This window comes from Jiella marina, from assembly GCF_024359545.1.
GTDB lineage: Bacteria > Pseudomonadota > Alphaproteobacteria > Rhizobiales > Rhizobiaceae > Jiella.
Map to the genome: position 1 here is coordinate 1 of NZ_JAKQZG010000005.1, position 229565 is coordinate 229565.

Annotated in this window: 219 protein-coding genes, 2 tRNA genes and 1 pseudogene (1 of these 222 running past the window's edge); 125 read left to right on the forward strand and 97 right to left on the reverse strand. The window is 63.8% G+C overall.

Going from position 1 to position 229565, the window contains the following annotated elements; all coding sequences use genetic code 11:
- The first annotated feature begins 34 nt into the window (after nt 1–34).
- A complete protein-coding gene (locus MF134_RS10220; RefSeq protein WP_369695423.1) occupies nt 35–691 on the forward strand; it encodes a TonB-dependent receptor domain-containing protein in 657 nt (218 codons plus the stop codon).
- Between the two features lie 87 nt (nt 692–778).
- Here MF134_RS10220 and MF134_RS10225 read toward each other — a convergent pair whose 3' ends face one another.
- Nucleotides 779–2554 carry an ABC transporter ATP-binding protein gene (locus MF134_RS10225; protein WP_255339356.1) on the reverse strand — a complete coding sequence of 592 codons (1776 nt, stop codon included), beginning with the start codon at nt 2552–2554 and terminating at the stop codon, nt 779–781.
- 210 nt (nt 2555–2764) lie between these two features.
- On the opposite strand from MF134_RS10225, the gene MF134_RS10230 reads away from it, so the two are divergent.
- Complete coding sequence (locus tag MF134_RS10230; RefSeq protein ID WP_255339357.1) at nt 2765–3010, forward strand: hypothetical protein; 246 nt, start codon at nt 2765–2767, stop codon at nt 3008–3010.
- A gap of 207 nt (nt 3011–3217) precedes the next feature.
- Here the strand turns inward: MF134_RS10230 and MF134_RS10235 are convergent, their stop codons facing one another.
- Nucleotides 3218–3763, reverse strand: a complete 546-nt coding sequence (locus MF134_RS10235) for a glyoxalase superfamily protein (RefSeq protein ID WP_255339358.1) — start codon at nt 3761–3763, stop codon at nt 3218–3220.
- A 444-nt stretch (nt 3764–4207) separates the two neighbouring features.
- On the opposite strand from MF134_RS10235, the gene MF134_RS10240 reads away from it, so the two are divergent.
- The 18 genes from MF134_RS10240 (at nt 4208) to MF134_RS10325 (ending at nt 25222) form a co-directional block, all read left to right on the forward strand.
- Nucleotides 4208–6430 (forward strand): TonB-dependent receptor, encoded by a 2223-nt coding sequence (locus MF134_RS10240; RefSeq protein WP_255339359.1) that lies wholly within the window; start codon nt 4208–4210, stop codon nt 6428–6430.
- A 46-nt stretch (nt 6431–6476) separates the two neighbouring features.
- The gene (locus tag MF134_RS10245; RefSeq protein WP_255339360.1) at nt 6477–7397 is read left to right on the forward strand and encodes an iron-siderophore ABC transporter substrate-binding protein; all 921 of its coding nucleotides are present in this window, start codon (nt 6477–6479) and stop codon (nt 7395–7397) included.
- A complete protein-coding gene (locus MF134_RS10250) occupies nt 7394–8413 on the forward strand; it encodes a FecCD family ABC transporter permease (RefSeq protein WP_255339361.1) in 1020 nt (339 codons plus the stop codon). Before MF134_RS10245 ends, MF134_RS10250 begins: the two co-directional genes overlap by 4 nt.
- On the forward strand, nt 8410–9399 hold the full coding sequence (locus MF134_RS10255) for a FecCD family ABC transporter permease (protein WP_255339362.1): 990 nt from the start codon (nt 8410–8412) through the stop codon (nt 9397–9399). Before MF134_RS10250 ends, MF134_RS10255 begins: the two co-directional genes overlap by 4 nt.
- Complete coding sequence (locus tag MF134_RS10260) at nt 9383–10207, forward strand: ABC transporter ATP-binding protein (protein ID WP_255339363.1); 825 nt, start codon at nt 9383–9385, stop codon at nt 10205–10207. Before MF134_RS10255 ends, MF134_RS10260 begins: the two co-directional genes overlap by 17 nt.
- A complete protein-coding gene (locus tag MF134_RS24190) occupies nt 10204–10680 on the forward strand; it encodes a phage major capsid protein (RefSeq protein ID WP_457589970.1) in 477 nt (158 codons plus the stop codon). Before MF134_RS10260 ends, MF134_RS24190 begins: the two co-directional genes overlap by 4 nt.
- Nucleotides 10681–11754: 1074 nt before the next feature.
- Nucleotides 11755–13062 (forward strand): transporter substrate-binding domain-containing protein, encoded by a 1308-nt coding sequence (locus MF134_RS10270; RefSeq protein WP_255339365.1) that lies wholly within the window; start codon nt 11755–11757, stop codon nt 13060–13062.
- Between the two features lie 68 nt (nt 13063–13130).
- The gene (gene urtB, locus MF134_RS10275; protein WP_255339663.1) at nt 13131–14015 is read left to right on the forward strand and encodes an urea ABC transporter permease subunit UrtB; all 885 of its coding nucleotides are present in this window, start codon (nt 13131–13133) and stop codon (nt 14013–14015) included.
- Nucleotides 14016–14069: 54 nt separating this feature from the next.
- Nucleotides 14070–15182, forward strand: coding sequence for an ABC transporter permease subunit (locus MF134_RS10280; RefSeq protein ID WP_255339366.1), 1113 nt, complete (start codon nt 14070–14072; stop codon nt 15180–15182).
- A gap of 1 nt (nt 15183) precedes the next feature.
- The gene (gene urtD, locus MF134_RS10285; protein ID WP_255339367.1) at nt 15184–15942 is read left to right on the forward strand and encodes an urea ABC transporter ATP-binding protein UrtD; all 759 of its coding nucleotides are present in this window, start codon (nt 15184–15186) and stop codon (nt 15940–15942) included.
- Complete coding sequence (gene urtE, locus MF134_RS10290; RefSeq protein ID WP_255339368.1) at nt 15942–16640, forward strand: urea ABC transporter ATP-binding subunit UrtE; 699 nt, start codon at nt 15942–15944, stop codon at nt 16638–16640. Before urtD ends, urtE begins: the two co-directional genes overlap by 1 nt.
- 45 nt (nt 16641–16685) lie before the next feature.
- Nucleotides 16686–17126, forward strand: a complete 441-nt coding sequence (locus MF134_RS10295) for a N,N-dimethylformamidase, small subunit (protein WP_255339369.1) — start codon at nt 16686–16688, stop codon at nt 17124–17126.
- A gap of 152 nt (nt 17127–17278) precedes the next feature.
- Complete coding sequence (locus MF134_RS10300; protein WP_255339370.1) at nt 17279–19681, forward strand: LamG domain-containing protein; 2403 nt, start codon at nt 17279–17281, stop codon at nt 19679–19681.
- A gap of 151 nt (nt 19682–19832) precedes the next feature.
- Nucleotides 19833–20951 carry a Rieske (2Fe-2S) protein gene (locus MF134_RS10305; protein WP_255339371.1) on the forward strand — a complete coding sequence of 373 codons (1119 nt, stop codon included), beginning with the start codon at nt 19833–19835 and terminating at the stop codon, nt 20949–20951.
- Between the two features lie 2 nt (nt 20952–20953).
- Nucleotides 20954–21658: a tetratricopeptide repeat protein gene (locus MF134_RS10310; RefSeq protein WP_255339372.1), complete on the forward strand. Its 705-nt coding sequence runs from the start codon at nt 20954–20956 to the stop codon at nt 21656–21658.
- Nucleotides 21659–21695: 37 nt separating this feature from the next.
- On the forward strand, nt 21696–22028 hold the full coding sequence (locus MF134_RS10315) for a hypothetical protein (RefSeq protein ID WP_255339373.1): 333 nt from the start codon (nt 21696–21698) through the stop codon (nt 22026–22028).
- Nucleotides 22029–22116: 88 nt separating this feature from the next.
- Complete coding sequence (locus MF134_RS10320; RefSeq protein ID WP_255339374.1) at nt 22117–22914, forward strand: CbbQ/NirQ/NorQ/GpvN family protein; 798 nt, start codon at nt 22117–22119, stop codon at nt 22912–22914.
- Between the two features lie 16 nt (nt 22915–22930).
- Nucleotides 22931–25222, forward strand: coding sequence for a nitric oxide reductase activation protein NorD (locus MF134_RS10325; protein WP_255339375.1), 2292 nt, complete (start codon nt 22931–22933; stop codon nt 25220–25222).
- A 1-nt stretch (nt 25223) separates the two neighbouring features.
- Here MF134_RS10325 and MF134_RS10330 read toward each other — a convergent pair whose 3' ends face one another.
- The 13 genes from MF134_RS10330 to MF134_RS10390 form a co-directional block, all read right to left on the reverse strand.
- Complete coding sequence (locus MF134_RS10330; RefSeq protein ID WP_255339376.1) at nt 25224–26075, reverse strand: urease accessory protein UreD; 852 nt, start codon at nt 26073–26075, stop codon at nt 25224–25226.
- Nucleotides 26072–26728, reverse strand: a complete 657-nt coding sequence (ureG, locus tag MF134_RS10335; RefSeq protein ID WP_255339377.1) for an urease accessory protein UreG — start codon at nt 26726–26728, stop codon at nt 26072–26074. The genes MF134_RS10330 and ureG overlap by 4 nt, the downstream gene beginning before the upstream one ends.
- Nucleotides 26729–26730: 2 nt before the next feature.
- Complete coding sequence (gene ureC / locus MF134_RS10340; protein ID WP_255339378.1) at nt 26731–28443, reverse strand: urease subunit alpha; 1713 nt, start codon at nt 28441–28443, stop codon at nt 26731–26733.
- Nucleotides 28444–28468: 25 nt separating this feature from the next.
- Entirely contained in the window at nt 28469–29167 is a 699-nt protein-coding gene (locus MF134_RS10345; protein ID WP_255339379.1) for an urease subunit beta, read from the reverse strand.
- A 16-nt stretch (nt 29168–29183) separates the two neighbouring features.
- Nucleotides 29184–29873, reverse strand: coding sequence for an urease accessory protein UreF (locus MF134_RS10350; protein WP_255339380.1), 690 nt, complete (start codon nt 29871–29873; stop codon nt 29184–29186).
- Nucleotides 29870–30355, reverse strand: coding sequence for an urease accessory protein UreE (gene ureE, locus MF134_RS10355; RefSeq protein ID WP_255339381.1), 486 nt, complete (start codon nt 30353–30355; stop codon nt 29870–29872). The genes MF134_RS10350 and ureE overlap by 4 nt, the downstream gene beginning before the upstream one ends.
- Nucleotides 30356–30494: 139 nt before the next feature.
- Nucleotides 30495–31538 (reverse strand): aliphatic amidase, encoded by a 1044-nt coding sequence (locus MF134_RS10360; RefSeq protein WP_255339382.1) that lies wholly within the window; start codon nt 31536–31538, stop codon nt 30495–30497.
- 128 nt (nt 31539–31666) lie between these two features.
- Entirely contained in the window at nt 31667–32974 is a 1308-nt protein-coding gene (glnT, locus tag MF134_RS10365; RefSeq protein WP_255339383.1) for a type III glutamate--ammonia ligase, read from the reverse strand.
- Between the two features lie 83 nt (nt 32975–33057).
- Nucleotides 33058–34386, reverse strand: a complete 1329-nt coding sequence (locus MF134_RS10370; RefSeq protein WP_255339384.1) for an FMN-binding glutamate synthase family protein — start codon at nt 34384–34386, stop codon at nt 33058–33060.
- A 16-nt stretch (nt 34387–34402) separates the two neighbouring features.
- Nucleotides 34403–35089 carry a GXGXG domain-containing protein gene (locus tag MF134_RS10375; RefSeq protein WP_255339385.1) on the reverse strand — a complete coding sequence of 229 codons (687 nt, stop codon included), beginning with the start codon at nt 35087–35089 and terminating at the stop codon, nt 34403–34405.
- 17 nt (nt 35090–35106) lie between these two features.
- Nucleotides 35107–36030, reverse strand: a complete 924-nt coding sequence (locus tag MF134_RS10380; RefSeq protein ID WP_255339386.1) for a class II glutamine amidotransferase — start codon at nt 36028–36030, stop codon at nt 35107–35109.
- Nucleotides 36031–36162: 132 nt separating this feature from the next.
- Complete coding sequence (locus tag MF134_RS10385) at nt 36163–36819, reverse strand: helix-turn-helix domain-containing protein (RefSeq protein ID WP_255339387.1); 657 nt, start codon at nt 36817–36819, stop codon at nt 36163–36165.
- Between the two features lie 58 nt (nt 36820–36877).
- Entirely contained in the window at nt 36878–37852 is a 975-nt protein-coding gene (locus MF134_RS10390) for a GlxA family transcriptional regulator (protein ID WP_457589971.1), read from the reverse strand.
- A gap of 196 nt (nt 37853–38048) precedes the next feature.
- Between MF134_RS10390 and MF134_RS10395 the strand changes: the two genes are divergently transcribed.
- The 4 genes from MF134_RS10395 to MF134_RS10410 all read left to right on the forward strand — a co-directional run bounded on the left by MF134_RS10395 (nt 38049) and on the right by MF134_RS10410 (nt 42845).
- On the forward strand, nt 38049–39383 hold the full coding sequence (locus tag MF134_RS10395; protein ID WP_255339388.1) for an NAD(P)/FAD-dependent oxidoreductase: 1335 nt from the start codon (nt 38049–38051) through the stop codon (nt 39381–39383).
- Between the two features lie 242 nt (nt 39384–39625).
- On the forward strand, nt 39626–40939 hold the full coding sequence (locus MF134_RS10400) for a Zn-dependent hydrolase (RefSeq protein WP_255339389.1): 1314 nt from the start codon (nt 39626–39628) through the stop codon (nt 40937–40939).
- Nucleotides 40936–41889: a phosphotransferase family protein gene (locus tag MF134_RS10405; RefSeq protein WP_255339390.1), complete on the forward strand. Its 954-nt coding sequence runs from the start codon at nt 40936–40938 to the stop codon at nt 41887–41889. Before MF134_RS10400 ends, MF134_RS10405 begins: the two co-directional genes overlap by 4 nt.
- 11 nt (nt 41890–41900) lie before the next feature.
- A complete protein-coding gene (locus MF134_RS10410; protein ID WP_457589976.1) occupies nt 41901–42845 on the forward strand; it encodes a phosphotransferase in 945 nt (314 codons plus the stop codon).
- 137 nt (nt 42846–42982) lie between these two features.
- Here MF134_RS10410 and MF134_RS10415 read toward each other — a convergent pair whose 3' ends face one another.
- The 13 genes from MF134_RS10415 to MF134_RS10475 all read right to left on the reverse strand — a co-directional run bounded on the left by MF134_RS10415 (nt 42983) and on the right by MF134_RS10475 (nt 53614).
- Nucleotides 42983–43153 (reverse strand): hypothetical protein, encoded by a 171-nt coding sequence (locus tag MF134_RS10415; RefSeq protein WP_255339392.1) that lies wholly within the window; start codon nt 43151–43153, stop codon nt 42983–42985.
- A 136-nt stretch (nt 43154–43289) separates the two neighbouring features.
- On the reverse strand, nt 43290–43631 hold the full coding sequence (locus MF134_RS10420) for a Nif11-like leader peptide family RiPP precursor (RefSeq protein WP_255339393.1): 342 nt from the start codon (nt 43629–43631) through the stop codon (nt 43290–43292).
- The gene (locus tag MF134_RS10425; protein ID WP_255339394.1) at nt 43628–43960 is read right to left on the reverse strand and encodes a Nif11-like leader peptide family RiPP precursor; all 333 of its coding nucleotides are present in this window, start codon (nt 43958–43960) and stop codon (nt 43628–43630) included. The genes MF134_RS10420 and MF134_RS10425 overlap by 4 nt, the downstream gene beginning before the upstream one ends.
- 324 nt (nt 43961–44284) lie before the next feature.
- Complete coding sequence (locus MF134_RS10430) at nt 44285–44650, reverse strand: hypothetical protein (protein ID WP_255339395.1); 366 nt, start codon at nt 44648–44650, stop codon at nt 44285–44287.
- 78 nt (nt 44651–44728) lie between these two features.
- Nucleotides 44729–45076 carry a Nif11-like leader peptide family RiPP precursor gene (locus MF134_RS10435; RefSeq protein ID WP_255339396.1) on the reverse strand — a complete coding sequence of 116 codons (348 nt, stop codon included), beginning with the start codon at nt 45074–45076 and terminating at the stop codon, nt 44729–44731.
- A gap of 240 nt (nt 45077–45316) precedes the next feature.
- Nucleotides 45317–45631, reverse strand: coding sequence for a Nif11-like leader peptide family RiPP precursor (locus MF134_RS10440; RefSeq protein ID WP_255339397.1), 315 nt, complete (start codon nt 45629–45631; stop codon nt 45317–45319).
- A gap of 82 nt (nt 45632–45713) precedes the next feature.
- On the reverse strand, nt 45714–46055 hold the full coding sequence (locus MF134_RS10445; RefSeq protein ID WP_255339398.1) for a hypothetical protein: 342 nt from the start codon (nt 46053–46055) through the stop codon (nt 45714–45716).
- 47 nt (nt 46056–46102) lie between these two features.
- Nucleotides 46103–46438, reverse strand: coding sequence for a Nif11-like leader peptide family RiPP precursor (locus tag MF134_RS10450; RefSeq protein ID WP_255339399.1), 336 nt, complete (start codon nt 46436–46438; stop codon nt 46103–46105).
- A gap of 97 nt (nt 46439–46535) precedes the next feature.
- Nucleotides 46536–46874 carry a Nif11-like leader peptide family RiPP precursor gene (locus tag MF134_RS10455; RefSeq protein WP_255339400.1) on the reverse strand — a complete coding sequence of 113 codons (339 nt, stop codon included), beginning with the start codon at nt 46872–46874 and terminating at the stop codon, nt 46536–46538.
- Between the two features lie 272 nt (nt 46875–47146).
- A complete protein-coding gene (locus tag MF134_RS10460; RefSeq protein WP_255339401.1) occupies nt 47147–47488 on the reverse strand; it encodes a Nif11-like leader peptide family natural product precursor in 342 nt (113 codons plus the stop codon).
- Nucleotides 47489–47532: 44 nt separating this feature from the next.
- On the reverse strand, nt 47533–50202 hold the full coding sequence (locus MF134_RS10465) for an NHLP bacteriocin export ABC transporter permease/ATPase subunit (protein ID WP_255339402.1): 2670 nt from the start codon (nt 50200–50202) through the stop codon (nt 47533–47535).
- A 5-nt stretch (nt 50203–50207) separates the two neighbouring features.
- Nucleotides 50208–52364 carry an NHLP family bacteriocin export ABC transporter peptidase/permease/ATPase subunit gene (locus MF134_RS10470; protein ID WP_255339403.1) on the reverse strand — a complete coding sequence of 719 codons (2157 nt, stop codon included), beginning with the start codon at nt 52362–52364 and terminating at the stop codon, nt 50208–50210.
- Nucleotides 52361–53614, reverse strand: a complete 1254-nt coding sequence (locus MF134_RS10475; RefSeq protein ID WP_255339404.1) for an NHLP bacteriocin system secretion protein — start codon at nt 53612–53614, stop codon at nt 52361–52363. Before MF134_RS10475 ends, MF134_RS10470 begins: the two co-directional genes overlap by 4 nt.
- Before the next feature lie 358 nt (nt 53615–53972).
- Between MF134_RS10475 and MF134_RS10480 the strand changes: the two genes are divergently transcribed.
- Nucleotides 53973–54899 carry a helix-turn-helix domain-containing protein gene (locus MF134_RS10480; protein WP_369695424.1) on the forward strand — a complete coding sequence of 309 codons (927 nt, stop codon included), beginning with the start codon at nt 53973–53975 and terminating at the stop codon, nt 54897–54899.
- A 479-nt stretch (nt 54900–55378) separates the two neighbouring features.
- Entirely contained in the window at nt 55379–55753 is a 375-nt protein-coding gene (locus tag MF134_RS10485) for a nuclear transport factor 2 family protein (RefSeq protein WP_255339405.1), read from the forward strand.
- A gap of 685 nt (nt 55754–56438) precedes the next feature.
- Here the strand turns inward: MF134_RS10485 and MF134_RS10490 are convergent.
- The 7 genes from MF134_RS10490 to MF134_RS10520 all read right to left on the reverse strand — a co-directional run bounded on the left by MF134_RS10490 (nt 56439) and on the right by MF134_RS10520 (nt 62358).
- Complete coding sequence (locus MF134_RS10490) at nt 56439–57935, reverse strand: sodium:solute symporter family protein (protein ID WP_255339406.1); 1497 nt, start codon at nt 57933–57935, stop codon at nt 56439–56441.
- Entirely contained in the window at nt 57932–58120 is a 189-nt protein-coding gene (locus tag MF134_RS10495) for a hypothetical protein (protein ID WP_255339407.1), read from the reverse strand. The genes MF134_RS10490 and MF134_RS10495 overlap by 4 nt, the downstream gene beginning before the upstream one ends.
- Nucleotides 58121–58281: 161 nt before the next feature.
- Complete coding sequence (locus MF134_RS10500) at nt 58282–58914, reverse strand: isochorismatase family protein (RefSeq protein WP_255339408.1); 633 nt, start codon at nt 58912–58914, stop codon at nt 58282–58284.
- A gap of 81 nt (nt 58915–58995) precedes the next feature.
- Nucleotides 58996–60027 carry a M29 family metallopeptidase gene (locus MF134_RS10505; protein ID WP_255339409.1) on the reverse strand — a complete coding sequence of 344 codons (1032 nt, stop codon included), beginning with the start codon at nt 60025–60027 and terminating at the stop codon, nt 58996–58998.
- Between the two features lie 33 nt (nt 60028–60060).
- A complete protein-coding gene (locus MF134_RS10510; protein WP_304363720.1) occupies nt 60061–60843 on the reverse strand; it encodes an alpha/beta fold hydrolase in 783 nt (260 codons plus the stop codon).
- A gap of 38 nt (nt 60844–60881) precedes the next feature.
- Nucleotides 60882–61631, reverse strand: coding sequence for a maleate cis-trans isomerase family protein (locus tag MF134_RS10515; protein ID WP_457589972.1), 750 nt, complete (start codon nt 61629–61631; stop codon nt 60882–60884).
- A 280-nt stretch (nt 61632–61911) separates the two neighbouring features.
- Complete coding sequence (locus tag MF134_RS10520) at nt 61912–62358, reverse strand: MarR family winged helix-turn-helix transcriptional regulator (protein ID WP_255339411.1); 447 nt, start codon at nt 62356–62358, stop codon at nt 61912–61914.
- Nucleotides 62359–62570: 212 nt separating this feature from the next.
- Here MF134_RS10520 and MF134_RS10525 point away from each other — a divergent pair, with 212 nt between their 5' ends.
- From MF134_RS10525 to MF134_RS10535, 3 genes are all read left to right on the forward strand, one after another.
- On the forward strand, nt 62571–63107 hold the full coding sequence (locus tag MF134_RS10525) for a (2Fe-2S)-binding protein (RefSeq protein ID WP_255339412.1): 537 nt from the start codon (nt 62571–62573) through the stop codon (nt 63105–63107).
- A complete protein-coding gene (locus MF134_RS10530) occupies nt 63104–66556 on the forward strand; it encodes a molybdopterin cofactor-binding domain-containing protein (protein ID WP_255339413.1) in 3453 nt (1150 codons plus the stop codon). The genes MF134_RS10525 and MF134_RS10530 overlap by 4 nt, the downstream gene beginning before the upstream one ends.
- A 111-nt stretch (nt 66557–66667) precedes the next feature.
- A complete protein-coding gene (locus tag MF134_RS10535) occupies nt 66668–67810 on the forward strand; it encodes an FAD-dependent monooxygenase (protein WP_255339414.1) in 1143 nt (380 codons plus the stop codon).
- Nucleotides 67811–67900: 90 nt separating this feature from the next.
- On the opposite strand, the gene MF134_RS10540 is transcribed toward MF134_RS10535, so the two are convergent.
- Nucleotides 67901–68761 (reverse strand): FRG domain-containing protein, encoded by an 861-nt coding sequence (locus tag MF134_RS10540; protein ID WP_255339415.1) that lies wholly within the window; start codon nt 68759–68761, stop codon nt 67901–67903.
- On the opposite strand from MF134_RS10540, the gene MF134_RS10545 reads away from it, so the two are divergent.
- The 6 genes from MF134_RS10545 to MF134_RS10570 all read left to right on the forward strand — a co-directional run bounded on the left by MF134_RS10545 (nt 68745) and on the right by MF134_RS10570 (nt 76010).
- Entirely contained in the window at nt 68745–68975 is a 231-nt protein-coding gene (locus tag MF134_RS10545; protein WP_255339416.1) for a hypothetical protein, read from the forward strand. The genes MF134_RS10540 and MF134_RS10545 overlap by 17 nt on opposite strands.
- A 286-nt stretch (nt 68976–69261) precedes the next feature.
- Nucleotides 69262–70098 carry a carboxylating nicotinate-nucleotide diphosphorylase gene (gene nadC, locus MF134_RS10550; RefSeq protein ID WP_255339417.1) on the forward strand — a complete coding sequence of 279 codons (837 nt, stop codon included), beginning with the start codon at nt 69262–69264 and terminating at the stop codon, nt 70096–70098.
- A gap of 25 nt (nt 70099–70123) precedes the next feature.
- Nucleotides 70124–72229 carry a phosphonate metabolism protein/1,5-bisphosphokinase (PRPP-forming) PhnN gene (gene phnN, locus MF134_RS10555; RefSeq protein ID WP_255339418.1) on the forward strand — a complete coding sequence of 702 codons (2106 nt, stop codon included), beginning with the start codon at nt 70124–70126 and terminating at the stop codon, nt 72227–72229.
- A gap of 88 nt (nt 72230–72317) precedes the next feature.
- A complete protein-coding gene (locus tag MF134_RS10560) occupies nt 72318–73301 on the forward strand; it encodes a TAXI family TRAP transporter solute-binding subunit (RefSeq protein ID WP_255339419.1) in 984 nt (327 codons plus the stop codon).
- A gap of 113 nt (nt 73302–73414) precedes the next feature.
- The gene (locus MF134_RS10565; protein ID WP_255339420.1) at nt 73415–75340 is read left to right on the forward strand and encodes a TRAP transporter permease; all 1926 of its coding nucleotides are present in this window, start codon (nt 73415–73417) and stop codon (nt 75338–75340) included.
- Between the two features lie 241 nt (nt 75341–75581).
- The gene (locus tag MF134_RS10570; RefSeq protein WP_255339667.1) at nt 75582–76010 is read left to right on the forward strand and encodes a MarR family winged helix-turn-helix transcriptional regulator; all 429 of its coding nucleotides are present in this window, start codon (nt 75582–75584) and stop codon (nt 76008–76010) included.
- A 97-nt stretch (nt 76011–76107) separates the two neighbouring features.
- Here the strand turns inward: MF134_RS10570 and MF134_RS10575 are convergent, their stop codons facing one another.
- From MF134_RS10575 to MF134_RS24010, 7 genes are all read right to left on the reverse strand, one after another.
- Nucleotides 76108–77172, reverse strand: a complete 1065-nt coding sequence (locus MF134_RS10575; RefSeq protein ID WP_255339421.1) for an ABC transporter ATP-binding protein — start codon at nt 77170–77172, stop codon at nt 76108–76110.
- Complete coding sequence (locus MF134_RS10580) at nt 77172–77963, reverse strand: ABC transporter permease (RefSeq protein WP_255339422.1); 792 nt, start codon at nt 77961–77963, stop codon at nt 77172–77174. The genes MF134_RS10575 and MF134_RS10580 overlap by 1 nt, the downstream gene beginning before the upstream one ends.
- A complete protein-coding gene (locus tag MF134_RS10585) occupies nt 77960–78823 on the reverse strand; it encodes an ABC transporter permease (protein ID WP_255339423.1) in 864 nt (287 codons plus the stop codon). The genes MF134_RS10580 and MF134_RS10585 overlap by 4 nt, the downstream gene beginning before the upstream one ends.
- Before the next feature lie 95 nt (nt 78824–78918).
- Nucleotides 78919–79971, reverse strand: coding sequence for an ABC transporter substrate-binding protein (locus MF134_RS10590; protein ID WP_255339424.1), 1053 nt, complete (start codon nt 79969–79971; stop codon nt 78919–78921).
- 32 nt (nt 79972–80003) lie between these two features.
- Nucleotides 80004–80972 carry a PfkB family carbohydrate kinase gene (locus MF134_RS10595; protein WP_255339425.1) on the reverse strand — a complete coding sequence of 323 codons (969 nt, stop codon included), beginning with the start codon at nt 80970–80972 and terminating at the stop codon, nt 80004–80006.
- A gap of 2 nt (nt 80973–80974) precedes the next feature.
- Complete coding sequence (locus MF134_RS10600; RefSeq protein ID WP_255339426.1) at nt 80975–82009, reverse strand: ADP-ribosylglycohydrolase family protein; 1035 nt, start codon at nt 82007–82009, stop codon at nt 80975–80977.
- A 4-nt stretch (nt 82010–82013) separates the two neighbouring features.
- The gene (locus MF134_RS24010; RefSeq protein WP_255339427.1) at nt 82014–82736 is read right to left on the reverse strand and encodes a GntR family transcriptional regulator; all 723 of its coding nucleotides are present in this window, start codon (nt 82734–82736) and stop codon (nt 82014–82016) included.
- Nucleotides 82737–82895: 159 nt separating this feature from the next.
- Here MF134_RS24010 and MF134_RS10610 point away from each other — a divergent pair, with 159 nt between their 5' ends.
- Nucleotides 82896–83027 carry a hypothetical protein gene (locus MF134_RS10610; RefSeq protein ID WP_255339428.1) on the forward strand — a complete coding sequence of 44 codons (132 nt, stop codon included), beginning with the start codon at nt 82896–82898 and terminating at the stop codon, nt 83025–83027.
- A gap of 131 nt (nt 83028–83158) precedes the next feature.
- Here the strand turns inward: MF134_RS10610 and MF134_RS10615 are convergent, their stop codons facing one another.
- Both MF134_RS10615 and speB (MF134_RS10620) read right to left on the reverse strand, forming a co-directional pair.
- Complete coding sequence (locus tag MF134_RS10615; RefSeq protein WP_255339429.1) at nt 83159–84295, reverse strand: aromatic ring-hydroxylating oxygenase subunit alpha; 1137 nt, start codon at nt 84293–84295, stop codon at nt 83159–83161.
- Nucleotides 84296–84461: 166 nt separating this feature from the next.
- Complete coding sequence (gene speB / locus MF134_RS10620; RefSeq protein WP_457589977.1) at nt 84462–85349, reverse strand: agmatinase; 888 nt, start codon at nt 85347–85349, stop codon at nt 84462–84464.
- Between the two features lie 266 nt (nt 85350–85615).
- Here speB (MF134_RS10620) and speB (MF134_RS10625) point away from each other — a divergent pair, with 266 nt between their 5' ends.
- Nucleotides 85616–86668 carry an agmatinase gene (gene speB, locus MF134_RS10625; RefSeq protein WP_255339431.1) on the forward strand — a complete coding sequence of 351 codons (1053 nt, stop codon included), beginning with the start codon at nt 85616–85618 and terminating at the stop codon, nt 86666–86668.
- A 35-nt stretch (nt 86669–86703) separates the two neighbouring features.
- On the opposite strand, the gene MF134_RS10630 is transcribed toward speB (MF134_RS10625), so the two are convergent.
- The 6 genes from MF134_RS10630 to MF134_RS10655 form a co-directional block, all read right to left on the reverse strand.
- Complete coding sequence (locus MF134_RS10630) at nt 86704–87450, reverse strand: UTRA domain-containing protein (protein WP_255339432.1); 747 nt, start codon at nt 87448–87450, stop codon at nt 86704–86706.
- 47 nt (nt 87451–87497) lie between these two features.
- The gene (locus MF134_RS10635) at nt 87498–88289 is read right to left on the reverse strand and encodes an amino acid ABC transporter ATP-binding protein (RefSeq protein WP_255339433.1); all 792 of its coding nucleotides are present in this window, start codon (nt 88287–88289) and stop codon (nt 87498–87500) included.
- Complete coding sequence (locus MF134_RS10640) at nt 88286–88954, reverse strand: amino acid ABC transporter permease (RefSeq protein ID WP_255339434.1); 669 nt, start codon at nt 88952–88954, stop codon at nt 88286–88288. The genes MF134_RS10635 and MF134_RS10640 overlap by 4 nt, the downstream gene beginning before the upstream one ends.
- Nucleotides 88951–89595, reverse strand: coding sequence for an amino acid ABC transporter permease (locus tag MF134_RS10645; RefSeq protein ID WP_255339435.1), 645 nt, complete (start codon nt 89593–89595; stop codon nt 88951–88953). Before MF134_RS10645 ends, MF134_RS10640 begins: the two co-directional genes overlap by 4 nt.
- Nucleotides 89596–89944: 349 nt before the next feature.
- Nucleotides 89945–90787 (reverse strand): transporter substrate-binding domain-containing protein, encoded by an 843-nt coding sequence (locus tag MF134_RS10650; RefSeq protein ID WP_255339436.1) that lies wholly within the window; start codon nt 90785–90787, stop codon nt 89945–89947.
- A 188-nt stretch (nt 90788–90975) separates the two neighbouring features.
- A complete protein-coding gene (locus MF134_RS10655) occupies nt 90976–92346 on the reverse strand; it encodes a formimidoylglutamate deiminase (protein ID WP_255339437.1) in 1371 nt (456 codons plus the stop codon).
- A gap of 161 nt (nt 92347–92507) precedes the next feature.
- Here MF134_RS10655 and hutI point away from each other — a divergent pair, with 161 nt between their 5' ends.
- From hutI to hutU, 4 genes are all read left to right on the forward strand, one after another.
- On the forward strand, nt 92508–93677 hold the full coding sequence (gene hutI / locus MF134_RS10660) for an imidazolonepropionase (protein WP_255339668.1): 1170 nt from the start codon (nt 92508–92510) through the stop codon (nt 93675–93677).
- Entirely contained in the window at nt 93674–95218 is a 1545-nt protein-coding gene (gene hutH, locus MF134_RS10665) for a histidine ammonia-lyase (protein WP_255339438.1), read from the forward strand. Before hutI ends, hutH begins: the two co-directional genes overlap by 4 nt.
- A complete protein-coding gene (hutG, locus tag MF134_RS10670) occupies nt 95215–96042 on the forward strand; it encodes an N-formylglutamate deformylase (RefSeq protein ID WP_255339439.1) in 828 nt (275 codons plus the stop codon). Before hutH ends, hutG begins: the two co-directional genes overlap by 4 nt.
- Before the next feature lie 514 nt (nt 96043–96556).
- A complete protein-coding gene (gene hutU / locus MF134_RS10675) occupies nt 96557–98224 on the forward strand; it encodes a urocanate hydratase (RefSeq protein WP_255339440.1) in 1668 nt (555 codons plus the stop codon).
- 194 nt (nt 98225–98418) lie between these two features.
- On the opposite strand, the gene MF134_RS10680 is transcribed toward hutU, so the two are convergent.
- Both MF134_RS10680 and MF134_RS10685 read right to left on the reverse strand, forming a co-directional pair.
- On the reverse strand, nt 98419–99915 hold the full coding sequence (locus MF134_RS10680) for a calcium-binding protein (protein WP_255339441.1): 1497 nt from the start codon (nt 99913–99915) through the stop codon (nt 98419–98421).
- Nucleotides 99916–100475: 560 nt separating this feature from the next.
- Nucleotides 100476–100551, reverse strand: a tRNA-Thr gene (locus tag MF134_RS10685).
- A 109-nt stretch (nt 100552–100660) separates the two neighbouring features.
- Between MF134_RS10685 and MF134_RS10690 the strand changes: the two genes are divergently transcribed.
- The 3 genes from MF134_RS10690 to MF134_RS10700 all read left to right on the forward strand — a co-directional run bounded on the left by MF134_RS10690 (nt 100661) and on the right by MF134_RS10700 (nt 103134).
- A complete protein-coding gene (locus MF134_RS10690; RefSeq protein WP_255339442.1) occupies nt 100661–100795 on the forward strand; it encodes a hypothetical protein in 135 nt (44 codons plus the stop codon).
- Nucleotides 100796–100956: 161 nt separating this feature from the next.
- The gene (locus MF134_RS10695; RefSeq protein ID WP_255339443.1) at nt 100957–101268 is read left to right on the forward strand and encodes a hypothetical protein; all 312 of its coding nucleotides are present in this window, start codon (nt 100957–100959) and stop codon (nt 101266–101268) included.
- Between the two features lie 207 nt (nt 101269–101475).
- Nucleotides 101476–103134 (forward strand): VWA domain-containing protein, encoded by a 1659-nt coding sequence (locus MF134_RS10700; RefSeq protein WP_255339444.1) that lies wholly within the window; start codon nt 101476–101478, stop codon nt 103132–103134.
- Nucleotides 103135–103338: 204 nt separating this feature from the next.
- Here the strand turns inward: MF134_RS10700 and MF134_RS10705 are convergent, their stop codons facing one another.
- The gene (locus MF134_RS10705) at nt 103339–104196 is read right to left on the reverse strand and encodes a lytic transglycosylase domain-containing protein (RefSeq protein ID WP_255339445.1); all 858 of its coding nucleotides are present in this window, start codon (nt 104194–104196) and stop codon (nt 103339–103341) included.
- Nucleotides 104197–104376: 180 nt separating this feature from the next.
- On the opposite strand from MF134_RS10705, the gene dapE reads away from it, so the two are divergent.
- Together dapE and MF134_RS10715 are read left to right on the forward strand one after the other, a co-directional pair.
- Nucleotides 104377–105588: a succinyl-diaminopimelate desuccinylase gene (dapE, locus tag MF134_RS10710; RefSeq protein WP_304363721.1), complete on the forward strand. Its 1212-nt coding sequence runs from the start codon at nt 104377–104379 to the stop codon at nt 105586–105588.
- Between the two features lie 4 nt (nt 105589–105592).
- A complete protein-coding gene (locus MF134_RS10715) occupies nt 105593–106183 on the forward strand; it encodes a hypothetical protein (protein WP_255339446.1) in 591 nt (196 codons plus the stop codon).
- A 66-nt stretch (nt 106184–106249) separates the two neighbouring features.
- On the opposite strand, the gene MF134_RS10720 is transcribed toward MF134_RS10715, so the two are convergent.
- The 5 genes from MF134_RS10720 to def form a co-directional block, all read right to left on the reverse strand.
- Nucleotides 106250–107065, reverse strand: coding sequence for a TorF family putative porin (locus tag MF134_RS10720; protein WP_255339447.1), 816 nt, complete (start codon nt 107063–107065; stop codon nt 106250–106252).
- Nucleotides 107066–107322: 257 nt separating this feature from the next.
- Nucleotides 107323–108345 carry a nucleotidyltransferase family protein gene (locus MF134_RS10725; RefSeq protein ID WP_255339448.1) on the reverse strand — a complete coding sequence of 341 codons (1023 nt, stop codon included), beginning with the start codon at nt 108343–108345 and terminating at the stop codon, nt 107323–107325.
- 191 nt (nt 108346–108536) lie between these two features.
- Nucleotides 108537–109316 (reverse strand): tRNA pseudouridine(38-40) synthase TruA, encoded by a 780-nt coding sequence (gene truA / locus MF134_RS10730; RefSeq protein WP_255339449.1) that lies wholly within the window; start codon nt 109314–109316, stop codon nt 108537–108539.
- Nucleotides 109317–109561: 245 nt separating this feature from the next.
- On the reverse strand, nt 109562–110521 hold the full coding sequence (gene fmt / locus MF134_RS10735; RefSeq protein ID WP_255339450.1) for a methionyl-tRNA formyltransferase: 960 nt from the start codon (nt 110519–110521) through the stop codon (nt 109562–109564).
- A gap of 4 nt (nt 110522–110525) precedes the next feature.
- On the reverse strand, nt 110526–111041 hold the full coding sequence (gene def / locus MF134_RS10740) for a peptide deformylase (RefSeq protein WP_255339451.1): 516 nt from the start codon (nt 111039–111041) through the stop codon (nt 110526–110528).
- Between the two features lie 137 nt (nt 111042–111178).
- Between def and MF134_RS10745 the strand changes: the two genes are divergently transcribed.
- The 3 genes from MF134_RS10745 (at nt 111179) to MF134_RS10755 (ending at nt 114716) form a co-directional block, all read left to right on the forward strand.
- Nucleotides 111179–112315, forward strand: a complete 1137-nt coding sequence (locus MF134_RS10745; protein ID WP_255339452.1) for a DNA recombination protein RmuC — start codon at nt 111179–111181, stop codon at nt 112313–112315.
- A 284-nt stretch (nt 112316–112599) separates the two neighbouring features.
- Nucleotides 112600–114129 (forward strand): trypsin-like peptidase domain-containing protein, encoded by a 1530-nt coding sequence (locus MF134_RS10750; protein ID WP_255339453.1) that lies wholly within the window; start codon nt 112600–112602, stop codon nt 114127–114129.
- A gap of 296 nt (nt 114130–114425) precedes the next feature.
- Entirely contained in the window at nt 114426–114716 is a 291-nt protein-coding gene (locus MF134_RS10755; RefSeq protein WP_255339454.1) for a hypothetical protein, read from the forward strand.
- A gap of 38 nt (nt 114717–114754) precedes the next feature.
- On the opposite strand, the gene MF134_RS10760 is transcribed toward MF134_RS10755, so the two are convergent.
- Nucleotides 114755–115483: a pyrimidine 5'-nucleotidase gene (locus MF134_RS10760; protein WP_255339455.1), complete on the reverse strand. Its 729-nt coding sequence runs from the start codon at nt 115481–115483 to the stop codon at nt 114755–114757.
- Nucleotides 115484–115578: 95 nt separating this feature from the next.
- Between MF134_RS10760 and MF134_RS10765 the strand changes: the two genes are divergently transcribed.
- Entirely contained in the window at nt 115579–116478 is a 900-nt protein-coding gene (locus MF134_RS10765) for an EamA family transporter (RefSeq protein ID WP_255339456.1), read from the forward strand.
- Nucleotides 116479–116599: 121 nt separating this feature from the next.
- Here the strand turns inward: MF134_RS10765 and MF134_RS10770 are convergent, their stop codons facing one another.
- The 10 genes and pseudogenes from MF134_RS10770 to MF134_RS10815 all read right to left on the reverse strand — a co-directional run bounded on the left by MF134_RS10770 (nt 116600) and on the right by MF134_RS10815 (nt 129803).
- On the reverse strand, nt 116600–117325 hold the full coding sequence (locus MF134_RS10770; protein WP_255339457.1) for a calcium-binding protein: 726 nt from the start codon (nt 117323–117325) through the stop codon (nt 116600–116602).
- A gap of 15 nt (nt 117326–117340) precedes the next feature.
- Nucleotides 117341–117487: pseudogene (locus MF134_RS24015) on the reverse strand (calcium-binding protein); the annotation flags it as partial.
- Nucleotides 117430–118167 carry a calcium-binding protein gene (locus MF134_RS10775; protein WP_255339458.1) on the reverse strand — a complete coding sequence of 246 codons (738 nt, stop codon included), beginning with the start codon at nt 118165–118167 and terminating at the stop codon, nt 117430–117432. The pseudogene MF134_RS24015 and the gene MF134_RS10775, both read right to left, overlap by 58 nt.
- 278 nt (nt 118168–118445) lie before the next feature.
- Nucleotides 118446–119882, reverse strand: coding sequence for a calcium-binding protein (locus tag MF134_RS10780; RefSeq protein ID WP_255339459.1), 1437 nt, complete (start codon nt 119880–119882; stop codon nt 118446–118448).
- A 359-nt stretch (nt 119883–120241) separates the two neighbouring features.
- Nucleotides 120242–122326 (reverse strand): calcium-binding protein, encoded by a 2085-nt coding sequence (locus MF134_RS10785; RefSeq protein ID WP_304363723.1) that lies wholly within the window; start codon nt 122324–122326, stop codon nt 120242–120244.
- Between the two features lie 331 nt (nt 122327–122657).
- Entirely contained in the window at nt 122658–125903 is a 3246-nt protein-coding gene (locus tag MF134_RS10795) for a M10 family metallopeptidase (RefSeq protein ID WP_255339460.1), read from the reverse strand.
- A 195-nt stretch (nt 125904–126098) separates the two neighbouring features.
- Nucleotides 126099–126470, reverse strand: a complete 372-nt coding sequence (locus tag MF134_RS10800; RefSeq protein WP_255339461.1) for a hypothetical protein — start codon at nt 126468–126470, stop codon at nt 126099–126101.
- A gap of 11 nt (nt 126471–126481) precedes the next feature.
- Entirely contained in the window at nt 126482–126673 is a 192-nt protein-coding gene (locus MF134_RS10805) for a hypothetical protein (protein ID WP_255339462.1), read from the reverse strand.
- A 315-nt stretch (nt 126674–126988) separates the two neighbouring features.
- Nucleotides 126989–129049, reverse strand: a complete 2061-nt coding sequence (locus MF134_RS10810) for a glycosyl hydrolase family 28-related protein (protein WP_255339463.1) — start codon at nt 129047–129049, stop codon at nt 126989–126991.
- Nucleotides 129050–129065: 16 nt separating this feature from the next.
- The gene (locus MF134_RS10815) at nt 129066–129803 is read right to left on the reverse strand and encodes a peptidoglycan-binding protein (RefSeq protein WP_255339464.1); all 738 of its coding nucleotides are present in this window, start codon (nt 129801–129803) and stop codon (nt 129066–129068) included.
- A 432-nt stretch (nt 129804–130235) separates the two neighbouring features.
- Here MF134_RS10815 and MF134_RS10820 point away from each other — a divergent pair, with 432 nt between their 5' ends.
- The 34 genes from MF134_RS10820 (at nt 130236) to MF134_RS10985 (ending at nt 162323) form a co-directional block, all read left to right on the forward strand.
- On the forward strand, nt 130236–130934 hold the full coding sequence (locus MF134_RS10820) for an HAD hydrolase-like protein (RefSeq protein ID WP_255339465.1): 699 nt from the start codon (nt 130236–130238) through the stop codon (nt 130932–130934).
- 121 nt (nt 130935–131055) lie between these two features.
- Nucleotides 131056–131130, forward strand: a tRNA-Val gene (locus tag MF134_RS10825).
- 429 nt (nt 131131–131559) lie between these two features.
- Nucleotides 131560–131940 carry a flagellar basal body protein gene (locus MF134_RS10830; RefSeq protein ID WP_255339466.1) on the forward strand — a complete coding sequence of 127 codons (381 nt, stop codon included), beginning with the start codon at nt 131560–131562 and terminating at the stop codon, nt 131938–131940.
- A 4-nt stretch (nt 131941–131944) separates the two neighbouring features.
- Nucleotides 131945–132361 carry a flagellar basal body rod protein FlgC gene (flgC, locus tag MF134_RS10835; RefSeq protein ID WP_255339467.1) on the forward strand — a complete coding sequence of 139 codons (417 nt, stop codon included), beginning with the start codon at nt 131945–131947 and terminating at the stop codon, nt 132359–132361.
- A 2-nt stretch (nt 132362–132363) separates the two neighbouring features.
- Entirely contained in the window at nt 132364–132687 is a 324-nt protein-coding gene (locus MF134_RS10840) for a flagellar hook-basal body complex protein FliE (RefSeq protein ID WP_255339468.1), read from the forward strand.
- A 39-nt stretch (nt 132688–132726) separates the two neighbouring features.
- Entirely contained in the window at nt 132727–133515 is a 789-nt protein-coding gene (gene flgG / locus MF134_RS10845) for a flagellar basal-body rod protein FlgG (RefSeq protein ID WP_255339469.1), read from the forward strand.
- A 4-nt stretch (nt 133516–133519) separates the two neighbouring features.
- Nucleotides 133520–134014, forward strand: coding sequence for a flagellar basal body P-ring formation chaperone FlgA (gene flgA, locus MF134_RS10850; RefSeq protein ID WP_255339470.1), 495 nt, complete (start codon nt 133520–133522; stop codon nt 134012–134014).
- Nucleotides 134011–135201: a flagellar basal body P-ring protein FlgI gene (gene flgI, locus MF134_RS10855; protein ID WP_255339471.1), complete on the forward strand. Its 1191-nt coding sequence runs from the start codon at nt 134011–134013 to the stop codon at nt 135199–135201. Before flgA ends, flgI begins: the two co-directional genes overlap by 4 nt.
- Complete coding sequence (locus MF134_RS10860) at nt 135198–135815, forward strand: MotE family protein (protein ID WP_255339472.1); 618 nt, start codon at nt 135198–135200, stop codon at nt 135813–135815. Before flgI ends, MF134_RS10860 begins: the two co-directional genes overlap by 4 nt.
- Nucleotides 135812–136519, forward strand: coding sequence for a flagellar basal body L-ring protein FlgH (gene flgH / locus MF134_RS10865; protein WP_255339473.1), 708 nt, complete (start codon nt 135812–135814; stop codon nt 136517–136519). Before MF134_RS10860 ends, flgH begins: the two co-directional genes overlap by 4 nt.
- Before the next feature lie 192 nt (nt 136520–136711).
- Entirely contained in the window at nt 136712–137254 is a 543-nt protein-coding gene (locus tag MF134_RS10870) for a flagellar basal body-associated FliL family protein (RefSeq protein WP_255339474.1), read from the forward strand.
- Nucleotides 137251–138036: a flagellar type III secretion system pore protein FliP gene (gene fliP, locus MF134_RS10875; RefSeq protein WP_457589973.1), complete on the forward strand. Its 786-nt coding sequence runs from the start codon at nt 137251–137253 to the stop codon at nt 138034–138036. The genes MF134_RS10870 and fliP overlap by 4 nt, the downstream gene beginning before the upstream one ends.
- Before the next feature lie 147 nt (nt 138037–138183).
- A complete protein-coding gene (locus MF134_RS10880) occupies nt 138184–139476 on the forward strand; it encodes a flagellin N-terminal helical domain-containing protein (RefSeq protein WP_255339475.1) in 1293 nt (430 codons plus the stop codon).
- 431 nt (nt 139477–139907) lie between these two features.
- Entirely contained in the window at nt 139908–141182 is a 1275-nt protein-coding gene (locus tag MF134_RS10885) for a flagellin N-terminal helical domain-containing protein (RefSeq protein WP_255339476.1), read from the forward strand.
- Between the two features lie 279 nt (nt 141183–141461).
- A complete protein-coding gene (fliF, locus tag MF134_RS10890; RefSeq protein ID WP_255339477.1) occupies nt 141462–143165 on the forward strand; it encodes a flagellar basal-body MS-ring/collar protein FliF in 1704 nt (567 codons plus the stop codon).
- 3 nt (nt 143166–143168) lie between these two features.
- Nucleotides 143169–144005 (forward strand): hypothetical protein, encoded by an 837-nt coding sequence (locus MF134_RS10895; protein ID WP_255339478.1) that lies wholly within the window; start codon nt 143169–143171, stop codon nt 144003–144005.
- Nucleotides 144002–145282, forward strand: a complete 1281-nt coding sequence (locus MF134_RS10900) for a MotB family protein (protein ID WP_255339479.1) — start codon at nt 144002–144004, stop codon at nt 145280–145282. Before MF134_RS10895 ends, MF134_RS10900 begins: the two co-directional genes overlap by 4 nt.
- A gap of 587 nt (nt 145283–145869) precedes the next feature.
- The gene (locus MF134_RS10905) at nt 145870–146739 is read left to right on the forward strand and encodes a hypothetical protein (RefSeq protein WP_255339480.1); all 870 of its coding nucleotides are present in this window, start codon (nt 145870–145872) and stop codon (nt 146737–146739) included.
- Between the two features lie 3122 nt (nt 146740–149861).
- The gene (locus MF134_RS10910; RefSeq protein WP_255339481.1) at nt 149862–150545 is read left to right on the forward strand and encodes a flagellar hook-length control protein FliK; all 684 of its coding nucleotides are present in this window, start codon (nt 149862–149864) and stop codon (nt 150543–150545) included.
- Between the two features lie 234 nt (nt 150546–150779).
- A complete protein-coding gene (locus tag MF134_RS10915) occupies nt 150780–151451 on the forward strand; it encodes a response regulator transcription factor (RefSeq protein ID WP_255339482.1) in 672 nt (223 codons plus the stop codon).
- 164 nt (nt 151452–151615) lie between these two features.
- Nucleotides 151616–152818 carry a flagellar hook protein FlgE gene (locus MF134_RS10920; RefSeq protein ID WP_255339483.1) on the forward strand — a complete coding sequence of 401 codons (1203 nt, stop codon included), beginning with the start codon at nt 151616–151618 and terminating at the stop codon, nt 152816–152818.
- A 38-nt stretch (nt 152819–152856) separates the two neighbouring features.
- Nucleotides 152857–154305, forward strand: a complete 1449-nt coding sequence (gene flgK / locus MF134_RS10925; RefSeq protein WP_255339484.1) for a flagellar hook-associated protein FlgK — start codon at nt 152857–152859, stop codon at nt 154303–154305.
- A gap of 11 nt (nt 154306–154316) precedes the next feature.
- The gene (locus tag MF134_RS10930) at nt 154317–155399 is read left to right on the forward strand and encodes a flagellar hook-associated family protein (protein ID WP_255339485.1); all 1083 of its coding nucleotides are present in this window, start codon (nt 154317–154319) and stop codon (nt 155397–155399) included.
- Nucleotides 155400–155419: 20 nt separating this feature from the next.
- Nucleotides 155420–155644, forward strand: a complete 225-nt coding sequence (locus MF134_RS10935) for a hypothetical protein (RefSeq protein ID WP_255339486.1) — start codon at nt 155420–155422, stop codon at nt 155642–155644.
- Between the two features lie 123 nt (nt 155645–155767).
- Nucleotides 155768–156115, forward strand: coding sequence for a flagellar biosynthesis regulator FlaF (gene flaF, locus MF134_RS10940; RefSeq protein ID WP_255339487.1), 348 nt, complete (start codon nt 155768–155770; stop codon nt 156113–156115).
- Nucleotides 156116–156117: 2 nt separating this feature from the next.
- On the forward strand, nt 156118–156570 hold the full coding sequence (gene flbT, locus MF134_RS10945; protein WP_255339488.1) for a flagellar biosynthesis repressor FlbT: 453 nt from the start codon (nt 156118–156120) through the stop codon (nt 156568–156570).
- Between the two features lie 3 nt (nt 156571–156573).
- Nucleotides 156574–156984, forward strand: coding sequence for a flagellar hook assembly protein FlgD (gene flgD / locus MF134_RS10950; protein WP_255339489.1), 411 nt, complete (start codon nt 156574–156576; stop codon nt 156982–156984).
- Between the two features lie 5 nt (nt 156985–156989).
- A complete protein-coding gene (locus tag MF134_RS10955; RefSeq protein ID WP_255339490.1) occupies nt 156990–157262 on the forward strand; it encodes a flagellar biosynthetic protein FliQ in 273 nt (90 codons plus the stop codon).
- A 262-nt stretch (nt 157263–157524) separates the two neighbouring features.
- Complete coding sequence (flhA, locus tag MF134_RS10960) at nt 157525–159639, forward strand: flagellar biosynthesis protein FlhA (protein WP_255339491.1); 2115 nt, start codon at nt 157525–157527, stop codon at nt 159637–159639.
- Nucleotides 159636–160391 carry a flagellar biosynthetic protein FliR gene (locus tag MF134_RS10965; protein WP_255339492.1) on the forward strand — a complete coding sequence of 252 codons (756 nt, stop codon included), beginning with the start codon at nt 159636–159638 and terminating at the stop codon, nt 160389–160391. Before flhA ends, MF134_RS10965 begins: the two co-directional genes overlap by 4 nt.
- 17 nt (nt 160392–160408) lie before the next feature.
- Complete coding sequence (locus MF134_RS10970) at nt 160409–160795, forward strand: hypothetical protein (protein WP_255339493.1); 387 nt, start codon at nt 160409–160411, stop codon at nt 160793–160795.
- A gap of 83 nt (nt 160796–160878) precedes the next feature.
- On the forward strand, nt 160879–161412 hold the full coding sequence (locus MF134_RS10975) for a rod-binding protein (protein ID WP_255339494.1): 534 nt from the start codon (nt 160879–160881) through the stop codon (nt 161410–161412).
- Nucleotides 161413–161502: 90 nt separating this feature from the next.
- A complete protein-coding gene (locus MF134_RS10980) occupies nt 161503–161847 on the forward strand; it encodes a hypothetical protein (RefSeq protein ID WP_255339495.1) in 345 nt (114 codons plus the stop codon).
- A 5-nt stretch (nt 161848–161852) separates the two neighbouring features.
- The gene (locus tag MF134_RS10985; protein ID WP_255339496.1) at nt 161853–162323 is read left to right on the forward strand and encodes a hypothetical protein; all 471 of its coding nucleotides are present in this window, start codon (nt 161853–161855) and stop codon (nt 162321–162323) included.
- A 19-nt stretch (nt 162324–162342) separates the two neighbouring features.
- Here MF134_RS10985 and MF134_RS10990 read toward each other — a convergent pair whose 3' ends face one another.
- Nucleotides 162343–162687, reverse strand: coding sequence for a hypothetical protein (locus tag MF134_RS10990; protein ID WP_255339497.1), 345 nt, complete (start codon nt 162685–162687; stop codon nt 162343–162345).
- Between the two features lie 202 nt (nt 162688–162889).
- Between MF134_RS10990 and MF134_RS10995 the strand changes: the two genes are divergently transcribed.
- Nucleotides 162890–163399, forward strand: coding sequence for a hypothetical protein (locus tag MF134_RS10995; RefSeq protein ID WP_255339498.1), 510 nt, complete (start codon nt 162890–162892; stop codon nt 163397–163399).
- 51 nt (nt 163400–163450) lie between these two features.
- Here MF134_RS10995 and MF134_RS11000 read toward each other — a convergent pair whose 3' ends face one another.
- The 12 genes from MF134_RS11000 to MF134_RS11055 form a co-directional block, all read right to left on the reverse strand.
- Nucleotides 163451–163762 carry a polyhydroxyalkanoic acid system family protein gene (locus MF134_RS11000; protein ID WP_255339499.1) on the reverse strand — a complete coding sequence of 104 codons (312 nt, stop codon included), beginning with the start codon at nt 163760–163762 and terminating at the stop codon, nt 163451–163453.
- A 168-nt stretch (nt 163763–163930) separates the two neighbouring features.
- Nucleotides 163931–165058: a DUF1513 domain-containing protein gene (locus tag MF134_RS11005; RefSeq protein WP_255339500.1), complete on the reverse strand. Its 1128-nt coding sequence runs from the start codon at nt 165056–165058 to the stop codon at nt 163931–163933.
- A 48-nt stretch (nt 165059–165106) separates the two neighbouring features.
- Nucleotides 165107–166186: an imelysin family protein gene (locus MF134_RS11010; RefSeq protein WP_255339501.1), complete on the reverse strand. Its 1080-nt coding sequence runs from the start codon at nt 166184–166186 to the stop codon at nt 165107–165109.
- Nucleotides 166187–166455: 269 nt separating this feature from the next.
- A complete protein-coding gene (locus tag MF134_RS11015) occupies nt 166456–167985 on the reverse strand; it encodes a di-heme oxidoreductase family protein (RefSeq protein ID WP_255339502.1) in 1530 nt (509 codons plus the stop codon).
- Between the two features lie 120 nt (nt 167986–168105).
- Nucleotides 168106–169392, reverse strand: coding sequence for an imelysin family protein (locus tag MF134_RS11020; RefSeq protein WP_255339503.1), 1287 nt, complete (start codon nt 169390–169392; stop codon nt 168106–168108).
- A gap of 412 nt (nt 169393–169804) precedes the next feature.
- A complete protein-coding gene (locus MF134_RS11025; protein WP_255339504.1) occupies nt 169805–171073 on the reverse strand; it encodes an MSMEG_0569 family flavin-dependent oxidoreductase in 1269 nt (422 codons plus the stop codon).
- 10 nt (nt 171074–171083) lie between these two features.
- Nucleotides 171084–171371 carry an MSMEG_0570 family nitrogen starvation response protein gene (locus MF134_RS11030; protein ID WP_255339505.1) on the reverse strand — a complete coding sequence of 96 codons (288 nt, stop codon included), beginning with the start codon at nt 171369–171371 and terminating at the stop codon, nt 171084–171086.
- Nucleotides 171364–172338 (reverse strand): sll0787 family AIR synthase-like protein, encoded by a 975-nt coding sequence (locus MF134_RS11035; RefSeq protein WP_255339506.1) that lies wholly within the window; start codon nt 172336–172338, stop codon nt 171364–171366. The genes MF134_RS11030 and MF134_RS11035 overlap by 8 nt, the downstream gene beginning before the upstream one ends.
- 7 nt (nt 172339–172345) lie before the next feature.
- A complete protein-coding gene (locus MF134_RS11040; protein WP_255339507.1) occupies nt 172346–172912 on the reverse strand; it encodes an MSMEG_0567/Sll0786 family nitrogen starvation N-acetyltransferase in 567 nt (188 codons plus the stop codon).
- Nucleotides 172909–174012 carry an MSMEG_0568 family radical SAM protein gene (locus MF134_RS11045; RefSeq protein WP_255339508.1) on the reverse strand — a complete coding sequence of 368 codons (1104 nt, stop codon included), beginning with the start codon at nt 174010–174012 and terminating at the stop codon, nt 172909–172911. The genes MF134_RS11040 and MF134_RS11045 overlap by 4 nt, the downstream gene beginning before the upstream one ends.
- Nucleotides 174005–175003: a Nit6803 family nitrilase gene (locus MF134_RS11050; protein WP_255339509.1), complete on the reverse strand. Its 999-nt coding sequence runs from the start codon at nt 175001–175003 to the stop codon at nt 174005–174007. The genes MF134_RS11045 and MF134_RS11050 overlap by 8 nt, the downstream gene beginning before the upstream one ends.
- Before the next feature lie 130 nt (nt 175004–175133).
- Complete coding sequence (locus MF134_RS11055) at nt 175134–175616, reverse strand: MSMEG_0572/Sll0783 family nitrogen starvation response protein (RefSeq protein ID WP_255339510.1); 483 nt, start codon at nt 175614–175616, stop codon at nt 175134–175136.
- Nucleotides 175617–175893: 277 nt separating this feature from the next.
- Here MF134_RS11055 and MF134_RS11060 point away from each other — a divergent pair, with 277 nt between their 5' ends.
- Nucleotides 175894–177261 carry an aminotransferase-like domain-containing protein gene (locus MF134_RS11060; RefSeq protein ID WP_255339511.1) on the forward strand — a complete coding sequence of 456 codons (1368 nt, stop codon included), beginning with the start codon at nt 175894–175896 and terminating at the stop codon, nt 177259–177261.
- 16 nt (nt 177262–177277) lie between these two features.
- Here MF134_RS11060 and MF134_RS11065 read toward each other — a convergent pair whose 3' ends face one another.
- The 8 genes from MF134_RS11065 to MF134_RS11100 all read right to left on the reverse strand — a co-directional run bounded on the left by MF134_RS11065 (nt 177278) and on the right by MF134_RS11100 (nt 184490).
- Nucleotides 177278–177922 (reverse strand): response regulator, encoded by a 645-nt coding sequence (locus MF134_RS11065; RefSeq protein WP_255339512.1) that lies wholly within the window; start codon nt 177920–177922, stop codon nt 177278–177280.
- Nucleotides 177919–179292 carry an ATP-binding protein gene (locus MF134_RS11070; RefSeq protein ID WP_255339513.1) on the reverse strand — a complete coding sequence of 458 codons (1374 nt, stop codon included), beginning with the start codon at nt 179290–179292 and terminating at the stop codon, nt 177919–177921. Before MF134_RS11070 ends, MF134_RS11065 begins: the two co-directional genes overlap by 4 nt.
- Before the next feature lie 227 nt (nt 179293–179519).
- Nucleotides 179520–179945: a DUF6691 family protein gene (locus tag MF134_RS11075; RefSeq protein WP_255339514.1), complete on the reverse strand. Its 426-nt coding sequence runs from the start codon at nt 179943–179945 to the stop codon at nt 179520–179522.
- Nucleotides 179946–179959: 14 nt separating this feature from the next.
- Nucleotides 179960–180394: a YeeE/YedE family protein gene (locus tag MF134_RS11080; protein WP_255339515.1), complete on the reverse strand. Its 435-nt coding sequence runs from the start codon at nt 180392–180394 to the stop codon at nt 179960–179962.
- Between the two features lie 52 nt (nt 180395–180446).
- Complete coding sequence (locus MF134_RS11085; RefSeq protein WP_255339516.1) at nt 180447–181232, reverse strand: sulfite exporter TauE/SafE family protein; 786 nt, start codon at nt 181230–181232, stop codon at nt 180447–180449.
- A gap of 172 nt (nt 181233–181404) precedes the next feature.
- Complete coding sequence (locus MF134_RS11090) at nt 181405–183087, reverse strand: bifunctional protein tyrosine phosphatase family protein/NAD(P)/FAD-dependent oxidoreductase (protein ID WP_255339517.1); 1683 nt, start codon at nt 183085–183087, stop codon at nt 181405–181407.
- A gap of 294 nt (nt 183088–183381) precedes the next feature.
- Nucleotides 183382–183852, reverse strand: a complete 471-nt coding sequence (locus MF134_RS11095; RefSeq protein ID WP_255339518.1) for an ArsR/SmtB family transcription factor — start codon at nt 183850–183852, stop codon at nt 183382–183384.
- Entirely contained in the window at nt 183849–184490 is a 642-nt protein-coding gene (locus tag MF134_RS11100; RefSeq protein WP_255339519.1) for a peroxiredoxin, read from the reverse strand. Before MF134_RS11100 ends, MF134_RS11095 begins: the two co-directional genes overlap by 4 nt.
- A gap of 305 nt (nt 184491–184795) precedes the next feature.
- Between MF134_RS11100 and MF134_RS11105 the strand changes: the two genes are divergently transcribed.
- The 3 genes from MF134_RS11105 to MF134_RS11115 all read left to right on the forward strand — a co-directional run bounded on the left by MF134_RS11105 (nt 184796) and on the right by MF134_RS11115 (nt 186672).
- Entirely contained in the window at nt 184796–185428 is a 633-nt protein-coding gene (locus MF134_RS11105) for a peroxiredoxin (RefSeq protein WP_255339520.1), read from the forward strand.
- A 123-nt stretch (nt 185429–185551) separates the two neighbouring features.
- Nucleotides 185552–185761, forward strand: a complete 210-nt coding sequence (locus tag MF134_RS11110; RefSeq protein ID WP_255339521.1) for a YgaP family membrane protein — start codon at nt 185552–185554, stop codon at nt 185759–185761.
- Between the two features lie 26 nt (nt 185762–185787).
- The gene (locus MF134_RS11115) at nt 185788–186672 is read left to right on the forward strand and encodes an MBL fold metallo-hydrolase (RefSeq protein WP_255339522.1); all 885 of its coding nucleotides are present in this window, start codon (nt 185788–185790) and stop codon (nt 186670–186672) included.
- 126 nt (nt 186673–186798) lie between these two features.
- Here MF134_RS11115 and MF134_RS11120 read toward each other — a convergent pair whose 3' ends face one another.
- Nucleotides 186799–188331, reverse strand: a complete 1533-nt coding sequence (locus tag MF134_RS11120) for a UxaA family hydrolase (protein ID WP_255339523.1) — start codon at nt 188329–188331, stop codon at nt 186799–186801.
- Nucleotides 188328–189314, reverse strand: coding sequence for a zinc-binding alcohol dehydrogenase family protein (locus tag MF134_RS11125; protein WP_255339672.1), 987 nt, complete (start codon nt 189312–189314; stop codon nt 188328–188330). The genes MF134_RS11120 and MF134_RS11125 overlap by 4 nt, the downstream gene beginning before the upstream one ends.
- Before the next feature lie 344 nt (nt 189315–189658).
- Between MF134_RS11125 and MF134_RS11130 the strand changes: the two genes are divergently transcribed.
- Complete coding sequence (locus tag MF134_RS11130; RefSeq protein WP_255339524.1) at nt 189659–189988, forward strand: L-rhamnose mutarotase; 330 nt, start codon at nt 189659–189661, stop codon at nt 189986–189988.
- 51 nt (nt 189989–190039) lie between these two features.
- Here MF134_RS11130 and MF134_RS11135 read toward each other — a convergent pair whose 3' ends face one another.
- Nucleotides 190040–190642: a 2-dehydro-3-deoxy-6-phosphogalactonate aldolase gene (locus tag MF134_RS11135; protein WP_255339525.1), complete on the reverse strand. Its 603-nt coding sequence runs from the start codon at nt 190640–190642 to the stop codon at nt 190040–190042.
- Nucleotides 190643–190651: 9 nt separating this feature from the next.
- A complete protein-coding gene (locus MF134_RS11140) occupies nt 190652–191578 on the reverse strand; it encodes a 2-dehydro-3-deoxygalactonokinase (protein WP_255339526.1) in 927 nt (308 codons plus the stop codon).
- Nucleotides 191579–192249: 671 nt separating this feature from the next.
- Here MF134_RS11140 and MF134_RS11145 point away from each other — a divergent pair.
- The 20 genes from MF134_RS11145 to hypE all read left to right on the forward strand — a co-directional run bounded on the left by MF134_RS11145 (nt 192250) and on the right by hypE (nt 212304).
- Nucleotides 192250–193590: an ATP-binding protein gene (locus tag MF134_RS11145; RefSeq protein WP_255339527.1), complete on the forward strand. Its 1341-nt coding sequence runs from the start codon at nt 192250–192252 to the stop codon at nt 193588–193590.
- Entirely contained in the window at nt 193578–194597 is a 1020-nt protein-coding gene (locus MF134_RS11150) for an NADH-quinone oxidoreductase subunit B family protein (RefSeq protein WP_255339528.1), read from the forward strand. Before MF134_RS11145 ends, MF134_RS11150 begins: the two co-directional genes overlap by 13 nt.
- An 8-nt stretch (nt 194598–194605) precedes the next feature.
- The gene (locus MF134_RS11155; RefSeq protein ID WP_255339529.1) at nt 194606–196078 is read left to right on the forward strand and encodes a nickel-dependent hydrogenase large subunit; all 1473 of its coding nucleotides are present in this window, start codon (nt 194606–194608) and stop codon (nt 196076–196078) included.
- A gap of 2 nt (nt 196079–196080) precedes the next feature.
- On the forward strand, nt 196081–198408 hold the full coding sequence (gene hypF, locus MF134_RS11160) for a carbamoyltransferase HypF (RefSeq protein ID WP_255339530.1): 2328 nt from the start codon (nt 196081–196083) through the stop codon (nt 198406–198408).
- Nucleotides 198409–198628: 220 nt separating this feature from the next.
- Entirely contained in the window at nt 198629–199729 is a 1101-nt protein-coding gene (locus tag MF134_RS11165; protein WP_255339531.1) for a hydrogenase small subunit, read from the forward strand.
- Between the two features lie 4 nt (nt 199730–199733).
- Nucleotides 199734–201545 (forward strand): nickel-dependent hydrogenase large subunit, encoded by a 1812-nt coding sequence (locus MF134_RS11170; protein ID WP_255339532.1) that lies wholly within the window; start codon nt 199734–199736, stop codon nt 201543–201545.
- A 23-nt stretch (nt 201546–201568) separates the two neighbouring features.
- Nucleotides 201569–201793, forward strand: a complete 225-nt coding sequence (locus tag MF134_RS11175) for a hypothetical protein (RefSeq protein ID WP_255339533.1) — start codon at nt 201569–201571, stop codon at nt 201791–201793.
- A gap of 56 nt (nt 201794–201849) precedes the next feature.
- Complete coding sequence (gene cybH / locus MF134_RS11180; protein ID WP_255339673.1) at nt 201850–202548, forward strand: Ni/Fe-hydrogenase, b-type cytochrome subunit; 699 nt, start codon at nt 201850–201852, stop codon at nt 202546–202548.
- Nucleotides 202549–202910: 362 nt separating this feature from the next.
- A complete protein-coding gene (locus MF134_RS11185) occupies nt 202911–203531 on the forward strand; it encodes a HyaD/HybD family hydrogenase maturation endopeptidase (RefSeq protein ID WP_255339534.1) in 621 nt (206 codons plus the stop codon).
- Nucleotides 203532–203535: 4 nt separating this feature from the next.
- The gene (locus tag MF134_RS11190) at nt 203536–203859 is read left to right on the forward strand and encodes a HypC/HybG/HupF family hydrogenase formation chaperone (RefSeq protein ID WP_255339535.1); all 324 of its coding nucleotides are present in this window, start codon (nt 203536–203538) and stop codon (nt 203857–203859) included.
- A 12-nt stretch (nt 203860–203871) separates the two neighbouring features.
- On the forward strand, nt 203872–204258 hold the full coding sequence (locus MF134_RS11195) for a thioredoxin domain-containing protein (RefSeq protein ID WP_255339536.1): 387 nt from the start codon (nt 203872–203874) through the stop codon (nt 204256–204258).
- 57 nt (nt 204259–204315) lie between these two features.
- On the forward strand, nt 204316–205140 hold the full coding sequence (locus tag MF134_RS11200; RefSeq protein ID WP_255339537.1) for a hydrogenase expression/formation protein: 825 nt from the start codon (nt 204316–204318) through the stop codon (nt 205138–205140).
- Nucleotides 205137–206033, forward strand: a complete 897-nt coding sequence (locus tag MF134_RS11205; protein ID WP_255339538.1) for a [NiFe]-hydrogenase assembly chaperone HybE — start codon at nt 205137–205139, stop codon at nt 206031–206033. Before MF134_RS11200 ends, MF134_RS11205 begins: the two co-directional genes overlap by 4 nt.
- The gene (locus MF134_RS11210) at nt 206030–206959 is read left to right on the forward strand and encodes a hypothetical protein (protein ID WP_255339539.1); all 930 of its coding nucleotides are present in this window, start codon (nt 206030–206032) and stop codon (nt 206957–206959) included. The genes MF134_RS11205 and MF134_RS11210 overlap by 4 nt, the downstream gene beginning before the upstream one ends.
- Nucleotides 206952–207293 (forward strand): hydrogenase maturation nickel metallochaperone HypA, encoded by a 342-nt coding sequence (gene hypA / locus MF134_RS11215; RefSeq protein ID WP_255339540.1) that lies wholly within the window; start codon nt 206952–206954, stop codon nt 207291–207293. Before MF134_RS11210 ends, hypA begins: the two co-directional genes overlap by 8 nt.
- The gene (gene hypB / locus MF134_RS11220; protein ID WP_255339541.1) at nt 207293–208225 is read left to right on the forward strand and encodes a hydrogenase nickel incorporation protein HypB; all 933 of its coding nucleotides are present in this window, start codon (nt 207293–207295) and stop codon (nt 208223–208225) included. The genes hypA and hypB overlap by 1 nt, the downstream gene beginning before the upstream one ends.
- Nucleotides 208226–208231: 6 nt before the next feature.
- Nucleotides 208232–209770, forward strand: coding sequence for a sigma-54-dependent transcriptional regulator (locus tag MF134_RS11225; RefSeq protein ID WP_255339542.1), 1539 nt, complete (start codon nt 208232–208234; stop codon nt 209768–209770).
- 52 nt (nt 209771–209822) lie between these two features.
- Complete coding sequence (hypC, locus tag MF134_RS11230) at nt 209823–210113, forward strand: HypC/HybG/HupF family hydrogenase formation chaperone (RefSeq protein WP_255339543.1); 291 nt, start codon at nt 209823–209825, stop codon at nt 210111–210113.
- On the forward strand, nt 210110–211249 hold the full coding sequence (gene hypD, locus MF134_RS11235; protein ID WP_255339544.1) for a hydrogenase formation protein HypD: 1140 nt from the start codon (nt 210110–210112) through the stop codon (nt 211247–211249). Before hypC ends, hypD begins: the two co-directional genes overlap by 4 nt.
- A complete protein-coding gene (gene hypE / locus MF134_RS11240) occupies nt 211246–212304 on the forward strand; it encodes a hydrogenase expression/formation protein HypE (RefSeq protein ID WP_255339545.1) in 1059 nt (352 codons plus the stop codon). The genes hypD and hypE overlap by 4 nt, the downstream gene beginning before the upstream one ends.
- Nucleotides 212305–212316: 12 nt before the next feature.
- Here the strand turns inward: hypE and MF134_RS11245 are convergent, their stop codons facing one another.
- On the reverse strand, nt 212317–213351 hold the full coding sequence (locus MF134_RS11245) for a LysR family transcriptional regulator (RefSeq protein WP_255339546.1): 1035 nt from the start codon (nt 213349–213351) through the stop codon (nt 212317–212319).
- Nucleotides 213352–214145: 794 nt separating this feature from the next.
- Between MF134_RS11245 and ytfQ the strand changes: the two genes are divergently transcribed.
- The 9 genes from ytfQ to MF134_RS11290 all read left to right on the forward strand — a co-directional run bounded on the left by ytfQ (nt 214146) and on the right by MF134_RS11290 (nt 224416).
- Complete coding sequence (gene ytfQ, locus MF134_RS11250; protein ID WP_255339547.1) at nt 214146–215096, forward strand: galactofuranose ABC transporter, galactofuranose-binding protein YtfQ; 951 nt, start codon at nt 214146–214148, stop codon at nt 215094–215096.
- A gap of 74 nt (nt 215097–215170) precedes the next feature.
- A complete protein-coding gene (locus MF134_RS11255; RefSeq protein WP_255339548.1) occupies nt 215171–216679 on the forward strand; it encodes a sugar ABC transporter ATP-binding protein in 1509 nt (502 codons plus the stop codon).
- A gap of 11 nt (nt 216680–216690) precedes the next feature.
- Nucleotides 216691–217725 carry an ABC transporter permease gene (locus MF134_RS11260; RefSeq protein WP_255339549.1) on the forward strand — a complete coding sequence of 345 codons (1035 nt, stop codon included), beginning with the start codon at nt 216691–216693 and terminating at the stop codon, nt 217723–217725.
- On the forward strand, nt 217722–218702 hold the full coding sequence (gene yjfF, locus MF134_RS11265) for a galactofuranose ABC transporter, permease protein YjfF (RefSeq protein WP_255339550.1): 981 nt from the start codon (nt 217722–217724) through the stop codon (nt 218700–218702). Before MF134_RS11260 ends, yjfF begins: the two co-directional genes overlap by 4 nt.
- 768 nt (nt 218703–219470) lie before the next feature.
- Nucleotides 219471–219716, forward strand: a complete 246-nt coding sequence (locus MF134_RS11270; RefSeq protein WP_255339551.1) for a DUF1427 family protein — start codon at nt 219471–219473, stop codon at nt 219714–219716.
- 24 nt (nt 219717–219740) lie between these two features.
- Nucleotides 219741–220427 carry a hydrolase gene (locus MF134_RS11275; protein WP_255339552.1) on the forward strand — a complete coding sequence of 229 codons (687 nt, stop codon included), beginning with the start codon at nt 219741–219743 and terminating at the stop codon, nt 220425–220427.
- Nucleotides 220428–220590: 163 nt separating this feature from the next.
- Complete coding sequence (locus MF134_RS11280; RefSeq protein ID WP_255339553.1) at nt 220591–222450, forward strand: amidohydrolase; 1860 nt, start codon at nt 220591–220593, stop codon at nt 222448–222450.
- Nucleotides 222451–222653: 203 nt separating this feature from the next.
- Complete coding sequence (locus tag MF134_RS11285; protein WP_255339554.1) at nt 222654–223331, forward strand: YoaK family protein; 678 nt, start codon at nt 222654–222656, stop codon at nt 223329–223331.
- Nucleotides 223332–223453: 122 nt separating this feature from the next.
- A complete protein-coding gene (locus MF134_RS11290; protein ID WP_255339555.1) occupies nt 223454–224416 on the forward strand; it encodes a pirin family protein in 963 nt (320 codons plus the stop codon).
- 141 nt (nt 224417–224557) lie between these two features.
- Here the strand turns inward: MF134_RS11290 and MF134_RS11295 are convergent, their stop codons facing one another.
- Nucleotides 224558–225484, reverse strand: a complete 927-nt coding sequence (locus MF134_RS11295) for a LysR family transcriptional regulator (RefSeq protein WP_255339556.1) — start codon at nt 225482–225484, stop codon at nt 224558–224560.
- Nucleotides 225485–225602: 118 nt separating this feature from the next.
- Here MF134_RS11295 and MF134_RS11300 point away from each other — a divergent pair, with 118 nt between their 5' ends.
- The 6 genes from MF134_RS11300 to MF134_RS11325 form a co-directional block, all read left to right on the forward strand.
- On the forward strand, nt 225603–226148 hold the full coding sequence (locus MF134_RS11300) for a carboxymuconolactone decarboxylase family protein (RefSeq protein WP_255339557.1): 546 nt from the start codon (nt 225603–225605) through the stop codon (nt 226146–226148).
- Nucleotides 226149–226239: 91 nt separating this feature from the next.
- Nucleotides 226240–226869 (forward strand): pyridoxamine 5'-phosphate oxidase family protein, encoded by a 630-nt coding sequence (locus MF134_RS11305; RefSeq protein ID WP_255339558.1) that lies wholly within the window; start codon nt 226240–226242, stop codon nt 226867–226869.
- 2 nt (nt 226870–226871) lie between these two features.
- Complete coding sequence (locus MF134_RS11310) at nt 226872–227345, forward strand: nuclear transport factor 2 family protein (protein WP_255339559.1); 474 nt, start codon at nt 226872–226874, stop codon at nt 227343–227345.
- Between the two features lie 175 nt (nt 227346–227520).
- Nucleotides 227521–228216 (forward strand): GntR family transcriptional regulator, encoded by a 696-nt coding sequence (locus tag MF134_RS11315; protein WP_255339560.1) that lies wholly within the window; start codon nt 227521–227523, stop codon nt 228214–228216.
- Between the two features lie 262 nt (nt 228217–228478).
- Nucleotides 228479–229273 (forward strand): basic amino acid ABC transporter substrate-binding protein, encoded by a 795-nt coding sequence (locus tag MF134_RS11320; RefSeq protein WP_255339561.1) that lies wholly within the window; start codon nt 228479–228481, stop codon nt 229271–229273.
- A 90-nt stretch (nt 229274–229363) separates the two neighbouring features.
- Nucleotides 229364–229565 carry the start of an amino acid ABC transporter permease gene (locus MF134_RS11325; protein ID WP_255339562.1) on the forward strand. 473 nt of this gene lie beyond the right edge of the window, so only the first 202 of its 675 coding nucleotides appear in the window; it begins with the start codon at nt 229364–229366; its stop codon lies off the right edge, out of view.

Below are 229565 nucleotides of genomic sequence, written 5' to 3' on the forward strand. Positions count from 1 at the left end.
GTGGTACACAAAGGTGGTGCACATGGTGTTGCGTATGTCTCGTCCCTGGAAGCATCCGAAGAGCGGCGTCTACTATCTGCGCGTTCGCGTGCCGGGCGATCTCGTCGGCTTGGTCGGACGGACGTTGGAGAAGCAGTCGCTGCGGACGAAAGACGTCGGCGAAGCCCGGGCGAGATTTTCGAAGTCGATGGCCGAGCTTGCCGATCGATGGTCGAATCTTCGCCAGGGGCTCGTTCGTCCAAGCTACGAGCAGATGAACGCCTACAGCTCGGATTTCTTTCAGACCTACTGCAGGGAGATCGAGAGCGGGCAGTGGTCACCGTTTTGGGACGACGGCTTCGGAGCGATCGCCGGCCAATCCGGTGGGAAGCCAGACGATGCAAGCGCAAATCGGGAATTCCGCCGGAATTGCCTGAACTACCGGGTTCCGTCCGGCCAAATGGAAGGTGTCGGAGTCGGCGCCGGCGTCCGTTACTTCGGCGAGAGTTTCGCCGACAATCAAAACCAGTTCGAAGTGCCCGACGTGACGCTCGTCGACGCGCGCATTGCTTATGAAAAAGACGACTGGGGCGTCTCGCTCAACGTCAACAACGTCTTCGACAAGAAACACGTGGCGAGCTGCCAGGGTGCGACGGCCTGCTATTACGGTGAAGGTCGCCGCGGACTGCTGAAAGCCCATTTCAAGTTCTGACGCTGGCCTCCATCATCGTCATGAACAAAGAGCGGCACCACAAAAGTGGTGCCGCTCTTTGTCGTTCGGGGTTGGTAGACCGGGTATTTATCCCGCTGGCGCAGTGGCAGAAAGCCTGCCAGCTTCCGTCAAGGAGTTCACCGGACCCTCTGCGCCCGACTGGGCCGCGACCAGACGGGCATAGGCGCCGCCCTTGGCCATCAGTTCGGCATGGGAGCCGGTCTCGACGATCTTGCCCTGATCGACGAAGCAGATCCGATCGGCATGGCGGATCGTCGACAGGCGATGGGCGATGACGAGGCTGGTACGGCCCTTTGACAGTTCCGCGAGCGCCGCCTGGATCTGCCGCTCGGTCTCGGTATCGAGCGCCGAGGTGGCCTCGTCGAGGATCAGGATCGCCGGGTCCTTGAGAAACATGCGGGCGATCGAGAGCCGCTGCTTCTGGCCGCCGGAGAGCTTCACGCCGCGCTCACCGACAATGGTGTCGAGGCCATTGGGGAGTGCGGCGACGGTCGCCTCCAGCGAGGCCCGGCGCATGGCCGCGACGATCTCCTCCTCGCTCGCGTCGAGTCGGCCGTAGGCGATGTTCTCGCGCACCGTGCCGCCGAACAGGAACACGTCCTGTTGCACGACGCCCACATGCTCGCGCAGCGAGGCGAGCGCCATATCGCGGATATCCCTCCCGTCGATGCGGATCACGCCCCCGGAAACATCATAGAAACGCGGCAACAGCGCACAAATCGTCGTCTTGCCTGCACCCGACGGGCCGACGAAGGCGATCGTCTCGCCGGGCTTCGCCGCAAAGCTCACATCCTTCAGGACCGGCAGGCCGTTGCCATAGGCAAAGCGCACATGCTCGAAGGCGACCGCACCCTTCACCTGAGAAATCGCGACGGCTCCGGGCCGATCCTCGATTTCCGGCTCGGTGTCCAGGAACTCGCAATAGCGGCGGAAGCCGGCGATCCCCTTCGGGTAGGTCTCTAGAACCGCCGCAATCTTTTCCACCGGCCGGAAGAACACGCCGACCAGAAGCAGGAAGCCGACGAATCCGCCATTGGTCAGGTCGCCGGCGATGACGAAATACGTTCCCGCCACCATGACGATCACCTGAGTGAGGCGCATGGAGAAATAGTTCAGCGACTGCGACCAGGACATGATCTTGTAGGCGTCGAGCTTGCGGCGGCGATATTCGGCGTTATTGCGCGAGAACAGCCGGCGCTCGTGATGCTCGTTGCCGAAGGCCTGCACGACGCGGATGCCGCCGACATTCTCCTCGATCCGGGCGTTGAAATCGCCGACCGAGGCGTAGATCGCCCGCCAGGTGGCGGTCATCCGGGCGCCGTAGCGGGTGGTCAGCCACGCCCCGACCGGCACAATGACGCCGGTGATCAGCGCCAGTTCCACATGCACGAAGAGCATCAGCAAGAAGGCGCCGACGAAGGTCATCACCGCGATGAAGAGGTCTTCGGGACCGTGATGCGCGATCTCGCCGATCTCCTCCAGATCCTTGGTCAGGCGGCCGACGAGATGGCCGGTCTTGACGTTGTCGAAATAGCCGAAGGACAGTTTCTGGAGATGATCGAAGGCGCGCTTGCGCATCTCCGTCTCGATATTGATCCCCAGCATATGACCCCAATAGGTGACCACGGCCATCAAACCGGTGTTCACGAGATAGATCGCCAGGAGCCCCAGCGTGGCAGCGACGATCAGCGGCCAGTCGCCGCCGGGCAGAAGATCGTCGACGAAGACCTTGACCGCGATCGGGAAGCCGAGTTCCAGAAGCCCGGCCAGGACCGCACAGCCGAAATCCAGAACGAACAACCCCTTGTAGGGCTGATAATAGGAAAAGAAGCGCTTGAGCATGTGATCCGATATTGGCCCTAGGAGCGGCTTCAAGGCTGTTTTGGCCCCGGGGTCCGCACCAGCGGGGCGTCGAGGTGCCGGAGCGTTGCGATTTCGATAGCCGTTCAGGCGCGAAACGCAAGCCGAAGAGCCGGCGTCCCGTTATTCCGTCCCGGCATCGGCGCGTGCCGCATCGCCCCCGACGCTGCGCCTCCGACAGGCCGCGGCCAGATGGCGTTGTCGGGGGAGTTTGAGTTCGCAGCGAACGAGGCGGCGGATCTGCTTCATGGCGGCAAACCGACCATCGAACTCGACGATGCCGTGTTCGGCGAATGCTGGCACAGGCGGGCGAGCAGCTCCGAAGCGCCGGGGACAAGGATCGTTGTGGATGCGGTCAGCATGAGTGGTGGTCTCCGGCCATACCTGGAAAAGCATCAAACGATCACGCATTCGCATTCATCGGGGAGGGAACCGTGATCCCGATGCGGCAAATAACATGATGAATGAAATCATGTTATAGAGCGAGACTGAAAGTTTGGATAATTTTCCGAACGCTTTACGCGTAAAAACAAGGGCTTGGAGCGAGCCGGCAATGCATCCTCATCGTCATTCGCTCCAAGCCGAATTGCGGATTTTCGATCGTGAGAGAGGCCGGTCTGCGGCGACCTGTCTTTTATCGCCTCATCAGCCCTTGAGTTCCATAAACCTGATGCGGTTGTTGAAGGGGTCGGTGACCTGCATCTCCAGTCTTGTCCCCTCGTCTGCGATACCAGGTTTCATATAGCGGTAGTCCTTGGCCAGAAGCTCCTGGTGAAGATCCCGGATCTCGGTCATGTAGACGCACATGTTCCCTCCGGGCGTGGCGTCCCCAGCGTGCTCGGAGAGGTGCAGTCTGAGGCCGGAACGGGAAATCTGCCGGTAGAGCGGAAAATTGACTCCGTAGCGATGGTCCCAGTCGACGGTGAAGCCGAGAAAGTCCAGATAGAACTCGTCGGCCTTCGCAACGTCGAAGATACGAATGATCGGCACGGCCTGCTCGAATGCTATCCTGCCAACGGGTCGAGCACGCGCGGCGTCGTCGATTTTTGCTGACAGAACGTTCCAGTTCGTCAACCCGAACTGCCTTGCAACGATTTCCAGCGCCTGGCTGTGGCTAATCGTCAGGTCAAGATCGGCCAGTATTTCGCGCATGGCTTTCGCCATGGCTTTGGCGTCGCGATAGTCGCGCATATCCGTTTCCTTCGTCACGGCGAAGCTCTCGTCAGCGCTCGCATTGCAAACGTCTTCGCCCAACGAACAAACGGTCGGGAAGGAACCCGTCTCGGAGGCATTCGCCATACCCCTTCAGCAGCGCGAGCTGCTGGCTGCCTCCAGCCATGGCAGAAGCCTACCGAGGAAGTTTGCTCTTGTCAGTCGATAAAACCGGTCAATGGGCAGAGCGGCGACGTGCAAGCGCCAATCGGATGCGGCAAGCCAAACATTTCGCAAAGGAGGGGAGTGGCTGACTGTTTCGCCCTCCCAGGCACACTGTTGCCCAAATCCCCCAGTGCTAAAAACATGACTATTTACATCGAGTTTTTAATTGTGGACTCAAAAGATCAGATTTAAGACTCCGGGCGATTGCAGCGGGTCGGAGTGCCCCAAGAAAACTTGTGACGGTTGGAGTTCGGTATCATGCGCAAAGCGACAGGCTCGGTCGAACGACTGACAAGAGTTCTCGTTACTGCAACAGCCCTGTCTGTTGGTGGAACCCTGACTCTCGACGTCGAAGCGCAGGCGCAGGATACCGACTTTCAGACCACCGAAAACACGGCTGATGTCGACTATACCACCATCGACACTTACGACGGCGGCATGATTACTCTCGATACGGTCGTCGTGCAGGGCGAGAAGATTCCGCGCGACATCTTCGACACCTACACGAGCGTCGATGTCGTCGGCAGCGGTGAGATCGAGGACTACAATTACAATACCGTCGATCAGGCACTGAACACCGTCGGCAACGTTCGTTCCTTCGAGTCGGGAACCGGCAATAGCAGCTTCGTCATTCGCGGCCTGAACGCAGAAGGGGTGACTCAGCCGAGCCGTTCCTCGCCGGTCATATCCGTCCTCGTCGACGGCGCCGAGCAAGGGATCGAAGCCACTCGCCGCGGCTCACGTGGCCTTTGGGACGTGGAGCAGGTGGAGGTGCTGCGAGGGCCGCAATCGACCACCCAGGGCCGCAATTCGCTCGCCGGATCGGTGATCATCAAGACCAAGGATCCGACCTACGAGCCGGAAGTCATACTCGAGGGCATGGCCGGCAACCAGGACTATCTCTCCGGCGCCTTTGCCGTGAACGCCCCAATCATCGACAATCAGTTCGCCGTTCGCATAGCCGGCCAGAAATCCCGAGAAACCAAGGATATCGACTACGCCAACCCTGCCCTTGCCGAGTTGGAAGAAGACGAATACGAGCAGATTCGCGGTAAGTTCCTGTTCACGCCGGAGGCGATGCCAGGTCTGCGGGCGCTCTTCACCGTCAGCCGCACCCACGACAAACCCGGTTGGGGCCTGGTCAGCGGACCCGACTTCTTCGACCGCCATTTCGACGATTCCACGACTGACTCGGCCGAGTTCCGCGATACCCATGTCAATCGCTACATCGCCGACGTCAGCTACGAAATCACACCGGACTGGACGGTGCGATCGGTCACGTCCTTCGTCGACACGGGCGTGACGATTGAATCGCCCTCGGCATCATCCTTCATTCGGGACGATACACGCGAAGGTGCGGATTTCGCGCAGGATCTGCAGCTCACCTACGAATCCCCCGACGACCCGTTTTCGGGTGTCTTCGGCGTGTTCGCGGGCCGCTTCACGACCGATCTCGACTCATCGATCCAGACCACGCTTCTTGCCCCTTACGGCGTGCCGCTGATCGACGTGCAGATGCTGACCGCTGAGAACAAGACCGAGTCCATCGCCGCCTACGCCGATACGCGCTACCGCTTCTTCGAAGATTGGACGCTGATTGCCGGCGGTCGTATCCTGCGTGATGAGGTCTCGGCAGATTATGCCGGCACAGCGCTCGACTTTGCGACGACGATCGGAACCGGCATACCGACATTCGGATCCCTCGACGAAAACAACTCCACGGCGAACACGGTATTCCTGCCGAAGATCGGACTGGCCTACGATCTGACCGACAACCAGACCGTCGCCTTCACGGCGAGCCGCGGCTATCGCGCCGGCTTCTCGGAAGCCGTTGCCGGTTCAACCGCCATCAATGAAGTCGAGCCGGAATATCTCTGGTCCTACGATATCGCCTACCGCTCCCGCTGGTTCGACGACACGCTGAAACTCAACGCCAACGCCTTCTACTACGATTACGAGAACCAGCAGGTCCTGACCTTCAATCCCAACTTCTCCGGTCAGACGATCACGGCGAATAGCGGCAAGTCCCACGCCTACGGCGCGGAAGCGGAGGTGCGCTGGATGCCGATGCCCGAGATCGAACTGTTCTCCTCACTCGGCCTTCTCAAGACTGAATTCGACGAGGGCGTCACGGCCAGCGGTATCAATCTCGAGGGCAAGGAGTTCCCGGAGGCTCCTGCGGTCACCTTTGCCGCGGGTGGGATCTGGCGCCACCATTCCGGCATCTTCGCCGAAGCAGACATGTCCTTCACGGACGGCTTCTATTCGAGTGGCGACCTCGCCAACACGTCGAGCCGCCTCGTCGATTCCTTTACTCTTGTGAATGCGCAAATCGGATATGAATACAACGACTTCTCGGTTGCGGCCTTCGCCAAGAACATCTTCGACGAGCAGTATCTGACGAGCATCAATGAGACAGGCTCCCAGGCGACGATTGGGGACGGGCGCACCTACGGCCTGAAGGCGACGGGCAAGTTCTGATCCTCCTGCTTGCGGCGTACGACGCCCTATCGAAGAAGAACTGGCAATGACGCGACGGCTCCTCGCTCTCCTGCTCCTCACCATTGGCTTCGCGACGCCGGCCGTGGCTTGTGACGGCAGGCTCGTGGACGATCCCGCGATACTCGGCGATGCCGTCTGCGTCCCCGAAATGCCTGAGCGCATCGTCGTGCTCGATCCGACCTACAGCCTCGGCATGGCACTGGAACTCGGACTTCCTGTGGTCGGGGCGCCGCTGTTCGGCATGAGCGACAAACAACTCAAGGCCGATGCCGTGAATGAGGGCGTCACCGATCTCGGCACGTTCGCGGAGCCGAGCATCGAGACGATCATCGCCCTTGATCCGGATCTGATCATCGGCAGTGCCATGGCAGGCGAGGAGGTCTTGAACCTCGCCTCGCGCATCGCGCCGACGGTGTTGATCGGAGCGGAAGGGTGGAAGGACTATTACCGTCTCGTCGCCGACATCACCGGAACACGCGCGGAGGCCGACGAAGCGCTCGCGGCTTTCGAAGACCGCGTGGCGGCAATCCGCGACCGTGTTCCCGACACGTCCGTCTCGATCGTCCGCATTACCCCATGGGATTTTCAGGTCTATCTGGATGGCCCCAAGGCCTACGGCCCCTTCGCGGTCATGCGGGAGGCCGGGGTAAAGCGCACCGAATACGAGACCACCGACAGCGATCTCACGGTCAAGCGCCCGGACTGGGAACAACTCGCGGCACTTCGTGGGGAGGTGCTTCTTTACATCGTGGGCGGCGCGAACGATTCCGCCGTGAGCGGTCGCCATGAGGAAGTGACAAACAATCCCCTATGGCAGATGCTTCCCGCCGTTGCCGCCGGGAACGTTCATCGGGTCGATGCAGCAACCTGGATGGAGTTCAGCGGGCTCGCCTCCGCCAACAGGGTTCTCGACGATATCGAGCGCTTCATCATCGACGGGCGATGACGCGGAACAAGCGGACAATCACCGCTGTACGGCGCGATTTGATCGTCGCGCCACTTCTCGTCATGGCGTTGATGCTCTCTGCGGTCTGGGGGTTGACGGTGGGCGCGTCTCGCGTGTCACTTCCCGCCGTTTTCGATGCGCTTGCCGGTGCCGAGGCATCATACGAATCCCTGATCGTCACGACTGTCCGGCTGCCGCGCATCGTGGCGGCGCTGGCGATCGGCTCAGCGCTGGCGGTCGCCGGCGCGCTGATGCAGGCGATGACCAACAATCCGCTCGCCTCGCCCGGCCTTCTTGGCATCAATGCTGGCGCGGCCTTTTCGGTCGTGCTCGCGGTTCTCTATCTCGAACCGATGACCGGCAGCGCCTATGCCTGGTTCGCGTTCGCTGGAGCCGGGATTGCGGCTTTTCTGGTCCATGGTCTCGGGTCGGTGGGCCCCGGCGGCGCGACGCCGCTCAAGCTGGCGCTCGCCGGAATCATTCTGTCATCCTTCATCGCGTCGCTTACCACGATGATCCTCGTCACCGACCGCGCGACCCTGGATGTCGTCCGCCTCTGGACCGTCGGCTCGCTGACGGGTCGGCAGATCGAAACGGTTCTGCCACTGTCGCTCCACATCGTGGCGGGCCTTGCCGCGACACTTCTCATCGCGCGTCAGGTGACAACCCTTGGCCTCGGTCCCGACATCTCGCTCAGCCTCGGTCAGAACCTGATCCTCTGGCGCCTCATCTGCGGTGCGCTCGTGGTACTGCTTGCTGGGAGCGCGGTCGCGATCGCCGGGCCGGTTGGCTTCGTCGGCCTCGTTGTCCCTCACGCCGCGCGCATCATGTTTGGCACGGATTATCGGCGGGTCCTGCCGTACAGCGCGCTCATGGGGGCGATGCTCGTTCTTCTCGCCGACACGGCCGTGCGCGGGGCCTTCAGTGGTGTTGACCTGCCCGTGGGCGTCACCATGGCGCTGATCGGCGCGCCCTTCTTCGTCTATCTCGCCCGCCGCCGTCTGGCGATCTCATGACGCGGACAGTTCTTTTCCTTTCGCTCCTGATCGCCGGCCTCGCCTGTCTTAGCCTCGGCATGGGCGAACAGTCGCTTTCGCCGGCGCAGATCGGGGCAGTGCTCTTCGGCACGTCCGAGGACTCGCCCGCGGCGGCGATGATCGTCATGGATATCCGACTAACCCGGCTTCTGCTCGCGCTTCTGGCCGGCATGGTCCTGGCAGTGGCCGGCGCGTTGGCCCAGACGGTCCTGCAAAACCCGCTGGCCGAACCCGGACTTATCGGCATCAACGCCGGCGCGGCCCTTGCCGCACTTGTCGGGCTGGTCGTGTTTCGTGTCACCTCGCCTCACATCCTTGCACTTTCGGCCTTTGCCGGCGCCTTTGCCCTGGCGGTCGCGATCTATGGCCTCTCCTTGCGCGACGGTGCGAATTCGATCCGCCTCATCCTCGTCGGCATCGGCTTGAGCTCGCTTTGCGGGGCAGGCGCGAGCTTCATTTCCGCCTTTGGCGACGTCGACGCCGTGCAACGCGCCTCGGTCTGGCTTTCGGGCACGCTCTATCTGGCAAGCTGGGAGGAACTGCGAGTCCTGGCGATCGTCGTCGGCCCGGTTCTGCTGGGCCTCGGCTGTCTTACAGCCAAGCTCGATCTTCTGGCTTTCGAGACAGACGTCGCCACGGCACTCGGTCAACGGGTCGAACTGATGCGTGGAGTCTTTCTGCTTCTTTGCGCGCTGCTGTCGGCCAGTGCGGTCGCCGTAACGGGCCTGATCGGCTTCGTCGGCCTGATCGCCCCTCACATCGCACGCACCCTGGTCGGTCATGCCTCCGCCAGAATGCTGCCCATCGCAGCACTCGTCGGTGCAGGCATTCTCGTCGCCGCCGATCTCGCCGGACGCACCATTGCCGCGCCCGTGCAGCTTCCAGCCGGCCTGATCACCGCGCTCGTGGGAGCGCCCTTCTTCGCCTATCTGTTCTGGAAATCGCGCAATGCGGCTGATGCCTGAAGTCTTCGCCTTGTCGGCGCGCGGCCTGAGCGTGGGCTATTCGGGCCGCCGCGTCATCGAGAACGCTGATCTCGACATCCGCGCCAATGCCCTGACGGCCCTGATCGGGCCAAACGGAAGCGGCAAGTCGACGCTCCTGCGCGCGCTCGCAAATCTGCTTCGCCCTTCGGCGGGGACGATCGCGCTGCACGGGGCACCGATCGGAACCTATGCGCGCCGGGAGTTCGCCAAGCATCTCAGCTTCCTGCCTCAATCGCCGAAGGCACCGGACGGCATGAGCGTGAGAGACCTCGTCCGGCAAGGCCGCTATCCCCACCGTACCGTCTTCACTCGCTGGAACCATGCCGATGAGGCCGCCTGCGAACGGGCCCTGACGCTGACAGGACTTCGAGACCTGACGGACCGGATGCTCGATACGCTGTCGGGCGGCCAGCGCCAGCGCGTCTGGATCGCGATGATCCTCGCCCAGGAGGCCGGTGTCATGCTCCTCGACGAGCCTGCCACCTATCTCGACATCGCCCATCAGCTCGACCTTCTGAGCCTTCTCCGATCCCTCGCGCGGAACGAAGGCAAAGCCGTCGTCGCCATCCTTCACGATCTGAACCATGCCCTGCGCTTTGCCGACGATCTGGTTGTCGTATCGGACGGCACGGTCGAACTCACCCGCGCACGAAACGACGACGCTTGGACGGGATCGATCGCAAAGGCCTTCTCGATCGACGCAAGGATCGTCCTTGACCCGACAGATGGGACCAGGATCATAGTGCCGACCCGATCTTTCGCGACACCGCTGATGGAGAACGAATGACGCCTGAGCGATCTGGGAGTGCCACCGTTGGCCTCGCTATCCTGCCGGGTGACATCCTCGGTGATTGGACTTCATGCCGGCATAGCCGCCATCGGCAAAGACATGGCAGCCGGATATCACGATCAAGGATCTGGCGCCGGGCTCGAACAGGATGGAGCAACGGGCAAAACGGAGGGGCAGGTCACAAAACTGAAGCTTCTCTGACGTTCTGCCGGCAGGTGCTCGCCACCGATTTCAAGGCGATGCAACGCGTCCAGCTCGGCGAGGCGCCGCAGCTCCTGAAGGTCGGCGAGAGCGGCGACTTCAAGCGCGGCACGCTCGGGGAGCGCAAGGAGAGCTATCGTATCGAGACCTACGGCCGCGTCATCGCGATCACCCGGCAGGTGCTGATCAGCGACGACCTCGATGCCTTCACCAGGATGCCGGCGATGTACGGCAACTCGATCGCGCAGCTCGAATCCGACCTGGTCTGAGACATCGTGATGTCGAACCCGGCCATGGCCAACGGCACAGCACTGTTCCATTCGACCCACAAGACACTCGGCGGGTGCGAGGCTGTCAAGGGCTCCGAGGAGGCGATGGCAGGTGTGGAGGCGGGGAAGCTGGCAGGGAGTGCGTTGAACGTCTCGAGGAGGTCGGGCAGTTGATAGACTGCGTGGAACTCGTAGCGCGCGGCGCCTACGTTGCAGCGCTCGGTGCCGCCGTTTAAGTCGGAGAAGCGCGGCGGCAGGACGTAAAACATCATCTTCCAATTGCGGCAGGCTGAATTCGGAGCCGCCCTCGATCTGCGCGCCCGTCACCATGAAGGGCAAAGCGCGGATCACCTTGCAGAGAAAGGAAACGACGCAGATGGCGGTCGCGAGCCTCAGCTAGGGGGCGTCTCGCTTATCTCTCTCCTCAGACCGCTATGGAACACATTATCACAAACTCTCTTCGTGAACGGATGGTCGCGCGGAATTGCCTGCGCCGCGCTACGCCAGGGAACGCTCGATCCCGGTTCCGTTCGCTCTGCCAAAATCCTTCAATCAGAGTATACTGTTGGAAGCGAGGCGGCTGGTGGATCAGGCGCTGTCGTATATGTGCGGTGTGTCGTCTCGAGGAGATCAAATCGAGGCGCAAGGTAGAGCAGGCCGAAGCGACCGCTTGGCCAAGCGCGATGCCGATCGTCAAGATCTTGGCCGGCCGAAGGTGAGTTCCTCGATGCGGCGCTAGGCACATCGGACCGTCACCTTTTGGCTATCGAGGCTTTTGCAAACGCCTTGATCGAGTCCGATCAAATATACAACCTCAAAAAGATCTTCCGAGTATCGGTGCGCCGCGATGCGATAAAAGCTGAATTCTTACTCATATGCTCAGTAAAAAAACGCTTTGAATGATGCCCTTGCGATCACTCTGCGTATGCAATCGGCAGATTCAAAAAATTGCCTGAAAAGAATTTTTCTTTCTTGACCGGACAGGTTTTTCACGTTGAACTGCATGCTGCAGCGCGAAACTAGCGCTTACAAGTTTCAGCGAAGATCCGCGTGAAGAGGCAATAGGAGTTATGCATGGCTATCGATAGACGTAGGTTTTTGAAGAACTCGGCTCTTGCTGCTGGCGCTATCGCTGCGCCGCACGTCTGGATACCCGGCGTCCGCGAAGCCGGCGCTGCCAGTCTCGTCGAGGGCGAGCCGATCAAGGTCGGTATTCTTTTCTCTCTTACGGGTAGCCTCGCAGTGCCCGAAGAAGACTCGGCACTCGTGATGCAGTATGCCATAGACGAGATGAATGAGGCTGGCGGTATCAACGGACAGCCTATCGAACCGATCATCATCGATGCCAAGTCGGATTTCAAAGTCTACTCCGAAAAAGCGCGCGAACTGATCTTGCGAGACAAGGTCATTTCGATTTTCGGTTGTTATACGTCGGCAAGCCGCAAGGCGATCCTGCCGATTGTCATGCAGCAGGAGAGCCTGCTCTTCTATCCGACTTGCTACGAAGGCGCCGAGTGCACGCAGAACACCGTCTGTACCGGGCCGCTGGCCAACCAGCACTCCAAGGACCTCATTCCGTATATGGTCGAGCAGTTCGGCCCGCGGGTGTTCTTTGTCGGTTCGAACTATGTCTGGCCGAAGGAGTCCAACAAGAACGCCAAGATCTGGCTTGAAGAAGCTGGCGGGGAGTTGCTGGGTGAGGAGTATGTTCCGCTCGGGTCTTCCGAGTTCGGTCCCGTTCTGAACAAGATCCGGGCCGCCAAGCCCGACTTCATCTTCTCCACTGTCGTCGGCGCTTCGGACATCGCGTTCCACCGCCAGTTCAAGCAGGCGGGCTTCAGTGCCGACTCGATGCCCATCGCGTCGCTGACCACCGGTGAGATCGAGACCAAGGCCATGGGCGCCGAATATGGAGCCGGACATTTCCTCTCGGCGCCGTACTTCCAGGCTCTGAAGAATCCAACCAACGAAAAGTTCGTTGAGGGATTCTTGTCGAGCAAATACGGCAAGAACGGCACGACTCACTACAACATGGAAGAGACCTATACTTCGGCGTACGTCTTCAAGGGCGCGCTGGAAAAGGCGATCGCCGAGCACGGCGTCGGCGACGTCACCTCGCGCCGGGTTCGCGATGCGGCCGCCGGAGTGAAGGTCTCGGCGGATGTTTCGCCCGAAGGCGAGATCTGGATCGACGAGAACAACTTCAACACCTGGCTGGTCCCGAAGATCGGGCAGTGCCAGCCTGACGGCAGCTTCAAGATCGTCAAGGAAGCGCCCGAGCACGTCGCTCCCGACCCCTACTCGATCTACCCGGATATCGGTGTCTGTACTGCAGAAGGGCTGAAGACGCCGGATGGAAACATCCGCAAGGATGTCATCTGATCCAGCCATGATCCGCGGGGTTCATCCCCGCGGATACGATCTGCCGATCACCAAGACACGGGGCGCCTCTGGTGGACTTCACGCTTGCATCCTTTGTGAACGCATTGATCCTCGGCTTGAGCATCGGGAGTATTTTCCTGGTTGCGGCCCTAGGTCTGACCATCATCTACGGCACCGCCGGCGTCATAAACATGGCGCATGGCGAGTTCATCATGCTGGGGGCCTATGCGTCCTACACGCTCCAGAACTATCTTGGCGTTCCGTTCTTTCTCTGCATTCCGCTGTCCTTTGTCGTGGTGGCGCTGATCGGTCTGGTGATCGAACGGCTGCTGATCCGCTATCTCTATGACCGACCGCTCGATACGCTCTTGGCGACCTGGGGTGTCTCCCTTGTCCTGATGCAGGGCGTTCGGCTGATCTTCGGCAGCGACCCGAAATACATCCAGATGCCGTCCTTCCTGTCGACCAACATCGCCGCCGGGCCGATCAGTGTCTCCATCTTCCGGGTCTTCATCTTTCTGGTCGGAATCGGGCTGGTCGCAGCCGTGTGGTGGCTGTTCTACAAGACCGAGTTTGGCATCAAGCTACGCGCGGTGACCCAGAACAAGGAGATGGCGGCCTCGTTCGGCATCAACTCCGGCCAGGTCTACGCGCTGACCTTCGCGCTCGGCGCCGGCCTCGCGGGGATCGCGGGTTCGCTCTTCGGCGTCCTCAACATCGTGCTGCCGACCATGGGCATGGGCTACGTCGTCGAGGCGTTCCTGATCGTGGTGACGGGTGGCGGCGCACTCCTCGGAAGCATTCTGGCGAGCGGCGTCACCGGCGAGGCGCAGTCGATCTTCGCCTACATCTTCAACGATACTTTCGCGCAGTTCCTGGTCTTCGTCCTGATCGTGATCTTCCTCCGCTTCCGGCCCCAGGGGCTGATTGCGACCGGCGGGGCGCGGCGCTGATGATCTGCCAGTCTGACCGAACGTCCCTCAGCGCGAACATCGGGCGATAGTACAATGGAAAAGAACCTCTATCATAACCGCCTGCTTCAATGGCTCGTCTATGTGGTGTTCTTTGCCGCTCTTGCCGTGATCCCGCTGGTCATGGATGACGCGTTTCTCCTGAATCAACTCGCGACCTACGGCGTCTATGGCATGCTGGCGCTTTCGATCAGCCTGTGCTGGGGGTTCGGCGGCATCCTCAATCTGGGGCAGGGGATCGCCTTCGGCCTTGGCGCCTACGGCATGGCCATGACCATGCAGATGCAGACCCAGGACCCCGAGTACAGCCCGATCCCGCCCTTCATGCTGAACAACGGGCTCGATGCGCTGCCGGCGATCTGGGAGCCGTTCTGGAACACCGGCTTCGGCATCGCTCTGGCCCTGATCGTTCCGACGGTCTTCTATCTGATCTTCGGTGGCCTGATGTTCCAGGCGCGGGTGGCAGGGCCGTTCTTCGCCATCATGACGCTCGCTATCCTCAGCGCGCTCGCGACGCTCTTTGTTGATCTTCAGCCCTATACGAACGGTGTCAACGGCATCTCGCCCCCAGCTGCGCTCGATATCGGCGGTTTCGTCATCGACCCGTATATGAGCACGTCCTATTGGGTGGTGTTCGCGCTTCTCGTCCTGTCGACCGTCGCCGCGAAGCTTCTGACCCAAAGCCGCTTCGGGCTCATCGTCCAAGCCCTCCACAACGACTCCGAGCGGGTGCGCTTCCTCGGCTACAACGTCGCTATCTACGAGACGCTGGTCTACGCGGCCTCGGGTCTGATCGCGGCCATCGCCGGCTGCTGCTTCGCCTTTCTGACGCAGTACGTCTCGCCGGCCCAGTTCGATGTCGGGTTCTCGATCTCGATGGTGATCTGGGCCGCGATCGGAGGCAGGAACTCGCTACTTTGGGCGATCATCGGGGCGTTCCTTGTCCAGGGGGCACAGAGCTACGTGGGTGACGAGTTCCTGAATAGCTGGATCCTGATCCTTGGCTTCTCCTTCATTCTGATCGTGCGCTTCCTGCCGGGCGGCCTCGGTGGACTGGCGGAAACGCTGCTCGGGATGGTGAGCCGCAAACGCGAGACGCAGGAAAGCCTGACCGTGGGTGCGGGCGAACCCGAGACGAGGGGAGCCTGAAATGGTCGGCGTTCTTGAAATCAAGGATCTGCACAAGAGCTTCGACGCGACCAAGGTCATCAACGGCTTCAGTCTCGCGGTCACCGAGATGACCCTGCAGTGCCTGGTCGGACCGAACGGGGCCGGCAAGACCACGACCATCGACCTGATCAGCGGGCGCCAGAAGCCGACCTCCGGCGAGATCACCTTTCGCGAGGAGAACATCACCGGCCTCAGCGAGCACGAGATCGCCCGCCGGGGGATCGGCCGGAAGTTTCAGGTGCCCGCTGTGTTCCGCGAGCTGACGGTCAGGCAGAACCTCGAGGTTGCCTACAATCGCGAGACCAGCGCCGTTCGCAACATGTTCAGCTTCAAGCCGGACGGTTGCGCCAAGCGGCTGGAGGAAATTGCAGCCGATGTCGGCCTCACCGAACGACTGGGGATCAAGGCGGGGACGCTGTCCCATGGCGAGACCCAGTGGCTGGAGATTGGCATGGTGCTCATGCAGGACCCGGCGATGCTGCTCCTCGACGAGCCGGTCGCCGGCATGACCGAGCACGAGATGGACAAGACGGTCGAGATTCTCAACCGCCTGAAGAAGACCAACACGATCATCGTCGTCGAGCACGACATGGGCTTCGTGCGGCGCATCGCCGATGTCGTCACGGTCATGCACATGGGCTCGCTGCTCGCCCAGGGATCGATCGCCGACATCGAAAAGGACGAGCGGGTTCGGGAAGTCTATCTGGGCACCGAGGATGACGAGGAGAGCGTTCACTGATGCTTATGCAGCTCGAAGACGTCAGCTCCTATTACGGCAAGACGCCGATCCTCAAGCGCATCGACCTCAACGTGCCGAAGGGCTCGTGCGTCTGCGTCCTCGGCCGCAACGGCGTCGGCAAGACGACGCTGGTGCGCACCATCATGGGGCTTGTGGACCGCATGACCGGCAAGCTCTCGCTGTCCGGCGACGATTTGAGCAACTCGCGAACCGACGAGCGCGCCAAGCACGGGATCGGCTACATCCCGCAGGGGCGCCAGATCCTCGGCAAGTTCACCGTCCGCGAGAACATTCTGCTCGGAACCTTCGCCAAGAAGAACCGCACCTCCGAGATACCGGAAATGTGCCTGGAGCTGTTTCCCTATCTTCGCGAGAACCTCAACCGGCGGGCAGGCCTACTGTCCGGTGGCCAGCAGCAGCAGCTGGCAATCGCCAGGGCGCTCGCCGTCGACCCGCAGATCCTGCTGCTCGACGAGCCGACCGAGGGCATCCAGCCCAACATCGTCGCGGAGATCGGCGAGACCCTGCAGATGCTCAACAAGAAGCTCGGCATCACGCTGATCCTGACCGAGCAGCACATCAAGGTGGCCCGCAAGCTGGGCGACCGTTTCGTCATGATGGACAACGGCCGGGTGGTGGAGGAGGGCGAGATCTCCGCCCTGACCGACGAGGTCGTCCACCGCCACATGACGGTTTGAGGCTCTGAAACACAGAAACATCGTTTGAAAACAAGGAGGATTGCAATGGAACCCATTCCGCCGAAAGGCAGCCCCGAACGCGACTCGATGATCAAGGAGCACAAGGAGTGCACCGAGTCGATGAAGGGTGTCGCCGGTTTTTCGATCCTCAAATGCAAGACCCAGGGCGACACGACCGAGCTCGAGGGCGGCGTTCACGAGCATCCCCATCTCAAGCGCGTCCTGTTGCGGATGCGCGGGGAATCCGTGGTCGGCAAGCTGATCATCGTCTGCACCAAGGTTGAAGAGGAGTGGCGGATCGCCAGGCTCTCCGGGATTCGCGGCGTTCCGCCTGAATTCGTCGGCGACAAGGTCTACACGAACGAGCAAGACGCTCAGCACGACATCTTCCTGATGCGGCTCGAGGAACTTCCCGAGACGGCCGGTATGCCCGAACACTACAATCCGGGTTGGAAGCGCCGTGATGACAACTGGCCGGTGACCTGAGGCCAGTGAAGCCCATGCAGGGCGAGGGCAGGCGCTAGTTCCAAAGGCGACTGCCCCGATCCATACACGCAAATCGACATGAAGAGCTGACCCAGCGTGCCCGCAGCAGCGCGAACGGTCACTTGCGCCCAGATTTCGAGAGGAAACCAGCGATGTCAGCCATGCGCCTGACCGGATATGCCGACAAGTTCGGCGTGCATCCCGGCGATACCATCAAGTTCCTGATCAATTGCGACGGTCCCTCGGAATACAAGGCCGAGATTGTCCAGATGATCAACGGCGACACCAATCCGCGCGGGCCGGGTTTCATTGAAAAGCCCGTCCCGGGAAGCCTCGATGAGACGTTTTCCGGCCGTAAGCAGATCATTCACAGCGGCTCCTATGGCTTCGTGGAAGACTGCAAGGCGCTGCGCGTCGACAGCTTCACGCTGCAGTGCTGGATCTGGCCGACGACGCCCACCACCCATCCGAAATACTGGAAGCACGGCTCGCAGGGGCTCGTCACCAAGTGGATGGACGGCAAAGGCTATGGTCTCTTCATCAACCCGGACGGCCATGTCGAGGTGCGCGTGAACGGAGCGACGCTGACGAGCGCCGTGAAGGTCCGCGATCACGCCTGGCATTTCATCGCCGCGACCTTCGACGCCGAGACCGGTGATCTGACTCTCTATCACGAGCCGCAGATCCAGTATGCCCTCGATCCGGTGGTCGAGCCGGTCACCACGAAGGTTTCGGAAAAGATCAGCCATACGCCGGTCCCGGCGGCGATCGCTGCCTATGGCAGCGAGATCACCGACGATCCCCTGGCGCAGTCGTCGCTTCCGGCCGGCGTGGTCTTCACCGGCAAGTACAACGGCAAGATCGACACGCCGCGGATCTGCAAGGTGGCGCTGTCGCGTCTCGAGATCGAGACGATGAAGCTCGGTGCCCAGCCGGGCCTGACGGAGCGCCGCAACTCCGGCCCGACCGGAGCCCTGTCCGAGGTGATCGTCGCGGCCTGGGAGTTTTCCGAAGGCATCGACACGATCATTGCCAAGGATTGCGGCCCCTACCGGCTCGACGCCAGGCTGGTGAACATTCCGACCCGCGGCATGACCGGCCACAACTGGTCCGGCACGGTGTTCGACTGGAAGCAGGCGCCGAAGGAATATGGCGCGATCAGCTTCCACGATGACGACGTCGACGACGCGCGCTGGGAAGTCGATTTCGAATGGACGGTTCCCGAAGATTGCAAGAGCCGCTTTTATGCCGCCAAGCTGACGACCGCCGACGGCGACGAGGACTATATCCCCTTCTGGGTCGTGCCGCGCATCGGCGAGGAACAGTCGAAGATCGCGGTCATGGTTCCGACGATCAGCTACATGGCCTATGCCAACGAGCACGTGGCCTGTAACGCGGGTGCGGCGGAGCTCTTTGTCTACCGCGTGCCGATCATGCAGCACCAGAACATGTTCCTGGCCGAGCATCGCGAATATGGCGGGTCGATCTACGACACCCATACCGACGGGACCGGCATCTGCTTCTCCTCGCGCCTGCGGCCGATCCTCAGCATCCGGCCGAAATACGATCACTTCCTCGCCCAGGCGCCCTGGCAGTATCCGGCGGATCTCCATCTGATCTACTGGCTGGAGACCATGGGCTACGATTACGACGTGTTCACCGACGAAGACCTGACCTATGACGGTCTCGCGCGAATCGAGAACTACAACGTCATCATCACCGGCTCGCATCCCGAGCACAATTCGGGCACCCAGCTCGACGCGCTGCACAACTACACCCAGCGCGGAGGCCGCCTGATGTATATGGGAGCGGACGCCTGGTATTGGGTGCATTCCTTCCATCCCGCCTATGACGACAAGGGCCGCGGCGTCGTCACCGAAATGCGCCGCTGCGAATCCGGTATCCGCACCTGGCGCGCCGATCCGGGCGAATACTATCATGCAGGCACCGGCGAGCTCGGCGGCATGTGGCGCTATCGCGGCCGCTATCTGCACTCGGTCGCGGGCGTCGGCATGTCGTCGGAAGGCTTCGACGTGTCGAGATACTTCTCGCGCACGCCCGACAGTAACGATCCGCGCGTCTCCTGGGCGTTCGAGGGTATCGAATATGACGAGAACCTCGGCAATTTCGGGCTTGTCGGCGGCGGTGCCGCGGGTTTGGAACTCGACATCGTCGACACCACCCTCGGCTCGCCCCCACATACCCTGACCGTCGCGACCTCGGCCGGTCGTCATACGGAAGCATATCTTCTGGTCATGGAGGATTTCGGCTTCAACCAGCAGGGTCTCGACGGCACCACCCATCCGCGCGTGCGCGGCGACATCGCTTATCACGAAACTCCGAATGGCGGCGCCTGCTTCTCCTTCTCCTCGATCGCCTATTGCGGCTCGCTCCCTTGGAACAATTGCGACAACAACATCTCGCGCTTGACCAAGAACGTCCTCGACCGCTTCGCGATGGACGGACCGCTCCCGGCGGTGCCGGAGTCCGAGATCAAGTATCGCGGCCGGGCGGATTATGCGGACGTCGAAGGGCCCGTGCGCCTGCCAGCCTGATCCCGGCCGGCAAAGAGACTGTCGTCGGAGCGCTCCAGGGCGTCCCGGCGACTGGTGGCGAAGCGTGCTGGTCAACGTCCGAAAACCACGAGCACCAGCAGCCCGCTATCCGACCGAAAGACCGAACTCAGACGACACACCGGAGTGTGGAATGGTTAGACGGCCCGACATCGGCTATTGGGACGAAGGGCTCGATCTCGCAGATCCGGCGAACTATGCTGGCGCCACGCTGCCCTTCGGGACGGCGAACCTGCTGCCGGCGGTGGCCCATCGATCCCTGCAATTTGCCTATCTGGAAGACGAGGCGGTGTGGACCCGCGACTGGGTGGCGATCGGAACCGCGGCGGATCTTCCTGAAGAGGGCGATCTGTTGCCCTTCACTCTCGGCTATCATGGCATCCATATCCAGCGCATATCGGGCGGGGGCCTCGAAGGCCGCTTCAACATGGCCCAGCACGGCGGGTGCCGGATCGTGCCCACCCAGTGCCAGAACGGCACCAAGACCAAATGCTCCTTCACATCCTGCGGCTACAGCCGCGACCGGAAGCCAATCTCCATCGCCAGGGAAGGCGGCAACACCGCCGCCATGTATCAGTATCTCGGGCTGAGGCCGGAGCGCCTCTATCCGGTCCGGACCTTCACCCTCGGCAGCGTCGTCTTCGCCAATGTCGATCCGGAGGGCCATGCCCCAGGATGGAAGGACGACGTCGCGGTGCCCGAAGCCCTGCAAGCGGGCCGAGCCACCCGAACCGCCGAGCAATGGTTCGAGTTCGACGCCAATTGGAAGATCGCCGGCCAGTCGCTCGCCTTTGTCGAGGAGGAGATCTTCGCCGATCGACACATCCTTGAGGGATGGCGCGGAACGGCCGATGGCGAGCGGATCGACGTCCTCTGGCTGTTCCCCAATCTCGTCATTCTGTCGAAGGGCATCGAAGCCTGTGTGGTCGTCATCCAGCAGACGGCCCTCGGCAAGACGCTCTTTCGCACCCAGGTTTTCGTGGCCGCTGGCGCATCCGCAACCAATCCGGATGCCTGGCTCGCGCTCGTCTCGCAGGCTGGAGAACGGGCCGAGACGCTCCAGCGTGCGATCGCTGCGCAGCCGGCCGCGAACGACGATCGCTCCGCGGAAGAGACTGATGGTTCGCAAGATGTTCAGACGGATCTGTCCGGCTGGTGGTTGCAGCGGGCCCTGATCGATCGCCTGGTGACGATGCCGAAGGTCGAGAGCGACGTTCCGATGTACCAGCCCGTAGGGAATTACATGATATGACCATGGCAGCGACATCCGCGACTTCGCAAGAGGCTACGCCGACGCCCGAGCTTGCGGCAGCCGGGCGTCTCTATGAACACGGACGGTTCGAGGAAGCCGCCGCGAGGTTTGCCGATCTTGCCGAAAAGGGCGACGCGCTCGCCTGCTTCTGGCTGTCGATCTGCCACGCCAACGGCGACGGCCTGCCGCGCTCGGACGAGAAGGCCTTCGAGACCTGCCTTCGCGCGGCCGAACTCGGCAACGTCCAGGCCAAGACCAATCTCGGCGTGATGTACATCGAGGGGAAGGGCGTCGTGAAGGATGCCGAGCGCGGGCTTGCCTGGCTCGGCGAAGCCGCCGAGGACGGCGACATGGGCGCCCAGTTCAATGCCGCGACGATCCTGTCCGCCGGCAAGGCCGTCGAACAGGATTGGGACCGCGCCGTGCGCTACTATCGCATGGCGGCCGAGCGCGGCTACTATCCCGCCCAGGCGCGCCTCGGCTTCTGCTATCGGAACGGTCTGGGCGTGGAAAAGAGCCGCGTCCAGGCCTTCGTCTGGCTTTCGCTCGCCGCACAGCATGGCGTTGGAACCGCGATCACGATCCTCGAGAGCACCGTTAACGAGATGTCGGCAGACGAGAAGGCCGAAGGGATGGCTCTCGTGCGCCAATGGCAGACCCGGACCCGCGACGTCTCGGAGCGCGCTTCCTTCCGGGTCGTGCCGTGACAGGGGAGAACCGCCTGCGGGGATCGAGAGGCGAGCCATGAGATTCAGCGTGCAGCAGATCAAATACGAGCTTCTCTATGCCATCCGCGAATATGATTCCGACGGCAGCAAGTGGCAGATCGCGATCTCCGAGGTGGAGCCGACCGAAGCGCTGAAGGCGCGAGGCCTCGACCCCGAGGCCTATCTCTTCCTTGGGAAACCGGCGAGCACCAACCGCGCGGCGGTGCTGGTGCGCGACTTCATGATGGGCCGGTGTCTCGTCCAGCCGGCCGAGCCGTCGGCGACGGCCAGCGGCGAGCCCGGCGACTGGGTGGTCATGTTCCGCGACAAGGCCTCGCTTCCCACCGATGCGGTGGTCTCGCTCGCCTGAGGGATATGCCCTGACATGGCTTTGCCGGGAGAGATAGACTGATGCGGTACAGGGTCTTCGAGGGCATGGACCCGTGGGAAGCTGAAAGATGAGTCTCGATCCGTTCCGCATTGCTGACGAGCCATTCTACAGCCCCGTTGCGGAGGAGATGACGCTGTTCGAGGCGGCATACGCGGAACGGCTTCCCGTCATGCTCAAGGGGCCCACCGGCTGCGGCAAGACGCGCTTCGTCGAGCACATGGCCTGGAAGCTTGGCCGCCCGCTCGTGACCATCGCCTGCCATGAGGACATGACGGCCGCCGATCTGGTGGGCAGGTTCCTGCTCGATGGCGACGCGACCGTCTGGCGCGATGGGCCGATGACCCAGGCGGTGCGGGGCGGGGCGATCTGCTACCTCGACGAGATCGTCGAAGCCCGGCAGGACACGACCGTCGTCATCCATCCGCTTACCGACGAACGCCGCGTGCTGATGCTGGAAAAGAAGAACGAGCTGATCCCGGCCCATGAGGACTTCTTTCTCGTGATCTCCTACAATCCCGGCTATCAGAGCGCGGTGAAGGACCTGAAGGAATCCACCAAGCAGCGCTTCGCCGCCATCGACTTCGACTATGCCGAGCCGGAGCGTGAGGCCAGGATCGTCGCCGCGGAAGCTGGCATCCAGCCCGCGCTAGCCGACACGTTGGTCAAGATCGCCCGTGCTTCGCGCAATCTTCGCGGCCACGGACTGGAGGAAGGCGCTTCGACCCGCACGATCATCCGCGCTGGCAAGCTGATCTCGCGCGGGATCGGCGTCGAACAGGCCTGCGAAATGGCGATCGTCGCGCCCCTGACCGACAGCCCCGACACGCGCAGCGCGCTGCGCTCCGCGGTGCAGGCCTGTCTCTAGCGCGCGGACTGCACCGATGTCCGGAGAAGCGACGAACGACGCTGTTCGCGACGAGCGTGATCCGCTGGAGAACGAACTCTCCGCCCGTCCGGCCCTTCTCGACGGATATCTGCGGGCGCGAGCCAATGCGGCTCGCGTTCTGGGATCCGAGCACATCGAGTCCTGGAAGAGCGTCAGCCGTTCGCTCTATCATCTGAATGCCGGCCCAGGCGTCCTCGAAGGTCTCTGGTCGTTCGAGAGCCGCGCTTTGCCGCGGATCGATCCGGCGACGCTTCCGGTGCTGGGAGAGGCGGTCGCCGAACTCTGCCGTCATGCGGGCGCCCGGTGTGCGGCAAAGGCCGTCACGGGGGCGCGAGATCGTGTGCCCCATGGCGGCGATCCGAGCGAGGCTCTGGAGTGGCTCAAACTCCTGGCGCAACTCGCTCGCCGCGCGCCCGAGGCTCTCGCCCCCTTTCTTGGCAGCGCCGACATGCTGCTCTCGCGTCTTGCCCTGCCTGATCTCGCCGCCTGGATCGAAGACGGGCTCCGCTTTCATGTACGCGACCGGCGCCGACGGATCGCCTATTTTCGTCTCGACGATCCTCTCGCGCACCGCAGGCTTGCCGTCCATGAGGGCCGATCCCGCCTTTCCGGCCATGCCGACCGGCTCGCACTCTTTGCGCGGTGCCTGTTCGATGTGGAACTGCGCTGCGAGGCCTTGCCGGCCGGCCCGGACGATGAAGCGCCGCTGACCCGCGCCCGCCTTGGGGCTGGGCGTCTGCTCGTGCCGGAGGGGTTGCAGGCGCCGGCCGGACACGAGGCCAAAGCCTTCTTCGAGGCCATGACGGCCCATGCCGCGGCGCATCTCGTTTTTACCCGCGAACGTTTTGCCATCGGTAAGCTCAAGCCCTTGCAGATCGCCCTGACCGGTCTTTTGGAGGATGCGCGCGTTGAACGGCTCGCGGCGGCGCGCTATCCGGGGCTCATGCGCCTGTGGCTGTCTTTCCATGGCGTCGCACGACCGGCACGGACCGTGCAGTCCCTGTTCGCCCGCCTGTCGCGCGGGCTGCTCGATCCTGCTTTCGAGGTTGCCGACGGCTGGGTCGTTAAGGGCCGCCGTCTGTTCGAGGCGGCCTTCGCCGAGGACCCGCACCGCCAGACCCTGGCGCGGGAGATCGCCGATATCCTGGGCCACGACCTCGGCCAGATGCGCATTCCCTTCGACGCCAAGGCCTATCGCGTGGAGCCGAGCTATCGCGACGACGGCATCGGCCTTTTCGACGTGCCGGACGATGCCGAGACCGATCCCCTGGATCTGATGGTCGAGGGCGCGCGCATGACGCCCGAGCCGGAAGAGGGTGGCTCGCAGTTAGGAGCGGGTGAGGACGCTGGACGGGCGAATGCCTCTCAGGCGGAGACGTCCGATCTTGGGGCTGTCGTCGCGACGCTGCCCGAATGGGATTACCGCCTCAACGCAGAGCATCCCGACTTCGTCACGATCCGGCAAGCGACCATGGACGGTGGAGACCCGGCGCGCCTTCTGACAGCCCTGGACGAGAGCCGCTCCGTGGCGAGCCGCATCCACGCCCTGCTGCGCCGCGCACGCATCGATCGTCCCGTGCGCCTGAAGCGGCAGATGGAGGGCGAGGAGATCGACATGGAGGCGGTCCAGGATCTCGTTGTCTCCCGGCGCCTGGGCGAGGTGCCCGATCCCCGCATCTATTCGACGAAGCAGCGTCGCGGCCGTGACCTTGCCGTAATGCTTCTCCTCGACACATCGCAATCGACGGCCGATCCCGTTGGCGACGGGCAGAAGACCGTGCTCGACGTGGCGAGCCTCGCGATCGCGATCCTCGGCAGCGAGATGGAGAAGCTCGGCGACCCGTTCGCGGTTCTGTCCTTCGCTTCAAACGGTCGCGAGAATGTCCGGCTGGGAGAGGTGAAAGCCTTCGATGAGATGGTTGATGCGATGATCCCGCGTCTTGCCGGGCTGCGGCCCGGCTATTCGACCCGTCTGGGCGCTGCCGCGCGCCATGCCGCCGATGGCTTGGCAACCCGCCACAACCACCGGCGCGTACTGATCGTCGTCAGTGACGGGGAACCGTCCGATGTGGATGTCGATGATGCGCGCTATCTCGGCGAAGACGCCAGGCGGGCGGTGCTCAACGTCCGCGACCGTGGTCTCGACGTCTTTTGCGTGGCGCTGGGCGATGCGGCCGATCGTGCCGCGGCCCCGATCTTCGGCCGCCGGAACACGTTGGCAGTGAGGCGGATCACCGACCTGCCGGAACGCTTGGCAGCCCTCTATTTCCGGCTGACGGTGAGCTGATCTACTTGCGCCTTGGCGCCGGGGCGATGCCGAAGCGCGCGAGGAAGGCCGCGCCAAACGCGGCGTCGAGCGCACGCGCATAGGCAGGGCCGTCCTTGGCGAGGATGCGCAAGCCGAGGCCGCAGCCACGCGGCAGTGCGCTGATCGCGAGGCGCGCTCCGCAGCCCGCCACCGCCTCTGCGAGTTCGGCTGCCGCCAGCCTGTCCCCGAACCCCAAAAGCAGCACCGTTCCGGCGATCGCATGGCCATGGAGGGGTCCGGCCGGTTCGTTCAGCCGCCGGCCCTCGACGAATTGGCGATCGACCATGACGCGGCGGCCGCCGATGGAGACGTCGGCCACGGACCGATAGGCCTCCGGTGCTCGGCAGAGTCGCTTGGGATCATGCAACAGAAACCCGTCCGAGATGACGGCGCAGGCGCCATCGGCCAGGCTGAGCGCGATTTCCGTATCGGCGAAGGAGCCGGGAAAGAGGATCTGCGGGTCGGGCGTGAAGGCGAGGAATGCCCCGTCTTCGACGGTGAGGTCGTAGCGGGTCGAGGCGCGCGGGCGTTCGCCACCCTGGACGATCGTGGAGGCCTGCGTCGTCAGATGAAGATTCGCGCCCGCCCGCGCCGCGATCCGCAGCCGCAGATCTTCCCCCGCATAGAGGCCGCCGGAGGAGGACTGCATGTAAAGGGTGGAGACGTCGGCTCGTGCTGCGTCGAGCTGAAACGGCCGGGTCATGTGGAACGGGTAGGTGACGTATTGCGACGTCAGAACCGTCCGTCCGCCACGTTTCTCGGCCACCAGTTCGATCTGCGGGCGTAAGCCGGCGCCCTGATCGGGCAGGGCGGTGAGAACATGCTGGTTCACCGGGCCACCAGCACGGCTTCGGCGATGGCGTCGGCGACGGCTGCAACATTCTCGCCACTCCGGCAGTTCGTGGCGACGACCGGTCGGCCGTCCCTCACGGATCGCGCCTCCTCGAGCATGCGCCCCAGATCGACACCGACATGAGGCGCAAGGTCCACCTTGTTGACTACGAGCAGGTCGCATTGGAGGACGCCCGGGCCGCGCTTGCGGGGGATGTCGTCTCCGCCGGCCACGTCGATGACGAAAATCCACCAGTCGACCAGATCGAGCGAAAAGGTCGAGGCGAGGTTGTCGCCGCCGGATTCGATGATGGTGAGTTCGAGGTCCCGATAGAGCCGGTCGAGCTGGTCGGCTGCAATGATGTTCAGCGTCGGGTCTTCCCGGATCACCGTATGGGGGCAGGCTCCGGCCTCGACGGCGAGGACTCTGGCCGGATCGATCGCACCGCCCTTGCGCAGACGTTCGGCGTCCTCGGCGGTGACGAGGTCGTTGGTGATCACGGCGGTCGAGATGGAGCGCTTCGCCAGATGCACGAGCAGCTGTTCGATCAGAGCGGTCTTGCCGGAGCCAACAGGGCCGCCGATGCCGACACGGGCCGCACCGAGAGGCTTTGTCCCGGTTTCGGCAGCGGGGATATTGTCGATCGTGTCCATGATCACCTCAGCATGTAGCGCTGCGCCAATGGCAGCACTTTCGCCGGCTCGCAGGTGGCCAACTGCCCGTCGACGGTGACGTCGAACGTGGCGGGATCGACCTCGATCGAAGGCAGCGCGTCATTGTGGAGCATGTCGGCCTTGGTTAGCGAGCGCGTGCCGCTGGCCGGCAGAAGCTGCTTGGTGAGGCCGAGAGACGCGGCAAGGCCGTCCTCGATCGCATAAGGGTGCACGAAGCAGGCCGACAGCGCCTTCTTCGCCTCGCCGAAGGCACCCCATTGCGGCCGCAGCATCAGCGGTTCGCAGGTCATCAGCGAGGCCGCGCTGTCGCCCATGGCGCCCCAGGCGATGAAGCCGCCCTTGATCACCAGTTCGGGCTTCGAGCCGAAATAGGCCGGTCGCCAGACAACGATGTCGGCTAGCTTGCCGTCCTCCAGCGACCCGATATGGGCGTCGATGCCGAAGGTCTTTGCAGCGTTGATCGTGTATTTCGCCAGATAGCGCTTGATCCGCTCGTTGTCGCCGATCCTGGTCGTCTCCGTCGGCAGCCGGCCGCGCTGATCCTTCATCTTCGAGGCGAGCTGCCAGGTGCGTGTGATCACCTCGTTGATCCGGCCCATGCCCTGGCTGTCGGATCCGAGCATCGAGATCGCGCCGAGATCGTGGAGGATGTCTTCCGCCGCGATGGTCTGCGGACGAATCCGGCTTTCGGCAAACGCCACGTCCTCCGGGATCGCCGGATTGAGGTGGTGACAGATCATCGTCATGTCGAGATGTTCGTCGAAGGTGTTGATCGTGTATGGATTGGTCGGGTTCGTCGACGAGGGCAGGCAGTTGGCGATGCCGGCGACGCGGATGATGTCCGGTGCGTGTCCGCCGCCGGCACCCTCGGTGTGATACATGTGGATGGTGCGGCCGGAGATTGCCGCGAGCGTATCCTCGAGAAAGCCGGACTCGTTCAGCGTGTCGGTGTGGATCTGGACCTGGAAGTCGATGTCGTCGGCGACCGAAAGGCAGGTGTCGATCGCCGCCGGCATCGAACCCCAGTCCTCGTGGAGCTTGAGGCCCAGGCAGCCGGTGCGCATCTGCTCAATGAGGGAGGCCGGCTTATGGGAGTTGCCACGGCCGAGAAAGCCGAAATTGATCGGCCAGGATTCGGACGCCTGCAGCATCTTGCCAGTGTTGAAAGGCCCGCCGGAATCGATTCCCACCGTGATGGGGCCAAGCGACCCGCCGAGCATGGTGGTGATGCCGCTCGAAATCGCGTGTTCGCAAAGCTGGGCGCTATCGAAATGGACGTGGACGTCGATGGCGCCGGCCGTGGCGATCAGCCCCTCGCAGTCGCGCACGGTCGTCGCGGCCGAAACCTGCAGACGCGGGTCGACGCCGTCCATGATCGCGGGGTTGCCGGCCTTGCCGATGCCAACGATGCGGCCGTCCTTGATGCCGAGATCGCCCTTGACGATGCCGATGACCGGATCGATCACCAGAACGTTGACCAGGAGCATATCGAGCGCGCCCTCGGCGCTGGTCAGGCCCGCGACCATGCCGATGCCATCGCGCAGCGTCTTGCCACCGCCGTGCAGGCATTCGTCGCCATAGACCGCATGGTCCTTCTCGACGACGGCGATCAGTGAAGTGTCGCCGAGGCGCACGCCGTCGCCGGTCGTCGGGCCATACATGGCGGCATAATCGCGTCTGCTGATGGTGGTCATGGCGTCGGGCCCTTGAAGAGAAATGTCATGCTCCGGAAAAGCCTTTGGCGCGGGCTTTTTGAATCGCGGCGTCGCGCTCGGCGTCGGTGGTCGTGCCGCCGTCGGTCAGGGCGTTCAGCCCGCCGACTTCCCTGGTGCCGCCCAGGGCGACGAGATTCACCGTCTTGCCCTGTCCGGGCTCGAACCGGACGGCGGTGCCCGCGGGTACGTCGAGACGCATGCCGAAGGCCTTCGCCCGATCGAAGTCGAGCGCCTTGTTGGCTTCGAAGAAATGGAAATGGCTGCCGATCTGAACCGGCCGGTCGCCGGTGTTCGTCACGTCGAGCTGTTCCTTGCGGCGGCCGGCATTGAGTTCGATCTCGCCGTCGTCCGGGATGATCTCGCCGGGCATGGTCGGATCGGCCTCCTGTTGCCCCTCCGCCGGCCGGATCGGCTCGTGGACGGTGACGAGCTTGGTGCCGTCGGGAAAGGTCGCTTCGACCTGCAGAACGGGGAGCATCGCCGGCACGCCCGGCATCACGTCGTCCGAGGTCAGGATGGTCGCGCCGAAGGACATCATCTCGGCGACGCTGCGGCCGTCGCGCGCGCCTTCCAGGATTTCGTCGCAGATCAGCGCCGTCGCTTCCGGCGCATTCAGCTTGACGCCGCGCGCCCGGCGCTTTCGGGCGAGCTCCGCCGCCGTGAAGATGGTCAGGCGTTCGTTTTCGGTCGGGGTCAGAAGCATGGGCCGTCCTGCTCGATCAATTAGAAAACAGGCGAAGGGCGAGACCCGCCTGGTTCATGGCGGCGATTTCGCCGAAAGGGTTGAAGCCGCAGATCTCCGCGTCCTCGGCGACCGGCTCGCCGGCATATGTGGCGACCAGCGAGAGGAGCGGCGGCATCATGGATTGGGCGGTAAGCGCGCCGACGAAGTTGAGGCGCACCGCCGCCGTCAGGCTGGACGAGACGAGCCCGTATCCCGACATGGCGACGCACGCTTCCTCGGCGAGCCCGAGCCGCCGCCACAGGAGCGCATGAACCACCGGCAGCGTACCCGTCGCCGTGTCCCTGTCGATACGCTGACGGTAGCTCGCGGCACCCGGCGTGCCGAAGCGCACATGGGTTGCCAGAAGCGCCTGGCCGTTGCGGCGCGATCCCTCGCGCAGCGTCTCGCAGAAGGTCGAAAGGTCGAGTTCCTCGTCGATCTCAGCCACGCGATCGAGGTCGTCGCCGGCCCGATAGGCATGGGCCAGCGCCACCCGATCGGAACTCGCCCAGCGATGGACGATCTGCTCGCGGACGAAGTTCGTGATCTCATCGGTCCCGGGCCGTTTGCCGGTGAGCGAGGCGAGGCCTTCGAGCCCTTGTGAGAAGGCGAAGGAGCCGCTCGGGAAGTTGCTGTCGGCGTGCTGGAGCGCCGTCAGGATCGTCGCGGCGTTGTCCTCGTTCATGCGCTCGACGTCTCCTCGGCGACGACGATCACCGCCCCGCTTTCGATGAGGTCGGGAATGCGGTCGAGATATCCCTGCTCAGGGCCTTCCATCGCGACTTCAAGATCCTTGCCCCTGAAGCGCACGCGCCAATGCAGATTGCCGGCGGCATAGCCCAGCGCCAGCGCGTCTTCGGCCGAAGTCGGGCGCAACCGCAGCCAACGCTCGAGATTGACCTTGAGGACGATCGCGTGGGCCTCGTCTGCAAACAGCACCGCCCCGTCGAACAGGGGCTCGTCGCGGGCGAGCGCGATCATGCAGTCCGCGCCGCTCTCAGAGGTAACCCTCAGACGCCGGCGTGAGAGGTCTCTGGTGTCGAGCCGCACCAGATCGATGCCCCCGTGGTGCTCCATGTGGTGGAGTCGATCATGCCATTGAGGATCGAGGCGCGAGCCGAGGATGCCCGTGATCGTGTGGTCGGGTGAGGAAGACGTGGCGCCCATTGGCTCCAATTCGTATGTCTCAATTGGTTATTATTTGCGCAGAAACTGGAACGGGTCAATAAAGCTGCAATGCGATCGGCGTGACCCGCGTCTGACTGACGGCGCCGGGAAAGCGACAGGCCGTCCCCGGCGCTCTCGTTCAGCGGTGGCCGGCGGGGGCGAGCTCGGTCGGAATGCCCTCGATCTCGCAGTCCTCCACGCCTGGCGCCGAGCGCGTCATGGCCTCGACCATGTCTCGGGTGGCCTCAGGGTCGTTCACCCAGTTCTTGTAGAATTCGAAGGGCAGGGCGCAGGCGCCGCGGGCGTCATCGCCCGAATTGACCATGCCCGTGTAACCGCGGTGGAGCAGCTTGTAGAGATGGTTCTGCGCTTGGCCTTTCGCCCTTGCCTCGCGGATCAGCGGCACGGAAAGCTGGGCGAACTGAATCCCCATCTCTTCGGTGCCGCATTCGCCGAGCGTGCGCCCGTCGAAGCCGATGATCGAGGAATGGCCGAAATAGGTGTAGACGCCGTCGAAGCCCGTAGCGTTGGCGACCGCCACATAGCAGTTGTTCGCCCAGGCCATGGATTTCGACATGGTGATCTGCTGTTCCTTGGCCGGGTACATGTAGCCTTGGCAACGCACGATCAGTTCGGCTCCGCGCATCGCGCAGTCCCGCCAGATCTCCGGATAGTTTCCGTCATCACAGATGATCAGGCTGATCTTGAGGCCTTTCGGTCCCTCCGAGACATACGTGCAGTCACCCGGATACCAGCCTTCGATCGGCACCCAGGGAATGATCTTGCGGTATTTCTGGACGATCTCGCCCTTGTCGTTCATCAGGATGAGGGTGTTGTAGGGCGCCTTGTTCGGGTGCTCCTCGTGACGTTCGCCGGTCAGCGAGAAGATGCCCCAAGTCTTGGCCGTGCGGCAGGCCTCCGCGAAGATCTCGGTCTCCTCGCCAGGGATCTGCGACGCCGTCTCGTACATTTCCTTCGGATCGTACATGATCCCGTGGGTCGAGTATTCCGGGAAGACCACGAGGTCCATGCCCGGAAGCCCCTGCTTCATGCCGACAACCATGTCGGCGATCTTCCTGGCGTTGTCGAGGACCTCGGCCTTGGTATGGAGCCGCGGCATCTTGTAGTTCACGACCGCGACGCCGACGGTGTCGGCACTCGATGCGATGTCTCCGTGATACATGGCACTCTCCTTAAGGATGGGTTGAAGACGTCTTGCCGGCGAAATGAGCCCGTTTGGGAGTGTTCTCTGCGGGATCCTTCGCCGAAGGCCGGATTGCGCCGTCTGCGACGCGCCCCGGGGTTGGCGGCTCAGATATCCAGGGTCGCCTCGCGCTCCCATTGCGTGAAGTGACCGCAATAGCTGTCCCATTCGTTGCGCTTGAGCTTCAAATAGGCTGTCGACAGGTCCGTCCCGAGCATGCCGGTCAGGTCCTCGTCGCGTTCGAATTCACGCAGCGCGTCGAGGAGGTTGAGCGGCAGCTTCGGCGCGTCGGTCACGGTGTGACCCTCGGCATACATGTCGATATCGCTGTGCGGCCCCGGATCGGCCTTGGTGCGGATGCCGTCGAGTCCCGCTGCGATCACCACGGCCTGCAGGAGATACGGATTGGCGGCACCGTCCGGCAGCCTCAGCTCGAAGCGGCCGGGCCCCGGCACGCGCACCATGTGGGTGCGGTTGTTGCCGGTCCACGTCACGCAGTTGGGCGCCCAGGTCGCGCCCGAAGTCGTGCGGGGGGCGTTGATGCGCTTGTAGGAATTCACCGTCGGATTGGTGACCGCTGCAAGCGCCGAGGCGTGCTTCATGATACCGCCGAGAAACGACTTTCCGTCGGCCGACAGGCCGAATTCCGCGCCTTCGTCGGCAAAGGCATTGGTGGTGCCTTCGCTGTTCCAGACCGAAATATGGCAGTGACAGCCATTGCCGGTCAGGCCCTTGAAGGGTTTGGGCATGAAGGTCGCGCGCAGGCCGTGCTTTTCGGCGATCGACTTGACCATGAATTTGAAGAAGGAATGCTTGTCGGCCGTGGCAAGCGCATCGTCGAACTCCCAGTTCATCTCGAACTGGCCGTTCGCGTCTTCATGGTCGTTCTGGTAGGGGTTCCAGCCCAGCGCCAGCATGTTGTCGCAGATCTCGGCCACGACGTCGTACCGGCGCATCACCGCCTGCTGATCGTAACAAGGCTTCTCGGCCGTGTCGTATTCGTCAGAAATCGCCTTGCCGTCGGGGACGATCAGGAAGAATTCGGCTTCAACGCCCGTTTTCACGCGCAGGCCTAGGGTTGCCGCTTCCTTGACGAGCTTCTTCAAGACGATGCGCGGGGCCTGCTCCACGGGCTTGCCGTCCATGAACAGATCGGCGGGGACCCAGGCGACCTCCGGTTTCCAAGGGAGCTGAATCACCGAATCCGCATCCGGCATTGCGAAGAGATCGGGATGGGCCGGTGTGAGGTCGAGCCACGTCGCGAACCCGGCAAAGCCAGCGCCCCCTTCCTGCATCTCTGCGATCGCCTGGGAGGGAACGAGCTTCGCACGCTGGCCACCGAACAGGTCGGTGTAGCTGATCATGAAATACTTGATGCCGTTCTCGGAGGCATAGGCCGACAGATCGGTGGTCATGGTTTCCCCTGCAATTCCTTCCGTTTGGGGGTCACCTCCCTCGATTTTCTTCACGTCGGGGTCTTTTGAGCCCCGTTTCGTCTTCAGAATGCTGTCTGTCCTGGAATCCAGGCTGTTCCGGCCAGCGGAACTCGCGCCATCGCCGCTGCCTCGATCGTCAACGCGCAGATGTCTTCCGGCTCAAGATTGTGCAGGTGATTGTGGCCGCAGGCGCGGGCGATGGTCTGCGCCTCGAGCGTCATGACTTTCAGGTAGTTTGCCAGGCGGCGGCCTGCCCGGACCGGGTCGAGCCGAGCGGCAAGTTCGGGATCCTGTGTGGTGATACCCGCCGGATCCATGCCTTCGTGCCAGTCGTCATAGGCGCCGGCGGTGGTTCCAAGTTTGTTGTACTCGGCTTCCCACTGCGGATCGTTGTCGCCGATCGCCACCAGTGCCGCCGTCCCGATCGCCACCGCATCCGCGCCGAGCGCCAGAGCCTTGGCGACGTCGGCGCCGGTGCGAATGCCGCCCGAGACGATGAGCTGCACCTTGCGATGCATGCCAAGGTCCTGGAGGGCCTGCACTGCCGGGCGGATGCAGGCGAGGATCGGCTGGCCGACATGTTCGATGAAGACGTCCTGCGTCGCGGCGGTGCCGCCCTGCATCCCATCCAGGACCACGACATCGGCACCGGCCTTCACGGCAAGAGCGGTATCGTAATAGGGGCGTGCCCCGCCGACCTTGATATAGATCGGCTTTTCCCAGTCGGTGATTTCGCGCAGTTCGAGGATCTTGATCTCGAGGTCGTCGGGGCCTGTCCAGTCGGGATGACGGCAGGCTGAACGCTGGTCGATGCCCTTGGGCAGAGTGCGCATTTCGGCGACCCTGTCGGAGATCTTCTGACCGAGCAGCATCCCGCCGCCGCCAGGTTTTGCGCCCTGACCGATGACGATCTCGATTGCGTCGGCTCGGCGAAGATCCCGGGGGTTCATCCCGTAACGCGATGGCAGATACTGGTAGACCAGAGTGTCGGAATGCCCGCGTTCCTCGTCGGTCATGCCGCCGTCGCCGGTGGTGGTCGAGGTGCCGGCCAGCGTCGCGCCGCGACCGAGCGCTTCCTTGGCATTGCCGGACAGCGCGCCGAAGCTCATGCCGGCGATGGTGACCGGGATCTTCAACTGGATCGGTTTTCTGGCGAAACGGGTGCCCAGGGTCACGCTGGTGTCGCAGCGTTCGCGATAGCCTTCGAGAGGGTATCGCGACATCGAAGCCCCGAGAAACAACAGGTCGTCGAAATGCGGCACCTTGCGCTTGGTGCCCCCGCCGCGGATGTCGTAGATCCCGGTTTCGGCGGCGCGGCGAATTTCCGCCAGGGACGCATCGTCGAAGGTTGCGGACTTTCTGGGTGGCGTCGGCGGATTGCGGTAACTCATTGAACCGGAGAGCCCTTTAATAGGCGTCGACGTTGTCGATCGAGAAATTGTACAGCTTGCGGGCCGAGCCGTAGCGCCGAAACTCGCTCGGGCGAGCATCGGTCATGCCGGCACGCTCCAGAAGGCTCTCCAGAAGAGCGACGTGCTCGGGGCGCATCTCCTTTTCCTCGCAGTCGGCCCCGAGGCTCTTGACCTGGCCGCGGACGAAGAGCTTCGCCTCGTAGATCGAGTCGCCCAGTGCTTCACCGGCGTCGCCGAGCACGACGAGGTTGCCGGATTGGGCCATGAATGCCGACATGTGTCCGACATTGCCGGCGACCACGATGTCGATGCCCTTCATGGAGATGCCGCAGCGCGAGGAGGCGTTCCCCTTGATCACGAGCAGCCCGCCGCGGCCTGTCGCGCCGGCATATTGCGACGCATCCCCTTCCACGATGACGGTGCCGGACATCATGTTTTCGGCGACGCCGGGGCCGGCGGAGCCGCGCACGGTGATCGCGGCCTGCGCGTTCATGCCGCCGCAATAATAGCCCACCGACCCGTGGACGTTCACGGTCAGCGGTGCGTCGCAGCCGACCGCGACGGCATGGCTGCCGCGCGGGTTGCGAATGTCGAAGGCGAGATCGTTGGTCCCGGGTTCGATCGCATGAAGAGCCTGGTTGAGGTCGCGAAGCGGGGCGGAGGCAAGATCGAATTCTGGCATGGTTCTGCTCTCGACGCTCACGCGGCCATGGCTTTGCCGGCGGTCGCCGAACGGTCCCAGAAATAGACGGAGGCGGGTTCGGGCTCCCAGACCCGGGCATTGTCGATATCGGGCAGTCCGACGAGTGCCCGATATTCCGAGCCGAACGCCACATACTGGCTGGTCTCCGCCATGACCGCCGGTTTGCAGGCGATGGGATCGCGCAGAACGCCGAAGCCGTTGCGCGTGCCGACCACGAAGGTGAAGAAACCGTCGAGGTCGTCGAGAGCAGCTGTCAGCGCTTCGCCCAGATCACGCCCCTCGGCCATGGAGCGCGTCAGATAGGCTGCGGCGACCTCGGAATCGTTCTCCGTCTCGAACCGCATGCCCGCCTGTTTCAGGACCCGACGCAGATTGTTGTGATTCGACAGGGAGCCATTGTGGACAAGGCATTGGTCGGCGCCGGTGGAGAACGGGTGCGCTCCGAGCGTGGTCACGGCCGATTCCGTCGCCATGCGGGTATGGCCGATGCCGTGGGTACCCGCCATCCGCTTGATGTCGAAGCGTTCGACGACCTCTCGCGGCAGACCGACTTCCTTGTAGATTTCGATCGTTTCTCCCGCCGCGAGAACCCGCACCGTATCAAGGCCGAGAGCTGCTTCGCGCACGGCTTCGACACGATCGCTCGCGACGGAGAGGACCGCGTGGGTATCCTTGACCGTAACATGGAGATCGCCGCTTGCGACCTCTCCGAATCGGTCTTCGAGGGCAGCGAAATCACGTTCCGGCATTGCCGATTGAAGCGTCAGCTTCGCTCGTCCCTGCACCGGCTGGGTGTAAAGGGCGATGCCGGCCGAGTCGGGCCCGCGATCGGTCATCGAAACCAGCATTTCCGAGAGAAGGGCACCGAGGTTCGGCTCGAGTGCGGGATCCTTCAAAAACAACCCGACGATACCGCACATGGGCTCAATCCTCTTCCACCGCTGACGACAAAGCTATGGCACAAGACTTTGCGTCTCTCAACTGCCAAGAATAATTTTTTCTCAGGAGGCGACATTTCGCCCGCGCCTCGGTCGCCTTGCGTCGAGCCGGGATCAAAGAGTCTCGTGCTGCGGATAGCAGATGATCGAGAGATATCGGGCCGGCAGGGTCACCAGTTCCTCCGGGCCGTGCGGCGCGTCGGCATCGAAGAAGAAGCTGTCACCCGGTTGCATGCGGTAGCGGCTGTTGGCGTGCCGATAGACCACTTCGCCTTCCAGCATGTAGAGAAACTCCATCCCGGGATGCTGAAAGGTCGGGAACACGTCGGCGTCGGTGTTCAGGGTGATCAGATAGGGTTCGACGGTCACGCCGCTGGTGTTGTTCCCGATATGTCCCAGGAGGTTGTACTGGTGCCCCGCTCGGGTGCCGCGTCTTTCCAGTTCGACGCCTTCGCCGGCCTTGACGAATACGGCGTTGCGGGCCTCTTCGAACCGGCGGAAGAATGCCGTCAGAGGCACGCCGAGCGCGCGAGACAGTGCTTGGAGGGTCGTCAGCGACGGCGAGATATTGCCGTTCTCGATCTTGGAGAGCATTCCGAGCGAGATCCCCGTGGCGGAGGACAGATCGCTCACCGTGATGCCCAGCTTCTTTCGATATCCGCGCACCTCGTGACCGATGGCCGCTTCCAGATTGCTTTCCCGCGGTTCGCGGATGGCATGCGGGTCCTGGGTCAAGGCGGGCTTGTTCACGGCCGCGGCTGAATTCTTCATCTTCAATATGCCTGTTCCTGATCAACTCGTTCGACGTTATCGCCGCGGCTGGGGCTGCTCAACCCTTGGCAGAGTTCGAGGCGCGTCTAAGTTGTGATGGCGATTGGCCGAAGCTTTTACGTATCGCCCGCGAAAAGTGAGACGGGGTGCTGAACCCCGCGGCGAAGGCGATCTCTGAAACCGAGAGCGCGCTTTGTTGAATCAATCGTTTTGCATAGGCGAGGCGAATTTCCCTGTACTGATTTTGAAAGCTCGTGCCCAGATGCTCGGCAAACAGTCGATCAACCTGCCGTAGTGACAGGCTCACTGACGCGGCCATGGCACGACGGCTCAAAGGTGCCTCCACCGTGGCCTCCATTTTCGCGAGAATCGTCAGCAGAGCCGGATGATGAACGTTGTAGCGCTCTGCGATCGACGCTCGCTGTGGACCCGTAGGAATCCCGATTTCGGTATGAAGGTACCAATCGGACACACGCCGGGCGAAGGCGTCTCCCATGCGCTCGGCGATCATGGCATGGGACATGTCCAGGGGTGCGATGCCGCCGCCGCAGGTCAAGCGGTCGCGGTCGATGACGTATCGCGTCTGTCGCGGGCTGAGGTGAGGAAAGGCCTCGCTGAGCATGGCCGCATGTTCCCAGTGGATGGTGAATTCCCGGTTGTCGAGCAGTCCGGCGGCGGCGAGAATATAGGGGCCGCCGGAGATTCCGCCGATGCGCACGCCCTCGCGGGCGAGCCGTCGCAATGCGGCGACGATGTCCGGCACATGCCAACCGCCGGGCTGGCCCCCTGCGCAGACAAAGACGGTTCGCAGCGCCTCCGCCTTTGCCGGCAAGGCTTCGGTCTCAATCAACGCGCCGGAGGAGGCACGCACTTCCTTGGCCGTCCCGAAGGTGCGCAGGCGGTAGATGTCCCGTCCCGCCAGGATGTTGGCCGCTCGAAATGGCTCGCTGGCTGCGGCGAACGACATGAGTGCGAACCCGGGAACCAGGATCAGGCCGATCTCTTCGCTATCGGACTCAATTGGTCTGGGCACGATGACGTTCTCCGTGAGATGGCTCGATTAGATAGGAAAGCGTCTCTTTGGCGCAAGCAGAATGGGGCAGGAGCCTTGATGCTACACCGCAGTTTTACGGCGCTGCGGCCGCCCGCCCTTTCCTCCCTTCCGGGGAGAGGAGCCCTGCCAATCGGTCGCTTCGTCAGGACACACGAACCAGGAAGGATAAGGCACCATGCCCGGACCGAAAGTCGAGACGGTCGAGGCCACGGACACGCAACCCCGCCATGCCGACGTCGTGGTAATCGGCGGGGGCATCGTCGGAACCTCTACGGCGCTCGAACTTGCAGAGCGCGGCGTATCGGTCGTGCTTTGCGAGAAGGGTGTCGTCGCGGGCGAGCAATCGAGCCGCAATTGGGGCTGGGTGCGCCTGTCGCGCCGGGACCCGCGCGAGATCGATCTGATGGCTGCGTCGATCCGTCTTTGGGAGGATCTGAGTGAGCGCGTCGGTTACGATGTCGGCTACCGTCAATGCGGCATCGCCGTTCCGTTCTACTCGGACAAGTTCCGGGACGAGAACATGGCGTGGCTGAAATATCTGGAGGGTACGCAGCATCGCGTCGGCGCGATCGATTCCGAGAAGCTTGCCGAACTCGTTCCCGACATGAACCTTGATTGCAATGGCGCCCTGTATTCGCCGACCGATGGTCGGGCCGAACCGCAGAAGGCGGCGCCCGCCATCGCCCGCGCCGCTCGGTCCAAGGGAGCGGCGATCCTGACCGGCTGTGCCGTGCGCCGCATCGAAACCGGCCGGGATGGCTCAGTCACGGGCGTCGTGACCGAGCGGGGCACGATCGCCTGCGGGCGCGTCGTCGTCGCTGGGGGCGCCTGGTCGCGCCTGCTTCTGCGCGACATCGGCCTGACGCTGCCCCAGCTCAAGGTGCTGAATTCGGTGCTGCGGACCGAGCCGGTTCCGGATGGCCCCGAGGTCACCGTGCGGGGCCCGGGCTTTTCGGTCCGCAAACGCTATGACGGCGGCTATACAGTCTCGACGCTCGCATCGAACGTCTACGATCTGACGCCCGACAGCTTCCGGTTTGTCCGCCAATTTCTTCCTGCACTCAGGATGGAATGGCAGGCCATGCGCCCGCGCGTCGGACGGCGCTTCCTTGATGAGTGGCGTGACATGCGGCCGGTCAGCGGCGACGCGATCAGCCCCTATGAGCGCACCCGCATTCTCGATCCCGAGCCGAACACCAAGATGACCGGCACTGCGGTAAAGCGGCTGGCGGAGGCGTTTCCGGCGTTCCGCGACGCCAAGATCGCCCAGCGCTGGGCTGGCCTGATCGACGTGACGCCCGACGCCGTTCCGGTGATTTCCAAGGTCGAAGAACGCCCGGGTCTCGTCGTGGCCACAGGCTTTTCCGGCCACGGGTTTGGCCTTGGGCCAGGGGCTGGAAGGCTGACGGCGGATCTCACGACAGAAGCCGCGCCAATCGTCGATCCGCACGCTTTCCGCTTCTCACGATTTTCCGATGGCTCAAAAATTATTCCTCTGACTGGTGTTTAGGCAGAGGCTGTAGAACTGCTCCGCGTCTCCCCGGGCGAGGCACGGCGGTATTCCTGCATTTCGCCCGCCGGGCGCCGGGTTGGCATGCGCTTTGCCTTGGCATCAGGAGAGTTGATGGTCCGACGATTGTGAGCATGAGGCGTTTGGCGAAGCATGGTCTTTCCGGCAGCACGTGATCCAGGCACCTCGAACTCCGCCAGGCGCGTGGCGGTGGCCCGGCACGCCGGCGGGTCATGGTTCCGGTGAGTGAGGGGAGTTTGATTCCCGACGGGATCACGATCCCAAGCCGGCGGGTCGCGGAACTCCTCGAGGAATTCTCCGCTTTCGGCGCGCGGCCGGACGGCGGCATCACCCGGCTCGCGGCATCGAAAGAAGACGGCCTCGCCCGTGATCGTCTCGCGGAGCTTCTGCGGGAAGCCGGCGCGAACGTCTTCGTCGATCCGGTGGGCAATCAGTTCGGCATGTTCAATTTATGCGACAAGGGCCGCGCGACGACCGAGCCGATCATGATGGGATCCCATCTCGACAGTCAGCCCAATGGCGGGCGGATCGACGGAACCCTCGGTGTGGTCAGCGCGCTCGTCGTGGCCCGGATTCTGATGTCGGACCGCCAGCGGGGGCATCGCTTCGAACGCGATTTCTGCGTGGTCAACTGGACGAACGAGGAGGGCGCCCGTTTCCGTCCGAGCCTTATCGGCAGCGGCTATGCGGCCGGACGTCTGACGGCGGACGAAGCATTGTCCGTTCGCGACGATGACGGCATATCCTTGGACGAAGCGCTCATTGCAATCGGCTACAGAGGCCACGCCGAAGTTCCGCGACCCGCGGCCTATGTGGAAATCCACGCCGAGCAGGGAAGGCGCCTGGAAAATGCCGGCCGCAGCATCGCAATCGTGACCCATAACTGGGGCGCGGCGAAGTTCGAGATCACGGCGCTTGGAGAGCAGGCCCATACCGGGCCGACGCCGATGGACGATCGCCGCGATGCTCTCCTGGCAGCCAGCCATGTCGTCGTCGGTTTGCGGCAGATTGCCAATCGCTGGCCAGGCGTCGTCCACACGTCGGTCGGTCGTCAGCTCGTTTCCCCGAACTCTGCCAATGTCGTTCCCGACCGGGTGACCTTCTCGGCCGAGATCCGTAGCGATGACAAGGCCGTTCTCGCCGAAGCCGAGCGCGAAGCGCAGAGGGTTTTGAAGGAGGCGGAAGCCGCGACGGGCGTTCGCCTTCGGGTGGACCAGCGCTCGGTCCGCGCCGGGCGCCCCATGCCGGCCGAGATGATCGACCGTCTCGAAGCCGCCAGTCGCCGCGCCGGCCATGAGCCGCTGCGCATGGGCACGGTGGCCGGCCACGACGCGATTGGCCTTCTCGGCTATTGCCCCACCGGCCTCGTTTTCGTGCCGAGCGTGGAAGGGATTGCGCACAACGCCGCCGAGGCGACGTCTGTCGAAGACATGGATGCCGGGCTTGCCGTGCTCGCCGAGGCCGCTTTCGATCTCTGCGGCAGCGCGGCCGAGCGCGATCCGCCCAACCGTCCCGAAGGGAGTTGCGCCGAATGAAGTCGTTGAACGAGGCGGAAAGCGATACGGAATTGCGGCTGGCCGCAGCCCTTTCGGCGATCGACGGCATGTCGCCACGCGAGGTCCGCTTCGCGGAAGCCGTTCCGGGCGTCATGTCCCCTGTCCACAGGGCCGTCGATGCCGATTGCCGGCTCGTCGAATGCGATGGCGAACCGCTGTTCGCGAAGGTCTGGTGGCCTGATCTATTCAGCGCGCGCGATCCGGAGGCGGTCTATGCGACGACCGAGGCCGTTTCTTCCCTCGGCCTGACGCCCAGACCACGTTTCGTTTCGGCCTCCGTTCCGGCGATCGTTCTGGATGCACTGGGAGACGAATGGCGCGCGGCGACCGTCGGCGATCTCCGCGACAGCGCTGTTTTCGACCGCCTGCTCGCGGCCAAGGCGTCCATCCGTGAACTGCCCGCCTTCCCGATCGAGCGCGACGTCTTCGCCGATGTGGAGAGGCTTGCGGGTACGGCTCCGCTCTTGTCTGCCGAGGAAGGCGCAAAGTGTCTGGAGGTTGCGCGACAGGCCGGGCAAGCGATCGCGGCAAGTGGTGTCGACCGCAAGCCGGCCCATGCCGACGGCGTTGCGTCCAACGTTTTCATCTCGGACAACGGTGACCTCCAGCTTCTCGATTTTGACGAGGCGGGGAATGTCGATCCCTTGTTCGATCTGGCCCTTGTCCTCAACGAGACGCATTTCTTCGACGAGTCCGTATGGCTCGAGGCGCTGGAGCGCGAGAACGGACAAGCCACGGATGGTGGTCTGGCCCGGCTGAAAGCCTACGCCTTCGCCGATGATCTGCGCTGGGCGCTCGAGGGTGCGCTGATGGACGCGACATCACCGAGGCAAGGCGTCGAATTCCTCAAATACGCGCAATGGCGCTGGCTGCGCTGCAGGCTGGCCCTCAGCGGGTGGTTCACCGAATCCGATCTGGCCAGACTGTAAGGGAAACAAGCATGACGCAACCGGACAGGCATCGGAACGGCGAAGCAGCGAACATCGAGACGATAGAGGGCGTGATCGCAGCCACGCCTGCCTGGCGCGGCCGCACTTGCCGCTTCGAACCCGTCGGCGGAGGCATCTCCAACGCCAACTGGCGAGTTTTCGTCGATGGGATTCCGGGAAGCTTCTTCGTGAAGATTCCCGGGCGAGGTACCGAAATGTTCATCGACCGCAAGACGGCTCTCGAGGCGAGCAGGCTGGCCGAGTCGATCGGGATCGGGCCCAAGGTTCACCCGTTTCCCTCGACATCGGGGGTGGAGATCGCGGAATTCGTCGAGGGCCGCAGAACCGCGTCCAATCGCGACTTCCTGCGTGCGGCCCCCCGCCGATCGGTGATCGAGGCCTATCGCACCCTGCACGCGGCGCCGCAGCTCGGCCTTACGAAAACCGTGTTCGACATGATCGAGGAGCATCGCGCCCAGATCCAGGAACTGGGGGCTATGGTCCCGAAGGAAGGTTTGCCGCTCCTAGCCGAATATGAGCGCGCCCGTGCGGCCATCGAAGCATCCGGACTCGACCTCGTCCCCTGCTTCAACGACCCGATGCCTGGCAATTTCCTGTTCGACGAAGACGACCAGCTCGTCCTCATCGACTATGAATACGCCTCCAACAACGATCGGATCTATGACCTGGCGGCCTGGAGCGTCGAGATGTTCTTCGACGACGCCACCGACCATGAGATCGTCGAGAGCTATTTCGGCCAAGCCTTGCCGGAACACCTGGCGCGGCTCGTGATTTACAAGGCGCTGGCTGATATCAAATGGTCGCTATGGGCGGTTGTCCAGAGCCGGATCTCCACCCTCGACTTCGACTTCGTGAAGTACGGGATCTGGAAGTGCATGCGCGCGCGATCAATCATCGAAACGCCTGATTGGGGAAAGGCTCTTACGAAGGTCTGATCGGCCCTACACTGAGATCGATCCACGCCACCCGATGAAGGCAAGCCGACGGTCTGTCCAGAAATTCGCAAGTCTGCAAACCGAGGCCATGGGGTGGTACGCGCGCGATATCGAGCGGTGGCAGCGGTGTATGAAGATCAATGCCTTTGTGGTGAGAGCGGCGAAATCCACCCGCTTTTGCCTTCCGAAGCAAACGTGGCCGTCATCGCTTTTCCCCCGCCGTTCCGGGAAAACGGTTTGGGGTCGAAGTAGAGATTGAAGTCGTCGATAAAGCCCCCGGCGACAAGACTTCCAAGCCCGCGCGCCATCTATTCGTCCCAGCGCAGCGCAGCGCGGCTGCGAACGCGTTCATTGCGTCGTTCGTCATCGTGCTCTCTCCTCCTCGACGAAACTGAGAGTGCCGCCAGTCCGAGGATCGCTGCTCTCGGACTGTCGACCAGGGGCTCAGAGGACTTTCGCTATCCCGTCGCAGGCGTTGTTCCACAATTTCAGGGTCGCCTGATCCGCGTCGCGAACAGAATTGCTGACGAACTTGCCGAAATCATCGAAAAAGCCCGCGCCTGCCACGGTGTCGAGTTCCTCATCGGAAAGAGCGTTGTCGCAGGTGGTCGGCCTGCGAAAGTCCTCGATGTCCCTCGCTGTAACCTCGAAGCCGGCCGCCTTCGCATAGGCCGCGACCGCGACGTCGCCCTCCGGCCCCTGCCGATCCGCGATGGCCTCGGCAAGTCCCCGGGCGAGTGCCGTGTCGCCACGCACGGCGGCGAGAAAGTCGTGAAGGGTCTTCATTGCTTGCGCTCCGAAGGAAACATGGCGTTCATCTGTCTTTCCCGGCTGCTCTGGGAAAACAAGGCGGTATCCCAAAAGCCGAAGTCGAACCAACCCCCGGAGGCAGCGTCGAGTTCGTCGTCGGACAGCGCGTCGCCATTGGCGGCGGGCCGCCGGGCGGCTTCGACGTCGGCGACGGTCACCTCGAAGTCTTGCTGCCGGGCAAAGGCCGCGAAGGCCTCGGCGGCATCTCCGTTCGACCTGCCCTCGATCGCAGTCGCCAGGGCAGGGGCCATCGTCTCGTCATTTCGGACGGCAGCGACGAAATCGTTCATTGCATTCATTGTCATGAAGAACGCTCCATCGTTCTCATACGGTGTCGTCGCCGGGCCCGGTGACCAAGGCACGGGCCCCGGCGTTACGGACTACAGACCCGGCCTCGCAGGTCACTTCGCTATCCGACGGGCCATGGCGAGGCTCGCGGAATTCGATCGCCGCAGGATCCGTGTGCCACCGGCCACCCGGTCAAGCTCGCCATCGCAGATTGCGTCGGCTCGATCCTCGCCGTTTCGTGGGGCGCCAGCGGTAGCCGGCGCACCGATCATGTCTTCGGCAGGGTGAAGAGCTCCGGCATGGTGGTTCAGGGGCTCGGAGATTGATGATGGACTGGTTCTTCAGCCATTGATGACGCCTTTGACCGCACCATCTACAGAGTGGACAAGCCCGGCGGCGCCCCTTACCGCCGAAGATTTCTCGATAACTTTTGCCCAGTTCACAGGGTTGATGAAGTCAAGGAACAATCCTGCGCCCGAGACTGCATCCAGCTCCTCGTCGGAAAGTGCCCCATCCGCGGCTGCGGGCAGGCGAAGCTTTTCCAGGTCCTGTGCCGCTACGTCGAAGCCGCGTGCCTGAGCGAATTCCACGATCGCAATCACGCCCTCCTCTTCGTGCTTACCGCCAATAGCAGCAACAAAACGCCTAGCCATTTCTTCATCACGGTGGAGAAGTGCCGCAAATTCATTCATCGATTTTTCTGTCATTTTTTCAGATCCATATCACATAGAATTGCAGTGTTTATTTCCAGAGCAGCCGCTGCCTCCTGCATTATGGGAAGAAATTCAGAAACCGTTCTTGACGCCATCTTGCCCTCCCTTCAATCCTCCCAACATCCCAGCCTTTAAGCGGCCGATAGTGAAGGCCATGGCGTCGTCGAGGAAGTCGAAGAGCCCTGCACCCGAAACGGCATCGAGCTCATCGTCCGACAATGCACCATCCGCGGACGGGGGCCGGCGGAGTGCTTCGATATCCTGCGCCGTGACGTCGAAGCCGCATGTGCGGGCGTAGGCGAGGATGGCGTCCTCAGCGTCTCTTCCCGTCCTTTCGCCGATCGCGGCTGCGAGGCCACTGGCCATCTCCTCGTCCGCGCGGGCTGCATTGGCGAAGTCTTTCATGGACTGGATACTCATAGGATTGGTCTCCTTTCTCGTGTTTCTCTTGCCCAAAGATGCGATGTACCGGCATCCCGGTGACGTCTTGGCTCGGGGGTGATGAACGGCTCCATGAACGCGTATGCGAACCGAGCCAATTCGATGAGCCGCCCGGCGGCACCAGAGTTCTTGATTGCGTCGAGGGTTACGACGTCACCTCACTGGCTGCAGTCGCCCTCGGCGCAGTCGCGAGCGGCGCCGTCTTGCGTCGCCGATCGATCAATCGTGCAGGCTGTGCGTTCGATGAATGGCCCCGCACAGAAGGCCTGCTCCGCTTCGGCTTCCGCGCGAGTAACCGGCGCCGGCAACGGCATCGAGCTCTTCGTCCGTCAGGGAGCTCTCGCCGCCGGCGGCCTGCCGGTAGGCCTCGGCATCCTCTGCCGTCACGTCGAAGCCATGCTCCCGCCCGTAGACGACGAAGGCCTCGGCGGCCTCTGCGTCGCGCTTTCTTCCGATGGCCGAAGCCAACCCCGCGGACAGGGTCTCGTCGCCGCGCAGCGCGGCCGCGAAGTCGTTCAGGGTCTTGTTGCTCATGTCGCTATCTCGATTCTGCTCTTCTGGTCCGGCGGGAGGCCGGGCTCGACCACCTGGGCCCGGCTGTGGCTTGGACGCCGCCTCAGATGGAGGGGTCTCTTCCGAAGGATGTGCCCGAGGGTGCCGCCGTGACCGCCCTGGCTCCGTACGAGGGGTCGAAGAACACGCCGCCGAAGTCGAACATGCCGGCGCCCGAAACCGCCTCGAGCTGGTCGTCGGAGAGGTTGCCCTCGCCGGCAGCGGCCCGCCGCTCGGTCTCGACGTCCTGCGCGCTTACCTCGAAGCCGCGCTCCCGGGCGTAGGTCGCAAGCGCCTCCAAGGCGTCCCCGTCGCGCCTTTCGCCGATCGCGGCAGCCGCACCGCGGGCCATTTCCGGGTCCTGGCGCAACGTCTTTGCGAATTCGTTCATGGCTTCGATCGTCATTGTCGGTTCCTTGTCTTGGGATCGGGCCGCGCCCGTGCGTCCTTGGTTCAGTCGAGGATGCCCTTGAAGATCCCGTCGCCCCAGTCGAGCACCGGGTCGAAGGGGGTGCTGAAGCCGACACCCATCGGGCCGCCGCTGAAGGTGCCGCCCGCGACCGCGTCGAGCTGGTCGTCGGACAGGGCGCTTTCGCCGGCGGCGACCTGCCGGACGGCCGCGAGATCGCGCGCGGTCAAATCGAAGCCGCGCTCCCCCGCATAGGCGAGGAAAGCTTCGTCAGCTTTGCCATCGTGCTGCTTTTCGGCGATGGCGGCGGCCAGTCCCCTGGCCAGGGACTCGTCGCCCTGCATCGCGTTGGCGAAGTCGTTGAGGGTCTTCATGGCCATGTCCGTCTTTCCATTCTGGTTGTCGGGTTGGGGAAGGCCGAGGCGGAACCAGGGCAGGCCACGCCGGCCCGGGCTGGTCTCGCATCGGCGGCAGCCCCTAGTGGTTCTGCGTGATCAGATCCCTCGCGCTGGTAAGGCTGGTAATGGTGACGTCCAATGCATTGCGGGTGACGAAGCTGGCCGCGTCGAAAAAGAAGCCGCCACCCGCGACTGCGTCGAGCTGGTCATCCCACAGGGCGCCTTGGGGAGCCGCTGCCTGGCTCGCCGCCTCCACCTCGTCTGCGTTCACGTCGAAGCCGGCCGCCCGGGCATAGGCCGCGAAGGCCTCGGCCGCCTCCGGCCCCTGCCGGTCGCCGATCGCGTTGGCCAAGCCTCTGGCCAAAGTCTCGTCCCCCTGCACGGTGGTGGCGAAATCGTTGAGCGTCTTCATGGTCATGTCATTTTCTCCATTGTGGTCGTCTGGTTGGCGAGGCCGAGGCCTCGCATGCGGCGGCCGGCCCGAAGCCTCGCCGTCACGCTTTCTCCTCATGGAACCGTTCTCTTTTTCGCGGTTCGCTTTCTGAGGCCGACAGGCGAGATGCCGTGCCGCGATGTCGCAGACCGGGCCATCCCGCGCGATCAGCTCTTCTCAGGTGCCGGTCGGGATGATGCGACCGGTATCCGCCACGTGGAGGCGATCCTCGTGACGCATCGTGCTGTGAAAGCCCTTCACGAGGCCGGCGGCTCAAGAAAAGACCGGCCGAGGAAGTAGTTCTGGATGATGGAAAAGTGGTCGAATGTCTTGGGGTCCGTCATAACGTCCTCCCAGTGGCCGGCGCCGGACACGGCATCGAGTTCCGCGTCCGAGAGGGTGCCGTCGCCATCGGAGGATGGCTGGAGTGTCAGGACATCCTCCACCGTCACCGCGAAGCCCCTTGCCTGGGCATAGGCTGCGAAAGTCTCCACAGCTTCGGTGCCTGCATTGCCGTTCAGGCAGCCAGCCAGTCCGTCGGCCATTTCCTGATCTGCACGCGCAGCCTCGGCGAAAGCGCTCATTGCTTCGATGCTCATCAAACCGTTCTCCTTTTCATGGTTCGCTTCGCTTCCGGGCTATTTCAGGCGAGCTGCCGTGCCGCGATCTCGCGGAACGGGCCCTCCCGGGCGATCAGCTCTTCGTAGGTGCCGGTCTGGACGATGCGGCCGGCCTCGACGACGTGGATGCGGTCCGCGTGGCGAACCGTGCTCAGGCGATGCGCGATGACGATGCGCGTCGCGTTCATCTGCGCCAGGCTGTCGGAGACGATCGCCTGGGTGCGGTTGTCGAGGGCGGAGGTCGCCTCGTCCATCAGGAGGATGCGCGGCTTGCGCACGATGGCGCGGGCGATCATCAGGCGCTGGCGCTGGCCGCCGGAGAGACCGCCCCCGCCCTCGGACAGCATGGTGTGCATGCCCATCGGCAGAGCGCGCACGTCGTCCTCGAACCCCGCCATGCGGGCGGCCTCCCAGGCGGCGGCCTCGGGCAGGGGCAGCGAGCCCACGATGTTCTCGTGGATCGAGCCCGGCAGGAGCGTGCCCCGCTGCAGGACGACACCAAGCTGGCGGCGCACCGCCTTCAGGTCGAGACGGGCGAGGTCGTGGCCGTCATAGACGATGGAGCCCTCATTCGGCGTCTCGAAGCCCAGCAGCAGGCGGAAGATCGTCGACTTGCCGGATCCCGAAGCGCCGACCAACGCCACGAACTCGCCGGGCTCCACGGTGAGGCCGACGCGGTCGAGCACGAGCGGCCCGTTCTCCGCGTACCGGAAGGAGACGTCGTGCAGCGCGATGCGGCCGGTGAGGTTTCCGGGATCGCGCCGCGCCGGGTCGACCTCCGGCTGCGCCTCAAGGACCGGCTTCATGTTTTCGTAGATCGGCACGGCCGCCAGCGACACCGAGAGGGCGCCCACGAGCCCGAGCATCGCGCCCTGGAACTGGCCGAAGGCGACCGTGAAAGCGGCGAAGTCGCCGATCGGGATCGTGCGGTCGCCGAAGCCGACGATGGCGAAGAAGAGAAGGCTCGCCATGATCGGCAGCGCGCCGTTCACCGTCGCCGTCACGTTGCCGACGGTGGCTGCCCGGTAGCGCTCCAGGCGCTGCTCGCCGAAGCCGCGCAGCCAGCGGGTATAGGCGCGGTTCTCGGCGCCGGCGAGGCGGATCTTCTGGATGCCGTAGAGGATCTGCAGCATGAAGCCGGACACAGCGGCGTCGGCCTTGATCAGCCGGCGCTCGTAGCGCAGCTGCCACCAGGTGAGGCCGCCGAGAATGAGGACTGCGACCGCCGTGAAGCCGAGCGCGGCAAGCGCCAGCGTCGCGTCGTAGGCGAGCATGATGGCGAAGTTGACGACGGAGAAGATCGCCGCGAGCGCGGAATTCGCCACCGTGTCGGAAAGTGCCTGGCGCAGCTGGGTCGGACCCATCGCCTTGATCATCAACTCGCCGGTCGAATGACGCCGGTAGAAGTCGAGCGGCAGGCGCAACAGCCGGTCCCAGATCGCCTGTTGCAGGCTGCCGTCGGCGATCCCCTCGACGCGGCGCAGGGCGACCGTTCGCACCATCTGGAAAGCGGCCGAGCCGATTGCCACCATCACGAGACCGAGCGAGAAATGGGCCAGACGCTCCGTCTCGGCGAAGGGAAGCACCTCGTTCATGAGCCGTCCGGTGATCAGCGGAGTCAGGAGCCCGAGGAGTGCGGCGAGAAGCGCCATGCCGGCAGCCCACCGCATGTCGGCTGGGGCAGGGGTGGCCAGCACGTGGCGCACGAGGTCCCAGCCCTTCAACCGGCGCCACGGCAAAGGCCGGAACACCACATAGCCGAAGGGCTGGAGCCGTGGAGCCCCGGACGTGCCGGCCCTGCAACGGGCACCGGTCTGAGGATCCACGATCTCGAAGCGGCCGGCTCCGCGGCGAAGGACCGTTCGTGGCCGACCGTCGGCGTCGAAGCCGACGAAGCCCGCGCTGTCCTGACGCCACCAGCCATCGTCCAGCCGGATGCGGCGCGACCGCACGCCGGCGGCCCGCATCGCCTGGCGCAGGTCTGTATCCGGGTCGCCCGTTGCCGGTTGGGCAGCAGAGAGCTCGATCTCGATGCGCTGCGCCTCGCAGAGCATGGCGAGAGCGGCGAGCGCAGGGTCAGTGGCGGTTGCCGGGCCCTGCGTGGTGTCCGCGGTCCGGCCTTCCATCAGGGCGGGCAGCTCCAAAAGCGCCGTGTCGAGGAGCGTCTGCTCCTGGGCGTGCCGGTGGCGGGCACGCTCGTCCTCTGCCCGGGCGTCCGTTGAGAGGTCGCGCCGGATGGCGGCGGCGAACGCCGTCATGGCGGCGTCGAGGGAAGGCCAGCCGCCGTCGACCGATACCTGTACCTCCTCGTGGCGCAGAGCCTTCCGCATTGCGGCAAGCGGACCCTCAAGACCCGTCGGTTGGTCAGCGGCGCGGGCCTCGGGACTCATGCGCACGACGCGGGCCGGGCCGACGCCGACCGCGAAGAGGCGCAAGCCCGCGGTCCGCTCCGGCGGCACGGCCACCGCCTCGCCCTTCGCCAGCGTGGCGATGCAGCGGCGGCGGCCGGTCGGCTCGCCGGCCTCGTCCACGAGCTCGGCAAACAGGTTGACGCGGCCGGATGTCACCCGGAGAAGCCCGAGCGGTGCGGCAAGATCGACGAGCGTACGGCCGTCGATCCGCTCGTCCGCGGCGGAGGCCGGGAGCGTGAACGCCTCGGTTGGAATGGTCGCGATGGCGGCGGTTCTGAGCATCCCGGTCACTCCTGCGCCATCAGCGCGGCATAGGTGCCGGCGGCGGTCATCAGTTCGTCATGGCTGCCGCGCTCGACGACATGGCCACGCTCGAGCACGATGATCTCGTCGGCATCGCGAATGGTGGACAGGCGGTGGGCAACGATCAGGCAGGTGCAGCCGCGCCGGCGGATGTGCTCGTCGATCGCCTTCTCGGTGGTGGGGTCGAGCGCGCTTGTCGCCTCATCGAGGATCAGGATGCTCGGATTGCCGGAGAGCGCGCGGGCGATCTCGAGGCGCTGCGCCTGGCCGCCGCTGAAATTGCCACCGCCTTCCTCAACCTGCGCGTCGAGCGTGCCGGCGCGGGCCGAGACGGTCTCGAGGATCTCGCCGTCGCGCAGCGCCTCGACCAGCACGTCGTCCGGCACGGTCGCATCCCAGGCGCTCAGATTGTCGCGGACGGACCCGCCGAACAGGACGATCTCCTGACTCACCGAGGCGACCGAGCCCGTCAGCGTAGAGGCGGGAATCTCAGACAGTGGCACGCCGTCGAGCAGGATCTCGCCCGACCAGGGGCGGTAGAGACCGCTGACGAGCTTGGCGATGGTCGACTTGCCCGAGCCCGAGCCGCCGACCAGCGCGACGCGCGCGCCCGGCTGCAGCGTGAGATCGAAATTCTCGATGAGCGGGGCTTCGAGCGGCGTATAGCCGAAGGTCACGTTCTTGAGCTCGATGCGGCCCGTAAGCCGCGCGGGCGCCTGCGTATCCTCGACGGGTGCATAGCGCGGGTCGCGGGCGTGGCCGAACACGTCATCGGAGCGCGACAGGTCTGCCCCGAGCTCCTGGAAGCTGCCGCCGACGGCGACGAGGCTCTTCACCGGCCCCATGAAGCTCTGCACCAGCGCCTGGAAGGCGACGAGCGTGCCGATCGTCATCGATCCCTCGATGACCCGGTAGCCGCCGAATCCGAGGATCGCAGCGATCGTCAGCCCATCCAGCAGCGGCGGCAAGGCACTCGCGGTGACGCCATAGCCGCCGAGCCGCCGGAGATTGTTGAGGTGCTTCGCCTGAAAACCCGCCCAGCGCTCGAAATAGTCGTCCTCGGTGCCGGTCGCCTTCAGCGTCTCGATCGCCTGAATACCGGTCACGGAGGCGGCCTGGAAGCGGCCGAAATCCTGCTGCATGCGCAGGGCGGCATCGGCCCGGCGCCGCGAGAGTGCTTGGAATACCGCGACGTTGACGCCTGCGAGCGCGAGCGCCACGAGCGTCAGCCGCCAGTCGAAGCACGCCATGACCACGACGTAGAACGAGACGGTGATCATGTTCGCCAGGCTCTCGCCGAGCTGACCCGCCACAGCCCCTGCAATGCGGTCGTTGGCGTCGATCCGGTAGGAGATGTCGCCCGGATGGCGCTGGGTGAAGAACGACAGCGGAAGCCGCATGAGGTGCCAGACGAAGCGGGCGGACTCGGCCAGGGCGAGCTTCGTCTCCATCCTGAGGAGCAGGCTCTGGCGCAACCACGTGAGGAGCGCCGAAACGAAGGCGGTCACCGCCATCGCGGCGATCAGCGGACGCAGCCAGTCCTCGTGACCTTTCACCAGGATCTCGTCGATGAAGATCTTCGAGAAGCCGGGCACGAGGAGGCCGGGTACGACGAGGGTCAGGCTGATCAGCACGGCGAGCGTGATCGAGCTGCGCACCAGGCGCGCCCGCGGGGCAAGGCGCGAGAGGAGCCCCGGCGGCGGCGGATCGGCCTCGAACGCCTCGCCGGGCTCGATTTCGAGCATCACGCCGGTGAAGGCTTCGTCGAACTCCTCCAGGCTCACCGTGCGGGGTCCGACGGCCGGATCGTTCAGGTAGACGCGGTCGCGGTCGCACCCTTCCACGACGAGGAAATGGTTGAAATTCCAGAAGGCGATGAAGGGAAAGCGCGACGCCAGCGCGGTGGCGACCTCGGCTTTGCGTCCCCGCGCCTCGAAACCGTAGGTGCGGGCGGCAACCACGATGTTCTTCGCCTTGGACCCGTCGCGCGAGACGCCGCACGCCGCGCGCACCTCCTCCAGCGGCCTCCAGCGGCCGTACTGGGCCATCAGGCTCGTCAAGGCAGCGGCGCCGCACTCCACTGCCTCCATCTGAAGCACGGTCGGCGTGCGCACCCGCTTGCTCGCCTTGCCGGGCTTCACAGGCCGGCTCCCAGGAGCGACTTGAGGAACGGCAGGATCAGCGTGACGGGCGCCTGCTCGCGCACCGTGATGCTGGCGGAAGCGAGAGTGCCGGGCTCGACGGCGAAGTCGGGACCTTTGCCGCCGGTCCAGGCGAAACCCGACGCGGTCTCGGAATCGGCCGAGAGGCCCGCGCGCACCACGATCGGGGCGCCGTCGCGGGAAAACTCCTGCACCAGGCGGTCGTTGTGGAGCATGGCCTGGATCGCCGAGGAGGACATCGGCAGTTCCGAGACGCTCTCGACCGTTGCCGGGATCGTGCCGACCTCCTCCTTGTTCACGATGGAGGGCTCGACGTTCACGGTATCGCCGACCCTGATCCGTTTGCCCTCACGCGGGCTCACGAAGAGGAGGGCGTCGTCCTCGTCGTCATGCGAGACGATGCGGATGACCGGCGTGCCGGCGGCGACGACGTCGCCGAGCGAGGCAGAGATCTCGGTCACCGTCCCGTCGATCGGCGCATCGACCGTGCCGTGGAGCTTCAGAAGCTGCTTGAGGTCCTCGACCCGGTCACGGGCGACCTCGACCTCCTTTTCCTGCGCAACCGTCTGCCGGCGCCAGTCCTCGCGCAGGCGGTTCGCCTCACGATCGATGTCCAGCCCGGCGTAGCGAAGGCGGCTGATCTCCTCCTGGACCTTGGCGAGTTCGTCCTCGATGGTGATGACGCTGATCTTCTTGGTGTAACCCCGATCGAGGAGATCGCGGTTGGCGGCGAGGCGATCCTCGAGGACCTTTGCGCGATGCTCGCCATGGGCGAGCTTCTCGTCGATCGCCTCGCGCCGTCTGGCGTCGAAGCGACCGTTACGCGCGAGTTCCCCCTCGAACTGTTCGCGCAGCGTCGCGAGGCGGTCCTCGGCATGGGCGAGGGCCTCTTGCGCGCGGGTGAGTTTGGCCTGGGCGACATCCTGCTTCAACAGCGCAAGAGCCTCGCCCTTACGAACGCGCGCGCCGATCTCGACAAGGATTTCCATGAGCTGACCGTCACCCTCGGCGGCAGCCGAGAAGATTTCGCTGCCATGACTCAGAAGGATGCCGTCGGCCTGGATGCGGGTCGGCACCTTGCCGAGAAAGCCCCAGCCCACGGCCGCGACGACCACCGCCGCGGTCGCCGAGAAGGCGACCCAATGTCTGGGCGATGCCGCCACCAGCGCCTCGTCGAGACGTTCCGGGGATGCGATGCGCTTGAGTGCCTGTTCTCTGAAGATCGTCATGGGGGCGCGGTTCAATAGGTTCTGTTTCGGCCCTGATAATGCCGGTTCACCTCCTACTAAGACCCGTCCGATACTTTGCAGGCCGTCCCGCGAACTGTGCAGATCGTCCCGACTGTTCGACTGCGGACCCCGCGGGCTTTCGTTTTCCTCTTGCCAAGTCTAGGCAAGTGGAGAGTTTGCGACCAAACGAGGAAGAAGACGGCCGTCGTCGCCATCCAGAGGATCCAGCTTGCCGAGCGATGAATACACAACCGCCCACGCGACCGTAGCGGCCCCGCATTCCGTGTTCTCCGTGCAGGCGGTTTCGCCTCGAGAGCGGTTCGCGTTCTGGAAGGAAAGCATCGCCTGCGTCTTCGACGTGGAGGCGGACCCGGATGTGCGGGGCCACGATTTCTCGGCAGAACTCGAGGCGACGCTCCTCGGTGACATGATGCTGGCCCGCACGACGACGCTCGGCCAGTCGTGGCGCCGCTCCGCTTCGACGATCGCGCGCGACGGCATGGACCATTACATGATCCAGCTCTTCGTCGAAGGCGGCATGGAGACCGATCACCGTAACGGCAGCGCCTCCGTCGGGGAGAGGTCGCTCGTGGTGTTCGACCTGTCGCAGGAGGTCGCCAGCCAGACCTCGCGGTTCACCAACCTGTCGCTGATCATTCCGAGAGGCAGCCTAGTCGATGCGCTCAACATGCCCGACGATCAGCACATGCGCGTGCTGCCCGGCCGGAATCCGCTCGTGGGCATGCTGATCGACCATATGATGAGCCTGGAGCGCGTGAGGACGTCCGTTTCCGTTCCGCAAGCCCGTGAGATCAGTGCCGCTACCACTTCTCTGGTCGCCGCCTGCCTCAACGGGGCGATGGAAGGCAGAACTCAGGGAAAGGAAGGTTCAGCCGCGGCTCAGATCATCCTGGTCAAGCGGCTGATCGAACGGCATCTCGGCGACTCAGCTTTTTCCGTTGCGCAGATCTGCCAAATGGCCGGGATCTCGCGCACGAAGCTCTACTCGCTCTTCGAGCCGCTCGGCGGGGTCACGGGATATGTCAGGGAGCGCCGTTTGCGCAGGGCGCTGTCAGCTCTCACCGAACCCCGCAACCAGTATCGCCCGATTTACGAGATCGCCGCAGGCTGCGGCTTCACCAACGAAAGCGCCTTCAGCCGGGCCTTCCGGCAACGTTTCGGCTTCTCCCCCCGCGAGGCCCGGCAGCAGGGCAACAGTGCACTCGCCACGCCGGGAGGCATGCTCGATGACCGCCGCTACGAGCACTGGCTGCACCACCTTTGATCGCATCGCGATGCGGAGTCCGCTTTCAGCAGCGACAGTCGTTGGAACTCCCAGTCCCTTTCCGGCCTATCCTGACCGCCCCGCTTTATGACTTGCACGAGGGGGAAGGGAGATGGGGAGGTCCCCGAAACGCGACCGATTCCTGCCGATGGATTTCGGCAAGATTTGGGTTTGATCCGCGCTCGCTTTTCGTGTGGGGCAAGGAGTACAGCGTTAAGCCCTGCAACTGCCGTGACCGTCCCGAATGGTCCGGGCTGTAGCTGAACTCGGCCGTCACGATCGAGCCGTGTGTGGCTGCCCCGGAGGCAGGCGTAACGAGCGCGTAGCAATTTCAGCCGGCCATCTGCTGAAGCAACGACAGTGAGAATTGCATGGCGCGTTGTCCCTTCCGATTGTAACCTTCCCGGAAACGATGAAGGGAGGAATTCATGGCCGACAGCGAGCGTGTTGCGATCCTGAAACATGCCTATCGATGCTAGGTGGACTGTTGCGGCGCCGACCGAAACGTTTGGCTCGATTTTGCCGCCGATGAACCGGTCTTCCATTCCCTGCAGACAGAGAAATCCGCGCATCCCGTGGCGATTGCGGACGTCTACCGCGGCCGCGAGGGGATCGGTGCCTATTTCGATGCAATGGAGAGGGACTGGGAACCTCTCTCCTATGATCCGCAGACCTTCATCGAACAGGGGGACGAAGTCGCCGTGTTCTCGATCGTGAAGGTTCGCGCGAAGGCGACCGGCAAGATCGCCCACACCTGGGTCAGCCACTGGTGGACCTTCGAGGGCAATCGTTTCAGGAAAGCGGTCGAGGTCTTCGACGGCACCAAGGCCTTGATGGCGATGACGCCGGACTGAAGCGAGCACATGCAACGGCCGCGATGAAGTCGTGTCTCATCGAGGACAGATTCGACCGCTTCGGCCCGCGGAGCGAGGGCTTGGCACTCATGATCGGCATGTGCCGTGACAGGAGATCATTCCCGGTTCGATACGATTTGAATTGCTTCATCGCATAGGTTGATCTTACCTAAGGGTAAAATCAATCTATGGAGGAGGTGGTGATCGATGGACCGGATTGGCCTGACGGGCGAGGAGCTGTCACTTCTCCTGCGGTTATGCGACCACAAGGGCATCCTGCATATCCTGCCGTCGCACATCGCTGACGAATTGTCCTCTCTCGGCCTCGTCGAACCCAGCCGTGGCGCTTTCATGATCAGTGAGGATGGCAGGCAATTCGTTCGGGCTCTGGCGCGGGGTCAACGAGCTTCTTCTCGACGGCTGCGTCGTTCTGCTGACCTATCGGGCCGGACCGCACCGGGTCTGCCGAAGACATCGGCGTGAGCCCTCGCGGCGAACGGGGGCCGCGTAGTTCGAGCGGGGGGAGAATCGTGGCGCCGCCGGCCGCGATCCCCGACTTTCGGGATTACGCGGCCGGCGGCACTGCTACCCTCGGGCAGATGGCCCGACTCGATGCTCGGCCGAGCGGGTTCAACGCGGAGCGCCCGATGAGGCGCTTCTTATGAAGATGCCCAGCGAGGTCTGCTCACCCTCCGTGTGCCACGGCGTTCCGCGGCGGGTTGCGCCGAAGGAACGAGTCGGCAGCGGTCATGAACCCTTCCGCGAGATCCTCGTTCGGCTTGGTCGCGAGGCTCGCCCCGATGAAGAGGATGGCGGCGACCGGCAAACCGAGAATGCCGGCGTTCAGTCCGAAAAGCGAATTGCCCGTCAGATACATCGCGACGACGAAGATGCCGCCGCCGACGATGGAAACGAGCGCCCCCGCCGCCGTGCCTCTTTTCCAGAAGAAGGCGCCGACGATCGCCGGAACGATCACCACGAGGCCCGTCGAGGCGGCGACGGCGAGGACCGCGATCAGGCTGAACTCCATGGCCGCGAAGCCGAGTGCGATCAGCGAGATGATCGGGATGATCACCTTTCCAATCGTCAGCTGGTGGCGATCATCCGTGCCGGTGGCGACATTGGCGTAGACATCCCGGGCGACCATCGATGACAAAGTCAGGAGGATCGAGTCGATCGTCGAGACGGCGGCCGCGAGGATGCCGATCATGACGATCACACCGAGCACCGGCGGCACGAAGTCGGATGCGAGCAGGGTCGAGGTGGCAAGATCGGCCCGCTCGAGATCCGGGAAGGCGACATAGGCCGAAAAGCCCCAGAGAACCGACACGAGCGTGTAGATCAGCCCAAAGAACAGGAAGATCATCAGCATCCGCCGCAGCGCGCCGAGCGAGGCGGGCATGAAGAGGCGCTGGGAGACCTGCGGGTTGGAGATCGAGAAGAAGAACCAGGGGATCGTCAGCCCGAGGAAGGTGGTGAAGGAGAAGAGACCGGGGCCCGGGACCGTCAGCATCGCCGGATTGCGTTCCGCAACCGCGTCGAACAGCGCCGAGAAGCCGCCGAGCTCGGCGACCACGAAGCCGACCACGGCCACGGAGGCGACGATCATGACGAGGGCCTGCAGACTGTCCGTCCACATCACCGAGCGAATGCCGGCGATGTAGGAGAAGGCGATCGCCAGGATCGTCGCGACGACGATGCCCATGCCGAACGAGATGACGCCGCCGCTCATGCCGGAGAGCAGATAGCCGACGCCGGCGAGCTGCACGGCCGAATAGGGGATGAGAAAGATGCAGCTCGCGATGGCTGCCGCCATCGCCACCCAGCGGCTGCCATAGCGTGCGCCCAGCATTTCGGACGGCGTGACGAAACCGTATTTCTTGCCGACGGCCCAGAAGCGCGGCCCGAAGATCGCGACCAGCGAGACACCGGCGAAGTAGACGATCTCGAAGCCGAGTGCGCCGACGCCGCCCTTGTAGGTGAGGCCGGCGAGGCCGACCATCATGAAGGCCGAATAGGTGGTGGCGGAGTAGGAGAGGGCGGAGACCAGGCCGCCCATCGAGCGCCCGCCGATGAAGTACTCCGACATGGTCGAGGATTCGCCGGCCCGCGACATGTAGGCGACGACGACGGAGGCGACGATGTAGATCGCGACGCCGACGAGGATCAGAGTGACGCTCAACGGTCTTCTCCCCCGAAATTGGCGGTGGCCATGGCATTCAATGCGATGACGACGACCCCTGCGAGGGTCCAGAACAGGAAGGCTCCCTCCCAGCTGGCGACGTCGCCGAGCATGCCATAGGGCACGAAATAACAGGCGAGGATCAAAAGCCCCATCAGGCCAAGACTGAGTTTCCGCAAAGACATTCCTCTCTCTCAAAGGCGTTGCAGGTATTCGATGACAACAGATCTCCGGCGCCGGGAGCGAGGCTGCCTGTCCGGGAACAGGCGTCTCGACCAATGACGGTGCGCGATTTCAATCATGGTCCGGACGTCTGCAGCCGCGGGCTGCGACCCGGATGGTCAGCCTAACGGCGGTTCGCCACGCTCTTCAGCCAGGCGAGAATATCTTCGCTGTCGGTCACGTCGGCGTATTTCTGGCCCATGTCATAGAGATTGGCGTCGTGGGGCGCCTTCGCCCGGTCGGCGCAGCAATCTGCCGGAACGAGCGTGTTGAAGCCGGACTGGACCGCATCGACGACGCTGGCTCTGACGCAGCCGGACGTGGTTGCGCCGGTGACGACGAGCGTGTCGACGCCCGCGCCGGTCAGGATCGCCGCAAGGTTGGTGCCGAAGAACGCCGAGGCCCCGTGCTTGACGATGAGGGCGTCCTCTTCGGTCATCCCGCAGGCTTCGTCGATCTCGACGAGCCGGGTGCCGACCTTCAGAGCCGCCATGCCGGTCGCCTTCTTCAGCCAGGGCAGGCTCTTTGCCTCGAGCGGCGTGTAGGCGATCGTCGTGTAGATCACCGGCATGCCGGCCTGCCGTGCGAAATCCGTGAGCCTGCGCGTCGCGGCGATTTCGGCGCTCATGTCGGTGGCCGTCGGATATTGGGTGTCGGTGAAGCCGTAGCTGTAGTCGACGACGAGGATCGCGGGCTTGTCGCCGCGTGGCACGCTCGCACCGAAGCCGGCATCCTTGTAGACGGTTTCCTGGGTCATGCGGCTTTCCGGCGGTTTGTCGAAGACGACGAGTGACAGCCGCGGCTCGTCTCGAGCCGCGGCAGCAGAAGGCAGAAACGCTCAGTGGCGCTCCATCTGCATTTCCTTCACGACGATGTCGCCGTCGACGACGATCGGCTCGTCGTCCAAGAAGAGCGAGCAATTGCGCATCGGAATGTCGAGATGGCAGGCGGTGTCGTTCGGGCCGCCGAGCTCGTTGTTCGGGCCGGTGGAGAACATCACATTGCCGTAGAAGGAGCGCGGCTCCATGCCCATGCCGCCGGGGAACTCGCCCGGCACCATACGATGCCATTTGGCATGCGGGTTCATGCCCCAGCCGACATGGCTCATGCCGAGCCCGCGCTTGTCGTTGAAGCCGGCCATGTAGCTCTTCACCAGCTCCGCATCGAGCCCGCCGCGAATGTCGGTGATCCAGCCCTTTTCGATGGTGTAGGTGATCGGATCGCGGACATACATGTTCTGCGGCAGGAGGATGTCCCCCGGCGCAACCACGATCTGGCCGTCGACGCCGTCGTCGTCACCCCCGGTGAAGACGAAGCCGGACGGCCAGTGGTCCCAGCGTCCCGGCTCGTCGGTGCAGGCGTATTCCGTCATCGTCGGATAGGTGTTGAGCTTGTAGGTGACGTCGGTCCCGTGCGGCGAGGTGATCCGCATGACCTTTGCCTTCGACAGGATCTCCCCGCCGATCTCGACCTTTTCCCGGATCTCCTTCGTCGGGAGCATGCGGGCGAGGAGTTCCGGCGGCTCGACGGCGGTCAGGATGCGGGTGCCGGCCGCCTGGATCGCCATCTGCTCGGGCGAGAACAGGAGGAAGATGCAGTCGATGAGCATGTCGGCCTTCTTCAGGGCCTCGACCGCATCGGGCATGGCGGCTAGACCGGTCTGACCGACCGCCCAGGCGCCCGTCGGCGGAACCGCAGGAAGCCGCATGTGGTACATCTTGGCGCCGAGCCGCTGGCCCGCCGCCATGAAGGCATCGGCATAGTCGAGACGTTCGGAGCCCTGTGTCAGGACGACGAGCTTCTCGCCCTCATGGACGCCCGACATCTTCAGCTGATGCAGGCAGATCTCGGTGAAGCTGAACTGATCCATTCGTTGTCCTTTCCCTGTTGATCTGGCCGCGGCTCAGGCCGAGAAGTCCATGACGGCTTCGAGGAAGCCGTCGAAATTGTCCCACGGAATCATGTGGCCCGCACCCTCGACGGTGCGCACTTCGATCGCTGGAGCGAGCTCTCGGATCTCGGCGACGTCCTCGTCCTGGATGACCGGCGCGGCGCCGGCGACGACGAGGCGCATCGGCAGCTTCAGATGGGGCAGGTCCTGGTGGATGTCGTCGGTGTGAAAGCCCTTGAACGCCGTATCGATCGCGTCGAGCTGGCAGGTGTGCAGCCATTCGGCGCGCAGGGCACGCTGCTCTTCGCTCCAGGTCGGGCAGTATTCCTTCATGTCCTCGGCCGAGCAGCCTTTTTCGGCCATCAGGATGGAATTCTCGTACCACGGCCATTTCGAGGGATATTCGCGCCGCCCAGGACCCGAGACCGGCGGATCGACCAGGACGAGACCTGCAAAGGCATCGGGGGCAAGGCGCGCTGCACGGATGGCGTTCCGTGCACCCATGGAATGGCCAAGCAGGATCGGCTTGCCGAGGCCGGCGGCCTTGGAAACCTCGATCGCGTCCCTGGCCATGGCATCCAGCGAATAGTCGAGCTCGCCGGCCTGGGAGAGGCCGCGGCCGCGCACGTCGAGCACATGGACGTCGAAGCGCTCGGCCAGCCTTTCGGCGACGAAGCCCCAGGTGATCGCCGGCGAGGTGATGCCAGGGATGAGCAACATGGTCGGTCCGCTGCCCGGATAGTGGATCAGGTGCTGGCGAATTCCGTTGGCGTGAACGTTGTAGCCGAGGGCCATTTTCGTTCCTCCTTCAATCATTTCGTCGCGGTCGCGGCTCAGTAGAGCCCCGAGAGCAGCGTCCCGCCGCCTGGCACACGGGTGTCGAGGTCGAGCGCCTTGAGCATCGACCAGGTCGTTGCGATCGCGGCGGTGAGGACCGGCTTGCCGGTCATCGCTTCAACCATCGAAACGGCGGCAAGCGAGGGCATCTGGACGCAGGCCGAAAGGACGATCGCATCGACGTCGCCGACTTCGAGCTCGGACACGATGCCGGGAAGCTTCGCGGTGTCGTGGGCCGCGACGGCGAGATTGTCGGAGATCTCCAGCGCACGGGAGGTCGAGACCTCGATGCCCTCATTGGCGATATAGTCGACGACCATGGCGGTCAGCGGCTTCATATACGGGGCGACGACGGCGACCTTCTTTGCGCCGACCGCCTTGATGCCCTCGCAAAGCGCGCCGGCGGAGGTCACCACCGGAGCCGGATTGCCGTTGTCGACCGTCACCTGGTGCAGCCGCTTGGCCGACTCGTTGTGATAGCCATGGCCCATCGACATGATGGCGACAAGGCAGGCATAGCCCATCACGTCGACGCGAGCGTCGGACAGTTCCAGCGCACAGCGGTCGCTCTGACCATCCATGGCGGCCAGTTCATCCTTGGTCACGTGCTTCATGCGCATGCGCGACGAGTGGTACGTGAAACGCTCCGGCGCGACCGTCTCGCGCAGACGCAGGAGAGCGGGAATTTCCGTCTCCATCGTGACATTGGAACTGGGGACGATCTGGCCGATGCGGATCGTTGCCATGGGCGAAACCTCATTCATTTGATGGTCCCCATGGTATGACAATTGTTTGTATAGAAACAAGTTCTTCGGGCGAGTTTTTTGGAAATTCAGTGATTTCAGCGGCCTATAGGCTTGGCTGCACGCCTCAGTCGCGCGCTCCGCGGGCGGTTGCACGATTTTTAGGCAAGTCGATCAGGTCTGGGTCGGGCGTCCGGCACCACCGCCACCACTCAATCGGCACTCTCGGGGTGGGGCGAAATCCGAACAGGAGGAGCCTTCGCGTCCGTTGGGCTCGATATGCTCAGGCCAGTTTGGCGAGGAGACGCAGAAGCGTCTCGCGCTCGGACTGGGTGAGGGGTTCGAGCGTCGTTTCGGTAATGCCCTTCACCACCGGGATCGCCTCACGGATCAGCGCGCGGCCCTTTTCCGTCGAATGCAGCAGATAGCGGCGCTTGTCGTCGGGATCGCGTTCGGTCGTGACGAGTCCGTGCTTCTCCAGTCGCGAGATCACGCCCTTGGTGGTGGCCGCATCCATGGCGACGAGCCGTCCCAGCGCATTCTGGGAGATCGGTCCCGGTTCGGCGAAGAGTCGGAACAGGGTCGAAAACTGGGTGGGCGTGAGCCCGCCGATCATCGACTTGGCGAAAATCGTCATGTGCCGCTGATAGGCCTTGCGCAGAAGGAAGCCGATCTGCTCGTCAAGCACGTAGCCAAGAAACGGTTCCTCTCCACCACTGCCGTCTGCCACGCTCTCAGGCCCTTTTCTTGATCTTGTTCCGGTGCGCTGGTTGCCACGTTCGGGGATGGCCGGCAAGCAGGCCTTCCGTTGCATGCGTACCGGCACTTCGCCGAAACGGCCTTGGAAGGGTTTTCATCGAGAATTCGTTTGTATACAAGTGAAATTTGGTACCAAATTCGGCTCCACGCGGCGGAAAGCAACCGGCAGGGTGACGCTCCAGAATGGATTGTTCGATCGAGATCCTCATGAACGGCAGGCCTCAGACGCTTGTCGTCGACGCGCACCGGACGCTCCTCGACGTGCTGAGATCCGATCTCGCGATCACCAGTCCGAAATATGGCTGCGGCTTGGCTCAGTGCGGCTCCTGCACGGTTTTGATCGACGGGGCGCCGGCCAGAAGCTGCGTAATGCGTGCCGCCAAGGCCAATGGCGCTGCGATCACGACGCTCGAAGGCCTTGCACACGCGCAGACCGGCGAACTCCATCCGGTTCAAAGGGGCTTCGTCGAAGCGGTCGGTGCCCAGTGCGGCTATTGCCTCAACGGGATGGTGATGACGGCGATCGCGCTTCTCAGGGAAAACCCGAATCCGGACGAAGGGGATGTGCGAGCGGCCCTGCGCCACAATCTCTGTCGCTGTGGAACCCACAAGGAAATCGTCGCCTCCGTGATGCGCGCTGCCGAGCTAATGCGTGAAGAGGCGCAAGCGCAGACGAGCCCCGACGGAACGTCTTCTGCGGGCGAAGGAGCCTCCGCGTGAGCGGCGATTACGGGCGCATACTGGTCTTTCGCGACGAGGCCGGCCCGCGGGAAGTCTTTCTTTCCTTCGACACGTCCGGAGTCGCCATCGGCTTCAACGGTCATGTCGACCTCGGGACGGGCATAGAAACCGCCTTGTCGCAGATCGTCGCGGAGGAACTCGATCTGCCGCTGGATCGGGTCCGCATGGTGCTCGGCGACACGGAAAAGACGCCGAACCAGGGCCCGACAATCGCCTCGGAAACCATTCAGATCACCGCTGTACCGCTCCGCCATGCAAGCGCCCAGATCCGCCGGGAACTCGCGATCCGGGGCGCGCGGCGTCTGAATGCGCCGGCGGCGCGGGTGACCCTCGAAGATGGCGAGGTGCGCTGGAAGGACACGCATGTCCCCTATGAGAGCCTGATCGCCGGCGAGGAGATCGCCCTCAGGCTCGACACCGAAACGCCGGTAAAGAATCCGAAGGACTACAAGATCGTCGGCCAGTCGGCGGCGCGCGTGGACCTGCCGGCGAAGGTGACCGGTCGCTATCCTTATGTCCACGACGTCTTCGTCGAGGGGATGCTCCACGGCCATGTGATCCGTCCGCCCTATGCCGGCCGCGACAGTGGTGCCTTCATTGGCAAGAGCCTGGTGTCCTTCGACGAGGCCGCCGTGGGCCACATGCCGGGTTTCGTTGCCGTGGTGCACCGGGGCGACTTCCTCGGCGTGGTCGCGGAGCGGGCCGACCAGGCGGAGGCGATCGCCGAGGCGCTGCCGGTGGAATGGCTGATGCCGCCGGATCTGCCGGACATGACGAGTATCGCCGATACCGTCAGAAGCCAGCCCGCGACGCCGCGCAACTGTGACAGCACCGGCGATTTCGCGCGGGGCATCGGCGAGTGCGACGTCCGGCTGACGCGCAGCTACGTCTGGCCCTATCACATGCACGGCTCGATCGGCCCGTCCTGCTCCATCGCCGACTGGAATGCGGGCGAGCCGATCGTCTGGTCGGGCACGCAGAACCCGCACATGCTGCGCGCCGACCTCGCCAATCTGATGCAGATCGACGAGACCCTGATCGACATTCGTCGCTATCAGGCCGCCGGCTGCTATGGCCGCAATTGCGCCGACGACGTCTGCGGCGATGCGCTGCTGCTGTCGCAGGCCGTCGGCCGTCCGGTGCGGGTCCAGCTCACGCGCACGCAGGAACATCTCTGGGAACCGAAGGGTGCGGCTCAGGTGATGGACGTCGAGGGCGGACTGCTGGGCGGCCGCTTCCACGCCTACAGCATGGACAGCTGGTATCCCTCCAATCGCGGGCCCAACCTTGCCCTGCTTCTCACCGGCCGGATCACGCCCGAGCCGCGGCCATCGGATATGGGCGACAGGACGATCATCCCGCCCTACGCCATCCCCCACAAGGCGATCACCGTTCACGACATGGCGCCGATCGTGCGCGCCGCCTGGATGCGCGGCGTCTCGGCTCTGCCGAACACCTTCGCCCATGAATGCTTCGTCGACGAATTGGCCTTTGCGGCGGGGAGAGACCCTGTCGCCTTCCGGCTTGACCACATCGACGATCCGCGCACCGCGCATCTCATTCGCGAATGCGCCGAACGGGGCGGCTGGGAAGAGCGCAGCGAACCGCGAAAGCGGCGCGAGGGGCGCATGGCCTACGGCCAGGGCTTTGCCTTCGCGACCTATGTCCATGGCGCATTTCCCGGAACGGCGGCAGCGGCTTCGGCCTGGGTCTGCGATGTCGCGGTCGACATGGAGACGGGCGAGGTCTCGCTGACCCGTGTCTTCGTCGCCCAGGATCAGGGCCTCGTCATCAATCCCGACGGCGTGCGCCACCAGATCCATGGCAACGTCAACCAGACCGCCAGCCGCGTTCTCAAGGAAGAACTCAGTTTCGACGAGATCGCCGTCACGCCGAAGAGCTGGGCGACCTATCCGCTGCAGACCTTTCCCGAGGCGCCGGCGATCGAGACCATGCTGGTCGAACGATCGGGCGATCCGGCACTCGGTGTCGGCGAGAGCGCGGCGGTACCGGCGGCGGCAGCCATCGCCAATGCGATCTTCGACGCGACCGGCGTGCGCATGCGCGAGGCGCCGTTCACGCCGGAGAAGATGCGGGCAGCGCTGGGAATCTCGGCGTCCCGGCCCGCTCTCGTCGGTCCCGTAGCGAAGACCGGTTGGCGTGACAGGCTGGGGGGCAAGGGGCTTTCGAAGAGGTTCGGTCTGGCGGCCTTGCTTGGCGGCTCGCTGACCGCGGGAGCGCTGGCGCTGCCCATCCATCGCGCGATCCCGCCCGCGGCAGCCCCGCAAGCATCCAGCTTTTCTTCGGACATTCTCGCCAGAGGCAGGGAGGTCTTTGCCGCCGGCAACTGCGCCGACTGCCACACCGTCAAGGGCGGTGCGGCGAATGCCGGCGGCCTTGCCATGGAAACCCCCTTCGGCACGATCTATACGTCCAATATCACGCCGGATCCGAAGACGGGGCTCGGCGAATGGAGTTTTGCGGCCTTCGACCGAGCCATGCGCAAGGGCGTCTCGCGGGATGGCACCAGCCTCTATCCGGCCTTTCCCTACACGTCCTTTGCCAAGATGAGCGGCGACGACATGTTCGCTCTCTACGCCTTTCTTCAGACCCTGGAACCCGTCGAGCAGGAAACGCCGAAGGCCGCGATGGCGGTGCCCTTCAATCTGCGGCCGCTCAACGCCGTCTGGAAGGCCGTCTATCACGACGAGACGCAACTCGCGCCCGACGCGGAGAAGAGCCCCGCCTGGAACCGCGGACGCTATCTGGTCCAGGCGACCGGCCATTGCAGCGCCTGCCACTCGCCGCGCAACGCGCTCGGGGCCGAGAAGGGCGGGGCGGCCGCGCTGTCCGGAGCGCCGGTCAAAGGGTGGTACGCGCCGGCCATCGCGGGAGAGAAGGCCGCGAGCTTCGGCTGGAGCGAAGAGAGCTTCTATCAGTATCTGAGAACGGGGGTCGCTGGCGATCTCGCCGCGGCGGCCGGTCCGATGGCCGAGGTCGTTTCCAATCTCAGGGAACTGCCCGATTCCGACATTCGGGCCATGGCGACCTATCTCGCCTCGATGCAAACGGGTCAGGCGGAGGCCTTGCCCGTCAATGCCGCTGCCGCCGTGGCGTCTCCCGACGATCCCGCGACCGAAGCGCCCCCTCTGGACGGCGTGCATCGGCTGTTCGAAAGCGCTTGTGCCGTTTGCCATGAGCCGGCGATCGGTGGTCTCGCGACCGCCGCTCAGGTGCCGCTGTCACGCAGTCCGGCGGTGCGATCGCAGAACGACGAAGCCCTGCGCACCGTCATCCGCGAGGGCATCGAAGCACCCTTGAACCTGAAGACCCGCGACATGCCGGGTTTCGGCAAGGAACTCACCGAAGCTCAGATCGACGCGCTTGCGCGCTACGTTCGGGCCCGTTACGGGGCGGCCGCACCATGAAGCTTGCTGGCGGGACCGACCTCCGGGGCCGTGTCTGGTGGACACCGACGGGGTTTACAGTCTCGGGATAATTGTTAGTATACAAATGAATTACAGCGACAGGACAGGGTTATGACTTCCATCGAATCGGTCGACATCGCGGTCATTGGCGCAGGGCTCGGCGGTGCCGCAGCCATGGCGCTCCTCGACCAGGCGGGCTTTTCCGTTCACACCTTCGAGCAGGCGCCGGAGTTCACGCGGCTTGGGGCGGGCATCCATATCGGGCCGAATGTGATGAAGATCTTTCGCGAGATCGGCCTTGAAGACAGACTCGCCGAGATCGGCTCGCATCCGGATTTCTGGTTCTCGCGCGATGGCAACACCGGCGAATATCTGTCGAAAATCCGTCTCGGCGACTTTGCCAAGAAGGAATATGGCGCCCCCTACATCACCATCCATCGCGGCGACATGCATGCCGTGCAGATCGAGGCGCTGCCGCAGGATCGGGTGCATTTCGGCTTCAAGCTCGTCGACATTCTCGAACGCGACAACGACGTGCTTCTCACCTTCGAGAACGGTCAGAAAGTTTCGGCCGGGCTGGTGATCGGTGCCGACGGCATCAATTCCGCAATCCGCGAGAAGCTGCTCGGTCCCGAAAAGCCGCGCTTCTCCGGCTGGATCGGCCATCGCGCGCTGGTCAATGTGGACAAGTTGCGCGCCTCGGGTCTCGAGTTCGAGGCTTGCGTCAAATGGTGGTGGGAAGCGTCCCGCCACATCATGGCCTACAAGACCAAGGGCGACGGCTCAGAATACTACTACGTCACCGGCGTTCCGGTTGATGGCTGGGAACACGACGCCGCCTTCGTGGACTCTTCGCGCGAGGAGATGGAGGCGATCTTCGGCAATTCGCATCCCGAGGTGAACGCCCTGATCGCGGCGACGGAGGAGGTCACGAAGTGGCCCTTCTGGAACCGCGATCCGCTCAACCTTTGGAGCCGCGGCCGCCTTTGCCTTCTGGGGGACGCCTGCCATCCGATGCGCCCGCACATGGCCCAGGGCGCCTGCATGGCGATCGAAGACGCTGCCGTTCTGACGCGCTGTCTCTCCGAAACCGGCACGACGCAGTATGCGGACGCGTTCCGGATGTACGAGGCGGTGCGACGCGAGCGCGCCACCAAGGTCCAGACGATTTCCAACGCCAATACGTGGCTGAAAGAGCCGGAAGATCCGGCCTGGGTCTACGCCTATGATCCGATGACCGTCGCTCTCGGCTGACGGCATCGTTTCGGTCCCGTCTGCGGAGAAACCGTCGTTCCGCAGACGGCGTCCAGATCCGCAATCATGCACATATGCGATCCCGCCCGATCAATCCTGGTTGGGCGGGATTTGCTGTTGTGCGCTCCAGCCCGCATCGTTGGCGCGCAGATGGGCGTTTTCCGGGCTCATATAGTGACGCGCGAGCCAACGGCTGAGCCCGTCCAGCCCCGGAAACAGCACCCGTTCGGTGACGTTTGCCTGGTCGAGCTTGTCGCGGATCTCCCATTTGAGCCGATGGTCGATGACGAGCTTGCGGGCGAGTTGCGGCCGGGCGGCGAGCCAGGCTGCAAGGTCCAGCGTCGCGGTCGAGGTCATCGAAAACACGGCGAACTGGTTCGTGATCCGGTCGTCGAGCGAAGGCGGCTCGAAGAAGCAGACCCATTCCGCACCGTGCCGCTCCGACTTCTGGTCGAGTTCCTGTAGGGAGCTGCTGTATTCCCGCAGGAGCTCCGCGGTCAGGACGTGCGAGCCGTCCCGCGTCAAGAGATCCCTGAGCCCCTCTGGTAAAGACTGGGCGATGCGCCGGTAGTCCGCCATGATGATGGCGCCGTCCCGGTCGTAGAGCGAGACTTGCGCCGTCGCAAAATGGAGCGCGACGTAGGGCGAGTAGGTCCAGTCCAGGAGACGGGTCGGCAGGCCATGATGCTGGCCGAGCGCCAGCCAGTTCCAGTCGTCGTCATGGGGCACCATGCTGCGATGCGCGTATTTGCGGAAATTCCGGAGCACGTGTCTTTCCAGTTCCCAGTAGCGCCCGCCCAGGCGCTTCAGAGAAGGGATGAGATCGTACTCCCCCTGGCCGACGCCGCGGAAGAGGAACGGGGAACGGAAGCGACCGAGATCGCCGTCCCACATGTCACCGAACAGATGCTTCTGTAGCTCCGCCCAACTGCTGATGAAGACGGTCTGCATCGCGGTCCTTTCCATCGAATTCGGACTCGCCGCGGCGACGAGCAGCCGAATGCAGGGTTACGGTCTTCGTCGACCGATTCCAACCTTTGCCTTGCCTTTGACCTCGCTGGTGCCGCCGGTGAGCGGGTTCCGGCGGCAGCCGACGATCCGGTCACATATCGGCCTTGGGCAAATTCAACAGGGCACATCCAAAAAAGAAGCGTATACGCTCTGAAGGTTCCAATCGCATTCTGCAGCTTCAAGTCGTAGATGGTTGAATAATGGGCTTTCCGAGCGGATTTTTCGCACACCAGACAAAAATTTGGTCAAAAAACGCACTTGCCGTTTTCATATGACTGTGAACTAATAGCGTAGTCACTGTAGATCGCGGCGCGTTTGTGTTTTGCGGTGCAACATTTGCGATTGCCTGCCAGGGCAAATCCTTCATTGCTTCGCGACGACTTGAGCTGGCGTCGCGGAACCCTTTGTCTCCTCGAACGAATGTCTCGGAGTCCTGCTGAATGTATGATCGTTTTGTCGCGCGAAAGCTTATCGATCAGTGGCTCATCGAAGACATCGGCTGCTTTGACCTGACCGCTCAGTTGATGGTCGATCCCACGTCGCGCACGACCTTCTACATGAATGCCCGCGAACCGATGACCCTCGCCGGTGTCGAGGTCGCGGCCGAGGTCTTTCGCCACTACGAACCGGAATGCGAGGTCAAGGTGCGCGCCCATGACGGCGATCGGGTGGAAAAGGGCGCGGTGCTGCTCGTCGTCTCTGGTCCCGGCCAGGCGCTGCTGACCGCCGAGCGCACCGCTCTGAACATCGTCCAGCGTCTTTCCGGCATTGCGACGGAAACGGCAAAATACGTCGACGCCATTGCCCACACCAAGGCCCGTCTGCTGGATACGCGCAAGACGACGCCTGGACTTCGCATGCTCGAAAAGCACGCGGCCGTCTGCGGCGGGGCGCTGAACCACCGGCTTGGCCTCGATAGCGGCGTGATGCTCAAGGACAATCACATCTCGGTCTGCGGCAGCATCGCCAAGGCTGTCGAGATGGCCCGCAAGCAACTTCCGGCCCTGACCAAGATCGAAGTCGAGTGCGACCGGATCGAGCAGGTTCGCGAGGCGCTCGACGCCGGCGCCGACGTCATCATGCTCGACAACATGGAAAACGCGGCGATGGCCGAGGCCGTCGAACTTGTCGCGGGCCGGGCATTGCTCGAGGCATCCGGCGGCATCCGCCTCGATACGATCGCCGGCAAGGCCGAAACCGGTGTCGACTTCGTGTCGACCAGCAGGCCGTTCCAATCGGCGCCGGCCGTCGATATCGGGCTCGATGACGCTGCCTGAGCGACAACGAGGCCGGAGTCGCGCGATGCAGACCGGAACCCTCTTTTACGTCGTGGGCCCGAGTGGAGTCGGCAAAGACACGCTGATTTCCGAGGGCATGAAGGCCCTCGGCCCCTCCGGTCGATACGTCCAGGTTCGTCGGATGATCACGCGGCCCGCCGGGATTGGCGAGGACCACCAGCCGGTCAATGATGAAACCTTTGCCGCGATGGTGGAGGACGGCCGTTTCCTCCATCACTGGCAAGCCCACGGGCTTCGCTACGGGTTGCCGATCGGCATTCTCGATGATCTCAAGGCCGGACGGAACGTCATCGCCAATGGCTCGCGTGGCGCGATCCCGGACCTTGCGGGCATCGTCGACCGCTTCGTGATCGTGGAGATCACCGCGCCTCCCGCCATTATCCGCGAGCGGCTCATGGCCCGCGGTCGCGAGAGCGCCGAGGAGATCGAGCAGCGGCTTGCCCGCACCGTCGAGCCGCTGCCGTCGAACCTGGATGTCGTGACGGTGGTCAACGATACCGCTCTCGACGAAGCGGTGACCCGTCACGTCGCAGCGCTCGATCATCATGCGTCGCGGCTCTTCCTCAAACGCGTTCCGATCGCCTCGGCCCGGCGGCGGATGGCTTATCTTCGCGAGGACAACCCGCTGGTCGATGCGGCGGCCCTGGCGGGTGAGGGACGGATCGAGATCACCCATGCCGGCACGGGTGCGGTCCGGGCCGAGCTCGATCTCGTCGAGCCCTGCGACATGCTTCGCCCCGATGAGATCGGCCTGTCGCGTGAAGTCTTCGAGGCCTTGGGCGTCGGAAACGGTTCGCTCGTCTCGGTCGCGCGCACGCCCTCTCCGAGCAGCCGGAAGATCCTGCGGCGCAAGATCGCCGGCGAGAGGCTGCGCGCCGACGATTACGAGACCCTGTTCGGCGATATCGTCGACGGTCGATATCCTGATGGCGAGACGGCCGCCTTTCTTCTCAAGGCGATCCAGTCTCTCGACGACGAGGAAGCGATCGCAGTCGCGAAGGCGCGGTGCCGGTTCGGACCGCGCATCGACTGGGGCTCGCCCAGCGTCGTCGACAAGCATTCGCTCGGTGGTATCCCGGGAAGCCGCATCACCCTCATCGTCGTGCCGATCGTCGCTGCGGCAGGGCTCCTGATGCCGAAGACCTCCTCGCGTGCCATCACCTCGGCATCCGGTACGGCCGACGTGATGGAAGCGCTGTGCAGGATCGATCTGTCCTTTGCGGATGTCGATCGCGTCGTGCGCGAGACAGGCGGGTGCATCGCCTGGAACGGGCGGCTCAATCATTCCGTGCTCGACGATGTGGTCAATGCCATCACGCGACCGCTCGCCCTCGACAGCAACACCTGGTCGGTTGCCTCGATCCTGTCGAAGAAGTGGACTGCCGGATCGACCCATGTGGTCATCGACATGCCCTACGGGCCAAATGCCAAGCTGAAGACGAGGGCCGAGGCCGACGAGTTGGGCCGGATCTTCGAGCGTGTGGGTGCGGGTCTCGGCATGACGGTGCGGGCGTTCGCCACCGATGGCGGCAATGCGATCGGCAACGGAATCGGACCCGCGCTGGAATTGCGCGACGTGATGAAGGTGCTCGATAACGCGCCGGACGCGCCTGCCGATCTCCGAAACAAGGCGCTGTTCTTCGCCAGTCAGATCCTCAGCTTTTCACCCGAGCACGGCAGCCATGCCGAGGCGCGCAGGACGGCCGAGGAGATCCTCGTCTCGGGGCGGGCCAGAGCAAAGCTCGATGAGATCGCCGCCGCGCAGGGTGCTCACAGCCCGATCATGCCGGGACCGTTCACCAGGACTATCGCGGCGCCGCGCGACGGGATGGTCGAGGCGGTCGACGGTTGGCATATCGCGGGCATCGCACGGCGTGCCGGCGCCCCTCACGACAAGTCGGCGGGCGTTGATCTGAAGGTCGGGCCTGGTCACGAGGTCTTCAAAGGCGATCCGCTCTTCATGATCCATTCCGGCAGCGTCGCCAGTCTCGAGCGGGCCGTCGCCGCCGCCACGCCGGAGACCGGCATCACCCTTTCATCAAGCGGCATCAGGCCGTCGCACATTCCCATCGACCCAAGGGAGGCACCGCCAGCCCCGACCGTGACATGACGAGAATCTGCGGCATCGACCCGCCGCAGAGGCCTCCCTCGCAATGCCTCGTCTGCCGTCACTCCACCAACAGGAAGAGTTCATCGACATGCCAAAGTCTATTCTGAAGTCCTCGGCCGTGTTCGCAGGCATCCTTGCGGCCGGCTTCTCGGCGACCAGCGCCAAGGCGGAAAACTATACGCTGTGCGGTGCGAGCCCCGGCGGCCTGTGGGCCCTGCTTGGCGCCGGTGTCGACGCTGCGGTCAAGCAGGAAGAGCCCGACTCGACGGTGACCTATCAGACCTCGAGCGGCGGTTTTGCCAACATCGTCCAGATGGCGCAGGGCAATTGCGACATGTCGATCGTCCATCTGGGCGAGGCGGTGATCGCCTCGAAGGGCGAGACCCCCTTCCAGGAGCCGATGTCGGACTTCGCCGTCGTCGCCGTCCTCTACAACTGGGCGCCGATGCAGTGGCTGATGGACGAGGACTTCGCCGAGGAGCACAGCATCTCCTCCATCGCCGACATGAAGGGCACGCCCGTCAATCTCATCGTCAACAAGAAGGGCATTCTGCCGAGCATCCTCGCCGAGGCCTCGCTGGACAAGCTCGGCATCACCTTCTCGGACATCGAGTCGAATGGCGGGTCGATCCAGTATCAGGGTTCCCAGACCGCCGAGGAACTGATGAAGGACGGGCGCGGCGACATCTGGACCAACGCCATGTTCATCGGCACGGGCTCGATCGGCTCGATCGCCGAAAGCGTCGACCTTCGCCTTCTCTCGGTGCCGGACGACGTCATCGCCTACATGAGCGAGACCTACGGTTCGGTGCCCTACACGATCCCGGCCGGCAGCTATGACTGGCAGGAAGAGGAGATCAAGACATTCGGTGCCCAGGCGGCGCTGATCGTGCCGAAGTCGGATTCGCCGGAAGAGGTCGAGAACCTGACCAAGGCGCTGCTCGACCACATCGCCGAACTGCAGAACGTGCACTCTTCGATGAAGGCGCTGACGCCCGAGGTGATGCAGTCCGCCAAGGGACTTCCCTATCACGAGGGCGCCCTCGCAGCCTACAAGGCGGCCGCTGAATAAGGTTCCGCCGCAACTTTCGGGCGGCGGCGCAGGTTCGCCGTCCGAAGCCGCTACGATCCTTTTCGCGCCACCCGCTCGCCTGGGCGAGCAGGTTTCTCCCGGAGTCGACCGCCATGATGGGGTTCTTCAACAGCCTGTTCAATGTCGGCGGGCGTCGTGACCTTGCGGGTCCGCTGGCGATGGCCGTCAAGGCTTATGCAGCGGCCGTGGGGCTGTGGGTGCTGTGGGAAACGACATTCGCCCGGGTCGACGCTCTGGCCGCAACGGCAGTGTTTCTCTGCCTCATCCTGCCGCCGTCCTTCATCATGGTGCGCGCCGGCCGCTCGGCGAGCGAGAGGACGGTTCCCTGGTACGACTGGATCCTGGTGGCGATCAGTCTGGTGACCGCCGTCTATTTCATCTCCCAGACCGAGGTCATCGCGACCCGCATCAGCCTTTTCCTGCCGCTGACGACGGTCCAGATGGCGGCTGCGCTGGCGATCGTGCTGCTGGCTCTGGAAATCACCCGACGGACCGTCGGTCTGTTCCTGATGCTGATCGTCGTCGCATTCACGGCCTACAACCTCTTCGGTCACCTGATTTCCGGCCCGCTGAGCCACGGCTACATCAGCCTCAATCACTTCCTCGACGTGAATGTCTTTACCGGCGACGGCCTGTTCGGCGTCCCGGTGCGCGTCGCCGCGACCTATGTGTTCCTGTTCGTGATGTTCGGCACGTTTCTGGAGAAGGCCGGCGGTGGCGAGTTCTTCTTCCGCGTTGCCGCGGCGATCGCAGGGCGCTCCCATGGCGGCCCGGCGAAGATCGCCGTCATCTCCTCGGCGCTGTTCGGCACCATGTCCGGCAGCCCGACCTCCGACGTCGTCACCACCGGTTCGATCACCATCCCGATGATGAAGCGGCTCAGCTATTCGCCGCGCCTCGCCTCGGCCGTCGAGGTCGCCGCTTCGACCGGCGGAAGCATTCTGCCACCGGTGATGGGCTCGGCGGCCTTCATCATGGCGGAATATACGGGGATCAGCTACGTCACCATCGTCGTCGCCTCGATCATCCCGGCGATCCTCTACTACGCCTGCATCATGTTGCAGGTGCATCTGCGCTCCGAGCGCCTGGCCCTGACCGCTCTTTCGAGCGAAGAGGTGCCGTCGCTATGGACGACGTTGCGCGAGGGCTGGGTCTACATCGTCCCGCTCGTCGTCCTCGTCATTGCGCTGCTGCAGGGCTATTCGCCGACCAGGGTTGCGGTTTTCGCGACGGTGTCCGTCGTCGTCGCCTCGTGGTTTCGCGCCGGGCACCGGCTCGGTCCGGTCGGCATCTATGACGGGCTTGCGGCGACCACGATCCGCATGCTCGGCGTGACCGGCGCCTGCGCGGCGGCCGGCCTCGTCATCGGCGGCATCACGATGACCGGTCTCGCCATGAAATTCTCCTACATCACCTTCGCTCTTGCCGGCGACAACATGGCGATCGCGCTGCTTCTGAGCGCTGCGGTGACGATCCTTCTCGGTCTCGGCATGCCGACACCCAGCGCTTACGTCCTGGCGGCGGTGCTGATCGGGCCCACGCTCGTCAGCGACTTCCAGATCCCGCTTCTGAACGCGCATCTCTTCCTGATGTATTTCGCGGTGCTGTCCGCCATGACCCCGCCGGTCGCGGTGGCGGCCTATGCCGCGGCGGCGATTTCGGATGCCAATCCGATCGGCATCGCGCTCAGCGCCTGCAAGCTCGCGCTGGCGGCCTTCGTGCTTCCCTTCGCCTTCGTCTATGCGCCGAGCATTCTGGCTCCGGGCTTCGAGATGAACACGATCGTCCAGATCACTACCGTCTGCCTCGGAACGATATTCCTCGCGATCGGGGCCGAAGGTTTCCTGCGCCGCAGTCTCGGGCGAGGCGAGAGGGCGCTGGTCTTCGTTGGCGGACTCATGATGTTCACGCCGAGCTATCTCATTTCGGTCGTCGGCGTCGCCATGGCAGCTCCCGTGGTCTATCTAGTCCTTGCCCGGACGCGAAAGGTCGGTGCGCTCGAAAGCGTCGAGCCATGAAGTCCTGCTTCGAGAGCAGGGGATTCCCTGTCCTTGTCGGCGTTCGGATCGCTTCGCGGGTTCATGGAGGCAAGGCAGCATGAAGGGGCCGCCACCAAACGATCCGAACGGGTCAAGATACGGGCACCCGGGGGAGCCGGAAAGCGAGACTTCCTCAGACAGCGCAGAAGCTCTCGACGAGAAGCAGCCGGACGGGGTGATCTCGCGGGCGGCGGAATCGGGCCGGTCCCTGACGGGCACCATGGATTACGTGTTCACCGAGCAAGTCGGCTATCTGCTGCGCCGTGCCTACCAACGGCATCTGGCGATCTTCCAGAGCAATGCCGCCATCGAGAACCTGACGGCAGTGCAGTTTTCGACGCTCTGCGCACTGGACGATGGCGTTAGCCGATCCCAGGCCGAACTGGTGAAGGCGACGGGAGTCGATCAGGCGACGATCCGGGGAATAGTTGAGCGCCTCAAGGCCCGCGGGCTGATTGCGCTGTCAAAGGATCCGGACGACGGGCGCAAGGTCATTATCACGATCACCAAGGAGGGGCGGGATGCACTCCGGTCTATGACGCCCTGCGCGATCAAGGCGAGCGAGGACACGCTCGGGCCCCTCAATCCGGCCGAGCGCCTCGCGCTTCTCCACACCTTGCGCAAGATCGCGGACATCGGTCAGGGCTGAGGGAGCCGAGCCGATGGGATGTTCGAGGGGCAGGTTCCTCAAAGAGTCCCGCACCCAGAATGTCACGGCCCGAGGTGTTCAGTGAGGGTACCCCCCTTCAAAGCACGATGAGGTCGCTGCGATCCCATTGCATCGCGACCGGAGTTCCGACTTCCAGCTCGCCAGCGTTCCCGCGCATGACGATCGCCTTGTATTCCTGTCCGCCGCTTTCGACCAAGTACGTGCTCTGGCTGCCGGAGAACATCCGGCGCGTGATCGTACCGGCAAGGTGGCTGGAGCTTTGGCTGGAACCGGACTCGGCCAGTGCGGCGGACGGGACGAGCCGAACCCGCTCCGGACGGATGGCCAGTCTGAGGTCGCCATTGGCGGGGCGTGCGTCTGAGGGCAGGTCGATGGCCTCACCGTTTTGGAGGCGCAGACGTGTACCGTCGAAGGTGCCGGCAAAGATGTTTGCGTCTCCGAGGAAGGTTGCCGCGAATTCGCTCTTCGGCCGGTCGTATATCTCTTCCGGCGCACCCTCCTGGACGATCCGGCCGTTGTTCAGAATCCCGATCCGATCGGAGATCGACAACGCCTCGTCCTGGTCGTGGGTGACGAAGATCGTGGTGACGCCGACTTCCCGCTGAATGCGCTTCAGCTCCACCTGCATGTCGGTGCGTAGCGCCTTGTCGAGGGCCGACAGCGGCTCGTCGAGGAGCAGGACGCGCGGTTTCGTGACGATGGCGCGTGCCAGGGCAACCCGCTGGCGCTGTCCGCCGGAAAGCTGGTGCGGCCGCCGATCCGCGAGATGACCGAGCTGGACAAGCTCCAGCGCGTCGGCCACATCCCGCCGAACCGTCTCGCCTTTTTCCCCGCGCACCTGAAGGCCGAAGGCGACATTGCCCGCGACGCTCATATTGGGAAACAGCGCATAGTTCTGGAAGACCATGCCGATCCGCCGCTTGTTCACCGGCACGCTCTCGACCGCTTCGCCGCCGATGTGGATCGAGCCCTCGTCGGGAAACTCGAAGCCGGCGATCATGCGCAGTAGCGTCGTTTTCCCTGAACCGGACGGGCCGAGCAGCGCATAGAAGCCGCCGTCTTCGAACGAGATCGAGACATCGTCGACGGCCTTGTGGGCGCCGAAGGTGAGGGAGACGTTTCGAACTTCGACTCGGGCCATTACTGACTGCCTCCAAAGCGGAAGAATCTCGACACCACGAGCATCAGGCCCATCGAGAACAGGATGATGATCGTCGAGACGGCATTGATTTCGGGGGTGAAGCCCTTTCGGATCGCCGCGTAGATTTCGACCGGCAAGGTCGTCTGACCGGGCGTCGCGAGGAAATACGAAATGACGAACTGGTCGAACGACACGGCGAAGGCGAAGAGAGCGCCGGCGACGATGCCGGGCGCGATGCAGGGCAGGGTGACCTTCCAGGTGGTCTGCCAGCTTGATGCGCCGAGGGAGGCTGCGGCGTCTTCGAGGTCCCGCGAGAATGTCGCAAGGCGCGCCGAGACGACGATGATGACATAGGGCAGGGCGAGCGCGACGTGACCGAGCAGGATCGCGTGAAGGCCTCGCCCGATCCCCGTCCCGAAGAAGAAGATCAGCATCGCGGTTCCCGAGATCAGCCAGGGGATGGCGATCGGCGGGAACAGAAGCGACTGGATCACGCGCTTGCCGGCAAAATCGTAGCGGAACAGGGCCAGAGAGGCCGCCGTGCCGAGAATCGTTGCGATGATCGTCGTCAGGACGGCGATCTTGAGCGAATTGAGGCTCGCCTCGATCAGCGAGTCATTGCCGCTGAGGGCCAGATACCACTCGGTCGTCCCCTCGAACGGCAGTTGGTAGAAGGGCGAGACGTTGAAGGACATCGCCGCCATGATCGCGAGCGGCAGGTAGAGGAAGAGGAGCACGAGGCCGATGTAAAAGCGGCCGAGCCCCGACAGAAAGGCGGGTGTGCGGATCATGCGGTTTTCCTCAGGACCGGCGCCGAGACGAGAAGGATGACCAGCACGACGGCAAGAAGGATGAAGGAGAGAGCGGCACCCAAGGGCCAGTTGTAGACGGCGGTGAACTGATCCTCGATCACCGTGCCGTACAGCGTCCCGCCCCTTCCGCCGAGAATGCGCGGTTCCATGAACGAGCCGACGACCGGAATGAAGATCAGGGCCGATCCAGCCAGAACGCCCGGCAGGGCGAGGGGGGCGACGACGCGGCGGAGCGTAGTCAATCGTGACGCGCCGAGCGAACGAGCGGCCTCTATCAGCGCATCATCGATGGCCTGAAGGCTGAGATAGCAGGTCAGGACCATGTAGGGCAGGTAGGAGTGGACGAGCCCGATAACGACGGCCGGATAGGAGTACATGAGGTCGAAGGTGACCTCGAAGGGCAGAATGGAATTCAGGGCCGTGTCCAGTATTCCGCCCTCGCGCAGAACCATCGACCAGGAAAAGACGCGGACCAGCGAATTGCTCCAGAACGGCAGGATGACGAGCAGGAAGATCGCTTCCCGCGCCCGGCCCTTGAAGATCTTCGCGAGTACATAGGCTGCAGGAAAACCAACGAGGATGCAGATCAGCGTGACGACCAGTCCGAGCCGCAGCGAGCGCAGGAGGAGTGTCACGTAGAGCGGATCGGAGAAGAACGCCGCGTAGTTTTCCAGCGTCAGGGACGAGGATTGCTCGCTCGGCGACATCGAGGTCAGGAGCGAGAAATAGACCATCGCCGACAAGGGCAGGAAGATCGCCAGCGTCAGCCAGGCATAGGCCGGAAGAAGCAGCGGAAATGCCTTCCTGAGCCCGTTTTCTTGCGTCATGGTCGCCGCCATGGTTCTCGTCCCTTGCGGGCGTGGTGTCGAAAGAGCGGTTTGCTTTGATGGGAACGCCCCGGCCACCGGTCTGCCGGCGGCCGGGGCGTCGAGCCTTAGTTCGCGCCGACTTTGAGGCTCTGCCAGAGCTTCAGATATTCTTCGCGCTGCTCATCGGTGATGGGCTCCTGGAACTGGACCCGCTCGGCGATCTCCGGTGTGCCCATGACCGCGCGGTTGAACGCATCCTCCGGCAGGGCCGCCACGGCCCGCCTGCTCGCCGACACCGGCGCGCCGACCGTCTCGTCCCATTCGGTGTAGAACTCGGGCGAGAGCATGTAGTTGATGAACTTGTGCGCACTCTCGACATTGTCGGAGCCTTGCGAAATGGCGAAACTGTCGAGCCAGCCCACCGCGCCTTCCTCGGGAACGGCGAGGGTGACGGGCAGATTGAACTTGGTCTGCGCGCGGCCGGCGGAGCCGGACCAGTAGGTGCCGAGATCGATCTGGTTCGAGGCAATCATCTGATTCCAGTCGTTCTCCGATGACCAGAATGTGCGGATGTTCGGCAGAAGCTCGCTCAGTGAGGACTTGACGGCATCCATGTCCTCGACGTCGTTGATGTTCTGGCCGGTGGCCAGCGCTCCGAGCTGGATCGCCTCGACGGCGTCGTCACGGATGGTCACGCGCCCCTTGTGCTCATCCTTCCACATCTCCTTGATGGACGTCGGCGCCGTCTCGAAGGCCTTGTCGTTGATGGCGATGGTTGTCAGGCCCCAGGTCCAGGGCACGCCATAGGTGTTGCCATCGACGTTGAGCATCGGCGACTGGGCGGTCGACTCGTCGATGTCGCCGTAATTCTCGATCTTCGCGGTGTCGATCGGCTGGACCAGATCCTCGTCGAGCGCCTGCTGCATGAAGGCGGCGTTGATCATCACCACGTCGTAGAGGCCGGGATTGGTCCTCAGCTTCGTCAGCATCTCCTGTTCGGAGTTGAAGAAGTCGTTGACGACCGTATCGCCCGTCATCTTCTCGAACGCTTCGGTCGCAAAGGGCTCGTCGGCGCCATAGCCTTTCCAGTTGAGGACGTGCAGTTCCGCTGCCGTCGCCATTTGCGCTGTCCCGAGAAGTCCGAGCCCTGCAAGAATTGCCGTCGTATGTCTTTTCATCGCATGTTTCCTTTCGATCGGTCGTGGCCGGTTCAGTGACCCATTGTGGTCTTGCCGGTTCTTTGCCGGCCTTGGTCCGCAGCGGACAGGAAGTCGATGATCTCGTCGTGGTGCGGCCCGGATGCGCCGCCGCGCCGCGTGACCTTGATCGCCGAGGCCGCATTGGCGTAGCGCACGGCCTCGGCCGGTCGTGCGCCGCGGGAAAGAGCGCTGACGAAGGCGCCGACATGGGTATCGCCGGCGCCGTTTGTGTCGACGGCCGCAACGGCGAAGCCGGGCACGGTCTCGCGGACCCCGTCGCGCAGGATGAGTTCGGCGCCCTTTTCGCCGTCGCGAAGCACGATGCCCTGGCCGCAAGGCATCGCGTTTTCGAGCAGGGCCGATGTATCCTCGCCCGATCCATCGGCCCGCGTCATGGCCGCGATCTCGCGCCGGTTCGCACTCAGCCACGTTGTGCAGGCCAGGATGCGATCGAGGATTTCTCCGGGAATTTCGGCGATGACCGGCGTCGGGTCGAAAACGACGGAGACGCCGGGCATGAGGTCTTCGACGAGAGAAAGCACGGCGTCACGGCTTCCAGGATAGGAAAGGACATAGCCGCTGACGGCGACGTAATCCCCCGGCGACAGGTGCTCGTTGAGCATGCCGAGATCCGCCATGCGCGCCTCGGCCCCCGGAAAGGAGACGAAAGACCGTTCGGCATCCGGCGTGATGAGGACGACGCAATTGCCGCTGTCGGCCTCTTCAACGGGAGGGAGAAGGACGTCGATCGCTTCGGCCGCGAGAAATGCCCGGAGCCTGTCGCCGTCGGGCCCGGTGCCGAGGGCGCCGCCGCACGCCGTGGCAAGGCCTGTCCGACGGGCGGCCACCATCATGTTGACGGCACCGCCGGGAAGCCGCTCGAAGCTCGTCGCGAGAAGCTCGGCCGCCCGTTCGGGAAGCTGCGGAACCCGATAGACATAGTCCATCACCGCCCCGCCGATATGGACGAGCCGCGCCATTCTCAGAGCCCGCTCGGCGTCTCGACGAGGACGCTGCGCTGCGTCAGCAGACGACGCGCCAGGTCTTCGGTGAATGTCAGGTCGATGCCTTTCAGTTCTTGGACGTGCTCGTCCGGGAGGTTCGCCATCCCGGCCGCAGCACCCGCTATGGCGCCCGCAATGGCGCCGATCGTGTCGGTGTCGCCGCCGAGATTCGCTGCGATGACCGCGGCGCGCCAGGGGTCGCCATTCGCGGCCGCCACCACCGCAAAGGCGGCGGGGATCGATTCCTGCGAGGCAACGGATGTGCCGACGAGTTCGATGATCGCAGTGATCGCGGTGTGCTCGTTGACGCCGGCCACCAGTTCGCGCGCCCAGACGATCCGGGCTGCGATGTCGGGGGCGGCCGTCCATGCACCGACGCTGCGGGCGGCCCGGGCAGCCTCGATCCCGCATTCGGCGGCCTCGTTCCAGCCGCGACCGTCGATCGCCGCGCTGATCGCCGCTGCGACGGCCGAGGCCGAGGCGATGGCGACGCTGGTCGCATGGGTGGCGACGCAGGTGTCCTCGACCTTCGCCACCAGCCGATCCAGCGGAACCACCGGCATCATGATGCCGACCGGTGCGATGCGCATGGCCGCGCCGTTGGTCGTGCCTTCCCGGCCGGCCTCTTCCGGCGCCGTGCCGGCGCGGATCAGGTCGATCGCGCGCTTGGTGGAGGGGCCGAGCAGATCATAGCTGCCACGGGCCTTGACGTCGGCCTCCCAGGCAAGCAGCCGCTCGACCCAGGCCGCATGGTCGAACCGCTCTCCACTCTCCAGAAGCTGCTCCGCGAGCAGCAGTGTCTGTTCGGTGTCGTCGGTGATCATGCCGGCCGGCAGTCCCTTCGACACCGGATGATCGGCGGTCGGAGGCAGGAAGCGAGCCACGTGGCCGTAGTCGTTCCGGATCTCTTGCGGCGAGAGCAATTGCGTCGGCATGCCGAGCGCGTCGCCGAGGGCGCCGCCGACGAGTGCGCCCATGGCACGGTCCAATTGGATGCTGTTCACGTCGGACATGCCTTCAGAACTCTCGATGCAATGCGAAATGGGACGGGTTGAGGAGGCTGGTGATGTGTTCCATCACCTGGCCTTCGCGGGTTCGGATGACCCGGCGGGTGCGCAGGAACATCGTGCCGGGCTCACAGCTCAGGATCGCGGCGTCCTCCGCATTGAGGGCAACGACATCGATCCATTCCTCGCCATGGTCGGGAAAGAGGCCCGCCTCTCTGAGCGTCGCGTGCAGCGAGCCGTCGCGCAGGCCGCGCACGGGCAGATTCTCGATCTCCGGGATCATCGGAATGCGTGAATGCTCAATCGAGATGGCATGGCCGTCGTCGGCATTGGTCCGAGCGCGGTCGAGCGCGATGAACTCCGCACTTTCCAAGCCCAGTGTCTCGGCAAGCGACGGGTCCGAGATGATCTCCAGTCGAAGCGTGCGTGTAACGGCGTTCGCACCGGCTTTCTCCAAGGCCTCGGTCCATCCCGCCTCGTCGGCGACGACGTTGCCGTCGAACGTCACGAAGGAGCCGATGCCGACGCTGGTTGTGATCAGGCCGCGCCGCGACAGTTCGCTGAGACCCTTGCGGATTGTCGATCGGCTCACGGCGAAGCGGCGCACGAGCTCGTTCTCGCTCTGAAGCTGGGCGCCATGGGCCAGCCGCCCCGAGCGGATCTCGTCCTCAAGGATCTGGGCGATCTTTTCCGGTTTGCCGGAGGCGATCGAGGCGGAAGCGAGCCGTCGCACTTCTGTTTGAACCTGTCTAAAATACCTGTATGAACCTGTATAAAATCCTCACGCCGTCCGCTTGTCAATCTCGACCATGCCGAATTTCAACGAGAGGGGCGGCCGGTTATCGCTCTTGCAACGAGGTCCTGCTGGTCCCGTCAGTGAGGAGGACGCGGCATGTATGAGGAAATGCTGGAAGCCGGCGGTAAGTCGGTTCGGCTCCTCGGCCACGTGCCGGTGCAAAAGCCTCATACCAATCCGGCTGAGGCTGGATTGCGCTTGCTCTCAAACGTCCTTGAGACAGGCTGAGCATTGACGCTGTTGCGCCGAGACCTGAACCCGGTCTCTCAGGCCCGACGTGCTCGGTCCCTCAAGGCTGCGCCATATGGGTCTTGCCAGAAAGCGGCGGGAGCACTGGAAATTCTCCCGCCTCGTCAGCGCTAACCGTTCACGCAACGAGAGATGTATTGGGCGAAGTCGAAGTTCGGCCGTTCCAGGTGGGAGAGGGGGCCGGCTTCGGCAAGGCCGCCGAGGAGACCGCGATAGACCCGCTCGGTGCAGCCACGATCCTCGTCATTGACCCTTTCGAGCATCGCCTTGACGGTTTCGAGCTGGGCCGGCGCCTTCGGGTCGGCCATGTAGGGTGCCGACATGCCGCCGCCCCAGATGATGCGCACCTTGCCCGGGCCTTCGGGATGGAGGCTCAGATACCAGAAATAGCCAGGGGTGATCGAGATCATCAACGAAGGATAGATCGCGAAGAGCCACGTGGTCCGGCGCTCGTCGCCCTTGAGCCGCGTGTCGTCCGGATGGGCGAGCGACAGGGGCACGGCATCATTGCGCAGGATGGTGTGCCAGTTGAAGGCTTCCTTGCCTTCCGGAAGAACCATCTCGTTGATGTCCGTCGAGCCGCCGATCGTCGCGCGATGGCAGATCGGCAGATGATAGCTCTCCATGAAGTTCTCGGCGAGAACCTTCCAGTTCGTGTCCCAGACATGGTTCTCGCGGAAGGTTTCCGAATAGCTGGCAAGATCGAGATGCTCGATCATGGCGGCCGCCTCGGCGAGCTTTTCAGACGGCGGCGGCGTATCGGGGCTCAGCGTGACCATGATGAAGCCAAGCCATTCCTCGCAGCGCACCTCGGGCAGTTTGACGTCCGCCTTGCAGAAGCTCTCATTGCGGGTCATGGCCGGCGCGCCGCGCAGCGAGCCGTCAAGATTGTAGGTCCAGGCGTGGTAGGGGCAGACGATCGCCTTCGTGTTGCCGCGCCCTTCCAGCAGCACCGACATGCGGTGCCGGCAGACATTCGACATCGCCCGCAACTGGCCGTCACGATCGCGCAGCACGATGATCGGCTCGTCCGCGATCTCCATGGTCAGGTAGTCGCCCGGGTTCTTCAGCGCGTCGACCCGACCGGCGCAGACCCACTCCTTCGAGAAGATGTGCTCCAGTTCGAGCTTCAGGAACTCCTCGGAGGTATAGACCGAGCGCGGCATTGCGTGAGCGCGCTCGAAAGGAACAGACACATTGGCGGCGAGTTCGTCTGCGGGCATCTGAACAGGCGTGTGGATGTTCATGTCGAGCACCTTCGCTGGATATGTCTATGCATAACGATGCACCCATATGCCGTATGGCGCAATGGGTGTTTTGAGGTATGAGACCGCGCCTCCGCCGCTGCAAGATCGCACTTCACTGCGACAACCTCCCCATGGATAACGACGGCCCTCGGCCCTGCTGCCGCCCCTAGTCAGCCTTCTTCGCCGCCATGCCTTCCGCCATGACGCACAGCAGCTCGAACATCATCGTCGCGCCGGTCAGCGCGGTGATCCCGCTCGGGTCGAGCGGCGGTGACACCTCGACGACGTCCGCACCGACGATGTTCACGCCGGAGAGCATGCGCACCAGGCTCTGGGCCTCGAAACTCGTGATGCCGCCGATCTCGGGAGTGCCGGTACCCGGTGCATAGGCCGGGTCGATCACGTCGATGTCGAACGAGACATAGGTCTCGTCCGCGCCGACCAGGGCCTTCGCCTCGGCCATCACGTCGGCGAGGCCGCGCTTGCGCAACTCCTCGATGAAGACAAGGCGAATGCCGACATCGCGCGCCCAGTCGTAGTTCGTCCCATGCGAGATCGCACCGCGCAGGCCGATCTGGATCATGCGCTCCGGATCGAGCAGACCCTCCTCGACGGCGCGGCGGAAGGGCGTGCCGTGATTGTATTTCGTGCCGAAGATCTCGTCATAGGTATCGGTGTGCGCGTCGAAATGGATGAGCGCGCGGGGGCTGCCTTTGTGGAGGCCCCGCAGGACCGGAAGCGTGATCAGATGATCGCCGCCCGCCGTCAGCGGCACGGCGCCGGCATCGCGGATCTGTTCGAAAAACCCCGTGATGGCGGCAAGGCTCTCCTCCTTGTCGACGGGATTGACCGGTGAATCGCCGCAATCGGCCACGCGCAACAGGTCGAAGGGCGAGGTGAGGCTCACATGATGGACGCGGCGGCAAAGGCTCGACTGGTTCCGGATCTCGCGGGGCCCGTGGCGCGGCCCCGTGCGATTGGTGGTGCCGCCGTCGAAGGGGACGCCAACGAGTGCGATATCCACCCCGCCGGGGGAGGCTGCCGGAAGCCGCATGAAGGTCGAGGCGCCCGCAAAGCGGGGAATGGCGCCGGCATCAAGCGGCTGGAAATGCGAGAGATCGGACAAGCGTTTCAAACCTTCTTTGATGGGAGATTGGTGTGCCAGGGAGAGACGGGAGCGTCGCTGCGCCGCGACAGCGTCCACCCCGTTCGGCATTGCAACGCGATCCGGCTTGCAAGGATGCCGCGATTGGCGTTCAAGTCCAAGTCAGGGCGCAAAGTCTTGTGCGCTGCAACGCGGTGAAACGAGTCGGCGGGAACATGGACGAAAACAAGCTCAACGCCCTTCGCGCGCGCTATTCGGGTGAGAACGAGCGGGCGATCTACGATCCGGGCTTTGCGGCCGTGGCCGACCGCCTGTTCGACAAGAAGGGAACCCGGGTCGCGCCCTATGCCGGCCTGCCGACGCTGCTCGACGTCCCCTATCGCGCGGTCGACTGGAACGCCCTCGATCTCGCCGGGCTCGACGTCGCGCTGGTCGGCGTTCCGATGGATCTCGGTGTCACCAATCGCAATGGTTCGCGTTTCGGGCCGCGCGCGCTGCGGGCGATCGAGCGCGTCGGACCCTACAACCACGTCCTGAAGACGATGCCGACGCACGAACTCGCCATCGCCGACATTGGCGATGTCCCGTTCCGCTCGCGCTTCGACGTGGCGACATCCCATGAGGACATCGAAGCCGCGGCCAGCAAGATCGCCGCGACCGGCGTCATGCCGCTCTTCGTCGGTGGCGATCACTCGATCTCCCTCCCGATCCTGAAGGCGCTCGGCGCCAAACGGCCGGTGGGGATGATCCATATCGACGCCCATTGCGATACGTCCGGACCCTATGAGGGCTGCAAGTTCCACCATGGCGGCCCGTTTCGTCAGGCGGTGCTCGACGGGGTGCTCGACCCGGAGCGCACCATCCAGATCGGCATTCGCGGCTCGTCGGAGTATCTCTGGGAGTTCTCCTATGAAAGCGGGATGACCGTCATCCATGCCGAGGAGATCGCCGATCTCGGCATCGCGGCGGTGGTCGAGAAGGCGAGGGCGGTCGCGGGCGAGGGGCCGGTCTATGTCTCCTTCGATATCGACAGTCTCGACCCGGCCTTCGCGCCTGGCACGGGCACGCCCGAGATCGGCGGCCTGTCGACGCGCGAGGCCCAGGCCATCCTGCGCGGCCTCGGCGGGCTCGACATGATCGGCGGCGATGTCGTCGAGGTCGCCCCGCAATATGATGCGACGACCAACACCGCCCATGCCGGCGCCCAGATGCTGTTCGAACTCCTGAGCCTCGCTCGCCTGTCCAAGCGCTTTGAGAGCAAGGCTTGAGCCACGCGGCGGCGGTTCGGCCCGGCGGATCATGATCAGATGGCCCTAGAGGTGAAGCGCGCCGAAACCTCGTGGTCGGTTCCCGGATAGGTCAGGTTCACCGCGGTCACCGGCACGGCGTCGATCGTCGTTCGCCGTTTGATCGTGAGACACGGAGTGCCGCTTTCGATCAGAAGCTTTTCCGCGATCTCGTCATCCGCCGCGACGGCGCGGATGCGATATTCGGCGTCCGACCAGGGAACCTTCGAGACCAGCCAGGCGCCGGGGGACAGGATCTCGAACGGCTCCTTCTCGGCCTCGGGAACGAGTTCGAGATTGATCAGCCGGTCTTCGAAGCAGAAGGGCTGGCGCGCGGCGAAATGCCGGCACACGATCGCCAGGATCCTGCCCTTCGCGCCCAGTCGCTCGGCTTCCGCGGCTCTCGGCATGCGGATGTCGCGCGACAGGATCTCGTAGTGATAGGGCAGCCCGAGCGCTTCGACCTCGGAGCGGATGTCGACGATCGTCATGATCGCCGTATGCGACTGCGGTCGCTTGACGAAGGTCCCGGCCTTTCGGCGGCGTTCGATGAGACCGGCGGCCGCGAGCTGCGTCATCACCTTGTTGACCGTCATGCGCGAGCAGGCGAACTGCCTTGCGAGGTCCTGTTCGAAGGGGATCTGTGTGCCTGGCGGCCATTTGCCGGAGAGAATGCGCCCCTTCAGATCGTCGAGAATCGTCTGATGCAGTGAGCGGCGTTGCGGTTCCTGTGGATTTCGCGGTCGGATCTCGGTGGCGGACATGCCGCGATCCCTATCAGCTGCAGGCGCGATTCGTCCCTCCATGGCCGTCAGAGGAGCGTCGCGGCGCCGCGGTCGAGATAGGTCTCCATGAACTGCTGAAGCCGGGGATGGCGCGGCGTCGCGAAGATCTCCGAAGGCGGGCCGTCGAGCAGCAGCTTGCCTTCGTCGAGGAACACGATCTTGTCACCGACGCTTGCGGCAAAACCGATCTCGTGGCTGACGACGATCATGGTCATGCCGCCGCCGGCGAGTTCCCGCATCACGTTGAGGACTTCGCCGGTGAGTTCCGGATCGAGCGAGGAGGTCGGTTCGTCGAAGAGCAGGATATCGGGCTCCAGCGCCAGCGCGCGAGCGATCGCCACGCGCTGCTGCTGTCCGCCGGAAAGCTCGGCCGGGTAGTGATGACCGCGATCGGAGAGGCCGACACGGGCAAGCTGCGCCTCGCCGATCTCGTTGGCGTCCTTGCGCTTCATCTTGCGCACGGTGACCAGCGCCTCGGTCACATTGCCGAGCGCCGTCATGTGGGGCCAGAGATTGAACTGCTGAAAGACCATGCCGATCCGCGCGCGGACCTTGCGGATTTCGCTCGAGGGCAGGCGGGTGCGCCCGCCATCGCCGGTATCGGCGAAGCCGAGGGGCTCGCCATGGATCTCGATGATGCCCGAAGTGGTCTCCTCGAGGAACGCGATGCAACGCAGAAGCGTCGACTTGCCCGAGCCGGAGGGCCCGAGAATACAGGTGGTCGAACCGCTGGGGACGGCGAGGTCGATCCCCTTCAGGACCTCGGTCTTGCCGAACGACTTGTGGACGTCGCGGACCGTGACGGCGGGACGGGTCATGAATGGGCGAACCTGAACTTCGAGAGTTTCGCCTCGGCGATCCGACCGAGGAAGCCGGACAGTTCGACGAGGAACCAGTAGAACAGAGCAAGCAGGAACATCGCCTCGACGAAGGCATATTGCTGCGAGCCGATCGCGCCGACCACGAGGGTGAGTTCCGGCACGGTGATGATCGACAGGATGGCGGTCTCCTTCATCATCAGGATCGCCATGTTCACGCATTGCGGCAGGACGAGCATGGTCATTTCCGGCACGAGAATGCGCCGGATGATCTGGCCGCGCGTCAGCCCGACGCATTGTGCGGCCTCCACATGGCCGGGCGGAATGGCATTGTAGCCTGCCCGAAAGATCTCGCTGTAATAGGCGGTCGAATAGACCGTCATGCCGAGAAGGCCGGCCGGAATCGGGTCGAGCGAGAGGCCGATAAAGGGGCCACCGAAGTAGAGAAGGAAGAGCTGCACTAGAAACGGCGTTCCGCGAATGATCTCGACGAGAAGGCGGAGCAGAAGGTCGAGCCAGCGCGGGCCGTAGCGCCTGAGCGTCGCCACGCCGAAGCCGAGAAAGACGGCAAGGATGTTCGAGACGACCCAGATCCAGATCGTCACCCAGAAGGCGCTGAGGATTTCCGGTAGGCGCTCGAAGATCAGGTCGAAATCGAGGCTCATGCGCGGCTTCCCGTCTTCAGCATGCGCTCGGCGAGCGAGCCGCCGCCGGCCACCACCCAGCAGATGACGAGATACATGGCGCCCGCCACCGAGTAGAAGAGCAGGGGCCGGAAGGAGGAGGCCGAAAGGTTCTGGGCCATGCGGGTGAGTTCGATGACACCGACGACGGAGACGAGCGAGGAGGCTTTCAGGATCAGGATCGCCTCATTGACCAGCGCCGGCAGCGTCAGGCGGAAGGCGATGGGCGCGCGAATGCGCGTCAGCTGCTTCCACGGGCTCATGCCGACCATGTCGGCGGCTTCGAGGAGGCCGCGCGGCACGGACTGGAACCCGCCGCGCAGGTTCTCCGCCTGATAGGCCGCGGTACAGAGCGACAGGCCGGCGACCGCCGCAACGACGCTCGGCACCATGATGCCGAGAACGGGGAGAAGATTGTAGATCAGTAGCAGCTGCACCAGCAGCGGCACGCCGCGAAACAGGCTGACATAGAGCGTCGCGGGGATGCTCAGCAGCTTGTTCGGCGAGAGCTTTGCCGCACAGATCATCAGGCCGATGGCCAGACCGATCATGATCGACACCGCGCTGAGCAGCACCGTCTTGCCCGCCGCCCACAGCATCAGTTCGAAAAGACGCATCGACATGGAGTATCAGTGTATCCTGTGTGGCGTCAGAGGGCGGTGTCGTGGCGGCAGGTGCCTGGGGTGGGATCTCGTCGCCGGCCTGTTTGAAGCGAGGTGCTGATCAACGTCCCGCTGCCTTCCTCTTCCGCCTCTCGCCGTCATCCTCGGGCTTGTCCCGAGGATCTACTGAGAGGTGTTTTGGGGCTCTCCGTGGGAGGAAGGGCGTTCGGCAATGGTTCTGGTGTGACGCTGGCAGTAGATCCTCGGGACAAGCCCGAGGATGACGTCCTAACTTGGATGGCCGGCGCCGACCGACCGCTTGTGGTCAGAGACAGACGGCGCCGGAGGCGTGGCGCAGAAGGCCGGCCAATCACACGTTCGGATCGGTCACTTCATCCGGCGTCTCGAAGGACTGGCCGAACCACTTTTTCTGGAGTTCGGCCATGCGGCCGTCTTCCTTCATCTTCATCAGCGCGGCGTTGACCGCATCGAGAAGCGACTGGTCTTCCGGGTTCTTCGTGCCGATGAAGCCGAAATAGGTCTTCAGGCCGAAGGCCGGGGTCACGGTCTCGAAGACGTCCGGCTGCTGCTGGGCGAGATAGGCGATGTTCGGCAGGGAGTTCGCGACGGCAGCGATACGGCCGGCCGCGAGATCGGCATAGGCTTCGTTGTAGCCGACATACTCGCGGGTCTCGATGGGCTCCGGCAGCGTCTCGCCATATTCCTGAACCTGGGCGAGCTGTGCGGTCGCCTTGCCGGCGCCCACGAGCTTGCCGGCGATGTCTTCCGGCTTCTGGATCGAATCGTCGCCGGCCTGCTTCAGGATCGCGACGGTCGCCTCGGCGATCGGGGTGAGGAAGCGATAGCGTTCCATGCGCGCCTTGGTGATCGTGGCGGGGCCGGCGACCATGTCGAACTGGCCGGCCTCGAGGCCCGGAAACACGCCTTCCCAGGGAAGCTCGACCCATTCGATCTTGACGCCCATCTCCTTGCCGATCTCTTCGAAGACGTCGACGTTCAGGCCCGCATGGGCACCGGTCTCGTCGATGAAGTCGAAGGGGGCGAAGGCAGTCTCGGTGCCGACCGACATGACACCGGCGGACTTGACCCGCTCGAGCGCGTCCTGCGCGAAGGCGAGCGAGCCGCCGGCGAAGGATGCGCCAACGGCGATCGAAAGGCTTAAGGCGGCTTTCAGAAATAGGCGCTTGTGCATGGGGTCGTGTCTCCGGTTAAGGTCGCGGGGCATCCTGGTCGATCGGATGGATCGGACGCGGGCTGGCGATATGCCTAGACATATCGAAACCTCTCATGCCCAGAATGTCAATTCATGTGCATCTTGGAAAGAGGCTAGATTTTCATCAGCCACAATTGACTGGCCTTAGCGTCATGGCGCGCCCGTCGTCATATCCGTTGCGACAGTCGTTCGACCGCTGACTTGAAGCGGGTGAAAATCTGATCGGCCATGATGTGACGCCCCGAGTCCACCTGTTTCTTTCCGAGCGCCCAGACGCAATTGATCGGCGAGCGGCTGGCCCCGAAGATGAAGGCGTCGAGGATCGCGTCGCCCCTCCGCCCGAGGAGGGCGGGGTGATCGGCCTTCAGGGAGACGAGATCGGCGAGTGCGCCTTCTGCGATGCCGGCTCTCTTGCCGAGGCCGGTGGCCTGTGCGCCGCCGGCCAGAGCCGCCTGGAAGAGCGTCCGGCCGTTGGAGGCGCCGGGCGGTGCGATGACGTTGCGGGCCCGATGGGCGAGGCGCTGGGCATATTCCAGCTGCCGCAATTCGTCGGCGACGCCGATGAGAATGTTGGAGTCGCTGCCGACCCCGAAGCGGCCACCCGATTCGATGAAATCCGGCGCAGGAAATGTTCCGTCGCCGAGATTGGCCTCGGTCACGGGGCAGAGGCCGGCGACGGCACCGGTCTGGGCGAGGCCCGTGGTCTCGGCTGGCGTCATGTGCGTCGCATGGATGAGGCACCACCGCGAATCGACAGGGGCATGGTCGAGGAGCCATTCGATCGGTCGACGGCCGCTCCAGCCGACACAATCCTCCACTTCCCTCACCTGTTCGGAAATGTGCATGTGGAAGGGGGCATTCGGCTTCAGTCCGGCGGCGAACTGCAACTCTTCCGGCGACGCGGCCCGCAGGCTGTGCGCGGCAATGCCGAGCCGCGCTTCGGAGAGGTTCGCAAGTTTCGTCTCGCTCGCCTCGACGAGCCGGGCAAACCGCTCCGGATCATTGAGGAAGCGCCGCTGGCCGTCGCTTGGAGGCACACCGCCGAAATCCGAATGGGCATAGAGAACCGGAATGAGCGTCAGGCCGAGGCCGGTCTCTGAGGTCGCTTCGGCGATCGAAGCCGCGAGTTCCGCGACATCCGCATAGGGCGTCCCGTCCGGCGCATGATGGAGATAGTGGAATTCGCCGACGCGGGTGAAGCCGCCTTCCAGCATCTCCGCATAAAGCTGCGCGGCGACCGCCGCGACATCCTCCGGATCCAGCGTCAGCGCCACGCGATACATCAGGTCGCGCCAGGTCCAGAACGTATCGCGCCCCGGCCCGCGCACTTCCGCCAGCCCCGCCATCGCGCGCTGAAAGGCGTGGCTGTGCAGATTGGCCATGCCGGGGATGAGGATATCCACACGCTCATCGCCGGGTTCCGGCGGGGCATGGCGTTCGACCGAAGCGATCCGGCTGCCTTTGATCGTGATCCGCACATCCTCAGCGAATCCCTCCGGGAGGAGGGCCTGCTTGGCGAGAAGAATTGTCTCGGGCATCGTAGGTCCTCGGCGTTCAATGGGTCCGCTTGCGCCATCCGGTGTTATGTCTATACTTAAAAACGCAGCATCGATAGCCCGCGAAAGGATCCTCCTTGACGGCAGACCCCACACGACAGGATGTCACACGCCGCGTCTGGCGCAATGCGCGGCTCGCGACCATGGCCGAGGGCGCAAAGGGTCTCGGCGCTGTCGAAAACGGCGTTCTTGTGGTCGAGGATGACCGGATCGCCTTTGCGGGGGCCGCTTCCGATTGTCCGCCGGTGCTGACCGACGGCGCCGAGACTATGGACTGCGAAGGTCGCTGGATCACGCCCGGCCTGATCGACTGCCACACCCATCTCGTCTGGGCGGGCAACCGGGCCAAGGAATTCGAGATGCGGCTCGCCGGTGCGAGCTATGAGGAGGTCTCACGCGCCGGCGGCGGCATCGTCTCGTCGGTTAAGGGCGTGCGCGGGGCGAGCGAGGACCAGCTCGTCGCCGAGACGCTGCCGCGCCTCGACACGCTGATCGCCGAGGGCGTGACGACGATCGAGGTGAAATCCGGTTACGGGCTCGATACCGAGAGCGAGATGAAGTCGTTGCGTGCCGCCCGGCGGCTGAGCGAGGAGCGGGACGTCGCCGTCACCACGACCTTTCTCGGCGCGCATGCCCTTCCGCCAGAGGCGCAGGGTGACAAGGCCGCCTACATCACCAAGGTCTGCGAGGAGATGCTGCCGGCTGTCGCGGCGGAAAACCTCGCCGACGCGGTCGACGGGTTTTGCGAGGGGATCGCGTTCTCGCCAGACGAAATGGCGCGGGTCTTCGATGCGGCGAAGGCGCGTGGCCTGCCGGTGAAGCTGCATGCCGAGCAGCTCTCCGATCTCAGCGGGGCGGAACTTGCAGCCCGCTACGGCGCGCTTTCGGCCGATCATCTCGAATATCTCTCCGAGGCCGGCGCGAAGGCGATGGCAAACAGCGGCACCGTCGCCGTGCTTCTTCCCGGCGCGTTCTACTTCATTCGCGAGACCAAGCTCCCGCCGGTCGATCTGATGCGCACCAAAGGGGTCCCGATCGCGCTCGCCACCGACTGCAATCCCGGCACCTCGCCGCTGACCTCGCTGCTCCTGACCATGAACATGGCCGCGACCTTCTTCCGCATGACCGTCGAGGAATGCCTCCTCGGCGTCACGCGCAACGCCGCCAAGGCGCTGGGGAAAGCAGACGAGATCGGGACGCTGGAGGCCGGTAAACGCGCCGATTTCTGTCTCTGGGATATCGAGGAGCCCGCCGAACTCGTCTACCGGATCGGCTTCAATCCGCTCCACCGCCGGGTGAGGGGCGGACGATGAGCGCGGCAATCACACTTCGTCCGGGCGCCGTCGCGCTCGCCGACTGGCGGCGCATCTATCGCGGCGCCTCGGCACGTCTCGACGAGACCGCCTGGCCGAAGGTCGAGGCGAGCGCGGCCGCCGTCGCGCGCATTCTCGCCAAGGGCGAGCCGGTCTACGGCATCAATACCGGTTTCGGGAAGCTCGCCTCGGTGCGGATCGGCAATGACGATCTCGAAACCCTGCAGACCAATATCGTTCTCAGCCATGCGGCGGGCGTCGGCGAGCCGATGCCGAAGGCCGTCGCCCGGTTGATGATGGCTCTGAAGCTTGCAAGCCTGGGGCAGGGGGCGTCGGGCGTCTCGATCGAGACGCTGAAGCTTCTCGAAGCGATGCTCGTCCAAGACCTGATCCCTGTGATCCCCTGCCAGGGCTCGGTCGGCGCCTCCGGTGATCTCGCCCCGCTCGCCCATCTCGCCGCCGCGATGATCGGGGTGGGGGAAATCTCCGTGGGCGAAGCAAAGATGCCGGCCGCCGACGCTCTCCGCGAGGCCGGTCTCGCACCGGCCACGCTCCACGCCAAGGAGGGGCTCGCGCTTCTCAACGGCACCCAGTTCTCGACCGCCTACGCGCTGGCCGGCTTGTTCGAGGCCGAACTCCTGCATCAATCGGCGCTGGTCACGGGCGCGCTCGCGACCGACGCCGCCAAGGGCTCCGACACGCCCTTCGATCCGCGCATCCACGCGCTGCGTGGCCATCGGGGCCAGATCGAGACAGCCCAATGTCTGCTCGACCTGATGGCGGGCTCCGCCATTCGCGCTTCGCACCGGGTCGACGATCCGCGCGTGCAGGATCCTTACTGCCTGCGCTGCCAGCCGCAGGTGATGGGCGCGGCGCTCGATCTCCTGCGCCAGGCGGCAACGACGCTTGGCACCGAGGCGAACGGCGTCTCCGACAATCCGCTGATCTTCGTCGAGACCGACGAGGCGCTGTCCGGCGGCAATTTTCACGCCGAGCCGGTGGCCTTTGCCGCCGACACGATTGCGCTTGCCATCTGCGAGATCGGTTCGCTCGCCGAGCGCCGCGTTGCCATGCTGGTCGACCCGGCACTCTCCGGCCTGCCGGCGTTTCTGACTCCGAAACCGGGGCTCAATTCCGGCTTCATGATCCCGCAGGTGACGGCGGCAGCCCTCGTTTCGGAAAACAAGCAGAAGGCCACGCCGGCGAGCGTCGACTCGATCCCGACTTCGGCCAATCAGGAGGACCACGTCTCGATGGCCGCCCATGGCGCCCGGCGGCTGACGGGCATGACCGAAAACGCGATGAACGTCATCGCGATCGAGCTACTCGCCGCGGCCCAGGGCTGCGATCTCGTCGGTCATCTCAAATCGAGCGAGGCATTGGAGCGGGTCCGCGCGCTCATCCGGGCGAGGGTTCCGACCCTGACCGACGACCGGCATTTCGCGCCGGACATCGCGGAGGCCTTCACCCTCGTCTTCTCTGGCGTGATCGTTGAGAGCGTGTCGCCACTGGCGCTTCCAGGCCTTGAGGTCGCGCCATGACGGACTGGTTGACCGTCAAACGGGGCGAAGCACCGCTTCTCCTCTCGCTGCCGCACACCGGCACAGACATCCCCGACGAGTTTCAGCCCGGCCTCGTCTCCCTCTGGCGTGCGCGACGCGATGCCGACTGGTGGATCGACAGGCTCTATGATTTCGCCGAGGGGCTTGGCGCGACCATCGTCCATACCGCGATCTCGCGCACGGTGATCGACGTCAATCGCGACCCTTCCGGCGTCTCGCTCTATCCCGGCCAGGCAACGACGGAGCTTTGCCCGACCGCCACTTTTGACGGCGAGCCGCTCTATCAGCAAGGGCGGGAACCTTCTGCAGAAGAGATCGCGCGGCGCAAGGCGCTGTTCCACACGCCTTATCACGCGGCGCTGAAGGCCCAGATCGCACGCCTGCGCGAAACCCATCCCGCGATCGTCCTCTATGACTGCCATTCGATCCGCTCGGTCATCCCGAGGCTCTTCGAGGGCGAACTGCCGCAATTCAACATCGGCACAAACTTGGGGGTCTCCTGCGATCCGGCGCTGCAGGAGGCGGTCGAGGCCATCACTGCGACGAGCGGCTTCTCCTCCGTCTCCAACGGCCGCTTCAAGGGCGGCTTCATCACCCGCTCGCTGGGCAATCCCGCCGCGGGCGTCCATGCCGTCCAGATGGAACTCGCCGGCCGGGGCTATGTGCGCGAGCCGAAAGAAGCGCCGACGCCGGAGAACTGGCCGACGCCGTATGAGGCGGCGTATGCCGCCCCCTTGCGCGAGCACCTGGAAGCCATTCTGGCGGCGTGTCTGGCTTTTGCCGAGGGGCGGGCCACGAGATGAGATGGTCGAAATCGATCCTGCGCAGCCCAAGGCAGAAGAGGCACCACCATCAACGCTTCGTCATCCTCGGGCTTGTCCCGAGGATCTACTGCCGGTCCCGCGCCAGAATCCTCCGCGAATGGCCTTCCTCGCAGGGACAGCCTGATGATCAAGTCTCGGTAGATCCTCGGGACAAGCCCGAGGATGACGCAGCTCTGGTGGAAATGCGTCTCCCGCTGACCCCGAAAGGTCGTTTCGGTTGCCCGCATGACGCGGTGAGCGCTGTGCCGAAGCATCTCGACCGACGGAGAGTTGCGGATCGCGATGCCGGTGACAGGGCGCGCACCCTCTCCGAAGATCGTCATTCTCGGGCCCCGTCCCGAGAATCCAGGGCAGCGTCACGAACGTCTGATCGCTTGGTTCTCTGGATCCTCGGGACAGGGCCCGAGGATGAGGGCGCTGAGGGATATGCGCACCTCTCGACCCGCCGAAGCAGCGCTCAAACCTCCATCCTGAACCCGAGGGCTCCCCACCCATGAACCGCCTCGACAACACCCGCACCATCCGCGCGCCCCACGGGCCGCACCTCTCCGCCAAGAGCTGGCTGACCGAGGCGCCGATGCGCATGCTGATGAACAATCTCGATCCGGGTGTCGCCGAGAAGCCCGGCGAGCTCGTCGTGTATGGCGGCATCGGCCGGGCGGCGCGGGATTGGGAGAGTTTCGACCGGATCGTCTCGACCTTGAGGCGGCTCGAGAACGACGAGACCCTGCTCGTGCAGTCCGGCAAGCCGGTCGGCGTGTTCAAGACGCACAAGGACGCGCCGCGGGTCCTGATCGCCAATTCCAATCTCGTGCCGCACTGGGCGAACTGGGATCATTTTCACGAGCTCGATAAGAAGGGTCTCGCCATGTACGGCCAGATGACGGCCGGATCGTGGATCTATATCGGCTCCCAAGGCATCGTGCAGGGCACCTACGAGACCTTTGTCGAAATGGGCCGCCAGCATTTTTCGGGCGACCTTTCCGGCAAATGGATCCTGACCGCCGGCCTCGGCGGGATGGGGGGGGCGCAGACGCTGGCCGCCACCATGGCGGGCGCCTCCTGTCTTGCCGTCGAATGCCGCCCGTCCTCGATCGAGTTCCGTCTGAAGACTCGCTATGTGGACGTCCAGGCCAAGGATATCGACGACGCACTTCAGATCATCGAGAAGGCGACGGCCGAGAAGAAGCCGGTCTCCGTCGCGCTTCTCGGCAATATGGCCGAGATCCTGCCGGAACTCGTCAAGCGCGGGGTTCATCCCGACATTCTGACCGACCAGACATCCGCCCATGACCCGGTCAATGGCTATCTGCCTGCCGGCTGGTCGCTCGCCGAATGGGAGGAGAAGCGCGAGCGCGATCCGAAGGCTGTGGCGAAAGCCGCCAAGGCCTCGATGGCGGTCCATGTGAGAGCGATGCTCGATCTCTATCGCGCTGGCGTCCCGACCGTCGACTACGGCAACAATATCCGCCAGGTGGCACTGGAAGAGGGCGTCGAGGACGCCTTCGCCTTTCCGGGCTTCGTGCCGGCCTATATCCGACCGCTCTTCTGCCGGGGTGTCGGCCCCTTCCGCTGGGCGGCGCTTTCCGGCGATCCGGAGGACATCTACCGCACCGACGAGAAGGTGAAGGAGCTGATGCCTGACGACGCCCATCTCCATCGCTGGCTCGACATGGCGAAGGAGCGGATTTCGTTTCAGGGCCTTCCCGCGCGCATCTGCTGGGTCGGCCTCGGTGATCGTCATCGCCTCGGCCTTGCCTTCAACGAGATGGTCGCGAAGGGTGAGTTGAAGGCGCCGGTGGTTATCGGCCGCGATCATCTGGATTCAGGCTCCGTCGCTTCGCCGAACCGCGAGACCGAGGCGATGAAGGACGGCTCGGACGCCGTTTCCGACTGGCCGCTCCTCAATGCGCTTCTCAATACCGCTTCCGGCGCGACCTGGGTGTCGCTCCACCATGGTGGCGGCGTCGGCATGGGCTTTTCCCAGCACTCCGGCATGGTCGTCGTCTGCGACGGCACGGAGGATGCGGCGGCTCGTGTCGGCCGCGTTCTCTGGAACGACCCCGCCACTGGCGTGATGCGCCACGCCGATGCCGGCTATGACATCGCGCTCGACTGCGCCCGGGAGAAACAGCTCGACCTGCCGGGCATCACGGATTGAGGGCAAGCACTGCCGATTTGGGGACTTGGCAGACCACCGGGCTTCGCGATCAAGCGATTGCCTTTGGTTTGTCTGCCAAGTGAGTTCGCACACGATTTCGCATCGCCCGAGCAAGTCTCGGCTCGTCTTGCGGGCGTTGCATGACGCATTGCCCGTCACGGTTGCCAGAGCGCGCGCCGCACCGTCTCGTCTCGTCAGAAGATGAAGTCGTTGGCGTCGAGATCGGCGATACTGACGTTGTTCAGCGTAATCGTGTTGGCACCGTCAGTGATCACTGCGTTGGCGCCGACCTGGGTCAGGTGGTTGGCCGCCAGATCGGCGAAGCCGGTGATGTTGCTCACCGCGGAGAGGTCGATTTTCTCGAGATTGTTCAGTGCCTCGAAATCGGTGATGACATCGTTGCCGAAGCCGTTGGCAAAGATAAAGGTGTCGCCGTTCACCCCGCCGCTCAGTTGGTCGTTGCCGGCTCCACCGTTCAGGAGATCGAAGCCGACTTCGCCGAGCAGCGTGTCGTTGCCGTTTCCACCACGCAAGTCATCGTTTCCGGCAAATCCGCGCAGATAGTCCCAGCCATTTTCGCCCCGCAGGATGTTTGCAGCCCCGTCTCCGAGAAGCGTATCGAAATAGGATGAGCCGACCAGGGCTTCGATTCCGGTGACGAAGTCCCCTTCCGCGTCGCCCCCGAAAGCATTGCCATTGCGAAGATCTACCGCGACCCCGGAGGTCGAGCCTTCGTAGTTTGCCTGGTCGTATCCGGTGCCCCCGTCGATGCGGTCGGCTCCGGCACCACCTCTCAGAATGTCGTTATCCGCACCGCCATAGAGCTGGTCGTCGCCACCATGACCATAGAGCTCGTCGTTTCCGTTGCCACCTGAAAGCGTGTCGTTGGCAGCTGGGTCGTCGGCAGGCGTGCCGAATTGATCCTCGCCGTCGCCGAGCAATTCGTCATTGCCTTCGCCGCCTTCGAGCACGTCGCTCTGGCGGCCACCGATCAGCTTGTCGTCGCCGTTTTCGCCGTAGAGGAAATCGTTGCTCTGGTTGCCATAGATGGTGTCGTTGCCATCGCCGCCAAAGATGGTGTCCTGCCCGTCCGGGAAGTCGCCGAGGTTCGCCCCGTTGTTCGCCGCACTGCCGCCATAGATGGTGTCGTCGCCCGTCCCGCCATAGATCGTGTCGACGCCAAGGCCGCCTTCAAGATGATCTTGGCCGGAGCCGCCGAAGATCTGGTCGTTGCCGCTCTGGCCATAGACGTGATCATTGCCGTCGTCGCTGTAGAGGAAATCGCCGCCGTCATCGATCCGGTCGTCACCATTGACGATATTGTCGCCATAGATGATGTCGTCGCCGCCCTCACCACGGATAGTGTCGATACCGCGATTTCCTTCGAGCTGATTGGCGCCGTTGTTGCCGGTGATCTGGTCGTTGGCGATACCGCCAATCAGGTTTTCGATGCTGAAATAATAATGCGTGGCCGAACCGTAAGTCGCCGAATTGGTCAGGAGGCTTGCCGTGAGCGAGAAGCTCGACCCGAAATATTCAACGGCGTCGATACCGCTGCCTCCATAGACAATACTAGTTCCGCCAGTGTCGATCGTCAGAATGGTACGATCGTTTCCGGCCAGCATATCGTATATATTGTTGCCGGGGCCTAACCCAAAGATGATGTCGTCGCCATTCGTTCCAGTGGGCATCTTCTCTCTCCCTGTACAGAGCTACCTGATAGGGGAGGCAACTCCTCAAAATTCAATTTAAAGACGTATTGCAGCACAGATTTTTGCGCGGTGTCGCCTGGACGGACGGCCGTGGTAGTGCCGACACGAACATTGTGCGCGAAGATTTCTGACCGCGCCTGGTAATCACGGTGTATGTGAACGCGTTGACGTTACGCAGAGGACAGCGAGCTTTGTCGGCTCGAACAACCCGAGAAATAACCTATGATCGCATATTTCGGGGAATAATCAACCAAAAGATGTTGATCTCGCCTAAGTCCATCCGGACTGCCTGTGGCTGGCACGGATCGCGCGGAGACTCAAAAAACGGAGCTGTTCGGTAATCCGTGGGACGCAAGGGTAAAGAATACGGTCCGGTAAGTGAACAATCGCAGGTTCGATTGTGCATGGCGCGCGTCGACAGCTTTCTGGATTATCGCGGCGCCCGAGAACCGCAGTGACCGGTAGCGAATGGCCGTTCGCAGCGAAAGCAGCGGACTCCTCCTGACAGGGTCAAAACGCCGGACCGGTCCAAAGAAAAGTGGTGCCCCAAGCCGGACTTGAACCAGCGACCTACGCATTACGAATGCGTTGCTCTACCGACTGAGCTATTGGGGCACGACAGGCCGCGACGCATGCTGCGTCCGACGACGGCGCCCTGATAGCGGCAAACGGCCGCTCGTTCAAGCGTAAATCCGTTCGTGTTTCCATGCCCGGACATGCTCCGGTGCACACCGACGTCGCTTCCTCGGCGAAGTCCGGGGGTCTCGAGACGGCGGACCTGATCCTGACCGGCACGAAATCCATCGCGCCCGCTCCGATTTCGACTGCCCCGGGATCTGCCGAGCATACGATCGGCTGACTTGTCAGGGATTGTGCGATGCGAAATAATTCCGACAACAGGCGTGACGATTCCGAGGTTCGGGCGTTTCTCCCTAAATCTCGAAGGACTTGAAACCGATGAAATCCCCCCGCAGACCAGATCCCATCTTTCCCTATGGCGCGCCGAAAACCGCAGCGGAAATGGCGACGCTCGCCGCCCTGTCGCCGTTTGTGATCGGGACGCGCGTTACCCGAATGTGGTTCGCGTTCGCCACGGCGCCCACCATGAAGGACAAGCGCGAAGCCATGGAAATGGTCAGCGAGAAGGTCGAGGCGACCGGCGAAGCGATCATCGCGATGAACAATGCCCTGACGCTTGCGGCCGGGGAGGTCGCGCTCGCGGCGGTCTCCGGACGTCACCGCAGTACCAACGACGTCGATGCCGTAGTCGCAGCGGGATTGAAGCCCTTCACCACCAAGCTGAAATCCAATCACCGGCGCTTGTCGAAATAGGTTCGAGGGCAGGCACGACGCTCCGAGGTTGGCGGCCGCCATGCCGAGAGCCGGAGACCTTCCCTTGCGCCGCTTCCATTAACCCTCCCGCGACATTCCTTTGCGGCCAAGGGCGATTGGAAGGGTTTTTAGCGTTCCCCGATACCGGGTCTTAAGCCTCTGGGTGCAGTTTCTCATGCGATTCGATGGATCGACGGAGGATTGCGCATGTGGCTTGAACAAGTGTCCGGCCGACGGATCGGCGCATCGCTGCGTCGAAGAATGGCGGCTTTCAAAGCCGATCGTGGCGGCAATTTTGCCATCATGGCAGGTCTGGCCGCGATCCCGCTCGTGCTGGTGATCGGCGGCGGCGTGGACTATTCCAATGCCTGGCGCACCAAGGCGGAGGTCCAGGCGGCGGCCGATGCGGCCGTTCTGGTCGCCGCGAAATATGTCGGGACGGACGCCGCCGAGCGCGAGCGTCTCGCCGACATGTATTTCGCGGCCAATGTCAGCGACGACGTCACGATCGATACCTCCGGGACGAATGTGACCATCGTCAACAATCAGTACCACTACAATGTTGACTTCAGCGTCGAGACGCCGTTCCTGAACCTGATGAGCGTCTCGTCGCTCGACATGGCGGTGGAAGCGGTCTCGGCCCATGCCAACATTCCGCTGGACATCGCGCTGGTTCTGGACTCCTCGGGCTCCATGGCCTGGGACAACCGGATGACGGAGCTCAAGGCGGCGGTGAAGCTGTTCCTCGACAGTTTCAACACGGGCGACGCCACGGTTCAGGTCGCGCTGATCCCCTTCGATACGCAGGTGAAGCTCGATACGGTCACGATGGCGACCTATGCGGGCGACGTTGCCAATCCCTATGCCACGACCGACTGCACGACCATTTCCGACCCGACAGACAAGGCCGCCTGTGTGGCGGCTCAGGCGGTGACGGACCCCGTGGTCGACTGCTCCAGGCTCTTCAACGCCGATTGGCTGGACGTTCAAGCCTGTCGCCCGAACCGTAACGGCTTCGTTTTCGACACGAGCGAAGACTGGGGTGTCTGTGGCTGGGGCTGCACCTACCACTATTACAGCGCCTATCAGAGCGGCGCGAACTTCGTCGTCGACCGCTGGAACATGGACTGGAGGTGCTGGGGGTGGAACTGCAAGTGGGAGAAGGTTGGTTCTCCGACGCGTATCTACTCTGCTGCCATGCCGATCGCTGTCGGGACGGCCGTCGCCGCCAAGGACAACACCAATACCAGCGCCAATAACGACCTGATCCTGCAGGAGAGCGAGACCTGGTCCGGGTGCATCGTCGACCGCACCCAGCCCTACGACGTTCAGAACGACCCGCCGCAGAACGGGACCCCGGACACGCTCTATCCGAAGTCCAATTGCGCCATCAATACGCTGCTCCCGGTTCAGCCGCTCACCACCAATCTTGCGGCCATGAAGACCAAGGTCGATCTGATGCAGCCCTCGGGCAACACCAACATCACGATCGGTGTCCAGTGGGGCATGGAGGCGTTGACCGGAACCTATCCGTTGGCCGGCGCGAGCACCGAGAGCCGGGCGAAACGGATCATGATCGTTCTGACCGACGGCAACAACACGCAGAACCGCTGGCATGGCTCCAGCAATTCCGCCCAGATCAATGCGCGGACGAGTCTCGCCTGCTCCAACGCCAAGGCGATGACCGCCAACGACGGCAGTGCTCTCGAACTTTTCACCATCCGCCTGATCGACGGCAACGAGGCGCTTCTGAAGGCCTGCGCGACGGATGACGGGCATTATTTCCCCGTGACCACTGCGTCCGAATTGACCAGTGTCTTTCAGGACATTGCCGAGCAGGTGAAGCGGATCCGGATCGTCAGCTGACCGGCTGCATGGTCTGGGCTTGCCTCTCACTACGCGAAATGGCCGGACGTGATCCGAGGATCGCGCCCGGCCATTTCCATCTATGATACCAGCCCCCCACCATGATGGCATTCACCGGCCATGTCAGGAGCGATGAGGGACGTCGGACGTCCCTGGCAGGGAGCGCATCACTTGCGCGGGATTCTGTAGCGGGCTCTTGCGGGGTCAGTCAGCCGTTGCCGCCGGAGTATCCGCGTCAGCCATGTCGGCCGCAGCGGTCTTCCCCGCAATGGCCTCACCGGCGGGCGTCGATGCAGCCTCGCCGATCTGCGCCTCTTCCGCGGACCTGACGGCATTGGCGTGAGCAAGCCGCACGGTGTCGGTGGCCTTCTCTGCGCTCTCGTCCTGGCGAGGGGCGGAATCGGTCGCTTCCGGCATGCGCCGGCGGTTCTTCACCTCGGCCATATGGGCGAGAACGGCCGAGCAATAGCGCTTCGTCGAGGCGGTCATGCGAGTGGCGCGATGGCCACCCTTGTATTTCAAGGCCGTGCCACAGATGTCGTGGCCGCTCTTCTCCCAGGCGCCCTTGAGATACTTCATGCCGTAGGTGAGGTTGGTGTCGGCATCGAGAAGGTCGCTCGCGGAACCGGAAAAGCCGAGACTGCGGGCGGTGGCTGGCTTGATCTGGCTGAGACCGTAGACCCCACGGCCCCGTGCCTTCGGATTGTAGCGGCTCTCCACCCGGACCACCGCATAGGCGAGCGAGGGCGGAATCTCGTTTTCGAGCGCGTGTCTCTCGATCATCCGGTCGATGGCCGCGCTGCCGGAAATGGTTCCGGTCTCGGCTGATTGCCGGGCCTCGCGGCTGGCGACTTTCCGATCGGCCTCGGCGATCTCGCCTGACGAGATCTCCGGTTCCGGTGCGGCGTCCTGCGCCGGAGCGGCCGTGCCCGCGACATCGATCCCGAGCGGTGCCCCGCCCGGGCCGTCGGCAAGACAGCCCGCGAGAGCGGAAAGCCCAATAATCAGAGCGAGCGATGCTCCCCGGCGCAATGCCGCCGAACCCTCTTCGACAAAGACCACGATGCCCCTCGCATCTTCGTTATCCCCTCATGCGCTGTTCGCCCGGATCGGGGCGCAATCGTGGCGGAAAGGTGAGGAACGTGGCGATTTCTTAACGGATCGTCATCAGCCGAACGCCGGTGTGGCGGCGACGCATCATCTGGTCTATCTGCTCGGGCCATGACCGACGAACAGACCACGATGCCCGCCACGCACACCGCAATCGATCCGGCCGATCCGGCGGCGGTGCTGGCCGCGCTGATCCGTTGCCCTTCTGTCACGCCGGATGAGGGCGGAGCCCTTGCCTGTCTCGAAGCGCTGCTGACACCTCTGGGATTTGCGGTCGAGCGTCCTGTCTTCGAAGACGAGGGCACGCCGCCGATCGAGAATCTGTTCGCCAGGGCCGGGAGTCAGGGACCCCATCTGGTCTTTGCCGGGCATACCGACGTCGTGCCTCCGGGCGATGCAAGAGATTGGAGCCACGACCCCTTCGCTGCCGCGGTCGTCGACGGCGAAATGATCGGGCGGGGGGCGGTCGACATGAAGGGTGGCATTGCCGCCTTCGTTGCGGCATGCGCGCGTCATGCGACGAAGCACGGTGGGCCGAAGGGGCAGATCTCCTTCCTGATCACCGGCGACGAGGAGGGGCCGGCCATCAACGGCACCGTCAAGCTGCTCGAATGGGCGCGGCAGCGGGGAGAGCGCTTCGATGCATGCCTGGTGGGCGAGCCCACCAATCCCGGCGCGCTGGGCGACATGATCAAGATCGGCCGGCGCGGCTCCTTGTCGGGGGAGATTGTCGTAAATGGCCGCCAGGGCCATGTGGCCTATCCGCATCTTGCCGACAATCCGGTGCGCGCAGCGGTGGCGATCGCCGATTTGCTGCTGGCGACACCTCTGGACGAAGGTACACAGGCGTTTCAGCCCTCGAACCTCGAAATCACCTCGATCGACGTCGGCAATGCGTCGGTCAACGTGATCCCGGCGCGCTGCTCGATCCGGTTCAACGTGCGCTACAACGACACATGGACCGTCGAAACCCTCAAGGCGGAATTGCAGGCCCGCGTCGGCAGAGCCGCGGCCGATAGCAGGCTTCGTCCCGGCCACGAGTCGGCTGCGTTCAGCCTCGTCTGGCGGGACCGTCCGTCACCTAGCTTCTTGACCAAACCGGGTCCCTTGACCGAAGCTCTTGTGGAGGCAGTTGAATCGGTGACTGGGCGGCGTCCGGAACTCTCGACCTCAGGGGGAACGTCGGACGCGCGCTTCATCAAGGACCATTGTCCCGTCGTCGAATTCGGGCTTGTCGGAAAGACGATGCACATGGTCAATGAGCGGGTCGCCTTGTCGGATTTGGAAGGACTGACTGAGATCTATGAAGCCTTCATCTCCCGCTGGTTCGCCACCGTCGCCTGACTTCGTGCCGAGTTTCGACGAGGTCATCCGGTTCTTCTCCGGCGCCCTCCTGCTGATGGCCGGGCGCGGCGAGGGTCTCAATCGTCTCGATCTGTCCGCCGACGGGTTCTGGCGCTCCTTTTCGGCGATCGTCATTTCGCTGCCGCCGATCGCGCTGTCCTGGCTTGTCTTCGAGACACGCGAGCGCGCGGGGCCGGCCGGCGACACGAGCGGCATCGTCATCTATGGCGCCCATGCCTTCGCAGACGTTTTGTCCTGGCTTCTGCCGATCTTCATCCTGATGCTGGTCGCTCGCCGAATCGGCTATTCCCGCAAGATCGTGCCGCTCGTCGTGGCGACCAATTGGGGCGGAGCGCTGCTGGCCTGGGCTGTCGCCCCCTATTGGGTGATCGTGCTCCTCTTCGGGCACAGCGAACTCACCGCGCTTCTCGGCCTGATCGTCACCATCGCCACCGTCGCTCTGACGATGCGGCTGATCTTCTTCTCGCTGGGCAAGGATCTCGCCGCTGCGGTGGCGATCACCACGATGATGATCATCGCTTCGCTTCTGAGCTACGGGGCGGTGATGGATGTCACCGGTGTCACGCTGGTGTAAGGTCGTTGGCCGCTTCAGACCGAAGATCTTGAGGGCGACCGTCACCGGACCGCCCATGTTCCGCGGTCAATCCTGGAAGCGCTTTCGGATGGCGCTCAGGCTTGTGGCAACCGACACCTTGCCAACGATGGTGGCGCCGCACTGGAAGGCGCCGCCGGTGCAGTTCACGTCCTCGTCGATGTCCGTGTCGTGATAGCGCACGTCGAGGGTGATCGCCTCTCCAAGGGCATAGCTCACCCCGGCGTCCCACACCCAATGGCGCACGAACTTGCCTTCGGCGAAGTCCTGATAGCCGACCGAACCGGAAAAGGTGAAGTCGTTCGGCAGGGGCACGGAGACCGCACCCTTGTAGAAATAACCGGTGTCGCTCTGCCCGAAATAGTCCGAAGCATAGGCAAAGGTGCCCGTCACCGTCGCCAGATCGTCGAAATTGTAGGACAGCGAGTGGAAGAATTCGGGATAATCCGAGTCCTTCGCGTCCTGATAGGTGTAGTAATAATAAGTAAGGTCGAGCGACCAGTTCTCGTAGGATGTGCGATAAGCCACGAAGGGATCGAATTCGATCTTGGGTTCGCTCGTGCCGAAATGGACATTCGCCGCGAAGAAGCCGACGGAAAAGTCGCCATAGGACGCTTCAACGGTGGCCTGCAGCGCCGGATCGCGCGCGGTTTGCGAGTATCCGCGCAGCGAAACATAGTCGGTCAGGCCCGAGAGGGTCACCGAGAGATCGAAGGGGCTCTCTGTCGTCAGAAAGGCCGGAAGGTCGGACGCTTCGGGCTTCTTCTCCTCGCCGAAAGCCGGCCCCGAGACGACACCACTCACGATGAGCGGCAAAGCCGCCGCAGCCGTCAGGATGATGTTCCGGTATGAGTGATGTCGCACGCGACTCTCCGTTGTCCCCCGCTGGAATTGCTTTCAGCGTAAGCATTTGCGGGTAAATGGAAATAATCGCCTGGGGCCCACCGGCCGATTGACCTGTTCTGTTGTCGAGAGGTGACAGCCGCGCCAACGTCGAAATGTAAATATATTTATTGAAAGCAATAAGTTACGCAGTTTTTTCGTTGGATTCACAACCGTGTTGTTGCAGACACATGTCGATCATGGAATGTCCCGAGTGTTTCTGTGCGCGCGTCGAAGCTTCAGCTTGCGGTCACAGCGGCAAGGCGTTCCGCCGTTTCCGGCATGCGTTTCAGACTGGCGTCGATCCGCTCCCGCCAGCGGGGCCCGCGTGAGCGCGCGTCCTCATAGGCTTCCGCGAGTTCGTCCGGGCGATCTTCGGCCAAGACGGAGACGAGATATGCCGCCTGGGCGCGGTCCTTCCGGGCCTTCAATTGTTCGGCGCCGGGACGGCGGTCGGCGACGATCAGTTTATGGATCGCGAACCGCTCGGGCCGCGGGATTTGCACGAGGACCCCGGAACGGTAGAGCGCTACTGCGGGGATGGGGTCGGCAATCAGATAGTTGAGATAGTTCAGACCTTGCGCGCTCACGCTCAGCGCCGGAAGCGGTTTGATGCTTTCATCGCCGAAGGCCGGCGTCAGAAACTCGACTATGGCTTCGGAATGGCTCTGCCGCCATCGCCAGACCTGCCGATCGTGGATGCCGGGAACCGGATCGAATTTGAGCAGGGCCAGGATATCGGCGGGGTTTTCCTCGATCTTGTCGCCGAGAGCGACGGAAAGGCGTTCGAAACTCGCAAAGTCGACATCGCCGGTCTGGGCCAGTTCCTCGTAGTCCATCCGGACGCCCAGATCGCCCTGATAGAGGCCGTAGGCCGAGGTTCCCACAAGTGTTCCGCCAAGCCGGAACAGGCCCGCGCGCGAAAAGGCGAGAAGCATCGAGCCGGTCTCGCGGTCGGTTGCGATGAAGCCCTCGGCCCGCAGCGTTCTGGCAAGCCGCGTCATGCGTTTGCGTCGATCTTCCGCTTCGGCCTTCAACGCCTCTGCACGCTCAAGCCTCGCGCGCAGCTCCGGCTTGTCTTCGCCGAGATACCGGCTCTTCATCTCGGTGCCGATCCGGAAGCGCTCGTAAAGATAGGTCCTGCCGTTGCGTTGCCGTTCCTCGATCGCACCGATCACGCCCGACCCCCTCTCGTCGAGATGAAGGCGCAGGAGATCCTGATAGGCGACCGAGGCCGGACGGCTGTGTGCAGGGATCGGCATCTTTCCTCGATCTGCGGGTTGTATGCATCAAGGAATATATTGCTGCACATTCCGCTTATGTGCATCAAGAATTCTTTTGATGCACATATTCACTTCGCGGATCAGTTGGCGGACCTTGCAGCCGGAAACCACTAAGCGCCCGCAACCGCACCCACCTTGCCTTATCCGCTCCCGCCAATGCCCCGACTGCGTCACCCTGCGTAGGGCGGAAGCGAGCGCTTCGGCGCAGTCCCGTATTCGACCTTCGTCAGATAAAGCCCGTCCGGCGGCGCGACGGGGCCGCAGCGGGTGCGATCGCGGGCCTCGAGCGCGGCGATCACGTCGTCCTTAGACCACCGGTGTTCGCCGACGAGCTTCAAAGTCCCGGCGAAGGAGCGGATCTGGTTGTGCAGGAAGGATTGGGCCATGGCGGTGATATGGACCTCGTCGCCCGGTCCCTTTGTGACCGACAGTTCCTCCAGCGTGCGGATCGGGTTCTTGGCCTGACAATGGGTGGAGCGGAAGGTGTTGAAGTCGTGGGTGCCGACGAGTGCCTGCGCAGCCTCGTGCATCGCTTCCACATCGAGTTCTTTCCAGACCCACCAGACCTGCCCGCGCGTCACGGCCGGCGGCGCGCGCCGATTGAAGATGCGGTAGAGATACCAGCGCTTGCGGGCGGAAAAACGCGCGTCGAAATCATCGCCGACACGCTCGGCCTTGATGATCGCGACGCGCTCCTCGCGCATATGGGCGTTCAGCGCATCGCGCACCGTGTCTTCGGCCCAGTCGCGGGTAAGATCCAGATGGGCGACCTGGCCGGTGGCATGAACCCCGGCATCCGTACGCCCCGCCCCGAAGAGGGTGATGGTCTCGCCGGTGAAGCCGGTCACGGCCCGCTCGATGACCTCCTGCACGGAGAGGCCATTCGCCTGCCGCTGCCAGCCGCAATAGGGCCGGCCGTCATATTCGATGGTAAGCTTAAATCGAGGCATCAAGTCAGGAGATTCGTAGTGACACTGGTCCGAAGGTTTACAGAAAAGCGAATGGAGAGAAATTCTCTACACGAAGAGATTGATGCCACGTACACGGTCTTTGAGCGTGACGGAAAATCTTTTGTTCAGATCAACACCTATGGCCGCTCATCAAGAGAGATGCCCGGGAAGTTGAGCCAAACGCTGCAACTTGATCAAGACGGCGGCCGAGAGCTTTTCCAAATCCTGAAGCGAGCTTTTGCACTCTAATCACTGCCCAACATAATGCCTGCCGGCACCGCCATGCCCCGCAGAAGCGTCTCTGCGTCCATCGGCTTGCCGCCCGCGCGCTGTACCTCCAGAAGGCGGACCGCGCCGGAACCGCAGGCCACGGTCAACGCATCATCCAGCGTCGTCCCCGCCGTGCCGGCACCCTCGACCGCCTCCGCGCGCAGGAGTTTCACGCGCTCGGGCGTACCGGACAAGGGCATCATCGTCCAAGCCCCGGGGGAGGGGGAAAAGGCGTTGATCTTTCGCGCGACCGCGAACGCGTCGTCGTCCCAGGAAACCTGCGTTTCCGCCTTGTCGATCTTTCGCGCATAGAGCGGTTCGCGGCCGGTGCGCGCACCGATCGTCTCCTGATCCTCGAAGGCGAGCGTGCCGGCTTCGAGCTGTTCGAGCGCTTCGACCATCAACGTTGCCGACATCTGGCTCAGCCGCTCCTGCAATTCGCCCGCCGTCTCGGTCGCGCCGATCGGCGTTTCGGCGGTCAGTGCCACCGGGCCGGTGTCGAGCCCGGCCTCCATCTTCATCACCATCATGCCGGTGGTCGCGTCGCCGGCTTCGATCGCCCGCTGGATCGGCGCGGCCCCCCGCCAGCGCGGCAGCAGCGAGCCATGGCCGTTGAGACAGCCGAACCGCGGCGCGTCGAGCACCTGTTGCCGCAGCAGAAGTCCATAGGCCACGACCACGGCCACATCCGCCTTGAGGGCCGCGAAGGCCTCGACCTCGGCTTCGTCCTTGAAACTGGCGGGCGTGCGAACGGGAAGGCCCAGCCGCTCCGCCTCGACCTGCACGGGGGAGGGGGTGAGCTTCAGGCCACGCCGGCCGGCCTTTCGCGGCGGCTGACTGTAGACGGCGGCAATGTCGTGGCCGGCCTCGTCGAGGGCCGTCAGCGTCGGCACCGAAAACGCCGGCGTCCCCATGAAGACGATTTTGAGCGTCACGGCGTCACACCGCCTGCCGGCGGGCCTGCTTGGTGAACCGCTTGATGACCATGTCGCGCTTGAGCTTGGAGATGTAGTCGATGAAGAGCACGCCGTTCAGATGGTCGATCTCGTGCTGCAGGCAGGTGGAGAACAGGCCGCTGGCGGCTTCTTCGTGCATCTCGCCGTCGAGCCCGAGATAGCGGACGGTCACTTCGGCCGGCCGCTCGACCTCCGCGTAATAGTCCGGGATCGACAGGCAGCCCTCTTCATAGACGCTGCTGGCATCCGACTGCGCCACGATCTCGGGATTCAGGAAGACGCGCGGCGCCTTCTCCTCTTCCTCCTTCGAAATGTCGAGAACGAGCATGCGCACCGGCTCGCCGACCTGAATGGCGGCAAGTCCAATTCCCGGCGCGTCGTACATGGTTTCCAGCATGTCGTCCGCGAGGCGCTTGACGCGCTCGTCCACGGTCTCGATGGGCCTGGAATTCTCCCGCAGCAGCGGGTCCGGAAGGATGATGAGCGGCTTGATCGTCATGGTTGCTGAGGTAGTCGCTGGCGGGAAGACGGTCAATCCAGTCCGCGATCATCGCTGCTTTTCCTTATTGCGCGGGCTCCCATTTTTTGTTCCCTGTTTGATCCTGTTGTTAACGCTTGCCTGCTATCGGTTTCACGATGAGCGAAAACATTGCCGCCTTCCTGACGCGTTCGGTCGCGGAGATCTCCGGGGTCGAGATTTCCGGCCTTGCCCTCTGTTTGGCCTTGGCCTGCCTCGTGCTGATGGCGCTCTGGCTGGGCGCCGGCGCACGAGCCCGGCGCGCATTCCGCCTTCTGGAACAGGCCGAGGCCGAAACCGCCCGGCTGGACGAGGTGCTGAAATCCCAGGCGGAAATTTCCGGCCGCATGCAGACCATGGCGGAAATCCTCGGCGCGCGACAGGCCGATCTCACGCGGGCGCTCTCGGATCGTCTCGACGGCCTATCCAGCCGCGTCGGCCAGTCGATCCTTTCGACCACCAAGGAAACCAAAGCTTCCCTGTCCGTCCTCGCCGAACGGCTCGCCGTCATCGATCGGGCCCAAGGCGAGATCCGTGGGCTCACCGGCGAGGTCATCCGGCTCAAGGACATTCTCGCCAACAAGCAGACCCGCGGGGCCTTCGGGGAAGGGCGCATGCAGGCGATCATCGCGGATGCGCTTCCGGCCTCGATCTACACCTTCCAGGCCACGCTTTCGAACGGCAAGCGACCCGATTGCCTGATCAACATGCCGAACGGAGCGCCCGGCCTGGTCATTGATGCAAAATTCCCGCTGGAAGCCTATGCCGCCTTCGAGGATGCCGAACGGGAAGGGCGGACTTGCGCGGCCGCGCGCCTGCGCAAGGACATGGACGTGCACATCAAGGCGATCGCCGAGAAATACCTGATCCCCGGCGAAACCCAGGACACGGCCTTTCTTTTCGTCCCGTCCGAAGCGATTTTCGCGCGCCTGCACGAATTCTTCGAGGATGTCGTCCAGAAAGCTTACCGTTCGGGCGTCGTGATCGTCTCGCCCTCGCTCCTCAATCTCTCGATTCAGGTCGTTCACACGGTTTTGAAGGATGCGCGTCTCAGGGCCTCGGCCGGTCGTATCCAGGCCGAGGTCCGCCTGTTTGCCGAGGATCTCGCCCGGCTCGACGCACGGGTGACGGCGCTCAAGGGCCATTTCGCCCAGGCCGGACGCGACATCGATCAGCTCGGCATCTCCTGCCAGAAACTGCAACGGCGCGGCGAGCGCATCACCGATGTCGAACTGGGAGAGGCGGAGGCGGGCTAAGCACGCCCATGGCGAAACCGCCGCGAAATCGCCCGGAAACAAAGCCCGAGCATTGTCGTGTCGCCGTTTCGGCTCCGGCTGCGAAGCACAGGTTCGAGATCAACGCTACGTGAACGCGTCTGATACTTCCCTTGGGTAAAGGGTAAATGCTCGCAGAAACCTTAAAAAAAGATTAAGCTGGACGGATCGAAACTGCCCTGGTTGCATTATCAGGTAACAGTTCGTCGTCGCAGGGGGACGTTATGCGGATTTTGTCGAGGGTGGTTTTAGCGGCAGCAGTGTTGGTGGCTTCACCGGCAGCGCTTGCACGCGGCCTCGACTCGATCGAACCGAACGTTAGCACAGCCGCGTCGGCCGATCTGTCACTCGCCTACAACACCCAGACCGACCTTTCCTTCCGTCGTGGCCTTCAGATCCGCCTCGCGTGGACCGGCGATTATGTCGGCTCCTTCGACGGCCAGATCGGCCCGGCCTCGCTGCGCGCCATTCGCGATTTCCAGGCGCGCCACGGAATGCGGGCCGATGGTGTCATCACCGAAACCATGCTGCAGCTCCTGATCAAGCTGTCGGACGGCGCTCAGTCCTCGCTCGGCGTTTCTCTGGTCGATGACGACGCGACTGGTGTGCGTCTCGTCATGCCGCTGAGTCTCGTCTCCGATCTCGGGGCCACCCAGGTGGGCAGCCTCTGGCGCGCCAACGATGGCAGCGTCGAGATCGAGACCGTACGGATCGCCGATACCGGCCAGACGCTGGGCGGCCTGTTCGAAGCCCTGAGCGAGCCGACGGAAAGCCGCAGCGTGCTCGACGTTCAGAAGGCGGATGGCTGGTTCACCGTTTCGGGGATCGAGGCTGGTCGCCATTATTTCATGCGTTTTGCCGGCGACGGACCCGATCTGCGCGGTTTCTCCATCTCCTACACCGACGAGCAGGAGCGGACGGTCGAACCCTATCTCGCCGTTGCTTCGAACATGTTCGAGCCGTTTGCGGCTTCGCCGCGCGGTCCGCTGGTCGCCGAGGCCGAGCCGGACGCCTTTTCGTCGATGCTGGCGCGCCAGCGCGGGAGTGGCGACAGCGAGGCGCGCTATGCCATGGTCTCTCCGGAGGATGAGGGCCGGCGCTCGCATCTCTTCGAAATGCCGCGGGAACGGGCGCGTCAGGCGCAGGGTCTTGCGCCACGTTCGGATACGCCGGCCTTCGATATGGCGGGCTCGGGCTTCGTCGTCTCCGACGACGGCTGGTTGCTGACCAACGCCCATGTCGTGCGCGGATGTCAGGCAGTGGAGATCGGCGACGAGGTTCGCGCCTCGGAAGTCCGCTTCGACGAGGAAAACGATCTGGCGCTCATCCATGTGGAGAAGAAGCTGGGCGAGCCGCTGGCGATCTCCACGTCGAAGCCCCGCCTCGGCGAGGATATCCTGGCTCTCGGTTTCCCGCTGCGTTCGATCCTGGCGGACTCCCTGAACGTCACCCGCGGCAATGTCTCTTCATTGCTCGGTCTGATGAACGATGAGCGTTACCTGCAGATTTCGGCGCCGGTTCAGCCGGGAAATTCCGGCGGGCCGCTGGTTGATCTGGCAGGACGTGTCGTCGGCGTCGTGACTGCGAAGCTCGATGCCGTGGCGGTTGCGGATGCAACCGGTGACATCCCGCAATCCATCAATTTTGCGATCCGCCCCGACGCGGTGACCGCATTCCTTCACGCCAATGATGTCGCTTTCGACGTCGCGGATGAAAAGGCCGCTCTTGAGAGCGTGCCGGACGCCACGGCGAAGGTGAAGGACTCGATCTATCCCGTCGTCTGTGTGAACGAGTAGGTTCGCGCGGCGTCGCAGAGTCTCGTCGATATTGCGCCAAAGGACTGCGGCATGGGCTTTGCCGCACGCCTCCCGGCACACTTTCCTCAGACAGTCGCGCGACCGGCGTCTTGCAGCCCTTCGCAGGGCACCGCGATTTGGTGTCGGCGATGCTGCGTTTCCGCTCGACTTCGGAACCCTCGATCTTACGGCCCGTTTCCGTCTGAGACGCGTTTCGCCCACGTTGGGCGGCCACCTTGGTTTCGGTGCGCCTCACGGAAATGCACCTGACCCTCTCCCGCGACGCGAGGAAAACAATGCCGGAATTCGACACCGACCCGAAGATGATGCGCGAGCAGCAGGACAAGGACACGCCGGAAGAAATCTCCCGCGACGAGACCGCGCGCCGTTCCGACGCCAGCGACAGCGACTTCGAGAGCAAGAAGCAGCGCGAGGCGGCCCTGGCAGGCGAGGGGGTCGACGAAGAGCAGATGGCCTCCATCCTGCGGCAGAATCAGCAGCCGAACGACAAGCCGACCCCCGCCGAGGCCGAAAGCGAAGAAGGCCATGGCCTCGCCCGTTCAGGACGCTCCCGGCTGGAAGACTGACGCTCTTCCCGTCCCTTGATCCTTCGAATCGCGTCCGATTATCGGCCCTGGCGGATCTGTTTGAGAAACGTCGCGAGGTCGTCGGTCACGTAGTCGATGTGCTCATCGTCCCGGCCTTCGTGCTCCCACACATCGCCGAACGTATCCTCGAAATTGTGCGGGACGATCAGCACAGTCTTCATGCCGAGCGACTTCGGTACTTCGAGATTGCGGGCGAGGTCCTCGAACATGGCCGCATGGGCCGCATCGACCCGGTGGAGGCCCAAGAACTTGTCATAGGTCTCCGAGGCCGGCTTCGGGACGAGATCGGCTGCGACGAGATCAAAAATATCCTCGAAATGGTCCAGGATGCCGAGCTGCCGGGCGGCGCGCTCGGCATGTTTGCGGTCACCATTGGTGAAGATGAACTTGCGCCCGGGCAGCGCCGCGATCTCGTCCCCCAAGGCCGGATCGGGATCGATCCACGAATAGTCGATATCGTGGACGAACTCGAGAAAGGCGTCCGGATCGACCGCGTGTTCGCGCATCAGGCCGCGCAGGGTGGTCCCGTAGCGGCGATAGAAGTCCTTCTGCACGAAGCGTGCCTCGTCTCGCGGCAGAGACAGGAAATCGGCGACGAACTCGGTCATTCGCACATCGATCTGGGAAAACAGGTTCGAATGGCGCGGATAGAGCGTGTTGTCGAGATCGAACACCCAATCATGGACATTTGCGAAGTCTCTGGGCGTCGCGTCGCGAGTATGGCGAATGGCGGGACTTGTCGACATCGGGTCCTTGGGCGTAGGCGGGTGCTCGGGCCGGCTTGCGGCCGGGTTTGCGATCGTATGCTGCCAAGCTTGCGAAAAACAGGACGTTTCGTTTCATGCCGCTCTGGATCCCGATCACGATCGCTGCGGCATTCTTCCAGAACTTGCGCTCGGGCCTGCAGAAGCGGCTGAAAGGGAGGATGCAGACCACTGGTGCGACCTTTGCGCGCTTCGGTTTCGGTCTGCCCTTCGCGCTGATCTATCTCGCCATCCTCGTCTTTCTGTTCGACGAAACGGTGCCCGAGGTCAATCCCACGGTGCTGATCGCGGCCGGTTCCGGCGGTCTGGCCCAGATCGCCGCGACCTTCCTGCTGGTCTATCTCTTTGGTCTGCGCAATTTCATGGTGGGCACGGCCTATTCGAAGACCGAGCCGGTGCAGGCCGCGCTGTTCGGTCTCCTGATCCTGGGCGAGACCATATCACCGCTCGGGCTCGTTGCGGTCATGGCTGGGGTCGTCGGCGTCGTGCTCATCTCGGTCGGCAATGCCGGCGTCAGTCAGGTGTGGCGAGCGCTCGCGTCCCGGGAAGCCCTGATCGGCATCGCTTCCGGGGCACTGTTCGGCATTTCCGCCGTCTGTTTTCGCTGGAGCGCGCTCGCCCTGCCGGCCGGAAGCGTAACGATACGTGCGGCGGTCACCCTCGTCCTGGCGCTCGCAATCCAGACATTCGCCATGTTCGTCTGGATGCTGCTTCGCGATCGGGCAGAGCTTCGCGCGGTCGCTCGTGCCTGGGTGCCGTGCCTTGCCGTCGGACTTGTCGGCGCGGGGGCGTCGGTCGGCTGGTTCACCGCCATGACGCTGCAGAAGGTGGCTTATGTCCGGGCTCTCGGCCAGATCGAACTGGTGTTCACCTTCGTGTCTTCCGTCTTCTGGTTTCGTGAGAGAGTGACGAGGCTCGAACTCGCCGGCTCGGCGATCATCGTCCTGGCGATCCTCGCGCTTCTCGCAGCCGCCTGACGACGATCTTTTCCAAGCGACGCGATGAAAAAAGCGGGGCCACGATCGTGGCCCCGCTCCCGGAATTTCGACGATCGGCCAGGCGGGATGCTCCCCGGATGAAAGCGCCGCCGCGATCGCCTCAGAAGATGAAGTCGCCCGCGTCGAGATCGGCGATGTTGACGTTGTTGAGGGTGATCGTGTTCGCGCCGTCGGTGATCACGGCATCGGTCCCCGACTGGGTGAGGTGATTGGCGGAAAGGTCGGCGAAGTCGGTGATGGCGGTGACGGCCGACAGGTCGATCTTCTCCAGATCGTTGAGTTCCTCGAAGTCGGTCACCGTATCTTGGCCAAAACCGTCGGCGAAGACGAAGGTGTCCGCATCCAGGCCCCCGTTCAGCGTATCGTTGCCAGCGCCGCCATTGATCTGGTCGACGCCTCCATCGCCGAAGATCTCGTCGTCGCCCAGACCGCCGACAAGCTGATCCCGGCCATCGAAGCCACGCAGATAGTCCGAGCCGGACTTTCCTTGCAGGATGTTGTTCTCGGAGTTTCCGTTGAGAGTGTCGCCAAAATTCGTTCCGACGATGCCTTCGATCGAGACGAGATAATCGACAGAGCCGTCGAATCCGCTGCCTACGCGAAGGTCGACGAGGACGTAAGATGAGAGTTTATTGTAGTTGACGACGTCGAAACCCTCGCCCCCGTCAACTCTGTCATAGCCAGGGCCGGCATAGATGACGTCGTTGCCTTCTCCACCGTAGACTTCGTCGTCGTCGGCCCCGCCATCCAGGATGTCGTTGCCGCCACCGCCATAAAGCTCATCTTCGCCGTTGCCGCCGTTCAGTCTATCGTTGCCGCCGTCCATCGGCTCGTTTTGGTCCTCGCCGTCAAGGCGGTCGTCGCCATCCCCACCATTGATGGTATCATCGCCGTTACCGCCGAAGCATCTGTCGTCGCCAATTCCGCCACTCAGAAAATCGTCGCCATCGTTGCCGAAGAGGGTATCCCCCCCGTCTTCACCGTAGATGAATCGTTTCCTTCGTCTCCGAGCATGTAGTCACCACCTGCTCCGCCCCAGATGGTGTCATCACCTTCTCCACCGTAGATGGCATCCCTCCCGCCGAGCCCGTAGATCAGGTCGTCGCCGCCCATGCCGTGGATGTTGTTGCCGAAGCTGTTGTTGAAAGTGTTGCCGATCAGATGATCGGCATGATCGGACCCGACCAGATGCTCAATGGATATGAGCGTATCGCCGCCCGCATCGCCGCCATAGCCAACGCCGCTCCTCAAATCGACGAGAACACCGCTTGCGGAGCCTTCGTAGCTCGCAGTGTCAAAGCCCTGACCACCAAAAAGCGTGTCACCTCCGGCCCCACCAATCAGTATATCCACTCCACGCCCACCTTCCAGTTCGTCGGCACCCGACCCGCCATTCAGCGTGTCCTCACCATCACCGCCATAGAGGTAATCGTCCCCGCCAAGGCCAAACAGCAAGTCGTCGCCTGCGAGTCCGTAGAGTTCGTCATCCCCATTGTTGCCGAAGCGCACGTCATCGCCGGACCCGCCGATGAAAACGTCCTCAGGCCTGACGACGAGAGGGACCGTGGATGACCAAGTCGCGGAAAGTGGGGCGGTTCTGGCTGTTTCGTTCGTCACATCGAATTCGTCCGATAGGATCGGGGTCAAAACGGGAAGGGCGTTGGACATGTCGTGCTCCTGTTCTTTGGTCAGCCTGCGACGCGTGCCCACGTCACTCGCAATCTGTGATGTGACCTTTTCTCACCCCCTCGGTCTCCGCGGCAAGACGAGGGGCGGTCAAGTCATGGGAGTCTGGATGGAAGCGGGCACGGCTCTTTCCAACTCCGTTCTCTGCCAATCGTCTTCGAAGTCCGACTGGTCGGAGGAGCCGGAACAGATGATGTGTTCCAGTGCGGTGTTCGGGCGTCTCTCTCCCTGGTCGACTGTCGAACATGTGCCGTGAAGTCTCAGAACACGAAGTCGTTCGCACCGAGATCGGCGATGTTGACGTTGTTGAGCGTGATCGTGTTTGCGCCATCGGTGATGACGGCGTTGGCGCCAGACTGGGTGAGGTGGTTGGCGGAAAGATCGGCAAAGTCGGTGATGCTGGTGATCGCCGACAGGTCGATCTTTTCGAGGTCGTCGAGTGCCTCGAAATCGGTCACGGTATCCTGGCCGAAACCGTCCGCGAAGACGAAGATGTCGGCATCCAGGCCGCCGTTGAGCGTATCGTTCCCGGCGCCGCCATTGATCGTGTCGACGCCCCCATCGCCAAAGATCTCGTCGTCGCCGAGACCGCCGAGAAGCTGATCCCGGCCATCGAAACCACGCAGATAGTCCGAGCCGGCCTTTCCTTGCAGGATGTTGTTCTCAGAGTTTCCGTTCAAGATGTCATTGAAGTCTGAACCAATAAAGGCTTCGATCGATATGAGATTGTCGCCTACGCCATCGACGCCATAGACGCTTCCATACCGCAGATCGCAATAGACAGCAGATGACGACTGGAAGTAGCTGACGGTGTCAAGACCATCGCCACCGTCAATTTCATCCGTGCCCGCACCTCCCTGGACGAAGTCGTTTCCACTCCCGGCGTTGATCAAGTTGCGGCCGGTCCCGCCGACAATCGTGTCGTTTCCACCCTGGCTGTTGAGGCGGTCGTCGCCTGAGCCGCCGTAGAGAGTGTCGTCCCCGTCGCCGCCAGCGACGAAATCATCGCCGCTACCGCCGCTGAGAACATTGTCGCCCTCGTCGCCAAAGACTGTGTCGTTGCCGTTTCCGCCGAAAAGACGATCATTTCCCGCGCCGCCTAGGAGTTGATCGTTGCCGTCTCCACCCCAGGCGCTGTCATCGCCGTCATCACCACGAATGTCGTCGTTGCCGCCAAAGCCGTATAAGATGTCGTCGCCGCTGCCTGCATAAACCAGATTGTTGAAATCATTGCCGATCAGGCGATCGGCGTGATCTGAACCGATCAGATATTCGATGGATATGAGTGTATCGCCACCAGCATCGCCGCCATAGCCGACTCCATTCCTCAGATCGACGAGAACGCCGCTCGCGGAGCCTTCGTAGCTGGCAAAATCATTTCCTTCCCCACCGAAAAGCGTGTCGCCTCCTGGCCCGCCAATTAATGTATCCCCTCCGCGCGCACCTTCGAGTTCGTCGGCGCCCAAGCCGCCATCCAGCGTGTCATTGCCATTGCCGCCGTAGAGATAGTCGTTGCCGCCCAGGCCGAACAACGAGTCACTGCCCGCAAGTCCATAAAGTTCGTCATCGTCATTGGTGCCGAAGCGCACGTCATTGCCGGAACCGCCGATGAAAATCGCCGTAGGCCTGTTGACGAGCGGCAAAGTGGATGCCCAGGACGAAGAAGCGGGTATGGCTCCGGTGGCTTCGCCTTCCATCTCGAACTCGTTGGTGTGGATTGATGCCAAAAGGGCGAGTGGGTGGGACATGTCATGATCCTTGGGTGTTGGTCAGGATGAAACAAGGGGCGTCCGAATAATCCCCAACGTGCGATATTCCCTTGTTCTGTCCTGGTGTCGTCGGGACGAAGCAAGACCAGGTCGAAGCCACGGGGAGCCCGGAGGCAAGTGGTGGGATCTGGCTCTTTCCCATCCATCGTCGGCCGAGCCGTGCTCAGGAAGCCGGAGCGGAGAATCGTCTTTGGAGTCGTGACCCCCGAGGTGCCGGATAGATGTCGTGCTCGTATGCAGTGTTGCTCGGTCATCGTCATCGAGGCTCGGCACGGGCGACCGCGGCATCAGAACACGAAGTCGTTCGCGTCGAGATCGGCGATGTTGACGTTGTTGAGGGTGATGGTGTTGGCGCCGTCGGTGATCACGGCATCGGCGCCAGACTGGGTGAGGTGGTTGGCGGAAAGATCGGCGAAGTCGGTGATGGCCGAAACGGCCGACAGGTCGATCTTCTCCAGATTGTTGAGTTCCTCGAAGTCGGTGATCGTATCCTGGCCGAACCCATCGGCGAAGATGAAGGTGTCGCCATTGACGCCGCCGGTGAGCGTGTCGTTGCCGGCGCCGCCGTCCAACCGGTCGAAACCGGCATCGCCGATCAGCGTGTCATTGCCGTTTCCGCCGAAGAGACCGTCATGGCCGGCAAAGCCGCGCAGATAGTCCGAGCCATCCTCGCCGCGGATGACATTGGCGCCATTGTCGCCGAGCAGCGTATCGGCATGGGATGAGCCGGTCAGGTTCTCGATGCTGACGAAGGTGTCGCCCGCTGCATCGCCGCCCGCCGTGTTGCCGTTGCGCAGGTCGACCGCCACGCCCGAGCCGGATTCCTCATAGCTGGCGATATCGATGCCGTCGCCGCCATCGAGCTGATCGGCGCCGGCGCCGCCGTTCAGGAGGTCGCTGCCGGTGCCGCCGAAGAGCCTGTCATTGCCGTTGTCGCCGAACAGATAGTCATTGCCGCCCTGGCCATAGAGCGTGTCGAACCCCCCGCCGCCGCGCAGGATGTTGAGCACATCGTCGCCGGAGATGGTGTCGAAATAGCCGGTTCCGAAGACCCGCTCGACGTTGAACAGCTTGTCGATGCCGGTCTGGCCGTTGCTGGCTTCATTGGCCGCGAGGTCGACGGTCAGGCCCAGCGTCAGGGCCGAATAGTCCACCGTGTCGAAGCCGGCGCCACCCGCGAAGAAGTCGCCCGTGGCATCCGCATAGGCGATCCAGGTGTCGTTGCCGTCCTCGCCGTAAATGGCGTCGGCACCGTTTCCGTCCCTTATCGTGTCGTCGCCGGTGCCACCATAGAGATTGTCGGCGCCGTTTCCGCCATCGATCGTGTCGTTGCCGGCATCGCCCAGCAAGCTGTCGTTACCGCCATTGCCGGTCAGCGTGTCGTAGCCGCCGCCGCCGCGCAGGACGTTGAGGTCGTCATCGCCGATCAGCGTGTCGAAATAGTCTGTACCGAAAACCCGTTCAATATCGCGAATTCGATCCAAGCCGATCAGTCTACCTCTGGCTTCGCCGGCATCCAATTCAACGGTGATGCCGGCCTGAATGGCTGAATAATCCACCGTGTCAAAGCCTGAGCCTGCATAATACCAGTCGGTGGAACTATCGGCGTCGGCAATGATCGTATCATTTCCAGAGCCGCCGTAGACTGCGTCGAAACCATATCCTCCCCTCAAGGTATCGTCGCCGTCTTCCCCGAAAAGCTGGTCGTCGTCTGCACCGCCGCGCAGATCATCGTTGCCGTCGCCGCCGTAAAAGAAATGGACAATGTCGTCGCCGATTATCGTGTCGGCGTGGGAAGAACCCTGGATGATCTTGATATTGTTGAGAGTGTCGCCGGCCGCGTCTCCACCGGTCATGATGCCGGTGGCCAGATTGATGGTGACGCCGGCACTCGACCCTTCGTAACTAGCCGTGTCGTTATCGGCTCCGCCATTGATGATGTCCGCGCCGGCACCGCCGATTAGCACGTCGTTTCCAGCTCCGCCGTTGAGCGTGTCCGCGCCGGCACCGCCCCAAAGCTCGTCATTGCCGCCATCGCCGTTCAGAATGTCGTCGCCGTCGCCGCCCCGGATCGTATCATTGCCATCGAGGCCGCTGTAGCGATCGTTGCCCTCGAGCAGATCGATCTCATCGTCTTCGGAGGTTCCGGTCAGATTGTCGTCGCCGGAGGTCGGCCCGGCCAGCGGCGCCGACTCGAAGCTCGGCCGAGTGGTCAATGCAACGTCGTCATTGGCGATGCCGTTGCCATGATCCCAGAGAGGCTGGATGGCCCCGATCGATGTGCCGAGTCCACCGGAATAGGGAGACCAGACAAATCGCGCGCTGGCGGTGCCAAAGAGATCATCAAACGGCCAGGTCGCGATCCGGTTCATTCTGAGGTTCCTCCACTCCAGCGTGTCGAAGTGCGGCGTCCGATGGGAGGCAGCAAGGCATGCATGCGGACAGGATGCCGCAAAAATTCGACTGCTTTCGAGAATTATCAGCTAGACAATTCAAATACCAGCCTGCGATGCAGAAGAGCCACTCGCTTCTTCGGCTAACCCGCTACGGAAGAAAAGGAATTGGGAGCGCGACGAAACTTCCACGTCATCGCGGCGCACTTCTACCAGCAATAAAACATGGATTGCCGACGCCCCCGCGCCATCGGCGCGGGTTGCATTCGTTCAGCTTGGTGATACCCGAACGCGCAGCCGTCGATTTCACTCAGAACACGAAGTCGTTGGCGTCGAGATCGGCGATGTTGACGTTGTTGAGGGTGATGGTGTTGGCGCCGTCGGTGATGACGGCGTTGGCGCCGACCTGGGAGAGGTGATTGGCGGAAAGATCGGCGAAGGAGGTGATGGCCGACACGGCCGACAGGTCGATCTTTTCGAAATTGTTGAGGGCCTCGAAGTCGGTGATCCGATCCTGGCCGAAACCGTTGGCGAAGACGAAGGTATCGCCGTTGAGACCGCCGGTCAGCGTATCGTTGCCGGTGCCGCCGTCGAGGCGGTCGAAGCCGGCAAGGCCTCGCAACACGTCGCCGCCGCTGCCGCCGAACAGATTGTTGTCGCCGGCGCCACCGGTGATGAGGTCCGAGCCGCCATTGCCGGAGAGAAGCCGCGTGGTGATGTCGCCGGTGATGATGTCGTTGCCCGAACCGCCCAGCACCCGCTCGATATTGTAGAGCTTGTCGGTGCCGATCTGGCTGCTCGATGCCTGACTGTTGGCGAGATTGACCGAAAGCCCGACGGTGGCGGTGGAATAGTCCACCGTGTCGATGCCGTCGCCGCCGCCATAGATGTCGTTCGTCCCGTCGGCATCGCCGACGAAGGTATCGTTGCCGTCCTCACCATAGACGCTGTCGGCGCCGTTGCCGCCCTGCAGGAAATCGTTGCCCGAACCGCCATACAAGAGGTCGTCGTCGGTGCCGCCATAGAGCCGATCATTGCCGTTGCCGCCGTAAAGCCGGTCGTTGCCGGCAAAGCCGTACAATGTGTCGAAACCGTTCTCGCCGCGCAGGATATTGGCGACAGCGTTGCCGAGAAGCGTGTCGAAATAGGCCGAGCCGACCAGCGCCTCGATGCCGGTCAGGACGTCACCCTGGGCATCGCCGCCGATGGTGTTGCCGTTGCGCAGATCGACCGCGACCGCGGAAGTCGAGCCTTCGTAGTTCGCCTGGTCGAAACCCTCGCCGCCATGCACCTGATCGGCGCCGGCGCCGCCATTGAGGATGTCGTTGCCGCTGCCGCCCAGGAGTTGGTCGTTGTTGGCGCCGCCGAAGAGGGTGTCGTTGCCGTCCTCGCCCGCCAGCCTGTCGTTGCCGGCATCGCCCCAAAGCTCGTCATTGCCGTTGCCGCCGAAGAGCTGGTCGTTTCCACCGAAGCCACGCAGATAGTCCCAGCCATTCTCGCCGCGCAGGATGTTGGCGACGCCATTGCCGAGCAGCCGATCGAAATAGGCCGAGCCGACCAGCGCCTCGATGCCGGTCAGCGTGTCGCCTTCGGCATCGCCGCCAATCGCATTGCCATTGCGCAGGTCGACCGCGACCGCAGAGGACGAGCCCTCGTAATTCGCCTGGTCGTAACCCTCGCCGCCGTCCATGTCGTCGGCGCCGGCGCCGCCGTTCAGGATGTCGTTGCCGCCATGGCCGCGAAGGATGTCGGCGCCGCTTCCACCGATCAGCGTGTCATTGCCCTCATTTGCAAGGTCCTCGAACAGGACCGGCAGGGTGATGGACAGCGTGTATCCGCCGGTGAAGACGCCGCGGGAAAGCGCATCGTCGACGGTGATGTAGTACCAGCCCGGCTCGTTGATGCCGAAGGAGATGTAGGGATCTTCGGAGCCGGGATCGCCTTGGGCCCCCGTCATGTCCTGGCGCGAGCCGGGGTCGGCGGCGGATTCGTCGCTGGCCGCCAGGGGTGTGCCATTGGCATCGAAGAGTTCGATCAGGGCATCGAGACCCTGGAAAGAGGCGTTGTCGACATCGATAATCATGATGCCGGGAGCCGCAACATAGATCCTGAAGGCGTCGAGACCGTTATTGTCCGCGGTCACCACGGCGCTGACATGCGGATTGGTGTCGCTCAGGAACACGTTGGGACTGGAGACGGTCCCGATATAGGGCGTGAGATCGAAGGCCGTCTGCGGCGTGTTGATCGGCTGACCGAACGGCACATTGACGAAGCCCGGACCTTCATAGCCCTGAACGCTGCGGCGATCGCCGAGGAGAACGTCATTGCCGGCTCCGCCGCGAAGGACGTCGGAGCCCTCGCGGCCGTTCAGAACGTCGTTGCCGTCATTTCCGACAAGAACGTTGTTGGCCTGGTTGCCATCGATCCAGTCATTGCCCGAACCGCCATTGGCGTTCTCGATCAGGGAACGCGTGTCGCCTTGGTAGAGAAGGGCGTTAAACACGTTGCCCTGGGAAATCAGCGCTTCTCCGGGTTCGACACCCACCTGAATGGGGCGCTGATGCGTCACGGCCCGCTGGGCCGGGTCCATGCGCGACGACTCGCCGGGCGCGAGATCGATATGCAGGGCGGTGGAGTAGTTCGACATGTCGTAAGTGTCGATGCCACCGCCGTCCCAGATCGTCAGGAAGATCTTGTTGCTGTCGAAGCTGGTGTCGCCGGCCCCCGGCAGCCCCTGTCCGACGCCGTTGACGAACATCTCGCCGGTCGTGGTCGACCAGCTGTAGACGGTGTTCGTCGCGTTGGTGGTGAAGTCCGCTCCGTACAGATGCTGCAGGGCTGCGATGTCGAGCATCATCAGCGTCTGGGGAAAGCCGTATCGTTCCGTCTGGTAGCCGGATCTGAGAAACACGTTCGGACTGCTCGAATAGGTCATCACCGAATAGTCGAGCGAGTTCCGCCAGGCCGGAATCACGTAATCCGGTCCGCGGTCATTCAGGCCATGGTCGGCCCGATGGCCGTGCTTCAGGCCGAGCGCGTGGCCGATCTCGTGGATATGCGTGGCCCAGGCGAAATTCCCGGCGCGCGGGTCCTGATACTGTCCGCCCTGCGTTCCGAAGATCACGTCGCCCGACGCCTGATCCGAGGGATCGGCGGGGTCGGGAAACATGGCGAAGGCCGTCGGGATCGGGTTGGCGTTGATCTCGCCCTGGCTGTCGGAGACGCTGAAGGCCTCGGCAAGGACCATGGTCGTCGGTGATGTCGGATTGGCGACATAATTGAGCGGGATCGTCGCGACATCGGTGAACGAGCCGTAGGTGAAGGCGATGGGGGAGGCTGCGGATGGATCGCTGTCACCGAGGATGTAGCGGACGGCAAACTGCTGAGCGGCATTGAGTTCGTTGAGGCCGCCGAAACTGAACCGGTAATTCGGACCGAAGTCCGAAATATCGTCGGCGAAACTGTAGGTGATGGGGCCGGTCCAGCGGGTCCCGAAGAGGACCCCATCCACGAAGAGGTTGCCCGTGAAGGTCGAATAGACGGCACTCGCAGTCATCGTGCAAACCTCTCGATCGTCATTGCCCAAGGCAGGGTCTCATCGACCGAGAAAATTTGTATCCCGTGCACAATCAATAGGAAAGAGCGGACGGCCCAAAAACTTCCGTTACGAAAACATTTCTGTCGAACGAACGCTCTGATTGCGACGGGTTCCCATAGGCAGACGGTTGCCGATGCGAAGAGGAAGGCTCTTTCAGCTTCTCTCTCCCATACGCCGGTCCAGCCGGTCTTCCAGCCGGCGGAAACCCTCGGCGATCTCCTTGCGAAGGCCGTCGAACTGTTCATAGGTCACGAAGCGCTCGGCGGCATCGACCCGGTAGTTGTGGAACCGGTCCGTCTGGGTCCCGATCTTCGTGTCGATCGCCATCGCCTGCAACTCGGCCGCGTCGACGCGGCGGTTGAGCTTGGCGGTCTCCTTTTCGAGTTCGGCCTTCAACTCTCGGACCTGCTGGCTGTTCGACAAGGAGCGCCCGCGCAGGTCGTACCATGCCCCGAACAGCGCCGAGATCGTCGTCACGAAGAAGGCCGCGTGGGTCCAGGAGACCGTGATGCCGTCTACCGCCATCGTCGCTGGCCTCAGGCCTGCCTGTTCTTCGGCGCGAGATAGACGAGGCCAAAGCCGAGGAGCGCGTTGAACAGACCGAGGCCAAGCCACGCATACCATGGCATGTCGACGCCCTCGGGGACGGTGGCGAAGACGGTGGTTCCGGTGGCAGCGATCGTGGCGGCCGTGGCTCCGATCGCCTTGGTGACGTTTCCAAGATTCATCAGCTTTCTCCTTTCTTCACAGTCTTGCGGCCTGGACACGCGTCCTATCGTGGTTTCGGGCACGGCCAAGGGAGAGCCAGCCTTCGGCTTCCCCGGCTTCCCTCACAGAATGCCGGATTTCTGGGACGTTTCGATGGGAGAGCGGGTTTCACCCGTCGCGGTTTCACCCCTCGACGGGCAGGGCATATGCATGCGAAAGCCGCGCCCGCGGTGATCCCCAGCGCAACGGATTGCGCTGGGGATCCAAATCGATTGATCGCGATGCCGCGGGAGTCATGGTATAATCTGACCCGCCGCGGATGCGGCGGAGCTCGATCAAGCTGCGATCGTGCCGTCCGCAAAACGCCAATCTGTTCCGTCCGATATCACGGGACGATAATTGCGATCTGTAACCACGACCATTTGACCGGCTGGGTTCGCAGAGCCCAGTGATGCAAAGCCGACAGCCCTCGGATAGATTGTCCGGTCACCGTCGATGACCTTTGAATTCGCAACCATATAGGCCGCGGTGGGCGGAATGTTTGGTCCCCAAACATCAGCCAGGCTTCCGAAGTCCATCGCCTTTTCATAGACGTCGCTGCGCAGGGTGTAGAATTCGGTGGTCCCGATTTCGCTTCCGTCCGTGTTCGAGATGAATCGGTTGCTGACGCCCGTGACTGCCTTTTCAGTCCCTGTCGAGGTGTTGCCGTAAATGACCTGAGAGGAGAGCGTCGCATTCGACTTGGATCCGTAGTCCGACCGAAGCGCTCTTATGTTGTGCTCGAAAGAAGCGAACGCTGCTGGCGTTCGACCTGTGTAATCTTCGACGATGGCCCGCAGATTGGCGCCGCTCGCTTGATGGCGAATGGCATTGGTGACATTGAGTGCGCCCGTCAGGTCCACCCAGTCCTTGTGCGTCGTGGCGGTCGGCTCGTTGGTCGAGTCGACGAAGATGTCCGCGTCCGAGGTGATGTTGGAGCCGGTTGACTTGTTGTAAATCCGGATGCCGTTGCCGATGAAGGTGTTCCCCTTCATGAAGATCTGGAAATTGTCGATATTGAGATTGCTGTCTGCAGCGTCCCTGTCCTCGATCAAAATCGAGCATGAGCAGTCATCGTCGGCGTTGTAGTATCCCATATCCGAGAACATGTTGTCATTGATTTTGACGTAGTTCGCGGACTCGACATAGACCACAGATGGATTATCAATTCCCGTGATGTTTCGATCTTCTCGCGTCTGGTAGCAGTAGTTTTCAAAGATCTGGACTTCGGCATGGTGATATAGGCGGATACCATAGCGGCGATTATTGACGTGGTTCTGGGCAATGACGGCGCCCGGCTCGCCTCGGTCGTAGGAACCGGTGTTGAAGTCATGCTGGACCACGATCCCGTCGAGGCAGTTGACCACGACGTTTGCAGTGCATGTCACCCCCTCAGGGCCATCTTTTTGTGTGCGTGGATCCCAGAACCACAGGCCGCGACGGAACCAGTCATTGACGTAATTATGGTGCGCATACGAGCCGTAACATTCTTCAAAGGTGATGGCCGAAAGCGAGGTGGTCGCATCACCGGTAATGTTCGTGTTGCTGTAATTTGTTCCGTTAAACCAGCAGTCGTGAACAACGGGCTGGCAAAGTCCACGGATATAGATGCAGTCCTTCCAGAGCCCCCGCTTTGTCGTGCTGCCTGAAGCGCCGCCAGGAACGAAGTGGACGTTCGAAATCTCAACTTGCTGCTTATTGATGAAGGATGGCGCGTAACCGGTGCGAAGTTCGATGCCGCGACCGTTGTCGTTGGGAGGATTGGTCTCGTCTTCCACCACGATATAGGAATGGACCGACAAGTCTTTGATGTTGAAAAACTGCCGCGTCTGATTGGCGGTCAGTTTCAGGAAGCCCTCATCGTTATCCGTCGTGAGGGCAATCTTTGTCGTGAATGGACCGTCTCCGACGATTGTCAGACCTGTGTGGAATTTCTCTCCTGCCGTGACTGGAGCATCGATCGTCTCTTCGATGACCGAAGAAATCAGGTATTCGCCAGCCGTAATGTGCAGGGTGCATGAGCCCTTGGTTTTTGCAATTCGCGCAGCGGCCGTCAGTGCTCGCTGGGCTGCTACAGTGTCGTCGGTTACGCCGTCGCCTTTCGCACCGCACTGTTTGAACGTGATCTCCCCAAACGGTACCCAGTACCCGCCGGCCATTCGGTCTTGGTACATTTCATGAGCAGGCTTTGTCGGTGAGTATTCATATGTCGCGTGTCCGCCATCGCCGTCCGCTGCGTAACCCCCGACCTTGATCACCTTGGAGGTCGTGGTCTGATTCACTAGATCGCTGGTGAAATTCAGACACCAATGTTCATCCTGGGCGACAGATGCCGTGGCGTTTTCACCGAGATTCATGAGCTTTCTCCTTTTTTCAAAGTCTTACGGCCTGGACATGCATCCAGTCGTAGTTTCGGGCACGGCCAAGGGAGAGCCAGCCTTCGGCCTCCCAGGCCTGCCAGAAGGGCAGGGCGTCGGCATGCGAGAGCCGCGCCCGCGGCGCATTCCAGCGCAGCTGATTGCGCTCGGGGTCGAAATCGATCGCGATACCCCAGGAATGCATGGAATAACGGGACCCGCCGCGCATGCGCCGGACGTTCAGCGATCCGCCGAAGAGATCGAGGCCAAGCGCGGCGCGCTCGCTTGCCGAATAGGTCTCGGCGACAAGCCGAAGGACCCGTTCCGCCGAACCCGCGATCTTCTCATGGAGGGTCATGCGGCGGATGCGCGTCCATTTCGACCAGGCGAGAACCATGTCGAACGGGATCTCGATCGGGGTCTGGCGCGTGCCGACCGCCCCGAAATAGGCAGAGACCTCGTTCTGGCGGGGCCACCGATTGATTGTGGGCGAGGCCAGGTCGATGCGCTGGATGGCGTCCTCGGGAGGATCGCGCCTTTCCACGGCCTCCGCCGTCTCCTCATCGACGCGGCTCGCCAATTGGCGAAGTGCGGCGACCACCGCCTCGTCGGCCATCCCGTCGACCGGCAGACCTCGGGCTTCTTCAAAACCCCTGAGCGCCGCGATCGTCAGCGGCCCGACGATGCCGTCGATCGGCCCGCAGGCAAAGCCATGGGCGGTCAGCCGGCTTTGCAGCCATGCCTCAAATGTCATCCTGAACTCCCATGAAAGAACCCGGCCGCTGAGCGCAACCGGGCACAAAAAAAGCCGCCTCGAAGGACGGCTCTGGCGAACAAGAAATTTCAACACACGCGGTTCACGACCGGCAGAGGCCGAGATGGGAACAGTCCATCCCGATTGGCGAACGCATCACGTTGGGAGCCCAGGGGAACGGTAAACCGGAATCTCGTATGTTCACCTTTTGTACTTGATTCACCGTGACGGGTCAAGTGCCATTTTTACGGATGAGGCTGCCGCCAGAGACGCTCGCATTCATCTGATGTTTCGCACGACCGGTTCAGCAGGCAGTTCACGCTGGCGGGTCATTGACCTCAGGACCGTCGCGATTCATCACACGTTCTAGAACCATCGAGTCCAACCCTCGGCGAATGTGCTGAGGGGCAGGCTTTCAGGGAAGGGGCCACATTGAGCAACCAGGTGATTCCGACGGTCGTCTTCGACCTCGACGGCACGCTCGTCGATACCGCGCCCGATCTTGCCGAGGCTCTCAACCATTGTCTGGGCCATGCCGGACTCGGGGCCGATGCGCTGAATGTCGTCCGGCCGCATGCGGGGCATGGCGCACGGGCGATGCTTGCGGCGGCCTATGAGCGACGGGGTCTGGATCTCGACGAGCCGGAGATGCAGGCCGCGCTGGAGCGCTTTCTGGCCTACTATGAAGACCATATCGCCGATCAGTCGCAGCCCTTCCCGGGTGTCGTGGCAGCGATGGATCGTCTGTCGGGTGCGGGCTTCAATATGGCTGTCTGCACCAACAAGCGCGAACGCCTTTCCCATCTTCTTCTTGAAGCGCTCGGCCTTTCGGACCGGTTCGTGGCGATTTGCGGCGCCGATACGGTGAAGCGGCGCAAGCCCCATCACGACCACCTCCTGGAGACGGTTGCCCGCGCGCAGGGCCGAGCCGGCGCGTCGGTAATGATCGGTGATTCGGCCGCCGATATCGAAGCCGCGGCCGGCGCCGATGTTGCCTCCATTCTGGTGGATTTCGGCTATGGGCCCGAAGCGGCCGTGCGACGGAAGGCCACGATCGAGATCGAAGACTATCGACAGCTGGATGCCGACCTCGTGGAAAGCCTGATCGACCGCCGCTATTCGCGCCTTTGACCGGTCGGACCGTGCAAGGCGTCTGCCGCAAGCGAAGCGATCTTTCGCGCCAGCCGGATTTGATGTTGACGCCGCGCCCGGTCGCGCCCTATAGGCTCACCACCTTGCCGACCGACGGTTCGGGCGCGTAGCTCAGCGGGAGAGCACTTCGTTCACACCGAAGGGGTCACAGGTTCGATCCCTGTCGCGCCCACCATCGTCCTCAATATCTACAAGCAATCAGACGGATCCGTGCCGTGGCCCTGCGGCCCGCAACGGGTCCTTGTTGCAATCCTGCTGGCGATCACTCCTCGAAGCACCCTCCCGGCTGGGCCGTAGCGGAACCCGATGGCGAGCCTGCGCTTCTGCCGTTCATTCCATCCCTTGAAAGACGGTGCTGTGGATCTCGTCGGCTGTGAGTTTGCGACAGCCAGTATCGATCAGACAATTGCATCCCGCAACAGGCTGACAATACAACGAGTGTTTCTCGTCTTTCTGAAGATCGGAGAACGCATCCGGTTTTTCGTCTGGAACTCTTAAGAAGCAGGCGGATCGATGCCTGCCTTTGCCTGAAGCCGCTTCCTACAAGTTTCGGACAAGTGCTCAGCCGTAGAAGGAGCATGCACCGAACAATGAAAGAAGCGTTATGGACCAGGCCTATCTTTTTGGACTCGCCTCCCAGCGCAATTCCTGGCTGACCACCCGTCAGACCGCCGTCGCAGAGAACGTCGCGAATGCCGACACGCCTGGCTACAAGGTCAAGGAGGTCGTGCCCTTCGAGGACGTCCTGAGCAGCGTGGGCACGCGGATGGTGGCGTCCAACGCCAACCACCTCTCCATGCTGGAGGCGGCTTCCGACGGTGTCGCCCGCGTCGATGCCCATGAATGGGGCGTCGAGGCGACCGACAAGAACGTCGTGATCGAAGAAGAGATGCTGAAGGGCAGCGAGGTTACTCGCGCCTACTCGCTCAACACCTCCGTGATGAAGGCCTTTCATCGCATGATGCTGTCGACGCTGAAGGGCTGATAAGATGATCGATCCCATCGTGTCCTCGCTCAAGATCGCGTCGAGCGGCCTTTCGGCCCAATCGACGCGCATGCGCGTGGTCTCCGAGAATATCGCCAATGCCAACACGACGGGCGCGACGGCCGGAAGCGATCCCTATCAGCGCAAGACCGTCACCTTCGCCGCCGAACTGGATCGGATGCTCGGCGCCGATCTCGTCAAGATCGGAGATGTCGGTCGCGACGACAGCCCGTTCATCGTCGAGCACGACCCCGGCAATCCCGCCGCCAACGCGGATGGCTACGTCAAGACGCCGAACGTGAACATGCTGGTCGAAATGGCCGACATGCGTGAGGCCAACCGCGGCTACGAGTCCAATCTCCAGGTCATCAAGCAGGCGCGGGAACTCATCAACATGACCATCGATCTTCTGAGGAGCTGACCATGATCTCTCCAATCGGCTCGACCCTTCCGATACGGGACACCCAGGGCCCCAGCAGCGTTTCGCCCGTGACGGGCGGCCTGTCGAGCGGCGCGACCGACATCGGTCCGCAGAGCTTCGGAGCCGTGCTGACGCAGCTAGCCAGCGATTCCGTCGCAACTGTCAAAAGCGCTGAAGCGACCTCGATCAAGGGCGTGAAGGGCGAGGCCTCGACCCAGGTGGTCGTCGAGGCCGTGATGGAGGCGGAGCGGACCCTTCAGGCCGCGATCGCGATCCGCGACAAGGCCGTGGCCGCCTATCTCGAAGTCTCCCGCATGGCGATCTGAGCTCGGCCTGCGCCCTGAACTTGAAACAAGGAATCTTCCATGCGCGCGCTAGCTATTGCCGCCACGGGCATGAATGCCCAGCAGACCAATGTCGAGGTCATCGCCAACAACATCGCGAACATCAACACGACCGGCTTCAAGCGGGCGCGTGCGGAGTTCACCGATCTTCTCTATCAGATCGAGCGCATGCAGGGCGTGCCGAACCGGGGCGGTGAGGGCGTTGTGCCTGAAGGCGCCCAGCTCGGTCTCGGCGTGCGTCTGGCGGCGATCCGCAACGTCCATCTGCAGGGTACGCTCAATCAGACCGGCAACCAGTTCGACGTCGCGATCAATGGCAATGGCTGGTTCCAGGTCCAGGGCCCCGGCGGCGAGACGCTTTACACCCGCGACGGCGCATTCAACACCAGCGCCACCGGCCAGATCGTGACATTGGACGGTTTCGTGGTCGATCCGGGCATCAATGTGCCTGCGAACGCGACGAAGGTGACTGTCAGCGAGACCGGTGAGGTCTATGCGAGCATCGACGGTCAGCCCGCGCCGCAGCTTCTGGGTCAGTTGACGCTCTCCACCTTCCCGAACTCTGCCGGCCTTGCCGCGCAGGGCGGCAATCTGTTCCGCGAGACGGTGGCCTCCGGCGCGCCAGTGGCGGGCGTTGCCGGCGAAGAGGGATATGGCACGATCCAGCAGGGCTACCTCGAAGACTCCAACGTCGATCCGGTGAAGGAGATCTCCGAACTCATTTCCGCCCAGCGCGCCTATGAGATGAACTCCAAGGTCATCACCGCGGCCGACGAAATGGCGAGCGTGGTCTCCAAAGGCATGAGGTAAGGCCATGATGGCCAGATCGATTCTTCTGATGGCGCCGGGTCGCATCCGCCGGCTCGTGTGGGGCCTCGCGATTCTGGCGTGGGCCGGGCAGGCAGTCGCCGCGAAGGCTGCCGAACTCGACATGCCCGTTCCCGTGACCGTGGTCTATCCCGGCCAGAACATCCTGGAGCGCGGCGTTTCCACGAGTGCCTTCATCGTCAAGGACGACAAGGTCGATCTGTTCGCGCTCGACGAGTCCATGCTCGTCGGCCTCGTCGCCAAGCGCACGCTCCTGCCGGGCAAGGCGATCCGCATGAGCGACGTCAAGCTTCCCGACCTGGTCAAGGCGGGCGCTCAGGTCACGCTCGTCTATCGCGAAGCCGGCCTCATCATCACGGGTCTCGGCACGGCCATGCTGGCCGGTGCGGAAGGCGATCTCGTCAAGGTCCGCAATCGCGACAGCGGCATCATCGTCTCGGGCGTCGTCGATGCCGACGGAACGGTGAGGATCGAAGGATGAGACAGCGTCTTGTCGCTCTCCTTCTCGCGGCGCTTGTCCTCGCACCACAGCCGGCGGTTTCCGCCGACATGTCCGTGGCGGCCGTGGATCCCGGGCCGAGAGGTGATTTCCGTCCGGTCCGGGGCAATCCGGAGCAGGGATACGGAACCGTCCGCATCAAGGACATCACCTCCGTGCGTGGCGTGCGCGCCAACCAGCTCGTCGGCTACGGCCTGATCGTCGGCCTGCAGGGCACGGGCGATTCCATGCGGAACGCGCCCTTCACCGAGCAGTCGTTGCAGTCGATGCTCGATCGCATGGGGGTGAACATCCGCTCCCAGAGCGCGCGCGGCAAGAACGTCGCGGCGGTCACCGTGACAGCCGAGCTGCCGCCCTTCATCGGGACCGGACAGCGCATCGACGTGACCGTCTCCTCCCTCGGCGACGCCTCGTCGCTGATGGGCGGCACGCTGGTCATGACGCCGCTCTACGGTGCCGACGGTGAAATCTACGCGGTGGCCCAGGGCGCCGTCGCCGTCACCGGCTTCACGACGGAGGGCGACAGCGAGAAGCTGACCCAGGGCGTTCCCACCAGTGGCCGGATAGCCAATGGCGCCCTCGTCGAGCGCGAGGTGCCAGGGGCCTTCAACGATGAAGGCCGTCTGGCGATCGAACTGGCAAACCCGGATTTCAAGACGGCGATCCGCGTCGTCGACGTCGTCAACGAATATTCGGTCAAGCGCTGGGGCGTGGCCGTCGCGCAGGAAGAGGATCTGCGCACCATCCACCTCCACCGGCCGAAAAAGGTTTCGGCCACGCGCTTTCTGGCAGAGCTCGGCGATCTCAGGGTCGCGCCTGACCAACCGGCCAAGGTCGTCATTGACGAACGCACCGGCACCGTCGTGATCGGCAAGGACGTGCAGATCTCCACCGTCGCCCTGACCCATGGCAATCTGACCGTGAGGGTCAGTGAGCTGCCCTCGGTGTCGCAACCGGCGCCCCTCTCGGACGGCCAGACGGTCGTCACCTCGGAAACCCTCGTCGAGGTGGAGGAAAACGGCGGCAACTTCGCCTTCGTCGGCGGTGCCGATCTCGAAACGGTCGTACGCGGCCTCAACCGCATCGGTCTGAAACCCACAGGCATCATCGCGATCCTGCAGGCGATCAAGACGGCCGGCGCTCTCCAGGCAGAACTTGTGGTGCAATGATGAACCGACGCGACACGACACCCGCCCCGCTGAAGCGGCTTCTGCTCACCGCTGCCTTCCTCGGCTGTGCCATGACCGGGGCCCATGCGGCCGGAGGCGGCGAGGAGAAGCCGGTGGGGCGTCCCGATCTGCCGCCTCAGGAGGTCCGGATCCTCGATGAGGACGGCAACCCGGTCACCGGGCCGGAGCCGACCACGGAAGTCGAGAAGTACTGCTTGAACATCGCCGATCGCGCCCAGGATGCGCGCTATGCCTTGCAGCAGGAAAAGCTCAACGAACTCGAGCGGGAAATCGGCAAGCAGATCGATGCGCTTGAACGGCGCCGCGCCGAGTACAAGGAGTGGCTTGCCGAGCGCAAGCAATTCCTGGACAGCGCGTCGGTCATCGTCGTCGACATTTATTCGAAGATGAGCGCCTCAGCGGCTGCAGAGCAACTCGCCCGGCTCGACCGCGATGCGTCCGCTGCCGTTCTGGTCAAGCTGAAGCCACGGCAGGCGAGTGCCATCCTCAGCGAGATGGAGCCGAACACCGCCGCAGAGATCGCAGGCAGAATCGTCCAGAAGACTGCCTCGGGTTCGCTCACGCCGCCCAAGGCCGCGGAGCGTCGCTCGTGAAAAAGACCCTGGCCATTCTGGCGCTCGGGGCCTTGGCGGGATGTTCGACCACGAAGGACGATTTCCTGCGCGAGCCGGTCCTGTCGCCCGTCGGCACCGGAATTCAGGACTATCCGGCAATGGCCGTCCAGCCGGCAACCTTCTCGGCGGCCGGGCCGCGCACCCGCTATTCCCTGTGGACCGATGATAGAGCCGATTTCTACCAGGACCCACGCGCCCTGGACGTCGGCGACATCGTCACCGTCAAGATCCAGATCAGCGATCAGGCTTCGCTGAACAACGACTCGGAACGCTCCCGAAGCTCGGGCGTCGGGGCCGGTCTCGGTCTTTCCGGTGCGCTCGGCACCTGGGTCCTGCCGGAGGTAGACGCGACGCTGTCGGCCAACGGGTCGAGCGAGGCGGAAGGCAAGGGCAAGGTGGCACGCTCCGAGAAGATCAATCTCTCGGTCGCGGCGGTGGTGACGCGCAAGCTTCCGAACGGCAATCTGTTTATCAGCGGTCAGCAGGAAGTCCGCGTCAATTTCGAGGTTCGGGTTCTCTCGATCGCCGGCATCATCCGCCCGCGCGACATTCTGCCCGACAACACGATCGACTACGACAAGATCGCCGAAGCCCGCATCTCCTATGGTGGGCGAGGGCGCCTGACCGAGGTGCAGCAGCCCGGATGGGGACAACAGGTCTACGATATCGTGGCCCCGTACTGAGCCCATAGACGAACGCGACCACTCCAGGATCGCCGGCCCGGACGCAAGATCGGGGCCGGCGATTTCGTTTTCGGGTCCTGAAAGCTCCTCGCAAGTCTCGCGATAGGCAGTGCCGCTATCGGTGTCTCATCGCCGAAAACGCGGACCATGAGGGTCCGGGGGCGGTCGGGAATCGGAAGGGCTTTGGTTGAAATGGCCGATGTCGAGTTGCCGGAGATCGAGGAGCCGGGTGGCAAGAAGGGTGGCGGTCTGCTGCCGACCATCATCGCCGTCGTGGTGATCACTGCCGTTGCCGGCGGTGGAGGGGCGCTGGTCGGATCGCTTCTCGGATCGAGCGCGCCCGTGCCGGCAGCGGAAGCCGCCGAGCCGGCCCATGAGGAGCCGAAGTCGGACGGTCATGACGCCGAAAGCTCGGACATCGCGGAGGCTGAAGAAAGCCAGCTGCCGCTGCAATTGATCGAACTCAAGCCGGTGCTGACGAACATCCAGTCGCCGGCAGATGCCTGGCTGAGGATCGAGGCGTCCCTCGTGGTCCAGAACGATGGGACGATCGAGCCTGAGGTGCTGGCGGCCGAGATCGAAGCCGACACGCTGGCGTTTCTGCGTTCGGTTCAGCTGGCCCAGGTCGAAGGTTCGCGCGGGCTCCTGCATCTGCGCGACGATCTGCGCCATCGCGCCAAGCTGCGTTCGCCGGCCGTCGTCGACTATCTGATCCGCACGATGGTGGCGGAATGAGACGCGGGCTGCTGATTCTCGGGCTTGCCGCGGCGGCCCTCTTCATGGTCGCGAGCCCGACCCTGGCCCAGGCCCCGCAGGTCACTCAGACGCTGTCGGACCTGCTTCCGGAGGGCGATGCCTCGATTTCCGGGCGGATCGTTCAGCTGTTCGGCATCGTCACCGTGCTCTCGGTGGCGCCTGGCCTCCTGGTGATGGTGACCTCCTTCACCCGGATCGTGATCGCCCTGTCGATCCTTCGAACGGGCCTCGGCCTCCAGACGACGCCGGCCAACCTGATTCTGATCTCGCTCGCGCTCTTCATGACCTTCTTCGTCATGGCACCCACATTCGATCGGGCCTGGCGTGACGGCTTGCAGCCGCTGCTTGCCAACGAGATCAGCGAGGAGGAAGCGTTCTATCGAATCTCCGACCCGTTCAAGGAATTCATGCTGACACAGGTGCGGCCGTCCGATCTCGAACTCTTCGGCGACCTTGCGGCGACGAACAGCCGCGACCGGGTGGAGCCGGAAGAGCAGGGCGCCGCGGACGAGCGCGACATCGACCTTCGGGTTCTCATCCCGGCCTTCATGATCTCGGAGCTCAGGCGCGGATTCGAGATCGGCTTCCTGATCGTCCTGCCATTTCTTGTCATCGACATGATCGTGGCCACGTTGACCATGTCGATGGGCATGATGATGCTGCCGCCGACGATCATATCCTTGCCGTTCAAAATCCTGTTCTTTGTGCTGATCGACGGCTGGAACATGCTGGTCGGATCTTTGGTGAGATCGTTTTTCTGAATTCTTGAAATCGGCTGCCGCGGCTTTAACCGCCATTTAACGTTAAAAATCTAGGTTAATGCCTATCGGCGCCGGGCATGATGCAAGGGCCTTTTGAGACGGCAAGCTCCCATGAGGGGTGAAGCGCGCCAACGAAGGTTAAGAGTAATGACGAGTATCATCACCAACGTCGCTGCGATGACGGCGCTGCAGACCCTGCAGAGCACCAACAACATGCTCGAGGAAACCCAAAACCGGATCTCCACCGGTTACCGCGTCTCCGAGGCCAAGGACAACGCAGCCTATTGGTCGATCGCCACGAGCATGCGTTCGGACAACAAGGCGATGTCCGCCGTTGTCGATTCGCTCGGAATTGGTGCCGCGATCGTCGACACGGGCTACACCGCCCTTTCTTCTGCCAAGGACGTGCTGTCGGAGATCAAGGCGAAGCTCACCACGGCCACTTCGGACGGTGTCGACCGCACCAAGATCCAGGAAGAAATCAACGCGCTTAAGGATCAGCTGAAGACGATCTCCGACTCCGCCTCGTTCTCGGGCCAGAACTGGCTTTCGAACAACGAAGCCACGAGCGGCAAGCAGATCATCTCTTCGCTTTCCCGTGACGCCAATGGCGTCTTGACGGTCGGTGCGATCGACGTCGACATCGACGGCCTGCGCCTCTACTCGACGGTCGGCGGCGTCGACGGTGGTATCCTCAACAAGGATATCGACATCGACAAGTACACGACCGGTGCAATGGGAACGGCTTCGGTCGAGACCACGGCCGTCGCATTCGCGGCGACCGACGACAAGGTGTCCTTCTCGATCTCGCAGAACGGCGCTCCGGCCCGTACCGTCGAGATCACGGACCAGACCCTGGCCGATGCCGGTCTCTCAGACACCTCGATCCGCTCCGACGCCGACCTGAAGGCGGTCTTCGAGCAGGCTCTGAGTGACGCCGGCATCGACGGCATCGACGTCGAGATCGACGCCGCCACCCACAATGTCAGCTTCACCTCGCTGGAATCCTTCACCGTCAGCGCCGCTTCGTCCTCCGGCACGAGCACCATTGGCGTGGCGAGCCTCGGTCTCGATGCGACGAGCGACTACACGGCGACCGCATCGGGCTCATACTCGACGAGCATCGAGGATCTGGACATATCCGCCGCCACCTCGGACGAGATCCAGGCCTACATCAAGGTCGTGGACGAGGCCCTGTCGCAGGTCACCACGGCGGCTTCCAGCCTTGGTGCGGTTCAGAACCGGATCGACATGCAGACCGAGTTCGTCTCCAAGCTCATGGACACGATCGACATGGGCGTCGGGACCCTGGTCGATGCGGACATGACCGAAGAGTCGACCCGCCTGAAGGCGCTCCAGACCCAGCAGCAGCTCGGTGTCCAGGCGCTCTCGATCGCCAACAACTCTTCGCAGGCGATCATGCAGCTCTTCCAGGGCTGATCACCGCCAGCAAGATTTCCAACGCATCAAATGGGGCCGCTCCGATGGAGCGGCCCTTTTTCGTGTCCGGAACACGCTTCTGTTTCACCCGCGCCATGATCCCGCTGCGCCGGTCGCTGGATGACGCATCTTGTGTGCTGCGCGATCGATAAGCCGGCGAGGCAGGGTGCTCCGCCGCTCGGCCCTCCCAGAGTAGCGATCGATTAACCTTATAAATTTTGCTTCGATTAACTGTAGTCTCAAGCATCCGGTCGATAGCGCGATCCCGATGCGCAAATTAAGAAATCGGAAGGGCGCATGCGGGCATTGTCTCCCCATAGCGAAGTGACCTGACGAGGAAACAAACAGTTCATAGGCATGATGCCGTTTCGCTATCCCGGCTGATCCGGATTGTCCCAATTCTTTTTTGTACTGCGTATGGGACGTAGAAAATGACTAGCATTCATACCAATTCTTCCGCGATGACGGCTCTCCAGAGCCTGCAGTCGATCAACAACTCTCTCGACGACACGCAGAGCCGTATTTCGACTGGCTATCGCGTCGCGGAAGCTCAGGACAACGCTGCTTACTGGTCCATCGCGACCACCATGCGTTCAGACAACCAGGCCATGTCGGCTGTTGTCGACTCGCTTGGCATCGGTGCGGCGACTGTCGATGCGGCCTACACCGGTCTCGACTCCGCCAAGGACGTTCTGTCGGAGATCAAGGCCAAGCTGACGACCGCCACGTCGGACGGTGTCGACAAGGCGAAGGTTCAGGAAGAGATCGGCGCGCTTCAGGAACAGCTGAAGACGATCTCCGACTCGGCCTCCTTCTCGGGCCAGAACTGGCTGTCGAATACCGACGCCACGACCGGCAAGCAGATCGTGTCTTCGCTGTCGCGTGACGCCGCCGGCTCCTTGTCGGTTGGCAAGATCGATGTCGACATTGCTGGCCTGCGCCTCTACTCGGCCGATGCCGGCATCATCGACAAGGACATCGATATCGACCAGTTCACGACCGGCACGATCGGTACGGCTTCGGTCGAGACGACGGCTGTCGACTTCGCTGCGACCGACGACAAGATGTCGTTCTCCATCTCGCAGAACGGCGATCCGGCCCGCACGGTCGAGATCACGCAGCAGACGCTGGCCGATGCCGGCCTCAGCGACACTTCGATCCGCTCCGACGCTGACCTCAAGGCGGTCTTCGAGCAGGCCCTGAGCGACGCAGGCATCGATGGCGTGGAAGTCGAGATCGACGCCACCCACAATGTCAGCTTCACCTCGCTGGAATCCTTCACCGTCAGCGCGGCCTCGTTCTCCGGCACGAGCACCATTACGGAAGCGAGCCTCGGTCTCGACGCCACGAGCGACTCGACCGCTGCGGCTACGGGTTCCTTCTCGACCAGCGTTGAAGACATCGACATCACCTCGGCGAACAGCACCGAGATCCAGGCCTACATCAAGGTCGTGGACGAGGCCCTGTCGCAGGTCACCACAGCGGCTTCCAGCCTCGGTGCGGTTCAGAACCGGATCGACATGCAGACCGAGTTCGTCTCCAAGCTCATGGACACGGTTTCGGAAGGCGTCGGTACCCTGGTCGATGCGGACATGACCGAAGAGTCGACCCGCCTCAAGGCGCTGCAGACCCAGCAGCAGCTCGGTGTCCAGGCGCTCTCGATCGCCAACAACTCCTCGCAGAGCCTGCTGTCGCTCTTCCGTTAATCGGAACGCACAGCAACCAACCGAACATGATGGAGGGCCGCTTCGAAGGAAGCGGCCCTTCTCGCGTTAGTGTCTGATGTCGCAAGGCAATTTTGTGACGAAACGGCGCCGCTCCGGCGGCCGGATCTGGCAGGAGTCTGGAACGGATTTTCGTCGCCAAGGCAAAAGTCTCAAGCGAATCCAAGCGTTAACCATTCATTAACCGGGGCCTCACGCAAGCTTTCGTCGGCAATGTCCCGCTGAACTATTCGGCAGTGACGTGCGCAAGAGGCATAAAACATGGCATCGGCCATCAGCGGGCAGGCCCAACAGATCATGACGAATCTCTCCGGTCTCGGGGTGCGGAAACTCTCCGCCCTCGGTCTGGTCGGATTCCTCGTCGTCGCGCTGGTCGGCCTCGGCAGCTATTATCTTTCGCGGCCCGACATGGAGACGCTCTATTCGGGCCTCGACCGGACCGACGTGACGCGGATCGGCGCCGAACTGACCGAAGCGGGCATTCCCTTCGACATCAACGCGAAGGGCGATGCGATCATGACGCCCTTCTCGCAGACCGCCTCGGCCCGCATGCTGCTTGCCGAAAAGGGTCTGCCGCGGTCGGAAAACGCCGGCTACGAGCTCTTCGACAATCTCGGCTCGATCGGCCTGACCTCCTTCATGCAGGAGATCACCCGGGTGAGGGCGCTCGAAGGCGAGATCGCACGCACGATCCAGACGCTGTCGAACGTGCGCGCGGCTCGCGTCCACATCGTCCTGCCGGACGAAGGGAGCTTCCGCCGCAACGAGCGCCGACCCTCCGCCAGCGTCGTCATCCGGACCGACACGCCTGAGGACTTCGCGTCCGCTCAGGCGATCCGCTATCTCGTCTCCTCCGCCATTCCAGGCATGACGCCGGACGAGGTGACGATCCTCAATTCCGACGGAACGCTCCTGGCCTCCGGCGATGATTCGGCTTCTTCGGCGCCGACCAAGCTCTTTGGTATCGAGCGGGTCGTGGCCAAGAGCGTCGAGGATTCGATCCGTCGCACGCTTTCTCCCTATCTCGGTGTCGGCAATTTCCAGACCAGCGTGACCACGCGCCTGAATACCGATCGCCGCCAGATCAACGAGAGGATCTTCGATCCCGACGTCCGGGTCGAGCGGTCGGTCCGCACGATCCGCGAAGAGGCCTTGAGCGAGAACTCGACCAAGCAGAATGCTGTCGGCGTGCAGCAGGACATCCAGCCCGCTGCCGGTCAGGCCGAATCGAGCAGTGGCCAAAGCTCCAAGGAAGACACCGAGCGCCGCGAAGAGCTGACCAACTACGAGATCAATGAGAAGACCGTCTCGACGACCAGCGAAGGCTACGCCGTCGAGAAGCTGTCGATCGCCGTCGTGATCAACCAGCAGCGGTTGAAGGAATCGCTCGGCGAAAACGCCACCGACGCCGATATTGCCGCGCGGCTCGACGAGATCAGGGCGCTCGTCGCCTCGGCTTCGGGCCTTTCCGAAGAGCGTGGTGATCAGCTCAAGATCACGGCCGTCGACTTCATCGACAACGCCACGTCCCTCGAGCCGATCCCGTCGCCGGGCCTGGGCGAGATGTTCATGCGCCAGTCGGGCACGCTGATCAATGCGCTGACGATCCTGACTGTTGCCGTGCTGGTGATCTGGTTCGGCCTCAAGCCGGCGGTGCGCGCCATCATCGCCGCTCCGGCCGGTCGCGAGGACGAGGACGGCCTGCCGCAGATCGAGGGTGGCGACGATGCCGGTGGTCTGGCGCTGCCCGGCGCGGATGGCGGAGACTTCGACTTCGGCGCCGCACCAGCTTCCATCGATATATCCCAGTTCGGAGGCGGGCAGCCGCCCTTCATGTCGAACTTCGACGATGCGGATGACGAGGGTGTGAGTCCCCAGGCGCGCCTCGAGAAGCTCGTCGATCTCGACGAGGTCAAGGCGGCCAACGTCCTCAAACAGTGGATCCACCAGAAAGAAGCGGCCTAAGCGATGATGTCCCTCGCAGAATACCTCACGGAATTTCCCGAGGAGAACGGCAAGCCGTTCCAGAACCTCAAGGCGCCCAAGCCGAAGCGGGAAAAGCCAACCTTCGAGCACCTGACGCTGGTCTCCAGTCAGGTCGCCAAGAAGAAAAAGAAGAAGGTGCCGGAAAGCCTGGCGGCCATTCCGGACATGTCGGAAGCCGAAGACGCTCTGGACAAGGTGGAGTTCGACGCCGCCGACTTCGGCTTTGACAACGCCGCTGAGGCCCCGGAGGCGTTCGCCGCCCCAGAGCCGGCGATCACGGCGGAGGACGTCGAGGCCGCTCGCGCCGAAGGACACGAAGCCGGGCGCGAAGAGGCGATGCAGGAACTCGAGCAGCGCGTTGCCGCGGCCGTCGAGGAAGCCTTGGCCGCAGAGCGTGAAAAGGCCGCGGCGGCTCAGGCCGAAGCCGTCGAGCAGGCGCGTCTCGATGCTCTGGCCGAAGAAGGCGCCAGGCTCGGCGAAGTTCTGACAGAGCGTCTCGACCGGGTGGAAACGGCGCTGCGGACCTCGTTCTTCGGCGTCGTCAAGCCGCTCGTCGTCGACGTTCGCATGCGCCAGACCATGGAAGATCTTGCCGCAGCCGTCGCCACGCTCGCGGTCGACGGTCGCGCTCTGTCTCTACAGGCGGTGGGTCCTGCGGCTCTCCTCGACGCGTTCTCCGAAGCGCTCGGCGAACGCCGTGGCTTCGTGGCCTTCGAAGCGGACGAGACCATGGGCGACATCCGGATCGTCTGCGATCAGACCACGCTCGAGACCCGTCTCGGCCAATGGAAAACCGCACTTGAAGAGGCTCTTCAGTGAGCGATCAGTCCGAAGCCGGTCATCTGGAAAAGCAGGAGATCATCATCGTTCGCCGCGGTCGCGGCGGCGAGGATGCGCACCATGGCGGTGTCTGGAAGATCGCGTTCGCGGACTTCATGACCGCGATGATGGCGTTCTTCCTGGTGATGTGGCTGACGAATTCCTCGGAGATCGCCACCCGCAAGCAGGTGGCGCAGTATTTCAACCCGATCAAGCTGAACGATCCTTCGCCCGCCACGCGTGGCATCAAGCAGAAGGATGACGGCGCGGATCGCGAATCCAACCAGAATGGCGAAAGCATCGCGGAGACCAATGGCGACCCGCGCGGGCATCCGATTGCCGGCGACGAGACGGGCGGCGAGGAAAAGGCGCTGTTCCGCGATCCCTATGCCGTGCTCGCCGAAATCGCAGCCGAGAGCAACCAGTCCGGCTCGGGGACGCAGAAGGGAAAGCCCGACGGAACGGGGCTGCCCGGCATGAACGGCGGCGACGCCTATCGCGATCCCTTTGATCCGGAGTCCTGGCAGCTTACGCCGAATGTCATGGAGAGCGGTGGCCGGCTGGAGGATTTGCCGCCCATCGAGTTCCGCACGGCGGTCGTGCCGACGGTCGACCCGATGACCGATCGAGAAGATGCCGGTCCGGGTGCGGGCGGCGACGATTACAATGGTAAAGGCCCCGGGGAAGGCGAAGACCTGGAGAAGAAGGGTCGGGAGTCCAACGGAGACGAGGCCGGCGCGCCTGCCGCCAAGGGGCCGAATGCGGAAGGTGAGGGCGCCGACAAGGGTGATGAAGCGGGCGAGGGCGTCGATCTCGACGTTGCCGAGAAGCTGAAAGCCGAAATCGACGTGGAACTGGCCAAGCTCGGCGATGACATACCTTCGCGTATCGAAGTGACCAAGGGCGATGGGGGCGTGAAGATCTCGTTGGCCGACGACGTTTCCTCCGGCATGTTCCCGGTGGGGTCGGCAAAGCCGACGCCGGAGGCAGTCGCGATGATGGAGCGCATCGCTGCGGTGATCTCGAAGCAACCGGGCGAGATCCGGATCAGCGGCCACACCGATTCCCGTCCTTTCACCAGCAAGGACTATGACAATTGGCGTCTTTCGACGGCGCGTGCCCACATGGCCTATTACATGCTCGCGCGCGGGGGACTCGATGAGGAACGGGTGAAGTCCATCGAAGGCTTTGCCGACCGCAAACCGCGAGTTGCCGACGATCCGGAAGCCGCCATCAACCGTCGCATCGAGATCTTCCTGACCGAGACGAAGGCATGACACGCATGACCAGGCCTCGGCATACCGCAATGGCCGTCATCCTGGCGGCTCTGTGGTCCGGCACCGCTCTGGCGGAGGATGGCCATGGGGCGGAGAAGGGGGCCACCCCGTCGCAGCTCGTTCGCGAGGCGGCCGAGCAGGCAAGGCGTGACCATGGCGCCACCGGCATGGAGCCATCGCTGGATGGCGCCGGCCATGGACCGGAGCATGCGGCTAACGTCCATTCCGGTGATGGGGGTGCTGCGCATGACGGTGACGATCCGGATGCGGCGGATGGTGAACACTCGAGCGACGCCGCCGCGCATGGCGGTGGTCACGACCAGGGTGAAGAAGAGGGTCACGATGACCACGAAGCTCCGCCGGTCAGGGGTCCGCAACCCTACGAAGCGATCCGGTCGCTGCAGTTCCTTCATGATCAGGCCGCCCATGGGAACCGGTCGGCCAACCGCGTGCAGTCCCAGCTACTTCGGTGGTTCGGCCCGACATTCGAGCGCACGTCGCCGGATGTCTGGAAGGATCGACGCAATCTTCGCGCGGCGGCGCTCTTCGTTCTGAGCGGCGGTCCGCCCTCGGTACTTCGCAAGATCATGGCAAGGGTCGATTTCGACGAGGCCGATGAGGCGCTTCTCGAAGGGGCGCTCGCCTATGTCGAGAACGATATCCGCAAGGCCGAGAGACTGCTTTCGTCACTCGACGTTGACGAAATGGAGCCCGTCTTCGGCGCGCAGGTCAATCTCGCCGTGGCGCAACTCGTCGAGAAGAAGGACCCGGCGGAGGCCCTGAATCGGCTCGAGCGCGTCATGCTGGATGCACCCGGAACCCTCCTGGAAGAGGCGGCGCTGCGCCTGGGCGTCATGCTCGCGGAGCATCACGGCGATACGGATAAGGCCGATCGCTATGCTCGTCTTTATTTTGATCGTTACTACAGATCTGTTTACGCAGGTAACTTTCGCGCCAGATTTTCATCAGTATATGTCGCCCGTCCGGCCGGTTCTGAAGAAAAGACCATCGCGACCATCGCCGACGCCGTCACCCGGATCCCGCCGGATCAGCAGATCGACATCTATCTTTCGATTGGAAGGCGGGCCCTCGTGGCTGGCAACCTGAAGCTTTGCGGAATGGCGGCCGACGAAGCGATGAAGATCGGCAATGTCAGCAAGTCCGCCCGGCAGCGGGCGCAACTGTACCAGGCCGCCTCCACCCTCACGGAGCGCGATACTACGGAGACACTCGCTTCGCTGAAGGCGATCAACCGTGACGAGCTTCACGTCGCGGACCAGAAACTGCTGGACGCCGCCTTTGGCGTTCTTGGGGAAATCCGTAAACCACTTATGACGGACAGAGCGAGAGATCCAGAGGACCTGATGTCGGAGACCGCGCTCGACACATCGGTCCTCGACCGTGCCAATTCCGTTCTCGACGCCGTTCGCAATGACCTTAAGGAACTGGATCAATGACGTTGCCGGTGCGCGTTTCCGTTGAGGCCGGAACGGCTTCTTCAGCACGGTCGGCGGACCGCGGCCGCGGCCAGGTTGCCGACGATGGCAAGGGTTTCGAATCGCTTCTGAAGGGGAAGACTTCGTCGGACGACGAAAAGACAGCGGCGCCTCGGACCGAAGGCAAGGAGCGCAAGGCTGCATCCTCGGCCGGTCAGAAGCGCGAGGCGCAGACTGCCGCCCGCACTTCCAGACAGGCCGAGCCCGAAGTCGATGCACGCGCCGAGGCGCACAGGGACGAGACCGACACGGATAGCGACACGCGCCCTGGTGCGAAAAGCCGGACAACATTCGAAGGGCAGCAGGCGACGGACCGAGCCCCGAAAATTGACCGGCATGAAGGCAAGGTCGCGACCACTCAGGATTCCCCGGCTGGCCGGCCGTCGTCCATCGAAGGCCCGGACCCCGTCGAGGACGCGTCTGCCAAGGCCCCGAAGACAGAGGGACAGAAGCCCTCCGAAACAGCGGGACAGGACGACGGCGAAGCCGGCACCAACCGCGAGACCAGTCCCTTTCTGCGCTCCAGGCTGGCTCTCGACCGGATGTTCGGCGACTTCGCGTCCAGTTCGTTCATGCAGGGTGCCCGACAGGCAAACGCGCTGCCTGGAGCACAGCAGTCCGACATTCACGCCAGTCGCTCGCTGTTCGCTCCGATCACCGTCGAGTCCGACCCCGGTTTTCGGAAGATATTCGAGGCCGAGACGAGCGCACGCGCCGTCACGACCTCGACAGTCGCGCTCCAATTGTCGGCCGAAGAAAACGCCAGGCGCCTTGGCATCCTTCTGCCGGAAGAGACCGCCAAGGTGGAGCCCAAGCAGGAACCACTGCCGACGCAAAACGGTCGCGTCATCGTGACGGTCGGTCGCCCCCAGCTGGTTGTCGAAACGCCGCAGGATGAAACGGCAGGTTCTTCCACCGTGTCGCCCGACGCCAAGCTGGCAGCGATCCTCGGCGGATTCGGACTGGCGTCGCAGGCCGCCGGAACGGGGACTCCCAAGGTCGAGGACACCGCCGACACGCGCAAGACTGTACGGCGCACTGCGCCGGGAGAGGCCAAAGCTCCGGTTGAGGACAAGGGCGCATCTGCCGGGCGGGCGCCGCAGGGTGTCCAGGCAGATGCGACCGTTTCCGCAGTCCGCGGCGTGGCGAGCGACGCGATCCTCGCTGACACTCGCGCCGGCTCGCCATTGCCCGCCGATCCTCGGGGGAATGCTGCTTCTGCGACGATCGCCTCAGGTTCGAGGGGCAAGCAGGGTGCTGCCGCCGCTTCCGATTTGCCTCGGGATATGCCTTCCATCGCGCCAAGAATGCAGTCTGCCTTGCGCGAGCAGGCCATGCCCGGGATCCCTGCGTCGCGCGCGTCTGCCTCGCAACCCGTGGATGGCGCCACAAGACCGACCATCGCGACGACGACACACGTCCCGACCGAGGGAGCCGAAAAGGTCGTTGGACCCAGCACGAATGGAACGTCGGCGAGCATGGCCGGCGGCGAGCGCACGCTGGGTCTGGGCGGCCGCGTCGACATGGTTTCCATGCGCACGGACTTCGAACCGTCTTCACGCCGTAGCGGACGGACACCCACGCCGAGCCAGACACCGCAAGCGCCCGAGCCGGCTGCCGGACGCGGGGCGACAAACTCCGCTACGGTGGGCCAGCCCAGTGCCTTGCGTGCCAGTGAGATTGCGACCCCGCTGCCAGGCGTCGACCTTCGGGCTGGCCCCTCAGTTGGGGCAACTGCAACTGTCGCTGGCGCGGCAACCGCGTCTGTCGGCGCAGATCGCTCCCGGGCATCCGCCGCAACCCGTCCCGTGACCGCTGCCGAACCCGCCGCGGCCAGAAGGTCGACCCAAGCCGCGGCAAGCTTCAATCAGCAAGGGGCCAGCGAACCGACTTCGCCCTCCGCCGCCCCGCGCCGCGAGGCGTCGAACTCTCCCCTCGAAGCTGGCGGTGACAGGCGGCCGCAGACGACGTCTGCCGAGGCCGGCAAGTCCCCCGCGGCCAATCTGGACGCGAGCCGACGCACGCTCCCCGATGGCGGTGTGCGCACAGATATGCCCGCGTCCAAGGGCGCTGCGGCCACGGAAAGAGAGCAGGCGCCGTCACGGGGCACACAGGCCGCGACCGACGGCTCGCGCACGTCGGTGCGCGATGCTGCCGGCAGACCCGCCGCAGTTGAAGGTCGAAACGCTACCCAGGGCGGCAATGCAAGCGCACGGGTAGAGATTCCGCAGGGCGACCGTCAGGCAGCGCCGGCCGCCGCGTCGCGTTCGGCCGGCGAGAGCGGTGCTCGCACGGCTGCGCCATCGGCAGGTAACGCCGCTGCACCGATGGACGTCGGTTCCGAGATGCCACGATCCGAGGTTCCGGATCGGCGGGACATGGTGAACGCCTTCGAACCTTCCGCTTCTCGGGATGCCACGAAGGACGAAACCGCCCGCGCTGCGGGCTCGTCCGGCATGCGGGCCCCGGAAGGAGCCGTTGATCGCCAGCCGACAGCGCCACGGGACGTCTTCCAGCGGGCGGCATCCTCTGCGCCGGTGGCGGGACCATCCTCTGACCCTCAGGGAGCCGGTCGCGGCTCCATCGACACGACCAACGCTCCTGCCGAACGGGCAGTCTCGCCAGCTCGTCAGCAGACTGAATCCGTGACGTCTCCAGGCCTGCCCGTCCGTGAGCAGCCGGCGACGCAAGCCTCCCAGACCGGTCGGCCTGTCGCCGCCTCCGGTTTGTCTTCGGCCGATCAATCCGGAATGCCGGCTGCTGCTTCGAAAGACCATACACCGGCCAGCCGGAGCGATGGCACGCCCAGTCAGATGCAGCGCTCAGCCGTATCCGGTGAGGCGTCCGCCGCGCGATCCGCGACTCCCATGGCGCAGAATGATCCGCTTGCTACCTCCGGATCGCAGAACGGACCCAACGCGCGAGAAAACGTTGCTGCGCAACAGCAGCCGCGCAACGCAGCGCCAGCCGATGCAGGCAACCGACAGGCGGAGGCGGCGCCCAGAACCGCTCCGCAGCCAGCTCAGAACGCCGCAAGCACCAGCGAAACCACCCGTCTCGCTTCGCAGGACGTGCTTCCGCGCATGAGCGAGCTCGGTAACCTCGTTCGCGACGGGAAGAAGACCGGGGAAGCCGAAACGCCTTCCAATCGTCCCGTCGGCAAGGGCGAGGCGAACGTGGACACGCTGGAGCAGGCCTTCGCAAAACCCACCGTTTCGAACCAGGTGGCAAAGGCCGTATCGAATGCCCTCTCGCAGATGGTTCCGGCTTCGGATCACTCCGCCAACGCCGAGCGCACCCGGCTTCGCGCGGGCGGTGCGGCGCTGAAGACCATCCAGATCCAACTGGCACCGGAAACCCTGGGCAAGGTCAATGTCACGCTGAAGCTGATCGACGGTCAGCTCGCCGTCCACATCGAAGCGACCGAGGCCGAGGCCGCGGCGAGCCTCAAGGACGATACGGAAGGGCTGAAAACCCTTCTCAAGTCGGCTGGCTTCGACGTGGACGAGGCTACGGTGACTCTTGGCTCACGCGATGCAGCGGCGACGAAAGCCGGTTCCGGGCAAGGCCAGACCCAGGGCGAGGCCACCCTTTCGAACCAGTCTCGCGGGGAGCAGGGCGCAAGCTCGAATGGCCAGTCCTCGTCGCAAGGCGGCGACCAACGACAGGGCGCATCGCGGCAACAGGGCCGGCCTTTCGACGGTGACCGACCTGCAGCGGACAATCGGCCGGGCCAGAACCGGGAAGGTCCCTATGTCTATCTCTGAGATGACAGGGCTTGCGTGTGGCACTCTGGCCACCGGACACACGGCCTTATCGCGCCATGAGTGTGAAAAGGTACAATTAATGATTTATTAACCAAAAAAATTCCAAAGGGAAAACAAATGGTTAACGCGAAGGGCGAGCGATAGGGTTAACAGATCACTAAATTTCAGGATTGGAGCAAGACTGGGGTCAGGTTACCGTTTCTTTACCAACAACGCGGCGGACGGAGGGGTAAAATGATCGTAGTCGTGGACAACCGAGAACTCGTCACCAATGGCTATCAGTCGCTCTTTGCGCGAGAGGGTGTCTCAACTGCGACGTTCCACGCGGATGAGTTCCGCGAGTGGGTCGAGACGGCACCTGAGGCGGACATTTCAGCGGTCGAGGCCTTCCTGCTCGGTGACTTCGACGAGCGCGGCGGCTGCCCGCGGCTGATCCGGACCCGTTCCACCGCGCCGATGATCGCTCTTTCCGAGAGCCGTAATCTCGACGGCACGCTCGATCTGTTCGCAGCCGGGGTCGACGATGTCGTCGCCAAGCCGGTTCATGTGAAGGAAATCCTGGCCCGTGTCGGCGCCATCCGCCGCCGCGAGAACGCCGAAGCGACCCGCACGATCGTGGGAGAGATCTGCGTCTACCAGGACGGTCGCGATGCCGAAGTTGCCGGCAAGTCCATGGCGCTGCCGCGCCGCGAGCGCCGTATCCTGGAGTATCTGGTTGCCAACCGTGGCCGCCGCGTCTCCAAGCAGCAGCTCTTCAACGCCATCTACGGCATATTCGACGAGAACGTCGAGGAGAACGTCATCGAAAGCCACATCTCCAAGCTGCGCAAGAAGCTGAAGATGCGCCTCGGCTACGATCCCGTGTCGTCCAAGCGTTACCTCGGGTACGGCATCGGCGTCGAGTAATCATCTAAATATTGATAAAGTATTAATGCAGAGCGCCCGCCAAATATATTTGGCGAGGCGCTCTTGCTTTATGGATAATGCTTCGAACTCGGGCGTTAAACAGCTAGGCGCAAGCTTAGTCGCCTATCTCTCACTCAACGCGTAGGGATACGGAGCACGAGCCCATGAGCATTAATGGCGTTTTCAGAACCAGTGTGTCCGGCATGAACGCGCAGGCCAACCGCCTGTCGGCCATCTCGGACAACATTTCCAACTCCTCCACGGACGGCTACAAGCGCAGCGAGGCCGAGTTCTCGACGCTGGTCATCGCCCAGTCCGGCGGGCAGTACAATTCCGGTTCGGTCAAGACCGAGACCCGGCAGTATGTAAGCCAGCAGGGCAGTATCGCCGCGACCTCTTCGTCGACCGACGTCGCGATTTCGGGCGACGGCTTCTTCGTGGTCGAGGACAACACCGGTCGCGAATTCTACACCCGGGCGGGCTCCTTCGTTCAGAAGACCTCGACGGCCGACGGCGCTCAGACGACCTATCTCGTCAATGCGGCCGGCTACCGCCTGACCGGCACGTCGCTGGAGGATGGGACCACGGGCCCGATCGAGCTGCCCGTCGGCGAACTCGTCGCTCCGGCCCCGACGACCGAATCCTCGCTGAACCTGCAGCTTCCCTCGACGGCTTCGGTTGGCGACACCAAGACGACCACCATCACCGTCTACGACAATATCGGTTCGCCGATCACGCTGACGATGAACCTCACGAAGAGTGTCCAGGGCGACGCCACGACCGCGCCGGCCACCAACGGCGCCTGGACGATCGAGCTGACCGACGGCACGACCACCTTGAACCAGACGGTGGAGTTCGATCCGACCACCGGCCTTCCGACCGTCGATCTCTCGACGCTGTCCCAGAGCTTCACGCTCGCGGCCGGCAATACCGTCGAGGTCAATTTCGGGTCCCTGACGGAATACGACACCGACTTTTCGGCGAAGGTCTCGTCGAACGGCAACCCTCCGGGCTACTTCAGCGAGTTCTCCATCGGCGATGATGGCGTGTTGAGCGGCGTCATGGACAACGGCACGCTCGTTTCGCTCTATCAGATCAATCTCGCGCGCTTCACCAGTCCGGATCGACTTCAGGCAGGCGTCGGTAACGTCTATTCCGCGACTCTGGATTCCGGTGACGTGGAATACGGTCTGCCGAGCTCCAACGGCTTCGGAACCCTGTTCTCCAGCGCCGTCGAGCAGTCGAACGTCGACCTTGCGACCGAACTGACCGAAATGATCGAATCGCAGCGTTCATACAGCGCCAATTCGAAGGTCTTCCAGACCGGTTCGGAAATCCTGGACGTCCTCATCAATCTGAAGCGCTGATCCGCCAGTTCGGCTGGCGCGAGACGGAATAATCCACGATGTCACTTCTTTCCGCGTTCACGAGCGCTCGGTCCTCGTTGGCCGCCGTCTCGCAGCAATCGGCATTGGTGTCGCGCAACGTCGCCAATGCCGAAAACCCCACGGCGACGCGAAAGTACGCCAATCAGACCACATCCGTACTGGGCGGGGTGTCGGTCCATTCGGTCTCCCAGTCGAGCAATCAGGCTTTGTTTCGCTCGATGACGACGGCAAATTCCGCACTCGCGGCAGCCGAAGTGACCTGGGCCGGCCTCGACTCCATCCGAAGCGTCGTCGGGGACACGGACTCGATCGAGTCCCCGGCGGCCCGGCTGACCAACCTGATGACGGCGCTGTCGCAATACGCGGTGACACCGGAAGATTCCCAGACCGCGCGAGCTGCCGTCAACGCGGCCGCCGATGTCGTGCGCAGTCTCAACAGCGCGACGGGTGCCGTGCAGGCCGCGCGCGAAGACGCGGACAGAAAGCTGGCAGATGCCGCCGGCAAGATGAACAGCCTGCTTTCGGAGTTCGAAGGGCTCAACAGGCGGATCGTCTCGGGCTCGCTCACCGGTCAGGACGTGACGGACGACCTCGATCGCCGAGATCAGATCGTCAATGAACTGTCGTCCTATGTTGGCTTGAACGTCCAGATGCGCGCCAACAACGACATGACGCTCTATACCGACTCGGGCATCACCTTGTTCGAGACGCGGCCGCGGCTCGTCGAATTCACTGCCCAGCCGAATTACGATGCATCGGTCGTCGGCGGCAGTTTCAAGATCGACGGCGTCAGCGTGTCGGGCTCGTCGTCCGCGATGCCGATCAAGTCCGGCAGCGTCGCCGGCCTGCTCGAGCTTCGTGACGAGGCGGCTGTCACCTTCCAGGGACAGCTGGACGAGATCGCCTCGACGCTCGTTTCCGCCTTTGCGGAGACGGACCTTGGCGGAACCAGCTATTCCGGTCTCTTCTCCATCCGGGCCGACCGAACCACCACGGATCTTTCCACGGTTACGGACAAGACCGGTCTCGCCGGCATGATCAGCGTGGCTGCGAGTGTCCAGGCCGATCCTCTGCTCCTGCGCGACGGCAATATTTCCGGCCAGGGCATCGACTACAATGTCAATGATGTCGGCGGCTTCGCCGATCGCCTCAACGCGCTTCTCGACAATCTCGGTGCGCAGCGGAGCTTCGACGGCAGCCTCGGGGCAGGTACGTCGGGCACCATCTCGGACTACATCGCCTCGTCGATCAGCTGGCTCGAGGACAGGCGTTCCATCGCCCATGACGATGTCGACTACCAGTCGAGCGTGCTGGCACGCGCGGAAGAGGTTCTCTCGGATGCGACCGGGATCAACCTTGATGAGGAAATGACCCACCTGCTCGACCTCGAGCGCTCCTATCAGGCTTCGAGCAAGCTGATTTCGACCGTAGGCGAGATGATCGACTCCATCATTGCGATCGCCTGAGGGAACAAGCCATGACCAATTTTCTCGTCTCCAGCTATTCGATGCTGTCGTCGCCGCGTAGCGCGGTATCGAGCATTCAGCGGGAACTGCAGATCATTCAGAAGGAAGCGACGACGGGGCGCCTCGCCGATGTCGGCCTTTCCCTCGGTCTCAGGACCAACCAGGCGATATCCCTGCGCTCCGAGCGCGAGACGATCGACCGGCAGCTGGACACCAACGCGATCATCGCCTTGCGTTTCGCCTCGATGCAGACGGCCATGGATTCGATCGCGGCTACCGGAGACGAGTTCCTTTCGTCTCTCGTGGCGAACGGCACCGGTGATCCGGGCACGCTCGCCAACATCCAGCAGGCCGAAGCCAGTCTGCAGGGGCTGGCGGGATCTTTGAACACGTCTGCCGGTGCACGGTTCCTGTTCTCCGGTGCGGCGACCGACAAGGCGTCGATCAGCTTCACCTCGACGGGGGGAGGGGCGGCAGCGCACTATGTCGATGGTTCGACAGCCCAGGCAGCCACCGCCGCCGCGTTCTCGGCCAATTTTGGTTTCGCCCAGAACGACGCCAGTGTCGGCAGCATCACTGCGAGCGATCTCGAGGCTTTCCTCGACGGCGATTTCGAAGACCTCTTCACCACCGGCGTGGGTGGCGGCTGGACCGACAATTGGTCCAACGCCGATGATGGCGTGATCGAAAACCGCATCAGCCAGAGCGAAACGTTGAAGGTTTCCTATTCCGCCAATGACGATGCGTTCCGCAACATCGCCAAGGCTTACGTGATGATTGCCGATCTTGGCGCCGCCGAGATGAACGAGGAGGCACGCCAGCTTCTCACAAGCCGCGCGATCGAAACTCTGAGCCTCGGACTGAGCCAGTTGACCCGGCTTCAGGCGGAGATCGGTGGAAGCCAGGCAAGGCTCGACCTCGCCAACGAGACACTGGACGCGCGTAGCGACGTGCTGACGGCCTCGATCTCCGATCTGGAAGAGGTCGACCAGTACGAGGCGGCGACACGGGTGACGAACCTGACGACGCTGTTGGAGACATCTTATGCTCTGACATCAAGAATATCGCGGTTGAGCCTCCTCAACTTCATCTAATCTTCGAAGGACGAGCGACAATGACAGGTGATCGTAGCCATAGTCGGGGGGCGCTTTTTCCGAACCTTGGCGAACGCGACCGGCGGGTCTTCGAACTTCTTGTCTGGAACGCGGCCATGGCTGTGTCCGACCTGCCGGCGTCCCATCCGGGTCGCATCAAGACCGGCGCGATCCGCGAGCAGGTCCACCCCCTTCTGACACGTGCCCAGGCGCACGACAGGCCTTTCGCCGGCGCGCAATTCTGACCAGCATCCGCGACCAACGCGGCCGGCACGAGATCGGCCGCGGCCAACCAATCACAAGCAGCAGCATCGAATAGCCCAAACGTCGCAAAGCGATCGACGATCGGGCTGGATCAAGGGGTAGGAATGTATCAGTTCTCCTATGCGGAAATCTCTGAGGAGACGGAGATCAACGCACGTGAGCGCGAAAAGCAGGCGCTGGACCATTCGATCGAGCTGTTGCAGCGAGCCCAGAAGAACGGCCCGCGCTCACGGGATGCCATCGAGGCCATCTACATGACGCGCAGTCTGTGGGCGATCCTGGTCGAGGATCTGTCGAGCGTCGAGAACGGCCTGCCGGAAACGCTGCGCGCCGAACTGATCTCGATCGGTCTGTGGATCATGCGCGAGGCGGAGGCGATCCGGCTCGGTCGCTCGAACAATTTCTCCGGCATCATCGAAATCACCACCCTCATCCGCGATGGACTGAATTGAAGATGGCGACGCTTCGTATTTCCCTGAGAGCCGGCGAACGGATCTTCGTCAATGGTGCGGTCCTGAAGGTCGATCGCAAGACGACCCTGGAGTTCCTGAACGATGTGACCTTCCTCCTGGAGAGCCACGTCATGCAGGCCGACCAGGCCAAGACCCCGATGCGCCAGCTCTACTTCATCGTGCAGATGATGCTGATGGATCCCAACACCATCGACGCGGCGCGGGAGCTCTTCGAAAAGACCTATCCCGTGATGCTCAAGACCTACAGCAACCGTGACATCATCGACGGTCTGCTCGAAGTCCAGGAGCTCATCGACCGCGGTCGCTCCTTCGAAGCCTTGAAGCGCATCCGGGTGATGATTCCGATCGAGGATCGCATCATCGGCGAGAGTGACGATGCGAGCTCGAATGTCACCGAATTTCAGCCGCCCATGCGGCTTGCAGCAGGAGCATAGATCATGGCTGTCGGCGCCGTTACGTCAACCAACACCACACATGCGGCCAACAATTCGGGGCTGACTGCCGCCACTTCCGGAAACGGAATGAACTATGACGCGTTTCTGAAGCTGCTGGTCGCCGAGATGTCGAACCAGGATCCGCTCAATCCGACACCTTCGACGGAATATGTCGCGCAGTTCGCGACCTTCTCCTCGGTCGAGCAGGCGATCCAGACGAACAGCAAGCTCGACTCGATGATGGCGGTCTCCGCCCTGACGCAGGCCGATACGCTGATCGGCCGGACCGTCACCTCCGCCGACGGACTGACGAGCGGATCGGTTTCGGCCGTGCGCGTCACGACCGCGGGCGTGGAGGCCGTGCTCTCGAACGGCAACTCCATTCTCCTCGGCAACGGAACGCGGGTGGAGTAGGCCCGATGAATGAAGCGGAAGCCATCGAGATCGTGCAGTCCGCCGTATGGACCATCGTCGCGGCCTCCGGCCCGGCGGTCGCTGCGGCCATGGGCATCGGCCTGATCATTGCGCTGTTCCAGGCGCTGACCCAGATCCAGGAAGTCACCTTGACCTTCGTGCCGAAGATCCTCGGGATCTTCATCGTGATCGCGACGACCGCGTCTTTCACCGGCGCTCAGGTCTACGCCTTCACGCAGGAATCCTATTCTCGGATCGAGACCGGCTTCAACCGCTGAGCCGACGCTGAATTTTCCAGCAGAGCCGTTTACCTCCCGCCGTTCGATATCCCGGATGGCGGGTTTCTTTTTGGCATCCATCAGCCGAGCGGACGCAAGAATGGAGCCCGGCCGGTAGCTGTCGAGCGTTGCCGGCTTGAATGGCCGCACCGCCATCTCTGCCCCCGCCGAGAACAGCCTGAAGCAACCTTGATCTGCGACCAAACCGATCCAGAAGGTGTGTGCGCCGCGCACGCTCTTCGAGGATTTGGAGAGGTGCTGGATGGCTGTCGATATCCTGAAGCCGGGTCTTGGCGACAAGGAAAAGGCGGACGCCGCCGACGCGAAGGCTGGCAACCGCGAAATCGGCTTCGCCGTCGCCGTCGTGACGATCCTGACGGTTCTGTTCGTCCCGATTCCCTCCTTCATGATCGACATGGGGCTGGCGCTTTCGATCGCCCTCTCGGTGCTGATCCTCATGGTCGCGCTGTGGATTCAGAAGCCGCTGGAATTTTCGGCCTTTCCGACCGTCCTTCTGCTGGCGACGATGCTGCGCCTCTCCCTCAACATCGCGACGACGCGCGTCATCCTCTCCCAGGGGCATGAGGGTGTGAACGCCGCCGGTCATGTCATCGGCGGCTTCTCGCAATTCGTCATGGGCGGCGACTTCTTCATCGGCATCGTCGTCTTCGTCATTCTGATCACCGTCAACTTCCTGGTGATCACCAAGGGCGCGACGCGTATCGCCGAGGTCGGCGCGCGCTTCACCCTGGACGCCATCCCCGGCAAGCAGATGGCGATCGACGCCGACCTCTCCGCCGGCCTGATCGACGAGAAGGAATCCCAGCGCCGGCGAAAGGAGCTGGAGGAGGAAAGCTCCTTCTTCGGCTCCATGGACGGTGCGTCGAAATTCGTGCGCGGCGACGCCATCGCCGGCCTCATCATCACCGCCGTCAATGTCTTCGGCGGCATCGTCATCGGCATCACCCGGCACGGCATGGACGCTTCGAGCGCCGCCGATGTCTTCACCAAGCTGTCGGTGGGCGACGGTCTCGTATCGCAGATTCCCGCACTGATCGTCTCGCTTGCGGCCGGCCTGCTGGTCTCCAAGGGCGGCACGCGCGGCGCTGCGCAGACGGCAGTGATGGGCCAGCTCGGCTTCTACCCGCGGGCCCTGTCCGTGGCAGCGGCGCTCATGGCTCTTCTGGCCTTCCTCCCGGGCCTGCCCTTCATTCCCTTCATGGGCGTCGCTGCGGTTCTCGCCTTCGTCGCCTACACGGTGCCGAAGCAGCGCAAGCAGGAAGAGGCCGTCGAAGCCGCAAAGAAGGCACAGGACGAGAAGCTGGCCAACGAAGCCACCAAGGACTCGGTCAAGGAGTCCCTGAAGATCGTCGAGATCGAGCTGGTCCTCGGCAAGCAGACCTCGGCGCACATGATGGCCAAGCGGGAGGAACTCGCCCGCCGCGTTCAGAAAATGCGCAAGCGCTTTGCCAGCCGCTACGGTTTCGTGGTTCCGGAGATCAAGCTGTCCGACGACCTGACCATCGACCCGAAATCCTATCAGCTGCGAGTTCATGGTACGACGATCGCCTCCCAGCCCTTGCGCCTCGGCGAAATGATGATCGTTCTCGGCGATGCGCCGGGCCCGGATGTGCCGCACGACGTCACCAAGGAGCCGGCCTTCGGCATGCGGGCGGCCTGGGTTTCGGACTCCTTCTCCACCGAACTGAAGCGCCAGGGGTTCGAGCCCATCGACACGCTGTCGATCGTGCTCACCCATCTGTCCGAAGTCATCCGCAACAATCTGGCGCAGCTTCTGTCCTACAAGGACATGCGCACGCTGCTCGATCGTCTGGAGCCGGAATACAAGCGCCTGATCGAAGAGATCGTCCCCACGCACATGTCCTATTCGGGTCTGCAGGCTGTGCTGAAGCTGCTGCTGGCCGAGCGTGTCTCGATCCGGAACCTCAATCTGATCCTCGAAGCGATCGCGGAGATCGCGCCGCATGTCAGGCGCTCCGAGCAGATCGTCGAGCATGTGCGCATGCGCATGGCCCAGCAGATCTGCGGCGACCTTCTGCACAATGGCAAGCTCTCCGTGCTTCGCCTCGGAAACCAGTGGGATCTCGCGTTCCACCAGGCGCTGAAGCGCGACGCCAAGGGCGATGTGGTCGAGTTCGACATCGATCCGCGTCTTGTCGAACAGTTCGCCGGCGAGGCCACCAAGGTGATCCGCGAGAAGATGGATCAGGGCGAATCCTTTGCGCTGGTCTCGGCTCCCGAAGCGCGACCCTATGTGCGGATGATGATCGAGCGGATCTTCGTCAATCTGCCGGTCCTGTCTCATGTCGAGATCGCGCGCGGTGTCGACATCCGTTCGATCGGCTCGATTTCGTGATCGCCGACCTTCCCGAGGTCGTTCTTTCGCTGTTCCTGATCTTCTGCAGGGTCGGGACCTGTCTGCTCGTCCTGCCGGGATTTTCCTCCGCGCGCATCCCCACCCAGGTGCGGTTGTTCGTGGCGCTCGCGATCTCCTTCGCGCTGTCGCCGGCGGTTCTGCCGACCCTCAGCCCGCTGGTGAAGAACGCCAATGACAATCAATGGCTGGAGCTGATGGTCTCGGAGCTGATGATAGGCTTCTTCATCGGTCTGTTGGGCCGCTGCTTCATGGTCGCGCTGCAGTTCGCCGGCCATTTGGTGGCCAATTGCATCGGCATGGGTAACGCGCTGGGCGCCGGGATCGAGGAGCAGGAGCAGTCGACGGCGATCTCGAGCCTGATCACGATGACGGCGACCACGCTGATCTTCGTCCTGAACCTTCACGCCGAGATCGCCCGGGCCCTGGTCGCATCCTATTCGGCGATGCAGCCGGCGCTGGGCTTCGGCGCCCGCGGCAGCCTCGCGGCGATCACCGACAACCTCTCGGAAGCCTTCCTGCTCTGTTTGCGGATCTCGAGCCCGTTCATTCTCTATTCGATCATCGTGAACTTCGCGATCGGCCTCGCCAACAAGCTGACGCCGACGATCCCGATCTACTTCATCTCGCTGCCCTTCGTTCTCGCCGGCGGCGTCGTGCTGTTCGCCTACGCATTCAGTGACTTCATGCTTCTCTTCATGGAAGACTTCCAGAACTGGGTTCTCAACGGATGAGCGATGCGAAAGGTCGAATGAAGCGCCTGGAGCGCATTCTCAAGGTCCAGGCGCAGAAGCGCCTTCTGGAAGAATGGCGGATCGGCCAGTTGCGCGAGCAGCGCGTCGCCCTCGACAAGAGTGATGGCGAACTCCTGTCGAGCCTAGGAGCCGAGAACGCACTGCACGGCCTGTTCATCTCCGCCAAGGTCAGCAATCTCAGGCGAAACGATGCGGAACGAAAGACGCTGACTCACCAGGAGGCGGAAGCCGAAGAGCGTCTGCGCGCCGTGCGCCGGGTCGAAAAGAGCATCGAGAAGACGCGGGACCGAACACGCCGCCAGGCCGACTCCGAGGCCGAAGCCGGCGAACGGGATGCGGCGATCGATGCCTTCCTCGCCCGCACCGCATCAAGCTTCGAATAAGCCCGCCGGACTAGAACCGATCCGACAAGGGCGCACGCTCTGACCGGCATTCTCCAACTTTCTCGCGGCTTCAAGAACAGACCATGACGATCTCTTCGATCTCCGCGCTCAACCCCGCTCTTCTGGCTCGCGCGCAGCAGGCCGAGCCGGCTTCGAAGCCTGCGGCGGCGGGAAAGACCGAAGCGTCATCGGCGACTTCGGGTGCGTTTACGGACGAACTGGAGACGGTCGCCGCGAGTCAGAACGACTCGCCCCGCGCCACGGACATGCCGAAAGAGATCCGGCCACTGGTCAAGCACGAGGCGCGCAAGGTTTCGCCCCTGGAGCAGTTCGAAGGCTTCGTCCTGCGGAATTTCGTGGAAACGATGCTGCCGAGCACGGAAGGCGAATTCTTCGGCCAGGGAACGGCTGGTGAGATCTGGCGCTCGATGCTGGCCGAGGAGATCGGCAAGGAGATTGCGCAGGGCGGCGGGATCGGCATCGCCGACATGATCGGAGAGAAGAAAGGTCTGGCCAATCAGTTCGAGGCGGAGCGCGCCGCGCGAGATGGCCTTTCGAACCTCGCCGCAAGGGACGACGAAACGCTCGCAGCCGCGGCGAAGACATCGGGCAGGTAACATCAGGCCCGCGCGCCGGGCCGCAGAGATATCATTGATCGGGCTGGGTGACGCGGGCTGCGTCCGGCGCCATCGGAGAGGACGGCAATCATGTATCAAGCGATCGACAAGGCAGCCGAACGCCTCGAGACGATCCTGGCGATCGAGATCGACGCGCTGCGCGGGAAGTCGAGCGAGTCCCTTTCGGAGATCACCTCGCGGAAGAACCATTGCCTTCTCGAACTCAGCCGGTTGTCGCGGGCCTTCGCCAAGACCGAACCCGAGCCGGAGGTGAAGTCGCGTCTGGGCAAACTCAAGAAGGCGCTCGAGGAAAACCAGCGGGTTCTTGATCTCCACGTCAAGGCGAGCCATCATATCGCCGACGTGATCGCCGGAACGATCGCTGCGGCTGAATCCGACGGCACCTACAGCTCGACCATTGGCCGCAGGGGCTGAGCGCCGTGATCAAGCTCATCGCCGTGGGAGTGTGGGCGGCGATCGTCGCCCTCGGCTCCAGCTATGTGATGGCCTCGGTCTTCGCCCCCGAGCCGGTCGCCGAGGCCGAGAAGGAACCGACCTATTTCGAAGGTCTGGACTATCGCAGCACCGACAGCGTTACCATTCCGATGATCTCGGACCAGGCGATCCAAGGCTACATCCTGGCGCGCTTCGTCTACACGATCGACGGCAAGGTCGGGAATTCCCTGAAGGTTCCGCCGGATCCGTTCATTCTCGACGAGGTCTTCCGAAGGCTCTATTCCGCCGACAATTTCGATTTCGATCATCCCGAGAAGTTCGATCTGACGGAGCTGACGACTTCGATCAAGGAATCCGTCAACAAGCGCTACGAACAGGAACTCGTCCACGAACTGCTCGTCGAACAGTTCGACTACATCGCCAAGAAGGAAGCCCGCGGCGGCAAGGGCGGCTAGGCGAGGGTGTGTTTTCGGGTTACCCGGACACGGCGTAGTAGCGTCCGGTCAGTCGAAGCATGTCGGCGTGCGTCGGAGCAAGTTCCTGGCCGACGAACCGGACCCCGATTTCGCGGCCTTCGGACCATATGATGGCGGCTTGAAGGAACTTTCGCTCCACTTCGTCGAGCACCAGGATGCGTGTCGGGAGCCGGCAGTCGGAAAACCGCCGGATCCTGGCGCCGCCGGCGGAGCGATCCACCAGTGTTCCCTCGTCGAGGAACCGGCGCGAGGGGCCTGCGATCTTGACGGGCCGCAATCGCGTGCGACGACGCGCTGCAATCCGGCTTTCGGCTTTGCCGTGACTGACGAGACCTTCTGTCATGAGCGGCCGTCCTAGCCATGAAAAGCTTCAACATAAGGAAACTTCTTTGAAAAAGCTTTTCCGGCGTTCGGCAAATTGCGGACAGTTGCTCGCGGCCCCGCAAGGCGCAGCGACAAAAGATTAACCACCGGCTGCCATTCTCCCCGACGTCGGAGCCGACAATTCTCGCTCCGGCGCGTCACTTGTCGCTTCGGGGCCCTTCATGCCGAGTACTCAAGCCAATGCCGGTCTCAAGCCGAGGTCTGCACCGACCGCTTCCGAGATCGAGGCCGCCAACAATTCGGATCGCGTCGTCAAGGTCTTGTCCTTCGGGCTGTTCCTGTTCTCGACGACCTTCTTCACCGCGGTGACGTTCATCTCCTACACCAATCCGGGTTACTTCGACCGGCTGCTGATTCAGAAGATGGTCGAAGTGGAAATCGACCCGATCGCGGTCGGCTCGACGGCAAAGGCGTCGTCCGAAGAAGCCGCGCCGGTCGAAGCCATGCCGGTTGCCAAACTGGTGAGGCCGCGCGAACTCAAGCCCCAGGACTTCTCGATCGTGATGGTCTTCGGCGACGAAGCGCATCTGGCTTCGCCCGGAGAACTCTGGCGCGTTCAGGTGGGCTCCACCGTCCCGGGCCTGGGCGAAATCCTCGAGATCGAACCCGGCGAGAACGGCGGAACGGTCAAGGCCGAGAAGGCGACGCTGATGGGCATGCCGCAGCAATAGCGCCTTTCAGCCCGGCCAGGCGAGCCGGCGGCTCTGCCGCCACCGGGCTCCTTACTTCTTCTGCAGCAACAGGTGGCCTTCCTTTTCCAGGCGGCCCTTCAGCTTTCCGGCGATCGCAGCGAGGAAGCTCGGCAGATCGATCTCGACGTGAACGTTCTCGTCCAGAACGTCGAGGCGACCGGTGACGGTCTGGCCCATGACGCGGGCGCGAAAGTCGAGATGGTCGCCCGTCCACACATCGTCGAACTTCACCATGCCGCCCAGCACGTCCTGCCGCAGCTTGGCAAAGCCGCCTTCGATGCGCTGCCGCGCGGTCTCGCGCGTCAGTTTGTGGGGAATGTCGACCTTCACCGTTTCGGCCATCAGCTTCTCCTGAAATCCTGTGTTTCAGGCATATGGAGATCGACCGGGCCTGCCGCAATATCGTCTTTTGGGCCGGAGAGGTAGGACATCAGCGCGGCCCGACTGTCAGCACGAAGGCGTGGCGTTCAGCCGTGTCGCATCTGAAGATCGGCGGCGTGCAGTGGGGCGTCACCCGAGGGCGAGGATGTGATTGTCCCATTGCAGTTCCGCATGCGCTGGTCGGTCGTCTTCCTCCAGTCGCAGCACGCTGCCTTCGCCATTCGTGGCGAGGAACCCCGCGCCGTCCGGTGCCAGGCCGCAGCCGTCCGTCAGAGAGAGGCGGCGCAGGACGTTGCCGGTCGCAGCGTCCAGAATGAGGACCGAATCGCCCACCGGTGAAGAGACTGCGATCCGCTCTCCGTCGCGGCTTGCCGCGACTGAGCCGATGTAGTTCGCGAGCGATGCGAGATCGTCTGGCCGCAGCTCGGTCAGGGAGAGGGGGTTTCCGGGCTCGGCAAAGCCGACCAGCGGCGGCGCGTCGGACGCGGCGCCCTGATACTGCCCGCCGAACCAGACGCGGCGTTTTCCGTCGATCGCGATGTGATGGAGCGAAAGCTTGTGGATGTCCTGCGAGACCGGGATCCTGTCGATCAGATCGCCGCTCCTGCGGTCGAGAAAGACGATCGCCGGTTCCATGGTCGGCAAGTTCAGGATCTGCCGGCCGTAGTCGGGATGGGTTTCGAGGCCGCCATTGGCGAGCACGATGGTCTCGCCGTCCGGCATCAGCAGCGCTTCATGGGTGTCCATGCCGTGGGCGTCGACTTCGCCGATCCGGCGAAACCCGGCGGCAACGTCGTAGACGGCGATGAGCCCGCGAGCGGCGTCGTAGTCATGTTCGGTCGCATACATCAGCCGGCCATCCGGCGAAAAGAAGCCGTGGCCGAAATAATGCCGACCTTCAGGAGACGAAAGCGTCTGAAGTGTCTCGCCGCTCAACGGATCGAAGATGATGGCAAAGGTGCGCGGACGGCGGGCAAAGGCAACGGCCCGTCGAGAGATAGGGTCAAAGGCGACATCGTGGCCGCGATCCGGCAAGGTGACCGAGGAGACGACTTCGCCCCGATCGGAGAAGATCGCGCAGCCGAAACTGCCATCCCGGCGCATGCAGGAAGCCGCAAAGAGGCCCTCGGCGCGCTCCAGCGCCTCGGCCTCGCGCGGCGCGAGGCCCGTGCAGAACAGGGCGCCGGCTCCTGCAAGAAAACTCCGGCGCTCGATCATCGGGCCGTGGGAATGAGCCGCGCCCGCAAGAGGTTTCATCGGTCGGTTCCTGAACATTTCTCGTGAGAACTGCGTGCGTTCGAATTATCAGTCGCCATCGAGGGCCGAAAAGCCCGCCGAGAGGCCGAGAGTCGGCGAGAGCTGGTTGGCGAACTGGCTTTGCAGGCTGTCCGTGACGATCAGGAGATAGGTGAGATTCTGTCGCTTTTCCGGCGTGGTGACGACTTCGCTCAGAGGTGGAGCCAGCTTTTCGAAGGTGGTCGCGGCATTGGCGAATTCGAACAGGATCGAGTCCTTGAGATAGGCCTGTTGCTCCGGCAGCAGCGAGGCGACGTTTGAGGCCACGAACAAGTCCTTCATGCCGGCAAAATTCGCTTCGAGCGATGCGAGTGACAGGTCGGCGCGGTGGAACAGGAAGAGCTTGGGTCTCGCCCTTTCGGCCGTCTCTCCGAGGGGCGGCGTCAGACGCAGGTCGCGGACCGCCTCGAACCCGTTGATGAAGATGCCGACGATCTCCTTGAGCGAATCGTCGGCGCTGCGATAGGCGGGATCATCGGATTTTGGCTGCGTCAGTCGGGCGACCACGCCTTCGTCGTTGTTTGCCCAGCCGGCTTCGACGGCTGCGGCGATCGTCGCGAGATTGCCCGCGATCGCCTGGCCATACTGGCAGCGGAACGCGGCCTCGCCGGTCGCCAGCGTCTCCGCGTCGCTGCCGAACAAGACGAATCCCAACGCACCGAGCCCCTGGACCGCGACCGATTTGTCGGCCAGGGATTCGGCCGTCGCGGCGCTTTTGTCGTCATTGCCGAGGATGCCCTGGACCTGCCTGAGCCCGATGCCGCGGCGATCGGGGAAGAACAGGATGCGGTCGATCCGGTTGTCTTCCATGATCGGGCCGAAACGCACGAATTCGATGCGCGACCAGGTGTCGACCAGTTCGGCGAAGCTCTGGCGGGCGTTGTCGAGATTGCTCTCGCCCGGCGCCGCGCAGAGCGCCTCCATCGCGATCAGACTTTCGTCGGCGGCCTCGGAGAACGCCGCGTAGCCCGGGCGGATCGCCCCATCGATCGCGTTCTGGACGACCTGGAGTTTTTCCTCGGCGGTCGCGGTGCTGGGATCGGGTGGACCGTCTTCCTGGGCGACGGCGCCGACAGCACCGAGGAGCAAGGCCAATCCAGTGAAGATGCCGCGAACGCTAACGGCGAGATATCCGCGAGTTTGCCGGTGCCGCGGATGGGGCGACTGTCGGTCACCCCCCTCTGTCACTTCGTGACATCTCCCCCGCAAGGGCGGAGAGTGGGGAGAGCCAGCTTCCGTAAAGGCCTTTCTCCCCCCTTGTGGGGGAGATGCCCGGCAGGGCAGAGGGGGGTAGCCGTGCATGGCATTACGCATTTGGCCGCTCGTGCGGCCCCACTGATGGCGTCCAAAAAAATCCATCACAGCGACTCCAGAAAGGCCTGCAGGGCTTCGCGATCGGCCTTGTCCATGGCGGCATAGGCGTCGCGCGAGGCTTCGGCTTCGCCGCCATGCCAGAGGATCGCCTCGGTCAGATTGCGCGCCCGCCCGTCATGCAGGAAGAGGGTGTGGCCGTTGACCGTCTCGGTCAGCCCGATACCCCAAAGCGGCTGCGTGCGCCACTCCCGGCCCGAGGCGTCTCCTACCGGACGGTTGTCGGCCAGTCCTTCGCCCATGTCGTGCAGGAGGAAGTCCGAATAGGGCCAGATGAGCTGAAAGGCCTGGGCCTTGTCGGGCGCGTCGCGCGACGTCACGAATTTCGGCGTGTGGCACGATGCGCAGCCCGCCGAATAGAACATTTCCTTGCCGCGCAGGACTGTCTCGTCGCCGACGTCGCGGCGGGCGGGAACAGCGAGGTTGCGCGAGTAGAAAGTCACGAGGTCGAGGATCGGGTCGGGCGCTTCCACTTCGCCGAGCCTTTCCTGGACGCCCGACGGCGCATCGCGGCAGACGGTCTGGGCGATCGAGCATTCGCCAAAGGCATCGGTGACAAGCGGCGTCGAAATGCCGATATCGCCGGCAAAGGCTTCCGCCGACTGGACCTTGATCGAGGGTGTCGTCGCCTTCCAGCCGAAACGGCCGAGAACCAGTTCGCCGGTCTCCGGTTCGCGCGCCATCGAAGGCTTGCCGGAGATCCCGTCGCCATCGGCGTCGTTCGGGTCGGCCAGGGCGAGGATATCGGCCGGCTCGATCTGCTCGACGAGGCCGAGCCCGATCATCGGCGGCGCGACGCGCGGCGACAGCATGACGTCTTCGGCCATCGCGCCATAGCCGAGATCGGCGACCGAATAGGTCGGATGGCGCAGATTGACCACCGTCCCGTCGCCGAGCGTGACCGGCTTTTCCTCATACTCGATGACCATCCGGCCTTCGGGTTCGAGGCCCGACACGGCGAAATTCTGAAGCTGCCCGCCATAGGTCGGCTCGGGGATGCGGGTGAATTCGCGGCTGGCGAGCTTGGCGCGCTCCTCTTCCGTCTTCGGCGGAACCGACAGCCGCAGGAACATCGACGAGGCGGTCTCGCCCGGCGCCGGCGGATGGCCGCGTCCGTCCTTCAGATGGCAGGCCTGGCAAGAGCGCGCATTGTAAAGCGGCCCCAGCCCGTCGGACGCCTCGGTGGATGAGGGGGCGGAGACCCAGAGCTTGCGAAACAACGCATTGCCGAGCTTGAACTGATCCTCGCCGGCAAATGTCTGATTGGCGGAGACATGGCTGAAGGAGTCACGGTTCACGAGCTTGGTCGAGGTCGCGGCCCCGGCCTGCATGGTCTCGAACTTCTCCGGCTTGGAAAAATCCGTCGTCGGCTCGGTGACGGCGCGGACCCTGGCAAGGTCCTTGTCGGTCAGATCGGCGCGGACCGGGTTGTCCACGCCGAGTGCCGCTGAAATGGGGATCGCCGCCGGCAGGGCGATCGCGGTGGCAAAAAGAGCCAGTCTCGTGGCGAAACGCATTTCGCCTCTCCGTTCTTGCGACAGAAACGCGGAAGGGCCGCGAAGCGACCCTGTCCTTACATGTTCGTGACAGGCGAGGGCGACCCCGAAAACGAAGCGGCCGCCCCCTATGCCCGCGGCTTATTGAAACACGGCGTCGGTGTTGTCGAGGCTGTCGGAGCCTTCGATCGTGACATTGCCGAGATCGAGTGCGGCCACCGCCCGCTCGATGGTCCGCGTCTGCTTCACCAGTGCGTCGATGGCGGCCTGGACGCGGGCATTGCCCTCGTCATTGCCTTCGCCGATCTGCTGGTCGTAGGCCTCACCATTTTCCACGGCATCGGCGACGGCCTGAAGTTCTTCAACGCTCGCGTTGAGATCGGCCTTCAGCTCCTCGTCGACGTCCGGCGCCTCGGCGGCGACCAGATCGGCAATCGCGGGGCCTTCGACGATCGAACCGTCGATCCGCTCGTAGGTGCCGGTATAGACGTTGCGGATGCCGATCGCGTCGTGAAGATGCGAGATGTGCGTATTGTCGGAAAAGCAGTCGTGCTCTTCCTCCGGATCGTGCAGCAGGAGGCCGAGCTTCATGCGCTCGCCGGCGAGTTCGCCATAGGAGAGCGAGCCCATGCCGGTCAGGATGGCCGAAAGGCCCGCCTTCGGATCGTCGAGCAGCGCCTTGCGCGCGGCGCCGTCCTCTTCCCAGTTCGCCACCATCTCTTCGAGATCGGTGACCAGAAGGTCGGTCGCGGCATCGAGATATTCGCCGCGGCGGTCGCAGTTGCCGTTGGTGCAGTCTTCACCGCTGGCGTAGTCAGTGTAGGGACGATCACCGGCCCCGGCATCGGTGCCGTTCAGATCCTGACCCCAGAGCAGGAACTCGATCGCATGGTAGCCCGTCGCGACATTCGCCTCGATGCCGCCGGCTTCCTGCAGCTTGTCCTGAAGCAAATCGGGCGTGATCGTCGACACGTTGACCGTCTCGCCGCCGACCGTGATCGACTCGTTGGCGATGACATTGGCGGTGTAGAGGTTGTTCTGATCGGATTCGGAGCCGTAGCTGCCATCGACATAGTCGATAAGGCCCTCGTCCAGCGGCCAAGCGTTGACCCGACCTTCCCAGTCGTCGACGATGGCGTTGCCAAACCGGAAGGCTTCCGTCTCCTGATAGCTCGGTCGCGAATCCTTCCAGGCTTCGCGGGCCGCCTGCATCGTTTCTTCGCTCGGATCGGCAATCAGCTTGTCGGTGGCCTCGTCCAAGGCCTTGGCCTTCGCCAGCGCATCCTCGTAGCCGGCAAGGGCGATGTCCGAATAGGTGTTCAGGACGGCTTCAGGCGTCGGCGCGTCGGCCGCGCCGGCATTCGCCGCAATCATGGCGGCAGAAGCGGTGGTCAGGGCAAGAGCGGCCCGGCGAGCAAATCTGGTCATGGGGCGGAGTTCCTCCTCGATCATGGCGGATCAGCGGCTTTGCAATGGAGCGAACGCACTCGGCGGTGGCGCTCGGTTGGTCTTGGCTATGCCCCTGGTTCCCCGCTGTCAACGTCGTAAGGGAAGATTAGAAACAGTCCAGTCTATGATGAGATAATGTAGAATTATTCAAAAATGGAAGCGTTCTAAATAAATCCGCTTCGACTGTTCTTTTGAAAAAGAGGGCAAGCTGCCGGACTCGTTGGTCCGGGTCAGGCAGGGCACAGGCATGCGTTCCGCATCCGGCGCCCTGGATTTGACGCGTCGGGCCATGACCAAAGGAGCGATACGAATTTCGTCAACTCGCGCGGCGCGTGAGCGAGTTCCAAATTCGGCATTGTCACGCAGTCTGCCGAATTTGGGAGGAGAGCCGCTAAGCTTGTTCTGCGACCGGCTGGTGGGCGTGGAGCCTTGAAATCTCGCCGGCAAGAAAGCGGCTGTCCTCGTCGATGCCGAGGAAGCGGCCGGAGCCCCAGGTGTTCAGCCAGCCGAGACCGATGAAATAGAAGCCGGGGACCGCGGTCACGCCGCGATCATAGACCGGCTTGCCGCGTTCGTCGAAGACGTCGACGTCGATCCAGGAATAGTCCGGCCGGAAGCCGATCGACCAGACGATCGAGGTAATCCCCTCTGCCGCCGCGTCGATCTCGGTCACCTCGCGCTCGGGTCGCCAGACCTTCACGAAGGGCGGCTCTTCGGGCGCGTCGATCCCCTCCTTCGCGATATAGGCGTCGATCTGATCGCGGATTCCGACATAGCTCTTGTCGGCATCGTCGAGGTTTTTGTCGAGGTCGGGCAGGAAGCGGATTGTCTGCCACTCCATGTCGGCCAGCGAGCCATAGAGCGAGACATCGTCTTCGAGCGCGAAGCGGCGCAGATCGATCTCCTTGCCGCCGTCGCGGCCGGACATGTAGTGGTTCGTCTGCGTCAGCGCCTTGACCGGGTCGGGATGCTCACGGATCGTGATGTCGTAGTGGCCCATATCATAGAGCCAGTCGGTCGCATCGCGGCCGCGATACTTTCGCGGGGAACGGGGTGCGGGGCCGACGGCCAGATGCACCTTGCGGCCATCGCGGACGAGGTCTTCCATGATCTGCACCCCCGACTGGCCTGTGCCGACCACGAGCGTCGCGCCCTCGGGCAGTTGCGAGGGGCGGCGATAGTCCCGGGAATGGAGCTGGGTGATCGACGGATCCAGCCGATCCGCATAGGGCGGGACGATCGGCTGATCGTAGCCGCCCGTGGCGATCACCACCTGATCGCAACTCCACGTGCCTTCTGGTGTTTTGACTGAATACCAATCAGTATGGCGAGTGATGCGATTGACCACGACGCCTTCGCTCAAAGGCGGATCGAAGCTCGCCGCGAAGGCTTCGGCATAGGCGACGATCTCATCCTTCAGCATGAAGCCGTCGGGATCGTCGCCGGAATAAGGGTGGCCCGGGAGCCGGCACTGCCAGTTGGGCGTGACGAGGCAAAAGGAATCCCAGCGGTTTTCGCGCCAGGAGTGGAAGCGACGATGGCGCTCGAAAACCCGGTGCTCGATACCGGCGCGGGTCAAATAATAGCTCACCGAGAGGCCGGCCTGACCGCCGCCGACAATGATCACGGGCACATGGCGCCGATGCGGTGTGTGGGACATGGTCCGTCTCCTATCCGTCGACCACGAGGCAGGTGACCGCAGCGTCCTCGTCGCCGGCGAATTGGTTGGCGCGGAATTCGATCCGGGCGAGTTGGCTCATCGCCGAAGAGCAGGCAAATCCGTATTTCGCGGCAACCCGGTTCGAGGCTTCGTTGAGGCCTGTGCGTGCTCGTTCCAGAAAGTCGGGCAGTGGATAGGTCTCGCCGGCGGAGACAAAATTCTTGATCGCCGTCGAGGGCGAATAGCAGCTTTCCTCCAGCCCGTCGGGCCAGCGGAGCGTGAAACGCACTTCAGGCATAGGCAGGCTCCTCGTTTGCGCTGCGCAGATAGGCCTCGCTTCCGTGGTTCCAGAACAGGCCCGAGCGTTTCCCGAAGCTGAGCGTCACCGCGCTCGAGGCGTTCACCGCGCCAATCGGCGCGGCCCAGATCGATCGCTCGGCAAAGCGGTCGGAGACGGCTTCGACGTGCGCCGGCTTGACGGAGAGCAGGAAGCCGAAGCTCGGAAAGGAGACGAGCCAGCGTTCGGGCGCGACGCCGTCGGGTGGCGCGATCCTGTCGAGAGCGATGTCGATGCCGACGCCGGAGCACTCCGCCAGCATCAGGGCCGTGCCGGTGATCCCGCTCTGGCTGATGTCCTTGCCGGCCGACACGAGCCCCTCCTCGGCAAGCGCCGGCAGCAGCGCGAGATCGCCGCGCAGCCGCTCCGGCGGCGTGTCGAGGGCCGCACAGAAATTGTCGTAGTTCCGATAGGCGCCCCGCTGGTCGATCGCGGCGACGAGAACGTCACCGGGGCTGGCGTCGAAGCTTGTGATCAGTGCCTTTGCGCGGCCGAAAACGGTCAGGGCGAGGCCGAGATCCGGGCTGCCATAGTTGGTATGCCCGCCGACGATCGGGACGCCGTAGCTTTCCGCCGCGGCCTTCATTCCCGCCGCGAGCGGCGCAGCGGCCTCTGCCGAGGGCGCCCAGATCTGATCGACCAAGGCGATGGAGCGGCCGCCCATCGCCGCAATGTCGGAGAGGTTGACCATCACGCCGCACCAGCCGGCGAACCAGGGATCGTCGGCCACGAAAGCGGGGATGAAGCCTTCGCCGGCAAGCAGGTCATAGCCGCCTTCGCGCGGCAGGATGGCCGCGTCGTCGCCCGGCCGCCCGGTGCTCGCAAAACTGAGGCCAAGCTGCTCCGTCGCCCGGCCGATCGCCAGCTTGCCGCGCACCGAGGGGTGCTGGCGCAGACGTTCGGCCAAGGCCACCGGATCGACCGTCATCGGGATATCACCAAGCGACCGTGACCGGCTGCGGCGTCTGGCGCTTGGCGAGCGTCAGAAAACCGGCTTCCGGATCGGCGATCGGCGGATAGGCGCGAAGATCGGCCTGCATGCGGGCATGCGGCGCGCCATGGAGGTCCACTTCCTCTTCGAGCGCCCAGTGGAGCTTCTGGAAGAGCGGCACGTTCTGCGCCTGCACATGGGCAAGGAAGGTATGGCAGCCGCGGCCATTGGCCGTGGAGACTGCCAGCCGGATCAGCTCCTTGCCGAGCCGGCTGGTGTGGCGGAAGCGGCTGTCGACGGCGAGGCGCGAGCCCCACCACAGCCCCGGCTCGGCTTCGTGAATGCGCACCGTGCCGACGACCTCGTCGGCCTCATGGGCGTAGGTGGAAAGGGCGACCAGCGTCGTCGCATCCGCGTCGATCGCGTCGCGGTCATGCCCCTCGAAGAGCTTCTGTTCGTCGACGAAGACCCGGTGCCGGAGCGCCGCCGCACCCGCATGTTCCCAGGGCGCGCTCGCCGCGCGGATGAAATAGCCGGGGCAGAGGAAGACCGAATGATCGATGGCGTTCATGCCGGCACCTTCAGCTTTTCGTAGGTCGAGAGCGCTGAACAGGCGCCGCAGCGCCCGCAGCCCGCCTTGATGTCTTCCGAGCGCATGCCCGCGGCGACGATCATCTCGCCGAGCGGCCGCAGGATCGAGGCCATGAAGGCGGTGCTCGGCGCCGGATGGCTTTCGAGCGGCGTGCCCGAGATCGGCACGAAGGGCACGACGAAGGGATAGACGCCCAGACGGCAGAGCCTGTCGCCCATGGCGAGAATGTCTTCCGCGCTGTCGCCGAGTCCGGCGAGGATGTAGGTCGAGACCTGGCCGCGCCCGAAGATTTTCACTGCCGCCTCGAAGCTGGAGAAATACTTCTCCAGCGGCACGCTGGCCTTGCCTGGCATGACCCGCGCGCGGACCTCAGGGGTGACCGCTTCCAGATGCATGCCGAGGGAATCGGCGCCAGCCTCCTTCATGCGTCGGTGCCAGACATCGTCCTCCGGCGGTTCGCATTGGACCTGGATCGGCAGATCGACCGCCGCCTTCACCGCCGCCGCGCTTTCGGCCAGAATCGCCGCGCCCCGATCCTTGCCGGCGGGCGTGCCCGTGGTCATCACCATATGCTTGACGCCGTCGAGCTCGACGGCGGCCTTGGCGACTTCGGCGAGCTGTTCCGGCGTCTTGTGGGCAATGGTGCGGCCGGCGGCAAGCGACTGACCGATCGAGCAGAACTGGCAGGTCTTCTTGCGGCTTTCGTAGCGAATGCAGGTCTGGAGCACCGTCGTCGCCAGCACGTCGCGCGAATGCAGAACCGCGATCTTGTTGTAGGGGATGCCCTCGGCGGTCGACAGATCGTAGAAGCGTGGCCGCGAGGGAAAGCGGATCTTCGCCACTTCCGCCCCATCCCGCAGGACCCGCGAGGCTCCCGTCGGATCCGGAGCCTCGACGAGATAGGGGCTTTCGAAGGCGGGGGCGGTGTGGACCGGCACCATCACCGTCGTCTTGCCGATCGTCACCGCCTTGTGGTCGGACGGACCCGCACCGCCGCGCCGGCTCTCATGGCCGACGCGCGGGTCGACCAGCCGCATGCCGCGGGTCTGCAGGTCGTTGATCAGTTCGGATTCAGACATTCTCGGCTGTCTCCGTTGTGCTTTCCACCGGCGCGATCATCGGCTCCTCGTCGGGTCCGGGCTGCACCGGATGAACGGGTTGGGCGGGTCGCCTGTCGTGGACGAGGGAGAGAAGCTCCGGCCGCGAATAATGGCCGACGGAATCCATCATGCGCTTGCGCTTGGTGATCAGGCGCATGTCGAGATCGGCGATCAGGATGCCTTCGCCCTCGGTGATCGGGGGCGCGAGGTGGCGGCCTTCCGGCGAGACGATGCAGGTCATGCAGCCGTCGCGGAGGCCCTTCTGGAGCTTCGGATCGGGGTGGATCTCGGCGATCTGCTCTTCCGTGAGCCAGCCGGTGGCGTTGACGACGAAGCAGCCCGATTCCAGCGCGTGGTGGCGCATGGTCACCTCGATCTGCTCGCCGAAGACCGGGCCGACCAGACTGCCGGGAAAATGGCTCGCATGGATTTCCTCATGCTGCGCCATCAGCGCGTAGCGGGCGAGGGGATTGTAATGCTCCCAGCAGGCGAGCGCGCCGACGCGCCCGACCTTGGTGTCGACCACCTTCAGCCCGGCGCCGTCGCCCTGACCCCAGACCATGCGCTCATGATAGGTCGGCGTGATCTTGCGGCGCTTGAGCTTCAGCGTGCCATCGGCATCGAAGACGAGCTGGGCGTTGTAGAGCGAGCCGTGATCGCGCTCGTTGACGCCGAGCACGATGACGATGCCGCGCCGCCTTGCCGCTTCCGAGACCGCGTCCGTCTCGGGCGAGGGGACGACGACGGCCTCCTCATAGAGCTTCAGATGCGGGGCGCCCTGCTGGACCGGCGGCAGGACGAAGGAGAAATAGGGATAATAGGGGACGAAGGTCTCGGGAAAGACGATGAGCTCGGCGCCCTTCTCGGCCGCCTCGGCGATCGCGTTCAACACGCGCTCGACCGTGCCGGATCGGCCGGAGAGATCGGGGGCGATCTGGACGGCCGCCGCTCGGACGGTGTCGGTTCGCATGGCGTGCTCCGCTCCCAGAAAGATCGATAGTCACCAGGTTGGCGGGCGCCGGAATTGCGTCCGTTCGGCGCCCGCCATGTCCTCGAGTTGACGCCCTTACCGCGTCACCATCATCACAGCGTCCCCGGCCTCACAGCGTCCAGGTGTCGATGACGACGGCGTTGGCCTTCTTGTGCAGAAGGATGCAGTCGAGCACGTCCTGCGGCGCGATCGGTCGGATGCCGGGCAGAAGCGCCGGCTCGCCATGGCCGTAGAGCGCCTGAAGCGCGAAGCGGCAGGCATAGACCTTGCCGCCTTCGCCCATGAACTTCTTGAGGTTCGCCGCGAAATTCTGGTGGCCCGGAAACGCCTCGTCGCCGAGCGTCGGGAAGCCGCGCTGGATGCCGAGCGTGACGCCCGGACCGTAGAGCAGGATCGAGGTCTCGTAGCCCTTCCGCTGCAGGCGGATGGCGTTCAAGATGTTGACGAGGCCGATGGAGCCTTCGAAGGCGACCGTATGAAAAGCGACGAGGGCCTTTTCGCCCGGATCGGCTTTGACGTCCTCGAAGACTTTTTCCTCGTAATCGACGAAATAGTCGCCGTCCTTATGCGCTTCTGCGGTGACCGCTGGCATGCCTGACCTCCTGTTTCAGCGTTCTAAAACCGACAGTGAGGCCCGATCCAATTTCCCGTCAATAACCATTACAATATCCATACAATTATTTTGTAGGCAACTTCAGATCTTGCTTTCGACGTAGGCAGATCGCTGCGCAGATAATCACGGTGTGCCGCTTCTTGGCGCATATTAGGTCGTTGAATTCGGTCATCTGCCGATGACGATTCATGCATACAATCCGCTTCAATTTTGGGTGTCAGTTGTCTAGGGTGGTCACGGACACAGGAGTCGCCCGATGAGCTGGACCCCCGAACTCGCCGATAGCGGCAAGCCGCTTTACCTCTCGATCGCCGACGCGCTGGCCGGCGACATCCGCGTCGGCACGCTCAAACCCGGCGACCGGCTGCCGCCCCAGCGCAAGCTTGCCAAGCGGCTGGCGATCGACTTCACCACCGTCTCGCGGGCCTATGCCGAGGCGCAGTCGCGCGGGCTGGTGATGAGCCATGTGGGCCGCGGCACCTTCGTTGCCGAGCGCGATGCGGTGGACCTCACCCCCGACCCGGTGCGCCAAGGGGCGGAAGACCTGTCGATGAACATGCCGCCGGAGCCGCGCGACCCGGCGCTTCTCGCCAGGATGGAAAACGGACTCTCTTATGTGGGGGCGAACCTCGTGTCGCTCTTACGCTACCAGTCGCCGACCGGAAGCGAGAAGGACAAGGTGGCGGCCTCCTCCTGGCTCTCCATGCGCGGCATGGTGCCCAAGCTCGAACGCATCGTGGTGACGCCGGGCGCCCATCCGACGATGACGGCGATCCTTGCCGTCCTGACCGAGCCGGGCGACACCGTGCTGTGCGAGCGGATCACCTATCCGGGCCTGCGCGCCATCGCCCGGCTTCTGCGGCTGGAACTGGTCGGGCTGGAAATGGACCAGGACGGTATCCTGCCCGACGCGCTGGAACGGGCGATCGATGCCCATCGCCCGAAGGCGCTCTACGTCAATCCGACGCTCCAGAACCCGACGACGATCACCATGCCGACCGAGCGCCGGCTCGCGGTGGCCGAGGTGCTGCATCGCCATGGTCTGCAGACGATCGAGGACGACGCGTATGGCTTCATTCCGCCGAAGGCGCCGGCGCCGCTCGCCGTCAGCGCACCGGAGCTGATCTGGCACATCGGGGGGCTGGCCAAATGCATCGGCGCCGGCCTGCGGCTCGCCTATACCGTGACGCCCCGCGGCAAGGACGCCTTCGACCTGACGCAGGCGCTGCGCGCCTTCAGCGGCATGGCCTCGCCGATTTCCATGGCGCTCGCCACCCAATGGATCGAGGACGGCACCGCCGACGGCATCCGCCGTTTCATCCGTGCCGAAAGCGAAAAGCGGCAGGAAATCGCCGCCGAGACGCTGTCGGGTCTGAGCTACGCGGCGCGCGAACACGCCTTCAATATCTGGCTGCGGCTGCCGGAGGGCGCGGGGCGGGCCGATCTCATGGGTCGGATGGCCGGACGTCGCATCGGCATCATGCCCTCCGATGTGTTCACCGTGTCCGGCCCGCCGGCCGAGCGGGTCCGGGTCTGCCTCGGCGGCTCGATCACACGCGACGAGCTCAGGGCCGATCTCATGTTCATGGCCCATGCCCTGCAGTCCGACACCTGGATGGGTTGAGGACGGCTTGGGCTGCTCATTCGGTCTGCTCTGACTTTTCGGCGGCCATGGCGACGCGGATGAGGTCCGGGAGGTTGCGGGCGGAGAGCTTTCTCTTCATTGAAACGCAGGCATTGGCGACCGTCTTGTAGCTGATGTTCGATCGCTCGGCGATTTCGCCGTAGTTCAGCCCCTGGCCGAGAAGACTGAGAATCTCCCGCTCGCGCGCATTGAGTTGGGAGAGAGGGCCCGCCTCCCGGCGCGTGTTGTGGACCGCGACATCCACCGCGAAGTCGGCCTCGAGATAGACAAGCCCGCGCTCCAGCCGGTCGACCGCCTGCAGGAACGCCTCGGGCGGCGAGTTCTTGGCAAGATAGCCGTGCGCCCCGGCCTCCAGGGCCCTTTTGGCGAAGGCCGGGCTGGCCTTCATGGAGAAGATCAGGATTCTGGCCTTCGGCGCGCGTTGCAGCAAAGGTCCGATCATGTCCAGCCCGCCGGTTCCCGGGAGACCAAGGTCGAGAACGACGAGACCGGGCGAATGCCGGTCGAGTTCCGCATAGGCGGTGACGCTGTCGCGTGCTTCGAAGACCGCGTGATAGCCGGCCTCGGCCAGGAGCCGCCGGCAGCCGAGATGGGTCACCGGATGGTCGTCGATCACCAGAGACGTCTTGTCTTCGCTCATCCTGCACCTGTCTGCGAGGCCCGCGGGAGGTCGGGCACGATCGCATGCACCCGGGTTCCGCCTTCGGGGCGAGTATCGATCTCGAGAGTGCCGTTCAAGGCGTCGATGCGTTCGCGCATTCCATGGAGCCCGACGCCGGCTCGCGTTTCAGGCGCGATCCCACGGCCGTCATCCTCGACGCTGATCTCGATTTCACCGGGGGCCTGTGCTTGGGGCCTGACGGTCACAATGATCCGGCCGGCTCCGGAGTGCCGGAGCGCATTCGTCACGGCTTCCTGCACCACGCGATAGACGGTCAGTTCCGCACTTTCGGAATAGCGGTCGAGTTCGGGCGAAACGGCGATTTCCCATGCGACGCTCGGTCCGATCCCGCGCATATTGTCCAGCAAAGCCTCAAGGACGCGCGAAAGCGGCAGTTCCCCGAGTTCTGCCGGGCGCAATCGTCGCAGCAGCATGTCGTTCATGTCCTGAATCTGGCTGATGATCTCCATCATCGCCGCAGCGCTTTCCGCGATGTCGCCTTGCTGGTTCTTGCGGGCCATGTCGGCGATGCTGCGGCCCTCGACCTTCAGGCCGAACAGGCAGGGTCCGAGTTCGTCGTGAAGTTCCCGGGCAATCGCTTTCCGCTCCTCGTCCTGAACTGCCACGAGCTTCTGGTTGAGCCGCCGCTTTTCCTGGGACGTCGCCTGAAGTGCCGCGCCGAGCGCATCGAACTGCCGTGCCAGCGGGGCGAGATCGGGAACACGAACCGTGCCGATACGGGCGCCGTAGTCGCCGCCCTCCATTCGCGCCACCTCCTCCGTCATGTGTGCCAATGGCCGCAGGGTCCAGCGGACGACGAGATAGACCGCCAGGATCATTAGCACATAGCTCGTTCCGCCGATCAGTCCGAGCACCCGGAAATCCTGCCATACCTCGTTGATCTCGTCGGACGGCTCGGAGTCGATCGCCACGTGGCCGTAGTCCCTGCCGTCGAACTGCAGCGGCAGGGTTAGTTCCTGGGTCTCAGGCCTGAGCAGCGCATGGAACCAGGCGGGCGCCTCGTCCTCGTCCTCCTCGTCGGCTTGAGGAGCGACCTCGGGAATCCGGGTGGCGCCGGAAGCCGCCTCGATGACGGTGATCCGCGCATGGCGGGGCTGAAAGAGCGTCTGGGGCAGCCGCTCCACAACCGCCTCCGCCGAGTTGTCGCGACGCAGCGAGCCGATTGTCGTCAGGACGTAATCGCGCGCCAGCGTCTGGTTCGCCGCCATTTCGACGGCGATCGCCTGCCGCGCATTGTCGACGAGGATCAGCCCGGCCACCAGCATCACCACTCCGCCGATCAGCGCCACCACGGCGACCAGCCGCGTTGCAAGCGTCAGACGGGCCAAGCCGACGCACTCATTCCGGACCTCCTCGACAATGGCCCTGGCCGCACGATGCGTCAGGGCCGCAAATGACCTGCAACGAGAGGAGTGCCGCGGCGTCCGAGACTCGCCCTCGCCGTCTATCCCTGATCCAGATGGATCGAGTCTTACGGATCGGTCAAGTCTTGGAGGCGTCCCGGTGCGACCGATTGGTCCGGCGTCACCACGCGGCGATGGCCGGCTCCTGGCCGTCAGGCGCGAGCCATCTGCAGGTTCTTCATCCAGCGCGCGATACCCATGCCGATCAGCATGGCGGGCAGGAAGACAAGGATGCCGGGGGTCAGCATCGGCAGGGCAGTCCAGGCAGGGCCGGGGCAAAAGCCGCCGATGCCCCAGCCGATGCCGAAGAGAGCTGCCCCGGTGACGAGTTGACCGTCGATATCCTGCCGCGTCGGGATCTGGAAATCGTGGAGCAGGGCCGGATGCTCCTGTCGCCAGACCAGACGGTAGCCGATGAAGGTCGTGACCGCTGCCCCGCCCATGACGAAGGCGAGGGAGGGATCGAAGGTGCCCGCGAGATCCAGAAAATTCAGGACTTTCGCCGGATCGGACATACCGGCGAGGATCAGCCCGAGCCCGAAGAGGAGGCCGGAGGCGAAGCCGAGAAGAAGGCGCATGGAGAGACCCTCCGTCAGATGAGATGGCGCAGGATGAAGACGGTCACGAAGCCGAAGCCCAAGAAGGTCAGGACCGCGACGAGCGAGCGCGGCGAGAGCCGTGCGAGGCCGCAGACACCGTGCCCCGACGTGCAGCCCGACCCGAGCACCGTACCGACGCCGACCAGCAGACCGGCGATGCCCATCCCGGCGAGGTTCGTCGGAACCGTCTGCGAGATTGGCTCGCCGGTGACGAGGAGCACCAGAAGCGGGGCGGCGACAAGGCCGAGGACGAAGGCGAGCCGCCAGTCCCAATCGGCGCGGGCCGAGGGCAGGGCACCGATCGTGATGCCGGAGATTCCGGCGATCCGCCCGAACAGCGCCATGACGAGGACGGCCGAGAGTCCGATGAGCACGCCGCCGAGCGTGGAGGCGAGCGGGGTAAAAGGAGTGATCGTGTCAAGTGGCATGATTGACCTCGCGAAATGCAAACGAGTGGCGAGCGACGAGAGAAGGGTTTTCTCAGACGAAGGCGGCCGCGCTCTTGTAGAGCATGTAGACGGCGACGACGAAGATCAGCCCGGCAAAAGCGGTGTTGAGCATGCCGCCACGCTTGGACAGGCCGCGTGCTGCCAGTTCACCGGCAAAACTCCCGACGATGCCGCCACCGATGAAGACTGCAGCCAGCGGCCAGTCGACGAAACCGGAAGCGGCATAGTTCAGCGCCGTGGTGAGCCCGAAGGCGGTGACGGCGACAAGGGAGGTGCCGACGGCATAGAGGATCGCCATGTTCGTCGAGGCCATGAGGCCCGGCACGATCAGGAAGCCGCCGCCGATGCCGAAGAAGCCGGAGAAGATGCCAGTGAGGCCGCCGAAGCCGAGGACTTTCGGGGCGTTCTCCCGGTTGCACGCGGCTGCCGGGTCACCGCTGCCATGGCGCTTGCGGAACATCATGATGCCGACGCCCACCATCAGGAGCGCGAAGAAGAAGAGCAGCTTCTGGCCGTCGATCGCCTTGCCGAGTGTCGAGCCGGCGAAGGCGCCTGCGACGCCGGCGGAGGCGAACAGCGCCGCGCAGCGCCATTTCACCGAGCCGTGGATCGCATGGCTGACGAGGCCCGCGGCAGCATTCACCGCGACCGCCAGCGCACTCGTGCCGATCGCCATGTGGGCGCTCGGCACGCCGACGACATAGACCATCAGCGGCACGGCAAGGATCGAGCCGCCGCCGCCGAAGAGTCCGAGCGTCAGGCCGACCAATGCGCCGGAAAGGCCGCCGAGGAGGTATTGGACGGTATCGAATGTCACCTGTCTGTTCCGCTTCAAGTGATAAGCGGCGTCGCGATCGCTCGCGACGCTCTGCTCTCATTGTTGAGTGTTGCCTAAGCGCTTCGCCGGGCGCTCGTGGTCTCGTCCCGCTTTCGCCCGGTGCAAGCCGGAGCTCGGGGGCGATCCCACTGCATCACCGGCTTTGCTCCGGTCAGACGGAGCCTTTCTCGCGCTCCGGCTTGGCCATTGGTTCGCGACCCTTCAGCATCGCCTGCCAGTAGATCGGCGGCAGGATCTTCTCCTTGAGCAGCCACGCCGTCTTGGAGGGTTTCAGGTCGTCGATGAACCATTTCGGGAAGCTCGGGAGGCGCTTGCCGCCATAGCCGAACTCGGCGAGCACCACCTTGCCGCGCTCCACGGTCAGCGGGCAGGAGCCGTAACCGTCATAGATCGCCGCGTGCGGTTCGCCGATCAGGCCGAGATCGCGGAGCAGGTTTTCGGCCACGACCGGTGCCTGCTTGCGGGCCGCGGCGGCCGTCTTGGCGTTCGGCGCGCTCATGACGTCGCCGAGGCTGTAGATGTCGGCATAGCGAACGTGGCGCAGCGTTGCCTGATCGACCTCGACCCAGCCGGCCTGGTTCGCCAGGGGCGAGACGCGGATGAAGTCGGGGGCCGTCTGCGGCGGCACGACATGGATCATGTCGAAGCGCCGCTCGACGAGATCCGTGTTGCCTTCCGCGTCGGTGCGCTCGAACCAGGCCGTCTTTGCCGGTCCGTCGATCCGTTTCAGATTGTGGTTGAAGGTCAGGTCGATGCCATAGCGCTCGACATAATCCATCAGGGCCGGGACGTAGTCCTTGACGCCAAACAGCGCGCCGCCGGCATTCAGGAACTCGACCTTCGTGTCGGCGAGCGTCCCCCTTCGCTCCCATTCATAGCAGGAAAGATACATCGCCTTTTGCGGTGCGCCGGCGCATTTGATCGGCATGGGCGGCTGGGTGAAGAGCGCCGTTCCGCCACGCATCGAACGCACGAGCTCCCAGGTGTAGGGGGCGAGATCGTAGCGGTAGTTCGAGGTGACGCCGTTCCGCCCCAAGGTTTGCTCGAGCCCTTCGATGCCGGCCCAGTTGAGCTTGAGGCCCGGCGCGACGATCAGCTTCTTGTATTTCACCACGCGGCAGCCTTCGAGGATCACGGCGTTGGCGTCCGGCTCGAAGGCCGCGACCGCCGCCCGGATCCATCGGACACCGTCCGGAATCAGGGAGGCCATGTCCTTGCGGGTCTCCTGCGGCTTGAACACGCCGCCGCCCACGAGCGTCCAGCCGGGCTGATAATAGTGGATGTCGGCGGGATCGATGATGGCGATGTCGAGATCGTCGACACGGGCGAGCAGGCTGGCCGCCGCCGCAATTCCGCCGGCACCACCGCCGACGATGACGATGTCGTGGCTGATCTCGGCCGTGTCGGTCGGCACGTGGCCGCCATTGGCGATGCGCCGGGTGACGCCGGACATGTCGTAGCCGGCGCTCGCGGCGCGGGCCAAGATGTCGGGCAGGGTTCTCCTGCCGGCCTCGCTCAGCGCCCAGAGCGTCGTCGAGCGCATGCCCGAGCGGCAGAAGGCCAGGACCGGCTTTGGCAATTCCTCCATCGCCGCACCGAACCGTGCTGCATCTGCATCGGACACCTTCCCGGTCTCGACGGGGAGGTAGCGGGCTTCCATGCCAGCCGCTCTCGCAGCCCTTTCGATTTCGGCGAAGCTCGGCTGGTCGGCGCCTTCACCATCCGGTCGATTGACGATGATCGCGCGAAAGCCGGCCTGCTTCAGGCCATCGATTTCTTCGGGCTGCACCTGTTCGCGGACAGACAACTGGTCGGTGAGTTTCCTCGGTTCCATGCGGGTTTCCTCCCTTGGTGCAGGCTTGCGCCTGACGGCGATGCTTCGAGATGATCTGGCCAGCAGAGCAGCTTTCCAGCAAAGGCTGGGCGCTCCACGACCGCCATTTCGATCGGCGGCCCGTTCGTGCCGGTTGGCCGATCCAGTCCCCCAGTGGGCGCCGGACGGGATCTGGATCGGCCGCACGACCGCCGCTCGCATGCGAGCCCGGCGATCGGTGAGTGCGCTTCTTGACGCTTCAAGCGGCGCGGCGACCCTCGGGTCTTGTCGAACCGGACGTTTCGGCAGTCGGTTCTAGGTGCCGTCCCCACCTTTGGCGGTGAGAGAGTTCTCGCCCGTCGCAAGCGGTTGGACATTGGCAAAAACCGCCGCTCCCATCATTCGGCCCAATGAAACAGCGGGACGATCGGTCGTCGGGGTCTTGCGCACTGCCGGCGCATCCTCTGCGCAAAACAGTTCGTGCAGAGTCGCCACGACCCTTGCCGCCTTATCGTCTGCGAGGCTGTAGACGACGTTCTTCGCCTCGCGCCGCGGTGCGATGATGCCTGCCGTGCGCAATTCCCCGAGTTGCTGCGAAAGCGATGGCTGACGAAGCCCCAACTCGCTTTCCATCTCGGCGACCGACATTTCGCCCTCGACGAGCCGGCAGACGATCGCCAGTCGGCTCGGATGGCTGAGGCGCTTCAGGAGAGACGCGGCCTCGTCGATCGCGTCCGGTCGCGACAGGGCGCCTGTCCCGAGCTTCATTTCCGTGTCGGTCCTCATTCGCTGACCTCCAGCTTGCGAGTGCGATACAGCCAGTCGGAGACGCCCAGACCGTCCTCGCGCACCATGTCGGCGAAATCGATGATCTCGTCGCCCGGCTGCCAGCCTTCCGGGGTGGCCACATCGTGACTGTCCGAAAGCTGCAGGGCCCGCACGGTGCGCAGGATCTCGGCAATGCTGCGGCCGGTCGACATGGGATAGAAGCAGGACATGCGCACGACCCCCTGAGGATCGATCACGAAGAGACCCCGCACCGTGGCGCTCGAACCCGCCGCGGCCCCGAGCATGCCATAGGCCCGGGCGATCGCCATGGACGGGTCTTCGCAGATCGGGAAGGGCACCTTGATCTGGAACCGTTCCTCGATCGCGCGCGCCCAGGCGAGGTGGGAAAACAGGCTGTCGACCGAAAGGCCCACCAGATCGCAACCGATCGCCTCGAACTCCCCGGCAGCCCGCGCGAAGGCAACGAATTCCGAAGTGCAAACGGGCGTGAAATCCGCCGGATGCGAAAAGAACACCAGCCAGCGGCCCCGATAGTCGGACAGCCTGATTTCACCCTTGGTCGAGCGGCAGGTGAAGTCTGGCGCGGTGTCGCCGATCCTTGGCTGCGGTTCCGGAATGGGTGTCGGGTCGATCATGCGAGCTCCATCTGAATGATTGCAAGATATATATAAATATGGCCTTGTCAATATATAAAAAAATGATATGTGTGGTGAGACGAGCACGAAATTCGTTGTATCCCACGTTCAAGGGTCCCCTCATAGCGGATATCGGTATATAGAAATGTAAAATGATAACCGGAACCGCCGGATCGGGGACCCGGAAGCAGAGCGCGGAAAGGGCATTGTGAGACGCGAACTCGGTCTCGCTTTGCTGTCCGCCCGGAACAAACCGCAGACCGCTCCATGCCGAAGCCGGTCGCAATCGAGGAAGGGAAATCACCATGTCGCTCAGGATCGGAGACACCGCCCCGGACTTTCAGATCGAGACCACCCAGGGTCCGATCCGCTTCCATGAGTGGGCCGGGGGCTCTTGGGTCTTCTTCTTTTCCCATCCCGCCGATTTCACCCCCGTGTGCACGACCGAGATGGGACGAACGGCGCAGCTTGCCGGCGAATTTGCGGCTCGCAACGTCAAGCCGCTCGGCCTTTCGACCGACAGCGTGAAAGAGCATCTGGCCTGGATCTCGGATGTGGATGCGACGCAGAACACCTCGCTCAAATTTCCGATCGTCGCCGATCCGGACAAGAAGGTGGCTGCCCTTTACGACATGATTCATCCCGGCGAGGACGACACGGCGGCGGTGCGCACCGTCTTCATCATCGATCCCGACATGAAGATCCGCCTGACCATGGCCTATCCGATGACAATCGGCCGGAACTTCTCCGAAATCCTGCGCGTGATCGATGCGCTGCAGTTGACCGACCGCATGACTGTCGCCTGTCCGGCGGACTGGAAGCCGGGTGACCGGGTGATCGTCCGCCCCTCCTTGAGTGACGAGAAGGCGAAGGAGGAATTCCCGCAGGGCTTCGAAACGCTGCGTCCTTATCTGCGGCTCGTCGATGTCGGCTCCTGAGCCGCAATGGACATGACCCGTGCCCCGGGCCGCGCCCCAGTGCCCCGGGCCGCGCCCCAGTGCGCTGGCTGAACCTTCCCGCAGCGACCCTTTGATGACCGCCAACCGAAAAGGAAAACCGCAATGACCGTGAATATGGGCAAGCTCGACCGCGGCCTCCGCCTCGCCGTTGCCGCCGCACTCTTCATCCTGGCCGCCGCCACGACGGTCGGCGACGGGACATGGCTCGAATGGCTGTTCTACGGGCTGGGCGCGGTCGCTCTCCTGACGGCCCTCGTCGGCAATTGCCCGCTCTACCGGGTGCTCGGGATCAAGACCTGCACTGCCTGCTGACAGCCCATCCAAGAGGAGGAAACGACATGACCTATCCGGTGCATCTCGATGTGAAGCCCCAGGTGAAGGGCTTTTTCGATACCGCGACCAACACGATCAGCTATGTGGTCAAGGACCCGGCCTCGAAGGCCTGCGCGATCGTCGATTCCGTCATGGACATCGACTATGCCGCCGGCCGGATCAGCTACACCCATGCCGACGAGATCATCGCCTATGTGAAGGACCATGATCTCAAGGTGGAGTGGCTGATCGAGACCCACGTCCATGCCGACCACCTGTCGGCCGCGCCCTACATTCAGGGCAAGCTCGGCGGCAAGCTCGGCATCGGGAAGAACATCACGATCGTGCAGGAAACCTTCGGCAAGATCTTCAACGAGGGCACAGAGTTCCAGCGCGACGGCTCGCAGTTCGACCGCCTGTTCGAGGATGGCGACACGTACGAAGTCGGCGAGATGGAGTGCGTCGCAATCCATACGCCCGGCCACACGCCCGCCTGCATGACCCATGTGATGGGCAACGCTGCCTTTGTCGGCGACACGCTCTTCATGCCGGACGGCGGCTCGGCGCGTGCGGATTTTCCCGGTGGCGATGCCGGGACACTCTACGATTCCATCCAGAAGGTCCTGGCGCTCCCCGACGAGATGCGGCTCTTCATGTGCCACGACTACGGGCCGAACGGCCGGGACATTCGTTGGGAGACCACCGTGGGCGAGGAGAAGGCTCACAACATCCATGTCGGGGGTGGCAAGACGCGCGAGGAGTTCGTCAAATACCGTACCGAGCGCGATGCGACCCTCGACATGCCGAAGCTGATCCTGCCGTCCTTGCAGGTGAACATGCGCGCCGGCGCTCTGCCCAGCGCGGAAGACAACGGCAAGCGCTACCTGAAGGTGCCGATCAACGCGCTCTGATGACCGCGCCGGTTTGACGAAGAAACCCGCGGGGTCGAAGCGACCGCGCGGGTTTTGCTCGGGTGCCGCGATGTCTCTTCCCGGCCCTGTCCTCTGGTCGACCGGGGCGCGAGGAGCGTAACCGACCTACATCACTGCGCCGATCTGCCAGGGCACGAACTCCACCGTGCCGAAGCCCTGGGCCTCGCTCTTGGTCTCCTCGCCCGAAGCGACGCGGAGCATCAGATCGAAGATCTCCCGACCCTTTTCCTCGATACTGACACCCTCGAGGATGGCGCCGCAATTGACGTCCATGTCCGGTTCCATCCGGCGCCACAGGTCCAGATTGGAGGCGATCTTGATGCAGGGGACCGGCTGGTAACCCGAAACGCTGCCGCGGCCGGTGGTAAAGGCGATCAGATTGGCGCCCGATGCGATCTGTCCTGTGACCGAACACGGATCGTAGCCGGGGCTGTCCATGAACATGAAGCCGGGCCGATCGATCGGCTCGCCATATTTGTAGACGCCGGAAAGCGGAGCGGTGCCGCCCTTGGCGACGGCGCCGAGGCTCTTTTCCAGGATCGTGGTCAGCCCGCCGCGCTTGTTGCCGGGCGAGGGGTTGTTGTCCATCTCGCCGTAGTTTCGGGCCGTGTAATCCTCCCACCAGTCGATCAGGTCGATCAGCTTGCGTCCCGTCGGCTCGTCGACGGCGCGGCGCGTGAGAAGGTGTTCGGCCCCGTAGATCTCGGAGGTCTCCGACAGGATCGAGATGCCGCCATGCCGAACCAGGAGGTCCGAGGCATGGCCGAGGGCCGGATTGGCGGTAATGCCGGAATAGCCGTCGGAGCCGCCGCACTGCATGCCGAGAACGAGATGCCGGGTCGAAGCTTCCTCGCGCACCGCCTTGTCGGCTTCGGCGGCGAGCTCGCGCAGTATGGCGACGCCCTTGTCGATCGAGGCCTTGGTCCCGCCGGTCTGCTGGATCGTCATGTAGCGGAACCGGGCGCTGTCCTTGAGCGCATCCCGGTCCACCAGATCTGCGATCTGCATCACCTCGCAACCGAGCCCCAGCATCAGGATCGCCCCGAAATTGGGATTGTGCCCATAACCCGCGAGGGTGCGGAACAGCGTCTCGTAACCCTCGTCCTTGCCCGACATGCCGCAGCCGGTGCCGTGCACGATCGGCACGATGCCGTCGACATTGGGAAACTCGTCGAGGATGTTCCGGCGGGCGATCTCGTGAGCGATGAACCGCGCCACTGAACCCGAACAGTTCACCGAGGTGAGAATGCCGAGATAGTTGCGCGTGCCGACGCGGCCCGACGGCCGGCGAAAACCCTGGAACGTCGCCGGTGTCTCGATCGGCGACAAGGGCCTTGCGGCGGAGGCGAAGGCGTAGTCCTGCTTGTGTTCCCCCATGCCGAGATTCTGGACGTGCACATGGCCGCCGGGCTCGATCTCGGCCGTCGCCGCTCCGATGATCTGGCCGTATTTGATGATCGGCTCGCCTGGCTTAATCGCCTGAATCGCCATCTTGTGGCCGGAGGGGATGCGCTCGGCGGCCGAAACGCCTTCCGCGATCGGCGTGCCGGCGGCGATGTCCTCCAGCGCGACCATGATGTTGTCGCGGTCATGCAGGCGGAGAACGGGGGCTGGCGTGGTTGTCTCTTCGATGGTCATGGAGTGACGAGAACCTTGATGAGATGGTCCCGGTCTTCGACAAGGCCGGAGAAGCGCTCGGGCAGGGCCTCGAGCGCGATGGTTTCGGATGCGATGGCGTCGGTCGGGATATGGCCCGCGCGGATGGCGCCCATCACCCGATCGAAATCCGACTTGAGCGCATTGCGCGAACCGATGATCCGGGCCTCGCGCCTGTGAAATTCGGAATCGGTGAAGGTGATGTCGTCCTTGACGACGCTGACGAGAACGGTGCTGCCGCCATGGGCGAGGAGCGGGAAGCCGGCCTCGATCGCCTTGGCACTGCCGGTTGCGTCGAACACCGCGTCGAACCCCTCGGCCGCGTCACCGGTCAGGAGGTCGTCTCCGACCACATGAAGCCTCGAGAAACCGAAGAGCTTGCCCACCATGTCAAGCCGCGTTTGGCTGCGGTCGAGGAGATGGACGTCGGCACCGGCGATGCGGGCAAAGAGCGCCGTACCGAGGCCGATCGGCCCGGCCCCTGTGACGAGCACGAGGTCTCCCTCGCCGACGCCGGAGCGGGCGACGGCATGGGCGCCGATGGCGAGGAACTCGACCATGGCCGCCTGCTCAGGTGACAGTCCCGTCGCGGGGTAGAGGTTTTCCTGGGGCACCGCGATCCGCGTGCACATGCCGCCGTCACGATGCACCCCCAGCACTTCGATCGCCATGCAGCAATTGGGCTTGCCGCGGCGGCAGGCCCGGCATTCTCCGCAGGCGATATAGGGATTCACCACGACGAGTTCGCCGGCATTCGGCCCGCTCGCGAGGTGACCGGACAGTTCGTGCCCGATCACCCGCGGATAGGCAAGAAACGGGTGCTTGCCTTCGAAGATGTGGTAATCGGTGCCGCAGATTCCGATCGCCGCGATGTCCACCAGCGCCCATCCTTCGGGCGCTTCCTGCGGAAGCGGCCGGCGTTCGAGGACGAAGCGCCCCGGCTCGGCGCAGAGCCCGCAGTTCATCTCTTTCATACTCATGTTCTTATGCCGACGCCCCAGCCGGATCGCGTGGCGTGCCCGTGGTCCGCCTCTCCGCGATGATGCCGAGACCATCGTCCTTTTCTTGCCTCCCATTGGCATAAAGCCAACATGGCGGCTTTTACATGATCGCGGGGCGGTCGCACAGGGCGAAGACGCAGATATCGTCTTTGTTGGTCGCGGTGGTCCGAGGGGAGGCGGCTACGCCCGGGACGGAAATCTGCGTAGGGTTAGGCACGGACGATGCGATCCTCGCTCCTTGGCGCCAGCTCATGCGTGCTTCAGAGCGATGAGCCATCGTCTGCAGGAACGAGGAAAGGGAGGGCAGCATGCAGAAAATGGGTTTCGTCATCGGCATCGATCCGGAGCGGATCGAGGAATACAAACGGGTTCATGCGGATGTCTGGCCAGAGGTCCTGGAGCGTCTGCGTCGCTCCAACATCACCAACTATTCGATCTTCCTGCGCGAGCCGGAGAATCTCATGTTCAGCTATTTCGAGTATGTCGGAGACGATTTCGAGGCTGACAACGCCGCCATTGCGGCCGATCCCGCGACGCGTGAGTGGTGGAAGCTCTGCGGCCCCATGCAGCGCCCGCTCGAAACTCGCAAGGAGGGGGAATGGTGGGCGCCGATGGAGCAGGTCTTCCATTTGGGGTGACCGATCGCCCGCAATCTTGGCGCTGCTCGAGCTCTCGGTGAGAACGAGCGGCTACGCGGCCGCCCTGTCATAGGCTTCGACCATGCTCTTGGCCCGAACGGCGACATCCGCGGCGGACATGCCGGGCTTGTAGAGCGCTGAGCCGATACCGAATCCGGCCGCCTCGGCCTTCAGCCAATCGCCGAAGCTCTCGGGCCCGACGCCGCCCACCATATAGAGCTTCGTCGCGGTCGGCAGCACGGCGCGGAGAGCCTTCAGACCCTCGATCCCCATCTGGAAGGCTGGAAACACCTTGAGTGCCGTTGCTCCGGCCTTGAGGCCGGCGAAGCACTCGCTCGGTGTCAGCACGCCCGGATAGCTTTCGAGCCCCGCCGCAAGGGTCGCTGCGATGACCTCCGGATCGCAATTGGGCGAGACGACCATCTTTCCGCCAGCATCGCGAACCTGCCGGACGTCCTCGGCACTCAGCACCGTACCCGCCCCGATCTGGGCGACGTCGCCATGGGCCCGGGCCATCGCCTCGATGGATTCGAGGGGCCGCGGCGAATTGAGCGGCACCTCGATCCGCGTGATGCCGGCATCGATCAGGGCGCCGCAGACCGGCAGCGCCTCGTGCGGTTCGATGCCGCGCAGAATGGCGATGATCTCTCGCATCTCTTTCCTTCAGATCCTGTGCTTCGCGGCGGTCAGCCCTGCCAGCGTGCAGGCCTCGGCATCCCGGAGCTGCGGTGTCGTTCCCTGGCTCTCCAATGCCGACGCATAGTGCGTTGCAAGCTTCGGCGCGCCGAGAAGCGCGACTGGCCGGTCTTGCCACAGCGCGCGGGTCGCCTGCAGTTCGGCCCCGATCAACAGTCCAGAGAGACGGGCGCGGGCCGCCTGTTCGCCGTCCTTGAGGAGAGCGTTGGCGCGCATCTCGAAAGCGCGAAGCGCCAGATCCTGGGGCGCGGCCATGCCATCAGCGACGGCGGCCACAAAAGCGCCCTCGTCCCAGACTTCGCCGAGAGTGTGACGCAGAACCGTATGGTCGGCGATGGCCGCGAAGATCTCGCCGGTCATCGCCGTTCGGAACCGCTCGATGCGACCCTTGGAGATCTCTACCCATTTCGTGTGGCTGCCCGGCAGACAGACGATCCCTTCGAAATCCGAATCCTGCGCCAGCAGGCCGGCAATCTGGGTCTCTTCTCCGCGCATCACGTCGGCAGGCTCGGCCTGGGCTAGGCCCGGGACGATCCAGACATCGAGCCCGGGATCTGCGGCCGGGGCGCGGGTGAAAGGCTTCTGCAGGGGCGGGCAGGGTACGCGCCCATAGGCTGCCTCGGTCCAGCCCTGGCGCGCGCCGACCATGCCGCAGGCGACGATGCATGCTTGCGGCGGAAGTCGCCATTCGGCGAGCAACCGCTTCAAAGCCGGTTCGAACGCGTCGCGGGACAGGGTGCCCATGCCGTCGCCCGACCCGGCCTCGGCAAGCGGGGTGTCGGCGGCATCCATCGCCCAGGCCCTGAGGTTCGTCGTGCCCCAGTCGAGCGCGATCCAGTCCGGTGCGATCAGCGCATCGCCCATGTCAGAGAACCAGGCTGCAAGAGGCGGCACCCGGGCTGCAGGAGCGGGGTGGCGAGCGGTGGCCTGTCGGTGCCCACGCCAGCACCACCGCTCCAAGATCATCGTCCATCACGGCCGTCTTCCCCATGCTTGATCCGGAGCCTCTCTCCTGATTGGCCAGGACACCCGGCACAGGCCCCTTGGGAGACGGGTCCCGCATCGTGCCAGGCGCCGCGGCAAGCGTCAGGTCGGAGCCGCATCGAGGACGACGATCCTTTCACGCCGGAAGGCATACGCTGCTGCGCTTCCTCTATGGCACTTTCCTACAGCATCGTTCTGAAAAGCGGAATGGTCTTTTGCTCATTAGGGACGGGTGCGCGACCTCAGTGTCGCCGTCAGCCCACGGGCCACGCAAGCATTCCACTTCCTGCCGGGGTTCCGCATTCTTGCGAGTATGCGCTTGGGGACGGTCAATTTGTCGATGCCAACGTTGTCAGCGGGCGGCCCGATCCGACGGCGCGGAGCTGCGTTTACACTGATCTGTCAACCCGCTAGACTTCTCGGCGATCGCAGGATGGGCCCTGACGGCTGCTGTCTGCAATTTGCGCGAAAGTGGCAAAGAGAGGTGGTCCGCGGCCTCTCTCGCAAGAGCGGCCTCGCGCGTGTCGAGTGTCCAAGCCGCGGGTCGAAGGGTACGCTCGAAAAGGGGCGGCCGGAATGGCATGGCGAAGATCCAGGACCGCGAAGCCGACGAATTGATGGACACTGCCTGGATCGACGTGATCCGGCGCATGGACGAGACCTATTCCGATCTCGTCGCCTACCAGATCGAGCTGGAAGAAAAGAACGCGGATCTGGAATCGATGCGCCAGTTCATGGAGTCCGTGCTGGGCGCCATGACCGACATTCTCATCGTCTGCGATCAGACGGGCGTGGTGATCGAGGTCAATCCGGCCCTGTCACGCCAGACCGGAGAGCCGGCATCGACGCTTGTCGGCAAATGCGCGGAAGCCGTCTTTTCCGCGGAAGCCCGCGACGGGCTCGCTGCCATGCTCCAGACCATCGCCCGCGGCCGCAAGCCGAAGCCAGCCGAGCTCTCCGTCATCGGCGGGCAGGAGCCCGCGCCTTTCGAATTCCACGGCACGCCGCGGCTCGACGCGCGCGGCCGCGTCGTGGGCGCCGTCCTGATCGGCCGACCAGTGGGCGAATTGCGCCGGGCCTATTCCTCGCTCGCCGAGACCCATGAGCAGCTCAAGGCCGCCCAGGCGCAGGTGGTGAATTCGGAGAAGATGGCCTCGCTCGGCCGCCTGGTGGCAGGCGTGGCGCATGAACTCAACAACCCGATCAGCTTCGTCTACGGCAACGCCCACGCCCTGGAGCGCTACATCGCGCGCCTGGAGACCTATTTCGATCGGCTCTGGTCAGGTGCGAGCCGCGAGGAACTCATCGCCCTGCGCAAGGAACTGAAGCTCGACCGAGCGATCAGCCGCATTCGCGAAGCGGTCTCCGGTTCGCTCGAAGGCGCCGAGCGGGTGCGCGACATCGTCGAGGAACTTCGACGTTTTTCCGCCGACGGAAAGGGCAAGTCCGAGCCCTTCGATCTCGTCCAGACGGTGACGACGGCGGTCGGCTGGGTCGTGAAGGGCCGTTCGAAGGAGATCGACGTGTCGATCGACGCGCCGGACCCGATCACCGCGCTCGGCCGGTCCGGTCCCATCCAGCAGGTGGTGATGAACGTCGTCCAGAATGCGCTCGACGCCATGGAGGAGATGGAGACGCCGGCGCTTTCCGTCACCATCCAGCGAACGGACGAAGGCGAGGCGCTGGTCCGGATCGCCGACCGTGGCCCGGGCATCGCGCCCGATGCACTTCAGCATCTCTTCGAGCCCTTCTTCACGACGAAACCGGTGGGCAAGGGAACCGGGCTCGGGCTTTCCCTGAGCTACAAGTTCGTGGAAGAACATGGCGGACGGCTGGTCGCGGAGAATCTGCCGGAGGGTGGAGCGGCCTTTTCCTTTCGTCTGCCCACCGTAGACGTGGGGGAGGACACATGTCGCGACTGACACCTGCGAAGAAGACGATGCTCTGGCTGCAGTCCGCCGGTTGCGGGGGCTGCACCATGTCGCTGCTCTGCGCCGAGGATCCACCGCTGCTGGATGCTCTCGATGATTTCGGCATCGACTGCCTGTGGCACCCGACGATCTCGGAGGAGAGCGGCGCCGAAGTCGTCGCCCTGCTGGAGGCGATCGCCGAAGGTCGACAGAAACTCGACATCCTCTGCTTCGAGGGCTCGGTCGTGCGCGGGCCGGCGGACACCGGCGGCTTTCACATGCTGGCGGGCACCGGCAAGCCGATGCTCCATTGGCTGCGGCGCCTTGCACCAAAGGCCCGAGACGTCGTGGCGGTCGGGACCTGCGCGGCCTTCGGCGGCGTCACCTCGGCCGGCGCCAACCCGTCGGACGCCTGCGGTCTGCAATATGACGGCAATCTGCCCGGCGGTGCGCTCGGTGCCGAATTTCGTTCGCTCTCCGGCAATCCGGTCATCAATGTCGCCGGCTGCCCGACCCATCCGAACTGGGTGGTCGAAGCCTTGATGATGCTGGCCGAGGACGGCATCGGGCCCGACGATCTCGATCGGCTCTCCCGCCCGCGCTTTTACGCCGATCACCTCGTCCATCACGGCTGTTCGCGCAACGAATATTACGAGTACAAGGCGAGCGCCCATCATCTGTCTGAACTGGGCTGCATGATGGAAAATCTCGGCTGCCTCGGCACCCAGGCCCATGGCGACTGCAACACGCGAAGCTGGAACGGCGAAGGCTCCTGCACGAGCGGCGGCTACCCCTGCATTAACTGCACGGCGCCCGAGTTCGAGGAGCCTGGCCGCGTCTTCACCGAGACGCCGAAGATCGGTGGCGTGCCGATCGGCCTGCCGACGGACATGCCCAAGGCCTGGTTCATCGCGCTCGCTTCGCTGTCGCGCGCCGCGACGCCGGAGCGGCTGAGGGCAAACGCCACCGCCGACCGCATCGTCTCGCCGCCCTCGATCAAGTCCACGAACCGGCGCTGACGGTTCGCATGGGGGGCGGGGCGGACAGGAAGGGCGAAACCCGGCGGCTGATCGCCGGCCCGTTCAATCGGGTGGAGGGAGACCTCGAAGTCCGGCTGACGATCGAGCGGGACCAGGTGGTCGCGGCGCATGTCAATTCACCGCTGTTTCGCGGTTTCGAAGCGATCCTCGCCGGCAAGGACCCGCGGGATGCGCTGACCATCGTGCCGCGCATCTGCGGTATCTGTTCGGTCTCCCAGTCGATGGCGGCGCAGCATGCACTGGCCGAACTGCAGGGGATCGCGCCACCCCCGAACGGCCTTCTGGCGCAGGCGGTGGTTCATGCGGCGGAAAATCTCGCCGATCACCTCATTCATTTCCACGTCTTCTTCATGGCCGACTTCGCCCGTCAGATTTACGCGCCGCGGCCGTGGTTCGAGGAGGTGCACGAGCTCTTCGCGGCCAAGACCGGCACGGCGGTGCGCGCCGCGATCGAGGCAAGGGCGACACTGTTCCATGTCATGGGCATCCTGGCGGGCAAATGGCCGCATACGCTGTCGCTCCAGCCAGGCGGCGTGACCAAGGCGCCGGACGCACGCGACCGGATGCGTCTGCTTGCCACCGTGCGCCAGTTCCGCGCCTTTTGCGAGAAGCAGCTCTTCGGCGCGCCTCTCGAAGAGGTGGCCGCCCTCGAGACGGCGGATGCGCTTCAGGCCTTTGCCGAAACGGGCGGGCCGGCCTACGCGAAAACCTATCTGCGCATCGCCCGTGATCTCGATCTGCATGACGCCGGCCTTGGTCCGCCGCGGCTCATGTCCTTTGGCGGCTACAGGCTGCCGGACGAGACCGTCTTCGGGCCGGGTCTGCTCCGTGATGGGCGCAAGGAGGAGATCGATTTCTCGGCGATCGCCGAGGATCTGTCGCACAGCTGGATGCTCGGCGAGGCCGCCCATCCGGCGCGAGGCGAGACTGTGCCTGATCCCCAGATGTGCGAGCCCGGCTATTCCTGGTGCAAGGCGCCGCGGCTGACCGGCGAGACCGTCGAGGTGGGGGCCATCGCCCGCCAAGCGAATGACGGCCATCCTCTCGCGCTCGCCATGCTGCGGGACGGCCGCGCCAATGTCCATGGCCGCATCGTCGGCCGTCTTCTGGAAATTGCTCGGCTCGTGCCCGCCATGGAATCCTGGGTGCGGGCCATGGATGTTAGCGAGCCCTTCATCCTGCACCCCAGGCGGATCGAGGACGGTGCGGCGCGTGGGCTCGCAGAGGCGGCACGCGGTTCTCTCGGCCATTGGGTGACCGTCGAGAAGGGGCGGATCGCCCATTACCAGATTGTCGCGCCGACCACCTGGAACTTCTCGCCGCGCGACGCCACCGGAGCGCCGGGCCCGTTGGAAGCCGCGCTGGAAGGGGCGCCGGTGTTGCGCGGCGAGACGACGCCGGTCTCGGTCCAGCATATCGTCCGGTCTTTCGACCCCTGCATGGTCTGCACGGTGCACTGACCATGTCGGAGGAAGGCGAGCGGCAGGGGCTGGAAATCCGGGTCACCGGCCAGGTCCAGGGCGTCGGCTTCCGTCCCTTCGTCTGGCGGCTCGCGCAGGATCTGTCGTTGTCCGGCAACGTCCTGAACGATGCCGAGGGCGTGTTGATCCGCCTCGGCGGGAAGCCGGACGACCTTGCGCGCTTCCGAGCGAAGCTGCGCGAAGAGGCGCCGCCGCTTTCCCGGATCGATGAGATCACCGAAATCCCCCTTGTCCGACCACCGGAAGGCGCCTTCGCCATCGAACAGACGGCAGGTGGGGCGAAGCGGACCGGGGTCACGCCCGATGCCGCAATCTGCGCCGCCTGCCGGGCCGAGATTTCGGACCCGGCCGAGCGGCGCTATCGCTATCCCTTCGCGAACTGCACCGATTGCGGGCCGCGCTTTTCCATCATCGACGACATTCCCTATGACCGGGCGGCGACCCGCATGCGCCATTTCGCCATGTGCGAGGCCTGCCGGGCGGAATACGAGAATCCGGCCGACCGGCGCTACCACGCCCAGCCGATCGCCTGCCCGGACTGCGGGCCTCGCCTGAGCCTGATCGTCGGCGGTCGGAGGGTGGAAGCTGATCCGATCGAAGAGTCCGCCGCGCTCCTCAAGGCCGGCCGGATTGTCGCCATCAAGGGGCTGGGCGGCTTCCATCTCGCCTGCGACGCGATGACTCCGGAAGCCATTGCGACGCTGCGCCGGCGCAAGCGTCGGCCGGCCAAGCCCTTCGCCCTGATGGCGCAAGACCTCGAAACGATCGAACGCCATGCCCGGCTCCCCTCGGACGCCGCGACAGCCCTGGCGTCGGCCGCTGCGCCGATCGTCCTGCTCGAACGAGCTGGCGAAGCCCTGCCGGACGGACTTGCTCCCGGCCTGAACCGTCTCGGCTGGATGCTGCCGATGACGCCGCTGCACGTGCTTCTGGCCGAAGCGGCCGGCCGGCCGCTGGTGATGACCTCCGGCAATCTTTCCGGCGAGCCCCAAGTCATCACCGAGGATGAGGCCTTCGACAAACTCGGCGGCATTGCCGACGCCTTCCTGATCCATGACCGTGAGATCGCCCGCCGGCTCGACGATTCCGTCGCCATGGCCATGGGCGGCCACATCCGTCTGGTGCGGCGTGGCAGGGGCTTTGCTCCGGCGCGGCTCCGTTTCCCGGCTTCTCTGCGCGATGCTCCTCCGATCCTCGCCCTCGGTGGCGAGCTGAAGTCGGCGATCTGCCTCGTCGGTTCGGAAGGGGCCCTTCTCTCCCATCATATGGGCGATCTCGAAGACGCGCTCTCCTTTGCCGAGTTCGAAAAGGCGATTGCCGACTATCTCGATCTTTTCGGCGAGGTGCCTCAGGCAATCGCCTGCGACGCGCACCCGGCCTATCGTTCTACTGAGGTGGCCGAGGCGATGGCGGCGGAGCGCGGCATTCCTCTTGTCTCGGTCCAGCATCATCATGCCCATATCGCCGCGGTGATGGCCGAGCACGGCTGGAACGACGAGGAGGGAGCCGTTCTCGGCATCGCGCTGGACGGCACCGGCTTCGGCGGCGACGGCACGGTCTGGGGCGGTGAATTCCTGCTCGCGACCTATCGCGATTTCTCCCGCCTCGGCTGGCTGGCCCCCGTGCCCCTGCCGGGCGGTGCGGCGGCGGTTGCCGAACCTTGGCGCAATCTTCTCGCCCAGCTTCGCCATGCCTTCGGTCCCGAAGGATGGCGCGCGGCAGACGGACGGCTCGGTCTGAGCGGCCCGTTTGCCGAGAGACCCACAGACGCCGTCGAGCGAATGATCGCGTCCGGGCTCAACACGCCGCTCACCTCTTCGGCCGGCCGGCTTTTCGATGCTCTCGGCGCCGCTCTCGGCTGTTCCTTCGAGCGCACCACCCATGAGGGACAAGCGGCGATGGAAGCCGAGGCTCTGGCCGGTGAACCTTGCGAGCCGGGCGACGCCTATCGGTTTGATCGGACTGAAACGGAGGGGGGCACCTTACTGGACCCCGTACCGGCCTTCCGCAGCCTCGTCGAGGACGTCGCCGCGGGCGGCTCACCCGCCTTGGTCTCGGCGTGCTTCCACGACGGTTTCGCCGACGCGGCTGCTGATCTGGCGACGTCGCTGGCACGGCGGCACGCAGCGACCACCGTCGCCCTGTCGGGAGGGGTGATGCAGAATGCGCGTCTGTTCGAGCGGCTCTCCGAACGCCTGAGCGAAGCCGGGCTGACTGTGCTGGGAGGCCAGGAAGTACCGATGACCGACGGCGGGCTCGCCTTCGGTCAGGCGGCGATCGCAGCCGCGCGTCTCGCCCGTTCCGGGTAGCGTCTACAAGTCTCAGAGCGCCGCGACTGGACAGCTACCTTGCGGTTTCGGTCAGGTGCTTTCCATCTTCCGGCCGATGTCGCCTTCCTGAGACATCGGCTTTCCTCCTTTGTTGCCAATCGCTTGGCGGATGAATCGCGTCTTGGCACAGACTTTGCTTACACCCGTTCTAAACGGCCCGAAAAACCGGGGCCGGTCTGTCTGGAGCGGGAGGAAACGCATGCAGGCCACCGAGACATTCTACGACGTTATGCGGCGCCAGGGCGTCACGCGACGATCCTTCCTGAAATTCTGTTCGCTGACGGCGACCGCCCTCGGCCTCGGCCCGGCCTTCGTGCCGAAGATCGCCCATGCGATGGAGACCAAGCCGCGCACGCCGGTGATCTGGGTCCATGGGCTCGAATGCACCTGCTGTTCGGAGAGCTTCATCCGGTCCGCCCATCCGCTGGTCAAGGACGTCGTCCTGTCGATGATCTCGCTCGACTATGACGACACGCTGATGGCCGCCGCCGGTCATCAGGCGGAAGCCGCTCTGGAAGACACGATTCGCCGCTACAAGGGCAACTACATCCTCGCCGTCGAGGGCAATCCGCCGCTGAACGAGGACGGGATGTACTGCATCGTCGGCGGCAAGCCCTTCGTCGATCAGCTGCGCCACGCCGCGAAGGACGCCAAGGCGATCATCTCCTGGGGCTCCTGCGCCTCCCATGGCTGCGTGCAGGCCGCGCGGCCCAACCCGACGCGCGCGACGCCGGTGCATCAGGTCATCACCGACAAGCCGATCATCAAGGTGCCGGGCTGCCCGCCGATCGCCGAGGTCATGACTGGCGTCATCACCTACATGCTGACCTTCGACCGCATTCCCGAGCTCGACCGCACCGGCCGGCCGAAGATGTTCTATTCCCAGCGCATCCACGACAAGTGCTACCGCCGGCCGCATTTCGACGCCGGCCAGTTCGTCGAGGCCTTCGACGACGAAGGCGCGCGCCGTGGCTACTGCCTCTACAAGGTCGGCTGCAAGGGGCCGACCACCTACAATGCCTGCTCCACGGTGCGCTGGAACGAGGGAACGAGCTTCCCGATCCAGGCCGGCCATGGCTGCATCGGCTGTTCCGAAGACGGGTTCTGGGACAAGGGCTCCTGGTATGCGCGCCTCACCGACATCAATCAGTTCGGGGTCGAGGCCAATGCCGACAAAATCGGCATGACGGCCGCCATCGGCGTCGGCGGTGCGATTGCCGCCCACGCTGCCGTCAGCGCGCTGAAGCGCGCCCAGGTCAAGAACAACGGCTCCTCCCGCGCCCCCGATCTCGAGGTTTGATGCCATGACCATCATGCAGACACCCAACGGCTTCGACCTCGACAATGGCGGTCGCCGCATTGTCGTCGACCCCGTCACCCGCATCGAAGGCCATATGCGCTGCGAGGTGAATGTCGACGAGAACAACGTCATCCGCAACGCCGTCTCCACCGGCACCATGTGGCGGGGCCTGGAGGTCATCCTCAATGGCCGCGACCCGCGCGACGCCTGGGCCTTCGTCGAGCGCATCTGCGGTGTTTGCACCGGCTGCCATGCGCTGGCCTCGGTGCGGGCGGCGGAAAACGCCCTCAATATCCAGATCCCGACCAACGCCCATCTGATCCGAGAGATCATGGCGAAGACGCTGCAGGTCCACGATCACATCGTCCATTTCTATCACCTGCACGCCCTCGACTGGGTCAATCCGGTCAATGCGCTGAAGGCCGATCCGAAGGCGACGAGCGAACTGCAACAGGCGATTTCGGCCCATCCCATGTCCTCGCCCGGCTATTTCCGGGACGTGCAGAACCGGCTGAAGAAATTCGTCGAATCCGGCGAACTCGGCATCTTCAAGAACGGCTATTGGGACAATCCCGCCTACAAGCTCTCGCCCGAAGCCGATCTGATGGGGGTGGCCCATTATCTCGAAGCGCTGGATCTGCAGAAGGAGGTCGTGAAGATCCATACGATCTTTGGCGGCAAGAACCCGCATCCGAATTACATGGTCGGCGGCGTCCCCTGCGCGATCAACATGGAGGGCGAGCTTTCCGCCGGTGCGCCGGTCAATATGGAGCGGCTGAATTTCGTCCGGCAGCGGATCGCCGAGTGCATCGAGTTCATCGACAATGTCTATGTGCCGGACGTCCTCGCCATCGCCTCCTTCTACAAGGACTGGCTCTATGGCGGCGGGCTGGCAGCCACCAATGTCATGGACTATGGCGCCTATCCGAAGGTCAACTACGACAAGTCCACCGATCAGCTTCCTGGCGGTGTCATCCTCGACGGCAATTGGGACGAAATCTATCCGGTCGACGCGACCGATCCCGAGCAGATCCAGGAGTTCGTGCAGCATTCCTGGTACCAGTACCCGGACGAGGCGAAGGGCCTGCATCCGTGGGAGGGCGTCACCGAGCCGAGCTTCGTGCTCGGCGCCAACTTCAAGGGCACGAAGACCAACATTCAGGAGCTCGACGAGGCCGGAAAATACTCCTGGATCAAGGCGCCGCGCTGGCGCGGCCATGCGGTCGAGGTCGGCCCGCTTCCCCGCTACATCATCGCCTACGCGAAGAAGGTCGACTACGTCACCGAGCAGGTGAACAGCTCGCTCGGCGCCTTCAACCAGCTCGCCGGCACCAGTCTGACCGCGAGGCAGGCGCTGCCCTCGACCATCGGCCGCACCCTCGCACGGGCGCTGGAGGCGCAGTACTGCGCCAAGATGATGATGGACGACTGGCACGCCCTGATCGCCAACATCAAGGCTGGCGACAGTGCGACCGCCAACGTCGCATTGTGGGATCCATCCTCCTGGCCGAGCGAGGCCAAGGGCGTCGGTCTCGTCGCCGCGCCGCGCGGGGCGCTCGGCCACTGGATCAAGATCAAGGACGGCAAGATCGAGAACTACCAGTGCGTCGTCCCGACCACCTGGAACGGCTCGCCGCGCGATCCGGCCGGCAATATCGGCGCCTTCGAGGCCTCGCTCATGAACACGCCGATGGAGCGGCCGGAGGAGCCGGTGGAGATCCTTCGCACGCTCCATTCCTTCGATCCGTGCCTCGCCTGCTCGACCCATGTCATGAGCGAGGACGGTCAGGAAATGGCGAAGGTCACGGTCCGCTGAAGGCCGCACTGGGAGGAAAAATCATGTCGAAACGGATGCTCTTCGGTGCCGCCCTGGCGCTTGTCGCAACGCCCGCCCTTGCCCATTCCGGGCTGCACGATCACGGGGAGGGGCTCGTCCATCTCCTCACCGAGCCCGACCACATGGCCATGATGGCCGGCTTCGCTGCACTCGCGGTCTTGGCGATCGTGAAGCGCCGCGCGGTTGGTGCCTTTTTCCGCTCGCTCGGGAAGGGGAGGGCGGAATGAACGTCATCGAGACGAAGGCTCCGAGCCTCGAAACGCCCATCGCGCTTGCAGGCGACATGTCGGCAGAGGATCGCGCGGCGACCGTCACCTCGGTCTATGTCTATGAGGCGCCGGTCCGGCTCTGGCACTGGATCAACGCAGCCTCGATCCTGGTCCTCGCGGTCACCGGCTACTTCATCGGCTCGCCGTTGCCGACCCAGCCCGGCGAGGCGAGCGCCAACTTCCTCATGGGCTACATTCGCTTTGCTCATTTCACCGCCGGTTACATCTTCGCCACCGGCTTCGTCGTCCGCTTCTACTGGGCCTTCGTCGGCAATCATCACGCCCGCCAGCTCTTCGCCCCGCCGGTCTGGCGTGGGCAATGGTGGAAGGAAGTGCTGACCGAAATCAGATGGTACGCGTTCCTGGAAAAGCGGCCGAAGAAATATGTCGGCCACAACCCGCTCGCCCAGATCGCGATGTTCGTCTTCATCACCCTCGGCTCGCTGTTCATGATCGTCACGGGCTTCGCGCTCTATGGCGAGGGCACACAGCCGGGAAGCTGGGCGAACGTCCTTTTCACGAGCTGGGTGATCCCGCTCTTCGGCCAGAGCCAGGACGTGCATACCTGGCACCATCTGGTGATGTGGTGGATCCTCATCTTCGTGATGATCCACGTCTATGTCGCGATCCGCGAGGATATCATGAGCCGCCAGTCGATCGTCTCGACGATGATTTCCGGCGAGCGCACCTTCAAGGATTCCGATCCCGACTGATTGGTTTCCTGTTCGTCTCCCAAGGCGCAAATCAGGTCGCCTCTGCTGGCAGCTTCTCTATCGAGGAGCTGCCAGTTTTCTTTCCAGAAGGGCGCCGTGTCTGGAAAGTCAGTTTCCATTTCTGTCCGGCTCGGAGAAGTGCCTTACGCGCTGCGCTGCAGCATAAAGACGCCCGCGCGCATTTCCAGCTGCATTTTTGGATGAACCGGAAGCCGGCTTTCCGCCCACCGAAAGGCGGTTGACCAATTTCTTGGTCTGCTGCGGTGCGAAAACGATCTCCTTTCCGTCCTGTTGGCACGGTGATTGCTTTTAATCATTCCAAGGCGCGGAGCCCACCGCGCCACCAATGGGAGGAGACGGTCATGGACGACCCGAAAGGGCTCGTACTCGGCATCGGCAATCTGCTCTGGGCCGACGAAGGATTTGGCGTGCGAGCAGTGGAGGCTTTCGCCGAACGCTATCAGACCGACGAAGACGTCCGCGTCATGGATGGCGGGACCCAGGGGGTCTACCTCCTGCCTTTCATCCAGGTCTCGCGCGTTCTCGTGATCCTCGACGCGATCGACTATGGGCTTGCACCGGGGACGCTGAAGGTCGTGGCCGGATCGAAGGTGCCGAGCTTTCTCGGCGCGAAGAAGATGAGCCTGCATCAGACCGGCTTTCAGGAGGTGCTGGCCAGCGCGGCTCTACTTGGCTGGGAGCCGGAACATGTGGTCCTGATCGGCGTGCAGCCGCTTCAGATCGAGGATTATGGCGGCTCGCTAAGCGGCGTCGTCGCCGCGGCGATCGAGCCGGCGGTCCGGCGTGCGGCCGAGGAGTTGCGCGCCTGCGGCTTTGCCGTTTCCGAAAAGGCCTCCGGCGAAGACAGCGAACCTCTCGGCCCGAGCGCCCTGCAACTGGCAGCCTACGAGGCCGGGCGACCGCCGGAAGACATCGCATGGCGCCACGGCGACATCCGCTTCGTTCCGATGAAGGGAGCATGAGGCGATGTGCCTGGGATATCCGATGCGCATCGTCGCCGCGATGGCGAAGGGCCGCGCTCTCGCCGAACGGAGCGGGACGACTTCGGAGATCGACGTCAGCCTCGTCGACCCGGTGGCCGCCGGCGACCATGTTCTCGTCTTTCTGGGAAGCGCCCGCCGTATCCTGTCCGAAGCCGAGGCCCAAGCGATCGACATGGCGCTTCTTGCCGTGGAACGCGCCGGGTCGGGCGGCGACATCGACGCCTGTTTCGCCGATCTCGCCGGCCGAAGCCCGCAATTGCCGCCCCACATGCAGGCCGCGCGGGACGCCGGCCACACCGAAGTCTGAGGAGGACCGCTCATGAGCCATCCCCTGATCAAGCGACTGGTCGACACGCTGGGCTATCCGCAAGTCGACGCCGCAATTCTCGACCGCTTTCTGGCCGAGCCGGACCTCAAGGCCCTGTTCGTCACCGGCGATGCAGACAAGAATCTCGAAACGGCTGATCTGGCCGTCATTCTGCCCGAACTCGCCCGCCACTTCGGCAAGGCCTTCCAGCCGGCGGTTGTGGATCGCGCGATCGAGCAGAAAGTTCGCGAACGCTTCGACGTCTGGCCGACCCCGTCGCTGATCTTCGTGGCGCGAGGGAACAAGGTCGGAGCGATCGCCAAGATCCGCGATTGGGACGATTATCTGCGGGAGATCTCGGCCATCCTCGACAGGGAGCCGGCCCTGCTGGTGCACTGAGGCGGTCGCGCGACGGCGGAACAAGAGCCCGAATGAACAGGGCCGGGAGGAGACGAAATGACATTCGGGTTCATGAATGCGCCGACGGGCTTCGGGCCGGGCAGCCAACCAAGTGAAGGGGATGGGGCGGACCTCGACTACATGCCCATGCCGTCGGGCATGCGGACCTTCCATTCGCCCATCCCCTATCTTGAGAGCGCCGAAGGCTTGGAGCCGGCGATCGCCTGCCTCAGGGAACTCGCCGAAACCGCAAAAGAATGGTCGCCGGACGATGGTGCGATCGTGGTCGAGGCCGCGCGGCTCGCGAAGATGGACCCGCGCAATCGCGCCCTGATCGCGGAGACGCTCGGCGAGGGCGAGGTTTCCGCAGTCGTGGCGGGCGATCGCCGCTTCGAGGTTCAGGAATCAGTCTTTGCGGGTGTCTGGCGGGTTGCCTCCGGTGGCACGGAGCATATCGAGATCGGGCCGCTGCCGCGAGCCATCGGGCAAGCACCGGCGATTGCGCTCGCGGCTCCCCCGATGCCCGGGCACGGCGTCGTCAACGCCCCGGCGATCCTCACCGAGATCTTCGACCATGCGGGGCAGGGCGGGAGCCACATCGTCAACCTCACCCTTCTTCCCCATACGCCGGAAGACCTCGCCTATCTCGACGCGGTGCTGGGTGATGGCGGCGTAACCATTCTCTCGCGCGGCTATGGCAATTGCAGGATCGAGCGGGCCGCGGCCCCGGATATCTGGCGGGTGCGCTATTTCAATTCGCAGGACGCCCTGATCCTCGATACCATCGAGGTGGGTGGCATTCCGGAAGTCGCGCTGGCGGCGCCGGAGGACATCGCCGATTCCGCCGCACGCCTTGCCGAAGTCGCGGAGGCGATCCGATGACCCTGCGTTTCGAGGGATCCTATCTCGGCGCCGGCGCCAAGCTTTCCGACAGGGCGCGGCTCGAATGCAAGATCTGCTGGTGGGTCTATGATCCTGCCTCGGGCGACGAAAGCCGGCAAATCGAGCCGGGAACGCCGTTCGCCGCTCTTCCGGCTGACTGGCGCTGCCCGCAATGCGATGGCGAGCGCGACCAGTTCATGGTGATGGACGCTGATGGGGCGGTGGCTGATGCGGACGAAGCCGACCGGCCGACGCAGCCAGGCCGGGATCCCGCCGTCTATGCCCGCGAGCGCGGCACGCTGATCGCCGAGGCGTTCCGGGACATTCACGCCAACAAGATGCGCGACACGCCCTTCGCCAATCGCTCGCTGACCGTCGAGGCGATCGGCTTCCGACCCCATGGGAACCACGTGCTCGGCATTCTCGTCGTGCCATGGTTCATGAACCTCATCCTCATGCCCGGGGAAGGTGAGGACTGGTCGCGTTTTTCGGTGGGCGACCGGCGCGTCGTCGCTTTCCCGTCGGGCGAATACGAGTTCGTCTTCAACCGCCGTGAGCCGGCGGGCGATTATTTCGCCTGTTCGCTGTTCTCTCCGATGGGCGATTTCACCAGCCAGCTTCAGGCGAGCGATACCGCCCGCGCGGCGTTGACGGCGCTGTTCGATCGCGCTCATCATGAGCTTGGCGACCAGGCCGGGGACATCCGGCGGTTGCGCGAGGAGGAGATCGCCGCCGAGGACGAGGTCCGGGCAGCGGCCGAGGCCGAGAGCGAGCCGCAAGGCTCCGATCGGCCGGCAAAGGCGCCGACCCGGCGTGGCTTTTTCACCGCAGGGCTTGCCGGCTCGGGCGAAGAAGTCGAGGCTCGCACGAATACGACGGAGCCAGCCGAATGAGCCCAGTTCTGACGGTCGAACGCTGCGATGAACCGCCCTCCGTCCGCCTCGTGCGGAGCGGGGACGTCGATGTCGCGCGTCTCTTCGTCGGAAAGACGCCCGAGCAGGTGATTTCGCTCGTGCCGCTCATCTTCAATCTCTGCAGCGCCGCCCATCGGATCGCTGCGGCTGCGGCCCTGGGGCTGCCAGCCCCGGCGGACGCTCCGATCATGCTGGCCAGGGAAATGCTGCGCGAGCACGCGCTCATGCTCCTGCGCGACTGGCCGACCGCCTGCGGGGAGGACTGGGACATTGCCACTTTGTCCGGCTTGGCGCGTTTCGATCGTGATCGGCTCGAACGGCTCGATACGGATCTTTTCGGCGTTTCGGCCGATGTCTTCCTTCGCGATCCGGCGACGGTCATCGCGCGGGCGGCCATCCATCCGACGCGCATACTCAAGGAAGAGCGAGGCCGGGGCACGGGGCTCTGTGCGATGCCGCTCGCCGGCGATCCGACGGCGATGGCCCGCATGGCCGACGATCCGCTTCTGGCAAGCCCGGATCCCGGGCAAGGCATCGATCTTCCGACGCGGATGCTCGGCGTTCTCGTCGAAGCGGCCCGCCTGTCCGAATGGCTGAAACAGCGCGCGGACGCTCCGACCCGCCTCGTCGAGGCCGGGGCCACCGAGGCCGGCGTCGGCCGTGCCGAGGCGGCACGCGGAACGCTCGTCCACCGGGTCGTGGTCGAGTCCGGCCGGATCGTCTCCTACCGGGTCGAAACGCCGACGGACGACATGACCCGCAAAGACGGTTTCCTCACGAAACTGCTGTCGGCAGCGCAGCGGACGCCGAGTGATATCCGCGACCGAATCTTCAAGCTCGCGCTATGCTGCGCCAACCCCTGCGTCGCCGTCAGGGTCGTGGAAAGGGCGCCGGTCCATGCATGAGATGTCGATCTGCGAGAGCGTTGTCGAAACGGCCCGGACCGTCGCCCTCCAGGAAGGCGCAACCCGCGTGACGAAGGTGCGCCTCGAAATCGGCTGCTTCGGCGGCGTCGAGACGGAAGCCTTGAGGTTCGGCTTCGACGTGGTCGCCCGCGGCACGTCGGTGGAGGGCGCGGAACTCGACATCATCGAACTGCCGGGGCGGGCCTGGTGCTTCGGTTGCGTGGAGGCTCACGACATGACCGTCCGGGGCGAGCCATGCCCGGCCTGCGGCGATCACCGCCTTTCCGTGACCGGCGGAGAGGAACTGCGAATCAAGGACCTGGAGGTCATCTGATGTGCACTGTCTGCGGTTGCGCCGGGGAGGGCGCTTCGATCGAGGGCGAACACGCTCATCGCCACCACCATCACCACGAGCACGCGCACCCGCATGATCATGACCATCATCATGGGCACGACCATCATGGCGTGAGTGCGAGCAAAGAATCTCTCGACTACGGGCAGGGCCCCGCCCGCGCCCATGCGCCGGGCCTCAGCCAGGCGCGGATGATCGAGATCGAGACGAACATCCTGTCGAAGAACGATCGCTTCGCCGCCGAAAACCGCAAGCGCCTGGAAGCCTCGGGCGTGCTCGCGCTCAATCTCGTGTCGAGCCCGGGCTCGGGCAAGACGACGCTGCTCTGCGAGACGATCCGCCGGTTGGCTGGAAGCGTGCCGGCAACCGTGATCGAAGGCGATCAGCAGACCGCCAACGACGCCGAGCGCATTCGGGCAGCCGGCGCTCCGGCCGTCCAGGTGAACACCGGCAAGGGCTGTCATCTCGACGCCCATATGGTGGGGCACGCCATGGAGCGGCTGCCGCTGGAGGACGGCGGCATCCTGTTCATCGAGAATGTCGGCAATCTCGTCTGTCCGGCCGCCTTCGATCTTGGGGAGGCGGCGAAGGTCGCGATCCTCTCGGTCACCGAGGGCGAGGACAAGCCGCTGAAATATCCCGACATGTTCGCAGCCTCCCGGCTGATGATCCTGAACAAGATCGACCTCGCGCCCCATTGCGACTTCGACAGCGTGCGCTGTGCGGAGAACGCCCGCCGCATCAATCCGGCGATCGAGGTGATCGAGCTGTCGGCGAAAACCGCCGAGGGCTTTGAAGCGTGGCTCGGCTGGCTCGACCAACGGCGCCGGGACGTGGCGCGCCATGCGATCGAGGCGCTGGAAGCGCGCGCCGCGGCGCTGCGGGCTGCCGCGGGCCCGGCTGGCCAGGGCTGAAGGATCATGGACGAGGGCACGACACTGCCGGCCATCCTGCTCGTGGACGACGAGCCGCGCTCCGTCGAGGCGATGGAACGCATCCTCGAAGATGATTTCGAGGTCCATCGCGCGACCAGCGCGGCCGCCGCCCGCGAGATCCTGGAGGTCGAGCCCGTGCGTGCGATCGTCTGCGACCAGCGCATGCCGGACATCTCCGGCGTCGACTTCCTCAAGCAGATGCGCGAGCGCTTTCCCGATGTCGTCAGAATCATCATCACCGGTTACACCGACCCGAGCGACATCATCCGGGCGATCAACGAGGCGGGTATCTACCAGTTCGTCGCCAAGCCCTGGCACCCGGACGAGCTGACCCTCGTGGTGCGCAACGCCGTCGCCTTGAATGCCCTCAAGCGCGAGCACGATCGCCTGTCGCTGGAACTGAAACTGTCCCGTTCATCGGCCGAGGTCACGCGCAACGCCAAGCGGGCTGCCGTGCGCGAGGGTTACGGGTTCGAGAAGATCGTCCGCGGCCCGGCCTCGCCGCTCAATCCGGCCCTGGCGCTTGCCGGCAAGGTCGCCGGCTACGACGTCCCAGCGCTGATTCTCGGCGAGACCGGAACAGGCAAGGAACTGGTCGCCCGGGCGATCCACTATGCGAGCGCGCGGGCCGACAGGCCATTCTTCGCCGTTCATTGCGGCGCGATCCCCGACGAGCTTCTTGAGAGCGAGCTCTTCGGCCATCGTAAAGGGGCCTTTACCGGCGCCAACGCCACCCGCGTCGGCCTACTCGAAGAGGCCGATGGCGGGACGGTGTTGCTCGACGAGATCGGCGACGTGACGCCTGCCTTCCAGCTCAAGCTCCTGCGCTTTCTGCAGGAGGGCGAGATCCGGCCTGTCGGTGCCAACGAGACCCGCCGGGTCGACGTCCGGGTGATCGCCGCGACCAACAAGGATTTGAAGCGCGAGGCCGAGGCCGGCCGGTTCCGCGAGGATCTCTATTATCGTCTGGCCGTCTGCCCGGTGACGCTGCCGCCGCTCGCCGAGCGCGCCGGCGACATCCCCCTGATCGCGGCCGACGTCCTGGAACGCATCGCGCTGCGCCATGGCATATCCGTGCCGCCGCTGTCGCCCGCCATGACGCGCGCGCTGTCCGACCGCGCCTATCCGGGCAATGTCCGTGAACTCGAAAACCTCCTGATGCGCCTGGTAATCGAAGCCGGTGGCGGCTCTATGGAACCGGATCTCCTGGGCCAGGGGGATGCGTCCACAGGACGTGGAAAACACGGCCAAGAGGTCGCCTCGCTCGCCGGAGAGAATGGCGCGCGGATCGCGCTCGCTGCACCACCGCTGCAGGGCGATCTGAGAACCCGCGTCGAGGAACTGGAAGCGCAGATCCTGCGCGAGACGCTCGACCGTCATCATTGGAACAAGTCGCGGGCGGCGGAGGAACTGGGCCTGTCGCGGGTCGGCCTGCGGGCGAAGCTCGACCGCTACGGGATCGTCGAGACCGATACGACGGGTCCGGCAAGACAATCCGGCGAGGCATCGCAGCCAATGCATTGAGAATCGGCTCTGCGCTCTGGCGCTGAGCCGGAAAAAGACGGGGAGAAAGGCCATGTGTCTTGGAATACCAGGCCGGATTGCGGCGATCCGGGACGCGGAACGACGGATCGCTTCGGTCGATTTTTCCGGTGTTCGCCGGGACGTGGACCTCACCTGCGTGGCCGAAGGGGCGCTCGATGATCTCGTCGGCACCTGGGTGCTCGTCCATGTCGGCTTCGCCATGAGCGTCATCGACGAGGCGGAGGCGCAACGCACGCTCGAAGCGCTCGCCGAACTGGGCGAAGCCGAAGAGGAATATGCCGCGATGCGCGAAAGCGCCGCCATGCTGGAAGAACGGCCATGAAATATATTGACGAATTCCGCGATCCGGCGCTGGCGAAGAACTTGTTCCGCCGCATCGAAAGCCTCGTCGGCCCCGCCGGCGGCACGAAGGAAAAACCGCTGCAGATCATGGAGATCTGCGGCGGCCACACCCATGCGATCTTTCGCTACGGACTCGACAAGCTCGTGCCGGCCGAGCTCGAATTCGTCCATGGCCCGGGCTGTCCGGTCTGCGTGCTGCCGATGAGCCGGGTCGACGACTGCATCGAGATCGCCGCGCGCGACAACGTCATCTTCTGCACCTTCGGCGATGCGATGCGGGTTCCCGGCACGAGGAAGAGCCTCATGCAGGCGAAGGCGGAAGGCTGCGACATCCGCATGGTCTATTCGCCCCTTGACGCGCTGGAACTCGCCCGCCGCAACCCCGACCGCGACGTGGTCTTCTTCGGACTCGGATTCGAAACGACCATGCCGGCGACGGCCGTAACGATCCGCAAGGCCGCCGCAGACGGACAAACCAACTTCTCGGTCTTCTGCAACCATATCCTGGTGCCGCCCCCGTTGCGTGCGCTGCTCTCGGACCCTCAGATGCGCCTCGACGGCTTCGTCGGGCCGGGCCATGTCTCGATGATCATCGGCACCGAGCCCTACCGCTTCATCGCCGAGGAGTTCGGCAAGCCGCTCGTCGTCGCCGGCTTCGAGCCGCTCGACCTTCTTCAGGCGATCGTCATGGTTCTGCAGCAGCTGGCCGAAGGGCGGGCTGAGATCGAGAACCAGTATGCCCGCGTGGTGCCAGCGAACGGCAACCCCCATGCGATGGCGGCGATCGAGGCCGTCTACGAGCCGCGTTCGAGCTTCGACTGGCGCGGGCTCGGGGAGATCGACCGGTCCGGGGTGAAGATCCGGGGCGAGTACGCCGCCTACGACGCGGAGGTGAAGTTCGGCGTCGGTTACGGGGCCGGCAAGGCTGCGGGCCGTGAACCGGAAGGCTGCCGTTGCGGCGATGTGGTCAAGGGTCTGATCAAGCCGCCCGCCTGCCCGAAATTCGGTGGCGAGTGCGTTCCCGAACGGCCGCTCGGCGCCCTGATGGTCTCTTCGGAAGGGGCCTGCGCGGCCTATTACCAATATGGCGGCACCCGCCGCGAGGAGGCCGCATGACCATGGCCGCCCCGATCGTGCCGGCCCGGCGCAAACCCAAGGGCAAGGTGACGCTCGCCCATGGCGGCGGCGGCAAGGCGATGCGCGATCTCGTCGAGGGCGTCTTCGTCGACGCCTTCGGCATGGGCGGGGCGCCACTGGAAGATCAGGCGCGGCTGGTGCCGCCCGAAGCACTCCTGTCCGGCGGGCGTCTCGCCATGACGACGGACGGTTTCGTCGTCGACCCGCTGTTCTTTCCCGGTGGCGACATCGGCAAGCTCGCCGTCTGGGGCACGGTCAACGATCTCGCCGTCGGTGGGGCCGTTCCGCATTGGCTCTCGGTCTCGATGATCATCGAGGAGGGGCTCGACATCGAGGTGCTGGAGCGCGTCGCCCATTCGATGCGGGAAGCGGCCGATCTCGCAGGCGTGCGGATCGTCACCGGCGACACCAAGGTCGTCGCCCGCGGCGGTGCCGACAAGCTCTTCGTTACGACGGCCGGCGTCGGTGTTATCCCGGCTGGCCGCGACCTCGGCGCCCATCTGGTGCAGCCCGGCGACGTGGCGATCGTCAACGGCTATCTCGGGCGCCATGGCGCGGCGATCCTTGCCGCCCGCGGCGAGATGATGCTGGAGACCGCGATCGAAAGCGATTGCGCGCCCTTGAACGGCCTGATGGAAGCGGTGCTGTCGGCCGCACCGGGAACCCGCTGTGCCCGCGATGCGACCCGCGGCGGCCTCGCCTCGCTGCTCAACGAGGTCGCAGCCGCCTCCGGCACGGGGTTTGCGATCGAAGAGGCCAGGCTGCCGCTCGAAGCGGAGATCAGGGGCTTCTGCGAGGTGCTGGGCTTCGATCCGCTCTATCTCGCCAATGAGGGGCGGCTTGCCGTCTTCGTGCCGCCGGGTGAGGCTGAGGCAGCCCTTGCCGCCATGCGAGACCACGAACACGGCCGCGAGGCGGCGGTCATCGGGCAGGTAACAGAGGGCCCGGCCGGCCGCGTGGTCATGAACACCGCCTTCGGCGGAAGCCGCATCGTGGATATGCTCGTCGGCGACCAACTCCCACGGATTTGTTGAGCACACCAGCGGTTACGGCGTATCGCGAATGCCGGTGCCTCGCTGATGGTCAGGATGCTGGCCATGCCGGGCATCGGACGATCGGGACCGCTCCCCGAATAGGGACACTAGCCGCATCAGCTTCTCGACCGATGGGCTCAGCGGCTCGTTCGCCCTGGTCACGATCCCGAAATCGACGACCCGCATGTCTTCGGCGAGATGGAGCCGGCGCAGGCGGCTCCCGAGCCCGCCACTCTCGATGAAGAAGTCTGCGACCGACTTGGCGAGCGGGGCGATCGCATCGGTCTCCTTCACGAGCGCCAGCGTGAACAGCACCGAGGTCGTGCCGACGACGCGTTCGGGCAGCTTCGAGCCGCGTGCCAGCAGATAGTTCTCGGCGGTTCTGCGCAACAGGTTCCCCGGCGGCTGGGTGACCCAGTCGTAGTCGAGACAATCTTCGATCGTCACGCTCGCGCGCTTCGTCAGCGGGTGATCGAGCCGGACGACGAGGGTGATGTTCTCCGGACCGATCACGTCGATCTCGAATTCGCGCGTATCGAAGATCGTCGGCGGGATCCGGCCGAGGTAAAAATCGATGTCGCGACTGAGCAGGGCCTCCGACAGCTTGTCCGAGGTGTCGATTGCCACCGACAACTCGATATCGGGGTAGGTGAAACGCGCTTCGCTGATTGCGGGAAGCAGGATTTCCAGCGCGGGCCCGGTTACCGAGCCAAGGCGCACCGACCCGCGAACGCCTTCGCCGATCTCGCCGATCCGCTGATGCGCCAGGTCAAGGCTCCGCAGCGCAAGCGAGGCCTGGTCCGCCAGGAGGCGTCCGGCTTCCGTCAGCGCGATTCCGCGGGCATGGCGCGTATAAAGGCGCGCGCCGACCATCTCTTCAAGTTGCGCCAGAAGGCGGGAGGCGGCAGGCTGGGTCATGCCTGTCTGCTGGGCGGCCGCGCCGATCTGTTCGACCTCGCGGAGCGCATTGAGCAGGCGTAATTGCGAGAACTTCAGACCTTTGCGGACGAGTTCGTCCGCCCTTGCCGGTGTGCCGGACTCAAGCATGGCGCCCTCGGCTGAAGCGCGTGGTGGTAGCCCGGTCGAGTTGGCGCCGTCCGAATGTGCCCGGAAACCTCGCCGAGCGGATCTCCCCGAGCGTTTCTGTCGGTGCGGTTCTTGAAACGTGCAAGTTTCTGGCTCCAATCCGGCAAGCTGGTGCGTTTTCAAGCACATGCAGGGCGATATCCATCGTCGCACGATATACCCGGTTTGCTATATCAGAAAGCAAACAAAGAATTTCTCAAGCATGACTGACGAGTGATAGCGTTCTTTCCAGGCGGAGCGCGGCGACAAGACCGCGGCGCGCTGGGAGGAGACATGCACATGCGACCGCGGGGTGGGTTTAGCGCCGTCCGGGACACCTTTTCGCTTCGAGGGACTTTCATCCTGGGTGCGCGAGGGCACCAGGGATAATGGCACGCAACGATTGTCCCCCTTCGCATGCATCGGACGGTTGTGAAAGGCCATTGCCGCCTTCGCTTGGCATCTCGCGGAAGGCAGCGACAGGTTCGATCCCGCCGCACTCTCGCGGCAAGTCATGGCAGGCACAGGATTTCTGGGCGATGCCTCAGCGCGCGTGCCGTCCTAAGGTGGCGATCGCCAAGCCGTCGCCGCAGGCTGGTCCCAGCTTCGCATCCACCGAACACGATGCAGTGCGCGCGCTCTCGTGCCGCCACGACGCGGCGAGCGAGACGGTGCGCGATGCGCCCCGACCGCCCCTTGATCCGCAAGACATCCGACCCGAAGCTGCTTCACGCTTCGGGTGAAGAGCGATCTGTCAATAACAGGAGGAGTACGACATGATCAGAACACTGTTGGTAACGGCCGCGATCTCGATCGCCGCGACGGGAGTGTCCGCCGCGCAGACGATCGGGTTCTCGCAGATCGGCTCGGAGTCGGGCTGGCGCGCCGCCGAAACGACGCTGACCCGCAAGGAGGCCGAAAAGCGCGGTATCGACCTCAAGTTCTCCGACGCCCAGCAGCGCCAGGAAAACCAGATCTCGGCGATCCGCTCGTTCATTGCGCAGGGCGTCGATGCGATCCTGCTCGCGCCGGTCGTCGCGACCGGTTGGGACAGCGTCCTCGAAGAGGCCAAGGAAGCCGAAATCCCGGTGGTGCTCCTCGACCGGCAGGTCGATTCCTCCGATGATCTCTATCTGACCGCCGTCGGTTCGGATCTCGTCCACGAGGGCGAAGTTGCTGGCCAGTGGCTCGCGGAGAATGTCGGCGATCAGGAGTGCCGGATCGTCGAGCTTCAGGGCACGACCGGCTCCTCGCCGGCGATCGATCGTGCCAAGGGCTTCCGCAATGCGATCGAAGGCAAGGACAATCTCGAGATCGTCCGCAGCCAGACTGGCGACTTCACCCGCACGGGCGGCAAGGAAGTGATGGAAAGCTTCCTGCAGGCCGAGAACGGCGGCCAGGACATCTGTGCGCTCTACGCCCACAATGACGACATGGCGATCGGCGCCATCCAGGCGATCAAGGAAGCCGGCCTCAACCCCGGCGAGGACATCAAGATCGTATCGATCGACGCGGTGCCGGACATCTTCCAGGCGATGGCGGCCGGCGATGCCAACGCGACCGTCGAACTGACGCCGAACATGGCCGGCCCGGCCTTCGATGCCCTCGAAGCCTACATGGCCGACGGGACCATGCCGGAGAAGTTCATCCAGACGGAATCGAAGCTCTACACCCAGAGCGACGATCCGCAGGCCGAATACGAGGCCCGCAAGGATCTCGGCTATTGATCTGAGCCGAGCCGGATCGGGGCGCTTCCTGCGAAGCGTCCCGATTCATCGCCTGACCCCGAGAAAGAATGCCGATGCTCCTGACGATCCGCTCTCTCAGCAAGTCGTTCCCCGGCGCGAGAGCGCTCGATCAAGTCGACCTCGATCTGAGGGCAGGGGAAGTTCATGCTCTCCTCGGCGAGAACGGTGCGGGCAAGTCCACTCTGATCAAATGCCTGACCGGCGCCTATCGCCGCGACAGCGGCGAGATCAGGCTCGACGGTGCTGCAATCTCGCCAGGCTCCACGTCGGAAGCCCAGGAACTGGGGATCGGCACCGTCTATCAGGAGGTCAACCTCCTGCCCAATCTGACGGTCGCACAGAATCTCACCTTCGGGCGCGAGCCGCGCCGCTTCGGGCTGGTCAACGGCCGAGCCCAACGTGAGGAAGCCCGGCGAATGCTGTCGGGATACGGGCTCGACATCGATGTCGGTCGAGATCTCGGGACCTACTCGGTCGCGATCCAACAGATCGTGGCGATCGCGCGGGCCGTCGAACTATCCGGCAAAGTCCTGATCCTCGACGAACCCACCGCCAGCCTCGACGCGGAAGAGACACGCATGCTGTTCGGCGTCGTTCGATCTTTGCGCGACAAGGGTCTCGGCATCATCTTCGTCTCGCACTTCCTCGATCAGGTCTTCGAACTGACCGATCGGCTGACGGTCTTGAGAAACGGCCAGAAGATCGTCACCGAGGAAACCGCGCGTCTCGACCGCGTGAAGCTCATCGAACACATGCTCGGCCGCGAACTCGCCGAAGTCGAAGACGCCGAGCGACGGCGGACCGATCCCGAGGCCAAGAACCGCTCCGAGCTCATCCGCTTCGAGAATCTCGGTCGTTCGGGGCTCGTCCAGCCCTTCGATCTTGCGGTGCATCGCGGCGAGGTGATCGGGCTCGCCGGACTTCTCGGTTCCGGCCGCACCGAGACGGCGGAGCTGATGTTCGGTGTGCGCGCGGCCGACAGCGGCAAGGCGCGGGACGAAAATGGCGATGTCGCCTGCGGCAACCCGCGTGAGGCCATCGGGTCCGGCTTTGGCTTCGCACCCGAAGACCGCAAGACGGACGGCATCGTCGCCGATCTCTCCGTACGCGAGAATATCATCCTGGCCCTCCAGGCGAGGCGCGGATGGGCGAACCCGATCCCGCGCGCCGAGCAGGATCGCCTGGCGGACGCTTACATCCAGAAGCTGGACATCCGTACGAGCGGCGCGGACAAGGCGGTCGGCGACCTGTCCGGTGGCAACCAGCAGAAGGTCGTGCTCGCCCGCTGGCTGGCGATGAATCCGCGTTTCCTGATCCTCGACGAACCGACCCGCGGCATCGATGTCGGCGCCCATGCGGAAATTCTGCGGCTTATCCACCAGATTACGGGCGAGGGCATGTCGATCCTCGTCATCTCATCCGAACTCGACGAGTTGATCGCCGTCTCCGACCGCATCATCGTTGTTCGCGACCGCAAGCATGTCGCGGAATTGACCGGCGACGACGTGACGACCGGCGCCATCGTGCGCGCGATCGCGGCCGACGATGGTGCGCATAAGTAGAAGGCCGCCTGATGAGCCGTTTCCTCGCGCGGATCGCTCCGCAGCTCGTGACGCTCGCAGCCATCGTTGTGCTGGTCACGCTGTTCTTTCCGGACTTCATTCAGATCAGCTTCGAGCGCGGCCGGTTCGTCGGGCCGATCATCGACGTTTTGAAGCGTGGCGCGCCGGTCGCGTTGCTCGCGATCGGCATGACGCTGGTGATCGCGACACGCGGCATCGACCTGTCCGTCGGCACGGTCATGGCGATCACCGGCGCGGTCGGCGCCTGGGCCATCGCCTCCGGCTACGGCGTCGTCCCGGCCCTGCTGCTGGCCATGGTTGCCGGTCTCGCCTGCGGCTTGTGGAACGGCATCCTCGTGGCGATCATCGGCATCCAGCCGATCGTTGCGACCCTGATCCTGATGACCTCCGGGCGCGGCGTCGCGCAGCTGATCACCGAGGGCCGCATCCTCACCTTCAACGATCCGGCATTCGCGTTCTTCGGCTCGGGCACCTTGTTGGGCATCCCGTTTCCTGCGGTGCTGTGGCTTCTCCTTGCCGTCGCGGTGACGCTTCTGATGCGGCGAACGGCGCTCGGAATGCTGGTCGAGGCGATCGGCATCAACCGCGCCGCCTCCGCGCTCGCGGGCGTCAATGCGCGGGTCCTGCTGATCGCGGTCTACATGGCATCCGGCCTCTGCGCCGCCTTTGCCGGCATCGTCGCGACCGCCGACATTCGGGGTGCGGACGCCAACAATGCCGGGCTCTGGCTCGAACTCGACGCCATCCTCGCGGTGGTGATCGGCGGTAATTCCTTGCTCGGAGGCCGTTTCTCGATCGCCGCCTCGGTGCTCGGTGCGCTGATCATCCAGACCATCGACACCGGCATTTTGCTCGCCGGCTTCCCGTCCGAATACAATCTGGTGATCAAGGCCGGGCTCGTGCTTCTGATCCTGCTTCTGCAGTCGCCCAATCTCGCCCACACATGGCGCTTCCTGCGCGACGAGGCCATGCGTCGGCGGGAGCCGGAGCCCGAGCTTCACACCCGCAAAGAGATCGAACCATGACGGCGAATGCGCGCCTTTATCCGCTCTTTGCGACCATCGCGATCTTCATCGCCGCCTATGCGATCTGCTGGATGCAGTTTCCCTACATGCTGTCGACCCGGGTCGTGGGCAATCTCCTGACGGACAACGCCTATCTCGGCATCGTCGCCGTCGGAATGACGGTGGTGATCCTGTCCGGCGGGATCGATCTGTCGGTGGGTTCCGTCATCGCGTTCTCGGGCGTCTTCATCTCGGTCGTCCTGCGCGACACGTCGCTGCATCCTTTGGTGGTCTTCGCCCTCCTGCTGTCGGTGACGACGGCCTTTGGCGCCTTCATGGGGCTCATCATCCACTGGCTGGCGATGCCGGCCTTCATCGTCACGCTGGCCGGCATGTTTCTGGCGCGCGGCGCCGCCTACATGCTGACAATCGACTCCGTGCCGATCGATCACGCCTTCTATGAATTCATCAAGGATTCCTACTACCTCATGCCGGGCAAGGGGCGGCTGACGGTGATTGCCGTGGTCATGCTCCTGTCCGTCGCGTTCGGCGCGCTGATCGCCCACCGCACCCGCTTCGGTGCGAGCGTCTTTGCGCTCGGCGGCGGCGTTCAGACGGCGCGCTTGATGGGGGTCAACGTCGGACAGACGACAGTCCTCGTCTATGCTTTTTCCGGTTTCATGGCCGGTCTCTCCGGTATCGTCTTCTCGATCTACACGGGCTCGGGCTATCCGCTGGCCACCGTCGGCACCGAGTTGACCGCCATCGCCGCCGTCGTCATCGGCGGCACGATCCTGACCGGCGGCGCGGGCTATGTGGTGGGCACGCTGTTCGGCGTTCTGACCATGGGTCTCATCCAGACCTACATCGTCTTCGACGGGACGCTCTCCAGCTGGTGGACGAAGATCGTCATTGGCCTCCTGCTCCTGCTCTTCATCGTTCTCCAGAAAGGGCTGCTGAAGTTGACGGGAACGCAGAGGGATGCGGCCCTCGCATAAGACGAGAGCGATTGCGGTGGCGAAGCGAGCCGCGTGATGAGCGTTGGCGCGCTTCCGGTCAAGCGTGGCGTATGGAACCTGTCTCAGGGAGCCAGCGCAGAGGGTGGGTACCCTTACAGGTGACCCCGGACCGCTTTTGCCAGAAGGAGGCCATTCATGGCTTCTGCCGGTCGGCAAGCCTGCGACGATCGTGTCCGTCGTGCGTTTCAGTTCATGATTGTCGCAACAGGACCAGGATAGCCGCTGGTCCGTGAACCGTGACGCTGTTTCGTCAGGGCGGGAGGGACGTCGAAAACCCCCTCGATCCGCCTCGGCTCTTCCTGAGATCATTATTGCAAAAGCGACAATGGAAAATGCCAAACAATTATCATTTTTAAAAGTGCTTGCGAGGATTAGTTTGGGTCGAGACGAATGCATTCACCGAAAGAGGCGAGCATGCTCACGTCGGTCGAAGACCTGCACCACTTGAAATCACTGAAAGCAAAAGCGGCCACGAGAGATCGGTTCTTCGCGAGGACTTCGATTTTGGGCGGGTGAAGAGCACAGTCCGTTTCGGTGTGACGAGCTTTCATCTTGGCGCGTGCCACTATGAACTCGGCATGCGGGTATCCTCAGCAACCTGGGTGTCTGCGAAGCGCTCGTCATCTCCAGCAACCGATGTAGCGGCGCTCATCGCGATCAGGGTCCAATGTGGTGGATCTGCAATTCGGCCGCCGCGAGTCTGGGCGCCATCGACGGCGCCGGCGGCATCAGGGGGAAGGACAGACGATGACCTGGCAGCCTTATGTCGTGTCGCTTGCAGCGGGGCTTGGCATCGGCGTGATCTACGGCCTCATTGCCGTCCGCTCGCCCGCGCCGCCGATCATCGCTCTCCTCGGTCTTCTGGGAATGCTAGGGGGCGAAGCCGCCGTGCAGTGGTTTCGGGGTCATTCGAACGTGATCACCAACGCTCTGCATCTCAAATCCTTCGCCGTCGCCGAAAAGCGCGACAGCGACTCATCGCCAAACCTTTGACCGCGCGAATAACGGAGATCCGCAATGTCCAAGCTCGATGTGCTCACACCGCAGAATTCGCAGGCCATCTTCATCGATCATCAGCCGCAGATGGCGTTCGGCGTTCAGTCGATCGACCGCCAGACCCTGAAGAACAACACGGTCGCCCTGGCCAAGGCTGCCAGGATCTTCGATATCCCGACGGTCATCACCACGGTCGAAACCGAAGGCTTTTCAGGCCCGACCTATCCGGAGCTTCTCGACGTTTTTCCCAATGCGCCGCTTCTGGAGCGGACCTCAATGAATTCCTGGGACGACAGGAAGGTGCGCGACGCCCTCGCCAAGAGCGCGGCCGACGGGCGCAAGAAGGTCGTGGTCTCAGGTCTATGGACGGAGGTCTGCAACATGACCTTCGCGCTCAGCTGCATGGCCGACACCGACTACGAAATCTACATGGTCGCCGACGCCTCGGGCGGCACCTCCGTCGACGCCCACAAATACGCCATGGACCGGATGGTGCAGGCCGGCGTGATCCCGGTGACCTGGCAGCAGGTGCTGTTGGAATGGCAGCGCGACTGGGCGCGCAAGGAGACCTACGAAGCCGTCACGGACTTGGTTCGGGAGCATTCCGGGGCCTATGGCATGGGCATCGATTACGCCGCCACCATGGTTCACAAGGCGCCGACGCGGACAAGGCATACGGGACAGACGCTCTCTCCCGAACCGGCCTGATCCTCCGACACCGCTGCGGGCCCCGTGTCTGCGCTTGAACCCTTCATCTGCGTCGGGAGCAGGCTCGCAGCCGGCATGTCAGCGAAGCGACAATCCGGGACTGGCCGGTTCGCGTCCACGAACGGCCCGAGATGCTGCGTCCTGCCTGAATTGGGAGAAGGTGATGGCCGATCTCATCCTGTACAATGGGCGGATTACGACGCTCGATCCCAGGACGCCGGAGGCCGAGGCCATCGCCGTCAAGGACGGGATGATCCTGTCCGTCGGCCGCGATGCCGAGATCATGGCGCATGCGGGCCCGAAGACAGCCGTCGTCGACCTCAACAAGCGACGCGTCATTCCGGGCCTCAACGACAGCCACACCCATCTGATCCGCGGCGGACTGACCTACAATATTGAGCTTCGATGGGAGAACGTTCCGTCCATCAAGGACGCCTTGGCGATGCTGAGGCGGCAGGCGATCATGACACCCCCACCGCAATGGGTGCGTGTTGTCGGCGGATGGTCGGAATTCCAGTTCGCCGAGCGGCGGATGCCGACCCTCGCCGAGATCAACGAAGCGGCACCGGACACGCCGGTCTTCGTCCTCCATCTTTATTCCCGTGCGCTTCTCAACCAGGCGGCGCTGCGCGCGCTCGGCATCGGGAAGGAGACGCCCAATCCGCCAGGCGGCGAGATCGAGCGCGACGCCAACGGCAATCCGACCGGCATGCTGATTGCCAGACCTTCGGCGCTTATCCTCTATTCGACCCTGGCGCAGGGGCCGCGGCTGGCGCTCGAAGATCAGATCAATTCCACACGGCATTTCATGCGCGAATTGAACCGTCTTGGCGTGACCAGCGTCATCGACGCGGGCGGTGGCGGTCAGAGCTATCCGGAAGACTACGACGTTGTCCGGCAACTGCACGAAGACGGCCAGCTGACCGTGCGCATCGCCTATAATCTGTTTGCGCAAAAGGCCGGTCAGGAACTCTCCGACTATGAGCGCTGGTTCGCCATGACCGAGCCCGGGGCAGGGGACACCATGTTGCGCATGAACGGCGCCGGCGAGAATCTGGCCTGGTCGGCCGCCGATTTCGAGAATTTTCTCGAGCCACGCCCCGAACTCGCACCGGTCATGGAATCCGAGCTGGAACCGATCATCGAGCGACTGGCCGAAAACGAATGGCCGTTCCGCATTCACGCGACCTATGACGAGACCATCGATCGCTTTCTGACGGTGTTCGAGCGGGTGAACCAGCGCCAGCCCTTCAAGACCCGGTTCATCATCGACCATGCAGAGACCGTCAGTCCCCGCAATATCGAGCGGATCAAGGCCCTTGGCGGCGGGATCGCGACGCAGCACCGCATGGCGTTTCAGGGCGAGTACTTCGTTGATCGCTACGGGGCCGATGCCGCGCGCACGACGCCGCCCATGCGTGAAATGCTGAAGGCCGAGCTTCCGGTCGGCGGCGGTACCGATGCGACGCGGGTGGCGAGCTATGATCCCTGGGTCGCGATGCACTGGCTGACGACCGGCAGGACGATGGGCGGACTGACGCTTTATGGCGACGACAATCTGCTGACGCGCGAAGAGGCGCTGGCCATCTGGACCACCGGTTCGGCATGGTTCTCCGGTGAGCAGGAGGTCAAGGGCCGGCTTGCGCCCGGCATGTTCGCCGATATCGCTGTCCTCTCCGACGATCTGATGGCCGTCGAGGACGGGAAGATCCGGAGCATCACCTCCGTGCTGACGATCGTTGGCGGCCGGATCGTGTTTGGCGATGCCGAGTTTGCCGACATGAACCCGCCCTTGCCACCAGCAAGTCCCGACTGGGCGGTGAATGCGACCTTTGCGAGCCCCGCCCAGCGGGCCGCGCCGCTCGATCCGGCAGCCGCCGAAATGCGGGCTTGTGACGATGGCTGCGCCAATGGGTGCGGACTGCATGGTCACCGGCATGGGATCGTCTGGTCGAACCCGCTCCCCGTCAGTGATGAGCGGCTTTTCTGGGGCGCACTCGGCTGTTCCTGCTTCGGAGTCTGAGCTGTGGGACCGGGCTTTCGCAGAAGAACGCAGCCGACCGGCCGGTACGCCCCTGTCGTCCCGCATCCGCTCGGCCAGGTCGGGATATCGCTCACCCGAGGCAGGGCCGTTCCCCGCGATCGGGGGGCAGTCACGACGACGACCACACCCATCGTCACGGGCGTGGCCCTTGCGGCAATCCTGTCTGTCCGGAGGCGCCTGCAATGAGGTCTGCAAGCACTCTGCCGCTCGCTCTCGCTTTCCTGTCGGGCTATGTCGACACGGCGGTCTTCGTTCATATGAACGGCCTGTTCGTCGCGCACGTCACCGGCAATTTCGTCCTTCTCGGCACGCTGGTTGCCGGCGCCGATGTGATGCACGGCAGCGCGACGATGCTTCAGATTATTTCCTTTCCGCTGTTCTTCGTCGCTGCGGCGGCCGGGGCGGTGATCGCGACGCGCGTCGGCACGGAGCGGCGAACACCGGTCCTGCTCTGGACGACGGCGACGCTGACCTTCGTCGCCGGTGCGGCAGCCCTGCCTTCCATCGTTTCGGAGGGCCTTCTCGCCATGACGCTGGTCGTCGCCATGGGCCTTCTCAACGCCGCCCACCGTCTCGACAAGACGCTGGGGGCTCCTTTCACCGTGATGACGGGCAACGTCACCTCCGTGGCGATCGGCGTCGCCCAGATGCTGGGGCTCGCCGCGGACCATCCGGGCAGCGACAATGTCGCGACGATCCCGCCATTCCTGAGGCTCATTGCCGGCTTTGCCGGTGGATGTGCGCTCGGGGCGATCGTGCAGTCGTTTCTGGGGCTTGCCGCGATGATTTTGCCTGCGCTTCTCCTGGCGCTCGTGCTCGCCGCCGGAAAGCGCATGCCAGAACCGTCAAACTCGGTCTAAGCTGTCATGGCACTGTTCTGCCCAACCGTCGCGCATGATGAAGACTGCTCCCCGCCTGCGCGCATGGGCCCATCATGCGTGGCCATCGCCGCTTCCCTGTTAAGGACAAAGGGCATCATCCGATGAGTTGGAATCCGACGCAAAACCCCGAATGTCCTCAGACGGGAAGTGACGCGCTCGAAACCCTGATCATCCCTCGCGCTCGCGATCTCGGCGGGTTCGAGGTCAGGCGGGCGCTTCCGTCGCCCAAGCGTCAGATGGTCGGACCGTTCATCTTCTTCGATCAGATGGGCCCGGCCGAGTTCCTGACCGATGGCGGGATCGACGTTCGCCCGCATCCCCATATCGGGCTCGGCACCGTGACCTATCTCTACCGGGGTGAGTTCGAACACCGCGACAGCCTCGGCAGCCACCAGATGATCTACCCGGGCGAGGTCAACTGGATGGTGGCCGGGCGGGGCGTCACCCATTCCGAACGCACCAGCGCAAAGACCCGCTCCGGCCGGCACCAGTTGTTCGGCATTCAGACCTGGATCGCGCTGCCGGAGGATCGCGAGGAAATGGCGCCGGATTTCGAACATCACGGCAAGGACGCTCTGCCGCTGATCGAAGATGGCGGGGTGACCGCACGTCTGATCCTCGGCACCGCCTATGGCCGCGAGAGCCCGGTCACCATGCACTCGGAGACCTTCTATCTCGACGTCACATTGGCTCCGGGGGCGGTCTTTCCGATGCCGGACGATCACGAGGATCGCGGCATCTACATCACCGAAGGCGCGATCGAGGTCGCCGGCGATCGCTTCGAGGCCGGACGCATGATGGTGTTTCGCCCCGGCGACGGGATCACGGTCCGGGCGGGGGAGGCGGGAGCACGCCTGATGGCGCTCGGGGGCGCGACCCTGAACGAGCCGCGCTACATCTGGTGGAACTTCGTCTCGTCATCGGCCGATCGCATCGAAGCCGCGAAAGAAGCGTGGAAGGCGGCCGATTGGCAGCGCGGACCCTTCAGGCTCCCGCCCGGCGATGACGCCGAGTTCATTCCGATCGCCCCCGAATTCGAGCGCGGCCGTCCGCGCAGAGGGTGAGGGTAAGAGCGTAGAGATTTGCGAACGACCCCGGCGTTCTATGTCGCGATCTGTGCGTTGTTCGCACGTCCACCGGCGGCGATGCCCGGCATCAGGTCCGTGCAGCTCGCCTGAACCACCGGTAACCTGTCCCCCTTACAACTACGGGGCCTGATTTCTCTCCATGAGATCGCGGACTTGCTGCCTCAGGCGGGGTGTGGCGAAGTCGAGGAAGGTGCGGATCTTGCGGGGGAGGAGCCCGCCCTGGGCATGGAGGAGGCTCACCGGGGTCGGTTCGAGTTCGAAGTTCGGCAGGACGATCTGAAGCCTCCCATCCGCGACCGCGGGGGCGCACTGATAGTGGAACAAACGGGTCACACCGATGCCCTCGCAGGCCGCGAAGAGCGCCGCGTCTGCCGTGGTGACCGACAGACGAGCGGCGATCGGCACCTCGAAGATGGAGCGGGTCTCCGCATCTCGAAATCGCCAGCTCGCGACGGGTGAGCGGAACTCGAAGGCGATGGCGGGGAGGGGCTTCAAATCCTCCGGCCGTTCGACGGGCGGATGCTGCGCAAGGAGCGTCGGGCTTGCGCAGATGACGGTTCGCATCGTGCCGACATTCGTGGCGATCATGCCGCTGTCGGGGAGGGTGCCGATCCGCACCGCGACATCGATATGATCCTCCACGATCGGCACGTTGCGATCGGAAAAGGTCAGCCGCGCCGAAATCTCCGGGAACGCCTGCAGGAACTCGATGACGATCGGCAGCACGAAGAGCCGTCCGAAGAGGACGGGCGCCGCGATGAGCAACTCGCCGCGGGGGGCCTCGAACTCCCCGGCAGCCGCCCTCTCGGCACTCCCGACATCATCGAGAATGCGCCGTACCGAAGCGAGATAGGCCTCGCCAGCAACGGTCAGCGACACCTTGCGGGTGGTGCGCAGAAGCAGGCGGGTGCCGAGATGGGTTTCGAGTTCGCCGATCTTCCGGCTGACGGTCGCCAGCGGAACGCCAGTCTCGCGGCTGGCGGCGGAAAAGCTGCCCGTATCGACCACCTTCGTCAGGAGGGCCATGGCTTCGAGGCGATCCATATTATTCCAGCTATCGAGAACTGCCTTCCCGAAAATAGCCTATTATGGGCTGCAGTGGAACAATCTATGTCCTGGTCATCGGAACCACAGCGGTTCCTCTTCACCCAAGGATATGACCATGACTCGTCTTGCCATCCCCGCTCTCGCCGACGCTCCCGAGGCTTCGAAGCCGGTGCTCGCCGCCGTCGAAAAGCAGCTCGGCACCGTTCCGAACCTCTACCGGCTGCTTTCGTCGAGCCCGGCCGTGCTTTCCGGCTTCGCGGCGAATGGCGGTGCACTCGCCAAGACCCTCGACCTGCGAACCCGCGAGCGGATCGCGCTGACCGTCGCCGAGATCAATGGCTGCGACTATTGCCTCTCCGCCCACACTTATCTTGCCGCGAACCTCGCCAGGCTCGATGGCGAGGAGGTGGCGCTCGCTCGGCAGGGGCGATCGGGCGATGCCAAGGCCGATGCCGTGGTGCGCTTCGCCGCGAATGTCGTTCGCGAGCGTGGCCATGTCGGCACTGAGGATATCCGCTCCGTCAGGGATGCCGGCTATTCGGACGCTGAGATCGTGGAGATCGTCGCGCTGGTCGCCGAGAACATTTTCACGAACCTGATCAACATCGTCGCCGACACCGAGATCGACTTCCCCGTCGTGCGGACTGCGGAAGCCGCCTGATCTTGGCGTTCGGCATCGACCCTTCGACGCGCTCGACGGGAGGGGGCGACCCCTCCCGTTGTAGTCTCACCTCACGAACGAGGCCGTCCCTATGACCCGCAGATTTGTCGACATCGCCACGACCTCAAGCGTTCGTGCTGCCCAACTCGCCGCGGGCGTCACTCGTCGGCATCGGGAGCCTGAAACCCAGACGGAATGCGATAGCCTGACGGCGCATGAACGCGCCTTCATCCAGGAACGCGATAGCTTCTACATGGCAAGCGTCTCGGAAACGGGCTGGCCCTACGTCCAACACCGCGGCGGGGCGCCGGGGTTTCTGAAGGTTCTGAACGACACGACCCTCGCCTTTCCCGACTATCGCGGCAACCGCCAGTATCTCAGCGTCGGAAATCTTGCCGCAGACGATCGCACGATGCTGTTCCTGATGGACTACGCCCGGCGCGCCCGCCTCAAGATCTTCGGACGGGTCGAGACCGTCGACATTCAGGCCGAACCCGATCTCGCGCAACAGGTCATTGACCCGAGCGACGAAGCGAAGTTCGAGCGCATCTTCCGCATCCGTGTCGAGGCGTTCGACTGGAACTGCCCGCAGCACATCACGCCGCGCTTCACCGAAGCCGATATCGCCCACGCTTTGCGTCACCTCACGGACCGAATCGCGAACCTTGAAGCAGAAAACGCGCGGCTCAGCGCTGAACTTGCCAATCAAACCGGAGAATGACGATGGAAGCCGAACGACCGCCACTGCCGCCTTTCACGAACCTCGAAGACGCGGCCAGGAAGGTGCGCCTCGCCGAGGATGCCTGGAACAGTCGCGACCCAGAACGAGTCTCGCTGGCCTATACGCCCGACTGCGTCTGGCGCAACCGCGCCGAGTTCATCGAGGGCCGAGCCGCGATCGTCTCGTTCCTCACAGGCAAGTGGCAGCGTGAGCTGGACTATCGCCTGATCAAGGAGATCTGGGCCTTCCGGGAAAACCGGATCGCCGTGCGTTTCGCCTATGAATGGCACGACGACAGGGGCCAATGGTTCCGCTCATACGGCAACGAAAACTGGGAATTCGCGCCCAACGGCCTGATGGCGCGCCGGATCGCCAGCATCAACGACCTGCCGATCGCCGAGAGCGAGCGCAAGTTCCACTGGCCTTCCGGCCGGAGGCCCGAGGATCATCCAGGCCTCAACGCATTGGGCCTTTGAGCAACCCGTCGGAAGTGCATCCGAAGTCAGAGCGGACAAAGTTGCCCTCGGTCCCACCGATCCACGTCATCGTCGGACGGCAATCACGGCCGATATGCCGTCCGCACGAAAATCGCTATTCTCACATGGGGCAATTCTCGCTAGTTCGGTGGCGATGACCACTGCGCAGAATGCCATGAAGCCGAAAAGAGATGCCGTCGACCGCGTCGCCCAGATCTGCGCCGCGCTCCGGCGGGCGATAATAGAGCGGGCGCTTTCGCCGGGCGACAAGCTTCCCGAAGACGCGCTCGGCGAGAGCTTCGGTGTCAGCCGCACGATCGCGCGCCAGGCCCTTGGGCAACTCGCCGCCGAAGGCCTCGTCAATCTGCGGCGCAATCGAAAGGCGGTGGTTGCGACGCCCACGGTCGAGGAAGCCCGGGACACGTTCGAAATCCGGATCGCTCTCGAAGCGCTCGTCGCCGAGTGTCTCGCGGCTTCCATCACGGCCGAACAGGTCGGAGAGCTCAGGCGCCATGTCGCCGAGCAGGCTGCGACCGAACTCGGCAGCGAGTCGGAATCGATCCGGCTCGCAACGGACTTCCACGTCATCCTCGCCGGAATGACCGGACGTCCGATCCTCGAGCGATACGTCACTGAGGTGGCCTATCGCAGTGGACTGGCGCTCTCGACCTATGGCCGCCCGCATTCGAACGACTGCGCGATCGAAGAACATCGCCGGATCGTCGACGCCCTGGAAAGGGGCGACGCCCAGGCCGCGGCGCAGGAGATGACCGGCCATCTGTCTGCCGTGGCAGGCCGCGCGAAGGTGCTCGCCTCGGAACAACCGACGCAGGATCTCGCTGCCATCCTCGCCCCCTTCATTCCGGGCTGATCCACTTCTGCGGGGACAAGCTCTGTATCTTTTCGCGGCTCGCCCGGCCTCACCGGACGCGAGGGCGATGGTGCATGCCTGCGCGACGGGTGAACGAAAATAATCCGGCGCGGGCCTTTTCAACGTCCGTCAAAAGTGCATACACTTAGACCATAAAACTGCATGCAGAAAAAAGAGGCAGCGTGCTGCCTGAGCATGCAGCGAGTCTCGACACGGACCACACAACTTTCCCAGACTGCACCCTGACACGAAGGACAAACGCATGATTGGAAAATCGTTTTTCGCCGCCACGGTCGCCTTCGGCGCACTGGTTTCGACGCCGACCCTGGCCGAGACGCTCACGGCCGGCGCCAATGTCGGCAACGTGCCGTGGGAGTTCCAGGACGAGAACGGCGAGATCGTCGGTTTCGAGGTGGAACTCTTGAAGGAGGTCGCCGACCGTCTCGGCTATGACGAGGTCGACATCCAGAATATCCCGTTCAACGGCTTGTTCTCGGCCGTGCAGTCGGGCCGGATCGACGTCGCGATCTCCTCGATCACCATCACCGACGAGCGGCTGGAATCCGTTTCCTTCGCCCAGCCTTATTACGACAGTGATCAGTCGCTCGCTGCGCGCACCGATTCCGACGTCAAGAGCCAGGAAGACCTCGATGGCAAGGTCGTCGGTGTCGATACCGGCTCGACGGGCGACATGTATGCCACGGAGCGCGAGAGCGACTGGGGCCTTACGGAGATCCGCCGCTACGAGGGTCTGAACCCTGCGATGCTCGACCTCCAGGCCGGCCGCATCGACGGCTACGTCTCCGACATTCCGGCCGTTGCCTACTATCTGCGTGACAAGCCGGACATGGAGGTCGTCGAGCGGCTGACCACGGGCGAGCAGTATTCGATGATGTTCGCCAAGGACTCCGAACTTGCCGGGAAGGTCAACGAGGTCCTCGATACGCTGAAGGACGAGGGCTACATCGCCGACCTTCACGAAAAGTGGTTCGGTTCAGCTCCCGAAGACACGACCAGCACGGTCGAAAAGCGCGACATGCCGCAGCCGAAATCGTAAGGGTCTGACCGGACCTGATTAACGTGCGGCCGCCCGAATCTTGTCGGGCGGCCGCTCACTCGTTCGACCGAAGGTCAGATCGCGCTGCCGATGGACATCGTCTCCACATTCTTCAATATCGACGTTCTCGTCCGCTACATGCCACTTCTTCTGGAAGGCCTGTGGCGGACGATCGCGCTCGGATTCCTGTCGATCGTCCTCGGTCTGATCGGCGGGCTCGTCCTCGCAATGGGGCGGCTTTACGGTGCGGCACCGATCCGCTTCCTAGTGATCGGCTATGTCGATGTGTTCC

Coding starts and splice junctions, on each gene's coding strand:
- MF134_RS10375 (WP_255339385.1), bottom strand. CDS start 35,089: ATGCCAGAATTCGATCTTGCCTCCGCCCCGCTTCGCGACCTCAACCAG.
- yjfF (WP_255339550.1), top strand. CDS start 217,722: ATGACGGCGAATGCGCGCCTTTATCCGCTCTTTGCGACCATCGCGATC.
- MF134_RS10525 (WP_255339412.1), top strand. CDS start 62,571: ATGGATTGTTCGATCGAGATCCTCATGAACGGCAGGCCTCAGACGCTT.
- MF134_RS10440 (WP_255339397.1), bottom strand. CDS start 45,631: ATGAGCAACAAGACCCTGAACGACTTCGCGGCCGCGCTGCGCGGCGAC.
- MF134_RS11225 (WP_255339542.1), top strand. CDS start 208,232: ATGGACGAGGGCACGACACTGCCGGCCATCCTGCTCGTGGACGACGAG.
- MF134_RS10415 (WP_255339392.1), bottom strand. CDS start 43,153: ATGGCGCGCGGGCTTGGAAGTCTTGTCGCCGGGGGCTTTATCGACGAC.
- glnT (WP_255339383.1), bottom strand. CDS start 32,974: ATGACCACCGATCTGTCGGCCTATGCCTCCGAGAACGGCATCAAGTAT.
- MF134_RS11280 (WP_255339553.1), top strand. CDS start 220,591: ATGGCCGATCTCATCCTGTACAATGGGCGGATTACGACGCTCGATCCC.
- MF134_RS11005 (WP_255339500.1), bottom strand. CDS start 165,058: ATGAAACCTCTTGCGGGCGCGGCTCATTCCCACGGCCCGATGATCGAG.
- MF134_RS10235 (WP_255339358.1), bottom strand. CDS start 3,763: ATGCGCGACTATCGCGACGCCAAAGCCATGGCGAAAGCCATGCGCGAA.
- MF134_RS10770 (WP_255339457.1), bottom strand. CDS start 117,325: ATGGACGGCGGCAACGATAGACTGAACGGCGGCAACGGCGAAGATGAG.
- MF134_RS10260 (WP_255339363.1), top strand. CDS start 9,383: ATGCGGCTGATGCCTGAAGTCTTCGCCTTGTCGGCGCGCGGCCTGAGC.
- MF134_RS10585 (WP_255339423.1), bottom strand. CDS start 78,823: ATGGCGGCGACCATGACGCAAGAAAACGGGCTCAGGAAGGCATTTCCG.
- MF134_RS11040 (WP_255339507.1), bottom strand. CDS start 172,912: ATGAACGCCATCGATCATTCGGTCTTCCTCTGCCCCGGCTATTTCATC.
- MF134_RS11295 (WP_255339556.1), bottom strand. CDS start 225,484: ATGGATCGCCTCGAAGCCATGGCCCTCCTGACGAAGGTGGTCGATACG.
- hypA (WP_255339540.1), top strand. CDS start 206,952: ATGCATGAGATGTCGATCTGCGAGAGCGTTGTCGAAACGGCCCGGACC.
- MF134_RS10990 (WP_255339497.1), bottom strand. CDS start 162,687: ATGACAGAAGGTCTCGTCAGTCACGGCAAAGCCGAAAGCCGGATTGCA.
- flaF (WP_255339487.1), top strand. CDS start 155,768: ATGTATCAGTTCTCCTATGCGGAAATCTCTGAGGAGACGGAGATCAAC.
- MF134_RS10565 (WP_255339420.1), top strand. CDS start 73,415: ATGATGGGGTTCTTCAACAGCCTGTTCAATGTCGGCGGGCGTCGTGAC.
- MF134_RS10935 (WP_255339486.1), top strand. CDS start 155,420: ATGACAGGTGATCGTAGCCATAGTCGGGGGGCGCTTTTTCCGAACCTT.
- MF134_RS10870 (WP_255339474.1), top strand. CDS start 136,712: ATGGCCGATGTCGAGTTGCCGGAGATCGAGGAGCCGGGTGGCAAGAAG.
- MF134_RS11095 (WP_255339518.1), bottom strand. CDS start 183,852: ATGAGGACCGACACGGAAATGAAGCTCGGGACAGGCGCCCTGTCGCGA.
- MF134_RS10995 (WP_255339498.1), top strand. CDS start 162,890: ATGCCGAGTACTCAAGCCAATGCCGGTCTCAAGCCGAGGTCTGCACCG.
- MF134_RS24190 (WP_457589970.1), top strand. CDS start 10,204: ATGACGCCTGAGCGATCTGGGAGTGCCACCGTTGGCCTCGCTATCCTG.
- MF134_RS10795 (WP_255339460.1), bottom strand. CDS start 125,903: ATGACTGCGAGTGCCGTCTATTCGACCTTCACGGGCAACCTCTTCGTG.
- MF134_RS10560 (WP_255339419.1), top strand. CDS start 72,318: ATGCCAAAGTCTATTCTGAAGTCCTCGGCCGTGTTCGCAGGCATCCTT.
- MF134_RS11270 (WP_255339551.1), top strand. CDS start 219,471: ATGACCTGGCAGCCTTATGTCGTGTCGCTTGCAGCGGGGCTTGGCATC.
- MF134_RS11090 (WP_255339517.1), bottom strand. CDS start 183,087: ATGGAACCGAGGAAACTCACCGACCAGTTGTCTGTCCGCGAACAGGTG.
- flgA (WP_255339470.1), top strand. CDS start 133,520: ATGATGGCCAGATCGATTCTTCTGATGGCGCCGGGTCGCATCCGCCGG.
- MF134_RS10430 (WP_255339395.1), bottom strand. CDS start 44,650: ATGACAGAAAAATCGATGAATGAATTTGCGGCACTTCTCCACCGTGAT.
- MF134_RS10880 (WP_255339475.1), top strand. CDS start 138,184: ATGACGAGTATCATCACCAACGTCGCTGCGATGACGGCGCTGCAGACC.
- MF134_RS10975 (WP_255339494.1), top strand. CDS start 160,879: ATGACGATCTCTTCGATCTCCGCGCTCAACCCCGCTCTTCTGGCTCGC.
- MF134_RS11310 (WP_255339559.1), top strand. CDS start 226,872: ATGGAAGCCGAACGACCGCCACTGCCGCCTTTCACGAACCTCGAAGAC.
- MF134_RS11100 (WP_255339519.1), bottom strand. CDS start 184,490: ATGATCGACCCGACACCCATTCCGGAACCGCAGCCAAGGATCGGCGAC.
- hypC (WP_255339543.1), top strand. CDS start 209,823: ATGTGTCTTGGAATACCAGGCCGGATTGCGGCGATCCGGGACGCGGAA.
- ytfQ (WP_255339547.1), top strand. CDS start 214,146: ATGATCAGAACACTGTTGGTAACGGCCGCGATCTCGATCGCCGCGACG.
- MF134_RS10755 (WP_255339454.1), top strand. CDS start 114,426: ATGCCGGAATTCGACACCGACCCGAAGATGATGCGCGAGCAGCAGGAC.
- MF134_RS11050 (WP_255339509.1), bottom strand. CDS start 175,003: ATGCGAACCGACACCGTCCGAGCGGCGGCCGTCCAGATCGCCCCCGAT.
- speB (WP_457589977.1), bottom strand. CDS start 85,349: ATGCGGCTTCCGGCAGCCTCCCCCGGCGGGGTGGATATCGCACTCGTT.
- MF134_RS10785 (WP_304363723.1), bottom strand. CDS start 122,326: ATGAACCGGATCGCGACCTGGCCGTTTGATGATCTCTTTGGCACCGCC.
- MF134_RS10345 (WP_255339379.1), bottom strand. CDS start 29,167: ATGCTTCTGACCCCGACCGAAAACGAACGCCTGACCATCTTCACGGCG.
- MF134_RS10930 (WP_255339485.1), top strand. CDS start 154,317: ATGACCAATTTTCTCGTCTCCAGCTATTCGATGCTGTCGTCGCCGCGT.
- MF134_RS11115 (WP_255339522.1), top strand. CDS start 185,788: ATGACCTATCCGGTGCATCTCGATGTGAAGCCCCAGGTGAAGGGCTTT.
- MF134_RS10420 (WP_255339393.1), bottom strand. CDS start 43,631: ATGAAGACCCTTCACGACTTTCTCGCCGCCGTGCGTGGCGACACGGCA.
- MF134_RS10885 (WP_255339476.1), top strand. CDS start 139,908: ATGACTAGCATTCATACCAATTCTTCCGCGATGACGGCTCTCCAGAGC.
- MF134_RS10300 (WP_255339370.1), top strand. CDS start 17,279: ATGTCAGCCATGCGCCTGACCGGATATGCCGACAAGTTCGGCGTGCAT.
- MF134_RS10455 (WP_255339400.1), bottom strand. CDS start 46,874: ATGACCATGAAGACGCTCAACGATTTCGCCACCACCGTGCAGGGGGAC.
- MF134_RS10515 (WP_457589972.1), bottom strand. CDS start 61,631: ATGGCAACGATCCGCATCGGCCAGATCGTCCCCAGTTCCAATGTCACG.
- fliP (WP_457589973.1), top strand. CDS start 137,251: ATGAGACGCGGGCTGCTGATTCTCGGGCTTGCCGCGGCGGCCCTCTTC.
- MF134_RS10410 (WP_457589976.1), top strand. CDS start 41,901: ATGACGCAACCGGACAGGCATCGGAACGGCGAAGCAGCGAACATCGAG.
- MF134_RS10475 (WP_255339404.1), bottom strand. CDS start 53,614: ATGACGATCTTCAGAGAACAGGCACTCAAGCGCATCGCATCCCCGGAA.
- MF134_RS11055 (WP_255339510.1), bottom strand. CDS start 175,616: ATGCCAGCGGTCACCGCAGAAGCGCATAAGGACGGCGACTATTTCGTC.
- MF134_RS10700 (WP_255339444.1), top strand. CDS start 101,476: ATGTGGCTTGAACAAGTGTCCGGCCGACGGATCGGCGCATCGCTGCGT.
- MF134_RS11170 (WP_255339532.1), top strand. CDS start 199,734: ATGACCATCATGCAGACACCCAACGGCTTCGACCTCGACAATGGCGGT.
- MF134_RS10425 (WP_255339394.1), bottom strand. CDS start 43,960: ATGACAATGAATGCAATGAACGATTTCGTCGCTGCCGTCCGAAATGAC.
- flgC (WP_255339467.1), top strand. CDS start 131,945: ATGATCGATCCCATCGTGTCCTCGCTCAAGATCGCGTCGAGCGGCCTT.
- flgD (WP_255339489.1), top strand. CDS start 156,574: ATGGCTGTCGGCGCCGTTACGTCAACCAACACCACACATGCGGCCAAC.
- MF134_RS11075 (WP_255339514.1), bottom strand. CDS start 179,945: ATGCGCCTTCTTCTCGGCTTCGCCTCCGGCCTCCTCTTCGGGCTCGGG.
- hypE (WP_255339545.1), top strand. CDS start 211,246: ATGACCATGGCCGCCCCGATCGTGCCGGCCCGGCGCAAACCCAAGGGC.
- MF134_RS11015 (WP_255339502.1), bottom strand. CDS start 167,985: ATGCGTTTCGCCACGAGACTGGCTCTTTTTGCCACCGCGATCGCCCTG.
- MF134_RS10695 (WP_255339443.1), top strand. CDS start 100,957: ATGGCGACGCTCGCCGCCCTGTCGCCGTTTGTGATCGGGACGCGCGTT.
- MF134_RS11060 (WP_255339511.1), top strand. CDS start 175,894: ATGAGCTGGACCCCCGAACTCGCCGATAGCGGCAAGCCGCTTTACCTC.
- MF134_RS11300 (WP_255339557.1), top strand. CDS start 225,603: ATGACTCGTCTTGCCATCCCCGCTCTCGCCGACGCTCCCGAGGCTTCG.
- MF134_RS10805 (WP_255339462.1), bottom strand. CDS start 126,673: ATGAATCTTGGAAACGTCACCAAGGCGATCGGAGCCACGGCCGCCACG.
- nadC (WP_255339417.1), top strand. CDS start 69,262: ATGTATGATCGTTTTGTCGCGCGAAAGCTTATCGATCAGTGGCTCATC.
- MF134_RS11195 (WP_255339536.1), top strand. CDS start 203,872: ATGAGCCATCCCCTGATCAAGCGACTGGTCGACACGCTGGGCTATCCG.
- hypF (WP_255339530.1), top strand. CDS start 196,081: ATGTCGGAGGAAGGCGAGCGGCAGGGGCTGGAAATCCGGGTCACCGGC.
- MF134_RS10615 (WP_255339429.1), bottom strand. CDS start 84,295: ATGAACATCCACACGCCTGTTCAGATGCCCGCAGACGAACTCGCCGCC.
- MF134_RS10655 (WP_255339437.1), bottom strand. CDS start 92,346: ATGCCCGAGACAATTCTTCTCGCCAAGCAGGCCCTCCTCCCGGAGGGA.
- MF134_RS10575 (WP_255339421.1), bottom strand. CDS start 77,172: ATGGCCCGAGTCGAAGTTCGAAACGTCTCCCTCACCTTCGGCGCCCAC.
- MF134_RS10980 (WP_255339495.1), top strand. CDS start 161,503: ATGTATCAAGCGATCGACAAGGCAGCCGAACGCCTCGAGACGATCCTG.
- flgK (WP_255339484.1), top strand. CDS start 152,857: ATGTCACTTCTTTCCGCGTTCACGAGCGCTCGGTCCTCGTTGGCCGCC.
- MF134_RS11110 (WP_255339521.1), top strand. CDS start 185,552: ATGACCGTGAATATGGGCAAGCTCGACCGCGGCCTCCGCCTCGCCGTT.
- MF134_RS10380 (WP_255339386.1), bottom strand. CDS start 36,030: ATGTGCGGTATCGTCGGGTTGTTTTTGAAGGATCCCGCACTCGAGCCG.
- MF134_RS10540 (WP_255339415.1), bottom strand. CDS start 68,761: ATGCAGACCGTCTTCATCAGCAGTTGGGCGGAGCTACAGAAGCATCTG.
- MF134_RS11190 (WP_255339535.1), top strand. CDS start 203,536: ATGTGCCTGGGATATCCGATGCGCATCGTCGCCGCGATGGCGAAGGGC.
- MF134_RS10255 (WP_255339362.1), top strand. CDS start 8,410: ATGACGCGGACAGTTCTTTTCCTTTCGCTCCTGATCGCCGGCCTCGCC.
- MF134_RS10910 (WP_255339481.1), top strand. CDS start 149,862: ATGAGCGAGCTCGGTAACCTCGTTCGCGACGGGAAGAAGACCGGGGAA.
- MF134_RS10385 (WP_255339387.1), bottom strand. CDS start 36,819: ATGAAGAATTCAGCCGCGGCCGTGAACAAGCCCGCCTTGACCCAGGAC.
- MF134_RS10305 (WP_255339371.1), top strand. CDS start 19,833: ATGGTTAGACGGCCCGACATCGGCTATTGGGACGAAGGGCTCGATCTC.
- MF134_RS10460 (WP_255339401.1), bottom strand. CDS start 47,488: ATGAGCATCGAAGCAATGAGCGCTTTCGCCGAGGCTGCGCGTGCAGAT.
- MF134_RS10775 (WP_255339458.1), bottom strand. CDS start 118,167: ATGTCCAACGCCCTTCCCGTTTTGACCCCGATCCTATCGGACGAATTC.
- MF134_RS10220 (WP_369695423.1), top strand. CDS start 35: ATGTCTCGTCCCTGGAAGCATCCGAAGAGCGGCGTCTACTATCTGCGC.
- MF134_RS10310 (WP_255339372.1), top strand. CDS start 20,954: ATGGCAGCGACATCCGCGACTTCGCAAGAGGCTACGCCGACGCCCGAG.
- dapE (WP_304363721.1), top strand. CDS start 104,377: ATGCCCGCCACGCACACCGCAATCGATCCGGCCGATCCGGCGGCGGTG.
- MF134_RS10580 (WP_255339422.1), bottom strand. CDS start 77,963: ATGATCCGCACACCCGCCTTTCTGTCGGGGCTCGGCCGCTTTTACATC.
- MF134_RS10325 (WP_255339375.1), top strand. CDS start 22,931: ATGTCCGGAGAAGCGACGAACGACGCTGTTCGCGACGAGCGTGATCCG.
- MF134_RS11080 (WP_255339515.1), bottom strand. CDS start 180,394: ATGCCACTTGACACGATCACTCCTTTTACCCCGCTCGCCTCCACGCTC.
- MF134_RS10955 (WP_255339490.1), top strand. CDS start 156,990: ATGAATGAAGCGGAAGCCATCGAGATCGTGCAGTCCGCCGTATGGACC.
- ureC (WP_255339378.1), bottom strand. CDS start 28,443: ATGACCACCATCAGCAGACGCGATTATGCCGCCATGTATGGCCCGACG.
- MF134_RS10905 (WP_255339480.1), top strand. CDS start 145,870: ATGGCAAGGGTCGATTTCGACGAGGCCGATGAGGCGCTTCTCGAAGGG.
- MF134_RS11165 (WP_255339531.1), top strand. CDS start 198,629: ATGCAGGCCACCGAGACATTCTACGACGTTATGCGGCGCCAGGGCGTC.
- truA (WP_255339449.1), bottom strand. CDS start 109,316: ATGCCTCGATTTAAGCTTACCATCGAATATGACGGCCGGCCCTATTGC.
- MF134_RS10970 (WP_255339493.1), top strand. CDS start 160,409: ATGAAGCGCCTGGAGCGCATTCTCAAGGTCCAGGCGCAGAAGCGCCTT.
- MF134_RS11065 (WP_255339512.1), bottom strand. CDS start 177,922: ATGAGCGAAGACAAGACGTCTCTGGTGATCGACGACCATCCGGTGACC.
- MF134_RS10495 (WP_255339407.1), bottom strand. CDS start 58,120: ATGTCTTTGCGGAAACTCAGTCTTGGCCTGATGGGGCTTTTGATCCTC.
- MF134_RS11175 (WP_255339533.1), top strand. CDS start 201,569: ATGTCGAAACGGATGCTCTTCGGTGCCGCCCTGGCGCTTGTCGCAACG.
- urtE (WP_255339368.1), top strand. CDS start 15,942: ATGCTTATGCAGCTCGAAGACGTCAGCTCCTATTACGGCAAGACGCCG.
- MF134_RS10860 (WP_255339472.1), top strand. CDS start 135,198: ATGATGAACCGACGCGACACGACACCCGCCCCGCTGAAGCGGCTTCTG.
- MF134_RS11030 (WP_255339505.1), bottom strand. CDS start 171,371: ATGCCTGAAGTGCGTTTCACGCTCCGCTGGCCCGACGGGCTGGAGGAA.
- MF134_RS10760 (WP_255339455.1), bottom strand. CDS start 115,483: ATGTCGACAAGTCCCGCCATTCGCCATACTCGCGACGCGACGCCCAGA.
- MF134_RS10320 (WP_255339374.1), top strand. CDS start 22,117: ATGAGTCTCGATCCGTTCCGCATTGCTGACGAGCCATTCTACAGCCCC.
- hutG (WP_255339439.1), top strand. CDS start 95,215: ATGACGGACTGGTTGACCGTCAAACGGGGCGAAGCACCGCTTCTCCTC.
- def (WP_255339451.1), bottom strand. CDS start 111,041: ATGACGATCAAGCCGCTCATCATCCTTCCGGACCCGCTGCTGCGGGAG.
- flhA (WP_255339491.1), top strand. CDS start 157,525: ATGGCTGTCGATATCCTGAAGCCGGGTCTTGGCGACAAGGAAAAGGCG.
- MF134_RS11000 (WP_255339499.1), bottom strand. CDS start 163,762: ATGGCCGAAACGGTGAAGGTCGACATTCCCCACAAACTGACGCGCGAG.
- MF134_RS10800 (WP_255339461.1), bottom strand. CDS start 126,470: ATGGCGGTAGACGGCATCACGGTCTCCTGGACCCACGCGGCCTTCTTC.
- MF134_RS11245 (WP_255339546.1), bottom strand. CDS start 213,351: ATGCTTGAGTCCGGCACACCGGCAAGGGCGGACGAACTCGTCCGCAAA.
- MF134_RS10915 (WP_255339482.1), top strand. CDS start 150,780: ATGATCGTAGTCGTGGACAACCGAGAACTCGTCACCAATGGCTATCAG.
- urtD (WP_255339367.1), top strand. CDS start 15,184: ATGGTCGGCGTTCTTGAAATCAAGGATCTGCACAAGAGCTTCGACGCG.
- MF134_RS10600 (WP_255339426.1), bottom strand. CDS start 82,009: ATGTCCGACGTGAACAGCATCCAATTGGACCGTGCCATGGGCGCACTC.
- MF134_RS11185 (WP_255339534.1), top strand. CDS start 202,911: ATGGACGACCCGAAAGGGCTCGTACTCGGCATCGGCAATCTGCTCTGG.
- MF134_RS10590 (WP_255339424.1), bottom strand. CDS start 79,971: ATGAAAAGACATACGACGGCAATTCTTGCAGGGCTCGGACTTCTCGGG.
- MF134_RS10545 (WP_255339416.1), top strand. CDS start 68,745: ATGAAGACGGTCTGCATCGCGGTCCTTTCCATCGAATTCGGACTCGCC.
- MF134_RS10295 (WP_255339369.1), top strand. CDS start 16,686: ATGGAACCCATTCCGCCGAAAGGCAGCCCCGAACGCGACTCGATGATC.
- MF134_RS10315 (WP_255339373.1), top strand. CDS start 21,696: ATGAGATTCAGCGTGCAGCAGATCAAATACGAGCTTCTCTATGCCATC.
- MF134_RS10650 (WP_255339436.1), bottom strand. CDS start 90,787: ATGCACAAGCGCCTATTTCTGAAAGCCGCCTTAAGCCTTTCGATCGCC.
- MF134_RS11205 (WP_255339538.1), top strand. CDS start 205,137: ATGACCCTGCGTTTCGAGGGATCCTATCTCGGCGCCGGCGCCAAGCTT.
- flgG (WP_255339469.1), top strand. CDS start 132,727: ATGCGCGCGCTAGCTATTGCCGCCACGGGCATGAATGCCCAGCAGACC.
- MF134_RS11285 (WP_255339554.1), top strand. CDS start 222,654: ATGAGGTCTGCAAGCACTCTGCCGCTCGCTCTCGCTTTCCTGTCGGGC.
- MF134_RS11305 (WP_255339558.1), top strand. CDS start 226,240: ATGACCCGCAGATTTGTCGACATCGCCACGACCTCAAGCGTTCGTGCT.
- MF134_RS10595 (WP_255339425.1), bottom strand. CDS start 80,972: ATGGCGCGGCTCGTCCATATCGGCGGGGCGGTGATGGACTATGTCTAT.
- phnN (WP_255339418.1), top strand. CDS start 70,124: ATGCAGACCGGAACCCTCTTTTACGTCGTGGGCCCGAGTGGAGTCGGC.
- flbT (WP_255339488.1), top strand. CDS start 156,118: ATGGCGACGCTTCGTATTTCCCTGAGAGCCGGCGAACGGATCTTCGTC.
- MF134_RS10405 (WP_255339390.1), top strand. CDS start 40,936: ATGAAGTCGTTGAACGAGGCGGAAAGCGATACGGAATTGCGGCTGGCC.
- MF134_RS10815 (WP_255339464.1), bottom strand. CDS start 129,803: ATGACATTTGAGGCATGGCTGCAAAGCCGGCTGACCGCCCATGGCTTT.
- MF134_RS11020 (WP_255339503.1), bottom strand. CDS start 169,392: ATGACCAGATTTGCTCGCCGGGCCGCTCTTGCCCTGACCACCGCTTCT.
- fliF (WP_255339477.1), top strand. CDS start 141,462: ATGGCATCGGCCATCAGCGGGCAGGCCCAACAGATCATGACGAATCTC.
- MF134_RS10435 (WP_255339396.1), bottom strand. CDS start 45,076: ATGAGTATCCAGTCCATGAAAGACTTCGCCAATGCAGCCCGCGCGGAC.
- MF134_RS10245 (WP_255339360.1), top strand. CDS start 6,477: ATGACGCGACGGCTCCTCGCTCTCCTGCTCCTCACCATTGGCTTCGCG.
- MF134_RS11320 (WP_255339561.1), top strand. CDS start 228,479: ATGATTGGAAAATCGTTTTTCGCCGCCACGGTCGCCTTCGGCGCACTG.
- MF134_RS10230 (WP_255339357.1), top strand. CDS start 2,765: ATGGCGTTGTCGGGGGAGTTTGAGTTCGCAGCGAACGAGGCGGCGGAT.
- MF134_RS10810 (WP_255339463.1), bottom strand. CDS start 129,049: ATGAATCTCGGTGAAAACGCCACGGCATCTGTCGCCCAGGATGAACAT.
- MF134_RS11025 (WP_255339504.1), bottom strand. CDS start 171,073: ATGTCCCACACACCGCATCGGCGCCATGTGCCCGTGATCATTGTCGGC.
- MF134_RS10745 (WP_255339452.1), top strand. CDS start 111,179: ATGAGCGAAAACATTGCCGCCTTCCTGACGCGTTCGGTCGCGGAGATC.
- flgI (WP_255339471.1), top strand. CDS start 134,011: ATGAGACAGCGTCTTGTCGCTCTCCTTCTCGCGGCGCTTGTCCTCGCA.
- ureE (WP_255339381.1), bottom strand. CDS start 30,355: ATGGGCGCCACGTCTTCCTCACCCGACCACACGATCACGGGCATCCTC.
- MF134_RS10445 (WP_255339398.1), bottom strand. CDS start 46,055: ATGACGATCGAAGCCATGAACGAATTCGCAAAGACGTTGCGCCAGGAC.
- MF134_RS11255 (WP_255339548.1), top strand. CDS start 215,171: ATGCTCCTGACGATCCGCTCTCTCAGCAAGTCGTTCCCCGGCGCGAGA.
- MF134_RS10465 (WP_255339402.1), bottom strand. CDS start 50,202: ATGCTCAGAACCGCCGCCATCGCGACCATTCCAACCGAGGCGTTCACG.
- MF134_RS11275 (WP_255339552.1), top strand. CDS start 219,741: ATGTCCAAGCTCGATGTGCTCACACCGCAGAATTCGCAGGCCATCTTC.
- MF134_RS10640 (WP_255339434.1), bottom strand. CDS start 88,954: ATGAGCCTCGATTTCGACCTGATCTTCGAGCGCCTACCGGAAATCCTC.
- MF134_RS10840 (WP_255339468.1), top strand. CDS start 132,364: ATGATCTCTCCAATCGGCTCGACCCTTCCGATACGGGACACCCAGGGC.
- MF134_RS10270 (WP_255339365.1), top strand. CDS start 11,755: ATGGCTATCGATAGACGTAGGTTTTTGAAGAACTCGGCTCTTGCTGCT.
- MF134_RS10350 (WP_255339380.1), bottom strand. CDS start 29,873: ATGAACGAGGACAACGCCGCGACGATCCTGACGGCGCTCCAGCACGCC.
- MF134_RS10370 (WP_255339384.1), bottom strand. CDS start 34,386: ATGAGTTACCGCAATCCGCCGACGCCACCCAGAAAGTCCGCAACCTTC.
- MF134_RS11155 (WP_255339529.1), top strand. CDS start 194,606: ATGGGGGGCGGGGCGGACAGGAAGGGCGAAACCCGGCGGCTGATCGCC.
- hutU (WP_255339440.1), top strand. CDS start 96,557: ATGAACCGCCTCGACAACACCCGCACCATCCGCGCGCCCCACGGGCCG.
- MF134_RS11210 (WP_255339539.1), top strand. CDS start 206,030: ATGAGCCCAGTTCTGACGGTCGAACGCTGCGATGAACCGCCCTCCGTC.
- MF134_RS10895 (WP_255339478.1), top strand. CDS start 143,169: ATGATGTCCCTCGCAGAATACCTCACGGAATTTCCCGAGGAGAACGGC.
- MF134_RS10240 (WP_255339359.1), top strand. CDS start 4,208: ATGCGCAAAGCGACAGGCTCGGTCGAACGACTGACAAGAGTTCTCGTT.
- MF134_RS11125 (WP_255339672.1), bottom strand. CDS start 189,314: ATGAACTGCGGGCTCTGCGCCGAGCCGGGGCGCTTCGTCCTCGAACGC.
- MF134_RS11260 (WP_255339549.1), top strand. CDS start 216,691: ATGAGCCGTTTCCTCGCGCGGATCGCTCCGCAGCTCGTGACGCTCGCA.
- MF134_RS10395 (WP_255339388.1), top strand. CDS start 38,049: ATGCCCGGACCGAAAGTCGAGACGGTCGAGGCCACGGACACGCAACCC.
- MF134_RS10450 (WP_255339399.1), bottom strand. CDS start 46,438: ATGGCCATGAAGACCCTCAACGACTTCGCCAACGCGATGCAGGGCGAC.
- MF134_RS11145 (WP_255339527.1), top strand. CDS start 192,250: ATGGCGAAGATCCAGGACCGCGAAGCCGACGAATTGATGGACACTGCC.
- MF134_RS10280 (WP_255339366.1), top strand. CDS start 14,070: ATGGAAAAGAACCTCTATCATAACCGCCTGCTTCAATGGCTCGTCTAT.
- speB (WP_255339431.1), top strand. CDS start 85,616: ATGGACGAAAACAAGCTCAACGCCCTTCGCGCGCGCTATTCGGGTGAG.
- cybH (WP_255339673.1), top strand. CDS start 201,850: ATGTCGGCAGAGGATCGCGCGGCGACCGTCACCTCGGTCTATGTCTAT.
- hutH (WP_255339438.1), top strand. CDS start 93,674: ATGAGCGCGGCAATCACACTTCGTCCGGGCGCCGTCGCGCTCGCCGAC.
- MF134_RS11135 (WP_255339525.1), bottom strand. CDS start 190,642: ATGCGAGAGATCATCGCCATTCTGCGCGGCATCGAACCGCACGAGGCG.
- MF134_RS11045 (WP_255339508.1), bottom strand. CDS start 174,012: ATGTCTGAATCCGAACTGATCAACGACCTGCAGACCCGCGGCATGCGG.
- MF134_RS11105 (WP_255339520.1), top strand. CDS start 184,796: ATGTCGCTCAGGATCGGAGACACCGCCCCGGACTTTCAGATCGAGACC.
- hypD (WP_255339544.1), top strand. CDS start 210,110: ATGAAATATATTGACGAATTCCGCGATCCGGCGCTGGCGAAGAACTTG.
- MF134_RS10570 (WP_255339667.1), top strand. CDS start 75,582: ATGGATTACGTGTTCACCGAGCAAGTCGGCTATCTGCTGCGCCGTGCC.
- hutI (WP_255339668.1), top strand. CDS start 92,508: ATGGCCGAGGGCGCAAAGGGTCTCGGCGCTGTCGAAAACGGCGTTCTT.
- MF134_RS10500 (WP_255339408.1), bottom strand. CDS start 58,914: ATGACCCAGGAAACCGTCTACAAGGATGCCGGCTTCGGTGCGAGCGTG.
- MF134_RS10505 (WP_255339409.1), bottom strand. CDS start 60,027: ATGGATCAGTTCAGCTTCACCGAGATCTGCCTGCATCAGCTGAAGATG.
- MF134_RS11150 (WP_255339528.1), top strand. CDS start 193,578: ATGTCGCGACTGACACCTGCGAAGAAGACGATGCTCTGGCTGCAGTCC.
- MF134_RS11130 (WP_255339524.1), top strand. CDS start 189,659: ATGCAGAAAATGGGTTTCGTCATCGGCATCGATCCGGAGCGGATCGAG.
- MF134_RS10765 (WP_255339456.1), top strand. CDS start 115,579: ATGCCGCTCTGGATCCCGATCACGATCGCTGCGGCATTCTTCCAGAAC.
- MF134_RS11035 (WP_255339506.1), bottom strand. CDS start 172,338: ATGACGGTCGATCCGGTGGCCTTGGCCGAACGTCTGCGCCAGCACCCC.
- MF134_RS10830 (WP_255339466.1), top strand. CDS start 131,560: ATGGACCAGGCCTATCTTTTTGGACTCGCCTCCCAGCGCAATTCCTGG.
- ureG (WP_255339377.1), bottom strand. CDS start 26,728: ATGGACACGATCGACAATATCCCCGCTGCCGAAACCGGGACAAAGCCT.
- MF134_RS11315 (WP_255339560.1), top strand. CDS start 227,521: ATGAAGCCGAAAAGAGATGCCGTCGACCGCGTCGCCCAGATCTGCGCC.
- MF134_RS10510 (WP_304363720.1), bottom strand. CDS start 60,843: ATGGCCCTCGGCTACAACGTTCACGCCAACGGAATTCGCCAGCACCTG.
- MF134_RS10920 (WP_255339483.1), top strand. CDS start 151,616: ATGAGCATTAATGGCGTTTTCAGAACCAGTGTGTCCGGCATGAACGCG.
- MF134_RS10225 (WP_255339356.1), bottom strand. CDS start 2,554: ATGCTCAAGCGCTTCTTTTCCTATTATCAGCCCTACAAGGGGTTGTTC.
- MF134_RS10680 (WP_255339441.1), bottom strand. CDS start 99,915: ATGCCCACTGGAACGAATGGCGACGACATCATCTTTGGGTTAGGCCCC.
- MF134_RS11200 (WP_255339537.1), top strand. CDS start 204,316: ATGACATTCGGGTTCATGAATGCGCCGACGGGCTTCGGGCCGGGCAGC.
- MF134_RS11290 (WP_255339555.1), top strand. CDS start 223,454: ATGAGTTGGAATCCGACGCAAAACCCCGAATGTCCTCAGACGGGAAGT.
- MF134_RS10725 (WP_255339448.1), bottom strand. CDS start 108,345: ATGCCGATCCCTGCACACAGCCGTCCGGCCTCGGTCGCCTATCAGGAT.
- MF134_RS10645 (WP_255339435.1), bottom strand. CDS start 89,595: ATGTCGATGCGTCTTTTCGAACTGATGCTGTGGGCGGCGGGCAAGACG.
- MF134_RS10535 (WP_255339414.1), top strand. CDS start 66,668: ATGACTTCCATCGAATCGGTCGACATCGCGGTCATTGGCGCAGGGCTC.
- MF134_RS10360 (WP_255339382.1), bottom strand. CDS start 31,538: ATGTATCACGGAGACATCGCATCGAGTGCCGACACCGTCGGCGTCGCG.
- MF134_RS10635 (WP_255339433.1), bottom strand. CDS start 88,289: ATGACCCGTCCCGCCGTCACGGTCCGCGACGTCCACAAGTCGTTCGGC.
- MF134_RS10630 (WP_255339432.1), bottom strand. CDS start 87,450: ATGTCCGCCACCGAGATCCGACCGCGAAATCCACAGGAACCGCAACGC.
- MF134_RS10250 (WP_255339361.1), top strand. CDS start 7,394: ATGACGCGGAACAAGCGGACAATCACCGCTGTACGGCGCGATTTGATC.
- MF134_RS10610 (WP_255339428.1), top strand. CDS start 82,896: ATGTATGAGGAAATGCTGGAAGCCGGCGGTAAGTCGGTTCGGCTCCTC.
- MF134_RS10780 (WP_255339459.1), bottom strand. CDS start 119,882: ATGGAAGGCGAAGCCACCGGAGCCATACCCGCTTCTTCGTCCTGGGCA.
- hypB (WP_255339541.1), top strand. CDS start 207,293: ATGTGCACTGTCTGCGGTTGCGCCGGGGAGGGCGCTTCGATCGAGGGC.
- MF134_RS11120 (WP_255339523.1), bottom strand. CDS start 188,331: ATGACCATCGAAGAGACAACCACGCCAGCCCCCGTTCTCCGCCTGCAT.